The organism is Thermotoga sp. KOL6, assembly GCF_002866025.1.
Lineage (GTDB): Bacteria > Thermotogota > Thermotogae > Thermotogales > Thermotogaceae > Thermotoga.
Genome location: NZ_LNDE01000002.1, coordinates 288,358 through 519,043, shown reverse-complemented (window position 1 = coordinate 519,043; position 230,686 = coordinate 288,358). Strand labels below are relative to the sequence as shown.

The following is a 230,686-nucleotide window of genomic DNA, read 5'->3' as shown; positions in this document are numbered from 1 at the left end:
CTACTTTTCCGGGGAAATCTATGTTTCCAGTGGAATAATCGACCACATCTACCTCCAGGGTATCGTAAACATGTATAGTACCGTTGCTTTCTATCGCCAAGATACCACTTCTCGTAGCTATTATTTCGTTGTCCTTTACAGTTACATTATATCCAAGATGATATTCAGGAAGTTTTCCTGGTTTCGGTTTCACAGAATTTCCAAACACGTCTTTTCCTTCCTTACCCGGAGTGGGAGGGACAATTCTGGCTATCGTTTCTCCCCTTCTCACAATGAGTCTTTGCTTTGCCGGAATTTCTCTGAGATCAACTTTCTTCGAACCTTGAAAGGTTTCCTCCTCATTCGGTTTCTTCAGCAGTTCTATTCTTCCATCCTCTCCATCTATAGGAGGAGTACCCTTTGCTATAAGAACAGGCGTGTTGAAAACTGGAGAGGTCGAAAGTTCGTCGATCACTTCCTCTTTTATCCCGTATCTTATACCAGCAGAGTACAAAACGTTTAACAACTCCTCTTTTGAAAGAAAGGGTTCATCGGGTCTTTCTTTTCTCAAAATGACATAGGCCTGCATTCTATCTTCCGAAACTGAAATTTCCACCTTCATTGTCCCCCTCATTTCACCACGGATTTGCTTCCAAAAATTCTTTCATAGCTTTTAGAGCCCTATTTGCAAGCAATTTTCTCCGTTCGAATTTTCCACGAGTTCTATCATGAAGAGGTGGTAAAAGACCAAAATTTGCGTACATTGGTTTCAAATTACCTTCAACCCTTTCTATTATATAACTGAAAAGCGCTCCCATCATTGTTTCTTCGGGGAGTTTCAACGGCGGAAGCCCATGTAGAATTCTGTTCACATTGTAAGCTACATATATCCCGGACGCAGCCGATTCCATATATCCTTCCACACCGGTGATCTGACCTGCAAAGAACACATTCGGATGCCTTTTCGATCGAAAGAAAACGTCGAGCACTTTTGGAGAATTTATATAAATATTCCTGTGCATAACGCCATATCGAACAATCTCAGCGTTTCTAAGACAAGGGATCTTCTTCAAAACTTTTTTCTGTTCCCCCCATTTTAATCTCGTTTGGAATCCAACAAGGCTATAAAATTTCCCGTCTTTGTCTTCCCTTCTGAGTTGGACGACAGCGTAAGGTTCTTCCCCCGTTCTTGGATCCACCAACCCGGTGGGTCTCAACGGCCCATATCTCAGAGCATCTTTCCCACTCCGTGCTATCTCTTCTATCGGTTGACATCTTTCGAAGAGAAGTCTCCTGTCAAAATCCTCCATCTCTATAACTTCGGCTTCAACGAGGGCTCTCCAGAGTTCTTCGTATTCTTCTTTGGTGAGAGGACAATTTATGTAGTCTTTCCCTTTCCCGAATCTATCTCCCCAGAAAGCACAGCTCATGTCTATCGATTCGAAGGTTACAATGGGAGAAACCGCATCGAAGAAAAATAGAAAATCTTCTCCCAAAAATTCTTTCAAGAAAGATAGAAAACTTTCCGAGGTGGCGGGCCCCGTTGCTATCACCCATATTTCCTCACTCGGATTGAATTGGACAACTTCTTTTCTTACGATTTCAACAGTTTCCAGACTTTCGATGACCTTCGTTACTTCTTTCGCAAATACATTTCTGTCAACAGCCAAAGCTTTTCCAGAGGGAACACGAGCTTTTTCAGCTGCTTCAAGAGTCACTGACCCCATCATTTTCATTTCAGCTTTCAAAAGACCTTCAGCATTGGTTAGATCCTCCGATTTGAGAGAATTGCTACAGACAAGTTCTGCAAAATATCCCGTTTTATGTACTTCCGTCATTTTCAAAGGTCTCATTTCGTAGAGTCGCACTCTTACATTCCTTTTCCCGAGGTTGTACGCAACTTCAGAACCTGCAAGTCCTGCTCCGATGACATTAACTATCACTTTTTTCACCCCAAGTTTTTCTCAGCGATAAAGAGATTCCCATTGTTGAAAGTTTTCACTTCGAACTTATCTGTTACCTTGTGGATTATATAAAGACCATATCCCCCTTCTCTCGGATTTTCTAAATCGGGAGGAAGAGGTTTTAGTTTGGCAGGATCAACAGGATTTCCGAAATCTCTCACAAGTATAGAAAAAGAGTCACCCCTAATTACATAACTTATGATTATTTTTTTCGTCTCATTACATTTGTAAGTATGCTGGATCACATTGGCTAGAATTTCTCCCAAAACGATTTCCATGTCTACAATCACGCTGTCTGGAGAACCGTTCAAAATCAAAAAATTACGCATGGCAGAACGTGCAACTCTTATATACGATTTTTTGGAAGGAATCGTAAGAACGATGAAATCGTTCAATTTCAGCCCTCCTTCAACAGCAAAAAAGCTTCTATTGGAATCCGTGGTGAAATGAGTGTTTCTTTTTCAAATTCAAGAATTTTTTTGAAAGCCTCCTCTTCTTCTAGCTTCATATGTTTCGCTACTTCAAACAAGCTTTTACTTCTCAAAAAGATCTTCACTACCTCCGGTATATCGATATGTAAAGAGAAATCGTAGTTGTTGAGATCTTCGTAAACTGCTACCCCATGATCAAGATATTTATTCATCATCAGAGCTTTCCTCACAGCCTCATGAAGATCTTCCTCTGGATCCGAAAAAACAACCTTTCCATCTTCACCTATCCTCGGTAAAGAAATACCCGAAGGTGCAATTCCCACGTCGAAATCTCCCGCATTGTAAACTGCATCTACAAGATTGGAAAACATCATCCTTAAAGAGAGTCGATTTTCAAGGTTCCTCGATCGCATGATGAAGATTCTTTTCCCCACTCGCCAACTTTCTGAAAGAACATCCACCAATTTCTCTACTTCTTCATTGTACCATCGAATCTTCTGAAGTTCGTAGTTCAAAAGGTCTGCAAGTATATCGTACGGCTCGATCCTTGATTCCGTGAAAACAGCAATTGGTCCTAAAATAGTCTTCACAGGAAAGCAAACCACCTCACCTTTTATAGGAACACTCGACTCGAGCACCATTCTTGAAGTTTCCAAAACAAATATCTCAGGAAGATTCAAGCCATTCCAGATGATCTTATCACCATCACTCAGCGTAACGTTGTTTGGAAGCCTCAACATGTTTCCTCACCCTTCTCTCCAAAAAACTGAACACACACCCACAGTAATTTTGCCTATAAATTTGCAACTCCTTTGAAAGCCTCACGCCCTCTTGATAAGCCCCACCTTTTCTGAAGTTTTTGAAATAAAACTTCACTCCGTATTTCTTTTCGAGAGTTTTTCCAATCTTTTCTATCATTGAAAGATTCTTTTTCGGACTTGCAAGAAGAGTGGTAGAAAACGAATCATAACCTCTTTTTTGGGCTTCTTGAGCCGTTCTTTCTAAAAGAAAGCTTATACATTTCTCACATCTCTCACTACCTTCACCAAGATCTTTATAAGCTTTTACAACGGAATACCATTTTTTAACTTCTTCAACAGAATACTCTCCGTACGAGACATCAAGGGAAAAATAACGTGCAACATCTTCAACAGCTCTTTTCCGCTTTTCATATTCTAAAGGTGGTTGAATGTTCGGGTTATAAAAGAAAAACTCCACATTTTTTATATGGAAAAGAGTTGTTAGAAGATCGGGAGCACAACAAACGTGTATCAGCATACTTCCACCTCAGAACAGTTTTGAAGAATCCAGAAGTAACGTCACTGGTCCATCATTGACCAGATGAACATGCATGTGGGCTCTGAATACACCTTCTTTCACACTTATGCCTTTCTTCTTCAAAAAATCAACGAATTTCTTGTAAAGTTCATAGCCTTTCTCCGGAGGAGCAGCTTCTGTGAAAGACGGCCTTTTCCCTCTTCTACAATCTCCATAAAGTGTAAATTGAGAAACCACAAGAATCTCTCCGCCAATATCCATCACCGAGAGATTCATCTTACCCTCTTCATCTTCGAATATTCTGAGCCCAGAAATTTTTTCTGCAAGCCATTTACAATCCTCTTCCGTATCATCTCTTCCCACACCCACAAAAACAAGAATCCCCTTTCCAATGGCTCCCACCGTTTCTTCATCTACCGTTACACGAGCTTCTTCCACCCTTTGAACAACTGCCCTCATTGCACCACCCTTTCCACATCCAAAACATATCTGTAAGTTTTGAGCCTGGTGATGAACTCTTCTAATTCAGCAGTATTGGAGATCTTTATATGAAGCTGAACGAGGATAGGATCCTTTGCTTTCAAAGTTTTTATTCCCACGAATTCTGCCCCTAAATTTGTAACCCGGTCTATCAAACTGGGGAGATTCTTCTCAGAATCCAAAACCACTCTCAAATAGGCATCAAACATTTCAGATGTTTCAAGGTTCCACTCCGCTGGAAAGATCTTTTCTTGAGGGACACTCTTGAGATTTTTACAATTTCTTCTGTGGATTGTCATACCTCTTTTGCTGACAACGGCTACTATGGGATCACCTTTGATTGGATTGCAACACCTTGCAATATGAAACTCTATGCTTTCTATGCCATCAACTTTCACGAGATTTTGAGATTTCGATGTCTTTTTTCTTGTCTTTTTTCTAACGATCATCTTTTTTCCAATGATAGCCTCTATTAAGTCTTGTGTGGTGATACTACCTTCCCCGACTTTCATGAAGAAATCTTTTTCAGAATAAGAAGTCAAATATCGTTTGATCCCTTCGGATTGCAACACTTCTTCGAGAGATTTTCCAAGTTTACGGGAGATTCTTCTTAGGATTTCCCTTCCTCTTTCAACGAGTTCTGGAGCCAACTTTTCCTTTAAAAACCTTCTTATTTTCGCGCGTGCACTGTGAGTTCTGGCGTACTTCAACCAGTCTACACTTGGACCGGAAGAGTTTTTGTTCACTATGATCTCCACAACGTCTCCATTTTTCAGTTTGTAATCAATAGGAACAATCTTACCATTCACCTTGGCTCCGCTGTAATGATGCCCCACTTCTGTGTGTATCGCGTACGCAAAATCTATTGGCGTTGATCCTTTTGGAAGGTGAATAATGTCTCCTTTCGGTGTGAAGACAAAGACTTCATCCATCTGCAGTTCTTTTTTTATATCCTCAAACTCTGTAAATCCTTGTGCAAGTTCCTTTCTCCATTCCAACAACCTTTCAATCCATTCTTTGGCCGTTCTTATGTCGGGCTTTTCTTTGTATATCCAATGGGCAATCAAACCATACTCTGCCTCTTTGTGCATTTCCTCATCTCTTATCTGTATCTCCAAAGGTTCTCCGTAACCCGTTATCACCGTTGTATGCAGAGATCTGTAACCATTGGATTTCGGTGCGGCTATGTAATCTTTGAACCTGCCTGGAAGAGGTTTCCAAAGATTGTGGACTATTCCAAGGACGGTGTAACAACTCGTAACATCCTTGACAATCACTCTAAGTGCTATCAAGTCATATATTTCCTCGAATCTCTTCCCTTTCTCTTTCATCTTTCGCCAGATACTGTAGTAGTGCTTGTATCTTCCTTCTACACGCGCCTTCACTTTATGCTCTTCGAGAGCGCTTCTTAAAATCTCAATGTATTCGTTTGTTCTTTTTTCTCTTTCCTTTCTTTTTTCCGCAACCAGTTCTTTTATCTTGTAATATTCTTCAGGATGGAGAACTTTGAAAGCGAGGTCTTCGAGTTCAGATTTTATAGAGTATATCCCAAGCTTGTGAGCCAATGGAGCGTATATTTCTAACGTTTCGTAAGCTTTGTACCTTTTCTTCTCTGGATCCTGAACGTAGTGTATTGTTCGCATGTTATGCAGTCTGTCCGCGAGTTTAACAAAAATTACCCTCATGTCTTCGGCCATGGCAAGGAACATTTTTTGAATGGTTTCTATCCTCTTTCGAGAATCATGATCGGGTCCAATGGGAGCATTTATGTTACTCACTTTGGTCACACCGTCAACTATCCTCGCGATTTCCGGGCCAAAGAGTTTTTTTATTTGATCGACACTAACATTTTCACCATCTTCGACTGTGTCGTGAAGAAGAGCAGCCACCAACGTGATGACATCTACACCCAATCCTGCCAAAATCTTTGCAACTTCTACAGGATGAGTGATAAAAGGTTCCCCAGAGAACCTTTTTTGCCCCTCGTGAACGATCCACGCAAATTCATAGGCTTTCGCAAGCAACCTTTTTTCTTCCTTTGAGAAGTTCTTTTTTCCAAGGGATTCTAGTTCCTTGACAACAGATCTAGACTCAGCCTCCAAATCTGCTCTCTTCAGCATACTATTCCACCACCAGTACTCTCCGTTTGAAAAAAATTATAGCACGGGAGAGGGACATAAGCCGGATTCTGTTGAGGGTGGCCATCAATCTAGGGTGTGCGTTACCGCACACCTCAAGCGGCCAACCCGGGGGAATTGGGGGAGCGACCCAACCCCCTGCTTGGCCTTGCTCAAGGTGGGGGTTACCAAGCCATCGGGTTGCCCCGATGCTGGTGGGCTCTTACCCCACCGTTCCACCCTTGCCCTCATCGGGCGGTCTTCTTCTCTATGGCCCTGTCCGAGGGTTACCCCTCCCGGGCGTTACCCGGCACCCCGCTCCAGAGTCCGGACTTTCCTCAGGAGACGCGAGTGTGCGTCCCCGCGGCCACCTGTCCCTCTCCCTAGTTAATAGACTTCCCACCTTTCAACGATGTTCCGACGAACAAAGCAACGAGGGTTAAAATCCCACCAAAGAACTGAAAAGTAGACAACCTCTCCTCTAGTAAGATGAAAGACAACAGAGTTGAAATGAACGGTTGTGTCATGTAAACAAGTGCCGTGGCATTGTTTCCAATTTCTTTTTGATATCGCATTTGCCAAAATATCCCTAAAAACGTGGCAAGGATTCCACTGTATAAACCAACGAGTAAAGAACCAGACGAGATCTTCCAGTGTCGATTCAAACTAAAAACAAGATTGACTCCTGCCACCGTTGCAAATTGCCAAAAAAGCATGTTTTCTTCCTTCTCTGATCTTGAAAATTTCGTGATAAGAACCACATGAAGTGCAAACAAAATCGCACAAAAAACCTGAAAGAGATCGCCCAAAGAGAAACCACGCGTTCCACCCGTGAGAATATAAATTCCCAAAACGCCAAGCAAGAAGGATAGAAGATGATATCTCTCTAACTTTTCCTTTTCTAACAAAAACGCAAACACCGGTACAAGAAAAACAAAACTCGATATGATGAATCCGCTCTTCGTAGCACTGGTGAGTTTCAAACCCCATATTTGAAAAATGTAAGACCCACAGAGAACAATTCCTAATGCAAACCCTTTGAAAAATTTTCCGAATCCGAAAACCAATAATGAAAAAACAGCTGCACTTCCAAATCTAATGGTATTGTAGGCAAACGGCGAAATCTCCAAAACAACCAACTTCTGAAGAGGAAAAGTTGAACCTTGAATTGCTGCAGTTAAAAGGAGAAATAAGAGTGCCTTATTTCCCCGCCACATCGAGTGCCTCCACCAAGACGCTGGGAGATATTGTGCGAGTGGATACCTTGACATCGTTTCCTACGTGAGTGACCTTCTTCAAAAAGTCAAGAAAGTTCCCGGAAATTGTGATGTCTTCAACACCGTGCATTATCTCTCCATTCTCAACCCAGTACCCTTTTGCAAACAAAGAGAATTCTCCGGATACCGAATTTGCTCCCGCATGCATTCCTTCGACCTCCGTGATAACAACTCCTTTCCCCATCATGCGTAGGAGATCCTCGAAGGAATTTTCACCAGGTACAAGTATCAGATTAACTGGTGTTATTCTGCCCTCAAAGCTGTTTCCTGTGGGTTTCACTCCTTCTTTCCGAGCGGTTTTCAGGTTGTGGAGAAACGTTTTCAAAACACCACTCTCAAGAATGTGTTTTTCCGACGTCGGGACTCCTTCATCATCAAAAGGTACACTGTAAAGTCCATTCGGATGATAAGGAACATCTTTTATATTGATAACGGAGTTTCCCACTTGACTTCCGAGCCTTCCCTTTAGAGGAGAAAGGTTCTTTTGAACGTTTTCCGCAGAAATCATGGGCACGAACATTTCCATTAGATCGAGTAAAGCGGTGTTTCTCATTAACACGGGATATTTGCCGGATTTTATTGGCTTTGATCCAATGAGGGAAATGGCTTCTTTTGCAGCTCGTGAACCCACCTCTTCGGGAATCAGATTCTGAGGAGATCTCGAAACTTCGAACCAAGATCCTGAGCGGGGATTCGTATCCTTTGCTACAGTCATCGTAAAGAGAAATCCTCCATCCATCCTTGCTTCAACGTCGAGCCCCAACGTATTCGACAAGTGCTTTCTCATAACAATATCCCTGTACATCACAAGAGGAACCATGGCAATACGTTCATCCTTTGATGCACTTTCGTGGGCTCGTTTGGCAATTTCCATTTTCTCTTTCACAGAAAGCTTTTCGAATTCTCCCAAATAAGTTTTCATAGAACTATACTCTCCACCTTCAAAGAAGAACTCCTCCTCTTCACTATCCTTCACTTGGAGGTTGCTCAACGCTTCTTCAAGGCATTTCTCAGGATCTTCCAAAATTTGCGTTCTGAAAGAACCCACCTTACCATCTTTTAACACGTTTATTTCCACATTGAATCTTCCAGCATCTGTGTACTGATCTAACTCCCCATTTGCCAATCGAAGAGAGAATTCTTTCATTTCGTTGAACCTTATCTGAGCTTCAACTCCTTTTCTTTTCGCAGCCGAAAACAATTTATCTTTGAATTCCTCCAGAGTCATTTATTTCGCCCCCCTACTACGATTTCTTTAACTCTTATCGTAGGTTGCCCCACGTCTGCGGGCACAGAACCTGAGAAAGAACCGCACATTCCTTGATCACGAGCCAGATCGTTTCCCACCATGTCTATTTTTTGAATGATCTCGTGCCCTTTCCCTATCAAAGTTGCTCCCCTCACTGGCTTTGTGATTCTTCCTTTCTCGATGAGATACGCTTCAGAAACGGCGAAATTGAACTCCCCTGTTGCAGGATTCACAGAACCGCCTCCCATTGTTTTTGCGTAGAGTCCGTATTCTGTTGCGGAGATGATCTCTTCAGGATGGTAATCACCTGGAAGAATGAAAGTATTGCTCATTCGGGAAGTAGGTGGAAATGTGTAATCTTGCCTTCTACCACTTCCTGTGCTTTTCATTCCCATCCTTCTTCCTCCAAGCTTGTCAACAAGATATCCAACGAGTACTCCTTTGTCTATGAGCAGCGTCCTTTGGGTGGGGGTCCCCTCATCATCTATGTTCGCAGACCCCCAACCGTTTGGGATCGTCGCATCATCGACAGCGGAAACACACTCCGCTGCCACTTTTTGACCCAGTTTTCCCGCAAAGACAGAGGCTCCTTTCGCCACTGAAGTCGCTTCGAGCCCATGGCCGACAGCCTCATGGAAAATCACACCACCAAAGCCGTTAGCTATTACGACGGTCATCTTTCCGGCAGGCGCAGGCTCGGCTTCAACCATTCTTGTAGCTATTCTCGCAGCCTTTCTTGCTGCCTCTTCTACATCTATTCTCTCGAAGAACTCGAACCCCATACCCGCTCCGGGACCGTAGAATCCCCTTTCGAGAACACCATCTTTCTCTGCTACAGCATTTATCATGAGTCTCGTCTTAACACGGCGATCTTCTGCCCACGTTCCTTCAGTGTTTGCAACCAATATCTCCTGATCGTAATCCCAATACCAAACAACGACTTGCTTTATAAGATCGGAGTACGTCTTTGCAGCATGGTATGCTTTCTTCATAACGGAGACTTTCTCTGTTTTTTCCACTTCGTTTGGGGATATAATCACAACGTGTCTCTCTTTTCGCTTGGTCTTGTTAAAATTGAAAACGAGATCTTCCACCTTTGTCTCCCCTAGAGCTTCACCTACTTTTTTTGCAACGTTCAGCAGATTTTCTCTCGAAAGATCATTCGTGTAGGCATAGACTGCTTTGGTTCCCAAAAATCCTCTTATTCCTACTCCCACAATTTCACCGCTTGTTGCTTGTTCCACTTTTCCATCCTTCAATTCGAAACGATTTTCATGCTTTCTTTCGAAGAACAATTCGGCAAAATCTCCACCGTTTTTCAAAACAGCTGTTAAAACATCTCTGATGATTCCTTCACTGAGCACAACAACCCCTCCTTTCCTCTCTTTCATTATACTACCTTGTTCGTTCTGCTAACTAATTCATCGATTCGATATCTTTTTGGATTAGAATAGTGTATAGGAGGTGAGAATATGAAAAAAAATCTTCTTATGTTTCTGTCTGCCCTAGCTATAGCAACTGTGGCAAGTGCTTCAAACTACGTGTTGATTGTATACTCGGAACCGTTTTCTCAAGTGTTCGTAAATGGAGAATACGTAGGAATGGTTGACATCACCGGTAAAATAGAAATCTCTCTGGATTCATCCGGAAAGTTCATTGTAACCGTGGAAAAGAGCTGGTATCTTCCTTTCGAAGGAGAGATAATTATCACAAGTCCAGGTAAATACTTTGTATTCGCTCATCTGAGGGAAGCAGGCGCCATTCGAGTATTTTCGAATGTTTACCCACTCGAGGTGTTCTCAGAAGGAATGTATTTAGGAAAGATATACAGTGTAAAAGATGTTTTGTACGCTCCTGCAGGAACAGTTACGCTTACTTTCAGAGCTGAAGGATACAAAGAAAAAACTGTAACTCTTCATATAACACCACGAAGCGAAAGAACGGTGAACATATTTCTGGAAGAAAAAGAGCTCGAGCTGAACTTAAAGATAGAGCCAGAAACTTTTTCTCCAAACGGTGATTGGTACAACGATACTACAAACTTCTATATCTACCTTTCCAAGCCAGCCCATCTGAAGATAGAGGTATTCGATTATCAAGGGACTGTCGTCTGGACACGCGAAATCGAAGGTTCAGAGGGCACAAATCGAATTGTATGGAATGGGAAAGATGTTCCAGATGGAAGATATAGGGTAAAAGTGACCGCGATAACAGACACCGAAATTCAGTCTGTGGAGCAAGAAGTAAAAATAGACAGAAGTGAGTACACATATTTCAAAGAAATCTTCATAGGATCAACTCTGATGGCGGTACTCTTACTGTTGTTGATTCACTAACCTCTCCCCGATATCAAATAAACGTAAACAACGTATATTGCGAAAAGAACAATTCCTTCTAACCTGGAAATTCTCTTCTTAGAGAGTGCAAACACGAAAATCAAGATGGATGTTGCAAGCAAAAATCCCAAGTCCATGGAATAGCTTGGGACATCTACTGTAAGCTTACTAAAGAGAGAACTCGTTCCCAATATGAGCAGGATGTTGAAGATATTACTTCCGACGATGTTCCCAATCAGAATATCACTTTCTTTTTTTACCGTAGAGACGATACTAACCATCAATTCTGGTAAAGAGGTACCAACGGCAACGATCGTGAGTCCTACAAAAGCTTGAGACAAATTGAATCTTTTGGCTATCCTCACAACGTTTTCTATCGCAAGATTACCACCGAACCATAGAGCAAAGATCCCCAGAATGATCATAAATACAGAGAATAAAACGCTTTTTTGTTCCTTTATTTCTTTCAACTCTTCTTCAACAACTTCTCTGGCGGATGTTACCAGATAGTACATGAAGATCGCCATGAAAGAGAGGAAGACTACCCCATCGTTCCACGAAAGAGAATAGTTTTTTAAGAAAAGGGCAATGAAAGAAATAGTTGCGAGTATCATAAATGGCAGTTCTGCTTTTATCGTACTCTTTTTCACAGGGATTGACCTGAAAAACGATGCTAATCCAAGACACAAACCAACGTTTGCGAGATTACTTCCTACCACGTTGGAAATAGCGATACTCGTGTATCCTTTAAAAGCCGAGACAAGAGAGGAAACGAGTTCTGGCAGTGAGGTCCCAAAAGCTACTATTGAAAGGCCTACTATGAGTTTGGAAACCCCCAATCTCATTGCAAGAAAAGAAGCTCCACTAACGAGCCAGTTCGCTCCGAGTATCAATATAGCGATTCCTACTGATGTGAGAAGGAACTCCAAATTCCATCACTCTCCTATTATCTTCACGAGAACTCTTTTCGGTCTCATACCATCGAACTCACCGTAGAAAACTTGTTCCCAAGGGCCGAGATCTAATTTTCCATCGGTGATCGCTATTACAACTTCTCTTCCCATTATAGTTCTCTTTAAGTGAGCATCTGCGTTATCTTCTCCTGTATCGTTGTGTCTGTACTGAGAATAAGGTTTCTCAGGAGCGAGCTTTTCCAACCACACTTCAAAATCATGATGGAGACCCGGTTCATCATCGTTTATGAACACGCTCGCAGTGATATGCATAGCATTACACAGAAGAAGCCCTTCTTTTATTCCACTTTCTTTCACGCACTCCTCTAGTAAAGGAGTTATATTTATGAACTCTCTTCTCTTTTTTGTGTGAAACCACAGTTCCTTTCTGTAAGATTTCATTTTTCTTCCTCCTCTACTATTACAAAATCTATTTCTCCACGTATTTTGTCTGCCCTCACGACTTTGGCTTTGAGTATATCTCCCAATCTGAAAGTCTTTCCTTTCCTTCTTCCCACCAGCATGTTTCTCGTTTCATCGTAATAGTAATAGTCGTCCAGCGTGGAAATATGTACGAGACCAGAAATACTCTTCTCCGGTATTTCCACAAAAAGGCCAAACTTGGTAATGTTGGTCACAACAACTTTGAACACTTCTCCAATATAACGGGAGATGTACTCGACTTTTTTCATGGCTATAAGATCCCATTCCGCCTCGTCAGCCACTCTCTCTCTACGACTACAATGCCTTGCTATCTTCGGAAGGATCTTAGAAAATCTGTCTATCTGTTCCGGTGTGAAGTATCCTTCCTGCTCGAGATAGAGCTTAAGCAATCTATGAACAACCAAGTCGGGATATCTCCTGATAGGAGAAGTGAAGTGCGTATAGGCATAAGATGCAAGGCCAAAATGACCGATGTTCACAGCAGAGTACATTGCCCTTTTCATCGATCGAACAAGTAGTCTCTCCACACTCCCCCTCAACGGATGATCCTTCACTTTCTCAAGAAGTTTCTGAAGCATTCCAGGATGCACGTTGTGCGAGAATTTTGCTTTTATTCCCATTGCTTCAAGATAGTTTTTCAATTGAAAGATCGTTTCGGGATCCGGTTCCTCATGGACTCGATACACAAAGGGAAGACCGGCGTGATCGAAGATCTCAGCTATCGTTTCATTTGCCTTTATCATGAATTCCTCTATCAATCTCTCTGCAACACCTCTTTTTCTCGGTACAATATCAACAACTTGACCATTTTCGTCCTGAATAACCTTCACTTCGTCACTCTCTATATCGAGGATCGCCCCCCGTTTTCTCCTCGCTTCACGAAGAATCCCTGCGAGTTCTACTGCGTTGTGAATGAGATCTTTAAAAGGTTCGTACTCTACCACCGAGGAAGGCTCTCTCAAAAATTCGTTCACTCTTTCGTATATCATTCTTTTTTTGCTTCTTATCACACTGGGAAACACATCGTATCTCACCACATATCCTTCTTTATCAATTTCCATTTCCACGCTCATCGTCAGTCTGTCTTTTCCTTCTACAAGACTGCAAATTCCGTTGGAGAGTTTGAAAGGAAGCATAGGTATGACCGTGTCTATCAAGTAAACACTCGTGCCCCTCTTAAAAGCTTCTTGATCTAACGCAGATCCCTCTTTTACATAGTGAGAAACATCGGCTATGTGGACACCTAGAAGATAATTCCCGTTAGGGAGCTTTTCTACGGAAATGGCGTCGTCGAAGTCTTTTGCATCTTCTCCATCTATGGTAACGATGACTCTATCTCTAAGATCCCTCCTTCCTTTGAGATCACCTTTCCGTACTCTTGAAGGTATGGCATTTGCCTCTCTTATCACCTCTTCTGGGAACTCACCTGGTTCGGGCAGATCGTGCTTTACAATCACACTCGGAAGATCAATAGAAGGATCGTCAAGATCTCCAAGAACTTTTATTATCTTGGCCTCGGGATTTCGACCAGGAGAGGGATATTTGAGAATTTCCGCTATAACCTTCTGATTCGGCTTGGCACCGTCTATATTTTCAGGTGACACATAAAAATCGTAGGCAATCTTTGGATCATCCGGTATGACAAAGCCAAAAGTTCCCTTATGGTCAAAAACACCTACTATCCTTCTCAAGCCTCTTTCAAGGACCTTCACAACACGTCCTTTTGGAAGGCCCCGCCAAGTTCCCGTTATTTCAACCACAACTTTATCTTTGTGAAGAGCATATTTTGTATCCTCGATCGGAACTACTATTTCTTCGAAATCATCGGTAATAACGAACGAAACGTACCCACTGCGCGTGAACTCTATCGTACCAACTTTCAGATCATCTCCCAATTTTCTGTATTTTCCCTTGCTGTCTCTGAAAATCTTCCCTTCTTTTTCCAGTCTTTTGACAACTTCTCGTACTTTTCTCCTCTTCTCTCTAGTTTTTGCTTTGAATTTCTTGTACAACTCTTTCAACACCATAGGTTTGTAATCATCCGAAAGTATGAATCTTTCCACGTCCTTTTTCAGACTCATTCACTCACCTTCTTTATTTTTATTTAGTTCTGAAGAGTCGATCACCGGCATCTCCAAGACCGGGAATTATGTAGCCATGATCGTTCAATCTCTCATCCAACGCCGCCACGTAGATTTTCACATCGTCGTGATGTTTTTCCACAGCTTCTACTCCTTCCGGTGCGGCGATCAATGCAACAAGGGTGATCTTTTTTGCTCCGTTTTTCTTTAAAATCTCCAGAGCTTTTATAGAGGAAACACCTGTTGCCAGCATGGGATCTAAGAGGAACACTTCTTTACTGCCATCGAGAGTGGGAAATTTCGCGTAATATTCCACTGCTTGAAGAGTCTCAGGATCCCTATATATTCCAATATGCCCAACAGAAGCATTTGGTAGCAATTCCAATATACCATCGGCCATCACAAGCCCTGCTCTGAGAATGGGAACTACGACGATATCTTTGTCGTTTATACGATATCCGACGGTTTTCGTCAAAGGGGTTTCTACCTCTATTTCTTCACATTTCAAATGACGGGTCGCTTCGTAAGCAAGGAGAAGTGTTATCTCTTTCAACAACTCTCTGAATTCCTTCGGTCCAGTATTTTTGTCTCTCATAATTGTGAGCTTGTGTTTTATAAGAGGATGATCTACCACAACGAGATTTTTCATATTTCCACCCCTTCGATTTTGTTCCGATAGAGAGGAAACCTTTCGCAGAGGTCTTTCACCCTTTTAGAAATCTCTTCACGAACACCGGGATCAACCGTTCCTTCGTCATCGATCACATGTGAAAGTGTGTGATCTATCAATTCCGCTATCTCCACCATTTCTGGTTCTCCCATACCGCGCGTTGTGATCGCAGGTGTTCCTATCCTTATCCCACTGGCAACAAAGGGCGATCTTTTCTCGTTGGGAATCGTGTTTTTGTTGACTGTGATTCCACAACTTTCTAGAGCTTTCTCAGCTGCCTTTCCCGTGATACCTTTTTCCGTTAGATCAACGAGGAGAAGGTGAGTATCGGTACCTCCAGAAACTATCCTGTAGCCTCTTCCCTGCAATTCTTCCGCCATCTTTTTCGCGTTTTTCACAACCTGACGTTGATACTCTCTAAATTCCTCTGTCATCGCTTCTTTGAAACAAACTGCTTTTGCGGCGATCACATGCATGAGGGGTCCTCCTTGGATACCCGGAAACACGGTTTTGTTTACTGCTTTGGCAATTTCAGGAACGTTAGTGAGAATTAGGCCACCACGCGGTCCTCTGAGAGTTTTATGGGTCGTCGACGTTACAACATGTGCGTAGTCTACTGGATTCGGGTGTATTCCAGCCGCTACAAGTCCTGCAAAATGAGCCATATCGACCATCAAATAAGCTCCTACTTCATCTGCTATTTCTCTGAACCTAGCAAAATCTATAGTTCTGGCGTAAGCACTTCCACCCGCCACTATTACTTTTGGTTTGTGTTCCAACGCGAGTCTTCTCACTTCGTCGTAATCTATCATCTCCGTTTCAAGATTCACACCGTAGTGAACTACCTTGAACAGTTTCCCAGAAAAGTTTACAGGTGCTCCATGTGTCAAGTGTCCCCCGTGCGACAGAGACATTCCCATGATCGTATCACCAGGCTCTGCCAGTGCCAGATAAACGGCCATGTTGGCCTGGGATCCAGAATGAGGCTGGACATTCGCAAACCTTGCACCAAAAAGTTTCTTTGCTCTCTCTATTGCAAGTTCCTCAGCTTTGTCCACCCATTCACATCCACCGTAGTATCTTCTTCCCGGGTATCCTTCTGCGTACTTGTTGGTGAGCATGCTACCCATGGTTTCTATAACAGCCAAGGAAGCGAAGTTCTCAGATGCTATCAACTCAATACCATATTCCTGCCTTTTCAGCTCGTTCACTAAAACCTCATAAATTTCTGGATCGATTTGCTTTACATGTTTCCACACAAAAATCACCTCACTCAACGGTGTATTCTGTTCCCCGTGGTGTATCCTTCAAGTTGATACCGATCTTTTTCAGCCGTTCTCTGATTTCATCAGAAAGATCATACTTCTTTTCTTTCCTCAACATTTCTCTAACATCTATAAGAATCTTTATCAATTCTTCATTGGCTACTTCTTTCTTCTCTTCGTTCAAGTCAAAAAGCCCCAAAACAGGGCCAAATTCCCTCCTAATAAGATGGTAATAGAGAAGCGCACCCTCACGATCGTTGTTATCCATTGCTCTGCTCAACCCTTTTACGAGTTCAAACAAAATTGAAACCGCCACAGGAGTGTTGAAATCATCGTCAAGAGCCTCTATGAATTTGTTCACGTATTCTTCGTAAACAGAATTTCTTTTGGGAATGCCAACTTCTCCAGTGTTCTCGTATCTTCTGAGAACTTCCCATACGCGTTTCACAGCTTTTGAGTAATTGCTCAGAAGTTCTTCTGAGAAATCCATAGGAGAACGATAGTGTTTCGAAAGAATCATGTACCTCAGAGCATCCCTTCCATACTTTTTCAATGCTTCACGAACAGTAAAAATGTTACCAGTTGATTTACTCATTTTGTCACCGAGAAACCTCACCATACCGTTGTGCATCCAATACCTAGCAAACGTCTTTCCAGTCAAGGCTTCTGCTTGTGCTTTCTCATTCTCGTGATGTGGGAATATCAAGTCTTCCCCTCCTGCATGAATATCGAAACTTTCGCCCAGGATTTTCACCGACATGACGGTACATTCTATGTGCCACCCTGGCCTTCCTTCACTCCAAGGAGATTTCCAGCAAGGTTCTCCGGGTTTCGCTTTTTTCCAAAGAGAGAAGTCGAGTGGAAACTTTTTGGTCTCATCTACTTCCACTCTGGCTCCAGCAATGAGATCGTCGATCCTCTTCTTCGACAACTCACCGTATTTCTCAAATTTTCTTACGTCAAAATAGACACCTGTTTCTGTTTGGTACGCAAATCCCTTTTCAACAAGTCTTTCGATTATCTCAACAATATCACCAACAAAATCGGTCGTCCTCGGATGAAAGTTGGCAGGCCTTATACCAAGGGCATGAGCATCTCTCCAGTATTCAGCTATGAAAGTGTCAGCCACCGTTTTTGGATCAACACCTAATTGGTTGGCTTTGTTTATGATCTTGTCGTCTATATCCGTAAAATTCTGAACCATGATAACTCTGTATCCTCTATACTCTAGATATCGTCTGAAAACATCAAAGACGACGGCAGGTCTTGCGTTTCCCACGTGAATCAGATCGTAAACAGTGGGACCACATACGTACATCCTTACAACGCCGGGTTGCAGCGGGACAAACTCTTCTTTTCTCCCGGTCAAGGTGTTCGTTATTTTCATTTACACACCTCCGTCTTTATACGTTGATGTTACTGATTTCCACGAGTTCCTCGGAGGTCAAAACTTCTTCTATATTCAGAATTATTACGATATCGTCCCTCACTTTGGCCAAGCCAAGGATATAGTTTCTGCCTCGACCACTGAGATTCTGAGGCGGCTGTTCAATATCCTCCTCCGTTAGGGTTAATACTTCGCTTACATCGTCAACTAAGAACCCTATTTGTGTGTCTTTGACCATACTGACTATTATTTTTGATTTACTCTTATCTTCCACATCCGGCATTTTGAACTTTTTTCTCAAGTTCACGATTGGAATTATCTTCCCTCTGAGATTCATTACACCTTCTATGAATTCAGCCGTTTCTGGTACTGGTACGATCTTTTCCACCTCGACTATGCTTTCGATTTTCATGATATCGATTCCGAACACTTGGTTCCCTAGCTTGAACGTTACGACTTTCAATTCCATACTCTTCCCCCCTTCAAACTATCTTTAAGAGAATTTGTCCGGTTTCTATGTTGTCCCCTTCCTTCACAAATATCTCCTTGACGACCCCGGAAAATTCGGATTGAAGTTCGTTTTCCATCTTCATGGCTTCAAATATGAGTAATTTATCTCCCACTTTAACTTCTTGCCCTTCTTTTACTAGAACCTTCAAAACGATTCCTGCCATCGGTGCTTTGACGAGTTTCTCTTCTGCCGATGATATCGATGATTTTTCCTTTTCCACAATCTCTTTCTCAACAGTTTCCTGGCTTTTTTCTTTCAAATCAGAAGACACAGAAGGAACCTCTCTAGAAAGAGAGAGTATCGTTTTCGATCCGTTGGAAGTTTTCTGCGAACTCTCAAGTTCTTCCACTTCCACAATGTATTCTTTTCCGTTCACTACCACTCTGAACTTTCTGACCATTTTCTCCTCCTCCATCCACGTTTTGTCCATGCTTCAAAACCCCGTTTTTTCTTTTTTGGCTTTATAGAAACTATTCTATACTCTCCTTCCATCATTTGAGCAAGAACGGCCGATATCACCGCTACGATTTCCTCTTCGCCTTCATAAGATTTCTTTCCCTCAGAAATCACAGATTTCTTTTGCTTTGAAAAAGTACTCAAAATCATAGAAAAAAAGAACAATACTAGAAAAACTAGAAAAACCATAAAAATACCAAAAATGAAAATTTGTAGCATTTCGTCACCTCACAGAGGAATATTTCCATGCTTTTTCTTCGGTCTGTATTCGACTTTGGTCTCACATATTTTCAAAGCCTCGGCGATATATTTTCTCGTTTCCAATGGATCTATGACCATATCAACGTAACCTCTACTAGCGGCTATGTAGGGATTGGCAAATTGTGCTTTGTACTCCTCAATGAGTTTTTTTCTCACCTCTTCAGGATTGGAAGCTTTCTCTATTTCCCTCTTGAAAATAATGTTGGCTGCTCCCTCGGGACCCATAACAGCGATCTCAGCAGAAGGCCATGCGAAAACCATATCGGCTCCCAGGTGTTTACTCCCCATCGCAATGTACGCGCCACCGTAAGCCTTCCTCAAGATCAAAGTGATTTTGGGAGAAGTTGCTTCACTGTAAGCGTAAAGAAGTTTGGCTCCATGCCTTATGATTCCACCATGCTCTTGTGCTACACCAGGTAAATAACCCGGTGTGTCAACAAATGTCAATATTGGTATATTAAAAGCATCTAAGAATCTGATGAATCTGGCTGCTTTGTCAGAAGAATCTATATCCAAAACACCAGCTAGAACGGAGGGTTGATTGGCTACTATTCCTACCGTTCTCCCTTGAACTCTCGCGAATCCAATGACTATGTTTCTTGCAAAGTACGGTTGAACTTCGAGAAATTCTCCGTGATCCACTATCCTTTTGATGATCTCTCTGACATCATATCCTTTGTTCGGATTATCTGGAAGGATATCCAAAATATCACTCGGAGTTTCAATGCCAACATCAGGATTCTCCACAGGTGGATCTTCAGCATTGTTGGATGGTAGATAGGAAAGAAGCGTCCTCACAAGTTCCATTGCTTTTTCATCGTTGTTTGCCAAGAAATGAGCGTTTCCACTCTTTTGATTATGAACCATGGCTCCTCCGAGGTCTTCTTGAGAAATTTCCTCACCAGTTACCGCCTTTATCACGTTCGGACCGGTTATGAACATTCTTGCTGTTTGGTCGACCATCACGATAAAATCGGTGAGCGCTGGCGAATAGACTGCCCCCCCTGCACAAGGTCCTGCTATTACTGTTATCTGAGGAATCACACCCGATGCTAGGGTGTTTCTAAAGAAAATTTCGCCGTAACCTGCAAGCGCGTCTACTCCTTCTTGAATACGTGCTCCTCCTGAGTCGTTTATTCCAACAACGGGAATTCCCATTTTCAAAGCCATATCCAAAAGTTTTGAGATCTTTTTTGCATGCATCTCTCCGAGAGAACCACCCATTACGGTGAAATCCTGCGAAAAGACCGCGACTTTCCTACCGTTTATTTCCCCTATACCCGTTATAACTCCATCCCTCGGCAATTTCACTTTGTCGAGACCGAAATAGGTGTTTCTGTGCTCGACGAACTTATCGATCTCCACAAAACTTCCAGAGTCGAGGAGAATTTCCAATCTTTCCCATGCGGTGAGTTTTCCAGCCCCATGTTGTTTTTCTACCTTTTCTGGCCCGCCACCTTGCTCTATTTCCTTTTCCCTTCTTTTCAAATCCTCCAACTTATCCTTTATACTCATTCTATCCCTCCGTTTCTCAATGATGACAAAACTTCCTCCAAAATCTCTTCTTCGTCCCTTGTGTCACCATCGAGCTTTTTCATCAGCACTTTTTCGAGCACCTCTCCAATTATTTTACCGGATTTAATTCCCTTTTTTATAAGATAGTTTCCATCGATCTTCTCGAGTTTTGTATTTTTGATTTTCAACAGATGTGTTTTGAAACTCTCTTCCTCTTTTCCCTCAAGGTATGATAGAAAATGACAAATAGTTTCGTTGTTGACACCTTTCACGATCGGATATATGAAAGAAGTCGGGACTTCTTCTTTCAACATCTCAACGAGTGCGGGAGCACTCTTTTCGACGTGCCTTATTTCATTTATCAGATTCCCACGAAGAGAATATCGCTTTTTTGTCTCACTCCAAGCTTCATCGTCGTAGAATTCGAGGAATATATGTAGAACCGCATAAAATTTGTTAACCTTCCCATAGTTTTTTTCCACCCACGGGATATTTCTGAATAAGTTTTCCATCTTTCCATCCATAGAAGGTGTGTAATAAGTTTTCGGAAAGAGGTGTCTTACTATATTGAATTCCGCCATTCTTCTTATAGATTTCAGTGGATTTCTCTCCTCAAGAATTTTCTCTATTTCTTGTCTTATTCTTGCTCCTGTGGTTTTTTCAAGATATCCCTCTTCTACCGCCTGTTTCAGAAGCTTTTCCGTTGTCTCCTCTATCCGAAAATCGAATCTTTGTTCGAATCTTATAGCCCGAATAATTCTCGTCGGATCGTCTACGAAACTGAGAGTGTGAAGAACGCGGATGATACCGTTTTTCAAATCTCTGTAACCTCCAAAAAAATCTACCAGTAAACCAAAATCAGCTGGGTTCAATTTTATTGCCATTGCGTTTATCGTGAAATCTCGTCTATAGAGATCTTTCTTTATTGTACTCATTTCCACATCGGGCAGCTTGGCGGGGGATTCGTAATATTCCATCCTAGCAGTAGCAACATCTATTCTCAATCCATCTTTCAAAAAAAGGGAAGCCGTCATGAATTTCTCATGCTTCACCATCTTAGCGGGAAGAAATCTCTTGGCGTATTCAGCGAACTCTATCGCATTCCCTTCGACTACTATGTCTATGTCCAAATTCTCAATTCCTAGAAGAAGATCCCTAACAAATCCTCCTACGACGTAAACCGGCATATTTACCTCATCACCAAATTTTCCAAGAAGTCTGAAAAGATTGAGAATCTTCGGTTCGATCCGCTCCATAAGGATCTTTGAAACATTCCTAAACACCTGTCCATTTTCTTTGAAAACAGGTTTCACATATTTTTTAAAAGGTTTTCCAAAGATAGCTCTCAAGACATCACTTCTGGTTACAATCCCCACCAAAATACCATTTTCTAAGATCGGGATTCTTCCTATGGCGTTTTCTACCATGAGTTCTCGCAACTTGGGTACAGGAGTATCTGGGGTTGCAACCACGAGATTTGGTGTCATTATAGATTTCACTGGTTTATCACCCAAATTGTGATTCATGGCCTTTTCAACTGCTTTCTTTGTTACGATACCCACTAACCTGTTACCCTCAACAACAGGAAACCCGTTGTGACCTGTCTGCTTCATCAACTTGTCTACTTCTCTTATAGTCATGGTCGAAAGAACTACTTTCACAGGTGAAGACATTATGTCCCTCGCCCTGAGAAGTGGCACAACGTGATCGTGCAGTTTTTTCAAAAGATCTTCGAGTACCTCCCCCGGTTCCTTCCCTACGATAGTTGCCGAAGCTGCTCTGGTATGACCTCCGCCTCCCATCTCTCTCATTAAAGATCCGAGATCCACATCAGGCGAGGATGTTCTTCCCACAATGTACACCTTTTTCCCCATTTTTACGATAGCTATAAACGTTTCCTTCCCCAGCATCTCCCAAGCCTTACTCACTATCAGACCAAGTCCGCCAACGAAATTTTCACACTCCACAACCGATATGGTAATGGGAACACCGTTCACTTCGTATTCCTGTGCAGTTTCTACTAAACGATTTAGTATCTCCATCTGTTGAGGTGTGAGTTCCTCTCTCGTATAGAGAGCCACTTCATCTAAATTGGCCCCGTTTTCCAAAAGGAACTTTGCAACTTCGAGATCACGGGGGGTAGTAGATGAGAAGAGGAGGTTTCCGGTATCATCGTACAAACCGATCATGAAGAGAGTTGCTTCAGTGGGATCAATAGGAATGTTTTGCTCACGAATGATTTCAACAAGAATCGTGATGGTGGCACCAACCTTCGCTACAACTCCTTCGTACGGACTTTCATCAGTATGATGATCAAAAACCTTTATCTTTGCATTCTTGATTTTCTTCTTTATCTTTTCCGGAATACGATCGAGGGAGGAAGTGTCAACTACTATCAATTCCGTAACTTCCCCTTCAAACTCATGGTCCCAAATGTACTCAAAACGATCGGAATATATTTTTAAAAACTCAGTGAGATTCCTAGCTGGATTGGAAGGCAAAACAATCGCATAATCGTTGAAAAGTTTTTTCGCTGCCACACAAGAAGCAAAGGCATCGAAATCTGGTGACCTGTGAGTAGTGATGATTTTCATTTATTCCACCTCTAACGTAACATCCACCGAACTTGCTTCCATCGTATCGTTTTCCAAATCTATGGTAACTCGGTCCGCTTTCATTTTCAGATCCTTTTCACTATCTTCAAGATTTACATCAATCGAGAGTTCGATAATTCCTTTCTCTCTCTTATAGACAAATCCCTCAGAAGAAGCCATTATAGATCCCTTTTCGATTTGAACATTTCCCTTTCCAAGAAACACGTTGTCTTCTAGATCGAACGTGATTGAATCGCAAGTAATATAGATAGTTTCCGTACTCGCTTTGTCAAGAAATTCTCCTTCGACGTTCCCTGTTATGGTTCCCTGCCTGGTTTCGATGTCGTACACCAAATGTTCTCCTGTGAGCTTCCCATCTTCAAGAATTACAACAACGGAAGAACTCGCTTCTGTCAATCTCCATTTGCCTTCCAATTTTCTGATGACAAGATTTTCCGAGGTCAAGACAAAAGATTCCTCTTCGACTTCGAGAATCACATTCCCCACGTATTCTATTTTTTCCTCCGAAGGTCTTACAAACCCAGCTTTTATGTGAATTGTTTTTGAAAATACCAACAAACTTAAGACCACTAAAGATACTACCAAGTATTTTTTCATTGTTGAACCTCCTTTAAAAAGTTGGAAAATTTCTCAAACGCACGTCGAAAGGTAAGAACCGGGGAGAGAGAGGAACATTCAACTTTCAAACTCCAGGATGCTTTCTCTAACCTTATTCTTTCGAGATGTTTTGTCCGTGCAATCGTTGAAAGAAACAAATATTCGAGCGCATTTCTTGGCGGATTGTGCTTGTTATTCAGCTCAAAAAGTACTATCACATCACCTTCTGGCACACCAGAAACCCAAGGAAGTGGAACATATCTCTCTTTGTAAGGACGGTAAAGGATAGGGAAAGAGAGAGAAATCTTAACTGCTTCTCGAAGGTCGTCTCCACATTTAAAAACGACTTCTTTTCCTTCCCGAAGATCGAAAGACCATATTTCGAGGCCGTCGGGTATTCTTTGTGCTGGGAAAAGTTTGTCCACGTATCTGTAGAGACGTTCATGATTTCGAACACCGTTCAGGCTGTCTCCCAATCTTGTAAGTATCCTCAAAGCATCGATCATGGAAAGTTTATCGATCCCATTGGAAAAGAAGGGATTTAGAAGCTTTTCTAGATTCATCCATTCTCTCACCAAAACAGAATATGTTCTGTTGAGGGAACGTGTGAGAAAATAGAGCCCACATGGAAGAGCAGATATTCCACAACACCTTACAATTGGTTCTTTTTTGTCTAGCTCTTTAAGAGCTTTCAACACACCAACAACTCCTAAATACGCTCCGCTGTCCCCTCCAAAAGCTATGACCAGGGCCATTTCACTCCTTCCAAATCTGAAAGAGCTTTCTCGTAAATCGTGTAATATTTATCAAACTCATTCCACGACTCGTTTACCTGATGTTCTACCACAAAATCTGCTTTGGAGAGCTCCTCTTTTTCCAATAAAATCTCTTTCCATCGATCCATTACAAAGAACATTTCGAAATGGTTCTTGAAGGAGCCATCTCTTTTTCTATTGAAGGTGGATGCAACCACAAATTCTGCTCCTAATTGCCGTGCTTGAAAGACAGGGGTTGGGGCGAGTACCCCACCATCTAAAGCCAAAGACCCTCCCAACCAGATCGGTTCAAAAAATCCCGGCACAGAACTACTCGCAACAACCGCATCAATCAAAAATCCTTCGGTCACGAGCAGTGATTCCATTTCTTCTGTATCGAAAACCACGATACCAAGTCTTCTTTTACAATCTGAAAATTTTTTCCTTCCAAAGACCTCTTTGAGAACGGTAAACAGAGTATCTGCCTTGAATAGAGAACGTTGAAAGAGGCCTTTCCAGGAACTTTCGTTTCCCGTTCTTTTCAAATCTCTGAGATGTTCCTTCATAATGGAGAAAGCAGTTTCTTTCACCACTTTGGGATCTCCGTACAGTGCGTACAACGCACCAACGATAGCACCTATGGAAGATCCCGTGACAATGTCAAAAATATCCCCAGTTTTTTCAAGCAAGGCGATGTGAGCAGCCCCCTTGACTCCACCCGCAGCTAAAGCAATCCCTCTTATCATCTTATCACCTTAAGAGTAAGAGAAGCCCCAGTACGAGTGCGAGGCCCCCAGCTGCTATCAACAACATGTTCGTATCGATTTGGGGAACTTCTTCCTCCTTGGACATCTTTTGAGAGAGCGAGTTTACATCCTTCGAAACTTCCTCTATCTTTCGAGAAAGGTCATCTATTTGCTCTTTCAAAACTTGGATTTCGCTTTGAACGTTTGAACTCGTTTTCTGACTCTCATTTTGAAATTCCTCGAGTGTGTTGAGTCTGGTTTGTACCTTCTCGAAATCCGATTTCAAACTTTTTACAGAACTCTCGAGGCTCATCAATTTCGTTGAAAGCTGAGAAATATCACCCTGCAAATCGGAGATCGTCGTTTTCTGCTCGGAAATCTCACTTGAAATATTGCTCAGATTACGCATCAATTCACTCTTCGTGCTCATCAATTCTGATGATACAGATTCAACACTTTTTTTAAATTCCTCCAGACGTTCCGTAAGGGTACCAACTTTTCCCTTCAAGAGTAAGATATCTTCGCTTACATTCTCTTTCCATATAACAAGATTCCGCGTGTCGGAAGCGAGTTTTGTAATTTCACTTTCATTCGATGAAACTCTGTCTTTCAAGCTTTTCATATCTTTTCCCACCAGTTCTAATTTGCTGTCATGGTCCTGCAAAGTTTTCTCCAAATTCTGAATTTTCTTTTCTACAATGTCAATTCTTCTCAGTATTTCAGAATCGAAACCTCCCGTTTCCTGCTTGAAACTTGCAAAAGCAAGTGATAGATTGTTGTAAGCCTCCTCGAGCGAAGCGACTTTATTCTCCAAACTAGAGACGTTACTCGCGTTAGCGGAGATCATCGACATCACATTTTCGATTCTGGATTCCAAAATTTGATTTTTTTTCTCCAACTCATTGGCTCGTTCATCTAAAGCAATAGTAGCAGCCTTTATTATATCGATCTCATCGAGGAGAGGAAGTTTCTCTTTCAACTTTTCCAGTTCAAATCTCATCACCAATCTGTATATATACTGCGCAATATCGTACCTCGTAATTAAGAGAGCTCCTCGGAAATTCCCGTTTTCATCGAGTTCCATAATTTTCGATTCCACGACATACTTCACAGCATCGAAAAAGGGAGAATCCTCCTGGACGTCCTTTATGGTTTGACCGAGCAATAGAAGACTTATCGAAACCAAAATCGATAAAAATACTTTTCTCAAAAGCTTCACCTCCCCATTTCAACCTTAAAACATTCTTGAAAAATCCCTATGAAGAAAGAGTTTATTGTTTGGAAAATTTATTTTCCATAGCACTTTTAAGCTCTTTGAGAAGTTTTAGTATCTCCTCCGCCTTTTCCTTTCCAAGTTCGTTTACGATTTTTTCTATGAAGTTTTCCCTTCTCTCTATGACTTTTTCTATTACTTTCACCCCCTTCTCTGTGATATCCAAAATATGAGCCCTTCCATCTGTTGAATCAGGTGATCTCACAATAAAACCATCTGTTTCCAATCTTTTGACAAGCCCACTTATGGTGCTCTTTGCAACACCAAGTAGTACGCTGAGTTCTCCTGGACGTTTGGGGCCTTCGAAATAAATTTTCTGGAGAATATCGAACTGTGCTGGTGTTATTTCAAAATCTTTCAAAACCTTTCTTCCTTCAACCTTTACCATGAAACAAATTTCTCTCAATACCCTTTCAAACATTTGCTTCACGTTTTCACCTCTTTCTTTCCTGAGAGTACCACAGTGATTTCACCCAATGGTTTTTTCTTCTCAAAATATTCTATAGCCTCGCTAACTTTTCCTCTGAAAAACTCCTGATGTATTTTGGTCATTTCTCGAGCTATGAATATTTCCCTGTCTCCCAATATTTCAAGAATATCTCTCAATGTGGCCACGAGTCTTTCCGGTGATTCAAAAAAAACGACAGGCCTTTTCTCATCTCGGAGAGTCCTAAGAAGCCTTCTTCTGTTCTTTCCGCGGGGCAGAAAACCTTCAAATATGAATTTCGACCCAGGGAAACCACTCACAGCAACTGCGCTTGTCAAAGCACTCGGTCCTGGTACTACGTCCACCATTATTCCTTCTTTCCAGCACTCTTCAATGAGGTTGAAACCTGGATCCGATATCACCGGCATACCCGCATCACTTACCAGAGCCACATTTTTCCCCTCTTTCAAAAGCGGTATGATCTGCTTTATTCGTCGTTTCGAATTTCTCTCGTTGAACGAAACCAAAGGTTTCTTTATCTTGTACTTGTTCAGCAGAATCATCGTTCTTCTGGTATCTTCTGCTAGGATGAGATCCACTTCTTTGAGAGTTTTGAGGGCACGAATGGTTATATCCTCGAGATTACCGATTGGTGTTCCTAAAATGATCAACTTTCCCAACTTACCTCCTCCTCAAATCAAATAGATGAGACACTTTCTTTGCTTCCTCTAACATGTCATCTCTCAAATCTATTCTAAAGGAAATGCCAAACAAGTTTTCGAAACGTTTTATCATTCGTCTTTTTATATCTTCGACATCGATCTCGTACAGATCTAAAAGACCTTGGATGTAAGGTACATTTTCACTAAAGATTTCTCGCAAAAGGGAATTGTCTTGTCTCAGAACGATCGAACCATGTTCAACTATCGCTTCCTGTGTTCTAAACTGCGCACTTCCTACAATCTTTATTCCATCAATAACTACTTCATACTTGGAAGAAGCATCAAAACAGAAAGCTGTGTTTCCCCGTTTACCGTTGGAGAGTTCAGCAGGAACCCCCAGTTCACGGAGTACATCCTTTATAACTCCATGTACGATCTTATGAAATTCGAGAACAGATAGCCTCCCAAAAACAGTAGTCTTAGGAACGGCAATGCAGTAGGTGATTTCTGAATGATGAAGAACTGCCCTACCGCCGGAAGGCCTTCTCACGAAGTCCAAGCTCTCTGGTACTCTCAAACCATCTTCTTTTTGAAATCGTCCTAAAGAAACTGTGGGTCTTTCCCAACCATAAAATCTAAAGAAAACCGCTTGGTTTTGTTGGGCCCATTTTGCCATCAAACTGTCTATTGCCATGTTCAGAGAACCCGGGAAAATTCCTTCTCCAACCACTATAAAGGACGCTTGAATGGTATCCCCACCCGTCTTGGATATTTTTCGGGAGAGTTTTTTTCTTTTCTAAAGATCAACAACACCCTTTTTTCACCGCTCTTTAAGGAATAACTTCGTACCTCTTTCAACTTCACGCCCAGTTCATTCATGGCATTTTTTGCTTCTCGTATCTCTTTCTCAAAAGAAGGCCCTTTGTAAAAGAATAATTCTCCTCCCACTTTGAGAGCAGGTGCACATATCTCTATCAAGGTGTTCAAGCGCGCAACCGCCCTTGCTGTAACGTAATCGAAAGTTTCTCTTCTCTCCCTCGAGAAATTCTCAGCTCTTTCTTCCACTATTTCAACATTATTCAAGTTGAGTTTGTCGGTAATTTTCTTCAAAAACACCGTTGCTTTCATCTTCGAATCTAAAAGTATTACCTTGAGTTTCGGAAAAAAGATGGCTAAAATAACTCCTGGTACCCCGTTTCCCGATCCCACATCCAGAAGGGTGCCTTTTAAACTTTTGCCTTTCAAGGGAACCAAAATTTCTGCAACATTTTTGTGGATGGCGGAGTCTAATTTTCTGTGAGCTGTCAAGTTGTAAGGTACGTTCAGAAGTTCTTCAAGGTAAAGAGCAACTTTCTTTACTTGTACTTCTTGGAGCTCTAAACCGTACTCCTTTAGGATATTCTTCAACGTGTCCAACTCGGACACCTCCACAAAGAATTCTAACATTTCGTAACTGGAGGGAACATCTGTGGTTCTCAAAATTGCTTGGAGAAACTTCACGAAAAACTTGAGGATATCTTTCGTTGTGATTCTCGGACTGGCCATCAGTCTCTCACTTGTGACAGGTGCCTTTTCTCTTTCCGACTCGATAAACGCATGGAAATGGGAGAGAATAAGGAAGAATTTTGGTAAAGTAGATGCTGTTGCAGAGCCAAAAAATCCTTCGTTCTTTCTTTTTAGTTTTACAGCTTCAAAAATTGAAGACTCAGAAATAGAGAAACTGAAAGAACAAGTAAAGAAAGTACTCCCAGTGTTGGAAACCACTGCCAGATTGAATGATGCTTTGGATGTGTTGGTTATTGCTACAAATCCTGACGAACTTTCAGATTTCGTTGAAGAAAAAATTCGTCTGGAACCAGGCGAAGCAATAGTGGGGGAAGCTATTGCAAACGCTTTGAATTTGAAACTCGGAAACAAGATTACGTTACTCTTCCCTTCAGGAAAAAAGGTATTCACGGTGAAAATGATAGGTGAAAGTGGTTTTCTGAATTTCAAAGGTGAAACAGCCAGCATGCCTGGAAGCGTGTTCATTCATGTGAGTGACTCTCCCAGTAGGAATTTCCCGTCAAAATGTTATCTCCATTATGGTCTTCCCCTTGAGAAACATGCTGAGGTATCTTTGAGTACCGGTTTGAGAGTGAGAAACATAAAGTACGATTTCTTGAAATCCCCTGTAAATAGATCATTAACCTATGTGACTCTTGCCTTTTCTGGAATATCTATCTTCGTTGGTTTCCTTGTCTTTTACATGTTCTGTGAAGATGTGATAAGGGACAGAAATTTCACCCTTGTAACGTTGAGAAAAATAGGAATTCAGAAAAGAAAAGAGTGGGGACTTTTACTCCTAGAGGGGTTCATGTACTCACTCATTTCCGCTTCGATTGGAACCACGTTGGGTGTTTTTGTAGGAAAGTTTCTTTTGAACCGTTTTCAAACGGTGGTCGAAACGCTTTCATCGACGTTCTTATCCATTGACAAGGTGTCATTTCATTTATCGCTCAGAACAATATTTCTTAGCCTCGGATTGGGAATAATTTTCCCCATGATTCTGTTCTCTCTCAAAGCGAGAGAAGTAACTAGCAAGCCTCCTGTCTACCGTGAATTAGAAGAGAAAACAAGCCTTTCATCAAAATCGTTCATTTTGATGTTATCAGTAGGTATGTTCCTGTTTTTCTTTTCAAACTTCCGATTGCTTTCCCTTGCCCTGATATCGTTAGCTTTGGTCGTAAAGTTTAAAAATGCCTTCTTGTTACTTGGATTTGGAACTTTAAACCTTTTGTTGGGAATTTTAACCAAAATAACTCTTGAATCAGAAAGTGCTTTTTTACTTTCAGCTCTGAACAAAGGCCTAACAATCTTTCTTGGAATTACCCTTCTGACATTTTCAATTGTTCTCTTTTCGAGAAAAATCTTGGAACATTTGGTATCCAATGGCAATCTTCCTCTTCTGATAGGGTTTTCTTACGTTCAGCGTTTTCCGAAGAAAGGTATCACGATCGCTTTGACTTTTGCGTTCTTGATATTCTCAGTGACGATTTTCGATATTCTTTCTGCAAGTGCAGATCTCTTTGTTGAAAAGAAAATAAAAAGCGGTCTTTTCGGGTACAACTTTCTTGTTCTCGAAAATCCGTTCAAGTCCTTTCTCGGCAACGTTTCTATTCCGGTACACGAAGAGTTGAAAGATCCTTCGATGGCTTATTTGTACCTGTTTAAAACGAATTTTGGAGAAAAGACCATCGCCTTTGTTGATGAGCAATTTCTCAAAGGTTCAAATTTGAAACTATCTGCAGGAACGGCAAAAAGTCTCAGATCACCTAACGCGGTGCTTGTGGGTGACGAAATTTCAGAAACCGTTATAAAAGGAACATTGAAATCTTTATTACCCCTTGGCGGAAGAAAAGAAGAGACCTTCAAGATTGTAGGAAAGTACAACAAGAACGACTATCTTGTACCAGTAGACATGATTTCACTCTCTAAGAATAAACCAAATAGTGTAAAACCGATCATGGTACTTTTGGGAAAAGTAATCAAAGATAACTCATTAGAAATAAAGAAATTCTATCTTTCTAAATTTTCATATCCTTTTTTTCTCGACGAGGAACTCGCAAAACTTTACAGTGGTATAGAAGGATTAGTTGACGTTATAAAATTTATCTTCTTCTTTGGTTTTTTGTCTGCCATCTCCGGACTCATTCTCTTTGTTTTGAAATCATACCTTTCAAGGGTGAGGATCATGGGAACGTTGCGAGCGGTAGGGATGAAAGCATCTCAATTGATGATGTCCTTCCTAATAGAGCACCTCTCTTTCTTGATCGGTGGGATTATCGTAGGGACCATCTCTGGCTCACTTATGGGAGTTTCTGTCGCAGAAACAATGTCTGAAAATCTGGGAACTTTCATTGTTTCTGTACCCATAGATTCCATACTCTTGTTCCTTCTGATCATACTGACGATAGCCGTCTCAGTGATGACAATCCCGATTTATCTGATATCAAAACTTTCACCATTGGAAGCTATGAAGGAAGGGAGTGACGTAGGATGATAGAAGTATACAATCTTTGGAAGGAGTACAACGGAAGAGAGAAGGTAACCGCCTTAAAAGGAATAAACCTCAGGATAAGCAGCGGGGAGTTCGTCGTGATACTAGGACCTTCTGGATCTGGGAAAACCACTCTTTTGAATTGCCTCTCAGGCGTTGATCGCCCGACGGAAGGAAAAGTGATTATAAATGGGGTGGATCTTTACACTCTTTCCGAAGAAGAGAGAACTAGATACAGGGCAAAAAACATGGGATTCGTGTTTCAATTTTTCAATCTCGTGCCTGTTCTAACCACTCTCGAAAATGTCGAGCTTCCTCTTTTGATACTCGGTGTAAACAGAAAAGAAGCGAAAGAAAGGGCCTTCAACCTCCTGAGAAGGGTTGGACTGGCTCACAAATGGAACAGATTTCCAGAAGAACTTTCCGGAGGAGAAAAGCAAAGAGTTGCCATAGCGAGAGCATTGATCCACAATCCAAAGGTTGTGTGGGCAGATGAACCCACTGGTGCCCTTGATAACGAAACTGGAGATATGATAATCGATCTTCTGCTGGAAATGAAAAAGAACACCACCTTGGTAGTTGTAACTCACGACGAAAGAATAGCAGAAAAAGCCGATAGGGTTATAAGAATACGAGAGGGTCAAATAGAACAAGATACCCTTGAAAAAGCGTTGTAACCTATGTGAAGCGTCAAGTGCTCAAAACCCCTGTATCCGCACCTTTCCCATTGAGAAAGAAGATTCTCTATTTCGGTCGCTTCTCCATAGATTCTTATCTCGCCGTTGAGAAATTCTACCGCTCCTCTATCATCAACGTAATAAAATCTCCCATCTATTTTGGTGAGTTTCCTAGTTAGAATATCGACAAGTTCTAAGAATAAAAAAGGTCGAGAGATTGATATCACCTTGCTCAAGGGGAATTCCTTTAGAAACTTTTTGTTCCTCTCGAGTAAATTCCCAAGCTTTCCTCCTGCTTTTATAAATCGTGTTTCCAATTTGTAACCACCTACAAGATAAGGTGAAGCCTTCGAGAAGAGAAAAGCGGGCTGACGGCCCGAGAGTTTCAAATTTATCGGTACGATCACTCTGCTTTTTTCATGCATTTGCTCAAACCATGTGTCGGGGATTTCATCCACTCCAACTGTCACAAAAACAACATCGTACGGAGCGAAATCTGGAACGCCGTAGTATCCGTCTCCACAAATGACGATAACGTTCTCGATTCCCAATTTTTTCAAGTTCTCTTCTGCTATCTTACAGATCTTTTCCGAATATTCTATGGAAACGATCAATCCACTATCTCCGACCACCTTGCTCATGACGGCTGCGTTGTATCCTGTTCCACCGCCTACTTCAAGAACTTTCATACCCTCACTTAATTCCACCCATTCCATGAACATCGCCATCAAAGAAGGTTGACTGGAAGTGCTGAACACTTCTCCGTCATCGTAAGAAACGAGCACAACGTCTTCGTAAACGTAAGAGAGAGGATATCTCTTCATTAAAAAAGACTCTCGAGGAACTTCCAGAAAAGCCTTTGCAATGCGATCTTTCACTCCGTAATTCTTGAGGATCCAGAAAAGCCTTTCTCGCATGACCATCCCCTGTGTTATCATACCATTGAAGGGGTGATCCAATGAAAAAAGCAGCGATAATTACCATAGGTAGTGAGCTCTTGGAAGGTCTTATAGTAAACAAAAACGCTCAATACCTTTGCCAAGAATTGAAGAACCTCGGATACGAGGTTGTTAAAGTTTCAACCGTGGGCGATGCTCTGGATGATATTGCAAATGAAGTTATGTCCCTTCTCCCAAAGGTTGACCTTTTGGTGTTAACAGGTGGTCTGGGCCCCACTAAAGACGATCTCACTAGAGAAGCTTTAGCGAAAGCTTTGGGAAGAAAACTCTATCTCGACAGTGAACTAAAAGCAAAAATAGAAGAAAAAGTTAAGAAGTATCACAAAACAGTACCATCGAATATAGAGAGACAGGCTTTCGTGATAGAAGGAGCAAGTATAATCGACAATCCTGTAGGAAGCGCACCTGGTCAAATCATTGAATTGAACGGCAAAAAAGTGTTGATACTTCCCGGTCCACCAAGAGAACTGAAACCGATGTTTGAATCTATCAAAGAACAGCTGAAAACCTCTGATGCTCTTTATCAGATTGTTTTAAAGTACTACAGCATTCCCGAAGCGATCCTTGAAGACCTTCTAAAAGAAATTCTTTATTCTCAGAATGTAGTAAAAGTTGCAACGATGGCAGACCACGTTGAAGGCGTGAGACTCAGGTTGACCACACACATGAAGAACAAGAATTTACTGGACGAATTGGTTAGAAAAATTATTGAAAGAACTGGAGAACATTTGTATGGAATAAATGAAGAAAAAATGGAAGAAGTGGTCGTCAGGCTTTTGAAAGAAAAGAAGAAAAACCTTGCTATAGCAGAATCCTGTACCGGAGGATTGACCTCTTCTTTAATAGTGAATGTACCAGGTGCTTCTGAAGTTTTTGTGGGAGGTGTGGTAGCTTACAGTAACAAGCTGAAAAAGCGCATTCTCGGTGTTAAAGAGGATACTCTGAAAGACCACGGAGCAGTGAGTGAGCAGTGCGTAAAAGAGATGACAGAAGGGCTGAAAAGATTAACTGGCGCGGATGTGTGCATTGCTATCTCAGGAATAGCCGGCCCAACCGGAGGGACACCTACAAAACCCGTTGGAACGGTTTTCATAGATCTTTTCGAACAAAAACACGTGACTTTAAGGTATAATTTTTCTGGTGATCGAAACACCATAAGAATCCGCTCCGCCATGATGGCCCTGGAAAATCTGAGAAGATATTTGAAGGAGCGTGAGAGGTTATGATGGAAGAATACCTCGGTGTGTTCGTAGACGAAACGCGTGAATACCTTCAAAGTTTGAACGATACCCTCTTGAAACTGGAGGAAAATCCTGAGGATATGGAACTCATAAACGAAGCTTTCCGAGCTCTTCACACTCTGAAGGGTATGGCTGGAACAATGGGATTTTCAAATATGGCTAAATTGTGCCACTCTTTGGAAAACATTCTTGATAAGGCTAGGAGCGGTGAGATAAAAATTTCCTCGGAACTTTTAGATCGAATTTTTGCGGGTGTTGACATGATAGCTTCGATGGTAGACAAAATCGTTTCGGAAGGTTCAGATGAAATTGACGAAGATATAGACGCATTCACAGACTCTATAAAAAGCTTCGCATCCGGAAAAGAAACTCACACCAAAGAAAATACACAATCCGAGAAAGAGGAAAAAACTTCCAAAAACGAAGAAAAGGAAAAATCTACTACAAATGGAACCGAAGAGAGAATGGAACTCCCAGAAGAAGTAGCTCATGTCTTTCAAGAAGCGAAAAAGAAGGGGTTCAATACATTCTATGTTAAGGTGGTACTCAAAGAAGGAACCCAACTCAAGTCTGCTAGAATGTACCTCGTCTTCCACAAACTCGAAGAATTGAAATGTGAGGTTGTAAAGACAGTACCTTCTGTGGAAGAGATCGAGGAAGAAAAATTTGAAAACGAAGTCGAACTTTTCGTCATTTCACCAGTCGATCAAGAAAAACTCTCAAGTGCTCTCGGCAATATAACGGATGTGGAAAAGATCATAATCAAAAGTGTCATTCCAGTTACTGAAAAAGAGAAAGTGACAGGGGAACATCTTGGGGAAACAAAGCTACCAGAAGAAAAGGAAAAATCTGAGAAGAGGCGTGTCGTTTCTCAAACTGTCAGAGTTGACATAGAAAAACTCGATAATTTGATGGATTTAATGGGAGAACTGGTCATCGCAAGGAGTAGGATTCTAGAGACACTGAAGAAATACAATATAAAGGAAATAGATGAAAGTCTCACCCAACTCAGCCGAATTACTTTGGATCTCCAAAACGTCGTCATGAAGATCAGGATGGTTCCTATCGCTTTCGTCTTCAACAGATTCCCTAGAATGGTAAGGGATCTTGCAAAGAAAATGAACAAAGAAGTCAACTTCATTATGAAAGGAGAAGACACAGAACTCGACAGAACTTTTGTTGAAGAAATAGGAGAACCCCTTCTACATCTCTTGAGAAACGCAATAGATCATGGAATAGAGCCCAAGGAAGAGAGGATAGCGAAAGGCAAACCTCCCGCAGGAACATTGGTACTCTCAGCACACCACGAAGGAAACAACGTGGTAATAGAAGTTGAAGACGATGGGAGAGGTATTGATAAAGAGAAGATTCTCAAAAAAGCCATAGAAAGAGGATTAATTGATGAATCTGAAGCCTCCAGACTCTCGGATCAAGAAATTCTGAACTTCTTGTTCATGCCTGGGTTCTCCACCAAGGATAAAGTTTCAGAGGTGTCGGGAAGAGGAGTTGGGATGGACGTTGTAAAGAACGTTGTAGAATCTCTGAATGGTAGTATAAGCATAGAAAGTGAAAAGGACAAGGGAACAAAGGTTACGATAAGACTTCCTTTAACTCTTGCCATCATTCAAGCTCTTCTCGTCAAAGTTAACAACCTCGTTTACGCCATACCAATAGCTAACATAGACACGACCCTCAGAATTTCTAAAAAGGATATCCAGACGGTACAAGACAGAGAAGTGATCGTCATAAGAGGTGAAGTGATTCCAGTTTACAAACTATGGGAAGTTCTCCAGATAGAGCACGAAACGGAAGAGGAAGAAATGGAAGTGGTAATAGTGAGAATTGGGAACCGTAAATACGGCATAGTTGTTGACAGACTTCTCGGCCAAGATGATATCGTTATAAAGTCGCTTGGAAAAGTGTTCGCCGACGTTAAAGAATTCAGTGGAGCTGCTATACTTGGTGATGGTAGTATTGCACTCATCATAAATGTTTCTGGAGTTGTATAATGGGGGTGAAGAGATTGCCCGAGATTAAGGAATACGAAGTGCTTTCTTTTGAAATGGGAGATCAGGTATTAGCTTTCGATGTAGATAACATCGAGATGGTGATAGAGAAACCTGAGATAACCCCCGTCCCAAAATCCAAGTATTTTGTGGAAGGGGTTATCAACTTGAGGGGAAGGATCATTCCGGTTGTGAACCTCGCAAAAATTTTGGACGTTTCTTTTGACGAATCAAAGATGAAAAGTATAATAGTAGCAAAAGACAAAGACGTTGAAGTTGGTTTTTTGGTGAACAGAGTACTTGGTGTTTTGAGAATCACAGAGGAACAACTGGATCTCACAGACGTTTCCGACAAGTTCGGGAAAAAATCGAAAGGGTTAATAAAAGCTGATAGTAAACTCATAATTTATTTGAACATCGACGAAATAATCGAAGAGATAACGATTAAGGAGGGAGTGTAAACGATGGGAAAAAGAGTTTTGATAGTTGATGATGCAGCGTTCATGAGAATGATGTTAAAAGATATCATTACGAAAGCAGGTTACGAAGTGGTAGGTGAGGCAACCAACGGACGCGAAGCTGTTGAAAAGTACAAAGAATTAAAACCAGACATTGTAACAATGGATATAACCATGCCAGAAATGAATGGTATCGATGCAATCAAAGAAATTATGAAAATCGATCCTAACGCAAAGATCATTGTGTGTAGTGCTATGGGACAACAAGCGATGGTCATTGAAGCGATTAAAGCTGGTGCTAAGGATTTTATCGTGAAACCATTCCAACCCTCAAGAGTGGTAGAGGCACTCAACAAGGTTTCGAAGTGATACAAAATGCTCGCCGTTTTACAATTTATCTTAGCTTTCGGAATAGTTCTTTTTTTTCTCCTCATAACTTACTATTTTGTAAGAAAGGGGGTCTTTTCTCAAAAAGGCTCCAATGTTTCTGTGTTAGAAAGGCGTTACCTCGACAGGAAAAGCTTTATAGCCATCGTCAGAATAGTTGATGAATATTACGTGATACTCGTGTCTGACTCCAGTGCCACCATAATAAAGAAGTTAGAGGATTACAAAGAAGGAGATTCCTTTTCCACAATTCTTTTCAGAAAAATAGGGAGAAAATCCAAATGAAGAAAATTGTCCTTCTCTTTCTTCTTTTTCTTTCTGTTTTCTCATTTTCCCAGGAGATTCCTTTCCCGGCTATTTCGATAGGTGTCAAACCTGTTGAGGAGCCAAAAGATTTGGTTGTCACACTTGAAATACTTCTCGTTCTCACCGTCCTAGCATTGGCTCCATCCATTCTCATCTTGTTTACCTCCTTCACGCGTATAATCGTGGTCTTTTCGTTCTTCAGAAACGCACTCGGTACTCGTCAAACACCACCCAATCAAGTTATGATCGGTCTGGCTCTTTTTCTTACCTTTCTCATCATGCAACCCGTTTGGAATGATATATACAACAACGCGATAACACCTTATTTGAACAAAGAAATAGGATATCAAGAAATGTTTCAAAGGATAAACACCAGAATCAGAGAATTCATGATAAAAGAGTTGAAGAATCATCACAATGAGGATAACGTATTCATGTTAGCACGGAACTCTAACATCGAAATCACCAAAGTAGAAGAAGCGCCAAATTCCGTTTTGATACCAGCTTTCGTTTTAGGAGAACTCGAAATCGCTTTCAAAATGGGTGTGATTCTTTACGTCCCATTCATCGTTATAGATATGATCGTAGCCAGTATACTGCTCTCCATGGGGATGATTATGATCCCTCCTATTTTTGTTTCTCTACCATTTAAAATACTGATATTTGTGATGGCGAACGGTTGGGATCTGCTCGTAGAAGGTTTAATTAAAAGTTTCGCGAGGTGATGTATCGTGACGATAGAAGTATTTTTGGATATAATGAAAAACGGTGTTGGCCTCATCCTTGAGTTAATAGTTCCTCCTCTCATTGTGAGCCTGATAGTAGGGCTTGCGATAAGTATATTCCAAGCGGTAACGCAAATTCATGAGCAAACACTCATGTTCGCTCCTAGAATCATCGTTATATTTCTCACGATTTTGTTCTTGAGCGGATGGATGGCTCAAAAACTCTTGGATTTTTTCATGGAAATGTTCCAGAAATACCTACAGATGATTTGAGGAGAGTGAGAGAATGAAAAGATGGATTTTTCTGATGATTTTGCTTCCCTCCTTTACAATTTTTTCCAACGCTTTCGATCTCATAGATGAGTCCTATTTATCTTTAAAGGAATTTCTCGATCAATCAGACAGCGGTGCGTTCATCTCCCTTTTGGAAAGAGCAAAAGGTATTCTCATAGTTCCAAAGTACTTCAAGATAGGTTGGATAGTGGGTGGTCAATACGGCGAAGGTATTCTACTGAGAAGGGATATTGACACAAACAAATGGTATGGTCCTCTCTTTGTCAAGATATATGGACTCAGTTTGGGACCACAAATTGGTTTTCAAAGTGTTTCACTGATTGCAGTCATAATGGACAGTGTAGAAAGTTTCGCCAGTGAGAATTTAACTTTAGGAGGATCTCTTAGTGTTGCTGCAGGTCCCCTGGGAAGAAGACTAAGCGCAGATTACAACCTGGATGCTTCTGTTTACTCCTATTCCATCGCTCGTGGATTTTACGCCGGCTTTTCTCTCGAAGGGGCAAAGGTAGACATCGATCTCGAGCTCACACGAGAATACTACAACACTTATAAGATCGATCCAAAAGAAATTCTATTCACCAAGGTTGTAAGCGGGAAAGCGAGGAAAATAGTGAATCTTTTGAACGAGAAACTAATAGAAAAATAGGGCACCAGTGGTGCCCTGTTTATCTCGAGCTTACAACTTTGTCAACTATTCCGTATTCTTTTGCTTCCTCCGCACTCATGAAAAAGTCTCTGTCCGTATCTTTCTCAATTTTCTCGATTGGCTGTCCTGTGTGCTTGCTAAGGATCTTGTTGAGAAGATCCTTTATCCTTAAAAGTTCTCTCGTGATGATCTCCACATCTTTTGCTGGTCCTTCGGCTCCACCTAACGGTTGGTGAATCATAATACGGGCGTTCGGGAGAGCATACCTCTTCCCTTTCGTGCCAGCTGCAAGGAGAACCGCCGCCATAGATGCAGCTTGCCCTACACATATGGTGGAAACATCACACTTTATATACTGCATGGTGTCGTATATGGCAAGACCCGCCGTTACCGAACCACCGGGAGAATTTATGTAGAGATAAACATCTTTGTCCGGATCTTCCGCTTCCAGAAACAAAAGTTGAGCAATGACCAGATTCGCTACATGATCGTCTATCGGAGATCCTAGAAAGACGATTCTGTCTTTCAAAAGCCTAGAGAAAATATCGTAGGCTCTTTCGTATCTTCCTGTGGTTTCGACGACGATAGGAACGTACTGATCAATTATCTTCTTTTCGTCCTTCATTGTTATCACCCTCTCCTCTGGGTTCGACCACTTTCACTTTCACCTCTTCTAGCAAAGCATCAAGAACCTTCCTCCGCAGTAGAGCCCATCTGAGATCTTCTTTGAGATCTTGTCTCGATTTTACCAAGGCTTTCGCACGATCTGGAGAAATACCCCAGAAGGGAGCCAATTCCTCAGCTTCCTTTTCCAATTCTTCTTCGGTTACCTCTATATTTTTCTCCTTTGCAATAACTTCAATCGCTCTGTCTCTTTTTATATCATTCAATATCCTGTTCTTCAATTCCTTTCTCAGCTCTTCTTCGTTTTCATAGGAACTCACAATTTGTTCGTACTTTCCTTCCTTCTTCAGCCTGTTGATAGATTCTTCTACGAGAATATCGAGGGTTTTTTCGGATACTTCTATTTCCACAACCTCTGGAAGTTTCTCTGCAAGCTGCTCTCTCATGCTCTCTTTCATTTCAACTTCGTATATATCCTTTCCTTCTTTCTTAAGGGATTCTTTCAACTGTTCCAAAGTTTCAAACTCATTACTCACCGTTCTTGCAAGCTCATCACCGATTTCCAACAATGTTCTTTTGTAAACCTCCTGCACTTCTAATTTGTAAGTGTATTTTTTCCCTTCGTATTCTCTTTCTATTTCAACAATGTCACCTTTCTTCTTGCCAACAAGATCCTTCACAAATGGCCTATCTTCCCCTTCTTTTAAAACATACTCGTATTCCCTCGTGGTTAGTTTCTTTCCTTCTTCGTTGTACACTTCCATCGTCACTCTAACGAGGTCCCCGATCTCGGCACTTCCCTCTTTAGGTTCAAGAAGGGCGTGTTTTTCTCTCAAATCTTCGAGTCTCCTTTCCACGTACTTCTCTAGAACTTTTTCTTCATCTACCTTCTCTACCTCTATTTTTGATACATCTCCTATCTTTACCTCAGGCTCCTCGTGGATTTCAACGACCATTCTAGCTGAACTGTTCTCTATCTCTCTTTTAGTAACTATAGGAGATATGATGAGCTTTCTATCCTTAAGAGTTTCTGGTATGAGATCCATCAAGAAATCCAAAACGTATTCTTGAAAATCTTTTCCAAATCTCAACTTTAAAATGTTTTTTGGAATTCTTCCTTTTCTGAATCCAGGAATTTCTACTCTTTGGTTCAGATACCTGGTTGCCTTATCCTCTGCTTGTTCGATTTCTTTTTCATCAAAAATATACTCCAATACGACCCGGTTTTTGTCCCTTTCTAGTTCTTTCACTTCCATTGTAGAGCATCCCTCCTGCTCGTGTTTTTTAACCTTTACCTATTGTGTCTCCCTTCAACCATATATGCTTTTGAAGAGAGGTCTTGGCCTCTAAAGTTTTCGTCAATTCAATGAACAAATCACTTTTTCTTTTTTCCAGTTTTTCCAACCTCTCTTTGTCACGGATGAGAATCCTATTCAATGCTTCTTTGGGAAGTGTTTCCAGTAACTTTCTCCTTTCTTCCAAAAGCTCGAGAAGAATCTCATAATTTCCTTTCTCCAATGCTTCATCTATCCTCTTTTCAATATCATCTATGCTCATTCTCTTCACATCCTGCCACAAGAATGTTTCCATACTTTACCAATTTACAACCGAGTTTCTGAAGAATCTCTTTCAAGACAAAAGGCGGAAGCTGCGAATCTATTTCCCATCCATCGTCCTTTCTGCCCAAAATTTCAAAATTTTTACTCAATTTCTCTTCTTCACCTTTTACAATAATACCACCCTTTCTCTTTTCGAGAACAACCACAGCAATCACGAACACGTCATGTGAAAGGGAAATGTGAGCAAAATTGAACAGGCCAAAATCCCGGTGGATTTTTAGAACAGGCTTCCCTTTGTCCTCGAGAAACTCCACATCGGCAAACCGAAATCCATTTATTCCCGTTCCAAGAGCCTTGAAAAAGGCCTCTTTGAGAGCAAATCTGCCTGCAAGAAATTCTTTCTTTCGATTTCGCAAGCGGTAGATTTCTTTCTCCCCTTTACCCAATATCCTGTCGACAAGTTTTTCATGAATTCTTTCTATCTCCAGAAGATCTACTCCAACGCCAACAATCATGAAAGAATCACCGGTGGATCTACTATCAATCCCCTTTTCCCATTCTTTCTCAATCTCAACAAAACTAACGTCGCCACTTTTTCAATTTTACCATGGACGAAACACATTCTCTTAGGCTCGAGTCGATGAGACACGAATTCTTCCAACCACTCTACAAAGTTCTCAGGAGAGAGCACATAAACCGCTGTTCCACCGTTTTTTAAGAATCGAAAAGTTGCCTGAACGAAAGCTTGTATATCGGTTCTCTCTAAACTTCTTGTTGAGGCCTTCAAAGGATGTTTACTCTTCACTTTAGTGTGATGAGGAGGATTAGATACCACCATATCGAAGGATTCTGGCTCAAAAGAAACCTCCTTTACCGATGCGTTCACAAACGAAACCTTGCCTTCAAGTTGGTTCAAATAGATACCTTTGACTGCTTTCTCGTACAATTCTCTTTCTTTTTCAATTCCCACCACTTCCACATCGTAAATTTTTGCAAGGGCAAAACTCACAGTTCCAATACCGCTTCCGAGCTCAAGTACTCGTTTCACACCTTTGCCAGGTTTTGCGTACCACACAAGAAGCGAAGAAGCGTGAGTAGGGCGATGGGCGGGTCCTGCATCAACTATCTCTATACATCTGATAATATCAGGATCGAACTTCATAAAGATTCCAATATCTCCCTCACCATTTTGTTCACAATTTTTCCATCTGCTCTTCCTTTAACTTTGGGCATAACAATTTTCATAACTTTACCCAGATCCTTTGGAGAAGAAGCCCCTATCTCTTTTATTGCTTCCATGACGATCTCTCTTATTTCTTCCTCCGAAAGTTGCTTTGGAAGATAGGACTCTATAATTTCCAATTCCTTTTTTTCTTTTTCTGCGAGTTCTTTTCTGCCATGCTTCTCGTATTCTTCTATGGCTTCTCTCCTCTTCTTTGCCTCTTTCATGAGAGCTTCCATGACTTCCTCGTCACTAGCTTCCTTCATTCTTTCAACTTCCAGATTTTTCAGAGTTGTGAGTATCATGCGAAGTGTGTTCACTTTTATTGCATCTTTGTTTTTCATCGCTTCTTTCAGATCCGCCATAAGCTTTTCCTTCAAGGTCATGACTAGTACCTCCTTCTCAAAAAGTGAGACCCCGCCCCGCGGGGTCTCAAGAAACAACTCCCTTCATTATTCTCACAAGATCTACGAAAGATTCTTTGAGACTTGCCCCTCCTACAAGACCACCGTCTATATCCTTTTGTACAATAAGACCCAAGAAATTGTTGGGTTTTATGCTACCTCCGTAGAGAATTCTAATCGTTTCAGCCGTTTCTTCATCGTACATTTGTAAGAGTAATCTCCTGATGAAAGCATGTACCTCTTGCGCTTGCTGCGGAGTTGCCACTTTTCCTGTTCCAATAGCCCAAACAGGTTCGTAAGCTACAACTACTTTCTTTGCCTCTTCTTTGTTGAGACCATAGAATCCTTCCCTTATTTGCTTCTCCACAACGCAGAATGTAAGACCTTTTTCTCTTTCCTCTAGTGTTTCTCCCACACAGAAAATAGGCGTCATGTCTTTTGCCAGAACGGCTTTTATCTTTTTGTTTATTAGCTCATCATCCTCTTTGAAAATCCGTCTTCTTTCCGAATGTCCCACTATCACGTACTCTACACCTATTTCTTTCAGCATCAAAGGAGAAATTTCTCCTGTGAATGCTCCTTGATCTTCGTAGAAGACATTCTGAGCACCAAGTTTGATGTTTCTCCCAGAGAGAATCTCACCAACTTCTGAAAGAGCTGTAAAAGGAGGACACACAACTACTTCAAACTCTTCTACATCATGGAGCTCGTTCAGCAACAAAGTCACAAATTTCTTCGCTTCTGAGATCGTTTTGTGCATCTTCCAGTTTCCCGCAAGGATAAGTCTACGGGTTATTTTTTTTTATCAGCTATGCTGGCAATTCCGGGAAGCTCTTTACCTTCAAGAAATTCGAGAGAGGCTCCTCCGCCAGTTGAAACGTGAGAGAATCTATCTTCTATTCCAAATTTGTTCACAGCTGCTGCACTGTCTCCACCACCAACAACTGTTGTGGCTCCTTTTTCTGTAAGAGAAGCTATTGCGAGAGCAACTTGTTTGGTTCCTTCCGCAAAGTCGTCTATCTCAAAGACCCCCATAGGTCCGTTCCAAACGACCGTTTTCGCGTCGGAAAGTTTTTGTTTGAAGAGTTCTATCGTTTCAGGACCAATATCGAGACCCATCCAACCTTCAGGAATACCTTCGTCGATTTTTACTACTTTCTTCTCCACACCCGCTTCTATTTTCTGGGCTATGACAGCATCAACAGGAAGAACGATCTCCACATTCTTTTCTCTGGCTTTGTCAAGGAGTTCTTTCGCAAGATCAAGCTTATCTTCTTCGTATTTTGAAGAACCAACTTGTTTTCCAAGCGCCTTCAAGAATGTGAACATCATGGCACCACCGATAAGGATTCTATCTGCTTTTTCCATGAGATTCGTAATAACACCGATCTTGTCGGAAACCTTCGCACCACCAAGAACAACGACGTAAGGTTTTTCAGGATTGTAAGTCACCTTAGAAAGGAATTTGATCTCCTTCTCCATCAAGAAACCTGCCACGCTGGGAAGAAACTGAGCAATTCCAACATTGGAAGCGTGTGCCCTGTGAGCTGTTCCGAAGGCATCGTTCACATGAATGTCTGCTAGGCTCGCCCAGAACTTGGCAAGTTCAGGGTCATTTTTCGTTTCCCCGGGATGGAATCTCGTGTTTTCAAGCAGAAGGGCCTCTCCTTCTTTCAGTTCCTCAACGGCTTTCTTTACTTCGTCACCAACCACCGCCGGCACGAATTTCACTTCTTGTCCCAGTAACTGTGAGAGTCTTTCGGCAACCGGTTTCAAGCTGTACTGAGGATCAGGTTGCCCTTTCGGCCTTCCAAGGTGGGAAAGCAAAATCACTTTCGCTCCTTGTTCCAAAACGTATTTTATCGTCGGGATGGCTGCTCTTATTCTAGTGTCATCCTGAACCACACCTTCTTTCACTGGAACGTTGAAATCAACTCTCATTATGACCCTTTTCCCTTTTAAATCGACATCCTTTACGGTCATTTTTTCCATGTTCACACCTCCTTCACAAGCTCACAAAGGGCGGGAGCACCCGCCCGAATTCGTCACATTTTGAGGAGCAGTTCAAGTGTATCAACGACTCTGTTACTGTATCCATACTCATTGTCGTACCAAGAAGCAACTTTCACGAGCTTTCCACCAATGACGTTAGTTATGGTAGCATCGAATATTCCAGAGAAGGTTGTTCCAATAATGTCAGTGCTCACAATAGGTTCTTCGTTGTAACCTATAATTCCCTTCAGTTTTCCTTCGGTGGCTTCTTTCATAACAGCGTTCACTTCTTCTTTCGTTGTCTCTTTTTCCACGAGAACGGTAAGATCTGTAATCGATCCGTCTGGTGTTGGGACTCTGATAGCCATACCATCAAGTTTTCCTTTCACTTCAGGCACAACCAAAGCAACCGCTTTAGCAGCACCGGTGGTTGTGGGGATTATGTTGACAGCCGCTGCTCTTGCCCTTCTCAAGTCCTTATGAGGAAGATCGAGAACCCTCTGATCGTTCGTGTAAGAATGGACCGTTGTAAGCATTCCGCTTACAATACCGAACTTTTCGTGGAGTACTTTTACAATGGGAGCGATTGAGTTTGTCGTACAAGATGCACAAGATATGATAGTGTGTTCAGGTTTGAGTTGATCCTCATTACATCCTATAACTACGGTGATGTCTTCCCCTTTGGCTGGAGCGGTGATTATGACTTTCTTGGCACCTGCTTTGAGATGAAGTTCCGCCTTTTCTCTGTTTCTGAAAACTCCTGTGGATTCTATCACGAAATCGACACCGAGATCTTTCCATGGAAGTTTGGAGGGGTCAGGTTCTGCAAACACTCTGATCTCTTTTCCATCGATGATAAGAGAGTTCTCTGTGTACTCAACTTTCCCAGGAAATTTCTTGTGGACAGAATCGTACTTTAGAAGGTGTGCGAGTGTTTTGGTATCTGTAAGATCGTTGATGGCTACTACTTCGATGTCTGGATTCTTCCTCTCGTAGATGATTCTGTAAACCAACCTTCCTATCCTTCCAAATCCGTTAATAGCCACCCTTGCCATGCTTTTCCCTCCTTCTCACATTATTCCTGGTATTCCAAATTGTTGTGTAATCTTGCTCATTTCTTCCTCTCTTCTCTGCTCGATCTTTTCCATGATTTCGTTCATGGCTGCCACGAGGAGGTCCTTCAGTGTTTCAAAATCTTCCTTCAAATCCTCATCTACCTCTATCTCTTTCACTCTACGATCACAAGTTGCAACAATCTTCACAGCACCCCCACCAACGGTAGCCTCCACTTCCATATTTGAAAAACTCTCTTCGAGCTCCTGAACCTTTTTCTGCAACTCTTCTTGCATCTTCATGAAATCTTTGAGAAGTTTCTCTTGTTTCCCTCCACCTAAGCTTTTTCCACCAAAGCTTTTGATTTTTTTCAAATTATCCCTCCTGTTCAAAGAGTTTCATTATCTTTTGAGATACTTTTTCTATCGTCTCTTCTTTTCCCATGAGCCGAAGTTCAACCACAACTCTCTTCCCGAGTTTCTTGGAGAAAAGACTTTCGATTTCTATCAACCTCTTTTTCATCAACTCGTAATGCATTTTTTTCGAGGAATCGAAAGAAATTACCACCTTCTTTCCATCGAAACTGACTTCTGAGAGGCTAAGAGCAACGAAAATGGAAAGATCCCCTTTCTCTTTCAACTCCTCCATGAGTTCTCTGAAGAGACTATCGAAATCATCATTTTCGTCTTTTTTTTTCTCTTCGCTACCCAAATTTTTCTGAACGATATTCTCCTTCTCTTTCTGAGGGTTTTCTGACACCTTTTCGCTAGCGAATCGCGCAGTTATATAAGCCGATCCAACTTTGCACACGAGTTGTTTCTCCTCGGCAAACTTTATTTCTCGTAGGAGAGACAAAAGCTGTCTGGAAACCTGAACAACATCGGTAGGTGAAACGTCGTAGACTCCTCTTTCTCTCTCAAGATCATCTATTAAATCCTCCACCGCTTCTTGGAGGAGCACTTCATAATCTTTTCCACTGTAGTAAACCTCATCCAAAACCATAAAAACCTTCTTCACATCGCCCGAAAAAATGGCTTTCACGTAATCTCTCACCACTTGGATGGGTACCAATCCAAGAGCTCGATGTACCGTTTCGAGATCTATCTTTCCCTCCGAAAATTTCCAAACTTGTTCCAACATAGTAAGGGCATCTCTTAAACCACCAGCAGCTCTTTTTGCAATGAATCTTAAAGCCTCTTCCTCAATGTCTATACCTTCTGCTTCAGCGACTTCCTGAAGTCTTTTTTCTATGAGCTCCTCCGGAATATTTCTGAACTCAAAGACTTGACATCTGGAGATTATCGTGGGTGGAACCTTCTCAAGGTTGGTCGTCGCGAGGACAAATACTACGTGAGACGGTGGTTCTTCAAGGGTTTTGAGTAGGGCATTGAAAGCTTCTTTCGTGAGCATGTGTACCTCGTCTATTATGTACACCTTATACTTTCCTTCCATTGGTCTATATCCCACAGCATCTCTAATTCTTCTGATCTCATCTATTCCCCTGTTCGATGCAGCATCAAGCTCTATCACGTCCATGAAAGTGCCTTCGTCTATCTCTTTACAAGCTCTGCATTCATTACACGGTTCAACTCCCTTTCTGTTCTCGCAATTCAAGGATTTTGCAAGAATTCTCGCCAAGGTCGTTTTTCCCGTCCCCCTAGGCCCAGCGAAAATGTACCCATGAGCAACACTATCTTTCTGAATAGCACCTATTATTGCTTTCTTCACGTGGTCTTGATCTACAACCTCTGCAAACGTCTTCGGTCGGTATTTTCTGTATAGTACCTCCATGGGATCACCCCGTGTAGTATAATCGAATTGTACCCAGCATTATTATACCAGAGGGGATTTTAAAAGTGATTGAACAAAGGAGGAAAATCGTGAAAAAAATAACTATCCTGATCTTGGTGCTCATTTTGATCCCGATTTTTCTGAGCACCGTTCCTCAGGAAAGTAACATTTCCTTTCGTGAATTGAACACCATTACCATAAAAGAATGGTTCAAAGATTTGGTTAGGTCCAGAAGGGGATCATACAAATTGAAGACAGATGAAGATTTCTTGGAAGATTTATGGCAAACAATAAACCGAGCGGCTCGTGAAACAAATTTTGATCCGATTCTCATCATCTCAGTTATAGACGTGGAGAGCGACTTCAGAAACGTAATAGGTCTTTATGGCGAACTAGGAATGATGCAAATTAAGAAAGAAACAGCAGAAATGGTGGCGAACATCTATGGATTAGAGCCTCCGGAATCGGGTTGGACAGAACTCATATGGAACTACAGGTTGAACATAAAGTATGGATCTCATTATTTGAAGTATCTCTATGAAAAATTCAACAGCCTCAGGTTAGCCCTTGAGTACTATAACGGAGGAAACAGTAGAAAGACGTATGCAAAAAAAATACTTGAAACGTACCAGATGTTCAAAAAAGAGCTTGGAATTTAAACCTTCACGTAAGTTTTTCCAGAGGAATCTTGTATTACCCGAATAGCCAGTTTCTCTACTTCAACTTCTTCCAGTTTTCTGCCGTCAGGGGTTTTATAAACAACTTTTCTGCTTCCTTTTATCTCCTCTACAGCCTCGAACAGCACCCTCGAAAATCTCTTTGTAACAGAGAAAGAAACTCTTTGATTCACAATTACCCCACTCACACCCATGAGAAAAAGCTTCTCCAGAAGTTCTTCATCGATTTCTTGAAAGCGAAACCTATTCTTCTCGAATACACCCAGCGCCACAATTTCTCCTGTTAAGTCGTAGAGTCTCGTTCCTTCCGATCTTTCGTATTTTTCTATAATCTCTACAATCTCTTTGTCCATGGTCACTATCTTTCCAGTGTAGTAAACCAGATCTCCGCTTTCCAGCTTGCGAATCACACTCAAAGAAACAGGATATCTCAGGACTATTTTCAAAAAGATCACCTCACAATCGCTTGAACAAAATCGTCTATAAAGTTCACAAACGGATTCACTACCAACGGTATTATCCAAAGAACCAACAAAGCGAGCAAGAACAATATACCGTACACTTCGTATTTTACCAACCATTCCATGTACTTATCTGGCAACAAAGAAGCGAGAATCTTGCTACCATCGAGAGGAGGTATGGGAAGAAGCGAAAAGATCGAGTAAGTGAGATTATACTTGGCAGCTTTCACCATGAGGAACCACCAAAAACTCCTTTCCGGTAATTTTGACGCGATAAAGCCGCAGATGAAAAATAAAAGAAAACTCGTAAAAGGCCCAAGAATCGATATTTTCAAAAGATCTCTTTTCTTGTTTCTCAACTTCCAGAATCTAATGGGAACTGGTCTGCTCCAGCCGAATTCGAACAATATGAAAGACACCGTTCCCACGGGATCAAGATGAACGAACGGGTTTAGAGACAACCTCCCCGCTTGTTTGGGAGTGGGATCTCCAAGTTTGTAAGCCACAAAACCTTTGACATACTCTCTCGGTGTTGCAACAAGAAAGACAGCAAGGAATCCCGTCAAAATATTGCTCAACGTTGGAACAACTATTCTCATGGTTCGTCACCCTTTCAAAGACTCTCTCAAAAACTCTTTCATCCTCAGTGCGTCTTCCGTCAGTTTGTTCCTCAGCTGTAAAGTTCTTTTCAGTGCGATAGAAGCTTTCAAGGAAATTTCCAAAGGATCTCTTTTTGAGAAAAAGAACTCTTCTTTGGTGTACTTCCCGAAAAATCTCCTCGCTTTCTGACAGTCTACAACAACGAATGGTATTTCGAAATAGGAAGCCACAAGTGCAGGATGAAATCTCTCTGTTATGACGAGGGAAGAACTCGCTATTTCTTCGAGAGGATCATCACCTGCTCGAAGTGGAGGAAGATAAGAACAATCTTCCGGAAACGCTGTTGAAAGAACGAAATCCTCAATTCCGTATTCCTTAAAATTCTTCAAAATGATAGAAACATCTATGGGTGTTTTCAGAAAAAAGACAACCTTCTTTTCGTTTTTTTCTTTCGGTTCGATGTCCATAAGATGTAGTAGAGAAGGATCGGTTCCCATCCAAACTCTTCCACCAATTGCCTTAACATACCTGTAGGAAACAGGATCTCGTGCTATGAAAAGCGTGTTCCTGTGTCTAAGTACATGTTGAACGAGCCTTTTTGAAATGCTTCTTTTCAAAGGTCCCAAGCTGTTTCCGAAAAAAACAAGTGGCTTGTTGAAAAGAAGAGAAGTTTCAGCTAGATAATAATAGTAGAGCAAACTTCTAAAACTTGTCACATCCTGAAGTAACCCCCCACCTCCAGCTATAGATATCTGAGATCTTCTCAAGAACGACAACATCTTAAAGGAAACTCTGTCAACAGCTGTCACTCCCATAGCTTTCTTACCTTTTGGTAAGGGAACATAAATCGTGCTGAAACCGAAATCTTTCAACATTTTAACACATGCTTTGAACATGAGTTCGTCCCCAAAGTTATTGAATCCGTAATAACCCCACAAGAAAGCAGTTGCCAAGGAAAATCACCTCATTTTATAGAAGAATACTCTTGGAGAATTATACTACACGGGGTGAAAGAATGATCACAAACCTCTCGGACAATGTTTTTGTAATAGGAACTGGTGTTACCTCGAACAGTGTTCTTGTATGTGGGAAAAAAGAATGCATCCTTTTTGACACAACTCTTTTTCCAGAAAAAGCGAAGAAAATAAAAGAATTCGCCTTGGAAGTTTTGGGTAAAGAAATAGTGGCAGTTTTCAACACACACTATCATCCGGATCACACCTTCGGTAACGAAATTTTTCAGAGAATAATAGCACACACACTAACCAAAGATTCTCTGAATAAAATAGATAAAGAATACATGGAAAAACTCGGGGTGGAAGCCTCTATAAAACTTCCAACGGAAACTTTTGACGATATCCAGTCTTATAAATTCGGAGAAATCTCGGTTGAAGCGATCCATTTGGGGGGGCATACACCAGATTCCTCGATTTTCATTCTAAAAAAAGAAAAGATTGTGATATGTGGAGATTTACTTACAACAGGAATACACGCTGAGATGGTTGAGGACAGCAATCTCTCCGAGTGGATAGAGGCACTCGAAAGGGTAGAGAAGATCTCTGCAGACTACTTCGTGCCAGGGCATGGGAAAGTAGGAACATTGGATGACGTGAAAAAGATGAAAGATTACATCTCAAAAATTCTGCGTCTCAGAAACGGTAATATATTACACTCCGAACTTTTGAAAGATCCCAATTTTTCCTCACGTGAGCATCCAGAACTCTTGAAATGGAGTCTGGAAAACATTATTCGTTAAGCAATTCCAATCTTTCCTTTGGACTTACAATTTCCGTTATTCTTACTCCAAAATTCTCATCTATAACAACAACTTCTCCTCGAGCTATCAGTTTTCCATTCACAAGTATGTCCACGGGCTCTCCCGTAAGTTTGTCAAGTTCTATTATGGAACCGGGTATCATTTCAAGAACGCGCTTCAGAGTCATTCTCGTTCTTCCGAGTTCCACTGTGACTTTCAGTGGAATATCCAGAAGAATCTCCAATTTATCATGTGGTATTTCAGTCTTAGCGGTTTCTGAAGGTTTCAAATCAGAAAACTCCACCGGTTCAACTTTCACTTTCTTTTCTTCTTTTGTTTCTTCCGCCTTCTCTTCTTCTTTAGCATGTGTTTTTGTAAAGTACTCGTACATCTTTTTTACTAGATCTACTCCAATCACTTGATAGAATCTGGACTGTGCCAGATTTTCTATGTCTATTTCGAATTCGACGATTGCAACGTCCTTTTCTGGATCATCCACCACGGGAGGAAATTGAGTGTTGGGATCATCGAAATCGATCACTTCTACTTTTGGTGGGGAAATGTTGACCGTGACCCCCAACAACTCAGAAAGAGAAGTGGCAGCACTCCCCATCATTTGGTTCATAGCTTCTCCAACAGCACTGAGTTTGATCTCATCGAGCTCTTCACTCTCAACTTCTCCGCTTCCTCCCATCATCAGGTCCGCAATTGCAGCTACCAGTTTCTTTTCGAGAACAAGGACGTTCAATCCCTTCAGACCCTCTGTATATTCTACGGTTACAACGACCTGTTCTCCTTTGAAGTCACCTTTCACGTCCTTCATTTTTTCTTCCCTGACCGTTGGTACAGTTATGTGAACATCCCTTCCCAATATCATGGAAAGAGTGGTCGCAGCACTCCCCATTGCAATATTTCCTATCTCTCCTATCATGTCTTTTTCCTCTGGTGAAAGGACATCTTCAGAGTTTGAAGTATCGCTTAACAACTTATCTATCTCCTCTTGTGAGAGGAATTCATTTTCCGTCATTCTTCTTCACCTCCGTTGGTAAACTCACCGGTGACCTTCACCGCGTACTTTCCTTTGTATTTTCCAGGCGTTCCCTTGAATTTGGGTCTTCCCTCAACGTCGATCCTTATATCATCTTTGTAGTGGGTATTGAGCCTTATCACATCTCCCTCGCTTAAATCTAGAATTTCTCTCAACGTCAACTGTGTTTCCCCGATCACAGCTTGCACAGTTAAGGGAATCCTTTGAGACGCTGTTTTCAGCTCTTCTATCCTTTCCTCCAACCTTTCAGGTTTTCTTCCCATCATCCAAAAACGGTTCGAGAGTTTCTCCAGAAATGGTTCCAGAAGGGAAAATGGATAACACACATTTATGAAGCTTGTGAACTCCCCCCAAGACACCGATGCCGTTACAAGAAGAACGATTTCATTTGGAGGAACGATTTGGACAAATTGTGGATTCGTTTCCACGTTTTCAATAGACGGAATGAAATATTGGAAATCACTCCAAGCCTGGGCAAGAAGGGTGAGTACACTGGTGACTTCCTTTCTCATAATAGAAATCTCTATATCAGTAGGTGTCCTGTTGGGAGGATTATCCCCAGGACCACCCATGAGTATGTCAAGTATCGTGTAGAAAAGATCAAGTCTCATTTCAAATATGGCGCTTCCTTCGAAAACATCTCCGGTGAAAATAACGATGAAAGATGGTATCATAACCGATCTTATGAATTCCTCGTAGGTAAGTTGATCTATACTGATCTGCACATCGACAAACGTTCTCAATCTTCCTGAAAGATATGTTGAAAGAGTTCTCCCAAAGTTTTCATGAATCATCTGAAATGTTCGCAGTTGTTCCTTAGAAAACTTGCTAGGTCTTTTAAAATCATAAGGTTTGACCTTCTTCTCTTCTTCCTTTTCGAGAAGGTCCTCTTCTTTTACTTCTCCTTTCATCAAAGCTTCGATAAGCTGATTTATTTCCTCTTGACTGAGGACATCGGACACATTCCCACCTCACTCGGTGGTGGCGAATGCTTTTATGTAGAGATAGACGTTCAGAACACCGTATTTTTCCTTATCCCCCACGAATCCCGTGATAGTATTCACTGCTTCTCTTATCTGTCGTTTCAAAAGTTCGAGGCCCGGGACGGTACTCAGCTCGCTCTTCTCTTTGCTCAAAAAGATCATCATGAGAGCATCCATGATTTCGTCCTTTTTCTCGGCAATCTTGGATCTACAGGCATCACTTCCAACAGTGAAAGTGAGTGAATCTATGACCACAACATCTCTCCCACCTTTCAGAAGAAACGTTTGATTCTCTCCTTGCTGTATGAGCACGGCCTTTATCTCAACGGGTGTAGAGGACACACCGCCCTCTTCAGACTTACCCTGATTGCTTCCGAGAAACATTGGAAGCAGGAAATACACCGCCACAGACACCACCAGAGGGATTACGATACTCGTTATCAAGGAAGAAAAACCTCTTTTCGGTTGCTGTTCTTCTTCTCGTCTTTCTTCTTCGGCCATCGTATCACCTCACACCTTTTCCCTTTTGATGAGAATGTCTATTCTCCTGAATTCCCTTCTCAATCTCTCCAATTCATTTTGATATCTACTTTCCAATTCGTTCATTTTCTTTTCCCATTCAGAACGACTGATTTCACCGTTTTTGAGTTTTTCATTGAGCAACGTCTTTTCAACGCTTATTTCCTTTTCTAGATCTTCTATTTTCTTCTTTATTTCCCTATCCCCTAAACCTATCGGATAAAATCTATCGGGATTGTAGAAGAAATCTATGTTGAATCGCCCCAGTTTAATATCCGCCGCTCTTTCGATCATTCTTTTTTCTTTCAATTCGGTCAAGAAGAAATTCACAACGCTCGCCGCTCTTGCACACGAAAGGTGCCAGTTAGAAACGTAGATGGAATTTGGAAGAACTGGTCTGTCGTCCGTATAGCCGAAAACCTCAAGAACATTGGTTGTATGCTCTATTACGATTTGCCCCACTTTGGCTAAGAGTTCTTTCGCCTCAGCTGTAAGCTTGGCACTGCCCGTTTCAAAGAAAACCATATCTTTCAAAACTATCAAAGTTCCCTCATCACGTTCCTCAACCGTGATCTTTCCCTTGTATTCTTCGGAAAGCCTCATGAGTTCTTGATATATCCCTCGCTTCGATGTAATCAAAGGTTCTTCATTGATGCTGCGTCCGCCCATTAAAACACTTGGAGGCCGTCCACTCAAAGCAATCCTCAGTCCCACCGCCACTTGTTGGAATTTACCAGGACTGATGGTGGACATTGATATCAATGCTACAAAGAAAGTGAGAAGAAGAGTTACCATATCGCTGTACGTTGTCATCCATTGAGGTGCTCCAGCTTTCTGTTCTTCTTCCTTTTTCTTTGGCATCAGGCTGCTGCCTCCTGAGAAGCCGCTTCGTAAGCTTGTTTCTCTTTCTCAGGGAGGAATGATTTCAACTTTTCTTCCAAGATTCTTGGGTTTTCTCCAGCCTGTATTGAAAGAACTGCTTCGAGTATCATTCTCTTTTCCATAACGAGTGTATCCTTCCTTTTTTTCAACTTCTCAGCCATAGGAAGAAAGACTCCATTTGCAAGAACTGCTCCATACAAGGTTGTTATAAGAGCGACGGCCATGGAAGGTCCCAGTGTTTCTGGATTGTTCAAAGACTTCAACATCTGTATGAGTCCTATCAATGTCCCGATCATACCGAAGGCAGGAGCGTATGCTCCCGCTGACTCCAAAACAGCCGCTTGCCCATCCAATTCGTTTTCAAAGAGTTCCATTTCCGTTTCCATCATGTTTCTCAAAAGATCTGGATCCGTGCCGTCTACCACAAGCTGTAAAGCCTTTTTCATGAAAGGATCTTCGATATTCTCGAGATTTTCCTCCAAAGAGAGAAGCCCTTCCCTTCTTGCTTTCTCCGAAAAGGACACCATTGTTCTTATCAACTCCGGGTAGTTCATCCTGGGTTCTTTCAGCGAAGACAACATGATGTTTATGATCTTAAAAGCTCTATCTTTTGGATTTGCAACCATTGTGGCGGCGATTGAACCCACGACTGTGATGAACAAGGATGGGATGTTTACAAATGCTGCGAAATCGCCTCCACCTGTCATTATTCCTATAAGCAAAGCAGCCATGACGAGAACCAATCCCATCAAGGTTGCGAGATCCATTCGCTCACCTTCCTTGTTCTTTCCACCAGCAAAGTATCTTTCTCTTGTATTCTATCACTCGCTGAATAACCTCTTCTACTGATTCCTTCACAATGTACTTTCTTCCATTCAGAAGAGTGATCGTTGTATCAGGCAATGCCTCCACCGTTTCGATCAGATCAGCGTTCAGAAAAAACCACTTGCCGTCTATTCTTGTTAACCTGATCATAACTCATCATCTCTTGATGTTCACAAGTTCGTTGAGAATCTGATCTGCTGTCGTGATAACGCGGGCGTTTGCTTGGAATCCTCTCTGGGCAATGATCATTTTCGTAAACTCCTCTGCAAGATCCACGTTGGACATTTCTAGGGCACCGGGAATCAGAGTTCCTCTCCCTCCACTTCCAGGAGCTCCTATCTTCGGCACACCACTGTTGGAAGACATCGAATACAAGGAATTTCCCACTTCCATCAATCCAGCAGGATTGTTGAAAACAGCAAGTGCGATTTGCCCTAGTACATCTGTTAAACCGTTACTGAAAGTTCCTATTATCTCTCCTTGTTCGTTTATCGCGAAAGATTCAAGAACTCCCATAGGATTCCCATCTTGCCAAGGAATGTTCACCGTACTATCTCCAGAAAATTGTGTAATCCCTGAAAGATCAGCCGTTATGGTAACCACTCCGTCACCACTGAGACCCGTGTCGAACTGAATAGTCCTGAGCTCAGAAGATCCAAGGGCGTAAGAAGAACTGCCGGAGTCATAGTACAGTCCTCTGTACTGAACAGGTCTTCCAGATTCATCGAATTCTATAAGCCCCGAAATATAATCGTTTCCACCAACACCACTGGCTCCATTTTCGTCCAAAAGTTTCACAGGTTCTCCACTTGCAGTGTACGCTCTCCATATCCAAGCGTTTTTGAAACTTTCATCGCCTATTGTTGTGCTTCCGAGTCTAACAAACTCGTAATACACGGTGTACGCGTTTCCAAGAGAATCATACACCTGTACCGCTGTTGTGTAACGCGGAGAGGTGAATTCAACTTGAACGAAATTGGTAGGATTGTCCGCTTCATAGAATCTGGGTTCACCCGAAGTGGGAATAACGAGCTCGGCACCGTCTGCAATTGTGAGAGAGTTTGTGGTGTTGCTTGAATCATAAAATACTACCGTGTAATCGTTCCCAGAAGAGATGTCTGGATCAGTGATTGTGAAACTTCCACCACTCACTGTCACAGAACCCTTGTATATTCTTTGCCCAGAAGGATCTAAGACAATTGTCCAATAACTTCCATCCGGAAGACTGGTTGTTCCACTGAGGCTTCCATCCGTGGTGGCGGTTATTGTTTGAGTTTCCAGGTTGTTGTTGTACAACCCAGCTTCTTCCACTCTTCCAAATTCGTTGAAAACCATGTAACCAAACTGATCTGCTATTCCATCATTATCTGTATCGATGCTGATAGTGTACCTTTGGCTAGAACTGAACGGATCCGTTCCAAGATCATTTGCCGTTCTTTCAAACCACACCCTCACGTCGTGATCTATTCCGTTGTTGTCAGTCAAAGTTATAGTGAAGGGCCCAGGACCAACGTGGGAATTCAAATTTCCTTCAAACCTAACATTCGATGTCTTCTTGGCTGGCATAGTCATTCCCGCGCTGATCACGAGGTCTCCAATAGGCTTGTTGGTATCGATGTACCTTTCACCTGTTTCAGGATCTTGAACGGCAGTCCATCCCTGTACTTTGTACCCAGTTGAGGTTTGTATCAAGTTACCATTGCTATCCAATGTGAAGGCTCCTGCCCTCGTATAATAGTAAGCACTCCCATCCGATACGATGAAAAATCCGTCACCTTGTATGGCAAGATCTGTTTTCACGCCCGTATTTTGAAAGGAACCCTGTGTCATTATCTTGTCTATACTGGCCACCTGTGAACCAAGACCTATCTGCATGGGATTGGTTCCACCCACATTGGCTTGCGGTGCTCTACCCGCTTTGATCGTTTGCGCAAGCATCGTTTCAAAATTAACTCTCGACGCTTTGAAACCAACGGTATTCACATTGGAGATATTATTCCCAACAACGTCCATTGCAACCTGAAAATTCTTAAGACCAGTGATACCGCTGTAGAGTGATCTCATCATCACACATCACCCTCCTGAGAAATCTCTAGGATGGAGTTCACTGGATAGAGATAACCGTTCACCAACACGTATCCTTCTCCGTTTTTTATCTGAACTGCTTCCACTACACCGCCTTCTATACCTCCTATCTCTTCCATTCCCTCCGAAGTTACCTTGTAAACGTTGTAAGTGTATGAACCGTCTTCAACACTTACTCCGCTGTCATCTCTCCCATCCCATTGCCATGCGTGAACACCTGCTTGAACATTTCCCAGATCCTCCGTTCTTATGACGTTCCCATTTTCATCGAGAATTTGAATAACAACGTGAGCATCTTGATCAAGATTGAATATGATGCTCTCGGATTCTCCGTTACTCAAGTTCACTGTGTTGTTCTTCACAACAACGTACTTTCCAATCAGTGAAGCGAGTTGGGCAGGATTCACACTCGTTTGAGCTTCTACAAAGTCTTTCACAGCACTTGTGAGATTCGTTATCTGTTCTAAACTTGTAAGTTGGGAGAGTTGAGATATCATATCCTTCGTTTCCATTGGTTCCAGAGGATCTTGCATTTCTAATTGTTGAATAAGAAGTCTCAAAAACGCTTCTTTGTCTAAAGTCTTACCGTTACTTGTGTTCGCTCTCATTCCTTGTAGAGTAGAGTAATAAACGTTATCAAGGTTGTAAATCACGTCTTCACCCCCTCGATCAAATCCTCGAAAGACGATTCATGTTTTTCATGTTTGCTCTTTTGTTCTCGCTGTTCTTCCCTTCGATCCTGACCGTTGCTTTCTCGATGAAGATAATCATCGTTTTCCTCTTTTTCTATATAGACTTGTGTTTGAAAACCTCTCTCGTTGAATCGATCGATCAACTTCGGAAGATCTTGCTCTAATATGTGCTTCGCTTCATCTGTGTGAACTTTCAGAACGATCTTCAGATTGTTATTCTCTTTCGTAATCGTTACTTCCAGCTTTCCAAGCTTGGGTGGTTCTAAGTCTACAATCGCTTTCTCTTGTTTTTGAACATACATTTTCTCAACGATCCTCGGTATGCTTTGCACATCTGTCTTCTTTTCTTCAACAACAAAATAAGTTCGTTTTGCTCTTTCTTGATTTATTAGCTCTGAAATCCCTTTGTCTACTACCTCTCTGAAGCTTATGAGCTTTCCTTTTTCTTCGAACTTAAACGTTCCACGTTTTTCTGCAAATCGATGTGTGCTCTCATCGAATTTCCCATAATGCTTGTAATTCGTTTGAACCTTTTCATTTCCTGTATCCTTCGTTCGCAACCCTGTGTGATTTTCTTTCGCAGAATCGTACTTGCTCTCTTGAATCTGTAAATATTCCTTCGAACGCTCAAAGGATGAAGAAGTGTGTAAACCTTTTGTTGATTCCAACTCTTTGCTTTTTCCATGAGAAATTTGCTCGATTTTCTTTTCAAAAAGGCGAGTCTCTTTGTTCATAGATTCCTCTTTCGCAAATTCTTCTTTTTTCACAAAAGTGTTTTCAGAGAAAGTCACACTACTTCTGTCCTGCTTAACCCCCCAATGAGAATTGCTGGCCTTTGAATATTGACTGATTCTCTTTAAGGATTTACCGTCCTCCATTGAGGTGGTTCCACTCCTCACATTCATCAAACGTTGTAGGTTCTCCCATTTTATGGGACCATTTTTGTGATTTGATGGAGGTAGAACTTCCTTCCCACTCAATTTCCCTTTTTTTACGCTTACGTTTTCAAGGTTTTCCTTCTTTGTGACCAGATTAATGTTCAATGGATGGAAAATATCGTTCTTATTATTCTTATTGTTCTTCTCGTATACTGTGTGATCCTTTGGCGTGCTTTCTTCATGGATCAAGTGGTTTTTAATTTTAACTTCAAATGGTGCCTTTTTATTTTCCTCCTTTGTTACCCTCTTTGGCTGATCGGCCGGTTTTGTTTTCTCAATACCCAAATTGCCTTGATTTTTTTGACCTTTCTCCAGTCGATGAATTCGCTGATTGCCATCGTGAAGTTTTGAAAGGTTTTGAGATTTCTCGTCCTTGAAATACTTTTCCACATTTCCCCCTAGATCTGAAACAACATGTGTTTCTCGTTGTTGAAGATCACTGCCAATTTTCTTCTGTACCTTTTCTTTTCCTGTAGTTTTCTCTATTTCTCTCTTTGAAGACAGATCTTCTTGATCGATCTTTTTCATAATAAGTAGCCCAGTTTCTCCAAAACCATGAACCAGCCCTTCTGAAGCTTCATCAATGTTCACCACTTTTCTCGGTTTGAACGTCTTATTCTCGCTTTCAATCGATCTTGCTTTCTTTTCGTTTTCAAGATTTTTTTCAGAAACAACTTCTAATAGCTTTGTGAGAATTTGAAAATTCTTCTCCCGAGATGATTCAAATTTAATATTTTTAAGAATCACTCCAAATGCTCCATCATTTTTAGCCTTGCCACAGGTCTTACAAAAGATGTTTTTACCCTCTTTTGCTTTCATCAAGACAGAAAATAAGGTTTTCATCTTTTCTCCTCCAAAAGTTCCAGAGCGTTCTGCACAATGTATTGAACCAGAATAGATGCTTTCTCTCTATCCATCATGGAAAGTATCGTTCTCAAAGTTTCGGGATCCACTCCTTCTGCCTTTAGAAAACTAACCGCAACATCTGGAGAAAGGTTGTTCAAAGCGCTTGCCAATACCTTCAAATAAGTTTCCTTATAGAAAAGTTGACTCTCTCTTTCCACCATCTGTTTCACTGCCTCTTCCGCTTGCTTCACGAGAGCCTCCAATTTCTCTACAGTGCTATCCACTCCTACCATGATTTCCATCACCCTCGCCGCTTTTTGCGGATTAACACTAGAAAGAGATTCTAAAAATTCACCAGCGTAGGTTGGATCGGCCCTTTTGAATATCACTGCCAAAGTGGTGTCATCCACACTGTTCAACGCGTTTGCAAGATTTCTGGGATCGGTGTTCAAAAGTACATTTATAAGTTCGTCTACTTGCTTTTTGTAAGATTCAAGATCGTTTCTTTCTTTAATTAACTCTTCTTTCATTTTTTGAATTTCTTCTATCATTTGATCAACAACTGTCTTACGTGCTTCAAGAACTTTTGACATCTCTTCTAACTCTTTTTCTTTTTCAGTCATCTCCTCTATTTTTTGATTGTATATCTCTATGTACTTGTGATATATTCTCGTATAATATTCAGCTGGTGTTTCAGCCCTTAACGGCTGATAATTGATACGGTCTTTCAAAAAAGGAACCTTAGAAGCTAAAAAGGCAATATAGCTCCTCCAATCTTCGAAGGGGACTATTTTTCCACCGTATATTCTGTTTACCTCAAAAGAAACATATCCGTACATGAAGAGTATTACTAGAACAAGAAATGTTATGAGAAATGCCACGAGAAGACTTTTTCCCCTCTTTGGCAACGTGTATCTACCTCCCTCGCTTCCATTCTTCTACAAGCGTTCGTTTTTTTCCTAAACAGAATGGTAGAATTTTCATGGAGGGATGAAAGATGAAAAAAATACCCATCATAAAAAAGAACGGAGAGGTTATTTATTATGATGAAGGAACGCTAAATACGATGATAAAGGATTTTTTTCCTTGTCAAAGTTACAAACATTCTTTTTATATATCGGAACTGAGAATAGAGGCGAAAAAAAAGACGTACAACGTAAAAATCACTCTGAAAGGGCCGAGTGGTTCAGAAGTCTCCGGCGAGAGTAGTGGGGTAAGAACAGATAAGAATCTACCACGCCTTGTCGGAGAAGCTGTGGCAAACGCCTTGAATCCTTCGAAGGCAATTTCAGTTGACGACTTTCAATGTGTTAATCTTGCAGGAAAAAAGTTTGTCTTCGTTCACCTATCTTTTTCCAAAAACGGTAAAGAAGATTGGAGTGTGGGAGTTGCTCTGTTCCAGGGGGATTTTCTGACTACAATGATTTTTTCTGTGATAGACGCCCTGTTGAAATCTCCTATGAAAATAGAATGGGAATGAGATTTACATAAACTTTCTTTTATGTGATAAAATAGTACTCAAAGACACAGTGGGGGGTATTCGAATGAGTGCAAAAACTTTGGAGGACATCATATCCAAGATTTCGGGAGTCATCTCCGTAAAAGTGGTGGAAGAAGATGGACAGCCGAGGGAAATACACGTCATAGCAGACCCTTCCAGAAACCCAAAACAGATCGTCCGAGATATCGAAACTGTCGCCCTTGCTTCTCTCGGAATGAAATTGGACAGAAGAATAATCAGTGTAGCACAACTCAGCCAAGGAAGATATTCTCCAACAGCATCCTACGAGATCACTTCTATTGAAGTGAAAGATCATGGAAAAAAGAAACAGGTGAGAGTTACAATTAACAATCCTTTCGAGGAAGAAGAACTAACAGGAGAATCTGTAGGACCGGGCACCTCCACAAATCTTCCCAGGATAGTCGGTGAAGCTGTGATTGAGGCTTTCGATTTGGACTCTCCAGTTTCAGTTGATGATGTTCAAAAAGCTTTTCTGGCCGGAAAAGAATTTGTTCTTGTTCATCTCACCGTTCAAGATAACGAGAAAGAAAGGGCAGAAGTTGGTGTTGCTCCTCTAGAAGGAGATTTCCTGAAAGCCGTAGCGAAAGCTACCTTGAGAGTGATAAGAGATTTAGCTTAAAGAAACAGCTCCAAAGTGTTAACCACTTCTTCTATCTCTTCGTCTTTCATCTCTGGAAACATAGGAAGTGCTAGACTTCTCTTGGAAAGTGACTCCGCAACGGGAAAATCTCCTTCTTTGTATCCAAGATCCTTAAAGCATACCTGAAGATGAAGCGGTAGTGGATAATAGATGGCAGTTTGCACGCCTCTTCGTGAGAGGCCTTCTTTTACTCTATCTCTTGTAATTTCGTCTTCGAACAAGATAACGTACTGATGAAAAACGTGATATTTGTATCCCCTTTCTTCTACTTTAGGATATTCAACGGGTAGTTTCTTCTCTTCGAAGTACTTTTGATAACTCCTAGCCACTCTTACTCTTTCTTCAATCCATTTCTCCAAATACTTGAACTTCACTTTCAAGATTGCAGCGTGAATTTCGTCAAGTCTCGAGTTGTATCCTACCTCGTCGTGGAAATATTTCTTCTTCGCACCGTGAACCCTCAAAAACCTGCTTTTTTGCGCTATTTCCTCATCGTTAGTCACTATCATTCCACCATCACCGTAAGTCCCCAGGTTCTTGGTTGGAAAGAAGGAAAAGACTGCCGCATCTCCAACTGACCCACTTCTCTTTATTTCTCCATTGGAAAACTTCCACTCGGAACCGATCGACTGAGCACAGTCTTCCAGAATCTTCACATTGTACCTCTCCCTTAAAAAGCTCAAAGCCTCCAAATCCATCGTTCTTCCAAAAAGGTGAACAGGTATCACCGCCTTCACCTTTTCTTTCTTCAAAACCCATTCCAACTGATCCAAGTCCATGTTGAACGTGTCCTTTTCCACATCGATGAACATCACTCTTGCATTGAGTCTGTAAGGAGCGCTTGCAGTGGCGAAAAAAGTGTACGGAGTTGTGACTACTGTATCCCCTTTCCCAACACCCATGGCTCTCAGTGCAATGAGAAGGGCATCGCTCCCACTCGCAACTCCCACTCCATACCCTACACCAACGAAGTTGGCTATTTCTTTCTCGAGACTTTCAACGTTTGGTCCTAATATGACTCTCCCGGAAGATATCACTTTGTCCACAGCATTCAAGATTTCTCCTCTGATTCTCTCGTACTGCCTTGTAAGATCGAACAGAGGTATCATCTTCTCACCCCTTGAAAAGTTTTATGGCATTTTCCGTTGTCATCTCGTCCACCTTTGAAATGGAGACACCAAGCATTTCAGATAACGTATTCATGACATACTTTAAGTACTTCGGTTCGTTCCTTTTTCCTCTGAGAGGTTGTGGAGGCAAAAACGGACAATCCGTTTCCAACACGATGAACTCGAGGCCTATTCTTCTCACAGCTTCTCTCAGAGAATCGTTTTTCGGATAAGTCACAGGCCCTCCTATCCCAAGAAAAAATCCAAGATTGATGAACCTTTTAGCCCACTCCAAATTCGATGAAAAAGCGTGGATCACCCCTCTCCTTTCCGGAAGATTTTCGTCTTTCAAGATCTCGTAAGCCTCTTTGTATGCGTCTCTGATGTGGACAACAAGGGGTAAATTCAGGCGACGCGCGAGAGCTATCTGTTCTATGAACACCTTCTTTTGAATTTCCGCAGGAGAAAGATTTCTGAAGAAATCGAGCCCCGTTTCCCCAATGGCCACAACCTTTTCGCTTCTTGCAAGTTTTTCAAGGTAGTACGTGAAACCTTCCGATACATCTTTTGCGTCATGAGGATGCACACCAACCGCACAGAAAATCTTTTCACTCAAGCTAGAAATCTCCAGACTTTTTTTCGAATCCTCCAAATTCACACCTACATTCACAACAAATGAAATCCCATCTTTTTCGAAGTTTTCAACTATCTTTTTTCTATCTTCGTCGAATTGATGAAAGTGGAGATGAGTATGTGTGTCCACCATTGAAAATCCCCTCCTCACATGCTAATATACTATCAAAGCCTCTTGTGCCAAAGTGAAGAGATTCACCTTTTTGTGATGTAAGTGTTTCTTTTATCTTAACAATTAGGTTGATATAATTAGGTCGGATAACGAGATTTGGAGGTGGTGGATATGGCATCGGGATGCGGTTGTTCAAGAAGGTTGGTGAGTTCTTCAGAGATTTTGTGAATGTCTTCAAGTACATTTCCGAAGATCTAGAGATGTACTTGAAACTCGATCCCGCCGCGGAAAGTAAGCTACAAGTCTTTTTCTTTTACGCTTCTTTTCAAGGTCTCATGTGGTACAGATTCGCTCATTTTCTCTACAAATGGAAACTCAAAATTCTCGCCTATCTTTTGTACCACTTCGTTCGTACGGTGTTCTCCATGGATATCCATCCAGCTGCCGAGATAGCTCCTGGTGTTGTGATAGACCACGGGATAGGAGTGGTCATAGGAAGTACTGCCACTGTAGGAAGAGGTACTCTCATCTACCATGGAGTAACGCTGGGAACAAAGAAACCTTGTAGTGGAAAGAGACATCCGGATATCGGTGAGAACGTGATGATTGGAACGGGTGCCAAGGTACTCGGACCAATAAAAGTGGGGAACAACGTTGTTATTGGAGCGAATGCGGTTGTGTTAGAAGACATTCCTGACAACGCGGTAGTTGTTGGTGTTCCGGCAAAAATAGTCAAATGGAGGGAGGAATTCTGCCATGATGGAAAGACTGATAGGGAAGACACCAATAGTGAAACTCGATTCAGTGGATTCGAGGATATTCTTGAAACTGGAGAAAAACAATCCCGGTGGTAGTGTTAAGGATAGACCCGCTCTTTTCATGATTTTGGACGCCGAAAAGAGAGGACTCCTCAAAAACGGCATAGTGGAACCAACGAGTGGGAACATGGGAATCGCCATCGCTATGATCGCCGCAAAAAAAGGATACCGCGTGATCCTAACGATGCCTGAGACGATGAGCGTGGAAAGAAGAAAAGTTCTTCAAATGCTTGGTGCAGAACTAGTTCTCACTCCCGGGGAATTGGGAATGAAGGGGGCTGTAGAAAAGGCCCAAGAGATCGCCCGTGAAACGGGAGCTCATATGCTTCAACAATTTGAAAACCCGTTTAACGTTTATTCACATCAGATAACGACCGGACCGGAGATTTTGACACAAATGGACTACAAAATAGACGCTTTCGTTGCGGGAGTAGGTACAGGTGGAACGATAAGCGGCGTTGGAAGGGTTTTGAAAACATTCTTTGGTGACAAAGTAAAAGTAATAGCCGTAGAACCTGCAAAATCCCCTGTTCTCTCAGGTGGTCAACCCGGCAAACATTCAATCCAAGGAATCGGGGCAGGTTTTGTACCCAAAATCCTGGATAGATCCGTCATAGATGAAGTGATAACCGTCGAAGACGAAGAAGCCTACGACATGGCAAGGTTTCTTGCGAAAAAAGAAGGCTTACTCGTTGGTGTTTCCTCTGGGGCCAATGTTGCTGCCGCTTTGAAGGTCGCAAAAAGATTCGGAAAAGATGCAAGAATCGTGACCGTCGCCCCTGATCATTCTGAGAGATACCTGAGCATCCTATGAGAGGAACTTATGTTTTGCTTTTAAAACTCTCTAAAAGAATCACCTTAAAATATGGAAAGAAAGCCGCACGTTTGGAACCTGGATACTACGCGTATGTGGGATCTGCAATGGGGGGATTCTCCAAAAGAATCCCCCGTTACTTTTTGGGACCGGAGAAGAAACAATGGCACATCGATTATCTTCTGGAATACTCACAGATTGCAGGTCTGATCATGTTTCAAGGAAAAAGAATAGAAGAAGAGGTTTCGCGTGTGCTATCATATCATTTTGAGGGTATCGGGGAATTTGGAGCGAGCGATCTGAAAGTAAAAACAAATTTGTTCCGCGTTGTTCCTTCAAAGCTTTTTTCGATCTTGGGGGGATTCCGTGAGGATAGAAATATTCGATGGTCACAGAAACATAGGGGGAAACAAGATCAGAGTTGTTGATTCTGAAAACGACGCTTTTCTATTGGATTTTGGTCTCAACTTTTCTCGTTGGAGTATGTTTTTCGAAGAGTTTTTGAATCCTCGAACGGGTAGGATAGTACAAGATCTTCTGAAGCTCAATTTGATTCCTCGACTGAACATCTACCGGGAAGATCTCTTCGATGAAACTTTCGAAGATCACGTGAATTACTCCTTTCTTTTCTTGAGCCATGCACATGCAGATCATACAGGAATGATCGGCCTCGTGAACGAGAAAATTCCTCTCCTCATGACCTCAGAAACTCTTGCCGTGATGAATGCCAGCGTGAATACGAGTAATACGAATGTTCTTACACAACTCGTTGGGAAAAAGAGAGTTAAGGCAACAGACAAAGACGTGGAAAGAGGTGTCAGAGAAGATCTCAGAGTGAGTCCCAGAACAAAAGACGCAGAACCTCTCACGAGAATTGTTTCCTTCCCGAAAGAACCGGAGACTCTCCCAAACGAATACAAAAAAGTGGACCTCACATCCCTTTGGAAAGACGAGCTACTCGTCGAGCCCGTTTACCACTCTGTTATCGGTGCTGCTGGTCTTGTTACCAGAGTGGACAACTTTTGGATAGCTTACACGGGTGACTTCCGAACAGGTCCAGAAACAACTGAAGAAGAAAAATATTGGTTGGAAACCCTCGGCGAAAGGAGACTGTCGCTCTCCCTTCGAACTACTCGATTTTTTGAGAATCTGAAAGATAAAAAACCTCTTGTCTTGATTGTGGAAGGTACGAGAGTAACGAGAGAAGAAGACACTGAAAACACGGAAAAGGACGTTTTTGACAACGCAATGGAAGTCTTCAAAAAGACGAAAGATCTCATATTCGTGGACTTTCCAACCAGACATCTTGAAAGGCTTTTCACCTTTCTAAGGGTATGCATGGAAAACGAAAGAAAGCTGGTTCTCATGCCAAAAGATTATGCTTATCTCATAGAGATGGAGCGCATAGAACCTCTTTGGAAACTCACTGACGAGGAGAGATCCCACATAAGAGTGTATCATCCAGGTAAAATAAGCTATATAAACCTAGAGAAAGAAGCGTTGATTCGTGCAAGAGATGAGAAAATACTCATTCATCCTGAGGAGATAAATTTCTCTCCTCGTGATTACGCGATCGTTGCGGGTTATTGGGATTTCCCCCACATTCTCGACCTCGATGAGAGGATATTGAACGGAGCCGTCTACATTCATTCGACCAGTGAGGCGTACACCGAAGAACAAGAAATCGATGCAAGACGTTTCCTGAATTGGATCGAATACTTCAACATAAAACCACGTGGTATTGAAAAGCGAAATGAAAAGGTTGTTTTCACCAAAGAATTCCACGCATCAGGTCATGTTTCACCAAAGAGTTTGAAAACCCTCATAGAAGCCGTGAATCCTGACTATATTGTGCCGGTTCACACTCTCAACCCGAATTGGTTCAGTACGAACTGGCCCGAGAAGGTCCTTCTCGATAGTATAATCATGATATAATTTGTTTTGACACTACTAAGAGGAGGTGGAAAAGTGGCGAACAGAGAGGAGATCTTTTCAAAAGTGAAGAACATAATCTCTGAGAAACTTGGAGTGGATGAAGCACAAGTTACAGAAGAAGCGAAACTCATAGACGATCTCGGCGCGGATTCTTTGGATCTTGTTGATCTTGTGATGGATTTTGAAAGCGAGTTTGGAGTGAAAGTGGACGATGCAGACCTAGAAAAGATTTCAACGGTGGGAGATGTGGTCGATTACATCGAAAAAAAATTGGGGTGAGTTCGCTCACCCCTTTTCTATTTCCTCCGGTGTTATCACTCTGATTCTTTTTGAGAGATCGTATTCTTTGAATCTGTCCCCGCTCAGAATGACCGCGTTCATTGAAGTTGCAAGAGATATGATGAGATCGTCTGCCGGTGATTCGAAGAGAACGTTCGACGAATTTTTCCATCTTTCGAATTCTTTCTTTTCAGAAATCGGGAGAATGTATTCCACATTCTTGTCGAAGACGATTTTGTACGGAAAGAAATATTCTCTAAAAAAAGCAAGTTTTTCGAAAATTTCGTCGATGAACGAAACGTGCAAATTGCCTCTCCACAACAGATTACTTCCATCAATTACAATTGGAGCATAAGGTTTTCTCATCAGAGCCGCTACAAGATAAGGATGAACATCCGCACTCCTCACCCTGTTTTTCTCCAAAGGATCGAGAATTCCGTAAAGGAAGCGCAACTCATCGATTTCTTTCTCATTCAATCTCTCAAGAGAAAGCCTTTTAAGACGTACGAGCAAATCTGTCTTCTCTTCTGGTTTTTTCGTTTCTTTTTCTTCAACACCTTCCAGATACAAATAAAGTTCCAAGAAATCCCTCTTTCCAAGCCTCACTCTCAGAGAGTCTGCTTTTTCCATGAATTCCTTAACACTTTTTGCTTTGATTTTTTGTTTGAGTTTCTCAGAAGGGAAGGGATACTTCTTAGGTGAAAACCAGAACAAAATCTCAAGAACGTCGATCTCTTCCACACCGAGAACTTTGGAAGAAAGTGTTAAATCACCTTTTAAAGCTTCCCTCACAGCGAATTCAAAAATGTCCGGTGAAACGTTCACCTTTGAGAGTTTTCCCAAGAAAATTCCTTTTAAAATCCTCAAATCCTTCTCCTTCCAATTCCGCCTTCTGAGAAGACTTAAAAAATCCTGCCTGGCTTCCATCAGAATCTCTCTCATTTGCATATCGCTATTTCGTCTCCTTCCTTAACGGAGAGAAGTTTGCTCGCGTTTCCTAGATTAACCGCTATCTCGAGAAAACCTGCACTGTCAGGGTGAACAAGAAACTCACCAATCTCCACATCACCGAAGGCTTTTGTAACCGTCGCCTTGAATTCCTTTTTTCCCACTTTTATCTTTACTATATCGTCGAAATCGACTCCCATTCCTGCAAACATTTCGTAAGGGATGTTCGTTGAGACGTTACCGAAGGTATCGATAATGGCAACCTCCCCAATGACTCTATTCTCGTCGATATGAGGTTTCTTCATCTTCAATACTTCGTAAGACAGAAGCCTTTCACCAATTTTTTCCATAGGAAGTCCCATATCGAGATGTGCTGCAACGGGAGCAAAAATGTCCCGACCATGAAAAGTGAAAGAAGGATTCTTCCTGTAGAAAAGATCTCTGTTCTCGATCTCTCTGATCTCGGAAACCCCGTATTCTTCTGCAACTACAGTGAGAACTCCGTTATCTGGTGCGACAAAAATCTGGTCGTTTTTGGTTTTCATGACGATAGCTTTCCTCGATGTTCCAACTCCGTAGTCCACAACGACAAGAAAAACCGTAGAAGGTGGAAAATCGAGAGTAGCCCTGTAAAGTACATGGCTCGCTTTCCTCACGTTGAATGGTTCTATCTCGTGTGTGATGTCAATAATTTCAGCGGTAGGATTTATTCTCTTGATAACGGCTTTTGCGACTCCCACATAATGACTCTTCAAACCCCAGTCCGTGAGAAAACCTATCATTCTTCCTGCCCCCTATTTTTTTTTTTGAATTGTTTGATTATTTTATGGTATTATTATAACGATGCGAATTCTTTGTGAACTTTTTTGTCCCGCCCGAGCCCGCCGGGCCGTGGGGAAAGAGAAAGGGGAGGATTTCCCTCCCCTTTCTCTCTGAGACATCTCTTTTACTCCACAGGTTCAAAATCTTCTTTCGAAGCGCCGCACAACGGACAAACCCAGTCATCTGGAAGTTCTTCAAAAGGTGTTCCAGGTTCGATTCCGCTGTCCGGATCCCCTTTTTCTGGATCGTAGATGTAACCACAGAGCGTGCACCTGTACTTCTTCATAACTTCACCTCACTCTTCAACAGTTATCTTTTTGCTGCTTTCCCAAAGACCATGTATGTTACAGTAAGACAATGCAAGGATGGTTCCGGATCTGTTCAATTTTAACACAGTCACAACGGTGGGTTCGGTGTACACAGAACCTGTATTTGGTCCTTGTGTTGATTCTCCATGGGCATTGAATTCGTATCTTCCCACCTCGTAAACGTAGGGATCGCCTTCAGGCTGGAAGAATACCTTTATCCATCTGATATGATGCTCTGTTGTGTTCGGATGTGGAATTTCCTTTCCTACTGTAACAGTCACCTGAACAGCCTCACCCTTTTTGACTTTCTCCGGAGCTTCTATGACAGGAACGTGTTTCTCTTTCTTGAAATCTTCTGTTTTTATAAAATCAGCCAAACTCATCGTTACCCCTCCTCAAATTGAGAATTCCCTGTAAGCACTCTTGGGAGCACCACAAACTGGACACTTTTCGGGTGGTTCCCCCTCCACCGTGTGGCCACACACAGGACAGATGTAAATCTTCTCCGCTGAATAATCCTCTCCCTTTTCCACGAGTTCCTTCGCTTTTTTGTACATCTCTGCGTGAATTTTTTCAGCTTCCCAAGCGAATTTTGTGCTTCTTTCTGCCCCTTTCTCTCCTTGGAACTGAGAAACGGTGTTGTAAACAGGATACATTTCGTTGATCTCAAACGTCTCTCCATCGATACACTGTTGGACGTTTTCTGCCATTTCGCTGTAAATCTTTCCAAGCTCTCTGTAATGATTTCTTGCGTGGACAAACTCTGCGTAAGCAATTGCTCTGAAAAGATTCGCTAGCTTCTTCAGACCTCTCTTTTCAGCTTCGTCTGCAAAGATCAGATACTTCATGTGAGCCATGCTTTCCCCCGCAAACGCATCTTCGAGAAATTTCTTCGTCATCTCTCTCACGCTTCCACCTCCCAATTTCTTAGGTGTTTCTCATTTGTATATTCTATCACAAGCGATTATAATTTGTTATCATTTTTGATTGTTACATTTTCAAGAAGCCCTATGCCACGATGTACTGAATATGCCTTCTTCTCATATCAACATATATTTTAACTTAAATGTAACCTTGACACCAATGACAGTGTATGTATAATAATGTCTGTGATACTGAACAAATTTGTCAACTATAGTAGACAAAAGGGGATGGGAATTTTGTGAAGATCGGCGAAAAACTCAAAAAATTGAGATTGTCGAGAGGATTGACCCAAGAAGAACTCGCTGAGAGAACGGATCTTTCAAGAAGTTTCATATCGCAACTTGAGTCAGATAAAACATCTCCCTCTATAGACACTTTAGAAAGAATTTTGGAAGCGCTAGGAACAGACTTGAAACACTTTTTTTCAGATGTTGAGGAAGAAAGAGTTGTTTTCAAAAAAGAGGACAGGGTACCCGTTTACGATGAACCAGAAGGTGTAAAGAGTGAAATATTGATGAGTGGTGTGGAGGACAAAGAAATAGACCCAATCCTCGTAACGTTGGAGCCTGGCGCTCAAACCGAGGAGGAATCGTACCACGAAGGTTCTGAATTCGGTTTCGTGATTCAAGGAAGAATAGAACTCTACTTAGATGGAAAAAAATACAGATTGAAAGAAGGAGATTGTTTTTATTATCGAGCCGATAAGAAACATTACGTAAAGAATGTGGGAAAGAAGAAGGCGGTGTTACTCTGGATCATGATAGATTGAAAAATTTTCAGAGGGGAGGGATTAACATGAAAAGCTTGGGAAGGCACCTGGTGGCGGAGTTCTATGAATGCAACAAAGAAATTCTAGATGATGTTCAACTCATTGAGAAAGAAATGAAACAGGCAGCTTATACAAGTGGAGCAACAATAGTCACATCAACGTTTCATAGGTTCCTCCCCTATGGGGTGAGTGGTGTGGTGGTGATATCTGAATCCCACCTAACCATTCACACCTGGCCCGAATACGGTTACGCAGCGGTGGATCTTTTCACTTGTGGTGAAGATGTTGATCCTTGGAAGGCGTTCGATCATTTGAAAAAGGTACTCAAAGCTCAAAGAGTTCACGTTGTTGAACATCAAAGAGGAAGATACGATGAGATAGGAATACCGGAAGACTCACCACACAAAGCCGTTGTTTGAAGGAGGTGTGAACGTTGAAAGAACTGGAAAGAGAACTTCAACCGAGACAGCATTTGTGGTACTTTGAGTACTACACGGGAAACAATGTGGGACTCTTCATGAAGATAAACAGAATGATCTATTCAGGACAGAGCGACATACAAAGGATCGATATTTTCGAGAATCCAGATCTTGGAGTGGTGTTTGCACTCGACGGTATTACGATGACAACAGAAAAAGACGAATTCATGTACCACGAAATGCTCGCACACGTTCCTATGTTCCTGCATCCGAATCCCAAAAAGGTTCTCATCATCGGAGGAGGAGATGGAGGGACTCTTAGAGAGGTTTTGAAACACGACAGTGTGGAAAAGGCGATCCTTTGTGAAGTAGACGGCCTTGTTATTGAAGCCGCAAGAAAATACTTGAAACAGACTTCCTGCGGATTTGACGACCCGAGAGCAGAAATCGTAATCGCGAATGGAGCGGAATACGTAAGAAAGTTTAAGAACGAATTCGATGTGATCATCATAGATTCCACAGATCCAACCGCTGGACAAGGTGGCCATCTTTTCACCGAAGAGTTCTATCAAGCGTGCTACGACGCATTGAAAGAGGATGGCGTTTTCTCCGCAGAGACAGAAGATCCATTCTACGACATCGGTTGGTTCAAACTCGCTTACAAAAGAATCAGTAAAGTCTTTCCAATAACCAGGGTGTACCTTGGGTTCATGACCACTTATCCCTCTGGTATGTGGTCTTACACCTTCGCCTCCAAAGGAATTGACCCGATAAAGGATTTCGACCCGGAAAAAGTGAGAAAATTTGGAAAAGAACTCAAATACTACAATGAAGAGATTCATATTGCTTCTTTCGCTCTTCCCAATTTTGTGAAAAAAGAACTCGACTTGATATAACGGGAAAGCCCCCGTGCGGGGCTTTTTTCTTTTTGGTATAATTAAATTAGCTCTGACGAATTGGGAGGCAGAACATGAAGTTTTACATAAAGACTTTTGGGTGCCAGATGAACGAAAACGATTCTGAAACGATGGCAGGTCTCTTGTTGAAAGAAGGATTCACTCCTGCCTCGACTCCAGAGGAGGCAGATGTGGTTATTATAAACACTTGTGCAGTGAGAAGAAAATCCGAAGAGAAAGCATACAGCGAGCTGGGACAGTTTCTGAAATTGAAAAGAAAAAAGAAACTCGTTGTCGGTGTAGCCGGGTGCGTCGCAGAAAAAGAAAGAGAAAGGTTGTTGGAACGCGGCGCAGATTTCGTTCTTGGCACGCGTGCAGTACCAAAAGTAGTGAACGTGATAAAAGAAGTCCTTCGAGGAAAGAAAGTTGCATTCTTTGAAGATCACCTCGATGAGTATACACACGAGCTTCCAAGAATACGATCCAGCAAGCATCATGCGTGGGTGACGATAATCCACGGATGCGACAGATTTTGCACTTACTGTATCGTTCCGTACACCCGCGGCAGAGAAAAGAGCAGACCGATGGAAGATATCCTCGAAGAGGTGAGAAAACTCGCGAAGCAAGGTTATCGGGAGATCACCTTCCTCGGTCAAAATGTTGACGCCTATGGGAAGGATCTTAAAGACGGATCTTTCCTCGCAAAACTTCTAGAGGAAACTTCCAAAATCGAGGGAATAGAGAGAATCTGGTTTCTCACTTCCTATCCAACCGACTTTTCTGACGAATTGATTGAAGTGATCGCAAAGAATCCGAAAGTAGCCAAATCTGTCCATCTTCCTGTTCAATCTGGAAGCAACAGAATTCTAAAGCTTATGAACAGAAAATACACAAGGGAAGAGTACTTGTCCCTCCTCGAGAAGATCAGATCGAAGGTACCAGATGTCTCCATAAGCAGTGACATCATCGTCGGATTTCCTACAGAAACGGAAGAAGACTTCATGGAAACAGTTGATCTGGTAGAAAAGGCGCAGTTCGAGAGGTTGAACCTCGCGATCTACTCCCCTCGCGAAGGAACGGTCGCTTGGAAATACTACAAGGACGACGTGCCTCACGAGGAAAAGGTAAGAAGAATGCAATTCTTGATGAACCTTCAGAAGAGAATCAACAGGAAACTCAACGAACGGTACAGAGGAAAAATCGTACGCGTTATCGTGGAGGCACGAGCCAAGAGTGGACTTTTTTACGGTAGAGATATAAGAAACAAAATTATCGCGTTCGAAGGAAACGACACGATGATAGGGAAATTCGCAGACATCAAGGTGGAGAAAATCACCGCAGGTCCTCTCTATGGAAAGGTGGTATGGATTGAGGAAGACGTTCCTTCTGTTGCTTCTCCTGATCGTTGAGTTGAGTTTCTCCCAAGTTTTCTTCAGTACCGTTGATGATCTTCACGAAATCGTCTCCAACTATCTTTCTCTCTCCGAGGATCCTATAGTCGTTGCTTACTCAATAGATCCCGAATATCTGGGATTGAGGAACGCACGAATGGCCTGTGAAGTTCCTATCGAAGGTGCCTTTGTCCACATCTCGGAAGGTCTTCTACACTCGAAATTCATGGTTCTCGATGAACAAACCGTCATTTTTGGTTCTGCGAACTTCAACCAGCCTAGTCTAGAAGAACACATCAACAACCTCATTGTATTCCACTCTAGAGAAATCGCAAGTTTTTTCAAAAGTATTTACAACTGGCTCGTTTATGAAACAACACCGAGAGATCACCTAAAGACACGTGAGGGAGAGTTTTTCCTTGTTCCCATTTCGAATGTCGAGAAGGTTTTCATAGACACGCTTTGGAAGGCAAGAAAATACGTATTCATCTGTTCTTATGCCTTCACGGATGAAGACATTTTCGCCACCTTGAAGTTTCTCTCCTCCGAGGGAGTGAGGATCTACATCATCACCGACAAATGGTTCGAGTCTTCTAGATTAAAATCACTCCCTCTCGAAACGTTTGATGTTCTCGAGGTGAAAGAGCCTCTTATGCATCACAAATTTTTGGTGGTCGACGGGAAAATTCTCATCACAGGTTCTGCCAATTTCACGGAGAGTGGATTTCATAAGAATGTGGAAATTGTGTTCAAAACGAGTAACAAAGAGTATGTAGAATCATTTGTGGAAGAGTTTGAAAGAATCTGGAGGGGATACTTTGTACAAGGTGTTCGTTTTTGATCTCGACGGAACACTTCTCAATGACAATCTGGAGATCTCGAAAAGAGACAGAGAAGCGTTGGAGAAACTTTCAAAAAAGTGCTCTATTGTTTTCGCGAGCGGGAGAATGCTCGTGTCCACTTTGAATGTTGAAAAAAAATATTTTAACAAAACCTTTCCAACAATCGCTTACAACGGTGCCATGATCTACATTCCTGAAGAAGGGATCGTTTTGAATAAGAAGATCCCTCCAGAGATCGCAAGAGAGATAGTCGAGTACATAAGATCCCTCAACGTCCACTGGCAAGCCTACATAGACGACGTGCTTTACTCCGAAAAGGACAACGAAGAGATAAAAGGGTACGCCAAACACTCGAGTGTGGATTACCGTGTTGAACCGAAGCTGTCCGATCTCGTCTCAAAAGTGGGAACAACGAAACTCCTTCTCATAGATTCTCCTGAGAGGCTCGATGGATTAAAAGAGATTCTTTCAAAAAGGTTCGAAGGATCGGTTAAGGTTTTCAAATCTTTTCCGACTTATTTAGAAATCGTTCCAAAGGACGTTGACAAGGGAAAGGCATTGAATTTCCTCAGAGAGAAAATGGGTTGGCAGAAAGAAGAAATTGTTGTCTTCGGAGATAACGAAAATGATTTGTTCATGTTCGAAGAGGCGGGATTGAAAGTTGCCATGGGAAACGCCATCGACAAGGTGAAGGAGGCGGCGGATATTGTCACGCTCACTAACAACGATTCTGGTGTTTCTCACGTTCTTGAGCGCATTCTCGCAGATTGTTTTGATGAATGAAGTCCCACAGACTCCCATCGATCTTGCAGCGGTGATCGTACCTCCTCAAGAGATTTTGAAAGACATCTCACTTCTTTGCCTTGGAAGCTCTGGAAACTTGAACTTTTCGAAAGATGCGGGAATCGCTGTGGGAAAGATCCTCAAGGAAAAGAACGTTTCTTACTACGTTTTCGGCACATTCGATGTGCTGAAAGTAGGTGACTCCGACCCCCTCTCAAAGGTATCTTCATCACCGTACATCACCGCACAGGTTCTTTCCCTATTCGCAGAAGGTCTCTCCATCGTGGGGGTGGTACCCGTTTTCAACGCTACCGGTAACATAGATACACAAGTTGTCACAGCACTCGTCACAAGAAACGCAACGTATCCTGTGATGGTGGAAAACAAAGAGAAATACGCCCTCCTGAAAAGGTTCGGTTATACAACCTCTTTGGTTTTCGATACGGACGGGAACATACTAGTTGGAAGACCGATAAGATTTCCTTGGTCCTACGAGAACGATATCGACTTTGAGAGACTCAGAAGAGAGATATTGGAAAATTCGATTGTTCTTATAAACAGGGACGTAGGAAGAATCAGTGTGAACGATCCCTGGGATGGAGGAGTTCTCATCTTCTCCGACGAAACCTGGTTGAAAGAGATAGCAAAAGAAGTTCTCTCAGGGAAGAGATCCCCCACGGGACGAATTCCTTAATATGCGATTCATTCCAAAAGGCACACGGCGTAACATGAAATACCCCTTCCTTCACCCTCGAAGCCCAAAGTGTTTCCACTTTTGAACTTCACGTTCACGTACGATGTCTTCAAGACATCCCTCAGATTCTCGATGATCTTCTCTCTGTAAGATGAGAGTCTGACTCTTGAAACCACAACGGTCGCATCCACATTGACAATTTTCAAACCCTTCCCCTCCACCTTCTCAACCGTTTTCTTCAGGAGATCCAAACTGCGAGCATCTTTGTATTCATCCGTTTCTGGAAACCAGGTCCCTATATCACCAAGGCAAGCAGCACCGAGGAGGGCATCGATGATGGCGTGTGAAAGAACATCACCATCGGAATGTCCAAGACTCCCAAATGACGAATTCACTTCCACACCCGCAAGGATCAACCGTCTTCCTTCAACGAGTGGATGTCTGTCGTATCCGAAACCAACGAACACAGAATCACTCCCTGCGATGTAACTTTTCCCAATAAACTTCTTTTCTCTCTACGATATCTCTTACTTGTCTTTCCCTCGTACTCAGATTCCCTGTCTTTCCCGTTTTAACCTCAACGAACACGATTCTTCTCAAGTTTCCTTCACTCAAACCGTCGAAAACCACAAAATCAACGGGAGTTCCGATAAACCGTGCATCTTTGGGATTATATTTGAATTCTGGAAGATACGGTATCAAATGTTCAGTAACTTGCCCCATGATGACACTCTTACTTTTATTTACGGCATCATTTCGAATTCTCTTCTCCTCTTCTAATTTCCATTTCTGGAATTTTGCCTCGTATTCGCTTCGAAGACCAACTTCGAGGATTTTCTTTTGAATCTCCATCTCCTTCTTCTTCCATTCCTCGAACAACTTCATTGCTCTGTTGTTCATTTCTTCTCTCATCCTTTGCAACTCTCGAGATGTTTTGAAAAGGATAGCCATCAAGAAGAAGAGCACGATGAGCAAAAGGACTATGAAGAATATCACGCTATCCCCCCTGTTTTCGATTCTATCATGGTAGAATTCATCGGGGTGATATAAATGAGGAAAGAATTGATCACCTTTTTAAAGAAAGCGGTGGAGAAACTCAATCGTAGAGGTGCCGTCGTGGGCGTGAGCGGTGGGATCGATTCCGCTGTCGTTATCAACCTCTGCGTTGAAGCTCTTGGAAACGATCGAGTCTTCGGATTGATTTTACCAGAAAGGGATTCTTCCAAAGATTCCGTGAAAGATGCGATTTCTCTGTGTAAACAACTCAAGATCGACTATCAGATCAGGTCCATTACGCCCATACTGAGAAAAATCGGCGTTTACAAACTCTTTCCTCCGAGGCTCTTTTTCCCGGAATCTGTCGTGAGGAAGTACGTGATGAACAAGTGGTCTTCTCTTTCGAAGGATCCATTCTTCGATGATCTCAGAAACATAGGAACTGAAGAATTCTTGAAAGGGCTCGCTTATTATAGAATCAAACACAGAGTGAGGATGTGTTTTCTTTATTTCGAAGCGGAGAAAAGAGGGTACGCTGTGGTTGGAACGACAAACAAGACCGAATATCTCACAGGACTCTACGTGAAGTGGGGAGACGAATCGGTTGACATCGAACCGATCATGCATCTTTACAAAACACAGGTTTACGAACTCGCAAAGGAACTCGACGTTCCCGAAAAGATACTGAAAAAACCACCCTCCCCCGATCTCATTCCCGGTGTCACAGACGAAATGGCCTTCGGAATGAGTTACGCAGAGCTCGATCGAATACTTATGAAGATGGTGGAAGGAAAAGACCTCTCTGGTGAGGACAAACGAAGAGTTGAAAGAGTGAGAACGATCTTGAAACTTGCGAAAACATACCGGCAAAGTCTTCCAATCACGTTTGATAGAATATGAACAGAACACACCGGGGAGGGAAAGATGTGGAAGAAAGAGAGCTGACACTCGCTGATATACTCTTGATGTTCAAAAGAAAAATGAAACTCTTCATCGTAGTCTTTATCATGGTTATCGTTGCAACAGGAATCTACCTTCTTTTGGCAACTCCAGAGTACGAGGCTTCCGCAAAAGTAAAGGTTTCATCACGAAAAGGCATGAGTTTAGGTCTTTCCATTGAAGGACTTTTGGGTGGATTGCCTGGTATTCTAAGCGGTGGAAGTCTTGAAGACGAAATACAGATCATGCTCTCTCGAAGAAACGTTCTTCAAGTGATAAGCGATCTCGATTTGATCCACAAACTTCTCGACGAAAAGGATATTCAAAAGGCCAAAGAAAAGGGTGTAACAGAAGAAGAACTAGCTCTTTCGCTTTATAGTTACATGGTTGAGAAACTCATAAAGGTGGACCCAGTGAAAAATTCCAACATTCTCGAGGTGAAATTCATCTGGAGCGATCCAAAACTCGCTGCAGAAGTTGTGAACGCACTCGTAGAAAATTACGTGAGAATCAGTGAGAACATTGCCAAAACACAATTATCTGCCAAGAAAGCATTTCTAGAAGAACAGATACCGAAGGTAGAACAGGAACTCAGAGAAGCGGAAAGTAAGCTGAAAGTCTTCAAAGAACAGAACAAAATCTATTCCATCGAGTCACAAATGGAAGCCCTAGTAGAAAGATACGCAACCCTTCTACAGAAAGTAGAGGAATCCAAGATCGCAATGGAGGCTGCCAAAAAACAATCGGAGTTCTTCGCTCGAGAGTTAAAGGAACTCGACTTGGAAATCGACAAGATCAGAGACAGTGTCACCTTTGATCCTATCATATCTGAACTAAAAACCAAGCTGATAGACCTACAGATAGAACTTGCAGGGCTCATGGAAAGGTACACGGAGAACAATCCAACAGTTGTCCAGAAAAAAACGGAACTTCAAGAAACTGAAAAGCAACTCGAATCGGAATTGGAAAGACTACTCACATCCCAGGTGAAAAAAACGGGACACCCCATCTATCAAGAAGCGCTCAGTAATCTCATAAGAGCTCAATCCCAAGAGATTCTTTACCAAACTCAATACGAAGCGTACAAGAAACTCTACGAGGATCTTGACAAAGAACTTTCGAAACTACCTGAACTTGAACAAAAACTCATCGAGCTTGAAAGAGACTACAAGGTGAAAGAAACCATTTACACCACGCTGCTTCAAGCGAAATACGAATCTCTCATTTCAGAGGCTGCGATCACCGCGAACGTGAACGTAATCGATTGGGCGATACCTCCTCTGTCACCATCGAAACCCAACAAGAAACTCACCCTCGCAATAGGCGGTGTTCTCGGGATATTCCTCGGTGTCCTCGCCGTGTTTTTCGCTGAGTTTTCCGACAAAAGAATAAAATCCGAGTCAGAAGCTGAATACCTTCTTGGAATGGAGAAAATCGTGGCGAGAGTGCCTTTAACAAACAATTCGTCTTCTCTAGAGAAAGCGCTCGGGGTGGCAGAGGTCAAATCGGGAAAAGTTGTCTTCATCACAGCCTTAGAAGATGGAGCGGGTGTGAGTACAATCGCAAGACACATGGCAAAACTTTCCTCGAACAAGAGAAGAACTCTTCTGCTCTCTGAAGAAAAGGTGGATGAAATCGAAAGAAAAGACGTGTACGATCTTCTAAAAAATCCTGACATTTTAGAAGAATACAAAAAGTACTACGACAAAATCATCGTGGATGCTCCCTCTTTGAAAAGAACTCCCGATTTTCTTCCCATCGCAGAAAAATCGGATACGGTTTACATCGTTATCAGATTGGAACATACCCTTTCTGAAGATCTGAAAATACTTCACACCATAAAAAAGATCGATGGTTTCATTTTGAACGGGTTGACCAAGAGAAATTCGAATTACGTATAAAAAACAAGGAGGGGATAACCCCCTCCCTTATGATTTAGAAAACGGTCCAAGGAGCGAAATATCCGTAACTTTCATCAATGAACCCAAAAGTGCTATTCGACGAAACCACGCCATAAACCGGTATCGTGTTTCCGTTCATGAACACTTCTCCTTCCAGAATGATCGCTTTGGTAATTTCTATGTTGTCAACCCACGCGGTGTCGTAACCCTCTGAAACAGCGGCATCCTTCTCGTAAGAGAAGATCACCATGTGGGTTCCCGGTTCGAGACCAATAGACACGGTTGTCCAGTCTATCTCACCCGAGAGAGCCAGTTTCTCAACGCCATCCACATAAACTTTGAAGAAATCCCAACCTCGCTCGCTACTGACCTTAACCGAGAACGAAAGAGCAGTACTGGAGGCGCTGGAAACATTGAACGCAAACCAACTTGATTGACTATCGTTTACATCACCAAATTGAAGGGCATAATTACCTCCTGCTACCACATCACTTTGAACGAATGGTTGGGCGTTCCCTCCCAAGATCCAGTCACCTGGAATCTGACCACTTTCGAAATCCTCCGAGTAGATCGTTGTAAATTGAGAAATGTCACCGTAGTATTCATAATAAAGGAGGTAATAATCGGGTGTGGCGCTAGATGGCATTTCAACTTGCAAGTTCCCTGTTCCAATCGAGTAGTCAACCACCGAGAATGTAGAATAATCGAGCAAATAGAGTCCCATCTGTGATCCGCTTGGGAGGGGATCTCTCGGATTCACAACGGCGCTGAAATTCGTCTGCAAACTCACAGCAAGAGATGAATCATCAGTCACATTCACGGTAGTTGTTTCTTGGACTTCTTCTTCGATCCTTGCAATCACAGTGTACATGTCCGCAAAATCCGGTCCTCCGACGATCACTTCATAAGTACCTGGTTCTATCCCAATAAAGTCCGCATCCATTTCGCCATCGTACAATCCCCAATCCGTTTTAGCATAATAGGTTTTCCCTGTCTCCACATTTTTAATGGTCACAAATACCGTGGGAATCGGGTTCCCTGCCCTGTCAGTTACAGTCACACTCAACGATCCTTCTTCAAAGGAGCTGGGATCCTGGTTGAGGGCAGCCAACGGGTTTATCCTTCCATATCCAGAGGAGGTGTCGTAACCCGGTTCGTCTATATCGACCGCAGTTGTTTCAATCACCTTCCTGATTTGGTAAGGTGTTGCATTTGGATATTTTTCTTTTATCAAAGCAGCGAGTGCGGAAACGTAAGGACACGCCATAGATGTTCCATCCCAATACGCGTATGGAAGGCCGTAAACTCCTTCATCTTCTGCCATATTAACTGGTATTGAAGAGAGAACGTAAACACCAGGCGCGCCGACAGACAAATAATCTCCTCTACTCGAAAAACTCGCCGTTCTATCGTTGACGGTTGTGGCACCAACCGCTATCACACCGGGAAGCCCAGCAGGGTAAGTGAAGTGTTGATCTGTTTTTTCGTTTCCTGCGGAGACTGCGATCACCACGTTGTTTTGAAGAGCATAGTTGAACGCCTCGTGAAGAATGTAAGAGTATCCCCAACCACCCCAGCTGTTGGAAAGAACGTCTGCTCCGTTGTTAACTGCCCAAACGATACCGTCGGCAACGTAAAAATCTCCCACGTATCCCGGATTGAAAATCCTTATCGGCATGATTTTCGCGTTGTAGGCAAGACCAGTTATTCCGACTCCATCCCTTTTGCCTGCTATTATACCTGCAACGTGTGTACCGTGTCCTACACTGTCACTGTCTTCATTGGGAGAAATCACGTTCCCCGAAACGGGGTCGTATCCTGTCACCAATTGTCCTTGGAGATCCGGATGTGTTCCGTCGACACCGGTGTCTAAAACCGCGACTATTACACCGTTTCCCGTTGCCTCCTGCCAAACCTCGGTTGCGTCAAAAGTTTCAAGTGGCCACTGAAAGGTTTCGAGATTTTCGTCGAGAACGATCGTCTTTGTTATCTCATCCTCTTTTATCACAGGTTCAAGTTCTCTGATGTAGTTGGGCTCTATCGCCTTTATTCCTTCGATCTTTTGATCTTTCAAAAGCTCTTTGATCGATCTGAAGGAATCTTCCACACTCATCGACACTTCCACAAGTATGGCGTTCAATTGTGGTATTTCATCGATGATCCTTCCTTTCAGCTTGACTACCAAATTTTCCGCAGCCATCCTGTTTTCGTAGAGAATTACAAGTTGATTCTCGAAATACTTCATGTCGTTCAAAGATGAGATCACATCATCGATAGGTAACGTTCCCCCTCCATCGTTTACCACCGTTTGAGAATTTGTGTTCGATTCGAAGGAAACGGGTCCGAAACAACCGGCCAGAACCAGTAGAACCGCTATGCTCAAAACAACGATTGTTTTCTTCATCGACAGTCACCCCCTTCACTCATCGGTAGTTGTGAACTCGTTGTACTTCTCCGGCGGCAATTCTCCGAATGGATCGTATCCGATTCCCAAATCGCACGCAATGCTCATCGCCACACTGTCTTCATCTGCTACCTCAGCGTACGCATAGTACATACCCCAGCTGTATGTTTTGGAATACTCGAGCCTTTCCGTAAAACCAGCTTTTGTGTGCAACCACTGATATTCTTCCGAGACGAAAGGCGCACTGATCTCCGTTTGTGTAGCAGACCAGTCGTATAAGTATCCATAGTTGTCAACAGGAAGCAGGTAATATTCCGACTGGACAAAGTCCATTATCAAAGTGGAATAATGGTAAACGACTTCTCCTTCAGGAGAATTCAAAGCCCTGTCAGAAGACCATCTGAGGGTGGGTTGAGCAGAAACACCGATCGCACCATCCTCTGGTTCAAGAAGCCTCACTTTGAAGATATCCAAAGGTACAACAGAACCGAGTTCTACTCTCTCGGATTCCGCTCCACCGTAGACGGAACTCACCGCATACCAGATTCTCTTTCCAGGAGCAAGTAGAGGTGAATGATCTCTGTAATAGTTGTTTTTCGTGAATCCTATCCATTGATAATGCTCTCCATCAAAAGATCTGTAAACGTTGTATCCATCGGGTTCCGGCAAGGATGGATCTCCAACGTCAGAATAGCCCATCCAGTAAACCTCAACCCACAGGTTCGTTCCTTTCGGAGCGGATTTCACCTCTCTGGAAACCAGATGGTATTTCTCCCTCACTTTCTGAATTACTCCTTCGCCTCCGTAGAATTCGATACCGTCATCTCTCGTATAAGCAATCAGATTCGGGCTCCCATAGTCAGTTGCCGGAGCGGGAACGAACATATTCTGAGGAACCTCTGTTGTTGATTGAATATTCAGGTACTTCACGACATGGACTCTGTTGTCGTTCTTGTCGTAAACAACCACATGAAGTTCCGTCTCACCTGTCCATCCTGTAGGATCGACTGTGAAAGTCGCTTCAGGGGTGTTCTCTGCCACCGATCTTTCGGTGAAGAATCCTGAACCGGGTACATTCCCCAACGAAAGGTAAATGAGACTCACATGGTTTTGAGCGTTCACACTCACCTTGACTTGGAACTGCCCAGATATTGGGGAGGTCAAATCGAGAGGATCGTTGTTCATATCATAAAATTCCAGTGTCACATCGGGGAACGTTTCATTATCGGGATCGGAACTGAGCTTTGCTTCTTTCATTATCATCTCAACAACTTTGATTTCTCCATTCTCGATCCTCAAGCCTCTCATAGCACTCAAGGCATATCCATTTTTCTTCGCCTCGATATCCACGAAACGAGGACCATATTGAAGCCCCGGAACAACGAGATGAGCAAACCCCGATTCATCTGTCGTATCTGTGAAAATAACAGCACCCGTTTCGTGATCTTTCACCGTCACAACGGCACTTTCAACCCCGTGACCGCTGTTGTAGGCAACGAGGAACACTCTAAGGGTTCCTTTACCTTCGTAAGGAGAGCTACAACCGAAGAACAGAAGAAAGATCACCGCAACCGCTGCGATCACAAAAGCCGCTTTTTTCCCCATGAACACACCCCCTTTATTATGAATTTAATTAATTATACCAAATTAATTAAAAATTAATAAAAATTAATCAAAAGCTCTTTACCCTCAAAAAGAAAAGTGAGTTCAGTCACTGCTGAATTCCAAGCCAATGTTCCAAGAATTCATCCCAAGACGTATCGTACGGGAAAGAAAGGGTCAAATAGCTATCAAGATAGTAAGAATAACACGATGAATTTTCTGGCATGAAAATACTGATGGGAGTTTGCAAGGGTTGCCCTTCTGTTTCCCCGTAAGAATACACAACGAAAGAACTTGGGTCGGGAATAGAAGATACGGTTTTATTGACATATTCGTCTAAAAAGTCACCAAGATCGATGAGAACAGCATCGTTACTGAAGAAATCGTAGTAAATTTTCACCACATCGAGATAAATCGTGTTTACCACATCGGTACTGGAATTTAGATCATTTTCAACGAAAATGTTGAAATCTGAAACGAAACTTTTTACTTTCGAAGTGTCGTACACCGCCAGACTCAGACTATTCAATCCTGGCTGTGGATGATTCAGATAATGTTCTTTGTACTTGTCAACTATGAGTTTTCCCACATCGAGTGGTTCACTGGAAGCGTTAATTTCACTTAAAAAAGTGTAATCCCATCCTTCACCCGGTTCGAGAAAGCTCGAGGCAACGATGTAATCTGCCGTATTTCTGAGCTCGTAGATCACCTCCAAAGATCCCATCAAGCAGGCATCGAAACCAAGAATATCTAACTTTCCTCCGTTCAAAACACTCTCAAGAGCACCTCTCAAATCTGCTATGGTGATCGCGGTCCCTTGAGAATAATCGTAACTCACTGCTTTGAGTGAATACATGGAATCATCAAGCCAAGCACCCCCATGATTCCACAAGATCAACGCAACGTGTTCCGCCGTGAAATTTTTAAGGATGTATCCCATCCAATATTTCAAGTCTTCGATAGAGCCGCTGTTCAAATCGATCTCCGTAATTCCCATTATGAATCGCCAGTTCCCTTCTTCGTCCAGCACCATTATTCCATCGTAAATCCCGCCACCATCGTAGAATACAACAACAGAAACGTTTTCGCTGGCACTCCTCATCTCCTCAAGATCACGATTCGCGAACTCTTCTAAGTCGTTATCCGCTCCTAGCCAAACCACAAAAAGCCACGTGGGATTCTCAAAGTAAATATCAAACGAGTAAGAATACCCTTCCACTTCAACGTAGAAAGTACGTTTTCCACTCTTTGTGGAAAAGAGTGGCAACGTTGCAATACCAGAAGAATCCGTTTTTGCCTCGCTGATATACACACCAGACTGTTCATACAACTTCACTGTAACATTAGAAACTGGAAAGTTACTTTCGTCGAGAACTCCTACGATTACGTAAGTGTATCTCCCGGCTACGTGGGTGGTGCCCCCGTCCAGCACCACTACTTTGGAGGGTATTCCCGGTGCTCCTTGAGTGTGATCGTCTAAAAAATAACTCGAAGGAACACAACTCATAACCAAAAACAAAGAAACCAGCATTATCATCCATCTCACATCGAACACCTCTCAGCTCAAAATTTCCATTCGAATCCCGCTCCCACCAAAAGCTCTCCATCTATCACTCTGAAAGAGATCACAACACCTTTGTACTCACCTTCAACATTGATTCCCCACCGTTCTTTCACCTCTCCTGATTCTTCTTTCGGATACTCCGTGTAAAACGTATTTGGTCCCTTCACAAGATGGAAAAGATTCGTAGTGAGTTGCAGATCTTTATAAAAAAGATCGAGACGGAAATTCAAAAAATGCGCGTCCGGTCCAAACGCAAATCCCACTGGATAATCGACTACGGTCCGAGAAGGTGGAAGGTTTGTGAGATAGAGGAATCTGTTGTTGAATTTCAAATACGGCAGGAATGTATTGTAGACGAATTTTGAGGAGAACGCGTATTCTACGCCAAAAACACCTTTGAAAGAATCAAAGGAGAAACTTTTTCTCAAACCAACGTTGAAGGCGTAAGCGGTGGGTTTTGAATCGCTCTCTGTAGTCCCCACTAAATCGTCGAGAGCAAATTCTCCGTGTAACTCCCATCCCTCCGCGGGGACATAAGAGAAATCCAAAACACCCATGGAGTTGGTGTATCCTTCATTGTAGTTGTTATGCCAGATCGCAAGAGGACTCAGAGAAAAAAGATCCGGGTATTTTCCACCGATCATCGTGAGCTCGCCCAATCCAATTCTGAGACTTTCCAAAGGGTAAAGATCTACTTTGTGCGCGGCCAAGGTCTTGACCTTTTCGGTGTATGGTGAAAGAGGATCTGCATTCACGGGCCTGTAGTTGCTTTGTTTCTCCCATTCTTCCTCCGTCAGAACCGGGTTGATGGAGATCACATGGAGTGTGTACCTGATCGTTCCCTTCGTTGAGAATGTGAAATGATTGAAGCAGGGACTCACATCCGATATAGAAACGGGAAAATCTGAGCCACCCCATCTGACCTTCGATCTTCCGACAACGACGTAGAAATCTTTATCGTTGTAAAGCAAATAAGCAGTGTAGGGAAAGTTTGTGTCTGCGTTTGTATAGGGTTCTTTCCACATAGGAGGAATATTGCTGTGAAAATCCAAATAGAAATCGTTGTAGTTGTTCCTGAGAGGGATTTCACCATAAAGGAAAATCTTCCCCACGTGTCCTTCTAGAGAAATTTTCACAAAGGATGGTGTTCTTTCAAAAAGGTAGAAATTTTCCCAAGGTGGATCGGCCAGAACGAACCAACCTGTCTTTGTTTTTCCTCCCGCGCTTCCAAAATAAAAAAACGGTGAGATCTCGATTGAAACCTCATCTTTCTCTTCACCGGATGGTATGGGAAGAATACCTGGAAGTGGCTTCCCGAAATTCAAACAATTGTAAACAAGTTTCCCATCGAATTCTGTAACAAGTGGAGATGCAATCAAAAGAGAAGAGAGAAAAATAAAAAAGAAGAGCGTTCTCCTTCTCATAACCTTCCCTCACTCTCGAGAAATTTGAATAACTCTTTCCTCAAAAGTGAAGGGTCTTTCAGATGTATCGCATGGAATCCTAGCCTTCTTGCGGCGGCTACGTTTTCTTCCATATCATCCACAAAGAGACTCTCTTCCGGAACAATGTTGTATCTTTTGATCAACTCTTCGAATATCTCCCTCTCCGGTTTCATGTAACCAACGTGCGCGGAAACAACGATTCCGTCGAAGAGATCGAAGAAATCGTATTTTTTTCGAATCTTTTCGAAATAGATTCTTCCAAAGTTCGAGAGAACGTAAAGGAAAAATCCTCGTTTTTTGAGTTCCTCTAGAACCTTCACATTTTCGTCTATCGCCTTCAAAATCTCTGGAACTTCTCTTTCCAATCTCTCAATGTACTCTCTGTAGTCTGGAAGCTCTCTTTTCTTCTTCTCCCAAAGCTTGTCTTCTGGAAGAACACCCCTGTCCATATTTTTCCAGTCTTCGTGGTGAAAGATCTCTTTTGCCAGAACGCTCGCCACTTCTCCTGGAAAAGTTCTCATAAGGTGATCACAAGGTCGCCAATCGATCAACACTCCACCCAAGTCGAAAACGATGTTCCTTATCATGATCCACCTCCGCTACATCGTTATGTTCAAAGTCGCACCGACTCCAAAGCCCCTCAGACTACTCCACCAAGTGAAGATCTTTCCACCGTACTCACCAAGAAACGTTTCCACAGAGATCGAAAGCGTATGGTCTTGCGTGAGATTTCCTATGAGCCACTTCGTATCTGAAGGCATCTCACTTCCATGCCAGGGAGTTTCGGGCGTTCGATCCCCGTAAGCGAGGTAATGATACTCGAAAGTACCCGTTGTCCCAAAAGAAAGGGGAAATTTCACTCCGAATCTGAAAGAGAAAGAATTCTCCCCGTACTTGTAACCTATCATCCTATCTTCGATGGCACCTTCCGAAAAATACGTGTATTCGTAGGGAATTGTGGGACTGGTTCTCTCAAAAGTGTACGCAGTTGCACCAGAGACTTCTGAGTAAAGCCTGACCGACTTCATATTAATGTCGAAACCACCTAGAAGAGCTATTTTGTCCGGATTAAGATACCCTCCTTTCCCAAGAAGTCTGTTCAGGCTCATGTCATCGATGAGCGCTTGAAAATAAACCCTTCCGAGACCAAAATTCAACTCGATCCAACCGCCGATGAGGGAGTTTGCGTTCTTCGTGGTATCTTTCCAAGGCGCACCACTTTGGTGCAACCATATCTCTTGAATCACAAGAGACGGAAGAGGTACGAAGAAATAGTAAGGATTGAAGGCCTCGTTCACGTAAACGGTCGCATCTTCGTAAGCGATCTTCAAAAGGCCGAAATCGAACACGAGTGTCTTGTAGTTGAATCCTTTGCTCTCATTGAGACCAAGCCACAAACTTTCTGCGTACCAATTGTCTCTGGAGTACTTCAAAGAAACACCTGGGAAACCGTAAAAACGTGAGTTATCGTCCAAAAAAAGCTTGTCGATACCGGGTCCCCTCTCCTCGTTCAGGATTCCCGCTTTCATCTCCAGAGGGCCGATCTTCCCAGAAAGATAGGCTTTCGGAAAATAATAGAACTCCACGATTTTTTTGAGTTCGTCGATAATTCCGGTGTGAACAATTCCATAACCTTTCCCAATACCTACCTCGAAGTTGAAACGCCACCCTTCGTCCATCCAAAGACTCTTTTCAAGCTCTCCTGTCCATTTGAACTGCCCACTCTCAAAAATCAACTCTAGTGAGAGATTCTCACCTGCAAAGATGAAAACCGAAAAGAAGAGAAAAAACAGAACCATTTTCTTCACATTACCACCCCATAACGTCTTTAACATTTCTCACCGTGTTCATGATGGTATTCACGATGGAGAGTGCTTCTGTTATTTGGATGAGTGGATTATCAGGCACGAAGACCACGTCACCAGGCGCAACATTCGGATTGACACCGCCACCCTTTCCAGAAAGTACCCCCGACAGATCACACACGGTCACTTCACCCTGAGGTCCTCCCTTGAAGAGGAAGATTCTGCTCGTTGCCGCTTTGTCCGTGAAGCCACCTGCTCTCATAATCACGTCGAAAACGGTAGAATACCTATCTACCTTTACCATTCCTGGGCTTTTTACGTTCCCAAGGACGTACACGTAATTCGTCTCAACAGGTGGAACGTAAACAACATCTCCAGGCTCGATTTTGACGTTTTGTACCCTCGAAATATCCGTGAAATCGTAGATCTCTTCCTTACCATCTCTTCGTAGGATCACCTTCGTTTTCAAAGCCCAGTCACTCAAACCTCCTGCTTGAGCGATGAGTTTTAAGAGAGTCACGTCACCCTTGAGTTCGTAGGCACCCGGTTTTGCCACTTCTCCCACAACGTAGGCGAAGTTTTCCGTCTCGGCAGGAACGAAAACCACACTTCCGCTTTCGAGAACGGGCCCTCCTGTATTCACCACATCTTCGTAGTCGATCTCTTCTTTTTCTCCAGAAGGTCTCACCACGATGATTTTGCTAGATCCCGTGCTTCTTATACCTCCCACTTTGCCGAGAACGTTTCTGATAGATGGTGTTTCTTCGTCCTCAAACGTCACGAGCGTGTTCGTGATCCCCTCACCGAAAACATAAACGTGAATCTTTTCTTTGTACCTCACGAAGAGAAGATCGCCATCCTCCAGCTCGAAAGAACTCTCCTGGTTTTTCGAAACGACGATCTCGTTTCCTTCTCTCAACACCACAACATCTTTTGCTTCGAAGAGAGGATCTTCTTTGTAGCCTCCCGCTTTGACTATCGCCTTGTCGAGAGTGGGAGTTTCATCCGGTTCGAACACCACAACACCGGGCATCCTCACAAAACCGTCCACGTAGACCCTGATGGTGTTCTTCAAATCCACTTCCACTACCGAACCGTCCTCGATTTTCACGTCTTCCGGTTTCGCCATCTCGAGAACCTTCCCGCCGGTGTAAACCCTCAAACTTGATATGTACTTTCTTTGGATTTTTCCAAACTTTGCAAGTGCTTTTTCGAGTGTGATTTCCTCGTCCTTTCCGAAGTTCACGTAACCGTAGACGTCACCTGTGAAGTAAATTCTCTTCGCCTGCACAGTTCTCACCAAGATCGTATCTCCGATCTCAAGTGGTACATCTTCCGTCAAGATCTTTTGAGGATCTATCTTTCTTTCCTCACCGTTTCTCAGAAGGAACAAGGTTTTCACGAGAGAAAAGTCTTCAATTCCGTATTTCTTGAGAGCCGTTGAGAGTGTGAAAGGTTCCTCTCTTTCAAAGCTCAATTTTCCATTCCTTTCAACGTTGTCCCCCACCATGTATACGAATCTTTCTACATATCTCTCTACGTAGACGAAGACCCCATCTTCGAGGGGAATATCTCTTTCAACGACGTCGTCTACCGTGAAAGTGTTGCTTCCCACTTTCACACTCACAACTTGGTCCTCATCAACGAAACCGCCCGCTTTCGCAATGAGATTCCGCAATGTGAACGCCTCATCTTTTCCGAAGGTGTAGAGCCCAGGGCTTCTCACGTATCCAAGCACGTAGGCTTTCTTTGGAAGATACTCCTTCACCTTCACTACGTCCCCGGGTCTCACGAGAAAACTCGTTTCTTTTGGTGAAAGAACGATGGTACTTCCATCCCTTGTAATAACTATCTCGTCCACGTCTCTATCGGTTCCTCTGAATCCTCCAGCCATCGAAAGTAACTCTTCCAGAGTGAGATTTTCTTTCGGTGAAACGTGATAAACACCGGGATTTATAACGTATCCGGAAACATAGACCTCGGTTTTTTCGTACTCTTTTATCTCTACAACGTCACCACTTTTCAGCTCGAGATTCTCATCGAGCACGCCGGGCGGATACTCTATGGATCTGCCGTCCCTTGTAATTGACACCTTCTCCACGAATTTCTTTTCAACGGAAAGCCCTCCCGCCTTCGCCACAAGATTCTTCAGTGTGAGAGGTTCTTCTTTGGAGAAGATGTACATATCCGGTTTCACAACAGCTCCCACGATGTAAGCGAATCTCTCGTTGACTTTCTGAACGAGCACTACATCTCCCGGTTTCAAGACAACGTTCTTTTGAAAGAGACTCTCTTCTTCCAATTCGATCGTTTCTTCTTTGGAGAAAACGAATATCTTTCCAGAACTTTCCTCAGTGGTTCCACCGGCAGCCGCAAGAAGATCAACGAGGGTCATTCCCTCTTTGTAAGGGTACATACCCGGATTCAAAACTGCTCCAAAGATCTTCATGAAATCTGAATAGCTCTTCTCTGGGAGAATCACTCGATCGTTTTCATTCAAAATCATGTCGTTTTCTGGTACTCCACCCCAAAGGAGCGATGAAAGATCCACGATGAAAGTCTTCCCGTCTCTCAGGATCTTCACATTCGACAGATCAACACTCGTTAGATCGATGGAGAGGAGTGAAAGAAGCTCCGAGACAGTCAGATCTTTCACTCCCATATCCACTACTCCGTTTACAACACCGGTGACGTAGACGTTTCTCGGCGCGATACTCTCGAGCGATACCACCACTTCTGGTTCAGAAAAACTCGAGGAGAGCTTTTCCTTCAAAAGGGAAGTGACCTGGTCAACTGTAAGGCCCTCTACTTTTATCCTTCCAACGTATGAAAAAGTAATAGCACCGTCGATGTCGACGGTACAATCTCTTGCAAGATCGGGATACCCCACAACCTCAATTCTCAAAACGTCACCCTTTCTGATGTTGTAAGAAAGAACGAGTGCCGTCAACAGAAGAAACACAGCAACCAGAGATTTTTTCATTGTGTACCCTCCTTCTGTCTTTTTCTGTGAAGATTATACCTCAACGGAAAGAATGAGATGATTTCTTCAAAAAGTTCGCTTTGGTAAATTTATTCATTATGTTTTATACATAAAATTGTTTCTATATCATAACATGTTCGCAATTAGCAAACACGGACTTAATAACAATGGAGGGACTCAGCTTCCTCCAAAAAAATTCAGGAGGTGTTTTTAGTGGAAAAGGCTCTCAGGATCATCTGGGCAACAGGAGAAGTGGACGAGAACGGAGATCCTGTAATTAGGAGACAGACCATCACAGTGAGTCCGAACGCAACAGTGCAAGACCTCGCCACAGCGGTGGACGCTCTGGATTCTCTCACGAACCGTACCCATGTTTCTGCCCAACTCGTCACTTACGAAACTATATGAGGAGGTGAAGTGGGATGAAGAGACTCTACCTTGATTTCTACAACGAAGCTGAAGGAAAGAGAAGAAGAATCACCGTTGCCGACCCAATCGATGGTTTGACAGCTGATCAAGTGCAATCTGCAATGCAGTCACTTTTGGATGCCAAGGTTTTGGAAGGATACGCCATCGACAGGGCGGTCGTAGTGGAAACGAACTCCAACGAGTTCTTCGATCTCATTCAATGAGAAAGGATGATGCTGAGATGACTACTCTTCTTCCCGTTTTGAAAGACTTTCTTCCTCTTACTATCTCTCTGGTGGAGAGGCCAGGAGACGGTGAGAACAAAAAAGAAGAGGTGAAAGAAATCGTTCTCAGTTTGTTCGAAGAGTTCGGAGTTGATTTTCCTGGAAGTGAAGAGATACTGGAACACATACTCGACTATGCGATAGATTTCATCGTGGATTTCTTCAACGATCGGGTGTGGAAACGTGGCTAGACAGAGTCTAAAAAAACGATCAGATGAAGAACTCTCCATGGGAGAACTCTTTGAAAAATATCACGACGAGATATTGAAAAAGACGTTTCACTTCTTCAAAAAATACAAATACAAACTTCTATCTTTCGAAGATTTGTACCAGACAATCTGCTACTTGTTTTGCTACGCGTGCAAAACGTGGAAGAAAGAGAAAGGAAACTTCATAGCACATTTCAAATGCACGGTGGACAGGAAAATGAACGATATCATTGCAGGGAGAAACGCTCCGTGGTGTAAAAATACTCCTTTTAAAATTCTCAAGTCGGAGTACCTGCAAAAACCCTACGAACTGAAAGACTTCGAAAATATCTGAAGGGCGGGGGGATTCCCCCGCTCTTTTATGTGGAGGAGGTGAAGGAATGAAAGAGAAATTTCTGAACAAATTTTCTCAGACTGCCATTCTACTTGGAAGACTCATCGAAATGGATCCGAAGATACTCCTTGCCCAATCCGCATTGGAGACAGGTTGGGGAAAACACGTTGTGGGGAACAATCTCTTTGGGATAAAGAAACTTCCGTGGCTCGCTGGTGGTGTGAAAGCAAAAACAAAAGAATTCAATGGGATAGAGATACACGACGTGTTTCAGGTTTTCGACTGCCCAGAAAACAGCATGATAGCCTACCTTGTTTTGATAAAAGAGTGTTATAATAGAGCTTGGAAAATGCGAGCGAATCCTGAGAGATACTTTGAGCTTCTTCAAGAGTTAGGATATGCAACGGATCCAAAATACGCACAAAAGTGTCTAAATGTCTATTTTCGCTTATAAAAATTCTTAAATTTTTCAAAGGGGAGGGATGTTTTGAACAGCATCATTTTACTGGATTTTCTTTTGGTCTTCTCTTTGAACCTCCTCTTTTTTAATTGGTATATAGCCTTTCTGTTTTCCTGCAGTATGATACTTTCTTTCTTCGCCTTTAGATTGTACGATCCGGAGAATTTACAGAGCTACAACGAGCAGCTTGTCAGGGCTGCTGTGGGTGTTCTGTTTTCCTTCGTTCCCATCTTTTTTTTCTATCCCTTATTTGGAAACACCATATCGCATTATAACTTCCTTGGAAATTTTCTGATAGCCTCTCTCCTTATTCCACCTTTCAATTTTCTTTTCAGCAAGCTTTTCACAAGGAGTGTGTCTTCCAAAAATGTTCTGGTTCTTGGAAAAAAAGAAGAAGTAGAACACATTTTGGAAGAAATAGAGAAGAAAACTTTTGGAAAGTATCGATTCGCAGACTATTTGAACCCATCTCTTGAAACTTTGAAAGCACACGTGAAAGAGTACGATCTGGTACTCATCACAGATCCTGATTTCGAGGATATAGCGAAAAACTCAGGGGCGAAGAACATCGAATATTTACCGAACCTCGTCGAAAGGACTCTGAAAAGAATTCCCGTAGAAGTGATTGAAAAGTTTGAAGAATATTACAAGGTCGTCTTCGATAGCGTGAGAGACGATTCACCTGCAAAAAGAATTCTGGACGTCTTCATCTCGATTGTTGCCCTCGTTGTTTTCTCTCCCATAATGTTGATCGTTGCTATAATGATATACCTGGAAGACGGAAGACCAATAATTTTCAGGCAGGAAAGAGTAGGGAAAAACGAGGAGACGTTCACAATGATAAAATTTAGAAGTATGAAAAAAACTCGTACAAATCAGCCGAAGTTTGCAGATCAAGAAAAAGATAGGATATTGAAGGTAGGAAAGATCATAAGACCCTTTAGATTGGACGAAGTGCTTCAGTTTGTGCACGTCCTCAGAGGAGAAATGAGCGTTGTCGGACCTCGACCAGAGCAGGTTGACTTTGTGAAAATGTTCAAAAGAAACATACCTTTTTATTATCTTCGCCACAAGGTGAAACCCGGTATCACCGGTTGGGCGCAACTCATGTACAAGTACTCTTCCAATCTGGAAGAGGCAAAGCAAAAACTCAGCTATGACTTGTGGTATATAAAAAATAGGAATATCCTCCTAGATTTGAGGATTGTTCTTCAAACAATTGAAGCCGTGTTGTGGAGAAGAGGAGCGAGGTGAATGAAACGGGTGCTTCAGTTGATCACACGTTCAGATTGGGCAGGCGGTCAGAAGGTCCTTTATTCTATAGTTTACGGTCTGAAAAAATATCATTCGGACGAATTCGAGGTAGAAGTGGCATGCGGCTCAGAAAATGGTATGTTGATTCCGGAGCTTAAGAAAATAGGTGTGAAAGTGCATATAATAGAACATCTCGTCAGAGAAATATCTCCCTTAAATGACATGAAGGCATACAAAGAGATAAAAAAGCTGATAAAGGAAGGAAACTATGATATAGTACACACTCACTCCTCGAAAGCAGGAATCTTAGGAAGGATCGCGGCCAGAAAATGCGGTGTGAAGAAGATCGTACACACTTATCACGGCTTTTGGGGTATTGAGCAATATAGTGGCATCAAGAAGAGATTGCTCATCTTGTCCGAAAGAATCGTGGCCAAGTACTGTGACTTTCTTGTCTTTCTTTGTAAAAGAGAGAAAGAAAAAGCAAAAGTATGGAAGATAGGAAACGAGAATCAATACGTCATAATTCCAAACGCTATAATACCAGAGCCGCCGGCACCTAAAGGATTACTGAGAAAAGAATTGAACTTACCAGAAAATGTCAAAATAGTAGGAAATGTGGCGAGGCTCGACCCACCAAAAAATCCAATCAGGTTCCTTGAAGTAGCGAAAGGTGTCTTGGAAAGAAGAAACGACGTTGTTTTTGTCTGGATAGGTGGTAGTGTTGTAGAGGATTACTATGGAAAGAAAGTTGAAGAATTCCTGAAAAGAAACTCTCAAATGAGGAATAAAGTTTTCTTTCTTCCGTTTAGAAAAGATGCTCCAAAACTCATGGCAGATTTCGATGTGTTTCTTTTAACTTCAAACAGCGAGGGTATGCCTCTTGTTGTCTTAGAAGCAATGAATCAGGGGATCCCCATTGTAAGTACTGACGTGGGATGCGTGGGGGAGATGGTGAGTAAAACGTGTCATCGAAACGAAGAATTGATAGAAGGAGTTATAAAAATGCTGGACGATCCGAACAAAGATAAACTTCCAAAACCGTCTTACGAAGTATTTATAAAGAATTACGCAGAACTTTACAGGAAGTGAGAAAATTGGTGAGCAGTTTTTCTATTGAGAGAAGATATTCGCTAAACGACAAATTTATAGCGAGAGTTTATTTTGTGTTTGTTGTACTCTATGTGTTTCTGAGCGGTTTTGTTTTCATAGAACCGAGTCCAGCGGAGATCATGTTCACTATAATGGCTCCTATGATGTTGATTGGGTTTTCAACAACCTGGAGGATTATGATTCTCTTTCTTCTTTTGTTCGTTCCCATGACCATCTCAGCTTACTTCGGAATAATTCAGGGTTTTTTCAACCTCAGGTTTTTCACCATAGATACATACCTTTTTATCTTCTTTTTCGTTTTATCTTCATTGGGTTTTCACGTTAAGAAAATCGTTAATAAAGATCACCTACTCAGTTCTTTGATGAAAGCATGGGCAGTTGCAGGTGCTGTAAACATAATGGCAGGATTGTTTGCATATGTTACAGGTAGAACAACTCTTTTGGGAACAGAGATAATAAGATTCGGTATCAGATTAAAAGGCTTCTTCAAAGATCCCAACGTTCTTGGTCCTTTTTTAATACCGGCTGGTATTTATTATCTCTATATGTTTTTCAAAGAACGTGAAAAGAGCATACAACATTTATTACTGTTTATTTTCTTCAGTGGAGGTGTGATTTTAACATTCTCAAGGGCTGCATGGTTGAATCTCTTTTTTTCCATGCTGTTTTTAATCTTTGGATTGATTGGTGAGCCAAGATCAAGAGGAAAGATTGCCGGTTTTTTTGTGATTGTCCTTATACTCCTGATGATTTTCTTTCAAGTATCTACGCAGATAAATATACTGGGTGTGAATCTATATGATTTTTTCATCAACAGAACGGGACTTAAATCCTATGATACTGGCCGTTTTTCTGCTCAGAAAGAGTTCGTAGATATAATGAATTACAGTGTTCTTAGCTTATTTTTTGGAGTAGGACCAGGTAACTACGAAAACTTTTCCAGGATGGCTACACATTCTCTGTTTGCAAGATATATAGGTGAAAGAGGTTTGATAGGAATATCAACATTCGTTGTATTCCTCGTTTTGGTGTCAAGATATGCTTTAAAATCAAGTTACAGAAAATTCTTCATACCTGTCCTTATTGGTCAGTTGGTAAATTCCTTTTTCATTGATAGCTTGCATTGGAGACATTTGTGGTTACTGATAGTGATCTCCATTCTATAATGAGGTGAGAAAAGTGAAAGTAGCAGTTTCATCTTTCAAATTTTCACCAGGCCATCTGTCACACATGATCGCTTATGCAAAGTTGTTCAAAGAAACAGGTTGTGATGTGGTATTATGGCTGGATGAAGAGTATAAGCAGCTAGTAACTGATCATGAAATACCAATAGAATGGTATCCACAATTGTCTTCAATGAACTTTGATGTAGTTTTTCTTGCCAATGTCTCGATGATAAATCACTTAATTTGTAAGAAGCTCAAGAAAAAAGGAACGAAAATCATCTATCTTTACCACGAACCTTGGGAAAGTTTCAGAGCTTACTTGAAAGAGGGCATCAAACAAACTCTAAAAGCAACTGTTGCTCACCACTTCTCTGTAAAAACCTTAAAACTCTCAGATTTAGTGATAGTACCTTCAAATTACGCTTTGAATCTTTATAGAAGAAAAGATATCAAATACAATAAAAATGTTGTGGTAATACCCCTCCTTTTCGATGATGAAACAAATGGAAAGATAGATCCTTCAAAAAAAGAATTTTTCTCCTACATAGGTCATGCTGTAAAAGGTCACGCATTTGATCTATATATAAATTTGATAAAATACATGTACAAGCAAAGTGTAAAAATAAAGTACGAAGTAGCTACTCGCATTGACTTAAGTGAATTACTGAAGAAAGATAAGATTCTACAAAAAATGATTGAAGACAAAGTTCTGAAAATCTCTCACGGAAAACCTCTCACGAATGAAGAAATAAATCGAGCGTACAAAATGAGTTTTTGTGTGTGGAACATTTACCGAAGATCAACTCAAAGCGGTGTGCTTCCCAAAGCTTACATGTTTGGAACACCAGTTATTGCAAGTAACATTGGAAGTTTTCCAGAATTTGTATTATCTGGTAAAACCGGCCAGATCATTTCCATTGAAGAAATAGATTATGGGAGTTTGATCGAACAATTGATGAGGATAAAAGAAAATATCAAACTTTACAGCAACCATGCTAGAAGATTTTTCTTGAGAGTCTTTCACTACAAGTCTTATGTTAAAAAGATGCAAGAAATTTTGCAAGACCTTCAAATGTAAGATGAGATAAGAACCATAGATTATTTTTACCTGTTAACTTAGATATGAATCCCAAACTCAAAAGACATGGAGTGAACCAAACAAGGAGTGATAACTGTGAGAATACTCTATCTCTCTCAACGTTATTTCCCACATGAAAAAGGAGGAGCAGCAATTTCCTTGAGAATTCTTGCTGAAAATATGGCTAGAAAACATGAGGTTGCTGTTTTTACAGTAGACACAAAGAATACAACAGAAATAGTAAACCATGTTCTTGTTATTAGAAGGCAAGTCCCGAAGCTTTCAAAGATGTTGTACGAAACTGCTAAGAGACAAAAAAGAAAATTAAAAAGTATTCTGGTACGCCTTTCGATGATTTTAGATTTGTATCATGAAGAATTTATCAAGATTCTTGAGAATGAACTTGATAATTTTAAACCTCAAATCGTTCACCTCAACAATGTGGTTGGATTCCCTTTGAAGAAAATTTATAGAATTTTAAAAAGACGGAGGATAAAGATTATTCAATCCGTTCATGATAGCTTTCTTTTAGGTATTTTAGGTATTTCTAGTTCAGGTTTTCCTATTCCGTTTTGGTATCAATATACTAATAATGTACTTTCAAAGTGTGATATTGTCCATTTCCCTTCTAAAACTATTATGGAAAAGTTCGGAAAAAAGATCTCAACAAGAAAAGTTGTAATTCCCAACACAGTTGGGAGAGATTTTGAGGAGGAATTATGGGAGGAACTTGTTTCTAAGAAAAAGAAAGAACTTCCAAAAAAAATGATCTTTGCTGGTACCCTTTCTAAGTATAAAGGAGTACATCTTCTAGCTTCGTGTTATAAAGATCTTTATAAAGATTTGGGAGAAAATCTACAACTGATATTCGTAGGTGATGGCCCTGCGAGAAATTTTTTAGAAACAGATCTTGAAAATTTCATAAAAAGTGGAAAAGTAAAAATCACTGGATGGATTCCTTTCGAAGAAGTTGAAAAATTCTTCAAAGAAGCGCATTTTGTGGTTCTTCCCTCGCAAGTACAGGAAACATTTGGAAGGGTACTGGTAGAAGGCTTTTATAACGGCTGTCTCCCCATAGGAAGTTCTTGGGGAGCCATTCCAGAAGTAATTGGAGATAATTCATTGATTTTTGACAACTACGAACAACTGCTAGCTATTATAAGGTATTATTATAATGAAGGCGTGTGGTTTAAAAAAATGTATGAACTAAAAGAGAATATGAAAAAGTTCTCTTTATCAAATCATATTATGAGGTTTGAAAAACTTTATAGAGAACTCCTAAAATGATCCAATTATTGATTCACATCATTGTTTTGATAACTTGCGCCTTAATTTATTCAACATATACTCTCTTCTCTTTTCAATGAGTAATCTGTTGATTGTTTCAAGATCCTCTTGCACCACAATTTTATCATTTGCGATTCTAGCATACTTGACTATTTTGTACTTTTTATCTTCTCTTTTGTATCCAATAGCTAAAGCTTCTTTCTCGCGCTCGACTGTTATCTCCTTTTGCCCTGAAAAGATCTTGAGAACAATCTCATGGATTTTCCAACTTGGCAAAATACCTTGCCCTACGACTTTTATACCACCAACATTTCCAAACATGACCAAAGGAACCTTCAAAATTTCCTTTATCAAACCAAAATCAGGATGCGTGAAATACCCTCCCTCACCAAAGGCTTCTCCATGATCAGAGACTACAATAACAACAGATTGCTTAAGATTAAATTTTTTATCGATCAAATTTAACAATTCTTCTAGAGCATCATCAAGATACTCAACTTCCGTTTGATAGAAATATTTCAACAGCTCTATCTCTTTTTCTTTCAAAAGGGTAGGATGTCCATAAAGTTTTCTTACCAGCCTAGCGGCTTTCTTGAGATCTTGCTTTCGAAGGTGTGGAGAACCATAAGGTGCGTGTGTATCCATCAAGTGAATAAAACCAAAGATGGGCTTTTCGGATAAAAATTTCTGCTTTGATAAATAATCTATTATCACTCCAGTTCGTATTTTGTTTTCAAAAGCTGTGTTTTGATTTTTTAGATCTTTCTTTAACAGATGGTACGTAATTTTCGCGATGTAAAAAATCCTTGGATATCTTTTCAGAATATTCCTTACTACTTTTCTTACTTTTCCTTCTTTCTGAAGCCCCAAATCACTAGGAGGTAATTTTCTGATTTTCAAAAAGTCTTCGAATATTCCCTCCTTTATATAGTAGCCGTACGCCCGGGAAGTTACAACATTTCCTGTTACAAATAGAGTTTGATACCCATACTTCCATGCAACGAGAGGGAGATAAGTGTAAGCCTCACTGTTTATCCGTGCATCCTTTATCACCTGAAACGGTAGAGTTCCCGTTAAGATTGACGGCACGGCAAAGAAAGTACTAGGAGCCGAAGAATACACATTTTCTATCACTTTACCATACTTTTTTATTTCCATTCCTTGAAAAGCATCATATCTCAAACAATCTGTTATTACCACAAAAACATTCAATCTATCGTTGATCATAATTTTTTCAACCTCCTGAAAATACTTCTTAATATCATTTTATCTTCCTCATATAGTCCCAAAAGTGAAAGCACAAGAAACATTGTAACAAACCCAGCCAATAAACTCACTAAGACAAGGACAAAACCACCAAATATGTGTCTCAAAAACATGAAGACTACCCATACTATTACACTGGCAATTATGGGTTTTATGTATCTCAAATTGTAAGGAATCATCCTCAAAGCAAAATATACCTCTATCATTTTTATTATATTCACACTTGCTATCGCAAGGGCTCCTCCCACAGCAGATCCCAAAACACCGTATTTTGGAACAAGCAAGATATTCAACACCACGTTCAGAGAGGCTACTACCACCCCATTCAACATCTCGTATCTCTGGTATTTTGTCATTGAAAGTAGAAAACCATTCGATCCAACCGCTGCGTTCACCAATTGAGCAACAGAAAGCACGATCAAAGCATTTCTTGCAGCAATATAGTCTGTACCAAACAATGCGAGTATCTCTTTTGAAAAGCTCACTATCCACAAGAACAAAGGAGTAGTCAATGAGACAATCCACCTTGTAAGATTGGAATACATTCTTGATAAAGTTTCCTTTTGCCCTGTGTGATAGAGTTCAGATATAATAGGCGCAAAAATCATGTTGAAACTGCCGAGAAAGAACACAAGGAGTTGAGCAACAGTGTTGGCGATTGTGTACAAACCAACACTGGTAGAATCAGAGAATACACCCAGTATCAGCTGGTTCACCTGACCCATTAGAAAATATGTGAATCCTACAAAAAGCATGCTCAGTGAATACGTAAAGAAACTCTTTATATCGATTGGAGAAATCTCTTCCTTCCAAAACGGTCGAGTGAGCTTGACAAGATTGGAAAACAGCGATAGAACAACTATGATAGATGAAATGACCGTTGCCACAACTGCTCCCATCAACTTCAATCCTATCAAATAAAAGGTAATAAAAAAGGCTATTCTCAAACTTCTCTCCATAACGTCTTTCCAGAATACAAAGATCGAAGGTTTTTTAAAACCTTGAAAAATCCCAGAGAGAATGTTCATAAGTGTATAGAAGAAAATAACAGCGGAAAACCAGATGAAAAGACCTTCAAGTTGAGGTTCGTTGAAAACTCGTGCGAGAGGACGCCTGAAAACAACTAGAAAAATTGCGCTTGCAGATGAGACCACAAGGGAAGTTTTGAAAATCACTCCCAAAAGAAACCTAACTTTACCCCACTCTCTTTTTCCTACATATTCTCCTAAGAATCTCACCGCACCAGAGCTCATTCCAAGAGTGGAAAACAAGACACCTACATTGACAACTGTAAAACCAAGTGAATAAAGCCCGTACAGACCTACCCCAAGGAGCCTTGCAAAAACAAGTTGCAAAACAAATCCAAGTAGATAGCCAACAACTCTGACGAAAAAAACCATTCCTGCTTGCTTTACAGTGGTTTTCAAGTAATTCTCGTACCGTGTCTCCAAAAAAACCCCTCCATTTATCAGAAGAAACTCAAAATGAAATCTCTCACCTCATATATACTCCTAGGAACCTGCCCTTCGGACGAGATAATTATGCCGTCCTCAGCGTGATTCGCATCGTCCGGTCCCGTGTCGTTCTCGTGAAGCCATATCGTATCGTTTCCCACACTTCCAATGGAACGCCACCTGAGATTTCCAAAATACACAATCAAATCGGGTGCAATGTTATTGACCTTTTTGTAAACCTCTTCAGGTTTAAAGACTTTGGTTCCTATATTGTTCCCATGCTCATCAGTTATAGATTCCAACTCTTTTATTAACTCGTCCCTGAAATCTTCGTATTCCTCCTTTTTGACGATACCGTTTGGTTCCCTCCCCTCAACGTTTATAAAGATTCTCCCGTAGTATCCACCTAACCCCCATGCTTTCGTCTTTTCCCAGTCGATCTTTCCTTCCTTAATGAGCTGGCCTATGCGTGTCGGTACCTTTGGTTTTTCTTTCAAAACAAGATATCCCCTTTCTATCAACCAATCGTTTACCGCGATACCTCCCTCCATCTTCTGTATTCCATGATCAGAAACGACAATCACTACTGTATCATCAGGAAACAGAGAAACGAGATTGCCTATTTTTTCGTCTAGATACTTGTAATAGTCTCTTATTGCATTTTTGTAAGGGCTATTTGGATCGTGTTTGAAGTGTGTGGGATCGTGGTGCGCCCAAAGTGCATGATGCATTCTATCTGGACCCATTTCAACCATTATGAAAAAATCCCACTCTTTTTCCGTTACTAAATGTTTTGCCACTTCGAAACGCTTGTCCGTCATTTCATAAACTTGGTCGATCACAAGTTGCTTGTTCTCCGTTCTAAAATTTTCCACGTCGAACATGTATTTTCCCACCCATTTACTTATCTCTTCTTTCAACTCAGGGGGATAAGTGTATTCAACGTCAAGGCCTGGTGTTAAAAAGGACGTCACCATGCATCCATTTATCTTTTTCGGAGGATACGTCAAAGGTACCCCCAAAACGATCGATTTGTAACTTCTGATCCCAAGTGTGTCCCAAACGGTGGGATACTTTATCATCCTCGAGTTAGCAAAAACAACAGAGTCATATTCGTAGCTTTTTCTGTTCCTGAAACCGTATATTCCCAACTCCCCAGGATCTTTTGCAGTCATCATACTCATCCAAGCAGGGACTGTTATGGGTGGAATTGTGGATCTCAAAGGTCCATAACTCTTCGCAAGTTTTCTCATATTTGGAAGTTCTTCCCAGAATTCTTCGAAAACCAATTTCGGATCTGCACAGTCTAAGCCTATTACTGCTACTTTTTTCATTGTCATCACCTCACTTGCTCAGAATAGCTTCTTCCCATATAGTAATCCATCAGTATCTTTGCAACCTCCGGTCTTGTAAATTCAGGAGGAGGCATGACACCTTTGGAAAGCATTTCTCTTACCTTTGTTCCGCTCAAATAGACGTGATCTTCATCTGGATGAGGGCACGTTTTCTTAGTTGCCATTCCTTGGCATTTTTTACAGTAGAAAGCATGCTCGAATTTCAAAGGTACAATTTCTATTTCTTCCGGCTTGAACTCATCAAATATCTCCTGTGCTTCATACGTTCCATAGTAATTTCCCACTCCTGCATGATCTCTTCCTACGATAAAATGAGTACATCCGTAATTTTTTCTACAGATCGCGTGGAAAACGGCCTCCCTGGGTCCCGCATATCTCATGTTCACGGGAAAAACACCTAAGAAAACTCTTTCCTGCGGATAATACTTTTCTATGATCACCTCGTAAGTTTTCATCCTCACATCTGCAGGGATGTCTCCTTTTTTTGTTTTTCCAACGAGCGGATTTATGAACAGCCCATCGACAATCTCCAGAGCCACTTTCTGAAGATACTCGTGTGCTCTATGAATAGGATTTCTCGTCTGAAACGCTACAACTGTTTTCCATCCCCTTTCCTGGAAAATTCTCCTAGTATCCTTTGGATCAAATCTGTACTCAATAAAGTTTTTATGTTCTACCCTGCTCAAAAGCCAGATTTTACCTCCTAAACAAACATCTCCTTGAGAATAAAGAAATGCAACGCCTGGATGAGCATCTTCCTCCGTCCTATAAACTTTTTTGGCCTCTTCTCTTTTTCGCCTTTCGTATTTATCACCAACTTTCATCACAGCGTACAATTTCCCGTCCTCTCCATGTATAGCTACCCAATCACCAACTCTTATTTCCCTCGCTATCTCCTTAGGAATCGAAAGAACAACAGGAATAGTCCAAACTACTCCATTTGCGAGTCTCATATCGTCAAGCACAGAATCGTAGTCCTCTTTCACCATGAAACCCTCCAATGGACTGAACAACCCAGTGGCGATGTTTTCCAGCTCAGATAGATCCCAGTACGACACAGTGATTTTTTTCATTTCTTTCGCTTTCCTTTCCCACTCCTTTTTTTCTTCCACTTCTACAATCCTGTTTACTAAATGTCCACCATGGGGGTTTATCACAACAAACACCTCCTTACACCTTCACAATCTCGATTTTTTGATGATTTTTCATAATGCCTCGTAAGATGGGCTTAACCACCTTCAGAAGAGGGTTTCTCCTCCTTATGAAAATCACCACTTTATCCGGTTTTTCAGAAAAAAGATCTATCAGAACTTTTTTCAAGTTGCCCTCTCTCCTTTCAATAACGTAAACCACATTTCGTTCTTTTAAAATCCTCTCCATTTCACTCAAGAACTTTTCTTCTTGTTTCTCCAACTGTTTCTTCAGAGTGTTTATAAGAACATCCATTTCATGCTTGCCCAACCATCCTTTTTCCGATATCAATTCCATAGAAAGCGATATCAGATTCTCATCGATTAGAGGAACGATCTTCACCACGCTGGCGTTTTTTATGACCTTCAAAAACACCAAAGGATTCCACTCAAAATCCAAAAATAAGGTGACAAGTTTCACATCATCAAGCCTCCTAAAAGATCCACTTCCAAAGAGTGTTCACAAAAACAACGAAGACAACAAAAGATAAAAAAGCTATGAAAGCACCGTATTTTACGAGATCTTTTATTTGTATGTATCCGGTCGATGCAATCAACGCAGCACTCGGTGAACCTGTTGGGAACATGAAAGAAAATCCTGTTACCATGGAAACCATCACTGCCACAGCTTCTGGAGGTATCTTCATACTCCCTAAAAGTGGAATAGCGAATTGCGTCAACACCACTGCGGCAGCGGAATTACTCATCACCTCCGTTAAAAGCATACCACCTATTATCATTGTAAAGAACAGAACAGTAGGAGAGAGAACTTCCATTTTCAGGTGAGAAACGATCCACTCTGCCAAACCTGTCTTGCTCACCATTCTTCCCAACACAATGGCTCCACCGTACATGAGAATAACTCCCCAATTTACATCTTCCTCTACCTCTCCCCAGCTGACCGCATCCATAAAGAAAAGAACAATTACTGCTCCTAACGCTATGTTTGCAACTCCTATTCGTTCTCCTGCGAACATCCAAAGAAAGATGGTAACTATGGTGACAGCAATGATGAAAATCTTCTTAGAAGAGAGTGTGTCTTCCTTCATACTTGACCGAAGAAATTTCCTTATTTTTTCCATTTCTAAATTAGGCGTCAATTTGATGAGAAAAAACGATGAAAAAAGAAGCAAAGTTCCTGTAATGGGAAGAGAAGCCAAAATCCATTTGAGAAAGGTTAACCTTCTAGCAAAGTAGGGTTGAAACATAGCAAAAACGAGAGGTGCTCGTGCACCTCCAAGAAGGGTAGTGTTACCTCCCAAAACTGCTCCCCAAAAAGTTCCAAGCAAAAGCGCTTTTGCAAACTTTTCACTCCCCTCTTCCATATTGCTCGCTATTTCTAGCACAATGGGCAACAAAACTGCTACCACCGCATGACTGAGCATCCACAGAGACAGAAAATAAGAAGAAAAAAGAACACTTAGAATCAATCTTTTTGGGTTTTTCCCAAAAGTTTCTATGAACTTTAAAGCTACTTTTTGTGTGATACCGTTTCTTCTCAACACAGAACTGATGATGAAAGAGCCTATTAAAAAGAAAACAGAAGTGTTACCAAAATAAGAATAGACCTCCTCTGAGCTCGCCAATCCCAACAGAGGGAATGAGATAATTGCGAAAAGACTTGTTATCATGATAGGTACAACGTTTGTGATCCACCAAAGGGTACAAATTGCAAAAATAACTAGGGTCTTGAACCCTTCCTCACTTAGATCAAAGGGCGGTGAAAGGAAAAACGGTAAGACAAAGAGGACCAATGAAACCAGAAAAACAACCTTCTTCTTCATCTCAATCCAGGTATCCCAAATCTCTCAATCTCTTTTTTATGATTTCTTCTTCCTCTTCAGAAAACACATCCGTATCCTCAGAACCCTTTTCATCTGTGTTTATCACCTCTTTTAAAACGAACGTAACATACTCATCCACCGTTTTGAAACCATATTCATCAAGTTTTTTTTCAATGGCTTCATACAGATCGTCAGGAATGTTAACTTGTTTCATAACACACACCTCCCTTCAATTTCACTAAGAAATTCTCTCAAATAATAGTACTGAACACTGATCCCCAGTGGAATATCTGGCTTGTTCTCACCGTGAAAGTCGGTGCCGGCAGTCACTAACAGATCATATTTCTTGGCCAACTCTAAATATTTTGAAATCCTTCTTTCGTTGTGCTTCGAGTAGAAAACTTCTATACCTTTCAAGCCAAAACCGGCTAACTTTTTCACAAGATCTTCCAACTTTTCTTCATCTTCCTCCGCTTGATAAGGATGTGCAAGAACTGGTATGCCACCTGCTGCCAGTATAAGTCCGATAGCTTCGTCCGGTTGGAGACGCTTTTTGTCAATGTACAAAGGTTTCCCTTTCCCCAAGTATCTATCGAAAGCCTCCTGATAATTGGAGACAAAACCTTTTTTCACCATCAAACTAGCGAAATGGAGTCTTCCGACTAACCCTCCACCTGCTTCTTTTATGAGCTCTTCTAACGTTATATGAAAACCCATTTGATTCATCTTTTCAACGATCAGAAGGTTTCTTTTTTTACGAAATTCTTGCAGATCTTTCAAGACCGCACACAATTTCTCGTGAAAAGGATCTATGGCGTATCCCAAAATATGCAAAGTTCGAGGATACTCCGAACTGATCTCAACTCCGGGAACAAAAACGATCCCTTCTACTCCAGAAATTTCTTGTACCCCTTCAACAGTATCGTGATCAGTTATTGAAAGAACCTCTATGCCCTTGTCTGTAGCCATCTTTATCACTTCTGTTGGCGCGAAACTACCATCGGATGCACTTGTGTGTACATGAAAATCCACAAACATACCTTCACCCCGATATTAGTTATATTATTCCTTTCTCTTCGAGATACTTTAGGATTTTTCCAACAGATTCCTCCACGCTTTCTTTGTCGGTTTCTACGATCAATTCGGGATTTTCTGGTTCCTCGTAGGGGGCGGAAATCCCTGTAAATTCTTTTATTTCTCCTTTCAGAGCTCTTTTGTACAATCCCTTTGGATCTCTCTTTATGAGTACTTCAAGAGGACATTTCACATAAATCTCTATGAATTCTCCTTCTTTCAAAAGAGATCTAGCTCTTCTTCTATCTTCTCTGTAAGGAGAAATGAACGCCGTGATAGTGATGATCCCTGCATCTGCAAAGAGTTTCGCCACCTCACTTATTCTCCTTATGTTTTCCTTTCTGTCCTCCGGCGAGAAACCAAGATCACTGTTCAAACCGTGTCTTATATTGTCTCCATCTAGAACGTAAGCAAGTTTTCCTCTTTCAAGCAATCTCCATTCCAGTTCATGAGCAATGGTGGATTTCCCCGAACCCGGAAGCCCCGTGAGCCATACGACTACTCCTTTCTGGCCAAGGAGTTTTTCCCGATCCTCTTTCTTAACCTTCCCTTCGTGCCACACAATATTCTTGGCCTTGGGATCCATTGTATGAATTCCCCTCCCTTCCTAAGTACAACGTCTTTCACAGATATCCTAGGTTTTTCAGCCTTCTCTTTATAGCTTTTATTTCTTCTTTCGTGAGAGATGTCATCTCGAACTCGTCGTTCACCTTTTCTATTCCAGATGAGACCAGATCTCTCAATACATCTACCACAAACTCCGTTACGCTGTTGTAACTGGTTCCTTCTATCACCTTTTTTATTCTGGCGTATAAAGACTTAGGAATCTTTATCGTGACTCTGTCCATACTCCCATCACACTCCAATATGAGTACATGATATCATTATCATTGTAACATACATTGATAGGAGGGATACATACATGAATATTCTTTTCCTAGTTATTGATACATTGAGATATGATTATGTAAGCTGCTCAGAAAGTTTCGAGAAATCTCACAAAACTCCCATCCTCGATGAGATTGCAAGTCAAGGGTTAATATATGATCATGCCTTTTCCTCTGGAACGAGCACACCTTTTTCTTTTCCAGGTATTCTAGCTTCTATTTATTCTTCTCAAACGGTGACTCCAGGGGTTATACATGCCCCTTTAACTTTTGCGGAGTATTTGAAACAAAAGGGTTATGTGACCTTTGGATCCGACGGTGGAAATATATACGTATCGGATTTGTACGGGTATGCAAGGGGAATTATTTTTTGGCAGAGCGAGCGTAAAATGGAATTGAAAAAAAGGTTTCTGAAATCAAAAATAAAAAAAGCCCTTGAGAAAATGAAACTAGGTAATCTAACTTATAAGGCATCGGAGATATTCAAAATACTACTAAATGTGGCAATAATATACAAAGCACAAAACCAAATTGATAAGTTCATAGAACTGTTGAAAGAGAATAAAAACCAGCGCTTTTTTGCTTTCATTGATTTCATGGACGTTCATGGACCTTATCAAGGCCTGTGGGAACAATCTTTGAGAGAAAGGTTTTTGATAAACAAATTCTTTAGAGACAGAGGAAAATTTTCGAGAGAAGAAGCAAAAAAATGGCGGACACTAGCTGAAGATTGGTATACACAAGGCTTAGAGATAGTAGAACACCACATAGGAAGACTTCTAAATGCGCTCGATACCATGGGGATTCTAAGAGATACCATCGTGATAATAACTTCAGACCACGGTGAAGAATTTCTTGAACATGGGAATTTTGATCATCTTCCAAAACCTTTCGAAGAAATTATTAGAGTACCATTGATTGTCAAAGTGGGAAATGAAAAATTTTCACAAGAAGAAAGAAACTCTGAGAAAAAGAAACTTGTCTCGCTTGTGGACCTTGCTCCATCAATATCAAGGTTTCTATTCGGCGAAAAACCTAAGGAATTCGTGGGAAAAGATACTTTGTTTGGAGGAAAAGACACAAGGGAGTACATATACTGCGAAGGGTTCAGAAGGAAAGATAGTATTGCACACGATCCATTGAAAAAGGGTATTCACAACTGGTGCATTAGAACAAAAGATAAAAAACTTATGAAACTAGACGGGCAGTTATACTTGTTCGATCTGAGGGCAGATCCTAAAGAGCAATATCCCTCGAAAATAGAAGATACCTCTCAAATTCCTGAAGAAATACAATCTTACATGAAAAATTTCAAGCATGAACTTTTGAGGTATACGTTAAAAAATAGATATTGGAAAAAATTCTTGAGAATCCCATAACAACACTATACTAAGCTGATCCCCAAGCTAATTGGACATCAGTTACCTCCAAAAAAACGATCGATCGAAGGAACCGCTCATCAAAATCAGATTGATTCTCTCGAGAAATTGGAGGTGTATAACTTGAGAAAAAATTTTCAGGAAGCTATTAAAAGCTTTGAAGTAGGAAACTACAACGAAGCACTTAGGAAGTTCAACGAAATTTTGAAGAACAATCCTTACAACAAGGAAAGCCATTACTATATATGTTCGATTTACCGACAACTAAAGAAATGGTCAAAGTGTAAAAACTATGCCACATCATTTCTTAAAAAATTCGGAAAAGATCCAAAAATATTGGAATACTTGGGAGAGGTTTATAGCTTCGAAGGAGATTACAAAAAAGCCATTGAAATGTACAAATCTGCTTTGAAACTAACCAGTCAACCAGAAGATAAAAACAGATTGCGCGAAAAACTTGAAAAAACTTATGCTTTAATGCAAGAGAAAAAGTCACAGTTAAAATTGGCTGTTATTGTTCATCAAGGGGGCGACACATTTACTGATGATCTTGTGGAAAACTTGTCAAAAAAAATCTGGGTTAAGAAATTTGTAATCCCAACTTCTAAAATAACCTTTCTGAATGCTCTACTCAAAGCCAAAAGAAAAAAGCTTATTAATGATAATCTTTACAAAGTTATTTTGCATTTCCTAGGCTCTAAATTGCGAAAGATTATTTCTTGGGCTGATGTAACTTGGTGCGAATGGGCTGATTTTTTGGCAGTTACCGGTAGTTATGTGAAACCCAAGGGCAAAAAACTTTTTGTACGCCTGCACAGGTATGAGGCTTTTACCGATATCCCATTTATGATCAACTGGAACAATGTGGATGAATTGGTGTTCGTTTCTCAATTCATGAAAGATATCCTAGAAATGAGAGGTTTGAATCTTCAAAAGGTGAGTTGGCGTGTCATTTATAATGGCATAGATTTGAAACGTTTTCAATTCATCCCAAGACAGAAAGGCTACAATATCGCGTGGGTAGCTCATATCATACCAAGAAAGAATCTTCATGTTGCTTTCGAAATAATAAAAAAACTTTCCGAGAAAGACAAGCGGTACAGATTACATGTTGCGGGAAGCTTCGATGATCCAATGTATGAAATATATTTGAAACATCTAGCCAAATCTATGAAAATCAAAGATAATGTTATATTCCACGGTTGGGTAGATGATATCAATCAATGGTTGGAAGATAAAAACTATTTGCTTTCAACAAGTATTCATGAAAGCTTTGGCTACAATATAGTGGAAGCAATGGCAAGGGGTATCAAACCAGTCATACATGATTTCTACAATGCCAAAGAATTGTACGATGAAGAATTCTTATTCTCCAGTGTGGATGAAGCTGTAGAGAAAATAACCGAAGAAAGATATGACTCGCATCATTATAGAGAGTACATTATCAAAAGAGGATGGACTTTAGAAAAACAAGTGAAGGAATTCGAGTCTCTAATAAATGAACTCGTGAGTCGATAAAAATCAGGCGGATATTTGTATAAATTGATAGCAATAGAAGAATACCAGAAGCGATAGGTTTTAACGAATACGTTGTTCAAGAAGGGAAAAATTTCGAAGAAAGGTTTGCCAAAAGAATTGTCGAGGTATTGAAGGAAGGATACAACCCAAAAGTGTTCATAGAGAGAGCAAAAAATTTCACGTGGGAAGAGATTGCAAAAAAAGAAATACACGTATATAAGCAAGTCTTCAGATCTCACGGCTGATTTGCGAAAGGATATTAGAAAACCGAGGTGAACATCGTTGAAAGTACTGATAATAGGCTACACTCACTCAAAAAACGACAAAAGAGTGTTCAGAACTGTGCAAGCACTTTCCAAAAGATGCAGAGTTATCTATCAATATCTAACAGAAAAAAAAGAGCATCCCATCGAGGAAGGAAACATAGAATATCTTCCCGTCTGTTATATCCGAGAAGAGAATTTGTTGAAAAAATTTTTTAAAAGAAGAAATTTTGACAAGATGATCTGCAAGTTGGTGGCGGAAGAAGACTATGATATTTTGTACATGCACCATTTTCCCGCTACAAAACCGATAGAACCTTTCAAAATTGCTAAAAAGAGAGGAAAAAAGATCATCTACGATGTTCACGAACACCATCCTCAAAACTTTTTAGGAAATCTTCCTGTTCCACTGAGATGGATAAAGGAACAGGTGATGTGGTGGGTGTTCAAAAGGCAGATTGCTTTTTCAGACAGGTGTATCTTCGTCTCAAAGGAGATCGCAGACGATGTTTTTAAAACCATTGGTTTAGAAAAGCCCCATCTTGTGGTACCGAATTATGCCTCTGTCTCGATGGATCCTGAAAAAAAAGAAGACGAGATATGTTTTGTGGGTAAGACTTTCAGATCTCTCTCTACAGAAGAGATCCAGATACTGAAAGAGCTAGCAAAGGATGGAATCCGATTCAAGGTGATAGGGATGAACACAAACTTCGGAATAGAAAACAGCAAAGTGCTCCCTTTTCTTCCGTATGAAGAGATGATGAAAGAAGTCTCCAAAGCCAAGTTTTCATGGATTTCTTTTCAAACGGTTGTCAAAAGTGATCGTTACAAGAACGATATTTTCTCACTCCCCCATAAATTTTTCGATTCCATCGCCGCCGGGACACCCGTTGTGGTCAACAAACGTTTTGTGAGCATGGCCAAGATCGTTGAGGAAAAGAAAGTGGGAATAGTGATAGATCCCAAGAACGTGAAAGAGAGTGTGGAAAAGATAAGAAAGGCCTTTTTGAACTACGGAGAGATCATGGAAAGCCTAAAGAAACACCAAAGAGCATTCGTCTGGGACGAGGAGAAAGAAGAAAGATTCCTAGACTTCGTGTTGACTTGAGCAGTTCAGATTTTCTCCCCTTGATTTTCTCTCTTACAAATGGTAGTATTTCTCAGAGCCCAGTTTTTTTGTTAAGGAGGTTTTTATTATGAGTATGCACGAACATGAACACGAACACGAGCATCAAACGGAAGTCTTCAGTCTATTCGACCAAGATGGAAACGAGGTTTTCTTCCACAAGCTTGGAGAAGTCGAGGACGAAGGAAATCTGTTTTGGGTCTGCGAAGAAGTTTTCTTAAACGAAGCGAGAGACATGATAGAGGATCTCGGTGAAGTGTACGTGTTCAAAGCGGATGAAACACCGGAGGGCATCATGCTCGAAGGTGTGGAATACGACACGGCAAAGAAGGTATTTGAAAAGTGGCAACAGAGTATTCCCGATATTGAAGAGATGTTCTTTGAAACAGACGATGATGAGTGAAAAAGGGCGCTTTCGGCGCCCTTTTGTTTTTCATATCTTCAGATAAGGTAGGAGCCCCATCTGGCGTGCTCTCTTGATGGCCACTTTGATCATTCTCTGATGTTTAGAACAATTCCCTGTGAGTCTCTTAGGAATGATCTTCGCCTTGTCCGTGAGAAACTCACTGAGGAGTTTCACATCTTTATAGTCAACGTAGTCCAATTTCATTTCGCAGAGTCTACACTTCTTGACCTTCTTTCTCCTCCTTCTGTAAGCCATCGATCGCACCTCCCTCAAAATGGTGGTTCATCTTCGCTGAAAGTCTCGTCAGAGAAATCCTCTTCGGGAATCTCCAGTTTCTCTTCGATTTCCTCCGTCGATTCTGAAGGTTTTCTATCCATGAATCTCACAACGTTTGCAACAACCTCCGGACTGACTCTTCTCTCGCCCGTCTGAGTTTCCCACCGTCTCATGCGCATCTCTCCTTCAACAAGAACAAGCCTTCCTTTGGTAAGATACATTCTCGCAAACTCTGCCAATCTTCCAAAGGTAACCACTCTGAAAAAATCCGTTGTCTGCGCGTCTTCTGCCGCGTTCTTCCTTGGAACTCTGTCCACCGCTATCGTGAAAGTGGTCACCGGCGTTCCACTCAAAGTGTATCTCTCTTCTGGATCTCTCACGAGTCTTCCGATGAGAATGATTTTGTTGAAAAAAGACATCAGGCCTCTGTTCCTCCTTCTTTCTCTTCAGACGATTCTGCAGTTGTTTTTTCCCTCTGGGCTCTTCTTTCTTTTTTCTCCAAGTCGAACCTTCTGAAAGTTTGCCATCTGATGATCTCGGGAGTTATTCTGTAGAAATTCTCGAGCTCTTGAAGATTCTGACCGTCACATCTGAAGTAGATGACCGTGTAGTCTCCTTCGTTGAACTTCTTGATCTCGTAAGCGAATTTCCTCATACCCATTCTGTCGATCTTGTCGACCTTTCCCTTGACCCTCTCTTCGATGATACTCTTGACCCTTTCCACGAGTTTCTCTCTCTCTTCCTCCGGCACGTTCGGTGCGATGATGAACATGCTCTCGTAGATCCTCTCTTTCACGTAAGCCACCAAAACTCACCTCCCTCGGACATTCGGCCCCACCTCAGGAAGGGTGGAGCGGGATTTTCACTTTCACGATTATACCATCATCTTTTGAGTCTGCAAAGAACTGGAAATTCTCCTGTTTCAAGATATTCTTTGAATCCCTTTATACATATGGGAGTTATATGAGGACAGTGAGTGAGGAAGTTCATAAAATCCACCACTCTGTCGGCGATCTTCTCTTCGAGGTTGAAGAAGATCTCCCAAGCTCCCTTCTCTGCTTCTTTTTTGTCGAGAAAGAGGATCTTTTCCAGAAACTCCTTCAAGTTGTCGAAACGTTCTTTTTCTTTCTGAGCGAGTTCCATTCCTTTTTTTGTTAGGGAGATGGGACCTCTCCTCACGTAATTTATCAACTTTTTCATCGCGAGGTCTTCAAGAATTTGTTTTGCAGAGGGCATTTTCACCTTGAGAAAATCCGACACTCTCTTCAATCTCGTGCTACCATCGTCTAATGTTATGAGAACCGCCAAAAGATATCTCTTTTCAGTTGGTGATAACATATTTCTACCTCCCTTTTAGGTAATTCTAACACAACAGATTGAGAATGATAAAATATTTTTGAATATAAAGAGAAAAGGAGTGATGATCGTGAAAATCTTCGGAGCAATATTGATTCTCCTGGGAGTTCTGATCCTTCTTTCTGTTTTCAACGTTTTTGATGTTTCTTTTGGTCGGTTCCTTGGTATCGCGTTTGCTGTCATATTCGCTTACGTGGGTATCAGCGCTCTCGTCAAAAAAGGTTTTCCAAACGGTTTGGTTTCCTGCGCCATAGCAACCGTTTTGGTACTCCACGTCTTTGGTATACACAAATTCTCCTTCTGGGAAGGTTTCGTGGTATTCTTCTCTGTTCTTCTAATCGAATGGGGCTTTTTCGCCATTCTGTCTCACAGAACCTGAATTTTCATCTTCGCTGCTCTCATGTAACCCATAGACGTAGCATACTGGATCGACCGAGTCCATCCAGAGCAGTCTCCTATCACATGGAGACCCTCTACTACGTCGTTCAGGAATTTGTTCGTGTAGAACTTCACCTCGACCGCGTAGAGCAAATTATCGAAGTAAGCAACTCCCGTGATCACCTTGTCGAGACTTTCCACGAAATCTATCAGTGATTCCCTTATTTTAGAGGGAAAGACGAGATTCGCATCTCCCAGAATGTAACTCTCTGAGTTCAAGGTGGGATGTACCCTGCCGAGTCTCTTCGTTCTTCTGAACTCCTTGAAATCCCCATACGTTTGAAGAATCACCCGTTCTTTGTCCCCCGCCAAGATGTTTGCGAGCTTTGCAAGATTTACACCGTAGCCGGTCGGATCCTTGAAAGGCTCCGTGAAACGTGTGGTAACAAGGACAGCGAAGTTCGTGTTCTCTGTTTTGTGAAAGCTGTCAGAATAACCGTTCACGGTGGTGAAGTCTTCGTACCTTTCCAACGCCACTTTTCCCGCAGGATTTTGACAGAAGACCCTGCATATGTATCCTGTCTTCGTTTTGTATCTCACCTTCACTTCGTACATATCAGAAAAGGGTTCCATCACGTGATTGGGTAGTTCGTATCTGATTCCAATGTCAACAAACTGGTTCGGTCTCACAAGATGAGGATATTTCTCTTTGAGGTGATCCATCAACCTGTGACCACTTCTTCCAACAGCTATCACGAGTTCATCGAACTCGAAACTTCCTTCGTTCGTGTGTACTCTGTGTGGAGGCCCTAGGTCAACATCTTCTACTACGGTTCCAAACAGAAATTCTATGTTCCCAAAGGAAGAGAAATAATCGTAGATGTTCTTGTTGGTCTCCTTCAGAATATCGGTTCCCAGATGAAAGAAGTAAGATTTTACCGGATCGAAACCGTGATGATAGAAAAGTTTGTAAACCTTCTCATCTGCGAAGGACTCTCCGAACTCTATTTTCCTACCATCTCTTTCAAAGGATTTTAGGTAGTTCACAACTCCCTTACTTTTGTCGATGGTGGGGGTGTATCCCGAGAATTTCAGGTAAAATTCCACAATTTTGGCCTGTACTTCAAGAGGAATGTGTATTTCACCACCCATACCGTGAGAGATGAAGATTTTGCCGTCCACTCTCACTCCAGAAATGGTGTTGTGGGAGTAGTTCTTTCCCCTTTCGAAGATCGTGATCTTATACTCATTTACTCTTCCGGTGTCTATGAGGCCATAGACGAATCCGATAGCACTCGCACCGAATCCAACGATTCCAAGCCTCTTCAACTATCTCCCTCCCCAAGCAGTCTCTTTCTCAGCTCCTCGAGTGTGACCACTTCTCCCTTCAGCTGACTCAAATAGATCTCTCTGTACTCCTCATCTCCTCCCGGTATTATGTACAATTTCCCTTCAAATTTTTCTAGCTCTTCCAATTCCTTTTTTGAGAGTTTCTTGGCGAAACTCAAGCCACCTTCCTTCGGAGTTGCGATGATGAGAATATCGATCCCTCCAAGGTTCTTCAACATCACTTTCGGATAGATCACGTTGTACCCTGCTTTTTTCAACTCTTCGGCGAGTGCCCTCAACTCTTCGAGATGGTCGTTCTCGTGGAGGGTGTCTATCATGATGACACCTTTGAGTTTTTCTTGGACAACGAAAGAAATCGACTGGACGAGTTTTCCATTCACTAGGAAAGAAATTCTGTGTGTCCCTTCTTCCAATTTTCCAGTGGGAACGACGAATCTCTTGAGCTGGTAAGGTGCAAATTCCTGGGTTACGTTTCTGATCGGATCGTCGTCCAACAAAATGATGAGATTAACTTTCGCCTTGTTTTCAGTGGTGTTGTATATTTCAAAGTACAGTTTTGCAACCTCTCCAGCGTGGATTTCTTCTGGAGAAATTCTGACGCTGTTGACATAAACGGGAGACGGTATTTGGAACCATATCGGGGAAGTTACGATCTCGTCACCGTCCATCTGCTTCATGTAGAAGAAGTACCACTCATAACCATCTGGAGGAGTGACTTTCAGATCGAGTTTCAAGTGATCTGTACCAGGTCTGAGTTCGAGAACCGTTCCACTCTGGGAGATCAGAGCAAGATAGAGAAGTTTCTCAGTATCTTTGTACTCTATACTCAGCGTTTTTTGTGAGAAATCATCGATGAAGACAACGTCCCCCATCAGATGCTCTCCCGACTTGAAGAGAACCTGAACGTTCCTATCTTCACTTCCAAAAGTATGCCTTTTCCAAAGGGCATCCATGATGGCATCGTACGTCAACTTATCAGCGATGATACCAGTTCTAGCGTCGTTCGCACTACCCCAGTTTGGTTTGTGATTGTCCTGGTTGGCAGTGGCTCCAAGATGCCAACCTCTGTTCAGAGCTAAGATGTAGTTGCCAAACATCTCAGGATTTATCACGTCACCAGAGGACCAATTCCCGTTTCCAACTTCTATCAGGTTCACGTATTTATCAGCCTCGGGAAAGTACCTGAAGGAATCGAAGGTGCCGAACTTACTTATGGGATGATTGAACTGGGCAAGTTTCTTATGTTTCACGAGCCAAGCGTAGAAACCCTCCAAGGAGCCCTCTTGGTTTCTGTCGATCCATTCGATCGATTCGTACACGTTTATGTGACCAACACCCGCCGTCCATTCGAAACCCTGGAGAGCAACGAATTCACCATCTTTTGTATGCCTTTCCGCAGCGAGTTTCGTAAGATAAGGCTTGGTCTTCCCGTCTATCTTCTGAGCGAAATAATAAGCGTGATCAGTCACCGCAAGCACGTCGAGAAACTGCTTTGCATATTCGTAAGCTTCGTCCGGTGTTCCCTTCCCATCGGAGTAGGAAGTATGGGAGTGAAGATTTCCATAAAAGGTTGCTCCAAAGATCAAGGAAGAGAGAATCAAAAAGAAAATCACTAACTTTTTCATACTATCGCCTCCTTCATTTCAGTCCTGTTCTGGCAATTCCTTGTATGAAGTACTTCTGGGTGAATATGAACAAGATTACAACCGGAAGAATCGAAAACGTTGCCGCCGCCATGAGTAGATTGTACTGAGTCCCCACATCGGAACTGAACGCCTGAAGTCCCACAGGAAGAGTTCTATAGTTCTCACTATTCGTCACGATCAAAACCCAGAGGAAAGCGTTCCAACTTCCAACGAATTTGAGAAGAGCAGAGGTGATCACGGCTGGTTTGCTGAGAGGCACGACGATCTGCCATAGAAATCTCCAGTGAGAGCATCCGTCTATTTTTGCCGCATCGAAGAGCTCTCTCGGTATGGTCAAAAAGTGTTGTCTGAGGAGGAAAATGGCAAAAACACTGACGATCCATGGAATGATCAGAGCGTAATACGTGTCGATCCAACCGAGTTTCGATATTGTGATGAAGTTCGGCACGAGAAGAACCTCGCCGGGTATCATCATTGTGGCAAGGTAGAGTCCGAATATGAAATCTCTTCCTGGGAAAACCATCCACGAAAAGGCGTAAGCCGCGAGCGATGCCACGATAACTTCGAGAATCGTTGTTGTGCTGGCGACGAAGAAAGTGTTGAAGTAGTATCTTGGAAACGGTGCGGCATTCCACGCGTCAACGTAGTTTTGAAAGAGGTTTGCAAGCATTTCAGTGAAGGAAAACCGGAGTTTGACGGAGTCAATGGGTTCGTCACTCAAAAAAACCGAAGGGACTCCTTCCAGAAGAATCTCTATTACCTCACCGTCTTTCACCCGCACTTCTTTTACGAAGTCTGGAGCTTCGATTATTTTCCAAGAGCTCATAGCGTCTTCATAAGCTTTCCTCAAAAAGGTGATATCCTTGAGATAACTTGCCATCGCACTAAGAAATTCGCTTCCCAGATCGAGTTGTGTGATTTTTGATTTCAACACCTTGTAAGTGGTGCTGTTTGAAAGACGTTCTTCCAGTTCTTCCATCATTCGTTCGAAGTTGGACGTATCTATGTTGTTTTCCTGAGCCAAGCCAATTAAAGAAGAAACGATAGGTTTCACAGTAGCGATGGTGAGAAGATCCACATGGTATTTCTCAGAAATCTCTTTTTCTTTCAACGAAACATAGCTTTCAACCAGATTGTCTTTCGATTCTTTCATCAGTTTCTCGACGAGTTGCCTGTCATGAAAATCTTTTATCTTTTCCAGAAAGAGATTTTTTCTCTCATCTCTCGTCATCGATTTTGCAACTATGTTTTTATCAACCGTTAGATTTTGCACATTTTGAAACAGATCGACAACCTCTAAATAGTAACCTATGTTCTTCTTTAGTTCTTCAATGGGAACGACTACCCTACTCGTGTAGACTGAAACGAGTGGGTTGCTACCCGTGTATCTTAGGTTGACACTTTTCAAAAGATCGTAGAGTTTTCTTATCTCCTCATCGGTGAGGACGAGTGTTGTTCCTGCCTTCATGCTTTCCACTTTCTCTTTGAGTGAGAGAAGCTCTTTCTCCTTCGTTTCAAGAAAAGAACGAAATCTTTCACGTTCGGACTCGTCCTTTATTCTCACATTTATGAATCTCCTCATCTGGGAGATTATCTTCGTCGCTCCGTCTATCGACCCCAAGATTTTGTTCATCAGACTGGACCTTTGAAAGAACGGATTCGCACCGCTCTTGTAATAGATGAAGAAGGATTCGAAGAACTCCTCGGGTGTATTCCAAGAAAATTCCACTGGAGACTCCGAAGAGATTCTTTTCACTTCTTCGATATCTACACTCGAAGTGTATCTTGCTTCTTTCAACGGTATCGTCATCGTTCCTCTGTGAAATGGATCGTCGTTGACGACTATGGTCAACAAATTTTCTTCCTTCGTCTTGAGGGCGTAGGCTTCTCTCAAACTGACACTCTTCCCAACTCTTTGGACTCCCGGCTTCAGGATCACTTTCACATCACGTGAGAGAGCGAAATTCTTTGTGTAGAATCTCGGGGGCCATTGTTGAACTTCCGATGGCGCTTTGAATGAAGTGAGTACCATCCAGCCGAAAGGACCAAGCATTAATATCGCACCGAAGATGAGCAGAAGGTACACAATCAGCTTCTTCACGTTATCACCTCACGAGACATACTCCACTGCTCTTCTTCCGAATCTGTACTGAACGAACGTGAAAATGAGTATGATCGCAAAGAGTATGTAAGCAGCTGCCGAAGCGATCCCCATTCTCTGCTGTCTGTAGAAGAGATCAAACACATAGTACACGAGTGTCATACCGCTGTTGTTGTAAGGACCCGGTAGCCCGTCGTAAAGGATGTAGACTTCGGCAAAAACTTTGAAGGCACCTATTAGGGATACTATGAGTAAGAAAAACGTCGTTGGAGACAGAAGTGGCCAAGTGATGTAAAAGAACTTCTGAAAAGAATTTGCCCCATCCACTTCAGCAGCTTCGTAGTATGATCGATCTATGTTCTGGAGTCCCGCAAGGAATATGACAGCATCGTATCCAACCGTTTTCCAAACGGAAACAATGGCGATAGTCGGGATAGTCCATCTCTCATCTTTCAACCAAGAGATGGGCTCCACGTTGAAGAAAGACAAGATGTAGTTCAGCAAACCAAATTCGTCGTTGAAAATCCATTTCCACACGAGGGAGATGGCAACAACGGATGTCACGAAAGGTATGAAGTAAGCCGTCCTGAAGAATACCCGAAGTTTCACGTTGGAGTTCAGAAGAAGGGCTATCACGAGGGATATGAATATCTGCGAAGGAACACTGAGAACCACGTAATACAAGGTGTTGGTGAGTGCTTTTAAGAACAGATTCTTATCCTTCGCGTCTAGTAGAAAGTTCACTACACCAGGAAGAGAAGAATGAAGTTCTACAAGGACGAACACCAAAAGAAAGAGAATGAACCAAGCCCAACTGTTCTTCACTTTCGTTTTTTTGAGATCGTAGAGCAACCAAGACCAAGAGACAGAGGCCACAAAAAAGGAGAGTATGGGATTTTCAAGGTCGAAAACGTTCAACATCACATAGACAAAGATTATAAGGAAATTTGCGAGAACGCTCACCACAGATTTTTTCTTTCGAATGAAATTCAAAATCAAAAGTACAATGGCACTGGCAACCGCAAGATGAAAGAACGTGTTCAAGACGGTGAAGATAAACGAGTATTTCGGTGGATAATCGAAGCGGAAGATTTCCACGTAGTTGTTAAAACCCGTGAAATAAGGATTCTTCATGTTTCGAAAGTCCCATTTGAAGAAACTCAAAACGAATGAAAAACCAACTGGCCAGAAAACGAACATTCCAAGGATCACGATAGAGGGAAGCAAAAAAAGATACGCTAAGACGGCCTCTCGTAGTTTGCTCGAGCGCTTCATATCTAACCCTCTCTTTCTCATGATCTTTTCACATTTCAGATTATACTATGCGGTATAATTCCTTGTGGAGAAACCATAGAAAAGGAGGGATCGCTGTGAAAAAATTTCTGGTGCTTCTCATGGTGATTTTGAGCGTCTTTGCGCTCGCAAAAGTGAAAGTTACTTTCTGGCACGCGATGGGAGGGGGTCACGGGAAGACACTACAAGAGATAGTGAACACGTTCAACGAACTACATCCCGATATCGAAGTTGAAGCGGTGTACGTCGGTAACTACGGTGCACTTTCTCAAAAGCTTCTTGCGGCTGCACAAGCGGGCGAACTTCCTACCATCTCCCAGGCTTACTCTAACTGGACTGCCAAGCTCATTCAAAGCGGAGTTGTTCAACCTTTGAACGAGTTCGTGAACGATCCTAAGATAGGCCTCACAAAGGAAGAATGGGAGGATATATTTGAACCTCTGAGAAAGAACTGTATGTGGGGAGACACCATATACGCTGTTCCTTTTAACAAGAGTCTTTACGTACTCTATTACAATGCAGATGCCTTTGCAATGTACGGCGTGGACGTTCCAAAGACGATTGATGAGCTCTACGAAGCCGCGAGACTCATGACGGAAGATCTTGACGGCGACGGCAAAACAGATCAGTACGGCTTCGGCTTCAGGACGACAGTTGACTTCTTCCAGATACTCCTCACTCTCAGAGGTGGATCCATCCTGAAGCAAGTTGATGGAAAATGGGTATCCAATATCGACAGCAAAGAAACAAGAGAAGTGCTCGCGTTTGTGAAGAAGATGGTGGACGATGGTATCGCGTACTATCAGGGCGGATACCTGGACGGGATCTTTGGACAGCAGAAGATTATGATGTACATAAGCACGATAGCCGGGAGACCCTACGTTGAGAAATCCACGAAAGGAAAATTCACTTGGAGCTGGGCACCCGTTCCCACGTGGGTGACAAATAAAGTACCCTTCGCCGGAACCGATATCATCATGTTCAACACGGCCTCTGAAGAAGAGAAGAAAGCAGCTTGGGAATTCATGAAGTACCTCATCTCACCAGAAGTCACCGCTTACTGGGCTATACATACCGGATACATACCCGTGAGAAGAAGCGCTCTTGAAACATCTATCTGGAAAGAAGCTGCAAAGTCTGACCCGCTGCTCGAGATCCCCTTGAAACAGATCGACAATGCCGTGTTCGATCCACAGATCGGGGTATGGTACGAGATCAGAACGGTGGTTGGAAACATGTTCTCCGACTTCGTGAACGGAAAAGTGGATATGGAAACGGCAATAAAGACGGCTGATCAGAAGATAAAAGAATATTTGAAGGAAGAATACGGTGAATGAGCGGGAGGTGTTCCTCCCGCTTTTCTTTTGTTTATTTTGTTTAAAGGTTTCTTAAGGAAACTATGAGATCATCAACTAGGAAAGGGATCGAAGATCCCTATAAATTTTTTTCATTCGGAGGTGAGCTGCGTGTTCCGTCTTAGGGAGATGGGAACGAACGTGAAAACGGAAGTGTTCGCCGGTATCGCCACTTTCCTCACCATGGCCTACATCGTTTTCGTTAATCCTTCCATTCTCGTTCAGGCAGTGGGAGTGGATGCCAGCAGTCCCCTCTATCAACAGTTTTTCGGTGCATTCATGGTAGCAACTATTTTGGGATCTGCCACCGCGACACTCGTGATGGCTCTTTTTGCAAACTATCCGTTCGCACTAGCACCAGGTATGGGATTGAACGCGTATTTCACCTACACGGTATGTCTGGGAATGGGAATCGATTGGAGAGTTGCGCTCGCAGCGGTGTTTGTTGAAGGTTTGATTTTCATCGGTTTGACTCTGGTCGGATTCAGAAAATTCGTGGCTGGAATCATTCCCGATTCTATAAAAGTGGCCATCTCCGCAGGAATAGGTTTCTTCATCGCTTTCATCGGTTTGAGGAGTGCGGGAATAGTTGTTTCCAACCCAGCTACGTCTGTTTCCCTGGGAGATCTCACAAACCCTGGAGTTATAGTAACTGTTGTAGGACTTCTCGTGATAGTGTCTCTCTACCACAGAAAGATCCCCGGAGCGGTAATGATAGGTATTCTGGTTGCCACACTCGTTGGAGCCCTCCCCGGAATAGGTGTTACGAAGTATCAAGGAATTGTAGGCCCGATTCCAGATATATCTCCCACTTTTATGAAACTCGATTTCTCCGGATTTTTGAACCTTGATTTTTGGATTGTGGTTCTCACATTCTTCTTCGTCGACTTCTTCGATACACTTGGCACCATCACAGGGCTTGCTCAGAGTGCTGGCTTCATGAAGAATGGAGAACTTCCGAGAGCAAACAGGGCATACCTTGCGGACGCTATAGGCACATCCGTAGGAGCCGTGTTTGGTACGTCAACAGTGACAACGTACATAGAAAGTGGAGCCGGAATAGCCGAAGGAGGAAGAACTGGCCTCACAGCACTCGTTGTAGCTCTCTGTATGCTTGCAATGCTCTTCTTTGCTCCCCTCGCCCAAACGGTACCTGGATACGCCACCGCTCCTGCTTTGATATTCGTTGGAGCTCTCATGATAGGAAATCTTGGAAAGGTGAAATGGGATGACATAACGGAAGCGCTCCCCGCCTTCATCACTGTTATAACAATGCCCCTCACTTACTCCATTGCCAACGGAATAGCTCTCGGTATCATTTCTTATGCATTGGTGAAATTTTTCAGTGGGAAATACAAAGAAGTTCACTGGTTCACTTGGATTCTTGCGTTAGCTTTCGCTCTGTGGCTTGCTTTCATAAGACATTGATATGCAAAGGTGTGTTATAATCAATCAGGGGTGATAACATGAAAAGACTCGTCGTTGTTTTATCTCTTTTGGTTTCAATTGTGATCTTCGCCGGTGCCATTGAGGAGATCAAAAGTAGAGGATATCTACTCGTGGGACTTTCTGCAGACTTTCCTCCATTCGAGTTCGTCGATGAGAACGGAAACATAGTGGGTTTCGATGTAGATCTTGCCAAAGAAATCGCAAGGAGACTCGGAGTTGAACTCAAAATCGTTGATATGACCTTCGATGGATTAATACCGAGTCTTCTGACGAAGAAAATTGATATGATCATCTCGGGGATGACAATCACTGAGGAAAGAAAGAAAGTGGTTGCTTTTTCTGATCCTTATTTCAACGCAGGACAGGTGATAGTCGTTCGAAAAGATAGTGATTTCCGACCGAAAACTTACGAAGATCTCATAGGAAAAACCGTAGCAGTTCAAATAGGTACCACCGGTGACATAGAAGTTTCGAAGTACGAAGGTATCAATGTAGTGAGATTCGACAAGTTCACCGATGCCTTCCTAGAGTTGAAAAGAGGCAGAGCAGATGCGGTTGTGTTGGATTCCGCTACAGCAAAGGCTTTTGTTGCGAAGAATCCGGATCTCATCATCTCCAGTGACGTACTTTCCAGTGAACAATACGGCATCGCCGTTAGAAAAGAAGACACTGATCTTTTGGAGTTCGTTAACAACGTTCTGAGAGAGCTGAAGAAGAGTCCTTACGATGTACTCATAGAGAAATGGTTCTCTGAATGATGGAGGAGTAGAGAATGCCAGAGTGGTTGAAAGTGATCGTGGACAATCTACCTCTTCTGCTGAAGGGTGCTCTTCGCACCCTTCAGCTTACTTCTTTGGCAGTTTCGATAGGACTTGCGATAGGAACTTTCGTTGGAATGGGAAGGCTTTCAAAATATAGAATAATACGGTATCCTTCTTCTGTGTACGTGGAGTTTATCAGAGGAACTCCACTCATGGTTCAACTCTTTCTCGTGTATTTCGGACTTCCAGAACTCGGCTTTGAGTTCGATAGATTCACCGCTGCGGTTGTCGCTCTCGGTGTGAACAGCGGTGCTTACGTTGCTGAAATCGTCAGAGCAGGCATACAGTCCGTCCCGAAAGGACAATACGAGGCGGCAAGGTCTCTTGGAATGTCTCATTTCCAAGCGATGGTTCATGTGATATTACCACAAGCATTCAGACACATTCTACCTGCCCTCGGAAACGAATTCATAGCACTTGCAAAAGACAGCTCACTCGCGATGGTGATAGGAACCGTTGAACTCATGAGAAGTGCTCAATACATTGTTAGCAGAACCTTCATGAGCTTTCCTATATACGGTGGCGTGGCTTTGATCTACTTTGCCATCACTTTCTCTGTCTCTAGACTCATGAAACTCGTGGAAGGATGGTTGAAGGTATGACAGTGTTGAAAGTAGAGAATCTACACAAGTTTTTTGGAAACCTTCACGTGCTCAAGGGTATAAATCTTGAAGTGAGAAAAGGTGAAGTGATCTCGATAATAGGGCCGAGCGGCAGCGGAAAAAGTACGTTGCTTCGCTGCATAAATTTGCTCGAAGAATACCAAAAAGGAAGAGTTTATTTCAAAGGAGAGCTCGTGAACCACAAGAACATAAACCGAATAAGAAGTTCAATAGGAATGGTCTTTCAGCAGTTCAATCTCTTTCCACACCTTTCTGTTTTGGACAACCTGATTCTCGCACCGGTTAAGGTTAAGAACATGCCAAAGGAGGAAGCCATAGAGAAGGCGAAAAAACTTCTTGAAAGAGTTGGCTTGATCGACAAAATAAAAGAAAAACCCGGAAATCTCTCGGGGGGTCAACAACAGAGAGTGGCGATAGCAAGGGCCCTCATGATGGATCCGGAACTCATGCTTTTCGACGAACCAACTTCTGCGTTGGATCCAGAACTTGTGAAAGAAGTGCTCGATGCGATAAAAGATCTCGCTCAAAGTGGTATGACGATGTTGATCGTAACACATGAAATGAGGTTCGCTCGAGATGTTTCAGATAAAGTCATATTCATGGACGAGGGAAAAATCGTGGAAAGTGGTCCACCAGAAAAGATTTTCTCTAATCCTGAGAACGAGAGGACACGGGAATTTCTTGCCCACTTTCTTTCAGTTTAAAATACTCCATTAAAATCTTCTTTGCAATTTGAGCGGCTGCACCGGAACCATATCCCCCGTGCTCCACCATCACAACGATGGCAACTTCAGGATCATCGGCCGGCGCGAAACCTACAAACCAAGAGTGAGGATCACCATCGTTGGTTTCCGCCGTACCTGTTTTTCCTGCTACTTTGTACGGAAAGTCCCTGAACACATGGTAAGCCGTTCCAGGATCCTCTTCCTCGTTTCCTTTGAAACTAGTCACATCCACCATGGCTTCTTTCAAAAAATCCCATATTTTGGGATCAACGTCGATTCGTGTCTCGATCTCTGGATTCACAGTTTTGGAACCTATCCTTTTCACCACGTGAGGTCTGTAAAAGATGCCTTTGTTCGCCACGAGTGAGACGAGTTTCAACATCTCTATGGGAGTAACCTCGAGGTAACCTTGCCCAATGGACATCAATATGGTATCACCAGGGTACCATTGCTCGCCGGTCTTGGAAATTTTCCATGTCGGGGATGGAAGAAGACCATTTCTCTCACCGGGAAGGTCTATCTTTGTTCTTTCAAAAATACCAAACCTTCTAGCGACTTCAACAAGTTTTTCAACACCTAGCTTGAGTCCCAATTGATAAAAATAAACATTGCATGATACCCTTATCGCCTTTCTGAGATCGGTTGGACCGTGTCCTTCCAATTTCCAATCCTTGTAAGTTGCTACCACCTTCCCTTTACTGTTTCTGTACTCAAAGACCCCATGACAATTGACATGTTCATTTGGATCCACTCCGTTCAAAAGGGCCGCTATGGCCCAAAGAATCTTGATTGAGGATCCCGGGTTGTACGCAGAAGATATCGTCCTGTTGATGAGAGGTGATGAGTAACTTCTCGAAAGTCTTTCCCATTCTCTTTTTGTGAGTCCATCGGAAAAGACCTGCGGATCGAACTTGGGTGAAGAGTCAAGTGCAATTATTTCGCCAGTTTTAACATTGGAGAGAATCACAGAACCGGGTTTTCCTACATCTTCTAAAGACTTTTCTGCAACTTTTTGTATTCTGGAATCGATGGTGAGAACGACATTTTCTCCAGGTTTTGGAGGACTCTTTATCACTTCAGAAGCAATCCTCCCGGAAGGTTCCACAAAAACCATCTTGACACCTTCCGATCCCCTTAGAAACTCGTTGTAAACTTTCTCAACACCGTAAGTACCTTCTCTATCCGCATTCACGTATCCAATTACATGCGGTGCGATCGGCCCGTACTTTCGTCTGTAGCCTACCGTGATTCTTATCCCTATCTTCGACAAAATCTCTGCTCTTGCCTTGTCCAAGCATACACTCTCTCCGCTTACAAGCTTAAATAGTTCATCGGAAGAGAGAAGCCCCGTTTTTTTCAATTTGTCGATGTCGTTTAACCACGGATCCAAGATGTAAACCGTCTCATCCTTAGCGAGCGCTTCCCCGTCACTGGAGAAAATAATCCCCCTCGGAGCTGGAACTTTAATGATCCTCGTCTGAAGGAGATCGATGTACCTTTTGTGCTCCTCATGTTCAAGAATCTGAATTTGAAAAGCTCTTATAATGATCAGAATGAAAGACAAAGCCATTAAAAGCAAAAAAAACCTGTTTTTCATTGTTTTGCCGCCCTCATCAGAAAGAAAACGCCGACAAGGGTTGATAGTATGAAAGGCACAACTTGAAATCCAGATACAAAGCAACCGATCATAACTAGGATAAAAGCAGGAACGAACAAAGACGAGAAATGATCTCTGAAAGCATCAAGAGCCAAAAAAACGATGAGGATGAAGATGTACCAGTATCCTGGTATCGCGAGAAATCTGATTAGAATCGTTAAGAAAAAAAGACCATTTTTCCTTTCATAAAAGGCAACACCGAGAAAAGCAGGAAAGAAGACAAGAAAGTCCTCGAAAACAAAATCCCACAGAATACTGAGAAAAGAAAGAATAAAAATCATTCAACCACCCCGATAATTGCCACTCGATCTGGAAGTTTCCTCTCCGCATCCAGAAGGAAGTACTCACCATCTCTTCCTGCGATGCTCCCTACAAAAAGGTAATCTTTCAAGATCACATTCCACTTTTCGTCCTCGAAAAAGACCTTCCAGCCTGTCACATCGATATCTTCTATCGTCGAAACTTTCGGTACCGATCCTCCCCTCAATATCCCAACAACGGAAGCTGAAGGTCCCTTTATCCTCACTCTTCCAACGAAGTTATCAGAAAAAACGGTTTCCACCTTCGAGAGGGGTCCCTTCGCTACAACGACACCGAGAAATCTTTTTTCCATGGGATCGATCACAAGAGTCCCTTCTCGCACTTCGCCTAGTATGTAGAAACAATCCTCTCCTCTTCCCGTAACGAAGAAGAGATTTCCTACACTTTCTAAACCCACGTACACATCTCCTGGATAGATTTCGTTCTTTAACCTTAAAGCGATTCCAACAGCCGACTCCCTCAATTTCAAAAAGGGATAGCTCATCCTATAAAAGAATGCGCGAAACTTTTCGGATACGTTAAACGTTTCATTCAGGAAAAATACGCTCAGAAACAGAAGGAAAAGAACGGCTCTTTTCATCACCCGGCACCCTGAAGCTTTTTCAAAATGTTGACCTTTTCGAGAACCATTCCGGCTCCCTTCGCCACAGCGGTGAGGGGTTCCTCAGCTCTGATCACACTGATACCTGTTTCCTTTTGAAGAAGGGTGTCTAAACCTCTCAGGAGGGAACCTCCCCCCGTGAGAAAAATTCCTCTTTCTATGATGTCGGACACGAGCTCGGGAGGTGTTTTCTCCAAGGTGGACCTCACACTTTCAACGATAGTAACAACCACGCCTTTCAATGCCTCTCTTACCTCACCGCCTTTCAAGGTGAGTTTTCTAGGAAGACCTGTGGAGAGATCTATACCAGAAACGGTCGTTTCCAACTCGTCGTTTTCTTTTGAGGGATAAACGTTCCCTATCTCTATCTTCACTCGCTCAGCAGTTCGTTCACCGATCGCTACTCTATAGGTTTCTCTGACATACTGCATGATGGCTTCGTCCATTTCATCGCCAGCTATACGCACCGATTCCCAAGTAACGATACTCCCAAGTGAAATAACAGCCACCTCTGTCGTTCCACCACCTATGTCCACCACCATGTTACCGGACGGCTCCTCTACATTGAGATTTGATCCTATCGCCGCCGCCATAGGTTCCTCTATCAGAAACACTTTGCTTGCACCCGCCTCGAGCCCCGCATCGAGGATGGCCCTTCTCTCCACATCTGTGATGCCTATTGGAACACCTATCACCACACGTGGTTTGAAGAAGTTCAACCCGTTTTTTGTTTTACTTATGAAGTATCTGAGCATCACAAGCGCAACGGTGTAATCGGCTATCACCCCATCTTTCATAGGCCTTATGGCCTTTATCGAGGCCGGAGTCTTCCCAAGCATTTTCTTGGCTTCTATACCAACTTTCAATATTTCTCCTGTGTTTGAATCTATGGCTATCACGGAAGGTTCGTTCACCACGATTCCTTTCCCCTTGAGAAAAACAAGGGTGTTTGCCGTTCCGAGATCGATACCTATGTCCTTTCTCAACACTCTCTTCACCTCTCAGCTTTCTTTTCTCAACAAAAACTCCCTTAACGTTCATTCTTAACTATATCATAAACTCGAAACGAATTCACTTCGAGTTTTCGCCGAATTCCCTGTTCAATGCTTTTATTTCATCATCTGATAGAATTTCTAATATACGGAGGTGAAAATTTTGGAAAAGGTTTACGTGGTCGGGCACAAAAATCCAGACACAGACAGTGTATGTTCGGCAATAGGGTATGCCTATTACAAAAACGAACTCGAAAAAAGCAAGACCTTTATTCCAGCAAGAGCTGGAGAGTTGACGAACGAATCTTTGTTTGTACTCAACTACTTCAAAATAAAACCCCCTATCCACCTTGAAACTTTAGAACCTACAGTTGAAGACCTCGAGCTGAAAGATCCTATCTTTGTTTCTTCGGACACACCTGTTTACGACGTCGCGATACTCATGGAAAGCAAGGGTATAAAAAACGTTCCTGTAGTCTCCAAAAGCAGAATGATCGGTGTTGTTACTGAAAGTAATCTCGCACGTGTTTACGTGAGACGACTGAAAATAGAACCTCTCGTTATACACCCGGTTTCTTTCGATCAGCTGGTCAGAGTCCTGAAAGCAGAGGTTGTATGCGATTATTTGAAGGAAAAGATCGTAGCCGGGAAGGTTCACATAGCAGTTGATGCGCTTCACGTGCTCCTGGGCAAGGTAGAAATAGGTGACGTCGTGATAGTCGGTGACAACGAACCAGCTCAGATAGCACTTCTAGAAAAGGGAGCAAAGCTCATGATAATTGTAAACAACGCACCAATATCCAACAGGGTTCTGGAGATTGCGAAAGAAAAGAACGCAGCGGTCCTCCGTGTGGGATTCGATGCTTTCGGCGCGTCGAAACTCATAAATCTTTCGCTGCCGGTGACACTCGTGATGAGTAAGAAATTTCCAACGGTAACAAAAAAAGACACCCTCGAAGATGTGAAAGAAATCGTTTTTACCTCCAAGTTACGTGCGGCCTTCGTGGAAGACGAAAAAGGAAAACTCCTCGGTGTTATAACGAGAACCGATCTGATGAAAGACATCAAGAAAAAAGTGATTCTCGTGGATCACAATGAAATCACACAAGCTCCGGATGGAGTGGAAAAGGCAGAGATCTTAGAAATCATAGATCATCACAGACTCGGAGGTCTAAGCACTCTGAACCCTGTTTTCTTTTACAACGAACCTGTGGGAAGCACCTCTACGATCGTATCGGAGTTCGCGTTGAGAGACGATGTGAAGTTAGAACGAGAAATAGCAGGAATACTTCTTGCGGGTATCGTCTCCGACACTTTGTTTTTCAAGCTCTCAACAACCACACCAAAAGATAAGAGCATGGCTCAGTTCCTTGCCAAAGTGGCCAAACTCGATCTTGAGAAGTTTGCCAAGAGGGTGTTGAAGGAGGGAATGAGAATACCAGAGAATGTGGATCCAGTCTCTCTTCTGAAGCGAGACGTGAAAATCTACGAAATGGAAGACGAATCTTTTGCTGTTTCGCAGGTCATGACCTCAGATTTCTCCTCTCTGCTGAAAGAAAAAGAAAAGTTCTCAAACGCCTTGAAATCTTTAAGGGGAGAGTTGGGTGTGAATCATTTCTTCGTCCTCTTTACCAACCCAATTGAGGAAGCTAGTTTGGTCATGGTTGAAGGAGATCAAAAGATCGTGGAGAAAGCTTTCGATGTAGAAAAGAAAGATGGAATGTTTCTTCTGAAGAACGTTATGTCCAGAAAGAAGGATTTTGTTCCAAGAATCGGAGAAATCCTGAGAAGGGAGAGAAGGTGATTTGTACAGATTTCTTGCCTGGCTCGTCGTTGTGTTTTGGGGAATTTCTTTCCTCGCAACGAAAGTGGTTGTTCAAAGTCTGAATCCATTTTTCGCTGGATTTATGAGGTTTTTACTAGCTTTTCTTTTTCTTGTAGTCATCTCCAGAGGAAAAGTGAAGTTGCTCAACAGGGACGTTATGTTGGCAGGGTTTTGGGGTGTCTTCAGTTACTTCGCTTTCGAAAATTCCGCTCTCATGTTTACAGAACCGACCAATGCTTCCATCATCGTTTCATCGGCTCCCATTTTCTTTCTACTCTTCTCACATCTTATTCAAAAAAAGCGAACCACCACTGGAATGTATCTCGGTGTATCTCTCTCCTTCGTGGGAGTTTCTCTCGTAATTCTGAACGGACGTTTCGTACTGAAGTTGAATCCAATAGGAGATCTGCTCGCCTTCGGAGCCGCTCTGTCGTGGGTTCTCTATACTCATCATGTGGAGAGAATCAAAACCCTTGGTTTATCTGAGAACGCAGGGATCATGCTTTGGGGAATGCTCTTCTTTTTACCGTTCTCCGTAGGGAAATTTGGACAACTGAGCGATGTACGAATCCCCGTCTGGATATCCCTTTTCTACCTCGGCCTCATTTGTTCAGGAATTGCCTATTTCCTCTGGAATAAGGCGATAGAGAAATTGGGAAGTAGAGAGACAACCAACATGATATACTACATACCAGTTGTTACAGCCGTCGTTGAGCATCTGGTGAAGCTGAAGTTACCATCTATTCTTTTGATAGGGGGAGTAGTCTTGGTAGTGTTGGGACTATCCATCTTTGAAAGGGAGGGAAAGCATGAAGTTGAGAATCGCTCTGATAGGTTGCGGAAGAATTGCTCTGAAGAAACATGTTCCCGCATTGATTGAGATGAAGGATATTTTCGAAACAGTTGCAGTTTGTGATATTGTCAGAGAAAAGGCACAGAATGCGGCTTCACAATTCGAAAGGGCGAATTTGAAGAAACCGGAAGTGTTTACGAATTACAAAGAAATACTCAAGAGAGACGATGTAGATGTTGTCTCCATAGCAACGGAAAGTGGAAAACATTATCAACTCACGATGGAAGCACTTATGTCTGGCAAACATGTTCTTGTGGAAAAGCCCATGGCACTTTCTACGAAACACATGAACGAAATGATACAACTCTCAAAGGAAAAAAATCTCAAGCTTGGTGTGTTTTTTCAAAATAGATTCAATCCTCCCATCCAAGAGTTAAGGAAGAAACTCGATTCCGGAGATTTCGGAAGGATATTCTACGCATCCGTTGCGGTGAGATGGAATAGAAACGAAGAGTATTACAAGCAAGCGAGTTGGAGAGGAACATGGGAAATGGATGGCGGGGTTTTGATGAATCAATCCACGCATGCAATAGATCTGCTTCAGTGGTTCCTCGGCGGAGAGATAGAAGAGATATACGGACACATCGCAAACACGAATCATCCTTACATAGAAGCCGAAGATACAGGATTCGCGATCGTGAAATTCAAGAGTGGGAAGACTGGGTTGGTTGAAGCTACGAGCAACGTGTTTCCAAGAAATCTCGAAGAGACTCTTGCTGTATTCGGTGAAAAAGGAACAGCTGTTGTTGGGGGACTTGCTGTCAACAGAATACTCACCTGGAGATTCGAAGGGGAAGAAAGTCATCCGTTCATGAATCTACCGGATCCGGATACCGTTTACGGTGACAGTCACAAGTACGTGTACAAAGATTTTTATGAGGCGATTTTGAAAGATAGGAAACCCTACATCTCTGGTGAAGACGGTAAGAAAGCAGTGGAGATCGTTCTCGGTATATACAAATCGTTTTTGGAGGGGAGGCCTGTGAAATATCCATTTGATTTTTCAACGGAAGAGATGAAGGGAGTAAAATGGCGATGAGATGGAAAGCTGTTTATTTCATTCTTTTGTTCAACTTCTTCATCTTTATCATGATGACTCTGTCCGGCGTTTTTTCCACAAGAGACTCTATTTTGCAGATGCTTTTGTTTCTTAGGTATGGCGCTCAATACGGTCCTAGAGTAGACGCTGGTGACTGGTTTCGTTTGATCACTGCCCTCTTCGTTCATGGGGGCCTACTACATATTCTTTTCAATTCTTATGCATTGTACTACTTCGGTTTGATCGTGGAAGACATATACGGAACAGAGAAGCTCCTCTTCAGTTACTTTCTCACCGGAGTGATTGGGAACGTGGCGACCCACATCTTTTACCATGATACCATCTCTGTGGGTGCAAGTGGAGCTATTTTTGGACTCATCGGTGTGTTGTTTGCTGCTGGCTTTAGAAAAGATACTCCTTTCTTCATGAAACCCGTGACCGGAATGTCTCTTCTCCCCATCATTCTGATAAACGTTATCTACGGGTTTCTACCAGGTACCAACATCAACAACGCAGCACATTTGGGTGGTTTCCTCTCTGGAATGCTCCTCGGATACACAATAAAGCCCTTCTCCTGGAAGAGAAGGGCTCTGTGGAAAATCGTGGCCATAGGGGTGATAATCTTCGTTGTGATTTCTTACATTTTCTTGATAAGGCAAATCCCTGAAATTGATGCAGCAATAAGGAGATTCAAAGCAGGATGATCTTTTCTCTATTTTCCTTCACATCTTTCGTTATGTTTTTGGTATCGAAAACGACCGGTGCATGTTTTACAACGAAATCGTAATCCACTCCGTTTTTATGCGCCGTTGTTATAACAACTATGTCCACGTTTTTCAAATAGTCTTCTGAAAGAGTGATTCTCTTGTGAATCGTGTCTCCCCTTTTCACTTCCGGAACGTATGGATCGAAAAATTCAACGATCGCTTTCTTCCTCTCGAGATGATCCCAGACCTTGAGAGCAGGGGATTCTCTGGTGTCGGCAACATCGCCCTTGTAAGCCACTCCGAGGAGAAGCACTCTCGAACCGTTCAGAGGTTTTTTCATATCGTTCAATATATCTTGAACCCTTGTAACCACGTATTCTGGCATGATGTCGTTTATCTTACCCGCCATTTCGACAAGATCGAATCTCACGTCGTATTCCTTCGCCTTGTAAACTAAGTAGAATGGATCTATGGGAATGCAGTGCCCTCCCACACCGGGTCCAGGGTAGAAAGGCATGAAGCCGAAAGGTTTCGTAGCAGCTGCTTCTATCACTTCCCATATGTTTATTCCCATCCTTCTTGCAAGAATGGCCATCTCGTTTATGAGAGAGATATTCACCAATCTGAAGGTGTTTTCTAAAACCTTAGACATCTCGGCTTCTTTCGGCGATGAAACGGTGTACACAGGTGCTTCAAGAACGCTTTCGTAAAGAATACGAGCAAGCTCCGTACATTTCTTTGTCACTCCTCCCACAACCTTGGGTGTGTTCTTCGTTTTGTAAATTTTGTTTCCAGGATCTACCCTTTCCGGACTGAACGCAAGATAAAAATCTTCTCCCACTTTGAACCCCGTGGATTCCAAGATGGGAAGGATCACTTCTTCGGTCGTTCCTGGATACGTAGTACTTTCCAAAACGACAAGCATTTCCTTGTGAAGGTACCTTGCAATCTCCTTGGCTGTGCTTATCACATAAGAAAGGTCGGGTTCTTTGTGTTTTCCGAGTGGTGTAGGAACACAAATGGTGGCGACATCACAATTTTTAAGTTCTGAAAAATCTGTGGTAGCCCTTATCATTCCTTTTTCAACGAGATCTTTGAGTTCTTCATCGACCACGTCTCCTATGTAGTTTATACCCTGATTAACCATATCAACTCTCTTCTTTTGAATATCGAATCCGATCACTTTGTAACCGGCTTTCGCCTTTTCAACAGCCAATGGAAGCCCGACGTATCCTAATCCTATGACACCCACCACTGCTGTCTTATTCAAAAGTTTTTCTTTCAGCACAACCTTTTCCTCCCTTCATCGAATATTGTTTTTTTCAGCTCTCTCTTGTTCTTTTTTTGGAAAAATTTTACCCACTCTATCACTTCATCTTCAGACGAGTGGGCAATCGTGTATTGAACCACGGACTCTCGAAGACTTTCAAAATCCACTCTGAAACCTTTGAGAAGGTTTCTCAAGAACTTCTCTTTCCTTCTTAACTCGTCAAACGATTCCATCTTTCTAGTTTCGAATTCTGTACCAGGTTTAGGGATAAGAGGATTGAAACTCATGTGAACTTCTTTGTATCCCATCTCAAAAGCCATGTCTCCTATCTTTCTGACCGCCCTCAGATCTTCCTCAGTTTCTTCAACAAGCCCGTATATGAAGTACATCTTTATTCTACCAAACCCAACGTTTCTGGCTATCTTCAAGGCGTTTTCGATCTGCTGGTCAGATATGTCTTTCTTCAGAATGTCACGGATTCTCCGAGAACCAGATTCCGGAGCTATGGTGAAGGATTCCTGACCGGAACTTTTCAATACCCTCAAGAGTCTCTCTGAAAGTCTATCTAATCTCAAAGAAGAAACAGAAATCTTCAATCCGTATTTTTCCACTATATTCAGTAAATCTTCGAGCCAAGGATAATCCGTAACTGTAGCACTTATGAGTCCATATTCGTCATACGAAAGGGATCTAACCAGTCTCTCGAAGTTATCAGGAGTTACAAAACGAGCTGGTTTCAAGTTTCTTCCGAAAACGCAGAAGGCACACCTTCTTATACAACCCCTCCCGATCTCAACGAGCAGTTTCCTGGGAAAAACCCCCACTTGCGGCGCCACACTCGCGTGAGGAAGAAAATCGTTCAGGTTCACACCGCCCGCCACTTCTGAATGAGATTTTGAAAGAGGAGGAACGTTCATAGATGGTATCTTGGAGAGATATTCTAAGGCACTCCTTTTCGATCTCTTTGTGAGAGCCTCCAAGAAATCCATCAGATACTTCTCAAGCTCGCCGAAATACACGGCATCTACCACTGGAAGGAGAAACCTTTCGTTCAGATAAGTAACCGCACCTCCCGCTATTACGAGGGGGTGATGATCCTCTCTTTCTTGCCACAAAAGAGGAATCCCTTTTCTTTTCAATATGTCAAGTAGATTCAGAAAATCGTTTTCGAAACTCACAGAAAAGAGCCAGATTGGAAATTCGTCGATAGGAGTTTGAGATTCAAGGGAATAGAACTTCTCGAAAGATTCATCGTAGAAAAATCTTTCACATCTTATACGTGGATGCGAATTGAGAAGTCTTTGAACGTGATGAAAAGCAAGGCCAGAAACGGCAACTTCGTAACTGTTGGGAACAACAAGGGCGACACGAATGTCGCCCTCTAATCTCATCTTTTCAACCTTTGTTTCCTTTCTTCCGAATCTTAAAACTTTTTCATATTCCAAAAAATCTTGGGGCCTTCTCGGTTTTCTCAAGAGTCACCCTCCGCAGATAACTCTGGGAAACGATTGCTCTGACGAATTCGGCTTCCATTACTTTTTCATCGCCACTCATGACAAGACCACGAAACTTCACTCTGTTTCCCACAACTCCAACTACCCTCACACCGACTGCCACCCTCGTTCCCGTTGGTACGGCTTTCACGTGTCTCACACAACTTTCCACAACAACAGTGGTATAGTCGTCCGGAATGTACTTGCTCAAAAGTTCGTAAGCCAATTTGTGAACTACTCCCATCAAAGCAGAGGTGGAAACAAGATGAAGGTCAAGCATTCTGACATCCTCATTCCACGCCATTGTCTCATCGAGAGCCACATCTTCCGTGAGCCTTTTCCCTTCAAGAAAATCAAAATTCATCATTCCACCACCTTTTCGAGCTCTTCAGAAAGAATCTTCCTCAGTTCCTCACCTTCTATTGTTTCCTTTTCCAAAAGAATTTCCACGATGTTGTCGAGTTGTTTCCTGTACTTTCGTATAATTTCTTTTGCCCTTTCATAGCAATTCGTAACGATCTTTTTTACCTCTTCGTCTATCTTGCTTGCCACTTCTTCACTGTAGTTTCTGAGTCTCGTGATCTCTTTCCCCAAGAAGACTTCTTGTTCTTCCTTTCCCCACGCGAGTGGCCCCAACTCTTCGCTCATTCCAAGCTGACACACCATGTTCCTAGCAATCTCTGTTGCTCTTTCTATGTCGTTAGCTGCGCCACTTGTCACGTCTCCAAACACCACTTCCTCCGCAGCCCTTCCACCCAACAGAGCGGCGAGTTGATCCATGAGTTCGCTTTTTGTGACAAGATATTTATCCTCTTCAGGAAGATGAAGTGTGTATCCAAGTGCTTTGTACCCCCTTGGTATGATGGAGATCCTATGAACGGGTTCGCCGTTAGGAACCACCGTTGAAACGAGAGCATGTCCAGCTTCATGATAGGCGATGATACGTTTTTCTTTTGGACTAATGAGCCTTGATTTTCTCGCAGGTCCTGCTATCACTCTGTCTATGGCCTCTTCGAAATCGTCCATCGTGATTTTGTCCCTTCCTTCCCTTGCAGCAAGAAGAGCGGCCTCGTTGACGAGGTTCTCGAGATCCGCCCCAACGAAACCAGGTGTTCTCTTCGCTATTATCTCAAGATCAACGTCCTCTGCGAGAGGTTTATTCCTCGTGTGAATCTCTAAAATCTTTTTTCTTCCACGCATATCAGGGGGATCTACGACGACTTTCTTGTCGAACCTTCCAGGTCTCAAAAGCGCAGGATCGAGTATGTCGGGTCTGTTCGTTGCAGCCATGACTATTATTCCCTCTTTTGAATCGAAACCATCCATTTCAACAAGTAGTTGGTTCAATGTCTGCTCTCTTTCGTCGTGACCGCCTCCAAGGCCAGCACCCCTGTGCCTTCCAACGGCGTCTATCTCATCAATGAAAACAATACAAGGAGCGTTCGCTTTTGCTTGAGCGAAGAGGTCCCTCACTCTCGCTGCTCCAACACCAACGAAGAGTTCCACGAAATCGGAACCACTAATGTGGAAGAATGGTACGTTGGCTTCACCCGCAACGGCTCTCGCGAGTAATGTTTTACCGGTACCGGGAGGCCCAACAAGGAGTATTCCTTTTGGCATTCTAGCACCTATCTTGTTGAATTTCGACGGATCTTTCAGAAATTCCACCACTTCTTTCAGCTCTTCGATCGCTTCGTCTGCTCCTCCCACGTCGTTGAAGGTTACTCTCTTTTTCCCGGATGGCTTGTACATCGTCGCCCTACTCTTTGTGAACGTGAACGCCTGATTGTTTCTACCAGAAAGACTTCTCATGATGAACAACCAAACAACTATGAACAAAATCGTTGGAATGAGAGTACCGAGAACGTTTATCCAGAACGAACTACTTCCACTTCTTTCACCAGAGACTTTGATGCCCTTTGAGACGAGTTTTTCTATGAGCTGCGAGTCGTTAACTGCCCACGGAGCATCGACTTCGTACAATCTTCCATCTTTGGTGGTGACCTTGAGAACACCGTCGTCCCTGATCGTCACTTCTGATATCATACTTCTCTCATCTTCTACCATTTGAATGAAGCTCGTGTAACTCAGTTTAGAAACAGGTGAACTTTCTATGTAGAAGAATCTTGCAAGCCAAAACAACGAGATTATTATGATGATTGTGAACAGCAAATTCCATATACTAGATCTGTTCAAAACTCGTACCTCCTTTCACATAGCCAACAGGGGCTTCTAAAAGTTTTACCTTCAAGTCTTTTGGAAATAGATCGGAAGATCCGATACCAGGTATCCAAAGAACCTCATCTTTTTTGTCGACAATAAGCGGTACCCTATCTCTGTAAAACGTCGGTACTCTCTTTTCAATGAAGAGGTCTTTCACTTTCTTCTGCGTGCCATTGATTATTATTCTATCACCTCTTCTTCTGTTTCTGAACCAAAGAGTAACCTTTTCACTCGGAAGTTCTACCTTTATTTTAAACCCTTGGATCTCAAAAACCCCATTTTCCAATTCGATCTTGTACGTGTCTTTGAACAGAGTTTTCCCTACCGCTACATATCCAAACGACCTTTCAATGAACACATCTCGCCAAAGTTCGGTTCTCTTCGATTTCAAGGTTTCAACAAGTTTTTCATAATCGGGAGTCTTTTCAAAAAGCTTCTTTATCACCCACCTTGTGACTTCCAAAAAGAAAAAGGTGTTCTCCGGTTCTTCAAAAACGGCAAAGTCTTGATAGTAACGAACATTTTCATCGATGAATTTTCTCACAGATTCTTCAACAAATTCTCGCAACATGAAAGTAATGGAAACCAGTCTATAGACAGCATCCTCAAGGTTAGGGTTCAGTTCCTTCAAAAGTGGAACAATCTTATGTCTTATGAAGTTCCGTGTGTATTTCGTGTCATAATTGGTTTCATCGATGACAAAAGGAATACCGTGTTCTCGAGCGTATTCCTCTATTTCGTCCCTTTTGAAAACGAGAAAAGGCCGGATGAATATCCCTCTTTTTGGAGGAATACAAGCGAGACCTAAAGGCCCCGTTCCCCTTATCATTCTGTGAAGAACTGTTTCAACCAAATCGTTCTTGTGATGTGCGAGAACAATTTTCGTAGCCTTGAACTTCTTCGCCGTTTCTTCTAGAAACTCGTACCTCACTTCTCTTGCTACTTCCTCGAGTGTCTTACCCGAACCCTTCCAAAGAGCAGGAACATCAACAACGCCCACTTCCAAAGGAACATTCCATTGACCACAAATCTTCTCCACAAATCTTCTGTCCCTTTCAGAATTCTTTCTGATTTTATGATCTAGGTGAGCCGCCATTATCTCAATCTTCAGGAGGGAGGAGAATTTCTTCAAAATATAGAGGAGGGTCATGGAATCCAATCCACCGGAGACTGCAACGAGCAATTTATCTCTTTCTTCTGCCAATCGTTCTTTTTTGATGAAATCTAGAAATTTCTCTTCAAATCCTTCGGAAATGTTTCACACCCCTTTATAAAAAACAATGGAGCCAGCGGTGGGACTCGAACCCACAACCTGCGCATTACGAATGCGCCGCTCTGCCGGTTGAGCTACGCTGGCATCCTCCTGTCTACTATTTTACCAGCTGAAGGGAGATTTTCAAGATATCGGGTATAATATCAGAAAAAACGAGGGAGGAGAAGAGATGAAGGTATCTATAATAGGCGTGGGAAACATGGGAACTATTTTCGCAGAAAAACTCTCCGAAGAAGCAGATAAATTGATCCTTGTCGAAAAGGATTTGAAAAAAGTTTCGAAATTCAAAACTTCTCCTTTCGAATTAGGAGACATAGAGAAGGCAAAGAAGTCGGACGTCATCATCGTTGCTGTAAAACCTCAGAACGTTCGTGAAGTTCTGAGAGATCTAGAAGGCTTCGCCGGAATACTAATTTCGATCGTTGCTGGTTTGAAAATATCGGAAATCGAGGAATACGGTATCAAGAAAATTGTAAGGGTGATGCCAAACGTCGCCGTGAGAGTGAGCGCGGGAGTGCTAGCTGTGAGCTTCAGTGAAGAACTCAGCAAGGAAGAAAAAGAGAAAGTGAAAAAAATGTTGTCGAAACTGGGATTTGTTTTAGAAATAGAGGAAAACTTGTTCCCGGCTATCACCGCTCTCACCGGAAGTGGGCCAGCTTTCATCTTTGTACTCCTGGAATCTTTTATCGACGCCGCTGTGAAAATGGGAATACCGTTCGAAAAGGCCAAAAAACTCGTCTATAAATTATTCGAAGGATCTGTAAAATTGGTCTCCGAAACGGATGAACATCCTGCCGTGTGGAAACACCGAGTCACTTCCCCAGCAGGTACGACCATAGAAGGAATAGTTACTATGGAAAGACTTGCCGTAAGAGGTGGGATGATCGAGACCCTTCTTTCTTCTCACAGAAAGGCTTGTGAACTGGAGGGAAACTGAATGTTTCCACAGAGAGTGAGAATAAAAAACGGGAATCTACTTCTGATAAGAGAAGCGAACGTGTGGGATGCAAGAAGACTCGTTGATTATATGAAAGAAGTCACATCAGAGACGGACTTCCTGATAACATCTCCCGAAGAAGTTTTCGATGTTTCCACCGAAAAAAGGTACATAAGGATGTACAAGAACGATGCAAGAAAGCTCATGCTCGTCGGTGAGATTAACAGAGAAATCGTTTCTGTTCTGAGTTTCAATGGATTCGGAAGGAAAAGAACAAAACACGTTGGTGAGTTCGGAATAAGTGTGAAGAAAAGGTACTGGGGTTTAGGCATAGGCAGTGCCATGATAAAGAGTCTCATAGATTGGGCGAAGCAGAATGATTTCAAAAGAATACAATTGGAAGTTTTGAAATCAAACGAAAGGGCGATAAGCCTTTACAAAAAGTTTGGTTTCGAAGTCGAAGGGATGAAGAAGAAAGCCGTTCTCAAAGACGACGGCTCTTTCGAAGATATTCTCATTATGGCGCTTCTCCTTGATTAAAAAAGGGAGAACTGTTCCGTTTCGGGAAGATCCTTCAAAACACCGAGCTTTTTCATCAGTTCTATATGACTCTTGTTCACCTTCGTTCTTCGCATGAGATCCTCGATCGACGTGAACGGTTTTTCTTCGCGCGCCTTGACAATGGATTCTGCCACACTGTCACCCAAACCTGGCAATTTGTTGAAGGGGATTCTCAGCGCGTTTCCTTCGATTAGAAAAAGCTTCGCATCGGATTTGAATATGTCCGGTGAAAGGAAAGAGTATCCTCTCAGCATCATTTCGAGGGCAACTTCTAGAACGCTCTCTTCGTTTTTCTTCTGGGCATCTTTTCCCATCAATGCTTTCAACTCTTTTAGTCGCCTTTTAATAGCTTCTTCCCCTTCCAGTACGAGAGTTGGATCGAACTGATCACCCTTTATAGAGAAGTACGCCGCATAGAATTGGAGTGGATGATGAACTTTGAAGTAAGCGATTCTGAAAGCCATGCTGACGTACGCCACTGCATGAGCCTTTGGGAACAGATATTTGATTCGCTTACAGGATTCTATAAACCACTCGGGAACTCTCAGCTTCCTCATCTCACTTTCCATCTCTTCGGTGATACCCTTACCTTTTCTGACGCTCTCCATTATTTTGAAGGCAAGTGATGGTTCCATACCTTTGTGTATCAAAAAGTTCATAATGTCGTCGCGACACGATATAACATCCGAGAGTTTCGCGTACCCCATGTTTATCCAATCTCTCGCGTTGTTGAGCCAGACGTCTGTACCGTGGGAAAGACCCGATATCCTCACAAGTTCAGCGAAACTTTTTGGTCTCGTTTCAACCAACATGCCCCTCACAAATTCTGTTCCGAATTCCGGTATTCCATAAGTACCTACATCACTTCCCAATTCCTCCGGATCGACACCGAGAGGTTTTACCGAACTGAAGATAGCGAGAGTATCTGGATCGTCCATGGGAATGGTCATAGGATCTATACCTGTGAGATCCTTCAACATCTTTATGAAGGTAGGATCGTCGTGACCAAGGGCATCGATCTTTACCAAGTCATCGTGTATCGTTTCGTAGGCAAAGTGGGTGGTAAACACTCCTGAGGATTTATCATTCGCTGGATACTGTATTGGGGTGAAATCGTAAACTTCCTTATCCTTCGGAATGATCATGAGTCCACCTGGATGTTGACCTGTCGTTCTTTTCACACCAGTGATCATGGAAACGAGACGTTCCATCTCCGCTTTTCTCAACTTCTTTCCTGTTTTTTCTTCGTAACTCTTCACGTAACCAATCGCACTTCTTTCCGCTATAGTGTTTATCGTACCGGCTCTGTACACGTGATCCTTCCCGAAAAGCTCTTCCACAAAACGATGCGCGCGTTCTTGATATTCACCAGAAAAGTTCAAATCTATGTCGGGTACTTTGTCGCCTTCGAATCCCATGAAGGTCTCGAAGGGAATGTCGTGACCATCTTTTTTCAAGGGAGATCCACACTTTGGACAACTTTTGTCGGGAAGATCGTATCCCGCTCCATACTGTTCATCCTCTACCACCTCGAAATATTTACACTCGGGGCATCTGTAATGCGGTGGTAAGGGATTCACTTCCGTTATTCCAAGAAGATGCGCAACGAGTGAAGATCCAACAGATCCCCTCGAACCTACTACATATCCATCACTCATGGATTTCTGAACCAATTCCTGGGCGATCAGGTATAAAACAGCATAACCGTGATTTATTATCGCGTTCAACTCTTTTTCTATCCGCTTTTGAACAATTTCAGGAAGCGGATCACCGTAAAGTTCGTGTGCCCTCTTCACGGTGAGATCCTTCACGATTTTATCCGCATTCTCTATGACAGGAGGATGTAGCTTTTTCTCAAGGGGTTGTATTTCTTCTATCATTTCCGCTATCTTGTTCGTGTTTTCTATCACCACTTCTTTTGCTATCTCTTCGTCTTCGAAGATCTCTAAAGCTTTTTCTAACATCTCTTCTGTCGTTCTGAGATACAATGCTGGTTGATTTTCAAAATTCCTGTTCCCTTGGGGTGCAAGAAGAGCGGAACGTCCTTTGGCGTCTTCAGGATCCAAAAAATGAACATCACCTGTCATTACAACAGGCTTGTTCAATTTTTTTGCAATCTTATAGAGTTTTCTATAGACTTCTTTCAACCTTTCTCTATCAACTTCCTCCTCGTTATCTCCGATGACGTCAAGAGGCATAATCTCGATGTAATCGTAGAACTTTGCTATTTCTTCAAGTTCAGAATCACTCGCTCCTTCGAGAGCAGCTCTTGCAAGCTCTCCAGAGATACAGGCGCTTCCCACAATCAATCCCTCTCGTTTTTCTATGAGTTCACTTTTCAAGATCCTTGGAACACCGTAGAAATACTTCGTATAAGAATCAGAAACTAGCTTGTAAAGGTTTTTGAGCCCTACTCTGTTTTGGACGAGAATGGTACAGTGATAAGGTTTTTGAGCTGTGTGGTCAACGGAATCCTTCAGTTTTTCCATGTCCATTAACTTGTTGATACCCATTTTTTCCATCATTTCCATAAACCTGAGAAAAACCTTTGCCGTGACTCTCGCATCGTCCAAAGCCCTGTGATGTTGAAAAGGACCGAGTCCCAATTTTTTCACGACAGAATCTAGAGAATAGCTCTTCAACTTCAAAAGCGATTTCGACAAAGCGAGTGTGTCTATATAAGGTTTCTCCCAATCCTTTCCTAACACTTTCTTGATCCAAAGCCTCAAGAAACGATAATCGAAATTCGCATTGTGTGCAACGATCACAGATCCTTCAAGAAATTCTAAGAATTCTGGCAAAACTTCTTCAATGTTCCGTTGTCCTTCAAGCATCTCCTGAGTAATTCCAGTGATCTCTGAACTTTTTTTGGAAATCTCTTTGGATGGTTTTATGAGAGTGTGATATTCATCTACAATTTTTCTATTTTCAATCTTCACTGCTCCTATTTCTATAATTTCATCTACCAAAGGATCCAATCCCGTTGTCTCGAAATCCAAAACGACAAAAACGGTATCCTTGAATGAAGCATCCCCCGAGAAATTTTTCAAAACCGGTTCCACATCACTCACAAGATAAGCTTCTATCCCAAAAATAGGTTTTATTCCCACTTCTTTTGCAGCATCGTAGAAATAAGGAATGGCTTGAACGTTTCCATGGTCCGTTAGAGCAACAGCAGAGAATCCCCAATCTTTTGCTCTTTTCACGTATTCTTTCACATCCATTATTGCATCTTGATCGCTGAACTTAGTGTGTGCATGGAGCTCCACTCTCTTCATAGGCGAGTTATCGATTCTTTTCTCCTCCGGAAGCTTTGTAATCCCTTTCACATAGAGAACTGGTTCTTCCATTTCCAAGGAGAGATCTCCCGTGACGACCACGATGTCTCCTATCTCTATTCCTCGTTCTATCTCCTCAATCCCGTTGAATGCCTTACACAGAAGAGAATCTTCACCATCCGTTATGTAGATCAGAAGAACTTCCTTCTTTCCATTGATTTTCTCCATTTTGAACACTTTTCCCTTTATAGAAGCTCGCTTGTTGTACTCCATGATCTTGGAAGGTGTGAAAACGATTTTTCTAGGTTTTTGGCCAAAAATATGATTTTCGTCTTTGACCTTAACTTCTTCACCTTCAGAAGCTCTCCCATTTTTAGATGGACCCAAACGAGGGGAGGTGTTGTTCAGAAGTTCTTTCGAGGGATCAATAACCTCCAGCATGAGTTCTGTGCCAACTGGCAGCATTTTATCGAGGTGAGGTTTCACACTTTTCAACTTGGTAATAATTCTCTCTCGTGCAAAATCTCCCAGTACTTTCAAAACTAATCTGTTTCCTTCGAATACAAGATCCTTTACATACGGCACATTTCCGTTCAAGAGCTCGAGAATCTTTTTTTTCAAATCCTTATCTTCACCAAAATGCCCGTTTACAATGACTCGAAACTTCGTTTCTCTTTCCAAAACGCGTAAAAAATCCATCATCTCATCGGAATAGTTCTCGGCTGACACAGTTATGACTCCTTTTTCTGGATCTATTTCTAAGTTTTTCAGTACAATGTTTTTCCATTTCAAGTCTTCAATCTTTTTCATGTGTTACCCTCCTCATTCTGCTCTGAAGAGCATGACACCAAGCGATGGCTAACGCATCCGCGGCATCGTCCGGTTGTGGAAGATTTTCAAGGTTCAGGAAACGTTTTATATTTTCCTGTATCTGCTTTTTACTGGCTCTCCCATAACCTGTCAGAGAAATCTTCACCTCGTTTGGAGCATACTCGAAGACGGGTATCTCCCTTTCTTCTAAGGCGAGAAGAATAACTCCACGAGCTTCTCCAACACCTATGGCCGTGGTGACATTCTTAACAAAGAATAACTTCTCCATGGCACACTCGCTAGGGGAAAATTCATCGAGAATGTTAGAGAACTCTTCGTATATCTGCTTCAATCTCTTTCCTCGAGGAGCATTTTTGGGAGTTTCTATCACTCCATGAAAAACATGAGATATCCTATTTCCAAAGGTCTCTATGACCCCTATTCCCACGAGACCATATCCAGGATCGACACCTAGTATCCTCAACAGACCAACCTCCATTATACTGTTAATATATTTTCGGTTCCTATACCTTCTGTTTAAAAGAAGGGTGATTTTTCCAAACAGCTACAAAATCAGCATGGCATCACCAAAAGAGAAAAATCTGTACCTTCTTTTCACTGCTTCCCTGTATGCTTCCATAACGAAATCCTTTCCTGCGAAGGCACTCACTAGCATGAGAAGAGTGGAACGTGGAAGATGGAAATTGGTGATGAGAGCGTCAACTAATTTGAATTCGAATGGAGGATATATAAAAAGATCTGTTTTTCCCACATACTCTTCTCGTTTAGGAAGCCTTGCTATCGTTTCCAAAGTCCTCACAGTTGTTGTTCCAACCGCAACAATCCTTCTACTCTTTCGCCTTGTTTCTTCAATTTTTTTCACAGTTTCTCTTGGGACACGATAGAATTCTTCATGCATCTTGTGTTTTTCCACCTCTTCTGCCTTCACAGGTCTGAAAGTTCCGATCCCTACATGGAGAATCACTTCAGCAAATTCCACACCTTTCTCTTTCAGCTTATCCATCAGTTCTGTTGTGAAATGGAGACCCGCTGTAGGCGCAGCAACAGAACCTTCTTCTTTTGCATAAACCGTTTGATACCTCTCCAAAGGGACCTCTTTTTTTATGTAGGGAGGAAGAGGTGTTCTTCCCTTCTCGAATATGATTTCATCGTCCTTCGGATGAAATTCCATGATTCGTGTTCCATCCTCGCTCCTTTCAATGCATACCGCGGAAAGATCACCGTTTATAATGATTTCCACTCCTTTTTTCACTTTTTGTCCTGGTCTCACAAGACACTTCCAAACACCATTTTCAACACGCTCTAAAAGAAGAATCTCTATGTTTGCCCCCGTTTTCTTTTTCCCGAAGAGGCGAGCGGGGATCACTTTGGAGACGTTCAAGACTAAAAGATCTCCAGGATTCAGATATTCAACTATCTCCCAAAATATTCTGTGTTCTATCCTTCTAGTACTCCTGTGAAGCACCATTAATCGAGAAGAATCTCTTGGTTCAACAGGTTCCTGCGCAATGAGTTCTGGTGGGAGTTCGTAATCGAATTCCGATACTTTCACCAACACCACCTCACATTTTGGACATCAAAAAGCTCACACCCGCAAGGAGGATTGCAAAATAGAAAAACCAGTCTCCGAACCTAACGTAGAGGGTTTTTCCTTTCCTTGGAGTGATGTAGAAGGTTCCCACTTTTCTTTCTCCTGGTGATAGTACGGCGATAATTCTTCCGTATTCGTCCACAAGACCTGTAAAACCTGTGTTGGCAACTTGAAGGAACTGCCTTCTTGTTTCAACCGCTCTGAAGATCCCCTGAGCGAAGTGATTGAGAAGAGCCACTCTGTAATGGAACCAACCGTCGTTCGTCACAACTACCAGGAATTCACTTCCGTTCTTCACAAAAGCACGAGACACTTGAGGAAAGTAACTCTCAAAACATATTTGAATGGAAAACGGGGGACTTTCCCTTATGCTAAAGACAGAAAATTCGTCACCAGGTTCATAGTAAGCAAAACCTTTCAAAAAACTGAAAACGCCGAAAATTTTTGGATAAGGAAGTGTCTCCACGAAAGGGAAGAGTTTTATCTTGGAATAGAGCTCTTTGAAGGTACCATTTTCTAAAAGAAAAACACTGTTTCTCCTATTTGCTGGAAAACCCAAAACAAATGAATTTTTTTCGGAAATTTCTCTCAACTTGTTTGCAACAGAAGAATATCTTACATCCTCGAGAAAGAAAGCTTCGGGTGTGATACAAATTTGTCCTCGTTCATCCTCCACCATCTTTTCAAGGAGCTTCGCTATATCCCTACTGGATGTAAAATACTTCAAAGACGAAGGAACGTTGGGTTGAAGAGCCAAAATTTTGAAATCTCCCTGTTCTGGGATGGGTAGAAGGTGCATCACAGTTGAATTGAAAATGTAAATGATCGTGAGTACGACGAAGATGAATGAGTGCTTCCTTTTCTTCAAGAGTTCGTAGAAGAGAGAGTTTACAAAAACGATCAAGAAGACTAAACCAAGAGTTCCTGTTACGGAAACGATCTGAACGAACCCTAGCTGTTTGAAAAGAGCTTCAGAAATCCTCCCCCCCGTGAAACCCAACTCCCCAAGACCTCGAATGTATTCGAAAACGGTGTAGATCGATGCAAGGTAAATGGATTTGAGAAAAATACCGCGCTGGGGAGAAAAATACGAAAGGAAGCCAAATCCCAAAAAAGGAAGAGCCTCTATCCCCCCCATCAGAAGGAACACAACGATTCCAAGCCAGCCTGGATACCTTCCAAAAACAACCGGAAGGTTCTCCGTTAAGGTGGGAAGAACCCAGAAAAAACTTATTGATATGTGTGTGAGGAAGTAAACGAAAGACAAAAGAGTTCGTTTCCAAATCCCTGTCTTTTCCATAACCCAGAAAAGAGGAACAAGAGAAAACCAGATCAAACTTCCCGAGAGAAACCCTGGCATCGATAAGGCAGTGAGAATTCCAGACAAAACACTGAAACAAAGATCAACCAACTTTCTCCACCGCCTCTTTTAAAGCTTCCACCACGAACTCTTGATCTTCCTCTGAAATCTTAGTGAAAAACGGAAGTGCAAGTGTTTTCTTTGCTTCTTCCTCCGTCACTGGCAAAAGTCCTTTCATTTCACCAAAAATTCGCTCATAGAAGGGCTGGAGATGAACAGGATGAAAGTAATTTCTCACTTGCACTCCTTTTTCCTCCATGTATTTCGCAACACGCTTTCTGTCTGGACCAGTGAGTTTAATCACATAAACAAACCAACTCATTCTTGTTACGTAATCTTCAACGATTGGAACCTGAGCCCACGAGAAGTTTCGCAAAATTTGAGAGTACCTGTTCGCCGCTTGAGAACGTTTTTCCACAATCTCATCTATTCTTTCCATTTGTGAACATCCCAGTGCAGCGGACATTTCATCGATCCTGTAATTGTATCCAAAACGAACGTGATACAGCCACTCTTCATCTTCACCTCGTCCCTGATTGCTCATACTTTTGACAAGGGAATATATCCTTTCATCGTTTGTGATGACAATTCCACCTTCTCCCGTTGTAATCTGCTTGTTTGGATAGAAAGCAAACGCCCCTGCAATACCGAAAGTACCTACTTTCCTTCCTTTGTACTCTGAACCAAGGGCTTCGCAAGAATCTTCTACAACAGTGATGTTATACTTTTGGCAAATCTCCAAAATCCTGTCCCAATCGAGGGGATGTCCAAAAACATCGACGGCTATGAAAAACTTCGGTCTACCCTTTACAAACGTTCTACCCTGATAAAATCCCTTTTCACACTTTTTTACAGCATCCTCCAAAGTTTCTGGAGAAACGTTCAATGTTCTTTCATCCACATCAACGAAAACGGGAATCGCTTTCTTCATGAGGATGACGTTCACCGAAGCTATGAATGTAAATGAAGGAACGAGGACGAGTTCGTTTTCTCCTAGGTCTAAACTCTCCAATATGAGATGCAAAGCGGCCGTTCCACTGCTGACCGGCCACCCATACTTCGCCCCAACATAATCGGCTACCACTTCACCGAAACGCCTAGTGTAATCCCCTAAGCTCAATCTACCGCTCTTCAAAACTTCCACTACTCTTTCGATGTCCTTATCAGTTATATCAGGTCGTGACAACGGCACCATTTTCCTCACCTCTCAACTATGATACCAAAAAAGCCCCCTCCAACGGAGGGGGGATCACCACAGGGGGCTGTATTAACTATTGAGGGGAGGTTTCTCTATCTGTATATGAAGCTCACGAACACTCTTGCACCATTTCTGTAGATATAAAGAGCAATGTAATCACCTTTTTTCATTTTTGAAACGACTTTCTTCAGGTCCTCCACAGAATTTATATCATATCTTCTTCCGTTCACGTAAACTGCAACGATCACATCACCTTTTTGAAGACCGTACTTGCCACTACTCTCCTTCACAATAACTCCCGTTATCCCTTCCGGAATCGAATAAGTCTCCCTATCGGCTGGTGTGATTTCAGATACCGTGACTCCGAGAAGGCCGATCGTTTCCTCTCCCGTTGTTTTCTCCTCTTCCTCGGAAGCTCCAAAAGTCACCGGAATCTTCAAAATCTTTCCTTTTCTCTCCACCGTCAAAACAGCGGTATCGCCCGGTTTGTAAGTATGAATGATCGAAATTAATTCTTCATGACTTCTCACATCTTGATCGTCTACTTTGAGAATCACATCTCCTTCTTTCAAACCAGCTTTCTCCGCCGGAGAGTCCTTCTGAACAGCCGTTATTAGAGCTCCACTCGTTGACTTAAGGCCAAGCGCCTTTGCCGTTTCTTCAGTGAGAGTCATAACAGTAACTCCGAGATAGGCCTTTTCGACTTTTCTCTGTGTGAGAATGGTGTTCAAGAACTTCTTCACTGTGTTTATCGGAATAGCAAAACCCAAATTTACGGCTTCTTGTGGGTTGACAATCGCGGTGTTTATTCCTATCACCTCGCCGTGAATGTTCAAAAGCGGTCCTCCACTGTTTCCAGGATTGATGGCCGCATCTGTTTGAATGAGACCCACGTAGTACCCATTTCCATCAGGCTTTGGGATTTTTCTGTTTGTGGCACTGACCACACCCAATGTTACTGTGTGTTGAAATCCAAGAGGATTTCCTATCGCAATTGCCCATTCTCCGATTTTTACTTTGTCAGAATCTCCGAACTCTAAATAGGGAAACTTTTTACCCTCTGCTCTAATCTTTATAACAGCGATGTCTAATTCTTCATCTCCACCTATGTACTCGGCATCGTATTTGCTTCCGTCGAGGAGAGTAACAGTAATGCTGTCTGCTCCGCCAACGACATGGTAGTTCGTGAGAACATATCCCTCAGGATCAAAAATGAAACCAGATCCAAGGCTAGAAACCTGTCTTTCAAAACCTGGAGGAAGCTCCCCAAACCATTTTTTGAAAAATTCCTCAAAGTAGGGATCGAAGAAAGAGGATCTAACCGTTTTCGTTACATCTATCTTCACAACCGCTGGCGCGCATGCCTCCACAACTTTCACGATGGGACTTTCATAATCTGGATTGACGTACGGAAAGACACTAGAAATGAGGAATACTACGGAAAGAACAGCAAGAAGTTTCTTCATTGTCTATCCCTCCTTCTGTGAGGTATCCGGTTTCTTAGACACACTGATTAACCCAGGGGTTCAAAACGTGTGGTATGCTTTATACTAGTGAAAAAATGGGAGGTAGAAAAAGATGGGACTCTTCGATTTCTTGAAAAAAGGTCTTCAAAAAACGAAAGACACCTTTTTCGGGAGAGTTATAGATCTCCTCAAAGGAAAAAAACTCGACGATGAAACCCGAGAGGAACTGGAAGAACTGCTCATTCAGGCAGACGTTGGTGTTGAAACGACGGAGTATATCTTGAAAAGGCTTGAAGAAAAGGATGGTGAAGCACTGGAAGCTTTGAAAGAAACACTTCTTGAGATTCTAGACTTCGACCCCTCTCTAAAAGAACCAATTGAACCGCCGTTCGTGATAACCGTTGTTGGTGTGAATGGAACGGGGAAAACAACATCCTGTGGTAAACTCGCTAAGATGTTCATCGACCAGGGAAAAGAGGTTGTTCTTGCCGCATCGGACACTTTCAGGGCCGCAGCCATAGAACAACTCAAGATCTGGGGTGAACGCGTGGGTGCTACAGTGATAGCTCACTCGGAGGGTTCCGATCCCGCAGCAGTTGCTTTCGACGCGGTATCGCATGCTGTTGCAAGGGGAAAGGATGTGGTGATAGTGGATACCGCTGGCAGACTTCACACAAAAAAGAATCTGATGGAAGAGTTGAGAAAGATACACCGGGTGATAAAGAAGAAAGTACCTGAGGCTCCTCATGAAACTCTTCTCGTTATAGATGCAACCACCGGTCAAAACGGATTAATACAAGCTAGGACATTTAAAGAAGCAGTAGATGTAACAGGAATCATCCTTACAAAACTCGATGGTACTGCAAAAGGTGGTATAACTCTCGCGATAGTAAAGGAGTTAGGAATTCCTATAAAGTTCGTGGGAGTTGGAGAAAAAGTAGACGATCTGAAACCATTCGATCCCCATGCGTTCGTGGAGGTGCTCCTTTCCAAATGAGAGAACTTTGGGAAAAAGAATTTTCGTGTCCTTTTTGTGGAAACAAGTTCAAGAAAAAAATGGTTTTTTTCGATGCCATAAAAATCAAATCGAGAGATATCGATTTGAAACCGAATTTTGAGGGTGTGAACCCATATTTGTACGAGGTAGTCACATGTCCGAAGTGTTATTTCTCTGCCTTCGACAAAGACTTTGAATCGATCAAAATAAAAGGTGAAGAGACAGAGAAAAGACTGAACGAGTTTCTTGAAAACGCCAGGAAGAAAGTTGAGTTAGGAGAAGAAGGCACACACATCGAAGCGATCAAGAGATATGTCTTGAGCGGAACGATCTATTCTCTTCTGAACCAAAGGAAAAAAGCGGCTATTTCTTATTTGAAAATCGCATGGCTTTTCAGGGAAATGGGAAGATCAGAAGATGAAAAAAGATATCTTGAGAGGGCGTTGAGAGAATTCGAAAATCACTACAAATACGATAACTATGAAGAATCAGACGAACCAATGATTCTTTTTTATCTCGGAGTTTTGAATCAGCTCCTTGGAAAGAGAAAAGAAGCTGCTAAATGGTATGAAATTCTGATAAGAAAGTACGATGGAGCTTCGATGTATGCGAAAGTGGGGCGGGAACGATGGTTAGAATTGAGAAAATCTTGATTCTTACTTTAATTCTCGCGCTCCTTGCCGCATGTGTTCCAAAACAGCTAGAGGAAAAAATCAACAGAATTGAGGAGCAGATCAGGCAATTGAACACACAGATCGACCTCTTGGAGAAAAAAATCGGAGATTTGGAAAAAGAAACAGAAACACAAAAGGATGTCCAGAGAGAGTACGAATCTTTGAAGGAAGAAGTCGACTACTTGAAAGAGGATATCGCGAAACTCCAAGAAGAATTCTATCTCAAAGTGAACGAATTACAGAATGAGTACTATACCATCTCCATGAAAATACCTGCGATAGAGAAGGTATCCACCATTTTTTCCGATATCGAAGACATGAAATCGAAAATCTTAGAACTTGAAAGGAAAGTAAACATCACTTCGCTTGGAAATTCTCCAGAGGTTTCCGAAGATTTGAAACATATCCTTCTCGAACTGGAAGAACGGGTGTCATCTTTAGAAAGAAACTCCTCACGAATAGATCAACTCGAGGAAAGAGTTGAGAGTTCAGAGAAGCTTCTTTCAAAAGTAGCCTTACGAGTCCTTTCACAAAAGGAAACCAGATCGACGGTCACTTTCACCGCGACTGATGAGTTAGAAAACAGAATAGATGAAATCGAAAAAAGACTCTCTTCACTTGAGAGTGGTCAGAGAAACCTGGAACAGTTGGTACAGAACATGAAGCAAGAAGAAACGTATCCTCAAATGGTGAATGTAAACCCAGAAACCTATGTTCAGCAGCTGAAAAGATACCTCGATGAGTTCAGAAGACTCGTCAGAAGCTACGAAATAGCAAGAATACTTGGAATAGAAGAGGGATATGTGTTCATAAGAGTGGAACGAGGTGACACACTTGCAAAGATCAGCGAGGCCTTTAATCTTGGCCCGGAAGGTGTAGAAAAAATCATGAAACTCAACGGAATAGAGGATCCTAGAAAACTTATAGCGGGTCGTATCATAAAAGTTCCTGTAACGAATCTTTCCACAGTCTTTCCAGTTGGAGAAAAACCCGATCCGAAGTTGATACTATCAGGATTTGGCTTGAAAACCGACGGTTCGTTCTCTTCTGGGATCGTTGTTGAAAGCGCTGGTCAGACAGTAAAAGCAGCTCTCCCTGGAAGAGTGACAAGTGTTAAAGAAGGAACGGTTGTTATATACCACGGAAACGATGTAGAGACCGTTTACAAGAATCTTTCTGTAATATCGGTGAACATTGGAGACTGGGTGAAATCAGGGGACGTTATAGGGTACGGTGGTAAATCTGTCACCTTCGAACTTTACGTGGAAGGAGAACCGAAAGATCCTATGCTTCTGTTTTTCTCAAACATGGGCGAATTCGAGATCAGTTTCTACACTGAATGGGAGGACGGGAAACTTCCAGAACATCCGGCGTTCAGACTCACGAAATCTGGTAAGATTCCAGAAGAGTGGCGAACGGTCGCTGCCGACACAACGATATTTCCTCTTGGAACCATTGTCTACATCCCAGCTCTCAGAGATTCACCCAGCGGTGGTGTTTTCGTTGTAGAGGATATAGGAGGTGTGATAAAAGGAAGAAAAATTGATGTGTACTTGGATAGTATAAGAGAAGCTCTTCACAACAGAAAGATCGTATCTAAGGTATTCGTTTGGAGGGATTGACGTGTTCACAATGAGAAGTGAGTATGCATTGAGACTCCTGATCGTCATGTCAAGAGAGTACGGAAAGTACCTCTCAATGACAGAGATATTAGAAAGAGCAAAGCAATCTGTTCCCAGAGAATTTGCAGAAAAAATTCTCTACATCTTGAGAAAAGCTGGGATTGTGAAAACGAAGAGAGGTAAGAGTGGTGGGTACATGCTCGCACGCCCTCCAAGGGAAGTGAAAGTGTCCGATGTGATTTTCTTGCTAGATAAAAAGTCGAAAGTTTTTTCAGAAATGCCGGGCTGTCCAGATGAGTTAGACTGCGTGATAAGATCCCTATGGAAGAGGGTCGAAAAAGAAATTGAAAAGGTGCTCACCAGCGTAACTCTCGAAGATCTGCTGAAGGAACAGAAAGAAAAACTGAAACAAATTTGAAGCCCGCAACAGCGGGCTTATTTCACCTTTAAACTTAGTTTCTCTTCGAAGAAAACCTTCTTTCCCTCCACCTCGAACTCTTTGATTCCTGTTCTTTTAGCGTATTCTCTCAAGACTTCCTCTATTTCTTTTTTTTCAGCTCTGAGTTCTTTCATTAAATCTTTGATCTCCACGTACCTTCTCACAAGCTGCTCGATAGTAGGATTCTCCATCACTTACACCTCCCCACAGATCGGTAATTGCCCTATCGAATACAAGTACTCTCCATCGTATTTTAACCTGAATATTAAAACATTGACACCCTTTTTCCGGGCCATCCAAAAAGTTTCTGCAAAATCAGGATCCATTTCTTCATTTGGTGAGAAACAATCGCTTTCCAAGAAAACCAATATTAAAAGAATTGCTTTAAATCCTTTCTCTACGCAGCGCATGAGTTCCCGAACGTGTTTCGTTCCCCTTCGTGTAGGAGCATCTGGAAACATTGCTACGTTCTCATTTCTGAAAGTACATCCCTTCACTTCTATACAGATTCTTTCATCAACGAGAAAATCCAACCTACTATTTCCCAACTTTTTTTCCCTTGTTATTTCAAAGTTCGGAAAAAGTTCCTCGATAATACCTTCAGCAGTGATACTATGATATCCAGAGTGCACAAACACCAACTCTCCTTCATGTTCAACAGCAAGAAGATCCCAACCTGTTCGGCGAGTCTGTGCTTTTTTGCGTTTCAAAAAAACTCTCTTCCCTTCCGAGAGTATAGGAAGGCGTCCCGTGTTGTGAATGTGAACGCGAGTTTCTACATCATCGACGAGAACCACTCCTGTGAATCTACTCTCCCTTTTGAGAAACGTTCCGACTGAATCGAACGGGATCTTCAATCTCACTTTCGATGGATCCTTTCTACCTTCCCAAAGAACAAAGTATGGAAACCATGATCTCCATAAAACTTGTCGATAAGTTCTTGTGGGAGAACGAACGGTTCCACGTTGTTTGCAAATGTTACAGAACACTCTATGACGGTGTGAGCTTCTCTAATGGGAGCGGTGAACCCATCGATTTCATCCAAGTGAAGCAGGCCTTTTTTGAATTTGTCTTCATGATATCCACTCACGCTCCCGAAATAGTCAAGTGCTTCTTGATACCGATTGTCTAAAAAATTCAACGTGAATCTTTTGGTCTCTTTTACGAGACGCCAAGTGAATCTTTGAGGTCTTACAGCAGAAATGAAGTATTCTTCGTTCCACATGATACCGAAGAATCCCCATCCTATGGTCATTCCATTAACCCTATCACCCGATCTACTTGCCAGAATCACTCTTCCTTCCTTTAGATCTTCTAACAATTTTTCGAACATGCTCACCATACCTCCTCAAGAGATAAACTACGTATTCCTTATCGAAAACTCTATAGACAGGACGCCTCAAAATAACAAACACTGTGTTGAACAAAAATTCCCGGAGCTTGATGTAACGCTTGACCTTGACTTTTTCTAGGAAAAAGATAGCAGAGAATCTTAAGAAACCTGCACCAAGAAAGAGAAATTGAAGACCAAATATTTCAAAATTATGTACCTTTATATAAATTTCCGAAAGATTGTGGGCGAGTATTCCTCCTAACAAAGAGCCTACAAGACTTCCCAAACTCGCAAAAGATGAGTTCACTCCAAAAAAGATGGGATCCGATGTAGAGGCAACTTCCATCGGTAAAACCGTGAGTGAGAGATTTATAGCAGACCAAGCCACAGCAGAGAAAAGAGCGTCCATCAACATGAGATAAGTGTACGTAGCCCTGTTCATGAAGAACCACATTATAGAAACAAAAGATGCAAGAACTATACCAAACTCTGCGATAGTTTTATGACCGATCTTGTCTGAAACTTTGCTCCATACCATGTATCCTAACACAGCGATGAAATTGTTCACGATCAAAATGTAGGAAATGTACGTGTAGCTTATTCCAAGATTTTTCAAAAGATGATAATGGTAGAAAGCAGAGGAAAATGTGACTGCCATGTTCCAATAGAAAGTGAAGAACACGTACCTCATGAAATTCGTATCTTTCAACGCCAAACGTAATGGAATTCCATTTTCAGCGCTCTTCATAGGAACGTCCGGTAATTCTCTCATGGAGATTATGGATAAAGTGGTACCCACAGCTGCTATCAAAAGTACAAGCTCGAATCCGTTTTTCGTTTTTTCTACAATGAGTGAGTACAAGTAGATTATAAAAGCATTCCCAATCGAAAGGAACACATTCCTTGTTCCGAAGGCTTTTCCCCTTTCCTCAGGTGGGATGAGATCTCTCATCCACGAAGCCCAGGTACTACCAGAGAGAGCGGCAAATATCTGTGATACCGTCAAGGCGGTTAGAAAAATTCTCGGTTCTCTCTTTCCAAGCAACATGAAGATAACGAGCGCAGAAAAAGAATAACGACTGAGCCCATTGAACACATTGACAAGCATTCTTCTACTTTTAAACCTTCGAACGAAGAAAGAAGAGAATAACTGGAAAAACTGCATCATGGGAGGAATCGCAGCGGCAACACTCAAAAGGAATTCGTTCAAATTAAAAGACATCGCAAGGCCTGTAAAGATCGGCCCTTGAGTGAGAAGCATGTAGAATAGAGAGAAAATACCTTCCAACGTGAAGAAAAGATAGATCTTCTTCATCGGCTAGGATGCCAAAATAGATGTCCTGTTTTTTTCTTATAAAGAACCTTCGCCATCACATAACAACCGAGAAGATCGAATACAAGGTCCAACATCGTATCGTCGAGTCCTTTTTGGGTATGATATCCTGGTACCACTTTGTCAGTGATGAACTCTGCTATTTCCCAAAGCAAACCGGAAAATGCTCCAAGAAGAAACGCCATAAACACTGAAGGGTTGACTTGACGCCAGTATTTGGATCTTCTCGTTAATATTTGATAGAAGAAATAAGTGATCACAAAGGAACCGTAAAAATGAAGATACTTGTCCCAAAAGGCGATTCTCTCATAGAAATTCAGAAACTGGCCCAAAATGGAATGGAGAAAGATCGATGAAGAGAGCATCAACTTCGTTTTCTCTGGAATCTCTTGTTGGGTGACTTTTTCGTAGATATGAGGAGAAAATCCTCCCAACCAAAAGATGAAATAACCCACTGCTTCGATGATCTTAAATCTGATTAGAGAAAGTATGGCTGGAACTCCCAAAAAGAACACAAGCATCCTGTTTAAAACACCTTCAACGGGCTCTACCGCATTTCTATAGGTAATTTTTATCACCCCCATAGAAAGCATGCAGATGTATTATATTGCATAGAGGGAGTTGAAAATTTGAAATACTTGTTACTCTTTCTGGCAACATTGCTTTTCGACAACTCAGGTACTCCTCTTCCTATTTTAGCAGCGTCCGCCTTGATAATCGCGGGGAAAATGGATACTTTCCCTGCATTTCTATCTATTTATTTAGGACTCTTGGGATGGGATTTACTCACCTTTCTTTTAGGAAAAGAACTGAAACCGATACTTTCAAAAATCAAACGGAAGTTCATTCAAAGGATTCTAAAAGAATTTTCAGGTGTTTACATCTCATCGGAAAATATTCTGGTACTTCTGTGCAAATTCATTCCGTGGATAGGGAAATTCACACCTTTCCTGGCAGGTTACACAGGAAGGGGAATTGAAACACTTCTTGTGATATGGGCCGGAGATCTCCTTTACGAAAGTGCTTTCCTTTTTTCTTCCCTGACCGTTGGGAAGGTGTTTTTAAAATATTCAAAGGTACTCGGTGTTCTCCTTTTTGTAATGACTATGATCTTATACATCCTCTGGAGAAATAGGGTTAAAAAAATCATCAACAAAGAAAATGGCTAAAACGCCCGATCAGTTATTTTATGCATCCGAATTCCATAATAATACATGTTTATTCCAAATTAAAGTCCTGTGAATCTCTTTTAACTCAAAGTAAAGAAAAGGAAGTTGAAACCCCTGAGAAGTTATAATCTTTGGGAAAGGGAAGGAGGTGCAACATGTCAAAGGCTCTTCTCGCCTTGGAAGATGGATCGTTTTTTTTTGGCCGAAGTTTGGGTGCAGAAGGTGAAACGTTCGGCGAGTTGGTTTTCAACACGGGTATGACCGGTTACCAGGAAGTCCTCACAGATCCCTCCTACACAGGCCAAATCGTTGTCATGACCTATCCAGAGATCGGTATCTACGGAGTAAACGAAGAAGATGTAGAATCGGATGGGATAAAAGTTGCTGGATTCGTTGTCTACAGAAGCGTGAATGTTCCTTCCAATTGGAGAGCTACCAAATCTTTCCCCGAATATTTGAAAGAGAACAATATTGTTGCAATCGAAGGAGTAGACACAAGAGCACTTACAAGGAAAATTCGTGTGAAAGGTGCGATGAAAGGAGCGATATCCACTTATGATTTGAACCCGGAATCTCTGGTAAAACGAGTAAAAGAAAGCCCAAGCATAGTTGGAAGAGATCTCGCAGGTCTCGTAACACCGAAAAATATCGTGAAGGAGAACAAAGATGGAGATTTCTCTGTAGTGGTTTTAGATTCAGGTGTGAAGTGGGGCATTCTTAGGGATTTAAAAAGAGTGGGAGCACGTGTCGTAAGAGTTCCGTACGGTGTTGAGATAGAGGATATCAAGAAACTCAATCCAGATGGAATTTTGATATCAAACGGTCCGGGCGATCCAGCCGCACTTCATAAGACAGTGAATCTCATAAAAGAGCTCTTGAAAGAGGAAATCCCTCTCGCAGGAATCTGTCTTGGGCACCAGCTTCTCGGTCTTGCCGTTGGCGGGCGAACGTACAAAATGAAATTCGGTCACAGGGGCATAAATCATCCTGTTAAAGATTTGAGAACTGGACGAGTTTTGATCACAACTCACAATCATGGATTCGCAGTGGATCCCAAAAGTTTTGGTCTACCAGAATTGGGAAGCGAAGATCAAGATGCGAATGTGCTCACCAAGAATCTTCAAAAAATATCCGTTCTCGAAGGAAAGAGTCCTCAAGGAATAAAGATTGAAGTTACCCATATTTCTTTGAACGATGGAACGCTGGAAGGAATGAGGCTGGTTGATTATCCAGCCTTTTCTGTTCAATACCACCCCGAAGCTTCCCCGGGGCCACACGATGCGAAATATTTCTTTGAAGAGTTCAAACGCCTCATAAAGGAGGTAAAGTAATGCCTAGAAGAGAGGATATAAAGAGGATCCTCGTCATAGGATCCGGGCCGATCACAATCGGACAGGCTGCCGAATTCGATTACTCTGGAACGCAGGCTCTCAAAGCTTTGAAAAGTGCGGGATACGAGGTGGTGATCGTCAATTCCAATTCTGCAACCATAATGACAGATCCAGAATTTTCTGACGCAGTTTACATAGAACCACTGACTGTGGAATTTCTCGAAGAGATTATAAAGAAAGAAAGACCTGATGCCTTACTTCCCACCCTCGGGGGACAAACTGCCTTGAATCTTGCGGTAGAGCTCGCTGAAAAAGGTATTCTGGACAAATACGGTGTTCAGTTGATAGGTGCAAAACTCGAGTCAATAAAAAAGGCAGAAGACAGAGAATTGTTCAAAAAGACGATGGAGAAGGCGGGCCTCGAGGTATTGAGAAGTAGACTCGTGAACAGTCTCGGAGATGCCATTGAAACGGCAAGAGAATTTGGTTATCCTGTTATAATAAGGCCAAGTTTCACTTTGGGAGGTACAGGTGGAGGGATTGCTTTCAACGAGGAAGAACTTCAGGACATAGTAACAAAAGGGCTCATCGAAAGCCCCGTCAACACTGTTTTGATAGAAGAATCCGTCCTCGGATGGAAAGAGTATGAGTTAGAGGTTGTGAGAGATAGTGCAGGAAATTTCATCGTAGTTTGTTCAATAGAAAATCTAGACCCCATGGGAATCCACACCGGAGATTCCATCACAGTTGCTCCATCCCAAACGCTCACGGACGCTGAATACCAAAGAATGAGAGATGCAGCATATAAAGTCATAGACGCTATCGGAATAGAAACAGGTGGATCCAACATACAATTTGCTGTTGATCCGAAAACCGGTAGGATGGTCGTAATAGAAATGAATCCTAGGGTTTCTAGATCGTCTGCCTTAGCTTCGAAAGCAACAGGATATCCAATTGCAAAGATCGCGGCTCTTCTTGCCGTTGGCTTCACTCTCGATGAAATACCAAACTACATCACAGGAAAGACCATGGCCGCGTTTGAACCTTCTATAGACTACGTCGTGGTGAAAATGCCAAGGTTTCAACTTGAAAAGTTCCCAAATGCCGATCCGAGGCTCAACACCCAGATGAAATCTGTGGGGGAAGTAATGGCGATAGGTAGAACTTTCAAAGAAGCTTTAGGAAAAGCCTTGAGATCGCTTGAACTTGATACCGCACCGGAACTAGATTTAGAACACATAAGAGAACACCTCGCCAATCCCACTCCCGAAAGAATATCTTACATCTTCGCTGCTTTTAGAAACGGAATGGATGTGGATGATATCCACGAACTCACGAAAATTGATAGATGGTTCCTAAGAGAAATGAAAGCCTGTATAGATCTGGAAGAAGAATTGAAACAGAGAAGGTACGATGTTGACATTCTCAGGAAAGCTAAGGAATGGGGCTATTCCGATAGAGAAATCGCAGAAATATGGGAAACTTCGGAAAAAGAAGTAAGAAAGATGAGAGAAAAGAATAAGATCTTCCCTGTTTACAAGATGGTAGATACCTGCGCCGCAGAATTCGAAGCAGAAACTCCTTATTACTACTCCACGTATAACGGTGTAGAAAATGAAGCGATCCCAACGGATCGAGAAAAGATCATGATCTTGGGATCTGGACCCAATAGGATAGGACAAGGAATAGAATTCGATTACACAAACGTACACGGTGTTTGGGCCTTCCAAGAAGAAGGTTACGAAACCATTATGGTCAACTCCAATCCCGAAACTGTCTCGACTGACTACGACACTTCCGATAGGTTGTATTTCGAACCACTCACAGCTGAAGACGTGCTCGAAATCGTACGAAACGAAAAACCAAAAGGTGTAGTGGTGGCTTTTGGTGGGCAAACACCATTAAGGATCGCTAAACACCTTGTGGAAGACGGCGTTAACATCATTGGAACGAGTTTTGAATCAATAGAGATAGCCGAAGATAGGGAAAAATTTGCAAGACTTCTCAAAAAAATCGGTCTGAGATGTCCTCCTTTCGGAACCGCAACATCCGTGGAAGAGGCTCTCGAAACGGCTGAACGTCTTGGATACCCAGTGTTAGTGAGGCCGAGTTATGTTCTTGGTGGCAGGGCGATGGCAATCGTTGATACTCCTCAAGAATTGGAAAGATACGTCAGAGAAGCAGCTGTGGTGTCTCCAGGGTATCCAATCCTAATAGACAAATTCCTTGAAGATGCGATAGAAATCGATGTGGATGTGGTGTCAGACGGCAGACACGTTTGGATAGCAGGCTTAATGGAGCAGATAGAAGAAGCGGGAGTTCACTCCGGAGATTCAGCATGTGTTCTCCCACCGGTGAGCTTATCTGAAAATCTTGTGGATGAAATAGAACGAACCGTTTGTAAGCTCGTGAAAGCTCTGAAGATAGTGGGAGTAGCGAACATACAGATGGCGGTGAAGGATGAAGACATCTATATCATAGAAGCGAATCCAAGGGCTTCAAGAACCGTACCTTTTGTGAGTAAAGCTATCGGTATTCCTGTCGCGAAAATAGCAGCCAAGGTCATGATAGGAAAATCTCTGCTCGAGGTTCTCCTGGAACACATTCCGTACCCCACAAGACCCGGAAGGGTTTTCGAAAGATTGGAAGAAGTTGAAATTCTTCCAACTCCATGGCCAAAGATGTTTTCAGTAAAAGAAGTTGTGATTCCGTTCCATAAATTCCCTGGAACCGATATTCTGCTTGGTCCAGAAATGCGTTCCACGGGTGAGGTTATGGGAATAGGAGAAGACTTTGCTGAAGCCTTTGCCAAGGCTCAGATTGCCGCTGGAAATCCACTACCAACACATGGAGCCATACTTGCAACGATCGCAGATAAAGATAAACGAGAAGCAATCCCATTACTCACACATCTTGCAGACATGGGATTTGAAATATACGCAACAAAAGGAACGGCAAAAGCATTACAATCACACAGTGTTAATGTCAAAATCGTCCCAAAAGTAGGCGAAGGGAGACCCGATGTCATAGACCTCCTGGATCAGGGAAAGATATCATTGGTCGTGAACACACAGTCCAGCGATGAACCGTTGCTTGTCGCAGTATTACACGGAAGGGATCCTTTCAAACTCGAAGGAAGAAGAACTGTGGGATACATGATCAGAACAACAGCTTTGAAGAGGAAAATACCGTACTTAACCACTATTGAAGCCCTCAGAGCAGCAGTGTCCGCAATCAGAAAAATGAAGAAAGGCTCCATTGTAAAAGTGAGGAGACTCACTGACATATGGAAAACGTGAAGGGCCCATTGGCCCTTCTTTTACCATATCTCTTCGAGTTTTCTGCATATGAGATCTCCCATCCGAGAAGTAGAAACTGCTTTTTCTGGATCGTCTGCTATATCTTTCGTTCTGTACCCTTCGTCTATCACCATCTCCACTGCTCTCTCTATTTTTCTTGCTACTTCAGCCATACCGAACGAGTATTCCAACATCATCGCAAGCGAGAGAATTTGAGCAATAGGATTGGCAACGTTTTTACCGGCTATGTCAGGAGCCGATCCTCCTGCAGGTTCATAAAGATTTTTGTCTCCAAAAGATGCAGACGGTAAAAGACCAAGTGATCCTGGAAGAGCCGCGCTTTCATCCGAAATTATGTCACCGAACATGTTGGTCGTGAGAATCACATCGAACTGGGACGGTTTCAAAACGAGCTGCATAGCTGCATTGTCAACATACATATGAGAGAGCTCAACATCTGGATATTCTACAGCCACTTCACTTACCACCTTTCTCCATAACATAGAGCTGTAAAGAACGTTCGCCTTGTCGACAGAGGTTACTTTTTTCCTTCGACTTCTTGCAATTTTAAAAGCTGTTCTTGCAATTCGTTCAACGGTTTTCCTATCGTAGATCATAGTGTCGAATCCTTTCTCTTCGTCGATTCCCCTCGGTTCTCCATAGTAAACACCGTAAGAGAGTTCTCTTACAGTAACCAGATCAACACCGTCTCTGATGACCTCCTCTTTCAACGGTGAAATTGTTACGAGAGATTTGTAAACCCTTATCGGTCTGATGTTCGCGTAGAGATTGAGCATTTTCCTCAGTGCAAGAAGTCCACCTATTTCTGGCCTTTTTTGAGGAGGAAGATCGTCCCATTTCGGTCCTCCAACACTTCCAAGAAAGATGGCGTCAGCCTCTAAGCAGATCTTTTTTGTTTCCTCAGGGAGAGGCTCACCAAATTTATCAATAGCGTCCCCTCCAATATAACCGAAGACTTTTTCAAACTTCTTTTCCATTTTTTTCTCCACAATTTCCAACACTTTTAAAGCCTCTCTCACAACCTCTGGACCTATACCGTCACCTGGAAGAATCGCTATTTTCGTCATCGATCATTCCCCCAATTCCTTCAAACAGTACTCGAGCCACCCACCGGCGTTCATAATCCTCATGAGAAACTCTGGATACGGTCTCACTTTGTACTCTTTTCCTTTGGTGAGATTCTTCACAATCCCATTTTCTAGATCTACTTCCGCAATGTCCCCTTCTTCAAATTCACCTTCTTTCAATTCCACTATGGGAAGACCTATATTTATAGCGTTTCTAAAAAAGATTCTTGCAAAAGATTTCGCAACAACACAGGAAATCCCAGCGGCCTTTATCGCAACGGGTGCGTGTTCTCTGGATGAGCCACAACCGAAATTTTCACCTGCAACGATGATTCCTCCCTTTATGTCATCCCTCCTTCCAAAACCTGGTCTTGCATCTTCCATGCAGTATTTCGCGAGCTCCTGTGGATCGGAGGTGTTCAAGTACCTCGCTGGAATGATTTCATCGGTATTCACATTGTCTCCGAAAACAAAAACCTTTCCCTTTATCTTCACTATCATCACCTCACAATTTTCTTGGATCCGCTATGTATCCTTTTACAGCACTGGCCGCTGCAACAGCGGGCGAGGCAAGAAAAACCTTACTGTTCGGATGCCCCATCCTCCCCACAAAATTCCTGTTGGTCGTGGAGACCGCTATTTCTCCTTCTGCAAGTACACCCATGTGCCCCCCAAGACAAGGCCCACAAGTTGGAGTTGAAACCACACAACCCGCATCGATGAATACATCTATGAATCCTTCTCTCAAAGCCTGTTTGTACACTCTTTGAGAACCTGGAATCACAATACAACGAACATTCGGAGCAACAGTTCTTCCTTCCAATATTTGAGCTGCAAGCCTTAAATCTTCTATTCTACCGTTGGTACAGCTTCCTATCACCACTTGATCTATCTTTATCTTCTCTCTCTCTGCTACAGAAACATCTTTCGCGTTAGAAGGAAGGAAAGGATAGGCAACTTGGGGTTCCAGTTCGGAAAGATCCAATTCCAGCTCTTTCACATATTTGGCATCTTCATCCGGATACATCTCCTCGACCTCTATTCCTCTTTCTTTTTCGTAAGAAATCGTGATCTCGTCCACTGGAAAGAGACCCGTTTTTCCTCCCGCTTCAATGGCCATGTTCGATATAGTGAATCTTCCATCCATGGATATTTCTTTCACTCCAGGACCACTGAATTCTATCGCTTTGTAGTTGGCTCCGTCGACTCCAAGAATGGAGATGAGCTTCAAAACCAGATCTTTAGCTGTTACCATTTCCTTGAACTTTCCCTTGAGCCATACTTTTATGCTTTCTGGAACACGAATCCATACCTTCCCTATGAGATAGAAACCTGCTATGTCCGTAGAACCAACACCCGTTGCGAAAGCTCCCAAAGCGCCATAAGTACACGTGTGTGAGTCTGCTCCCACCACAAAATCACCGGATTTCACTATTCCTTCCTCTGGAAGAAGAACGTGTTCTATTCCCATTCTGCCTATTTCAAAGAACATTTCTATACCTTGCTCACGAGCGAATTCCCTAACCACTTTCACCTGCATAGCAGATTTTATATCTTTGTTCGGAGTGAAGTGATCCGGGACAAGCACCGTTCGTTCTGGATATTTTACTCTTTTGCCACCATATTCCCTGAATTTCTTTATTGCAAGAGGAGCTGTTATATCGTTGGCAAGGGCAACGTCTGGTTCCAAGAGGAGAAACTCTCCAGGCTCCACACTTCTTCCAGCCTTTCTGGAGAGAATTTTTTCAGCGAGAGTCATTCATTCAACACCTCCATTTTTCCTCAAAAGCCCTTTGGATATAAGATACTTGTTTATAGCGTTTATGTAAGCTATTGCGGACGCTTCAACAATGTCGGTTGACACTCCTCTTCCGCTGTACAACTCTCCGTTTATGTTGATCGTCAATTTTACCTCCCCCTGGGCGTTCTTACCAGTTCCAACCGCTTGTATTATGTACTCTTCGAGTTTCGGCTGAATCCCCAAAGCCTTGTCTATGGCCTTGAAGATGGCGTCAACAGGTCCATTTCCTGCCTCAGCTGCCTCTTTCTTTTCGTTGCCAACCTGAAGCACAACAGCAGCCGTAGGGAGTAGGCTGTTCCCCGTGTGAACGTGGAAATGAACAAGTTTGTAACCGTTTAAAGGTTCCTTTAAAACTTCGGAAACGATGGAAAAGAGATCGTCGTCGTAAACTTCTTTCTTTCTGTCGGCAAGTTCTGTGAATTTTTCGAAGACTTTTTGGAAAGTTTCGTCATCGAGTTTTATACCATAGGTCTCGAGTTTCTTTCTAAGTGCATGTTTCCCTGAATGCCTCCCAAGAACAAGCGTTTCTGATGATCGTCCGATGTCCGACGGTTTCATGATCTCATAGGTTTCTCTGTGTTTCAGTACACCATCTTGATGAATTCCTGATTCGTGGAGAAAGACGTTTTCACCCACGATCGGCTTATTTCTCGAAGGTATCAATCCTGTTATGTGAGTGAGAAGCCTCGAAGCAGGATAAATAAGTTCAGTCCTTATGCCCGTTTCAAAGGGGAGTTTGTCTTTCCTCACTTTCAATATCATCACGAACTCTTCCAAAGCACAATTCCCCGCTCTTTCACCTATTCCGTTCAACGTCACTTCCACTTGGTCTGCTCCGTTCTGAACAGCTGCGAGTGAATTGGCTACAGCAAGTCCAAGGTCATTGTGACAGTGTACTGAAAGATCCACGTTTTCTATTCCCGGGACTCCCCCTTTCAAGGTTTTTATGAGTTCACCAAATTCACTTGGAAGAGCGTATCCCACAGTATCGGGAACGTTAATGGTTGTCGCTCCAGATTCAATCGCCGTTTTGTAGGCTTCAATTAGGAAAGGAATCTCTGTTCTAGTAGCATCTTCTGCGGAGAACTCAACAAGATCGAAGAACTGTTTGGCGTAAGCAACGTACCTTTTTATTCTTTCAAGGATCTCTTCTTTCTCCATTCTTAACTTGTATTTTCGGTGGATGGGAGAAGTTGCTATGAAAACGTGTATCATTCGTTTTTCTTTGGGACGATCTTTAAGGGCTTCATATGCAGCTTCTATGTCCTTTTCCACACACCTCGCAAGACCAACCACGATAGGTTTTTGCACTGCTGATGCTACTCTTTTAACTGCCTCGAACTGAACCGGTGAAGAAACGGGAAAACCTGCTTCAATGAGATCTACTCCTAGATCCTCAAGCATGAGAGACACTTCCACTTTTTCTTCTACAGACATAGAAGCCCCAGGAGACTGCTCCCCATCCCTCAAAGTGGTATCGAATATCTTAATCCTCCTCATTTTCCCTCATCTCCTCTTCGTCTTTATGAAGCTTGTACTCTAAAGACTCCAACAAGGCAATCCAAGAAGCCTCTATGATGTTTGGAGAAACACCCACAGTTCCCCATCTTCTCTTACCGTCACTGGATTCTATGAGAACTCTCGTTGTTGCCCTGGTACCTGCTTGTTCGTTCAATATTCTCACTTTGTAGTCAGCGAGCCTCGTGTTTTTCAAAGATGGATAGAATTTTTCCAATGCTTTTCTCACAGCCCTATCCAACGCTTCAACCGGTCCTTCTCCTTCTGCCGCCGTGTGTTCAAAGGGTTCTTCATGGCCTAACCGTTTAGCCACTTCGTTTGGTACTTTCACCTTCACGGTTGCTTCAGAAAAACTTTTCTCATCCTTGTTTTTGATAGTCATAACCGTAAAACCAAGGAATTCAAAGTATTTTTTTCTCTTCCCTAGCATATCCCTTACCAACAGTTCAAAAGATGCTTCGGCTCCTTCGAAATGATACCCTTGAGCTTCGAGTTCTTTGATTTTCTCCAGAATTTCTCGAACTTTCGGAGAAGAACTGTCTATCTCAAGTCCCATTTCTTTTATCTTCTCCAGAACGTTACTCTTGCCCGATAATTCAGAGATGGAAATAATTCTTCTATTTCCAACAAGAGTGGGATCGATGTGTTCGTAGGTCCTCGGATCTCTTTTTATGGCAGAAACATGGACACCTCCTTTATGTGCGAAAGCGTAATCACCTACGTAGGGCATGTTCTCAATATGAGGTCTACCCGAAAGTTCTGCAACGAGGTGTGCGACATCGAAGAGTTTCTTAAGGTTTTCTTTTGGGATGACGTCGAATCCCATTTTCAAAACAAGATTTGGTATCACAGAACAAAGGTTTGCATTTCCACATCTCTCTCCAAGACCGTTTATGGTTCCCTGAACATGAACCACTCCTTTTCTCACTGCGGCAAGTGTGTTGGCAACTGCTAGATCCGAATCGTTGTGTGCGTGTATTCCTATTGATGTCTTCACGTGTTTTTTTACTTCCTCGACGATCTTCTCAATTTCGTGAGGAAGCGTTCCACCGTTCGTATCAGCAAGAACTAAACAGTCCGCTCCTGCTTCTTCTGCCACCTTCAGAGTTTTGAGTGCATATTCCTTGTTAGCTTTGTATCCGTCGAAGAAGTGCTCAGCGTCGTATATTACCTCGTCGGCAAATTTTTTCAAATAAGAAATCGTGTCGTATATCATTTTTAGATTCTCTTCAGGTGTTGTTCTGAGAGCTTTCTCAACATGTAAATCCCAACTCTTTCCGAATATCGTATAAACCGGTGTCTCCGCTTTTATGAGGGTTTGTATGTTCTTGTCTTCCTCTACTCTCATGTTAGCTTTTCGTGTGGAACTGAAAGCAGCAATTTTCAAATTTTTGAACTTCATGTTCTTAACTACCTCAAAAAACGCTATATCTTTTGGATTCGAACCTGGCCATCCGCCTTCTAAATAATGAACCCCGAGATCATCAAGCGCCTCGGCTATCTTTATCTTATCTTCCAGAGAGAAAGAGACTCCGAAAGCTTGTGCCCCATCCCTCAACGTGGTATCATAGATCTTTATACTCAAAAGACCACCTCCTCAGGGCTTTCTGAATGTAGCCCCTTTGCTAGCAGATTGCACAAAGTAAGCATACCTTCTCAGATAATCGCTATCTATCTCCTTTGTTTTTGGAACGAATTCCTTCATTCTTTTCTCAAACTCTTCCTTAGAAATCAAGAGATTGAGGGTTCGCTTTTCAAAATCTATCTCTATGAGATCACCATCTTTGACAATTCCTATAGGACCACCTTCTGCAGCTTCCGGTGACACATGTCCAATAACCGCACCGCGTGAACCACCAGAGAAACGGCCGTCCGTGATGAGAGCCACGTCTTCCGCAAGACCCATTCCTACGATGGCGGAAGTGGGTGACAACATCTCCCTCATCCCAGGTCCACCCTTAGGTCCTTCGTACCTGATCACTACCACATCGCCTTTTTTGATCTTTCCCGAAAGAATCGCTTTCGTAGCTTCTTCTCCATCTTCGAAAACAACGGCTGGTCCAACATGACGTTTCATTTTCTCGGGAACCCCAGACAGTTTCACAACGGCTCCTTCTGGTGCAAGATTTCCAAAGAGTATCCCAAGTCCACCTTCTTCGTGGTAAGGATTGCTGAAAGGTCTAATGATATCCTCATTCATGATCTTAACTTCCTTAACTACTTCTCCTATCTTTCTTTGATAAATCGTTAACGCATCTTCTAGCAACAAACCATTTTCTTGAAGACGTTTCATCACTGCGTATATTCCACCCGCTTCATCAAGATCTTGTATATGATAAGGACCAACCGGCGAGATATTACAAATGTGTGGAACACGTCTACTGAGTTCGTCGAAAATCTTTATATCGAGGTCTATCCCGAAACTCTCGGCAATCGCTTTCAAATGCAATACGGTGTTCGTTGAACCACCCGTTGCAAGGTCAACCATTATGGCGTTCATCAGAGAATTCCGAGTCACGATGTCTCGCGGTCTTACACCTTTTTTCACAAGTTCTACAACGAGTATTCCGGCTTCTTTTGCTATTCTGAGTCTTCTCGCATGAACGGCTGGTACCGTTCCATTGCCTTTTGGAGCAATTCCCAAGGCTTCAGCTAATGAGTTCATAGTGTTCGCCGTAAAAAGTCCTGCACAAGATCCTGCACCCGGACATGCAAGATCTTCTATCGCTTTGAGAGTTTCTTCATCCACTTTTCCTACTTTGTACCCTCCAACTGCTTCGAAGACAGTTATGAGGTCTATATCCTTTCCACCGTATCGTCCGGCGAGCATGGGACCTCCTGAGATCAGTACGGAGGGAATATTCAACCTCCCCATCGCCATTATCATTCCGGGAGTGATTTTGTCACAGTTTGGAACGAACACCAAACCATCGAAGGGGAATCCGTTGGCAACAATTTCTATAGAATCGGCAATAAGTTCTCTGGAGGGAAGAGAGAATTTCATTCCTTTGTGATCCATGGCTACCCCGTCGCAGATTCCAACCGTTGGAAAAACAAAGGGAACCCCTCCCGCCATCATCACTCCAGCTTTCACCGCGTTGACCACTCGATCCAAGTGGATATGTCCAGGTATGATCTCGTTCGCAGAAGAGACGATCCCGATAAAAGGTCTTTTCATTTCTTCGTCTGTTATCCCCAACGCTTTTAAAAGGGATCTATGAGGAGCTCTTTCCAATCCCTTCTTTATTACATCACTCCTCATCTGCGTTCCTCTCCTTGAGCCACGGCATCATTTTTCTGAGCTCTCTCCCTACTTTTTCTATTAGATGCTCTGATTCTTTCTTTCTCATGGTGTAGAAATAAGGTCTTCCTGCTTGATTTTCTAAAATCCAGTCTTTCGCAAACTTACCCGTTTGTATATCCTTGAGCATCTGTTTCATATTCTCTCTGACTTCTTTCGTGACGATTTTTTCTTGACTGATGTAATCACCGTACTCTGCTGTGTTACTGACCGAATACCTCATAAAGCTGAGACCACCTTCGTAAATGAGATCGACAATGAGCTTGAGTTCATTCAAACATTCAAAGTAAGCGATTTCAGGTTGGTATCCAGCTTCGACGAGTGTTTCGAATCCGGCCTTTATGAGAGCTGTTACTCCCCCACAAAGTACGGCTTGTTCGCCAAAAAGGTCTGTTTCTGTCTCTTCTTTGAAAGTAGTTTCAATCACTCCTGCTCTTGTAACACCTATCCCCTTGGCATAGGCGAGGGCTAAATCTTTCGCCTTTCCTGTGTAATCCTGATAAACAGCGATAAGAGCAGGCACACCTCTTCCTTCAACATACTCTCTTCGCACGATATGACCAGGACTTTTTGGTGCGATCATGGTCACGTCAACATTTTTCGGAGGAATGATTTGATGATAATGTACGTTGAACCCATGGGCAAACATGAGCATTTTCCCTTCTGTCAGATGTTTTTCTATGTATTTCTTGTAAATTTCGGGTTGATGCTCATCTGGAATGAGAATCATGATGATGTCTGCTTCTCTAGCTGCTTCTTCGATCGTTTTCACGGTGAGTCCTTGTGCTTCCGCTTTCTTCCAGCTTTTACTTTCTTCCCTCAAACCAACTATCACATTCAAACCACTGTCCTTCAGATTCAAAGCGTGTGCGTGTCCCTGGCTCCCGTAACCTATAATGGCAATCTTTTTGTCTTTAATAAAATCCAGATTCGCATCTTTGTCATAATAAATCACCGCCATCAAAATCCCTCCTTTTCTTTTACGTTCCATCTGTTCATGGCCACTATTCCTGTTCTTGCAATCTCTTCTACTTGTTTTTCTGGAAGAAGATCTATAAAAGCCTCTACTTTACTTCTCGACCCCGTTATCTCTATGATCGCTCCTTCCCTGGATACGTCTATTATCTTCCCCCTGAAGATTTCAACGAGTTGGAACAGTTCCTGTTTGTCCCCCTCGAATTTCACTTTGATGAGAGCCATTTCTCTCTCAACGCGGTTCTCGGGAAGAGGATCGATAGGAGTGACCTTCACAACCTCGACCAGTTTGTAAGCTTGTTTTTCTATTTGTTCAATCGTCCTGTCGTCTCCTTTAACCATGATAACCAATCGGGAAAGGCCAGGGGTTTCGGATTCCCCGACCGTGATGCTACTTATGTTAAAACCTCTTCTCGCAAAAAGATTGGCTACCTTTCTCATAACACCAGGTTTGTTGTGAACCAACATAGAAACCAGATGTTCATGACCGTTTCTCATCTTTCATCACCTCTCCGACTTTCCTCGATAGTTCGTAGTACCCTCTCTACGAAAGATTCATCGTATGGAGCCTCAACGAGTGGTGTTCCTACATCTTCTCCTGGTGGAACCATTGGAAGCACATTTTCCGCGGGATCGATCACAGCGTGTATGAGCATTGGATCTTTGGATTTTGCAAGGTCTTCTATTGCTTTGTCCACTTGGTCCGGTTTCTCTATCCTTATCGCTTTTATTCCAACAGACTCAGCTATTTTCGCAAAATCGGGGTTATCTTCCAACACCGTGGCGGAGTATCTGCAGTTGAAAAAGAGTTGCTGCCATTGCCTCACCATTCCTAAAGCCTTGTTGTCCATTACTATGATCTTCACGGGAAGGTTGTATCTTTTTATCGTCATGAGCTCCTGGATGTTCATTTGGAAGCCTCCGTCACCGGCGAAAACCACAACCTCCCTGTCGGGGGCTCCAATTTTCGCTCCGATTCCAGCTGGAAGAGCATAACCCATAGTTCCAAGACCACCGGAACAGAGGAACGACCGTTGATACTTGAATCTATAGAATTGAGCGACCCACATCTGGTTTTGCCCAACGTCAGCTACAACTATCGTATCATCTGGAAAAACTTCATTTACCTTTTCAACGATGTACTGGGGTTTTATAAGCTTACCGTCCTTCTTGTAAGTGAGAGGATACTTCCTTTTCACTTCTTGAAGTTCTTCGATCCAATCAGAGAAATCTGTTTCGATGTCATACTTCAAAAATTCTTCGAGGACACTTTTCAGATCACCAACGATGGGAACATCTGCTCCCACGTTTTTCCCAATTTCTGCTGGATCAATATCAACATGGATTATTCTGGCATTTTTGGCGAAAGTTCTTGGATTCCCGAGAATCCTATCGCTGAATCTCACACCAAGTGCTATGATCAAATCCGCATTGGCTACCGCATAGTTTCCGTAGTACGCACCGTGCATTCCTATTCCATTGTAATAAAGTCTCTCATCAGAAGGATGAACACCACGTCCCATCAACGTACTCACGGCTGGTACACCGAATTTGTCGATAAATTTGTTCACCAAATCCATGGAACCAGAAAGATTCGCTCCTCCTCCGACAATCACCAGAGGACGTTTCGAGTTCTTCAAAAGATCGATAGCTTTCTTTATCTGCTTTGGATGGCCTTTCACGGTGGGTTTGTAGCCAAGGATTTCTATTTCGTCTGGATAATCGAATTCTCCTTCCGCAGTTTGAATATCCTTAGGAAAATCAAGAAGTACGGGGCCGGGTCTTCCTGTAGTTGCAACGTAGAAAGCTTCTTTTATAGCGTACGGAAGCTCTTCTATACCGGTGACAAGATGGTTGTGCTTGGTAATCGGCATAGTGATACCTGTGACGTCAACTTCCTGGAAAGCATCCGTCCCTATCATCGAGGTGGGAACTTGGCCCGTTATGACGACCAAGGGAATGGAATCCATATGAGCAGTGGCGATCCCTGTTACTGTGTTCGTGGCTCCTGGGCCAGAAGTGACGATCACAACACCTGGCTTCCCGGTTACCCTCGCGTATCCGTCAGCAGCGTGCGTTGCGCCTTGCTCGTGCCTGAAAAGATAGAAGTTTATCTTGTCTTCATAATCACAGAGTTCATCGTAGACGTTGATTATTGCCCCTCCTGGAATACCAAAAATCGTATCCACACCTTCTCTCAAAAACGCCTCAAACAACATCTTTGAACCTTTCATCTTCACGTGGACCACTCCTCTCGGATATTGAATGATTATACCGAAAATTTGGAATAACAAATCATGGTAGGTTTTTTAGGAATAGTATCATCACCACCTCTAAACTGTCAAGTCGTTAAGTCGATTTTTTGGTATTAGTATCATTTTCATCATGAAAATGTAAAATTCAAGATAAGCGGAAAACACATCAATACTTTAAAATGTTCAAAAATCCCGTTTAAGGAGTGAGAAGAGTGCGAGTAGGAATTGCGGGACTCGGAACGGTAGGGGGGAGCATATACCGAATACTCAAAGAAAGAGGAGATGAAATAGAGAAGAGAGTTGGGGAAAGATTCATTGTTTCAAAGGTAATAAACCGGTCTCCAAAAAAATACGAGTTCTTCAATGTACCCAAGGAAGAAATAGCGTTCGATTTCGACGATCTTATACTCAACAGCGATGTGGTCGTGGAGGCTATAGGCGGAACGGAGGCCGCGGTTGAGCTCGTTCGTCGTGCACTGGAGCTTGGAAGAATTGTCGTGACACCAAACAAAAATCTCATTTCCGAATACGGGAACGAATTTATGGATCACATAAAGAAGAGGAAGCTTTTTTTTGAAGCCTCGGTAGGTGGTGGTATACCGATCATCTCTCTTCTCCAGGACTATCTCATATTTCAAAAGGTAACCAAAATACGAGGAATAATGAACGGTACTACCAACTACATTCTCACAGAGATGAGTAAGGGAAGAACGTTCGAAGAGGTTCTCAAGGAAGCTCAAGAATTGGGATACGCTGAAGCTGATCCGACCAACGACATTGAAGGATACGACGTCGCTTATAAAGTGTCCGTCTTAGTGGGCGTGGTCACCGGGAGATTTCCTGGTATCCACAATGTGAAATTTGAAGGAATAACCAAAATAAATCCCGAGTATCTGAGAAACGTCATAAAATCTGGAAAAAAACTTAAATTGATAGGAGAAATGGATTTCGCCCAAAAAAGATACGAAGTTCGTCTTCAAGAAGTAGGACCAGGTGATCCCTTTTTCAACGTGGATGGTGTGGACAACGCCATAGAAGTTTCAACAGATCTCGCTGGTGATTTCTTGTTAAAGGGAAGAGGAGCGGGGGGGTATCCTACAGCCAGTGCTGTTATAGCAGATTTGTTCAGAGTTGCCAAATACAAAGTGTTGGGTGGTGCTGAAAGATTCTCCGTCGTGGTGATGAAATTCGGTGGAGCAGCAATATCTGATATTGAGAAGTTGGAAAAGGTGGCAGAAAGAATAATCAAACGAAAAAAGAGTGGTGTGAAACCCGTCATTGTACTTTCAGCGATGGGCGATACGACGGATCATTTGGTTGAGCTCGCGAGGAAAATCGATAACAATCCTGATCCAAGAGAGCTGGATCTTTTACTTTCCACAGGAGAAATACAGAGTGTGGCACTCATGAGCATTGCCCTCAGAAAAAGAGGATACAAGGCGATTTCTTTTACTGGAAATCAACTTAAGATCATAACAGATAAAAGATACGGTTCTGCAAGAATAATCGACATCAACACAGATATCATTTCAAGGTATCTAAAACAAGACTTTATACCAGTTGTTGCTGGTTTCCAAGGGACGACAGAAACAGGTGACATAACTACCCTTGGAAGGGGAGGATCAGATCTCACAGCGATTGCACTTGCTTACTCTCTTGGGGCTGATTTGTGCGAACTATACAAGGATGTTGACGGTGTTTACACCGCGGATCCTCGTATCGTAAGGAACGCACGAGTCATAAAAGAACTATCATGGGAAGAGATGATAGAGCTTTCCAGGCATGGAGCTCAAGTATTGCAAGCGAGAGCTGCAGAGTTTGCCAGAAAATATGGAGTCAAAGTTTTGATAAAGAACGCACACAAAGAAACGAGAGGAACACTCATATGGGAGGGGACTAAAGTGGAGAATCCTATTGTGAGAGCCGTTACGTTTGAAGATGGTATGGCCAAGGTGGTTTTAAAGGACGTACCGGATAAACCCGGGGTCGCTGCAAGAATCATGAGAACTCTCTCTCAAATGGACGTGAACATTGACATGATCATACAGGGAATGAAAAACGGAGAATACAATACCGTGGCTTTCATCGTTCCAGAAACTCAACTTGAGAAATTGGATTTCGATCTTTTGAGAAAGAGAAGTGAAGCAAAGGATGTGATCGTCGAGAAAGGGCTAGCCAAGGTTTCAATCGTCGGGGTGAATCTCACTTCTTCTCCAGATATATCCGCCACACTTTTCGAAACTCTTGCTAACGAAGGAATCAACATCGATATGATCAGTGCCTCAAGTAGCAGGATTTCTGTGATCATAGATGGAAAGTATGTAGAGGATGCTGTTAAAGCGATACACAGCAAATTCGAGCTTGATAAGGAGTGATGAGGATTGAGTTTGCTCAGGAGGTACAAAGAGTTTCTACCGATCACCGATAGAACTCCTATGATTTCTTTGAACGAGGGTAACACGCCCCTCATTCCCCTTGTGAACATGAGCAAAGAACTCGGCATAAACGTCTACGTGAAATATGAGGGGGCAAATCCCACGGGTTCTTTCAAAGATAGAGGAATGGTCGTTGCGGTGGCCAAAGCCCTTGAAGAGGGTTCAAAAGCTATTATGTGTGCCTCTACAGGAAACACATCGGCTTCCGCTGCTGCCTACGCCGCCAGGGCGGGAATAAAGGCAATTGTTTTGATACCTGAAGGAAAGATCGCATTGGGGAAACTCGCACAAGCCATGATATACGGCGCGATGGTGCTTCAAGTGAAAGGTAATTTTGACAAATGTTTGGAATTAGTTAAAGAAATTACTTCGAAGTATCCTATCACCCTTGTGAACAGTATCAATCCTTACAGACTCGAAGGGCAGAAAACGGCAGCTTTTGAAATCGTTGATGAACTTGGGGATGCTCCTGATTATCATTTCATACCTGTAGGAAACGCTGGAAACATTTCTGCGTATTGGATGGGTTACAAGGAATACTATCACCGCGGCCTCTCGAAAAAACTTCCCAAGATGATGGGTTTCCAAGCGGAAGGAGCGGCTCCAATCGTTAGAGGTCATCCAATAGAAAATCCCGAGACTGTTGCCACAGCTATAAGAATAGGAAACCCTGCAAACTGGGAGAGGGCAGTCCAAGCGCGTGATGAATCCGGAGGAGACATAGACATGGTGAGCGATGAAGAGATTCTCGGAGCACAAAAGCTCCTTGCTCAAAAAGAAGGGATATTCTGCGAACCCGCTTCTGCAGCTTCGATCGCGGGACTTCTGAAGAAGCATAAACAAGGCATTTTCAAAGGCGGAGAAACGGTGGTCTGCACACTCACAGGAAACGGGTTAAAGGATCCTAACGTTGTGATTTCTCAACTTGAGCCACCTAGAACCATAGAGGGAAAGATAGAGGAAGTTTTGGAGGTATTGGGTTTATGAAGATTCATGTACCTGCCACAACCACCAATCTCGGAGCGGGATTCGATGTTTTTGGTCTCGCACTCGATTTGTACAACGAGTTGATTTTCTCGTTCAATACAAACGAGACAAAGATAAAGACCACCGGAAAATATGCAAGGGATGTAAAGGACACTAGACTTTTTTTTGAGGTCTTCGATTTTTTTGAAAAACAAACTGGTTACAAAATTCCCCCGGTTGATATTACACAGAATTGCAATATTCCCGTATCCAGTGGGTTAGGATCGAGCGCAGCCGTTATTGTATCTGCTTTGCATATCGCCAATGAAGGAATTGGAAAAAAACTTTCTCAGGAGGATCTGATGAGTTTGGCAATGAAGTTAGAGGGACACCCCGACAATGTGCTTCCTGCTTTCGTTGGAGGACTGGTTGTCTGCTATCAAGAGGAGAATTCCTTTGATTACGAAAAATTTGAAATTGACGTTGAACTCACTTTTCTCATTCCGAATTTCACACTCTGTACGAACAATATGAGAAAAATTTTACCTCAAAAGGTACCTTTCAACGACGCGATCTTCAACATTAAAAATTCTTGTCAATTCCTCGCAAAAATTGCTTCTGGAAGAATACACGAAGCCTTCAAATATGTTGGAGATAGGCTCCATCAATCTTACAGAATCAATCAAAACAAGAAAATGAAAGAATTTGTCGAAGCAATCGTGTCCAAGAATCCTTCCTATTGGTTTGTCAGCGGCTCTGGGCCTTCAGTGTGCGCTGATATAAAAGATTTTTCTAACATCCCTCATCTAAGAGAAGTCTTACGATTGAAGGTTAACAACAAGGGATTGGTGATAGAATAAAGCAAGGGTGATCTTTGTGAAAGCAGTAACAGTTGAAAATTTGACGAGAAAAATAGGAGGTAAAGTGGTCTTAAAAGATGTTTCTTTCGAGATTGAAGAAGGAGAAATCTTCGGTCTCATAGGCCCGAATGGTGCAGGGAAAACGACTACATTGAGGATCCTTTCCACTTTGATAAAACCCTCCTCTGGAACTGTTTCGATCTTCGGAAAGGATCCAACCAGAGAACCACATGAAATCAGAAAACTCATCAGTTACCTCCCAGAAGAAGCGGGCGCTTACAAAAACATGAAAGGGATTGAATACTTGAGGTTCATTGCAAGTTTTTACGCAAATGTTCCCGAGGAAACGGAGAGAATGATAGAACGAGCTATCGAAATCTCCAGTCTTGGAGGAAGAATAAAGGATAAAATATCAACCTACAGCAAGGGTATGGTGAGAAAACTACTTATAGCACGTGCACTCATGGTGAATCCTCGACTTGCTCTCCTCGATGAACCCACTTCTGGTTTGGACGTGTTGAACGCAAGAGAAGTGAGGAGAATATTAAAAGAAGCTGTGAAAAATGGCCTTACGATTCTCCTATCTTCCCACAACATGTTGGAAGTAGAGTATCTCTGTGATCGAATAGCTTTGATATATGATGGAAGAATCATCGAACTAGGGAGCATTGATGAACTCAAAACTAAATACGGAGCACAGAACATAGAAGAGGTTTTCGAGGAGGCGGTAAAGTGTTTGGAAAACTCCTAAAAAAAGAAATAAAAGAACTTCTTAGCGTAGGAACTTTGATTTCTGTCCTCATCATCTCGATCTTGTACGGATCACTGGGGAACATATTCAAAAGCACCATAAAAGAAACTGCTAAAAAACCGAAGATAGCCATTGTAGATGAAGATGGAGGGAAATTCGCAAAAATTGTAAAACAAGAACTCGAATCGTTGACGGATGTCGTGTACATTGGAAGCAATTCAAATGAAGTTGAGAAGATATTGAAAGAGAAAAAGGTTTCGGCCGTTTTGGTCTTACCGAAAGGATTCTCTGAAAATCTTGAAAATCTCAAGCATTCACAAATTGAGGTATTCTGGTATTTGAAAGGCACGGGTATTTCCGATACAGTCTCCACTGGAATAATTTCTTCCTTACTTGAGACTCTGAAACCAAAGATTGCCGAGATTTTTCTTGGAGACAAAAGAAAAGTCAATTTCCTGTTCGCACCATTTGTTGTGGTTCAACATACGTATTTGAAAAACCTCTTCTTCCAGAACACTTCTCCAGTTTCGATAATGAACATGTTCTACTCGCAGAGCATCATGATACCACTTCTCATCATGATGCTCATCATCATGTCAGGATCTTCTCTCATATCTTCACTTGCCTTGGAGAAAGAAAACAAAACACTGGAAACACTTCTCACGATGCCTATAAAAAGAGAATACATTGTCCTCGCCAAGATCGTGGGAAGCACAATCGTGGGGTTGATTCTCGCAGGAATCTACATGATAGGATTTTACAACTATATAAATTCTTTCTCTCAAGGGATAGAAGGAGTAGGAATACGATTCGGTGTATTCGATCTCGTCCTGATTGGAACGAGCCTCTTTCTAGCGATATTCGTCGGGCTTTCGTTGTGTATACTCCTTGGAATCATGGCGAAAGATACCAAGAGTGCGCAGCTTCTCACTTTCCCAATATCGATTCTTGCGTTGATTCCAATGATGGCAAACATGATAAGAGATTTTCACAACCTTCCCAATGCTTTGAAGGTGGTAATCTTTGCCATCCCTTTTTCGCACCCGATAATGGCTCCGAAATTAACTCTTTATGGAGACTATGATCTTCTTGTTTGGGGAATTATCTACCTCGCTGTGTTTTCAACGATCATCACGAGTTTCGCTTTCAAGCTTTTCGGATCGGATTACGTGATCTTGGGATGGCAAAGATCAGAAAAAAGAAGACTTTTTCTACACTGAATTCTTGACCGCATAGTACACGTTCATATGTACTCTTTCATCGAAGGCTTCCGGGATGATACGATACGGTTCCGGGTCGCAAGATTTTGCAATCGCTTCAATTGCAGAAAAGAGCATTTCTTTCGTAATCCTTGTCCTTCTTTCGACAGCACCTTTCATTATTCCAGGAAAAGCGAGCAAATTGTTCACTTGATTTGGATAATCCGACCTTCCTGTTGCAACAATGAATGCTCCAGCTTCTCTTGCAAGTTTTGGTTCTATTTCAGGAACAGGATTGGCCAAAGCAAAAATGACAGGTTTCTTGTTCATTCTTTTTATCCATTCAGGTTTTAAAATATTTCCTCTGGAAACTCCTATGAAGAAATCCGCTCCTTCTAAAGCTTTCTCTAAATCTCCAGAGATTTTTTCTGGGTTGGTAACACGAGCGATTTCCAAGTGGTATTCATTTAAACAAGTTGCCGAGTCCTTTTCATTCAAAATTCCGTTTTTGTCGACCGCCACAATGTTTTTAACTCCGAGATCAAGGAGAAACATCACGATGTTGTACCCCGCAGCACCTATTCCATTCACCACTACTTTGACTTCGTTTATCCTTTTCCCTACAAGCTTCAAGGAATTGAGAAACGCTGCAGCAACCACAACTGCGGTACCTTGCTGATCGTCGTGGAATACGGGTATATTCATCTTCTGGGAGAGTTCCCGAAGCACTTTAAAACATTTGGGAGATGCTATGTCCTCCAGATTTATTCCTCCAAAGCTGGGTTCTAAGCTTCTTACGATCTCAATAATTTTTTCTTCGTCACTCTCAGAAAGACAAATGGGAAAAGCATCAAGGTTCGCAAAAGCTTTGAACAAAAACGCTTTTCCTTCCATCACAGGAAGTGCTCCATACGGTCCTATGTTCCCAAGTCCCAAAACTGCACTTCCATCTGAAACGACAGCAATGGTGTTCCATCTCGATGTGTATTGATACGTTTTCTCCGGTTCCTTGGCACAGATTTTGGCAACATCGGCAACTCCCGGAGTGTAAATCAGAGAAAGAATTTCGCGGTCCGCTTTTTTAAAAGGAATAGAAACGTGCACTTTTCCTCTGAGCAGTCTGTGAATCTCCAATGCGTCCATCTTCTCACTCCTTGAAAATCGTTTCTCCTTCACTGTCGATAGCTACAATGAGAGGAAAATCTTCAACTTCTATCTCGTATATAGCCTCCGGGCCGAGATCTTCAAAAGCTAGAACCTCTGAATTTTTTACTCTTTTCGAAAGTGCCGCTGCTGTTCCACTGGGAGCGATGAAATAAACCCTCTTCCATTTTTTACAGACTTCCACCGCTTTTTGAGATCTCTTTCCTTTTCCCACTGTGGCTAAGACTCCAAGTTGAAAAAGCATTTCGAGGAAATCGTCCATTCTGGCACTTGTGGTAGGACCGATGGCTCCAACACCCCTACCACAAGAGGGTTTGGCAGGACCCGCATAGAAGACTATTTCACCCGTGAGATCCACTGGGAGTGTTTCTCCTTTTTCCAGAAACACCTTCAACCTTTTCTGAGCTTGATCCCTCATGACGATAAGCTTGCCAGAATAACGAATCTCTTGGCCGGCTTTCAACTTTTCAACTCTCAATTATCACTTTCCCCTTTCTACAGAGATAGCAATCCACAGAAATGGCAACAGGCAAAGTGGCTATATGAGTTGGAAAACACTCCACATGAACGGAATAAACGGTGGGTCCTTTCCCCAAACCTTGAAATCCTATACCGAGGAGATTAAGTTCCCTCTCGAGTTCCTCTTCCAATTTCGCATATCTAGGATCTTTGTTTCTTTCCTTAAAATCTTTAGTAAGTGCGAGTTTTGAAAGTAAAACCGCTTTTTCTGCTGATCCTCCTATACCGATACCAACGTGTAAAGGTGGGCATGCCTTTGCCCCGTTATTTCTGATGTGTTCTATTATCAACTCCTTTACTTCGATCACACTCGAAGAAGGATTCAACATACGAAGCAACGCTAAATTTTCACTGCCTCCTCCTTTGACAAGGAATCTTATTTCAAGTTTTTTCCCCGGCACATGGAAAAGATGCACAACGGCAGGAGTATTGGTGTTGGTGTTGATCCGATCAAAAAGAGGATCTGAAACCACAGAGTACCTAAATGGAAACTCAGTGTAGACTTCTTCAACAGCCTTGTTCAGAATATCTTCAATAGGCTTTTCAAATGCCAACTTGTGACCTGCAAAAACGAAAAACTCCACCAAACCTGTATCTTGGCAAAGAGGTAATTTTTCTTCTTTGGAAATACGAAAGTTTTCCTTTATTATATCAGAAAAAGGACCTTCGTATCTCTCGAGGAATGTTTCTACTTCGCGATTTATTTTAGTGTTGGCGTCAACGAGAGCTTCTTTTACTTTTTTGAGGATAACATGTTCGTGAATCAACATTCTTCACCTCGCAATGAAATTATACCATTGTAAGGAGGGAGAATATGAGGATTGTTGTGAACTTGAAACCAGAGGAAATTCCAAAACATTGGTACAACGTGTTGGCAGATCTTCCATTCAAATTGGATCCGCCACTCGATCCAGAAACCAAGCAACCCGTTTCTCCAGAGAAACTTTCTATCATCTTTCCAACGAGCTTGATAGAACAAGAAGTCTCTGAAAAACGCTTTATCGAGATTCCTGAGCCAGTTTTAAAAGAGTACGCAGTCTATCGTCCCACGCCTCTTATCAGGGCCACTTTTCTAGAAGAGTATCTCCAAACCCCTGCGCGAATTTATTACAAACATGAAGGCATGAGCCCAACGGGAAGCCACAAACCTAACACAGCTCTTCCACAAGCCTACTATAACAAGATAGAGGGTGTAAAAAGGTTGGTAACGGAAACAGGAGCTGGTCAATGGGGAAGTGCTCTCTCTTATGCTGGTAACAAATTCGGGCTGGAAGTGAAGGTCTTTATGGTCAAAATAAGCTATCAACAGAAACCTATGAGGAAGTACATGATGAATCTCTTCGGAGCAAAAGTTACACCGAGCCCTAGTGAAGAGACAAATTTCGGCAGAACTCTACTGGAAAAAGATCCAGACAATCCTGGAAGCTTGGGAATTGCTATCAGTGAAGCGTTGGAAGTAGCCGTGTCGGATCCGGGAACCAAATATTCCCTTGGAAGCGTCTTGAACCATGTACTACTCCATCAAACAGTGATCGGGTTGGAGTTGAAAAAGCAACTCGAAGTTCTCGGAGAAGAACCCGATGTTATTTTAGGATGTCACGGAGGAGGTTCTAATTTCGGAGGAACTATTCTCCCCTTTGTTCCTGAAAAACTCTCAGGTAAGAACATCAGATTCGTTGCGTGCGAACCCGACGCATGTCCTTCTCTAACAAAGGGCAATTATGAATACGATTTTGGAGACACAGCAGGTCTCACGCCACTTCTTAAAATGTACACTCTTGGAAAAGATTTCATTCCCCCAAAAATACATGCTGGTGGGTTGCGATACCACGGCTCTGCTCCCATCATAGCCAGACTCGTAAAGGAAGGAATAGTGGAAGCTCAAGCATTCGATCAAGAAGAAACTTTCCAAGCAGCCAAGCTTTTCGCCAAATTGGAAGGTATCATACCCGCTCCAGAGTCCGCTCATGCCATAGCAGGGGCAATAAGAGAAGCAAAAAAGGCAAAAGAAGAAAGGAAAAATCGTGTGATAGTATTTACATTGAGTGGGCATGGATTGTTGGACCTCACAGCGTACGCATAAAGGAGGAAAATTCTTGGAGAAAAGGTTAGTTTTCTCAATATATTTGAATCTTCTCATCACGATTGCAGAAGTAATAGGCGGCCTTATTTCTGGGAGTCTCGCCCTTTTGGGCGACTCCCTTCACAATTTTTCTGACACTATGAGTCTCCTTGCCAGTTTCATAGCAATGAAAGTTGGAGAGAAGTCCAAGAATGAGAAATACACCTTCGGTTACAAGAGGACAGAAATCATCGTGGCGTTTTTGAATGCCATTTCTGTAGTTGTGATATCAATTTTGATCTTTGTAGAGTCTGCGAAAAGAATCGTTCAGGGTAATGTAGTGAACACAACGGTTCTCTTGTACGTTTCAACTGTAGGACTGGCCGCCAATCTCCTCTCGGTTTTGTTACTCCACACCCACAGCAAGGAAAGTCTAAACGTTCGTTCCGCATATCTTCATCTCATAGCTGACACACTGTCTTCCGTGCTCGTGGTTCTCGGAGCGGTTCTCATGAAAACTTGGAGAATATATTGGTTGGATCCTATTCTCGCTCTTGGAATAGCTATTTACATGTCGAAGGAAGCGTACGAGATACTAAAGGAAACGGTTGAAATTTTGATGGAAGCTTCTCCGAATCTCGATTTTAAAAAGATAAAGGAAGAGATAGAAAAGATTGAAGGAGTCAAGAACGCTCATCATTTTCATGCTTGGAGAGTTGGAGAAAAGGAGTTGCATTTTGAGTGCCATGTAGAAGTGAACAACATGGAATTAAAAGACGCTCAAAGGATCATAGACGATATTGAAAATCTCATGAAAAAGTACAATGTTACACACGTGACTGTTCAACTGGAATGTGGAAGATGTGATGGAAAAATGATATGTGATTAGAGTCTCAACAAGGGTTCTTCTTTCAAAAATCTTTTGTCGCTTGTAAAGAAAATGATCTGCCTACTCGAAGCCAAATTTTCCAATTCTTCCAGGAGGAGATCCACCTTCTCATCATCCAAGTCAACAAAGGTGTTGTCTATAACGAGGGGGATTTCCACCATCAAAACCCTTGCCAGAAAGTTCTTCACGTAAAAGCTCAAAATCTTCAAGGCAGATGTATTCAAAATTTTCTTTGCGGGCTTTTCGTTTGGAACACTCACGGAAATCTCAAGAAAAGGTGATACTTTGAACATGATAGGCTCACCGAAGAATTTTTTGTACACACTCCCCAACTCTATTGCCAACTCATTTGCGTAACTATTTAGAAAATCTTCGTATTTCTTTCTCACCTTCTCTTTGAACAAAGGAATATTTGCAATCGCTCTTTCCATCAATTCAAGTTCTGCTTCTTTTCTGTAAAGGCTCTCTATAAAATCGAACGGATCTTCAAGAGAGGGAATCGTTAGACTTTCCAACTCCTCTTCTATTCTTTTCAGTTCCTTTTCTAACTCTTCTATTTCAACATTGGATTTCATCGATTCAATCTCTTTTTTCTGAGTCAGGAGTCTATTCAAGTTTTTTTGCAAGTTCTCCTCCAGTTTCTCGAGTTTCAATTTTTGCTCCAATTTTTCTAGATTTTCCAGCAGTTCTTTGGATGTTTTCACTCCTAAATTATCCAAACGTTCACTGAGTTCACTCTCTTGATTTTTTAGATACTCCCTCAACTCTTCTAAACTTTTTCTTTTTTCCAATAGAGAAGATTCCACGGAATCCTTTAGTATAAGGAGTTCCCTGATTTGAATTTCCACATTCTCAAGTGCTTTTGTAGGATCAGATCCGTATTTTTTAAGGAAAGGAGCCATTTTAAAAACATTCGAAGCCACTCGATCCTTCAAAACGATTTCGAGTTCCGATAAACTCTCAACACCTATTGAGTCTCTCATACGATTCAACATCTGGTTCTTCTCCTTTACTAACTCTCTTTTCTGTGAAGAGAGAGAAACAAATTTGGTTTCAAGATCGGAAAGTTTACTCTTCACCTTGAAATAACCCCACAGAGAAATAGCTGCACCGATGGCACTCGCTATTGATAAATACACGAACAGAATATTAGAGATCAAAAATGAAAAGACAACCGAAATTGCTGAAAAAGATAGAAGAGCACTGACAAAGATTTTGACAACGGAAGACAATCGATCGATCCTTTTCATTCCGTCTCCTACTTTTTCCATTTCCTCGGTTATATTGTTCAACCGACTCTCTACCTTTTCAAGAGGTTCTCTCAATCGCTTTACGATTTCATTCACTTTTGATTTATGCTCACTCTCAAAGACACTTATTTGGAGTCTCAGATTCTCCACTTTCAACTTGAGTTCCTCAAGACTGTTTGCAGAAAAGTCTTCCAGAATGGATTGCAATTCCCCTTTTGTTTCGAGCGATTTCTTCTCAAGTTCTTCCACTTCTTTCTCAAGCTGTGAAATTCTCTTTTTCAGATACTCCACCTTTTGAAAGAAATCGTGAACTTCTCTCAGTTTCTCACCAGGCGGAAGTTGTCCAATCTTTTCTAGTTCTTTTCTAACACGCGAAATCTCCTCTTCTGTTCTTTCTATTTCAGAATTGATCGCCTTCAACTTCTCACTTTTCTCTTCATTGAATTTGTTTCTCGCTTCATCTAATTTCTTCTTCTTCTCTGAAAATTCATCTTGTAGTTCCTTCTTCTTGATGAACCATGAGAGTGTTTCCTCCCGTCTTTTTCTCCAACCTTTCAGAATTTCTTTTAAATGTAAAATCTCACTTTCCAGACTCTTCTCTTTCTCCAACAAGCCTGCAAAGTTTTCGTTTAAAACCTTTTCCATTTTCTTAGCTTCCGGAAGATTCTTGTAACTCTCTACAACCATAGAAGATATATTCTTCGAACCATCAAGGCTTTGATCGACATTCTCTGGAAGAAAAGAGGTGAAAATGAAAACTTCCGGATCTATCACCCCATAACCGAACGCTATCGTTCCTTCGTCTGTTTCCAAATGCCCACCAAACTTGTTAGCGTACCAAGGTTTGTAGTTCTCTACCTCGGGTAGATCCCCAGTCAGGCAATATCTTATGAAATTCGCGAGCGTCGTTTTTCCCGCTGCATTTCCTCCGTAGATAATGTTCAACCCATCCTTGAGCGAAAACGAAAAGTTCTCGAATTTTCCGAATCCTTCAACGTGCACATGCTCTACCTTCATAGTTCCTCACCCACTTGAATTTCCTCTAAAAGAAAGGTATCCAACTTTGGCCAATTCTTCTTTTTCAATACTTTTCCAACAAATTGAAAATTCTGCCTATCTTGAAATCTTTTGTACTCACTATCCCATAGAATCCCTTTCAAAAGAACAAGAGAGTTTTCCGGGATATCCGCCAAATTCAGTTCATCGTATATTTCCTTCTCAAAAAGATTCACTTTGTATTGGGAAAGGTCTACCCTCTCGAAGCCTTTCCCTTCATCATAGAGGAGGCATTCACAAGGGTCAGCCAAGGGGGATGTGGTGAAATCAGGAAAAGACACATCAAATTCCCGTTCTACGGGAAGACCCAAATATTCAACAATCTCATCAAGAATAACGGAACCAGTCGGAATGAACTCCATTATGAACCTTTCTGCCGAGAAAGGGTTTACTTCGTCGCTGAACAGGTTAATAAACACAAACTTCCTATTCTTGAAAGCTCTGAAAATGTAGTTCATCATTTCCAGTTTTATTCTGTCCAGAGTTTCCCTAAAAAGAACCGTCCCTCCAGGATAATCAAAAAAACGCAAATCCTTCAGCAAAACGTATTCCATCGTCTTCCTCCTTCAAAGGTTTTTTAAGAAGATTTAAGGAGTTCTTTTTTGTTGTTTCAAGCGGATGTTACAGCGATCAGTTAAATTCTGAATTGCGTGTCCCTCATCCCCCCGATCCCCCCTAGACCCGATTAAGTAAAGAGATGAAGTATGGGAGGGACGAAAGTCCCTCCTTTGTTTTCTATCGCGGTATATAGAGGCTTAAATCTTTCTCTATGTTGTTTATTCTGCTTTGTTTCACTTGCACTATCTTAGTGGGGTGATGAGAAGTTCCTACACCGAAGACAAGAAGAAACACCCTATCCGGAATGCCTACCACTAATGTCGCGTTTCTCGGTACCGCTATATCGTATTCCGTTGAAATTTTTGGTTTTTTATAATAGAAGAACCTATAGGGGGAAAGACCCGGCTTTACGTCGCGGGAAAAGAGAATTTCCTCACCATCTTTGACAGTAATCCAAACTGGATCGTTGCCTATAACAAAAACTCTTATATAACCAGTCGTCGGATCGTCTTCTATCTCAGAAAATATCCTCTCAAAATCCACATTAGCTTTTTCGAAATATTCATAGGCAGTTATGTAGCGACTAATGATGGAGTTCGGTTTTAAAAGTGACTCCATCAATTTTAATCGCTCTTCATAATTTTCGAATTTCGATTGTATTTGTTCCTCCAACTTCGAGATTTTTGTTTCCAACTTTCTAAAGAATAGAAGATTGAAAACTGAAAGAACGAAAAAGAGTAGAATGGCAACTACGATAAGGGAAGCAAAAAAGGTTGCAATAGTTTCTCTCTTCACGATCCTATCACCCTAACTTCGATATTATACGTTTCACCTTTTGTACAACGTTGTCTACTTTTTTCGTCGAGACGTCACATTCTCTGGATATTTCTTTGTAAGAGTAACCATCTAACCACTTGGTAAAAATCTCTCTTTCGGTCTCTTTCAGATTTTTCAACACTGTTTCTAAAATTATATCAGAGAGGGCATTTTTTTCGACATCACACCTGTTGTCGGGTATTTCGAAAGGTGAATCGTCCTCTTCCTTTTCCATCCCATCAACTTTTACTGCCTCAGAAAGCATCTTATTCTTCTTTCTGTTCATGTAAGTGAGAAAAGATTTTATCTCAGAATCTATACTTCGCCAAGCAAAGGAAGTGAAGGAACTTTTCGAACTGTCATAATAGAAGATCGCCTTTATCAAACCTACCAAGCCATTTTGTATAATATCATCTTGCTCTGCCCAACTGGCGAAATATTGCGTTGATATCTTTATCACCATTGGATAGTACTTCTCTATTATAAGATCCATTGCTTCTTTGAAACCCGCTTGTGCGTACCTCACCAAATCCTCTACTCTCTTCCCTCTCAATCGGTATTTCAACATTTTATCCGAGAGACCTCGGATCCAGAGCGTCTCTCAACGCGTCTCCAACAAAATTGAAGGACAAAACTGTAATGAAGATAAACAACCCTGGTATGAGGAGCCACGGATACCTAGTCATGTAAGTAACGTTCTGTGCTTGGGCAAGCATCAATCCCCAACTCGCACTCGGTTCTCTTATGCCAAGCCCTAGGAAACTCAAGCCTGCTTCTCCCAGAATGTACCCGGGAATGGCAAGTGTGGCAGCTACTATCAAATAGCTTGCCGTATTTGGTAGCACATGTCGAAACAGTATTCTCGTATCTGGAAATCCAAGGGCCTTGGCGGCCTCAACAAATTCTCTCTGTTTTATTGAAAGCACCATTCCCCTTATCACCCTAGCTCTTCCAGCCCATCCAATGAAGGAAAGGATGAAAACGAGCAATATGTATACCTGAGTAGAAGGAATGTCGAGTGGCAATAGAGATCTCAACAGAATCAACAAATAGAACCCAGGAAGTGACATGATGATTTCAGAAAATCTCATCATGAACTCATCCACTATCCCACCGTAGTATCCAGATATTCCGCCGAATACTAGCGACAAAACGAATGTGATGAACATTCCTATGAAACCTATGGAGAGAGATATTCTGGAAGCGAAAACTATCCTACTCCAAATGTCTCTTCCGTATTGATCTGCCCCCATGATGTAAAACCTTACATATTCATTGTTATCGTAGTTTTCTACTCCAAAGAGATGATATTGGAAGGGAACGAGCCAGAAGAGATACCCTATTCTGTTCTTTTGATCAGCTCCCCAGGATTTGATGAACCATCTTATTGGATAAATTTTATAATCGTAATCAACAACCTTTCCAGGTACCATCTCTATATCTTCACCTTTTTTGACAAGAACCATGTTTAGTTTCTCTTTCAAAACGACTTTTTCAATATCATCTGGGGAATTCAATCCAAACCTGAAACCATACTTCCCAAAGTACGTATCCTTTGCTACATTGGACGTTGTTTCTATCTCAGCTTCACCTTTGCTCAAGACTTCTTCATCGTATCCGAAAAGGAAGTAATCCACCACTTTTGTGTTGGAACCAGCATACTTCTTAGAACCATCTTTCAAAATAAGATAGTACTCCTCATCCACCATAAACGAAAAACCGGTAACCCCTTCCTTACCTATTTCGTAAACAGCCTGGGTTCCGTAAACATCCAAAACTATTCTCCTTGGGAATACCATTTCGTAAAATTTGCGCTCGAAGGTGGTTTTGTCTACGTAACTTATCGTGGGAAGAACATAGGCACCGACTCGTTCACCTTTGTACTCTCTGTGTATTTTCGTTGGAGGAGCAAAAGAATGTTTCAAAGATTGTTCATAAGGATGATATGGTGAGAGGAAATCGGCAAAAAGAGCCATGAGATAGAGGACTATCAAAACGTATACTCCAAACATTCCAAGCTTGTTTCTCTTGAAAGCTCTCCATATGAGTTCACGTCTGGACAATACCTTTTCTTTGAATTCTATTTCTCCATTTTCGATTCTTATCGCCTTTTCCTCAGCCATGATGACTCCTCCTTCATTCAAATCTCACTCTCGGATCCACAGCGGCAAGTAGAATATCGGCAACAAGATTACCAATAACTAGCATCACTGCACTGATAACAGCAGAAGCCATGACTATGTAGATATCTTGTTGCAAGAGTGCTTGATAAATGAGTCTCCCCATGCCAGGCCAAGCGAAAATATTCTCTATGATCACCGCTCCCCCCAACACACTCGATATGCTGAAACCAAGGAAGGTAATCATCGGATTTATCGCATTCCTCAAGGCATGCTTGTATATCACCACACGTTCCGGCATTCCTTTCGCACGAGCAAATTCCACGTAGTCTTCATTGAGAACATCCAGAAGGCTTCCTCTCATGTATCTCATTAAGGATGCAAATCCTCCAAACCCGAGTGCTATGGTTGGAAGAACAAGATGAGATGCTATATCTTTAAACCTTTCCCAAGTGCTCATCTGGGAATGGTTGACAGACACCATTCCAGCAATCGGAAACCAACCGGTTTTCGCAGCAATGAAAAGCAAGAGAATGGCGAGAAAGAATCCTGGAAGAGCGATTCCACTGAAAGCAACAACAGTAAGAATCTTGTCCCAGATACTGTACTTTTTCAAAGCGGAGAACACACCCACTATTATTCCCAGAATCCATTGGAACGCTAAAGAAGAAACGGATAATATAACCGTGGCGAAAACCCTTTCCCAAATGAGTGTAGAAACGGGTCTCCTGTAGTAAAACGAGTATCCAAAATCCCCCTTTAGAACGTTCTTCAACCATATTCCGTACTGAACAATCCAAGGTTTATCCAAACCAAGTTCTTTCTCCATCTTCTGCAGAAATTGTTGAGAAACAGATGGGTCTAATCTGTACATATCCAGAAAATCACCGGGTGCTGCCTGCATGATTACGAAAACAATAAAAGAAATGATGAGGAGTTCAGGAATCATGATGATCAGTCTGCGTGCGATGTACTTGAGCAAGTGATATCACCTCTTTGACTGAAAGTTTGAAAGGGAAGGGGGATCCCCCCTCCCAAGAATTATTGCTCTTTCCAAATACACTCTTGATTCCAACCCCACATACCACCGAAAGCAGTAGGATCGAGGTTGTGCAGTTTATTGCTGTAGGCGTACAGATAGAGTTGTTGCGTCGTGTAAATGAGTGGCAGGTGTTCGGAGACGAGTCTCTGGAATTCTCTGAACATGTCAACAACTTTTTCTTGATCGAGTATCTTCACGTTTTCTTCGAATATCCTGTCGATTTCTTTTTCCCAGTCAGGTGAGTAATAATCGTTTGGATCGACGAAGTCCTTAACTTCTGGATGATAGTTCCAGAAGTGCAATGCACCCTTTATTCTCCACACGTTTGCTCCACCTTGCGGTTCATCAGATCCCGTGAGTCCTATGATAACCGCTTCCCAATCACCGTTTACTACGAGTTTCTGTACCAACGTATTGAAGTCTATCGGTGCAAACGTGACATCCATTCCAAGTTTCTTGAGAGCTTCCGTTATGATATTCCCCATACCTTCTCGGACCTGGTTACCAGCGTTCGTCAAGAGAATGAACTTCACAGGATTTCCTTCACCGTCGAGGAGTTGACCGTTCTCGTCCCACTTGAAGCCACCAAGTTTGAGCATTGTTCTCGCAAGATCGAGATTGTACGGGTACTTTCTGAGGACAGATTCATCGTAGTAAACAGTTGCGGCTTGACTGATCGGACCCCATTGTTCCACAGCAAGACCGTTGTACAACGTGTCTATCATGGACTGTTTATCAATAGCGTATGCTACTGCTTTTCTGAAGAATTCATTCCTGAACCATTTTCTCTTCACAGGATCGGGAGTATTCCAATTGAAAGTGACGAAAGTTGTACCGAAGTTCGGTCCGCCAACTCCAACGACCCAACCTTTTTCTTCGGCCATCGCTTTGATTTCTGCATACTCTGTACCGCGAGGACCATAGACATCAACTTCTCCGTTCTCAAAGGCAAGTCTCTGAGCGTCCTGAGTGGGAATGATCTTGAAGATTATTCCATCGAGGTATGGAAGCTGCTTCCCGTCTTTGTCATGTTTCCAGTAGTATGGATTGCGGACAAATCTTACATATTGATCAGGTACGTATTCAACGGGAATAAACGGTCCAAGACCTACGATCTCACCGTTGTTAATTGCATCAACCGTCCAGAATTCTTTGAACTTTCCTTCTTTCACGTAAGATTCTGCGAGGTGCTTCGGGAATATAGGAATACCTCCAATGTATCTTATCGCAAGCCTGTAAGTTTTCTTCAGTGTTGTCTTCAACGTGTAATCATCGATCTTTTCAGCAACAGGCCAGTTGTCAGCAAAAAGATCTTGCATGTCGTTCGGAATGTCAGGATTGAAGTACACGTCGTTGATAGTGAACACAACGTCGTCCGCTGTGAACGGTGTTCCATCGCTCCATTTGATACCTTTTCTCAGGTACCAAACGATTTCCATGCTTCCATCCTCGTTCTGTTTGATCTCCCATCTTTCAGCGAGAGCAGGATGGATTCTTGCGTGATTGTCGAGTTCTATCATTGAAGCCATGAACCTTCCTATCACATCAGTTGAGCTCGTTTCTTGGGCAACAACATCGTTACAAGTTCTCGGTCCGGAAAGTGTTGGTACCACTAACGTTCCCCCGTACTGTCCTGTAGCATCCGCCCCGATGTACGTTTCAAACTGGGCAAACGGCGAAAGTTCGGCAAACAGGGCTAAAGCAAGAACCAAAGAAAGGGCCACTAAAAGTTTACGCATAACAACACACCTCCTTCTTTATGATGAATGTAGATGACATGCCACCCAATGATTCGGTGAAACTTCCTTCATAACAGGATACTCCCTTTCACATATTGGCATCTTATACGGACACCGCGGATGGAAGAAACATCCCACAGGTCTGTTTATAGGACTTGGAACACCACCTTTCAATATGATGCGTTCCCTTGCACGCTCAACTTTGGGATCGGGAATGGGGACAGCCGATAACAAGGCTTGTGTGTACGGATGAAGTGGGTTGTCAAATATTTCATCTGTATTACCCATTTCCACAATTCTTCCAAGATACATTATTCCTACCTCATGACTTATGAACCTTACAAGTCCTAGATCATGAGATATGAACAAGTAAGTAAAACCCATCTCTTCTTGAAGTTTCAAAAACAGGTTGATAACCTGCGCTTGAACGGACACATCTAGAGAAGCTGTCGGTTCGTCGAGTATCACGATCTCAGGATTTATGGAAATTGCCCTGGCTATGGCGATTCTCTGCCTTTGCCCACCGCTGAATTGGTGCGGATATCTTTCCAAATGATACTCTTTAAGGCCCACACTGAGAAGAAGGTTTTTTGCAATATCCATCGCCTCTTGAGAGGTTTTTGCTAACCCGTGAAACAGAATAGGCTCTGTCAAAATGTCTCCAACTGTCATTCTCGGATTCAAAGAACTCATTGGATCCTGGAAAACTATCTGTATTTTTCTTCTGAAGTTCATTCTCTTTTTCTCAATATCTGAAAGGATCAGACGGTAGAATTTATTTTCATCCCCGTCAGCTTTTTTAAAGAAAATTTCCGCGTATTTTTTGTCAACACCGTCCAAAGTATTCAAAATTTGGTCAGATGAGAGATTCTTTTTCATCTCGTTGAATATATCAACATAGGTCAGCTTTAAATAAGAAACAGCGTGCTTTTCTTTCATAAAGTAGTACGTGGTATCGTCACCGTCCACAACAATACGACCAGCGGTAGGATTTGTGAGGCGAAGTACCGTTTTCGCGGTTGTAGTCTTTCCACAACCAGATTCACCAACTAGAGCGAAGGTTTTCCCCTTCTCCACTGAGAAAGATATGTCGTCGACCGCTTTTACATAGCCAACGATTTTTTTTACGAGGAATCCTTTTCTGATAGGAAAATATTTCTTCAAACTCAGAACTTCCAGTGTTTTCATCGTAAACAACTCCTTTTCATACAATGAGTGTGTATCCCAATTTATCTACAACAGCTTTTATCTGTTCTTTTGACACCTTTTCATCGTCATACTCAACTCCAATAACTTCTGCATCCATTTCATAATCCACTTTATAAACTCCATCGAGTTTTTCAACTGTGGATTTTACCTTTTTGTAATCTTCCTCCGTTTTGGCATCTTTCAGCATGAAGTAATTCAACCTTTTCAACTCCCATACCTCCCTTCTAAGCGCATCTTCTCCTCTATTAATCTCCCATTTTTAGCTTCCCAAAAAGTGATCTTCTTCTTTCCAGGAAACTGAATGTATCTGACCTTCACCTTCCCCTTTGCAGTTCCTATCCATGCACCTTCCCTATCAATATAGTGTATCAAACCAGGTTCATCATCCGAACTATCTAACGATATCACACCAAATAATTTTACCTCATCATTTCCCAAAAAAACTCGGGCACCGGGTTTAGAATCATAAGCTCTTATTTTGTTTTTGACCGTTTCCGCATCTTTCGAAAAGTCGACAAAAAGATCTTCCTTTTTTATGATCGGTGCGTAGGTAGCTTGTGAATGATCCTGTTCTCTCAATTCTATTTTCCCTTTTTTCAACTTCTCAAAAAATTCGAGTACCATCTTTTTTGAAAGTTCGATCAACTTTCTCTCCAAGTGATCGAACGTTTCGAAAGGATCTATATCAACTTCTTCTTGTAACGCTATGGGACCTGCATCCAACTCTTTAACCATTCTGTATATCGTGACACCGGTTTTCTTCTCGCCGTTCTCAAGTGCCCTTTGTATGGGAGAAGCTCCTCTGTACTTCGGCAAAAGAGAAGGATGAACATTGTAGCAACCGTACTTCGGAAGAGAAAGAACCTTCTTACCCAAGATCTTTCCATAAGAGACAACCAAGATTACATCTGGAACCACAACTTGAAGAAAATCGAGAGCCTCCTTTTTGTTAATAGATTCCGGTTGTATGCAAGGAATCTTGTATTCCTCTGCCACAATTTTAACGGGAGTTGGTAACATCTTTCTACCTCTTCCCCGTGGTTTATCAGGCTGTGTCACTACTCCTACAATGTTGATACCGTTTCTCACCATGTGCTCTAGAATTTCGCCAGCGAATTCCGGTGTACCAACGAAGACTACTTTCAATCTGTCACCTTCCCCTTCACCATTTCTAAGGTTTTTCTGTCTGCTTTGACAGTGATCAATACGTAATCATCTTTGTAATCTTCACTTAGTATCTCCAACTTATCCCGTAAAGCATAGATTTGACCAATTTTTTCTACGGGAACTTTCAAAGTCTCTTGAATTTCTTTCCGAGCCAAAACTTTTTCTATCTTCTCCAAGAGAGTCTCCAATCCTTCTCTCTTTAAAGCTGAAACAAAAAGGGCATCTGGGTATTTTTGATTTAAAACTCTCAATCTCTCTTCCGGACAGAGATCAATCTTGTTGAACACAAGAATTCTAGGGATTCTATCAGCTCCAATTTCCTCCAACACCTTTTCAGAAGCAGTCTTTTTCTCTTCAACATAGGGATCAGATGCATCCAAAAGATGTACAATAACATCCGAAAACTTTATTTCTTCGAGGGTAGCTTTGAAAGCACTTACAATGGTGTGAGGAAGCTTTCTTATGAAACCAACTGTATCACTTACCAAAATGACCCTTCCGTTTCTCAATTTCAAACGTCTTGTCACCGGTTCGAGTGTGGCAAAAAGCTTATCAGCGATATAAACATCACTTTCCGTAAGGGCTTTAAGAAGCGTTGATTTCCCAGCATTAGTGTATCCCACTATAGATACGTGTGGAATTTTCTTTTCGAGTCTTTGTTTTCTCTGAACAGCTCTTTCATGTTCGATTTCTTTCAATTTTCTTTTCAATTGAGAAATGCGATTCTTTATGTGTCTTCTCAGGACTTCGAGCAACGGTTCACCAGGTCCTCTGGTACCTATTCCACCTCCGAGTCTCGAGAGCTCTTCCCCCTTGCCTACCAACCTGGGTAGTTCGTAAAGTAGACTAGCCATTTCCACTTGAAGTTTACCTTCCTCACTGGTGGCATGACGAGCGAATATTTCTAGAATCACCTGTGTCCTATCGAGAACTTCCACATCAAGAAATTCTCTCATATTTTTCGATTGAACAGGTGATATTTCATCATCTACTACCACAAGATCCGCTTCGCAGAATTCTATCATTTCTTTCAACTTTTCCAGTTTTCCTTTCCCCAGATACGTTGTAGGATCTGGCTTGGTCCTCTTTTGCCAAAGCCATTCAACAACATCGACCCTCAACGTTTCACACAACCCTTTCATTTCTTCGAGGGATTCTCTTATCTTTTCTTCGTCCCTTCCCACAGCTACTATGATAGCTTTTTTTCCCTCAAGATCCCTGATCTTCAGTGGTCCCAGCCTCCTGTTCAGCTTCCTGCTTTTTCGGCATCAACAGAACATAAGAGGATGGAATGATAGTACTGATCGCATGTTTGTAAATTAGACTCTGTTGATTCCCGCTCTCTAGAAGAACCGTGTAACTGTCAAAAGATCTGATAAACCCTTTGGTCTGAAAACCGTTAACCAGGTATACCTTCACTTCGATTTTGTTGACTCTAAGGTGATTCAGAAATCTGTCCTGAAGGTTGAACTTTTCGGCCAAGATAAACTCCCCCCTCAACACATGTTCAAATATAGATTATACCGAAAAATTCCTGACTATCAGGTTTTTGAGTTCTTTTTTCACGTCTTTTTTGTCCATGAGAGTAAGGTTGTACCACACTGCATCCTCGTACCTTTTGAACCAGATGATTTGTCTGCGTGCGAAATGTCTCGTGTTCCGCTTAATCAAATGAACCATCCTGTCAAAATCGTATTTTCCTTCTAAATAATCGATCACTTCTTTGTATCCAATGGTCTTCATAGAGTTGAGATCCTTGGAGTATCCCATGTTTAGAAGTCTTTTCACTTCGTCAACAAGACCCATCTCAATCATTTTGTCCACTCTTTTGTTTATTCTGTTGTAAAGATCGTATCTTTCCCTTGTCAAGACCACTATAAAAAACCTATCGTCACCCTTCGTTTTCTTTTGAAGTTCGGAAATTCTTCTTCCTGTTTTCATATAAACTTCCAGAGCCCTGATGGTTCTTTTCAAATCGTTCGGATGAATACGAGTAGCAGCCTCCGGATCGAACTCTTCTAACATCTTCCTGAGAATCCCGGGCTCTTTCCTTTCAAGTTCTCTGAGTTCCCTTCTCACATTCTCATCAGCAGGAACACCTTCGAATATACCCCTCACCAACGCATCCGCATAAAGTCCCGTACCACCAACATAAACAGGTATTTTCCCTTTTCTAAGAATATCTTCCATCACTTTGAGAGAATCTTTCCTGTACAGAAAAGCGTTGTAGTACTCATCTGGATCTAGGATGTCTATCATATAATGGGGAACTTTTCTTCTTTGTTCAGGAGTTGGTTTAGCGGTTCCTATATCCATGTAACGATAGATCTGCCTGGAATCCATCGATATGATTTCAGCTCCTAATTCTTCGCACACCTCGACCATAATATCTGTTTTCCCCACAGCCGTTGGACCACCAACTATGGCTATTTTCATCGTTTGTAGATCACCCCGTAGACCACTCCGCTCTTTTTCGAACCCTTCAATTCATCCACTTTTATTCTTTTGAACAAAGAGTCTTTTACGTGACTTTTCAAGATGACTTTTTTTCTAGCGATTCTGAGCATTTCTCTCACATCTTCCTCGTCCACCGTGTCGTACACAGCGAAAGGTCTCAAAGGATTCATTGCAGAAGATTCATAAACAGGATTCTCGAACATAGGATCGCAGTATACGACATCAAAAGATTCAGCCGGCTGTTTTCTTATGTAATCTTTGAAATTAGCATAATACAGTTCTATCCTTTTCAAAGCTTCTTTCAACCACTTCACGTCTGTTTCGAAATGCTCTATTCCGTACTTCACGACGGTGTATATATGAATCGACCCTTCGAGTCCAACAACCTTCCCCTCTGGAAGAAAGGCTGCCATCAAAATCGCTTCACCACCAAGTCCAAATGTTGTATCCAAAACTATCTCGTTGCCTTTCGGTTGAAGAACCTCTATCAAATAATCCTTTTGGCCACTTTTTATGTTTCTCATCCGGAGAACTGCGGAAGACGGATGAAAAAAAAACTCCCCTCCCGGCCATTTTATAGAAAGCCTGTTCCTCTCTACAACATAGTAAAAATCCACATTCGTTTCTTTCAATCTTTTTCGGGGAACATAGATGGTTCCTAGACTCTCAGCGAGTTCCTGGGCCTTCATTATCTGCTCCTTGTCTGGTTTGTGAGAAGTCGTTACTACGAAGTTTTTCATTCTCTATCACCTCTAAAAGCTTCTGGTTGAGGAGCTTCTGATGCTCGATTTTTTCTTTTAAATCTTCGTATTTCTCCAAAAGTTGTCGATGTTCTGTTTCAACTAATCGATAGTTGTGATAGCTTACAATGAAAACAAAAACCATGAAGAAAAGAAGCGTCAAAAGGCCGAGATTAATCTTCAAAGACCGTCTTCTTTTAGGTTTCAACTTAAAACGCGATCTCGTAGTTATCCCTCCCCTCCTTTACGATAAGGGAAGTGCTTTCTTCATCGAAAAACACGTTCACTTCGTATTCTCCTTTTGGTCTTGGTAAATAGAACAGAAAGCTCTTTCCATAAACAGGTACACTCATTTCGTGATCCTCGAACTTCAATGTTACAACACTGCCTTCCTGCGTGAGTTCACCCCGGACCAGAACAGGATTTTCTAAAACAAATACTCTCTTTTCTTTCAAATCCAAAAGAAGGTAAGCTGTTTCATTGACCAACGAATCTGTAGCAAAATTGGAAACGTCATGATAGAGGACCACCGGAGTCGCTGAAAACGAGAGAATGATATCAGTGGATGCTGTCGTTATCGTTGCATTGACCATCAAGTTCATCTCAAACAAATTGAACGGAGTGTCCACGGTTGTGAAATAACTCCCCTCACCGAAAAGAACCTCTCCTAGGCGGTATTTCTTATTGTCCAATTCAAACTCGCTATGCTCACTATCCACATCCTCGGTTGTTCCGATGTGAAAGATGTACACATAAAGATCTGCCTTGGTGGGACCTAGAAATCCACATCCCGAGACGAACAAAAATGCCAAAATAATGAAAAAAAGAGTTCTCACCCACGAACACCTCACAAGATATAGGAGCTCAAATCCTCGTCTTGAACGATCTTCTCTAATCTCTTTCTTACGTACTCAGCGTCTATGATCACCTTTTTCTCCGGAAGATCCGGTGCTTCGAAGGATATTTCTTCCAGTACCTTTTCCGCAACTGTGTAAAGTCTTCTTGCTCCTATGTTCTCGAGTCTTTGATTCAGCTGGTACGCTATCCTAGCCATTTCCTTTATTCCGTTCTCTGTGAAAACAAGCTCTACCCCTTCAGTCGAAAGAAGTGCCTGGTACTGTTTTATTATGGCGTTCTCTGGTTCCTTCAATATTCTCACAAAATCTTCTTCAGTGAGTGGCGAGAGCTCCACACGTATAGGAAACCTTCCCTGCAGTTCTGGTATCAAGTCAGAAGGCCTAGATACGTGAAAAGCCCCGGCTGCTATGAAAAGGATGTAATCCGTCCTTACGGGGCCGTATTTCGTCATGATCGTGGTTCCTTCCACTATTGGAAGCAAGTCACGTTGTACTCCTTGCCTGGAAACATCTGGACCGGAAGTACTTTCTTTTCCCGTTATCTTATCGATTTCGTCTATGAATATGATTCCTCTGTTTTGTGCCCTATCCAATGCCTCTTGGATCACTTTGTCCATATCGATCAACTTTTCCGCTTCCATTGGAAGCAACATTTTTCTTGCTTCTGAAACTTTCATCCTTCTTTTCTTTTTCTTCTTCGGTAAGAGCCCACTAAACATGTTCGAAATCTCTATTCCTAAATCCTCCATTCCCGGCCCAAACATTCCTATAAGGGGAGGGGCTGCTTCTTCGATCTCGATTTCTATTTCTTCGTCTTCCAATTCTCCTTTTCTAAGTCTTTCTCTCATCTCCTCTCTTTTCGCTCTGAACCTGCGTCTGTCTTCGGGTGTTAACTGTTGCTGCTGGCCTCCCGTTATCAGATTGATAAAAGGATTGGTAACGGTGGGTACCACTCTCGATTCCGGTACGAGCGCATCCAATATTCTCTCTTCAACGAGTTCTTGTGCCCTCTCTTCCACTTCCTTTATTTTCTCCTGTTTCACCATGTTAACACTGATCTCAACCAGATCTCTTATCATGGAGTCAACATTCTTTCCAACGTATCCAACCTCTGTGAATCTCGTGGCTTCTACTTTTAGAAAAGGCGAACCAGAGAGCTGTGCGAGTCTCCTTGCTATTTCCGTTTTTCCAACACCTGTTGGTCCAATCATAAGTATGTTCTTGGGCAAAACTTCCTTTCTCCACTCCTCTGGAAGTTTCTGCCTTCTGATTCTGTTTCGAACAGCTATCGCAACGGCTTTTTTCGCCTCTTGTTGGCCAATAATGTATTTATCGAGCTCTTGTACAATTTCTCTCGGTGTCATTTCATCAAAACTCTTCATGAACAACACACCTCCTAAACTTCTTCGATCACCACGTTTTGGTTCGTGTAAATGCAAATTTCCCCTGCTATCTTCATAGCTTCTTCCACTATTTCTCTTGCCGAAAGATCGGTGTTTCTGAGCAAGGCCTTCGCGGCAGCGAGTGCGTAAGGTCCTCCAGAACCTATAGCAGCCGCATCATCGTCGGGCTGTATCACCTCACCATTTCCAGAAATAATGAATATGTTTTCCTTGTCAGCCACCAACAATAAAGCTTCCAGTCTCCTCAGAACTCTGTCGGTTCTCCAGTCTTTGGCAAGTTCTACCGCAGCCTTTGTGAGATTTCCTCCCCATTCCCTTAGTTTTGCTTCGAATCTATCGAAAAGCGTCATGGCATCCGCCACAGATCCCGCAAAACCGGCGAGTACCCTCCCCTCACCGAGCTTTCTCACTTTTCTTGCGTTTCCCTTAAGAACCGTGGTGCCAAAAGTAACCTGTCCATCGCCGCCCATCACAGTTTTCCCATTTCTTCTTACAACAAGGATAGTTGTTCCATGGAATTTCATGATTTAACACCTCCTCAGATTATTTTAACTCAACTTCGTGATTAAAGGAAATGATATCATTTCAAATAAGGAGGTGCGAAATTGAGAAAGGTAGGAGTGGCATTGAGTGGAGGAGTAGACAGCGCAGTGGCTTTGTATCTGCTTTTGAGAAAGGGATACAAAGTCAAAGCATTCCACATGAAAACGAAAGAAGATGAGTTCTTCATCAAAAAAGAAGTGAAGAAAAAGGTGTGCTGTAGCCCATCCGATACAGCAGATGCTGTTAAGATAGCTAGATCTTTGGGTGTGGAAATGGAGATCGTTGACGTTAGAGATATCTTCAGAGAAAAAGTCATAGAACCTTTCAAAAGAGATCTTCTTAGAGGTCTCACACCGAATCCATGTGTTCATTGCAACCGATACGTAAAATTCGGTTATTTCATGGATTATGTTCTCTCGAAAGGATTCGATCTTTTCGCGAGTGGACACTATGCAAGAATTGAATACAGCGATAAGTATGGAAAAAACGTTGTCAAAAAAGGAATAGATCGCAAGAAAGATCAATCATACTTTCTTGCAAGAATAGAACCATGGAGAATTGAAAAACTTCTGTTTCCAAACGGTGTCTACACGAAAGAAGAGATAAGGCGAATTGCAGAAGAGGCAGGAATACACGTCGCAAAAAAACAAGAAAGTCAGGATGTTTGTTTCATACCCGATGGAAGCCTGGAGAGTTTCTTGAAGGACGAAGGAGTAAATCTTAAAGAAGGAGAGGTAGTTACAACGAAAGGGGAGAGAGTAGGAACTCATTTTGGATATCCTCTGTACACCATCGGTCAGAGAAAAGGTATGAAAATATCGAAATTTGGAAGAAGATTTTATGTACGCAACAAGGTTCCTGAGAAAAATTTGGTGGTTGTTTCCGATCTCGAAGAGGTTTTCTTTTCCGGATTGATAGCAGAGAATCCCGTGTGGCATGTTGACGTACCAAAAGAATTCAAATGCGTGTGTAGGGTGAGAAAAAAATCCGAAGAGGCTCCTGCAACCGTAAGACTCAAGGCCAACATGATAGAGGTTATTTTTGAGAAGAAAGTTTTCGCTGTGACTCCCGGACAAATAGCTGCTTTCTACAATGGAGATATTCTATTGGGAGGAGCGATCATAAAGGAGGGAATACCATGAGAAGCATTGTTCAAAACAAGGTGGAAGAGTGTCTTGAAATCTTGAAATGGGACAAAACGAAATGGCCTGAATTCTGGGGTATTTTGAGAAAAAAATTTGGTCCCATCGTCCCAAACTATGAAAAAAAGCTGGAGCTTGGTGAAGAAGACATCAAGAACATCCTGTGGGAAATCGAAAGGAGAGAGTTGGACAGATTCAAATGGGAATGGCTCGACGTTTCCCGAAACAAAAAAGTGGAGTGTGCTGAAGCTCTCTCTGAAAGAGAAGAATTTTTAGAATTGAAACGAGAAGACTTCTCTGTTTTCTTGATGTCTCTCCTAGGGATTTGTGATTGGGTTGTCGTCGATGGTGAGAAAGAAAAGATTGTAGTAGTGGACGTGTTCTCTCTCTGGAGAAAAGGTTTCCTCAAAGATCTTTCCTTGGTAACTCTTCAAGCTGTTATCGGTCTTCGAAGGGGAGAAGATAAAGGAAATTACGAAGGAAAAGAAAGATACTTCGAAGTACTCATGAAAGACGTGGAAAAGATTCTGACTGAGAGCAAAGAACCTTTGAAAGAGTTGTGCAAATTCCTAAGAAACCATGTACCTTATTACGATTGGGTAGGATTTTATTTCGTAGAAGATGGAAAATTGAAGCTCGGTCCGTTTGTCGGCGAACCCACGGAACACGTCGAAATTCCCTTTGGGATCGGCATATGTGGCCAGGCAGCAGAAAGAAGAGAAACTTTCATTGTTCAGGATGTCAGTAAAGAAACGAACTATCTCTCTTGTAGTCCAAAAACAAAGGCAGAAATCGTGATACCTATCTTTAAAGATGGCGAAATAATAGGGGAGTTGGATATAGACTCCCACAGCTATTCACCGTTCTCCGAAGAAGATAGGAAATTCCTTGAGAACGTTTGTTCTCTCGTGTCAAAGGTGGTGTGAGGGCGTCCTCACACCACTCTTTTGAAGTGTTCGATGGATCTGTCCCAAGTCTTCTCCGCATCGTTTGGGAAGTAACATGCGGGAAGTTCGCCGTGTTGTCTGTGGTAGTGCATACATTCACAACATATTCCTTTCCTTGGACAACCTGGATAAGAACAGTTACAGTAGGACAGGTTTCTTTCCTTGTTTGGACACGTCTTCACATTTTCACCTCCAAATTTCTCATCATCTGATCGTCTGTGTCCAAAAAATTGTTGATTTCCTGTGACAGTTTGATAACTAGGTAAAACCAGTAAACGCCCAAGGTAAGAATCGTCAGAAGAAAGACTGAAAGAACATTCCTATCCTTTACAGTACTTTTGAACTCTGCATCGAATATCGTCCTATAAAGACGTCTTTTCAAATCTTGAAGCTTCTTGATTGTTTCAAACAGGAAATGCAAGAAAACCACGAAAAAGACGATCTGTAGTAGCGAGAAAATCCACACTTCTGGGAAAAGAAATCCAAGAAACCAAAAAACAACGAAAGTGGAATAAGACCAACCTGGAACCAGTGGTTTTTCGTTAATCACCATCGAGTATCTCCTAGCCAACTCCAATGTCTTTAAAGCATTTTCGTTCAGTAAAAAGGCCCATTGTCTGTATACGATAAGAAGAGAGAAGACTGAGACCGTCGAAAGAAAGAGAATAGCCAATCCTACTACATGGTTGGGATTTCCAACTAAGAACTCTCTATAATATTCTACCAACAAAATGCTACTCAAAACCGATAAGACAACTCCAATCCAAGCAAGATTTACGTTCACTCTTTTCAATTTCTTCCCCTCCAATGTTCCAGAAGATCGTCCCAGGCGCTATCTCTTATAAAATCAGAAAGAGCGGAAAAATCTTCCCAGTAATCGAAATTGCTGGAATCGAGGGGAAAGTATATGAGTAAATCGAAGGAATCCTCCGGTGTACCATAAACCCTAGCGGAAAATATTGCATTGTATAGATTCGTACCGTAAGAAGATAGAGTGGAGTCGGTTGAGTTCACGAACGACTCGGCGAAGCTGTCGAGTTCGACCAGTTCAATCTCTTTTCCACCGATAGATCTCCTTTTGAACTCGAAACTCCAAGGAGAAATATCATTCTCAATCATATAATCTGCTATCTTGTTCAACCAGTACATCACATCTTCGAGCTTGGAGGTGTCCCAGACACTCAAAGACACGTTAGTCCCATAAGTTTCTTTGTAGGCCTCTACCAACTTCCTCATCAAATCTCTCACACTAGAGGAATATCTCAAAGGTGCATAATCCCAACCATCAACAGGTATTTCTTCAGAAGAAGCAATGATGTACTTCGCTACATTTTTCAACTCCCAAAGTATCTCAAACGTTCCCATAATGCAAGCATCGAACCCCAAAACTGTCACAGGATGAGATTTTAAAACATCTTTTATCTCATTTATTGTCAGAAAATCACCATCGGTTTCATCGTACGCAATCCCTTTCGATGATGTTTTCGATACAGATTCACCGCGCCACCAGAAACCATGATTCCAGATGACAAGAAAAGTGTACGGTAGGCTATATTCCAACAAAAATTGTTTCAGGGCTTCAGGATCACCTGAGTTTATCTCATTGAAGGTTTTCAAAGGAACAACAATATCTTCAATTCGATACAACGTATCTGTTGATGAAGCATAATCCACCATTGCAAAAACGTTTATCCACGACAAGTTACCCTCAGCTTCCCCGAGATCTTTTTCCACATGGCTTTCGAGATTGTTATCAGCGGCGATCCAGATGAGGAAAGAGAGGGAATAATTCGGTGAGAAAAGGCATCCAAAGAGTAAAAGGAACAAGCTACCTGTTAAGATAAACAAACTTTTTGCCTTGATAGGAGTTCCTCCTTTCCATTTCTCTTTCTATCGTGTTTATAATCTCTATTTTACTCTTTCCCCAATTGCCAAAAATCGTCCCTTCTCTCGGAGGATCCGCAACGAGCCTGTGAATTACGACATTCGGCGAGAGATGCTCAAGAAAAACTATGACTCTGTTCACATATTCTTCCAAACTACAGATCTTTATCTCTCCTCTTTTATACATCTCTGCAAGCTTCGTTCCTTCAACAACGTATAGTGAATGTATTTTCACACCGTCCACATCGAGAGCGGAAAGGATCTTGGCAGTTTCTATCACATCGATCATATCATCCCAAGGAAGGTTCAGTATCACATGAACGATTAATTCTATTCTCCGACGTTTCACTCTCACGGCCGCGTCAATGAATTCTGCTAAAGTGTGGCCCCTATTTATTTTTTCGAGTGTTTTGTAATTTGCCGTTTGCAATCCCAATTCAATAGAAACATCTACTCTCTCCTTGAATTCTTCTAGGAGATCTAGAACAGATTCCGACACAAGATCTGGCCGTGTGGAAACAGAAAGCTGAACAATACTTTCATCTATTAAAGCTTCCTCGTATTTCTTCCTCAATTCTTCAACGGGTGCGTAAGTATTGCTGAACGCTTGAAAGTAAGCTATAAACTTTTTGATCCCACGTTTTTCATATTTTTCTTTTAATCTCACCACTTGCTCTCGTATTGGAAGTTTCATAAGAGTGGTGAATCCGCTTCCCGTGGCATCACAGTAAATACAACCGCCCTTTCCTTTCGTCCCGTCCCTGTTTGGACAAGAAAAACCACCGAATATGACTATTCTTTGAACTCTTTCTCCGTATTTTTCTTTCAAGTATTCGCTCAATTTTCTGTAACGCACAATTCTTCCCTCCTCAGTTCTATGATACAATAATTCAAAGAAAACTCGCTTTTAAGGAGGAGATGCACCTTGCGAATGAAACAGCTGTACGCTCCTACTCTAAAAGAAACGCCATCGGATGTTGAAACGGTGAGTCATGAATATCTCCTTCGCGGTGGATTTATTAGAAAAGTGGCTGCAGGCATCTACACTTACCTTCCCCTTGGAAGGAGAGTCCTTCTTAAAATAGAAAATATTGTTCGTGAAGAGATGAACCGCATAGGCGCCCAAGAGATCTTGATGCCCATCCTTCAACCCGCGGAACTTTGGAAAAAATCAGGAAGATGGGACGATTATGGTCCCGAGATGATGAAACTCAAAGATAGACATGGACGAGACTTCACTCTAGGACCCACACACGAAGAGATAGTCACAGATCTCGTGAAAAACGAATTGAGATCATACAGACAGCTTCCTTTGGTTGTTTATCAAATAGCGAATAAGTACAGAGACGAAATAAGGCCTCGATTCGGTCTTTTGAGAGCGAGAGAATTCGTGATGAAAGATGCTTACAGCTTTCATCAGGATTGGAAATCTTTGGACGAAACTTACGAACTTTTCAAAGAGGCGTACTCCCGAATTATGGAAAGACTCAATGTGAAATACATGGTGATTGAAGCAGAAACAGGCGCAATCGGTGGAAACGCCTCCCACGAATTCGTTGTGCCGGCAAAGATCGGTGAGACGAACGTTCTCTACTGTGAAAAATGTGGCTATCAAGCGAGTGATGAAAAGGCAGAATACAAAGGATCGTATCCACAGGAGGATGAACCTGAAAAACCTCTGGAAAAAGTCCCCACCCCCAACGTCAGAACGATAGAAGAAGTTTCAAAGTTTCTTGGAGTTTCTCCTAGAAAGATAGTAAAATCGCTTCTTTTCAAAGGAAGAGACGGGTATGTAATGGTTCTCATAAGAGGAGATTTAGAGCTCAACGAAGCGAAACTCAAAGCACATTTGAAAGATCAATCGTTGAGACTCGCCACTCCCGAGGAGGTGCTCGAAGATTTTGGTGTACCGATTGGATTCATTGGACCAGTCGGTGTAGACGTCAAGAAAGTTGCTGATTACAGTATCAAGGGTTTGAAAAATTTCGTGGTAGGTGGGATGGAAGAAGATACACACTATGTCAATGCGAATCATTCAAGGGATTTCAAAGTAGACGAATGGTATGATCTAAGGACTGTTGTCGAGGGAGATCCTTGTCCTGTCTGTGGTACGCCCCTTAAGGCAACAAAAGGAATCGAACTGGGGCATATTTTCAAGCTGGGAACAAAGTACTCTGAAGCTATGAAGGCTTACTTCACGGATGAAAACGGTGAATTGAAACCTTTCATCATGGGGTGCTACGGCTGGGGTGTATCCCGAACGATGGCCGCGGTTGTAGAACATTTTCACGATGAAAACGGCATGATATGGCCACTCTCGGTAGCACCTTACACAGTCATTATCGATATTTTGAACATGAACGATCCAGAACAAAAGCAAGTTGGTGAGGAGCTGTACCGTCTGCTTCTCGATAGAGGTGAAGAAGTTGTCCTCGATGACAGGGAAGTTTCTCCTGGATTCAAATTCAAGGATGCGGATTTGATAGGCTTCCCAATAAGAGTAAACGTGGGAAAGTCTCTCAAAGACGGTGTGGTCGAACTCAAGAAACGTTACTCCAAAGAATTGGTGAGAGTGAAGATAGACAACGGCTACAGTCTATTTCTTGAGATTTTGGAAAAGATGAAGAAAGAATACGATCCTAAGGAGGCAAACGAATGAACTACAGTAAGCTATCATCGGCCACCATTCAGGGAATAGAAGCGATGAAGATAGATGTAGAAGTAGATTTCGACAATAGAAGTGTTTTCAACGATATAGATGTAGTAGGGCTCGGAGACACCGCGGTGAAAGAAAGCAGAAAACGGGTGAAGAGTGCTATATTGAACAGCGGATTTTCTTTGCCACACGGGAAATTCGTCGTTAATCTAGCTCCTGGAGATGTGAGAAAAGAAGGCTCCATGCTCGATTTACCGATAGCACTGTGTATACTTGCCTCAACCGGGATCGTAAAGGTGAACGAAGACACTCTCGCTGTTGGAGAACTTTCGTTGAGTGGTGAAGTGAAACGCGTCAGTGGTATACTGCCGGTTCTTCTTTCCCTTTCTGAACATTTCAACGGAATGGTGATAATACCTAAAGATAACGAAGAAGAAGCCAAATGTGTAAAAGGATTGCACGTGTACGCCGTGAGAACTCTCAGAGAATGTGTGGAATTTTTGAGAGGAGATATTTCTTTAAAGAACATCGAATATTCTGGAATAAGAGCAATCGATCCCATACAAAATATCGATTTTTCCGACGTCAGAAATCATGAAATGGTGAAAAGAGCCGTCGAGATAGCAGTTGCTGGTTTCCACAACATTTTGATGATAGGAAATCCTGGATCTGGAAAAACCATGATAGCCAAAAGAATTCCCACAATCTTTCCTCCAATGACAGAAGAGGAAATCATCGAAACAAGCAAAGTGTACAGTGCTGCTGGTTACCCAGGGATCATTCGAAACCGCCCGTTTCGTTCCCCACATCACACAGCTTCTACAGTTTCTATCATCGGTGGTGGAACTTCTCCGAAACCTGGTGAGATCTCTTTAGCCCACAACGGTGTGCTGTTCCTCGACGAATTGCCAGAGTTCAAAAGGGATGTCCTCGAAGCACTAAGGCAACCTTTGGAAGAACACAGGGTCACCGTCTCGCGAGCGAAATTCACCGTCACTTACCCTGCTCGGTTCATGTTAGTGGGTGCTATGAATCCTTGTCCATGTGGAAATCTAGGAGATGAGAAACAGCCGTGTGTTTGTTCTCCTAGAGACATCCTTCGATACAAGAAGAAAATATCGGGTCCGTTGCTGGACAGAATCGATGTAGTGGTGAATGTTCCAAAGCTTTCTTTTGAAGAGATGATGAAAAAAGCTGAAGGAGAGAAAAGTTCTCGTATCAGAGGGCGTGTTATAAAAGCTAGAAACATTCAGAGAAAACGTTTCAAGGAGACGGACATCTCTTTCAACTCGCAGATGACGCACAAGATGTTGAGAAAGTACGTTCAACTTGACGCAGAAAGTGAAGAATTTCTGAAAAGGTATGTTGACAGATACGGACTATCGGGAAGAAGAATAGACAAGATTCTCAAGTTATCGAGAACAATTGCCGATCTGGAAAACTCTGAAAAAATTGAACTAAAGCATCTTGCAGAAGCTTTGCAATACAGATTCAGAGAAGATTAACTCCACCAAAATTTTCTTTCAGCTATCTCATCCATTCTTTTTCTCTCTTTCAGATTCTCCTCTGTTAAATATTCCCTGTATTTTCGTTCTTTCAACTTTTCCAAAATCTTTCGTTCTTTCATCTTTTCAAGAAGTTTTTTTCTGATTTCCTCCCGATCTCTCATGAGTTCATCCAATTCTCTTCTAAGGTCTTCAATTTTTTTCTCGTAGAAAACTATTTGAGATCTCATTTCGAGTACATCGTTTTTCGTAAGGAGGCGTTTGCGGAGAAAATTATGTTCTACGCTTTTCTTTTTTTCTGAAAGTTGATGTATAATCTTTCTAGTATTTTCTATCTTTTCAGAGATCTTTGAAAGATCATTTTTTAAAGTTTCTTCTTCTTTTATTCGAACCTCGTATATTTTTTGGAGTCTAAACCTAAACGGCACAAGAATCACCTCTAAAATATTTGATTGAATCACACAATGAGTGATAGAATTAAATAAGGCTTTAGTAACTCACAATAATATTTTATCAGAAATTCGGAGGAGAAAGTTTTGTTCACAAAAGAAGAACTCATGGAGATAGTAGCAAAAAGGGTGGAAAATTGTACAGCTTGTCCTCTGTATCTCACGAGGACCAATGTTGTTGTGGGTGAAGGAAATTTGGATACTCGAATCGTCTTCGTCGGAGAGGGACCAGGAGAAGAGGAAGACAAAACGGGAAGGCCTTTTGTTGGAAGAGCAGGTATGTTGCTCACTGAGCTTCTCCAAGAAACTGGGTTCAGGCGGGAAGATGTCTATATTTGCAATGTAGTGAAGTGTAGACCCCCTAACAATAGAACTCCCACTTCCGAGGAGAGACTAGCGTGTAAACATTTTTTGCTTGCTCAACTTGAGATCATAAATCCCGATGTGATAGTTGCTCTGGGTGCTACTGCTCTGTCTTTTTTTATTGAAGGAAAAAATGTTTCCATAACGAAAGTGAGAGGCACCCCCATTGACTGGCTGGGAGGAATAAAAGTTGTTCCGACTTTTCATCCGAGTTATCTTTTGAGGAACAGAAGCAAGGAATTACGAAAAACAGTTCTGGAAGATTTTAAGAAAGCAAAAAGTTTTATAAAGGAGGTTTGATAAGATGCCAAGGGGCAGGAAGAAAACGCTGACACCAGCTCTCGAAGACTATCTTGCCGTGATTCAAGAGATCCTTCAAAAACAACCAGCTGCAAGGGTGAGCGTCATTGCGAGAAAGATGGGTGTCAGTTTACCCAGTGTAACGAATGCTATGAAAAGACTTTCAGAACTTGGATACGTAGAGTATGAAAAGTACGGTTATATCACACTTACAGAGAAAGGTAAAAGAAAGGCAAGATCACTCAGGGGTTCCCAAAACAGACTCAGAAATTTCTTTTTCTATGTAATGGGAATACCTTCACCCACAGCCGAGAAACTCGCACGTCATTTTTCACACTTTTTGGACACAAAAACTAGAAGCAGATTTAAAAAGTTCTATGATATAATGGTGAATTTCGACGAAAGTAAGGTACAAGAATTGAAGGAATTTCTCGAAGAAAGCAAAAGGATCGTGAACGTTCAAGAGATACCTGAAGAGGCGAAAAACATCGAAGAAGAAGAGGAGGAAGCGTGATTATGAACGTTTTGGTGACGGGCGGTGCAGGTTTCATTGGATCACATTTGGTCGACAAATTGATAGAAAAAGGATTTGGGGTCATCGTAGTAGACAATCTTTCCTCTGGAAGGGTAGAAAACTTGAACAAAAACGCACTTTTTTACGAGCAGAGCGTGGAAGATGCTGAAATGATGGAACGAATTTTCTTCTTGCACAAGCCCGAATACGTGTTCCATCTCGCCGCACAGGCAAGCGTCGCAGTTTCAGTGAAAGAACCAGTGAAAGATGCAGAAACAAACGTAATTGGTTCACTGACACTTCTCGAAAAATCTGTCAAATACGGTGTAAAAAAATTTATCTTCTCTTCCACTGGAGGAGCAATCTATGGCGAAAATGTGAGGACCTTTCCCACTCCAGAAACCGAAGTTCCCTGTCCTATATCTCCGTATGGTATAGCTAAGTATTCTGTAGAAATGTACCTTGACTTCTTTGCCAGAGAGTATGGATTGAAATATACTTCTTTGAGATACGCCAACGTTTATGGTCCCAGACAAGATCCTCATGGAGAAGCGGGAGTTGTAGCCATATTCTCTGAGAGGATGCTGAAAGGCGAAGAAGTGTACATATTTGGTGACGGTGAATATGTAAGGGATTATGTCTACGTAGATGATGTGGTGAGAGCGAATCTCCTCGCCATGGAAAAGGGAGACAACGATGTCTTCAACATAGGAACGGGAAGAGGAACCACCGTTAACCAGCTCTTCAGAATGCTCAAGGAAATAACAGGTTACAATAAAGAACCTGTTTACAAACCGCCGAGAAAGGGTGATGTTAGAAAGAGTATTCTGGACTGGTCAAAAGCGAAGGAAAAACTCGGCTGGGAACCTACAGTTGCTTTAGAGGAGGGATTGAAACTCACCGTTGAGTATTTCAGAAAAACCCTTGACTGAGCTGTTCAGACCACAAGACTTTGATGATTTCATTGGGCAGGATCACTTGTTCGGTGAAAATGGAATCTTGAGAAGAACACTGAAAACCGGTAAAATGTTTTCTTCGATACTTTATGGACCACCGGGGTCTGGGAAGACCTCGGTTTTTTCACTTCTGCGGAGACACTTTGACGGCGAGGTTATTTATCTGAGTTCCACGGTTCATGGGGTCTCTGAGATAAAAAATGTTATCAAAAGAGGGGAACAATTGAAAAAATACGGAAAAAAATTGCTATTGTTTCTCGATGAAATACATAGACTCAACAAGAATCAACAAATGGTTCTAGTTACACACGTGGAACGAGGAGACATCATCTTAGTAGCAACTACTACGGAAAATCCCAGTTTTTCGATTGTACCCGCACTGCTTTCGAGATGTAGAATACTCTATTTCAAACGGCTTTCTGAAGAGGATCTTCTTAAAATATTGGAAAGAGTTTCAAATGACTTGAAAATGAACATGGAAGAGAATGTGAAGAAAGTGATCGTAAAAAACTCTGAAGGGGATGCAAGAAAGCTCTTGAATACCCTCGAAATTGTTCATCAAGTATTTGGAACAAAAAAAGTGACATTTGAGGATTTGAGAGATCTTCTAGGGAATAACGTAAGTTACACTAAAGAAAATCATTACGATTTTGCATCCGCTTTCATAAAAAGTTTAAGAGGAAGCGATCCAAATGCATCCGTTTATTATCTGGTGAAAATGGTGAACATGGGAGAAGATCTCAGATTCATAGCCAGAAGAATGATTATATTCGCGAGTGAAGATATAGGGATGGCGGATCCCAATGCCCTCAATATAGCTGTTTCAACGGCAATAGCGGTTGAACACGTGGGATTGCCTGAGTGTCTGTTGAATCTTGTGGAATGCGCCATATACCTCTCACTTGCACCAAAAAGCAACGCCGTGTATCTTGCTATGAAAAAAGCACAAGAGCTTCCCCTTGAGGATGTTCCTCTTTTTTTGAGGAACCCTGTTACAGAGGAGATGAGAAGAAGAGGTTATGGAAGAGGGTACATGTATCCACACGACTTCGGAGGATTCGTTAAGGTAGATTACCTTCCCGAAAAATTGAGAAACGAAATTCTGTTTTCGCCAAAAGGAGCTGGCTTTGAGAAAGAACTCCTTGAAAGACTCAAACATCTCTGGCCGGAGAAATACGGGGGTGGTATTTTGACGGAATTGAGAAAAGAGCTGGATTACAAAGGAAAAAAGATCAGGATAGTAAAAGGTGATATAACAAAAGAGGAAGTCGATGCGATTGTGAACGCTGCAAACGAATACCTGAAACATGGTGGAGGAGTAGCTGGTGCAATAGTGAGAGTGGGAGGTACCATCATTCAGGAAGAAAGCGACAAGATTGTGGAAGAAAAAGGAAGAGTACCAACAGGAGAAGCGGTTGTAACCAGCGCTGGAAATCTGAAAGCGAAATATGTGATTCATGCAGTTGGACCGATATGGAAGGGTGGAAATTACGGAGAAGACGATCTTCTGTATAAAGCTGTCTACAACGCTCTTCTGAGAGCACACGAATTGAAGCTAAAATCACTCTCGATGCCTGCTATCAGCACAGGAATATTCGGATTCCCGAAAGAAAGAGCTGCTAAGATCTTTGCAAGAGTGATAAAAGATTTCATAGATCAACATCCAAACACATCACTCGAAGAGATTCGAATATGTAACATCGACGAAGAAACTACGGAAGTGTTTGAAAACAATTTTAAAATTTGAACTTCAAAAAAAAATAAAAAGGGGGCGTGCGCCCCCTTCCTGTTTTTTCAGTATTCTTCAGGAAGACTCGGTGTTTCTTTCTTCTCCTCGGGTTTTTCCACGACAAGTACTTCCGTTGTCAGAAGCATTCCTGCAATGGAAGCGGCGTTCTGAAGGGCACTTCTCGTAACTTTTGCCGGGTCTATAATTCCTCTTTCGAACATGTTGCAAAATTCTCCTTTTAGAGCGTCAAAACCGTAGGCTGGCTCGTCATTCGAAAGTATCTTTTCAATGATCACGGCTCCATCGTAACCGGCGTTTTCAGCTATTTGCTTGATTGGTGCAGAGAGTGCTCTGTAAACAATTTGAGCACCAATTTTTTCATCACCATCGAGTTCTTCTATGACCTTCTCAACCGCCTTTCTAGCTCTCAAAAGGGTTACTCCTCCACCAGGGACGATTCCTTCTTCAACGGCAGCTCTGGTAGCACTGAGAGCGTCTTCTATTCTGTGTTTCTTTTCCTTCAATTCCGTCTCGGTGGCGGCTCCCACTTTTATAACCGCTACTCCTCCTGCAAGTTTTGCCATTCTTTCCTGGAGAGTTTCCTTCTCATACTCAGAGGTCGTCTCCTCTATTTGCGCTTTGATTTGAGCGATTCTCTTCTTGATTGCTTCAGGATCTCCTTTTCCACCAACTATGATGGTTTCGTCTTTTTTAACCCTCACAAGATCTGCTCTTCCAAGATCCTCAAGGGTGAGGTCCTCGAGGTTGATTCCAAGTTCTTCGCTTGCCACTTGTCCTCCCGTGAGAATCGCTATATCCTGAAGCATAGCTTTTCTTCTTTCACCGAATCCTGGTGCTTTGACCGCACAGGACTGGAGTGTACCCTTCAACTTGTTGAGAACAAGGGTTGTCAGGGCCTCTCCTTCAACATCCTCTGCTATTACAAGCAACGGTTTCCCCGTCTGAGCAACCTTTTCAAGAATGGGTATGAGAGGCTTCACAGCACTGAGTTTTCTATCGGTTATGAGGATGAAAGGTTCTTTGAGAACAACTTCCATTTTTTCCGCATCGGTCACAAAGTAAGGTGAAATGTAACCTCTATCAAATTGCATTCCCTCGGTGAATTCAACGTAAGTGTCGAGAGTCTTAGAATCTTCTACAGTGATTACTCCATCTTCTCCCACCTTATCCATGGCTTCGGCAATGAGTTCACCTATCTCAGGACTGTTAGCGGAAATAGCGGCAACGTGAGCAATATCTTCTCTTCCAGAAAGTTTCTTGGAGAGTTTTTTAATCTCTTCAACAGCCTTTTCAACAGCTTTATCTATTCCTCTCTTGAGAAGAATAGGATTCGCTCCCGCAGCAACGTTCTTAAGTCCTTCTTTTATCATAGCTTGTGCCAAAACGGTAGCAGTTGTCGTACCATCTCCAGCAACATCGTTGGTTTTGGAAGCAACTTCTTTTACAAGCTGTGCACCGAGATTTTCAAACTTATCCTCGAGTTCGATCTCCTTGGCTATGGAGACACCATCATTGGTGATGGTAGGAGAACCCCACGATTTTTCAATAACAACATTTCTTCCCTTTGGACCGAGTGTTATCTTGACAGCATTAGCAACCTTGTCTACTCCTCTCTCAAGAGCTCTTCTTGCTTCCTCGTTGAATTTCAGAAGTTTCGGCATATCTCACACCTCCCTCACTCTTCGATTTTTGCGAGAATGTCGTTCACATCAATGATGATGTAATCCTCATCATCGATCTTTATTTCTGTACCTGCGTACTTAGAAAAGATCACTTTGTCGCCAACTTTGATGTCAAATTTTTCGTCATCTTCAATTTTTCCTATAGCAACAACTTCTGCTTTCATGGGTTTCTCCTTTGCAGAATCTGGAAGCACTATTCCTCCTTCTGTCTTCTTTTCTTCCTTAATGGGTTTGATGAGGAGCCTTTCACCGAGAGGAATCACTTTCATGTTGTATCCCTCCTTCGAAGATTTTTTAGCACTCTCGATTGTGGACTGCTAATATAAATATACAACTTTTTTTATGGGACTTCAAGCGAATTATTTTAAGAAAAATTAACATTACAATTACAGATTACAGACATCATCAAAGTTAATGCCATAACAAAACAAAAAATAAAAAGGGTGCCTCAAAGCACCCTATCTTTTCTTTCTGGTGGAGGCGGGGGGATTCGAACCCCCGTCCGAAGATGGAGGCCCCTGGGCTTCTCCGAGCGCAGCCCGTGTTTTTCATTTCGGGAAGGGTACCCCACGGGCAGGGTACCCATTCCCATAGCCTTCCTAAATTTTCCCGATCTGGGCTGGAAGGCGAAACCCAGATCGGTAGGCTGGATCTCTCACGCCCTCTTCCGAAGCCCAGCCAACTTCGGAGAGGACGGCCGCCTTACCTATTAGGCGGCAACAGCAACAGGTTCGTTGGCACTTATTCTTTGTCCCACCTTTTTTACGAGGTGGTGGGGACCTCGGCTCGCTTCCCAGGGGACTCCATCCCCGTCGAACCCATTCGCCCCCTGGTTCCATGTATATTATATCACCGCTGTTTATGACCTTCCTTACTAAAAGAAAGTTCAAAATGCTGGCGGGTTTTGCATACCGAGGTATAGTATAATCTTATGAAGGTACAACAAAACGAGTTTTCAGGAGGTGTATTCAGTGACCGCATACATCATACGAAGGCTTTTGCTTCTTCCTTTGATACTTCTTGGAGTCACGTTCATAGTATTTTCGATGATTCAATCTTTGGGTCCTGACAAGTTGCTGGCAGCTTACGTGAACCCAAACATGTTGGACAAATTGACAACTGAACAATTGGAGGCACTGAAAGAAAAATACGGTCTGAACGATTTTTTCGTGGTTCGATACGTAAAATGGTTGCTCAACACTCTAAAGGGTGATCTGGGATGGTCTCTCGTTGGAAAAGAACCTGTAAAGGATGCTCTCTTGAAAAGACTACCTTATACTGTGGAGCTCGCTCTTTACGCCATATTCCCAGTCGTTTTCGTCGGAATATGGCTCGGTGTGAAAGCAGCGGTACACAGGGGAAAATTTCTCGATCATTTCATCAGAATATTTGCCGTTGTGGGATGGTCTTTTCCAGATTTCGTATTCGGCCTTCTTGTTCTGATGATTTTCTACAGTATTCTCAATTGGCTTCCTCCTGGAAACCTCAGTATATGGGCTGAGGAGGCTGTAAGATCACCAGAATTTCATCGCTATACCAAGCTCATAACAGTAGACGCTCTTTTGAATGGAAGATTCGACATCTTTTGGGATGGTTTAAGACACTTAATAGGTCCTATTTTGACTCTTTCTTGGTTGTGGTGGGCGTATTTGTTGAGAATCACCAGGTCCAGTATGCTTGAAGTGCTAAACAAAGAGTACGTGAGAACCGCTAGAGCAAAGGGGCTTCCGGAAGATGTTGTGATAAACAAGCACGCCAGAAGAAATGCTCTCATTCCCGTAACCACGGTAGCGGGTGGAATGGTCATAGGATTGTTTTCCGGAACAGTGATCGTAGAAACGGTTTTCAACAGAACGGGGATAGGTAGTTTCACAGCTCAAGCGGCTCTTCAACTTGATTATGCCTCTGTTATGGCTTCTGCGCTTTTCTTTTCCACAATACTCGTTGTTGGAAATCTCATAATAGACATTCTGTATGCTCTAATAGATCCCAGAATAAGACTTGGATGAGAGGTGATATGGTATGAATCAGGAACTGAAGAGAATCTTGAGAAGATTTTTCAAAGATCCCACTGCGATAATAGGACTCTCACTAGTGTTGTTTTTCACAGTAGTGGCCATTCTGGCACCTGTGATAGCGCCTCCTGTTAATCCCCTGACCAGAATGAAACTGCCCGATCCTTATTTGATGCCCGTTGTGAGTTGGGATCAGAGCCCTCAACCTCCTTCCACGAAGGAGGAGGCGATAGCTAAGAACCCCAACAGAGAACCAATACGTGGTGTGGATTATCATCCCTTTGGAGTCATAGGTGGAAGAGATATATTCTACGGAGTAGTCTGGGGTACGAGAACCGCTTTTAAAATTGGGATAATAGTAACCTTGGCAAGGCTTCTGATAGGCGTCTTCATAGGATCTATTTCGGGATACTTTGGTGGATGGGTAGATGAACTTCTGATGAGAATCACGGATGTTTTCCTCTCTATACCGTTCCTCATAGCCGCCGTAGTGTTAACAACCGTTTTGGGAACTGGGTTGGATAAAGTCATGATCGCTATGATTGTTTTCGGATGGATGGGGGCGGCGAGATTGATAAGAGGAAACATCCTTCAGGTGAGGGAAGAACAATTTGTGCTCGCTGCAAAGGCATTGGGAGTTCCAGATTTCTTGATAATATTAAAGCACGTGCTTCCGAACACCATCTTTCCAGTTTTGATTTGGGCATCAATGAATATGGGATCCCTCGTTATAACGGCCGCTGTGTTGAGCTTCCTTGGTCTCGGAGCTCCTCAAGGATACGCAGATTGGGGTTCCATTTTGAGTTATTCAAGAGATTGGATGATGGAGATAGGCAAGCACTGGTATGCTCTCATTTATCCCGGAACGGCAATGGTGTTGTTCGTTCTCGGCTGGAATCTATTGGGTGATGCTTTAAGGGATGCTTTCGATCCGAGGCTCAGATTCTAAGGAGGGATCAAATTGAAAGAGCCGTTACTCCGCGTGGAAAATTTGAAAACATATTTCTATACAGAAGACGGTATTGTTCGGGCAGTCGATGGAGTCTCATTTGAAGTAGCAGAAGGTGAAACTCTTGGAATCGTTGGCGAATCTGGAAGTGGGAAGAGTGTAACATCGCTTTCCATTATGAAACTTCTAGACCAAAACGGAAGGATCGTTGATGGAAAAGTTCTTTTCAAAGGAAAGAATCTCCTTGAACTTTCTGAAAATGATATGAGAAAGATCCGCGGAAAGGAAATCGCTATGATCTTTCAAGAACCTATGGTAGCTTTGAATCCAGTGTTCACCATCGGAGATCAGATAATGGAAGCGATCATGCTTCATCAAAACGTCTCCGAGAAAGAAGCAAGAGAGATGGCAATTGATCTTCTGAGAAAGGTCGGTATCCCCGAGCCGGAAAAGAGAGTGGATGAATATCCCCATCAACTCTCCGGTGGAATGAGGCAGAGGGCGATGATAGCCATGGCACTCTCCTGTCGACCCAGTCTTCTCATAGCGGACGAGCCTACGACCGCTCTGGATGTTACTATTCAGGCTCAAATCTTGGAACTCATGAAAGATCTTCAGAGAGAGTACGGCATGGCCATCATTTTGATCACCCACGATATGGGGGTCGTTGCGGAAATGTCCGATAAAGTTGCTGTTATGTATGCAGGAAAAGTAGTTGAATATGGTGATGTAAAAACCATTTTCAACGAACCCAAACATCCTTACACTTACGCGTTACTTGAATCGATTCCGAGGATAGACGTGGAACAAGAGAAGCTCAAAAGCATCCCCGGTAGTGTGCCCGATCCTCTAAACTTCCCAAACGGTTGCAGATTCCATCCCAGGTGTGAATTCTTTGTCAAAGGAAAATGTGATATCGAAGAACCGGAGTTGGAGACACTCGATGGAAATCACAAGGTGAGATGCTTTTTCTGGCAAAGGCTCGATGAGGTCAGACATGCAAAGAGTGAGGTGTAAAGTATGAACAAGGAAATCTTGAGAGTAGAGAACCTAGTGAAATACTTTCCCGTAAGAGCCGGTGTGTTTCGAAGGATCGTCGGTTGGGTGAAAGCTGTGGATGGTGTGAGTTTTTCCATAAACGAAGGTGAAACGTTCGGATTGGTGGGAGAATCTGGTTGCGGAAAAACCACCGTTGGAATGACACTGTTGAGGTTGTACGAGCCAACTTCAGGTCGAATAGTTGTTGATGGCGAGGATACGACTTACTATTTCATGACCCGACGAAGGGCAAAGAGATACATAAGAAAAACCTACCTGGACAAATTCATGAAAATGAAAGAATCAGATATCGAGAAACTGAACGGAGTAGACAAAAGGTATGCGCAACTCTTTTTTGAAGAAGCAAAGGGGTCACCTCAAAAATTCATTTCCCTTCTTTTGACCGGTTTAGAAGAGAAGCGAAAAAAATTCCGCAGAGAGATGCAAATAGTTTTCCAAGATCCTTACAGCTCTTTGAACCCTAGAATGAGAATAAGGAGTATAGTGGGAGAAGGTATCGGTGTTCACAGGATCGCGAGTGGAAAAGAGGCTCTGGAGAGGGTAAAGAAAATCCTGGAAGACGTGGGAATTCCTTCCGCATACATGTACAGATTTCCCCACGAATTCTCCGGAGGTCAAAGGCAGAGAATAGGAATCGCGAGGGCTCTCGCCTTGGAACCGAAACTCGTAGTGGCAGATGAGGCAGTGGCAGCATTGGATGTGTCCATAAGAAGTCAGATCATAAATCTCATGGAGGACTTACAAGAAAAACACAAGCTCACATACATATTCATTTCACACGATTTAGCGGTCGTTAAACACATAAGCGACCGAATAGGAGTTATGTACCTCGGAAAGATGGTGGAACTTGCCCCCAAAAAGGATCTCTTCGAGAAGCCTTTGCACCCATACACGGTAGCTTTGATGTCGGCTATTCCCATACCCGATCCGACCAAAAAGAGAGAGAGGATCATACTGAAAGGAGATGTTCCGAGTCCCATAAATCCACCTTCAGGTTGTAGATTTCATCCAAGGTGCCCCATTGCAAAAGAAGTATGTTCGAAGGAGGAACCCGCTCTTCGAGAGATCGAAAAGGGTCATTTTGTTGCCTGTCACTTTCCAGGTGAGTTGAAATGAAAAAACAATGGATTTTGATACTGTTGTTGGCGTTTGCTATACTGTTTTTCAGAATAAAATGGGAAGCAAAGAGAGTCTTCGTTGAAGATCCAGGATTGAAGAATACTGTGAGGACAATCCTAGAGAAAAAACATTACAGATTCACTTTCACCAACGAACGTAAGAATTCCCTAGTGATAGAGAAAAACCGGGTGATCGTACCCCCCAACAATGTGGTCTTGAATCTTGACTGGGATGCTGAAACGAAGAAGAAGGTCAAACAATTGATCGGTTCTTTCTTTCAAGACATAGTTTTCTCGGCCACAGAAACCAAAATTGCCACCAGAGATATCATCCTCGAAGCAGCGATAGAAAGCTTTTTTGAAAACAAAAACACTTTGTTCGAAAATTCTTATTACTGCGGATTCATGTATATTTTTTCAAAGGAAAGATGTGTCGCGAGGTACGATCCAAAAACGGGAGAATTCGTCCTTTTTGAGCAGTAGGAGGTGAATACTTTGGCTGCACTTCTCGAAGTGAGAAACCTAAGTACATGGTTTTACATGGAAGAAGGAATAGTCAAGGCTGTGAACGAAGTGAGTTTCACGCTGAATTCCAACGAAGTGCTCGGTATAGTCGGTGAAACAGGATCTGGAAAGAGTGTGACGGTTAAATCCATTATGAGACTCATAAAACCTCCTGGAAAGATTGTAAGTGGCGAAGTGCTTTACAAAGGGCAGGATATATTGAAGATACCTGAAAGAGAAATGCACAAAATTCGCGGAAAAGAGATAGCAATGATTTTCCAGGATCCGATGATGTCTTTAAACCCTCTTTACACTATAGGAGACCAACTCATGGAAACTATTAAATACCACTTGGGTTACGATAAAAGAAGGGCGTATCTTAGAGCAGTTGAAATGCTCGAACTTGTTGGGATTCCTGAACCTGAAAAAAGAATGAACAACTATCCATTTGAATTTTCTGGAGGAATGAGACAAAGAGTGGTTATCGCTATCGCGCTTTCGTGTAATCCAAGTGTACTCATAGCAGATGAGCCTACAACGGCTTTGGACGTCACCATTCAAGCTCAGATCCTGGAGCTAATGAAAGATTTGCAAAAAGAGTTCAAAACAGGTCTTCTGTTCATAACTCATGACCTTGGAGTCATAGCCTCAATGGCCGACAGAATCATGGTGATGTACGGTGGAAGACAAATGGAAGTCGGAACAGCTGATCAGATTTTCTACTCTCCAAGACATCCGTATACAAAAATGCTTCTCAAAAGCGTTCCAAGGGTTGATAAGAGATTGGAAAAACTCGAATCGATACCTGGTCAACCACCTCGCATGGTCGACATACCACCCGTGTGTCCATTCTTACCCCGATGTCCCAGAAGAATCGATAGATGTATGAACGAGTTGCCTGAACTTACTCAAATTGAGGAGCGACATTTCGTAAGATGCTTCAATCCAGTTGAGGAGGAAGTCAATGTTGAAGGAAATTCTTGAGTTTCAGAAAAATGAAATTACGGAGTATCATGTCTACAGAAGACTATCAAAAAGAGTAAAAAACGAGAATGTCAAGATCCTCCTATCCATAGCTGAGGATGAAAGAAAACACTATGAAACGTTGAAAGACATATCAGGAAAAGAAATCAAACCTTCAAAATTTTTGATATTTTGGTATTCTCTTCTCGCTATATTGTTTGGAATCACTTTTGCTCTTAAACTCATGGAGAAGAACGAGAAAAAAGCAGAAAAGGCGTATAAAAACATAGCAAAAAACTATCCAGAGGTTGTCAAAATAATGAGAGATGAGGAAAAACATGAAGAAGAGCTTTTAAACATGCTAGATGAGGAGAGGTTGAACTACGTTAGTTCGATGGTTCTCGGTTTGAATGATGCTCTAGTTGAACTGACAGGAGCACTCGCTGGTCTCACGTATGCGTTTCAAAATTCCAAAATAGTGGGGCTTTCCGGATTGATAACTGGTATCGCCGCCGCATTCTCTATGTCGGCTTCGGAGTACCTATCTCAGAGAGCAGAAGAAGAAAACGGAAAAACCAACCCGTTGAAAGCAGCACTCTATACCGGACTGGCCTATATAGTAACCGTCACTATACTGGTGGCTCCTTTCCTTATACTGAACAATCCCTTCTTAGCCCTTGCCATCACTTTGATTGGTGCCGCACTGATCGTTCTTCTCTTTACCTTTTTTGTCTCTATAGTGAAAGAAAAAAACTTCGGAAAATACTTCTTAGAGATGTTTCTTCTGAGTTTCGGTGTTGCCGCCTTTTCTTTCTTTGTCGGTATCATAGCTAGGAAGATTTTTGGAATAGAAATCTAGGGAGTGTTGGAAATGATATGGAACGATACACTGTTCTTCGTTGTGGATACGGAAACCACAGGTACAGATCCTTTTGGAGGTGACCGTATAGTTGAAATCGCAGCTGTTCCTGTTTTCAAAGGGAAAATTTTCATGAATAAAGCGTTCCACTCGCTGGTGAATCCGCACGTCAGGATTCCCGCTCTGATTCAAAAAGTTCATGGTATCACCAACGAAGAAATTGAAGAGGCACCGGATATGGGAACGGTTTACGAAAACTTTAGAGATTACGTCAAAGGTTCTGTACTCGTTTTTCACAACGCCAATTTTGATCTTGCGTTCCTGGACATGATGGCAAAAGAAACAGGAAATTTTCCCATAACCAATTTTTACATTGACACTCTCGACATTTCCGAAGAAATTTTTGGTAGACCTCACTCTTTGAAGTGGCTCTGCGAAAGACTCGGAATAAAGGATAAGATAGAACATCGTGCTCTTTTGGACGCCAAAGTAACTGCAAAAGTCTTCGTGCGATTGATCCGACTACTTGGAGAGCACAAAGTGGACGATTTCATACGAAGAAAACGGGGGTAAGAATATGGTGAAGAATTACGTTCTAGATACGAACGTTTTAATTCACGATCCCGATTCCATGTTCTCTTTCGAGGACAATAATGTCATCATACCACTTCCCGTTTTGGAAGAGTTGGACAAATTGAAGAGGGAACATGGAAGTGTCGGGAAAAACGCTCGAGAAGCAATAAGACGGCTAGATGAGCTCAGAGAAAAGGGTAATCTGAAGAAAGGAATAGCTTTGGAAAATGGGGGTAATCTACGAGTTTACGTGTTGGATAGACAAGTTGAAGGAGTACCGAGGTTTTTGCACGAACGTTATATGGATAACATCATTCTCGCGTACGTTATAGACATAATGAATAAAGAAAAGATTCCCACGATATTGGTTAGCAAAGACATAAACCTTCGTGTGAAAGCTGACGCTTTGGGTATACCGGCACAAGATTACTTAACTGACAAGTCCGAGCTTGAGACCATGCCAAAAGGATATGTAGAAATCCAAGATGACACTCTTAGAAAGACCCTAGAGAGAGAAGAAATTGTGGAGAAAAAGTTGGATCTCCTCGACAACTTTTATATAGACTTAGGAGGAATTTATGGCAAATACAGAAAAGGTAAGATCATGAAGATAGAATCCTTTGAGACGATGGGAATATCACCGAGAAACAGGGAACAGATATTCTCCATGGATGCCTTGTTGGACGATGAAATACCACTTGTTTTTCTCATCGGAATGGCAGGAACGGGAAAAACACTTTTGGCACTCGCGTGCGGATTGTACAAAGTATTGGTGGAAAAACGTTACAGAAAGCTAATAGTGACACGTCCTACTGTTCCTATGGGTCGTGACTTAGGATATCTTCCAGGTGAGTTAGAGAAAAAGATGAAACCTTGGTTGCAACCAATAAACGATAACCTTGAGTTGATCTCTTCTATTTCTGGTTTGAAGATCAAAGAATTGGAGAAACAAGATATATTGGAAGTGGAAGCCTTGTCTTTCATCAGAGGAAGGTCAATACCAAGACAGTTCATTATAATAGATGAAGCTCAAAACTTGTCACCACACGAAGTGAAAACGATTCTAACTCGAGTTGGGGAAGATACGAAAATAGTACTGGTAGGAGATCCCTATCAGATAGATACACCATACCTAGACAAAAACACAAACGGACTGGTTTATGCCGCATTGAAACTTCTGGAATCGGAACTCTCCGCTGTCATAAAACTCGAAAAAGGGGAAAGATCAAGACTCGCCACTGTTGCTGCCGAGCTTCTCTGATATCTCTCTCATCATTTCGTCCAACATGGTACTTTCAATAAAAGAAGGTGAAAGTTGGTAAAGATAACTCTTACCTGCTCTTTTCCTTCGAACGATCCCCATTTTCTGAAGAGCAGACAATACAGCCGATGAATCTTTACCTCGAAAAGAATCTATTTCGTTCTTCGACAGAGGTCCGGACAAAAGAAGAAGGGCCACTACTTCCATTTGTACTTCTGTTAGGTTCCTGTATTTCCTTCTCGAGACTTTTGAGATGAGCGTTGCGTACTCTGGTTTTGTGTAGAATCGGTATTTGCCCCCCACATTCTTCAAAACTACTCCATGCATCGGTGATTCATATTCCTTCTCTAACTCTTCGAGAACCTTCTGCACATCTCTTTCCTCTCTTTCAAGAATTCTTGAAAGTTTTTCCAAAGTTATGCCATTTGAAGCGAACACGAGCGCCTCAACCGCTGCTTTCAGATTCATTAACGTACCTCCCAACCTTCATATCCTCGAAAAGGACAAGTTTCCCCATCCTCACAAGCTCCAAAACAGCAAGCAATCTGACTATGAGCTCATAAACATTTCTTGCTTTCGAAAGTAAAAAGAAAATGTCCGTATCCCCATCAACCTCTTCCAATATTCTTTCCATCATTTCTTCAACAGAAAGCGTTTCTCTTTTCACACGATGAACCATTTCGCGTAAAGATTCTTCCTTCCATACTCTCTCCAAAATCTCTTTGAACTTTTCGACATCTTCGACTCTTTGAAAGAAACGAATCCTTACTTTTACAGGCTTTCTCTTCAAAAGATTTGATTCGTTTTTCAATCTCTGAACGATCTCCTTAACCTTGGAATATTCCTCTAATCTTTTGTATAATTCTTCTTTTTTCTTTTCTATTTCTTCTCTTTCTTCATCTTTCACCCTCGGTATGAGAAGTTTCGACTTCAATTCCATGAGTGTAGATGCCATTTCTAGAAAATCAGATGTGATCTTCATATCCAATCTTTTCATGCGTTCCAAGTATTCGACAAACTCATCCGCAAGTTGTGAAATAGGAATCTGTCTGATGTCCACCTTCTTTTTCCTTACAAGATACAAAAGGAGATCCAAAGGCCCTTCAAAGATCGGTAGCTTGAATACAAGTTCCATGTTTTCACCTCAAAACATGAGATTCATCGCTTTTCTCACCTCTTCCATAGTTTCGCGAGCCACTTCACGGGCCTTTCTCGTTCCCTCAAAAATCACGTCATCTACATAATGGGGATCCTCATCTATTCTCTTGAAATTCTCCCAAATCGGTGACAATTTTTTCTTCATGTTTTTCAAAAGAAGATTCTTGCAATCAACACAACCGATTTTAGCCGTTGTACATCCTTCCCAGACCCATTTACTCTCCTCTTCACTGATACCGAAAGCTTGGTGGTACTTCCAAACGGGACAATTTTCCGGATTCCCAGGATCTGTTCTTCTTACTCTCGCTGGATCCGTCATCATCTTCAAAATGGTTTTCTTTAGCTCGTCTTCCGTTATCTCGAGATTTATGATGTTCCCGTAACTCTTACTCATCTTCCTTCCATCTGTACCCGGAAGTTTTGGAACTTTTGAAAGTATCGCATCGGGTTCTGGGAAGACTTCTTTGTAAAGATTGTTAAATCTGCGAGCAATCTCCCTGGTGAGCTCTATATGATAAATTTGATCCTCACCGACCGGAACACCTTCCGCCTTGTATATGAGAATGTCCGCAGCTTGAAGAACAGGATAGATCAGGAATCCCGCGGTGGAAAGATCCTTATAGTTCAATTCTTTTTTTATTTCTTTGTAAGTTGGGACTCTTTCAAGTCGCGATACAGAAACAATCATGCTGAAGAAAAGTGCCAATTCTGCGTGTTCTTTAACACCAGATTGTACAAAAATTACAGACTTTTCCGGATCCACACCACAAGCGAGGAACCCTCTTACTAGGTCCCGGGTGTACTCTTTGAGATGTGAGACATCATCGTAGTGAGTGGTTAAGGCATGCCAATCCGCCACGAAGTAGAAGCATTCGTTTCCTTCTTCCTGAAGCTTCACCCAATTCTCCAACGCCCCCACTAAGTGGCCTATGTGGAGTTTCCCTGTTGGTCGCATACCGCTCAATATTCTCAACTTTTATCCCTCCATTTTTTGTGGTAACATTATTTAAAAAAAGGAGCGTGAGAAGATTGAGTTCTAAAACAATTTACATCTTGCTGATTATCATGGTAGTGTTCATGCTCGTGGAATTTCTGTTTTTTTTCCTGGGAGGAAGAACTCCCTTTGAAATAGTATACTATAAAAGCACAATGGAGTACGACTACTCCGGAAATGCCACATTTACTACCAACGCAAAACTCTACTTCAAGGATGAAAAGAAAAAGGAAGAGTACAAGGCTAACTACGCTTCTGCTTCTAAAGAAGGACTAAATGAGTATTTTTCTCAAATTAGTAAAGAAGTTGGTAGGGAAATCGTGCCCCTCGATTACAGAGTGAATGTGAACGACTCCGGAGGGATACTTGAAGTTACGGAAACCACCTTCCTAAAGGGGGCAGCTCGTCTGAAAGGAGATACTCTGGACACAAGCATGGGTAGTCTAACTTTGAATGTAGCTGGGGAAACAGAGATCGTCCTCAAATTGCCCGAGGATGCAACGGTGGTGTCGGTTACTCCAACACCTGTTGAATGGAGAGACAACACTATGATCTGGAAACCAAGAGAACCCATGATGTTTCCGAAAGTCATCTTCAGAAAGGTGACAGAAAATGAAGGAGTTCATCAAACTACTGAATGAATCGTCCCTTACAGTTGTTCTTACCGGAGCCGGCATAAGTACACCAAGTGGCATACCGGATTTCAGAGGGCCGAATGGAATTTACAAAAAATACCCTCAAAATATTTTCGATATAGATTTTTTCTACACTCACCCACAGGATTTCTACAGGTTTGCAAAAGAAGCTATATTCCCCATGCTGAACACAAAACCGAATCTTGCTCATCTTTTATTAGCGAAACTGGAAGAAAAGGGATTGATCGAAGCAGTAATAACTCAGAACATAGACCGCCTCCATCAAAAAGCGGGAAACAAAAAGGTTATAGAGTTACATGGAAACGTCGAGGATTATTACTGTGTAAAATGTGGAAAAGAGTATACAGTGGAAATTGTCAAGAGGAAACTTGAGGTAGCAGAAGTTCCCGAATGTGATGAATGCTTGGGACTCATCAGACCAAACATCGTTTTTTTCGGAGAACCTCTACCTCAAAATGCTTTGCAGGAAGCAACAAAGCTCTCTTCAGAAGCAAATCTGATGATTGTGATTGGATCTTCTCTGGTAGTGTATCCTGCAGCTGAATTGCCGCTCCTTACTGTTCGATCCGGTGGGAAACTTGTCATTGTGAACATGGGGAGCACAACGCTTGATGATCTCGCAACTTT

General features: G+C 42.2%; 236 protein-coding genes, 1 tRNA gene, 2 other RNA genes and 1 pseudogene (2 of these 240 running past the window's edge). 89 read left to right on the top strand and 151 right to left on the bottom strand.

The window, feature by feature from the left end:
* The 11 genes from AS005_RS06820 to AS005_RS06770 form a co-directional block, all read right to left on the bottom strand.
* Positions 1 to 601 carry the 5' portion of a DUF342 domain-containing protein gene (locus tag AS005_RS06820; protein WP_101510928.1) on the bottom strand. The gene continues 773 nt to the left of window position 1, outside the view, so only the first 601 of its 1,374 coding nucleotides appear in the window; the start codon lies at positions 599 to 601; the stop codon falls past the left edge of the window.
* 13 nt (positions 602 to 614) lie between these two features.
* The gene (gene trmFO, locus AS005_RS06815; RefSeq protein ID WP_101510927.1) at positions 615 to 1,922 is read right to left on the bottom strand and encodes a methylenetetrahydrofolate--tRNA-(uracil(54)-C(5))-methyltransferase (FADH(2)-oxidizing) TrmFO; all 1,308 of its coding nucleotides are present in this window, start codon (positions 1,920 to 1,922) and stop codon (positions 615 to 617) included.
* A 5-nt stretch (positions 1,923 to 1,927) separates the two neighbouring features.
* On the bottom strand, positions 1,928 to 2,338 hold the full coding sequence (locus AS005_RS06810; protein WP_101510926.1) for an ATP-binding protein: 411 nt from the start codon (positions 2,336 to 2,338) through the stop codon (positions 1,928 to 1,930).
* Between the two features lie 2 nt (positions 2,339 to 2,340).
* On the bottom strand, positions 2,341 to 3,114 hold the full coding sequence (locus AS005_RS06805) for a DUF4940 domain-containing protein (RefSeq protein WP_101510925.1): 774 nt from the start codon (positions 3,112 to 3,114) through the stop codon (positions 2,341 to 2,343).
* On the bottom strand, positions 3,080 to 3,652 hold the full coding sequence (locus tag AS005_RS06800) for an epoxyqueuosine reductase QueH (RefSeq protein ID WP_101510924.1): 573 nt from the start codon (positions 3,650 to 3,652) through the stop codon (positions 3,080 to 3,082). Before AS005_RS06800 ends, AS005_RS06805 begins: the two co-directional genes overlap by 35 nt.
* Before the next feature lie 9 nt (positions 3,653 to 3,661).
* Positions 3,662 to 4,111, bottom strand: coding sequence for a D-aminoacyl-tRNA deacylase (gene dtd / locus AS005_RS06795; protein ID WP_101510923.1), 450 nt, complete (start codon positions 4,109 to 4,111; stop codon positions 3,662 to 3,664).
* A complete protein-coding gene (locus AS005_RS06790; protein WP_101510922.1) occupies positions 4,108 to 6,252 on the bottom strand; it encodes a bifunctional (p)ppGpp synthetase/guanosine-3',5'-bis(diphosphate) 3'-pyrophosphohydrolase in 2,145 nt (714 codons plus the stop codon). Before AS005_RS06790 ends, dtd begins: the two co-directional genes overlap by 4 nt.
* A 42-nt stretch (positions 6,253 to 6,294) precedes the next feature.
* Positions 6,295 to 6,632, bottom strand: an RNA gene (rnpB, locus tag AS005_RS06785) — RNase P RNA component class A.
* On the bottom strand, positions 6,633 to 7,466 hold the full coding sequence (locus AS005_RS06780; RefSeq protein ID WP_101510921.1) for a DMT family transporter: 834 nt from the start codon (positions 7,464 to 7,466) through the stop codon (positions 6,633 to 6,635).
* Positions 7,450 to 8,754: a TldD/PmbA family protein gene (locus tag AS005_RS06775; RefSeq protein WP_101510920.1), complete on the bottom strand. Its 1,305-nt coding sequence runs from the start codon at positions 8,752 to 8,754 to the stop codon at positions 7,450 to 7,452. Before AS005_RS06775 ends, AS005_RS06780 begins: the two co-directional genes overlap by 17 nt.
* On the bottom strand, positions 8,751 to 10,139 hold the full coding sequence (locus AS005_RS06770; protein ID WP_101511030.1) for a TldD/PmbA family protein: 1,389 nt from the start codon (positions 10,137 to 10,139) through the stop codon (positions 8,751 to 8,753). Before AS005_RS06770 ends, AS005_RS06775 begins: the two co-directional genes overlap by 4 nt.
* A gap of 108 nt (positions 10,140 to 10,247) precedes the next feature.
* On the opposite strand from AS005_RS06770, the gene AS005_RS06765 reads away from it, so the two are divergent.
* Positions 10,248 to 11,111 carry a FlgD immunoglobulin-like domain containing protein gene (locus AS005_RS06765; RefSeq protein WP_101510919.1) on the top strand — a complete coding sequence of 288 codons (864 nt, stop codon included), beginning with the start codon at positions 10,248 to 10,250 and terminating at the stop codon, positions 11,109 to 11,111.
* Here the strand turns inward: AS005_RS06765 and AS005_RS06760 are convergent.
* From AS005_RS06760 to rsmG, 19 genes are read right to left on the bottom strand one after another with little or no spacing between them, the layout of a single operon-like run.
* Positions 11,108 to 12,040 (bottom strand): calcium/sodium antiporter, encoded by a 933-nt coding sequence (locus AS005_RS06760; RefSeq protein WP_101510918.1) that lies wholly within the window; start codon positions 12,038 to 12,040, stop codon positions 11,108 to 11,110. The two genes, AS005_RS06765 and AS005_RS06760, sit on opposite strands and share 4 nt — an antisense overlap.
* A gap of 6 nt (positions 12,041 to 12,046) precedes the next feature.
* The gene (locus AS005_RS06755; RefSeq protein ID WP_015920273.1) at positions 12,047 to 12,466 is read right to left on the bottom strand and encodes a secondary thiamine-phosphate synthase enzyme YjbQ; all 420 of its coding nucleotides are present in this window, start codon (positions 12,464 to 12,466) and stop codon (positions 12,047 to 12,049) included.
* On the bottom strand, positions 12,463 to 14,589 hold the full coding sequence (rnr, locus tag AS005_RS06750) for a ribonuclease R (protein ID WP_101510917.1): 2,127 nt from the start codon (positions 14,587 to 14,589) through the stop codon (positions 12,463 to 12,465). The genes AS005_RS06755 and rnr overlap by 4 nt, the downstream gene beginning before the upstream one ends.
* Positions 14,590 to 14,608: 19 nt before the next feature.
* Positions 14,609 to 15,238: a uracil phosphoribosyltransferase gene (gene upp, locus AS005_RS06745; RefSeq protein WP_101510916.1), complete on the bottom strand. Its 630-nt coding sequence runs from the start codon at positions 15,236 to 15,238 to the stop codon at positions 14,609 to 14,611.
* Positions 15,235 to 16,518 carry a serine hydroxymethyltransferase gene (glyA, locus tag AS005_RS06740; RefSeq protein WP_101510915.1) on the bottom strand — a complete coding sequence of 428 codons (1,284 nt, stop codon included), beginning with the start codon at positions 16,516 to 16,518 and terminating at the stop codon, positions 15,235 to 15,237. Before glyA ends, upp begins: the two co-directional genes overlap by 4 nt.
* A 10-nt stretch (positions 16,519 to 16,528) precedes the next feature.
* The gene (gene cysS, locus AS005_RS06735) at positions 16,529 to 17,911 is read right to left on the bottom strand and encodes a cysteine--tRNA ligase (protein ID WP_101510914.1); all 1,383 of its coding nucleotides are present in this window, start codon (positions 17,909 to 17,911) and stop codon (positions 16,529 to 16,531) included.
* A gap of 16 nt (positions 17,912 to 17,927) precedes the next feature.
* The gene (locus tag AS005_RS06730) at positions 17,928 to 18,380 is read right to left on the bottom strand and encodes a chemotaxis protein CheW (protein ID WP_101510913.1); all 453 of its coding nucleotides are present in this window, start codon (positions 18,378 to 18,380) and stop codon (positions 17,928 to 17,930) included.
* 13 nt (positions 18,381 to 18,393) lie between these two features.
* Positions 18,394 to 18,822, bottom strand: a complete 429-nt coding sequence (locus tag AS005_RS06725) for a biotin/lipoyl-containing protein (RefSeq protein WP_101510912.1) — start codon at positions 18,820 to 18,822, stop codon at positions 18,394 to 18,396.
* The gene (locus tag AS005_RS06720; RefSeq protein WP_101510911.1) at positions 18,798 to 19,097 is read right to left on the bottom strand and encodes a hypothetical protein; all 300 of its coding nucleotides are present in this window, start codon (positions 19,095 to 19,097) and stop codon (positions 18,798 to 18,800) included. The genes AS005_RS06725 and AS005_RS06720 overlap by 25 nt, the downstream gene beginning before the upstream one ends.
* 9 nt (positions 19,098 to 19,106) lie before the next feature.
* Positions 19,107 to 20,654, bottom strand: coding sequence for an acyl-CoA carboxylase subunit beta (locus AS005_RS06715; protein ID WP_101510910.1), 1,548 nt, complete (start codon positions 20,652 to 20,654; stop codon positions 19,107 to 19,109).
* The gene (locus AS005_RS06710) at positions 20,651 to 23,248 is read right to left on the bottom strand and encodes a CBS domain-containing protein (protein ID WP_101510909.1); all 2,598 of its coding nucleotides are present in this window, start codon (positions 23,246 to 23,248) and stop codon (positions 20,651 to 20,653) included. Before AS005_RS06710 ends, AS005_RS06715 begins: the two co-directional genes overlap by 4 nt.
* Positions 23,249 to 23,866: a hypothetical protein gene (locus AS005_RS06705; RefSeq protein WP_101510908.1), complete on the bottom strand. Its 618-nt coding sequence runs from the start codon at positions 23,864 to 23,866 to the stop codon at positions 23,249 to 23,251. It abuts the gene before it with no gap.
* Positions 23,863 to 24,621: a patatin-like phospholipase family protein gene (locus tag AS005_RS06700; protein ID WP_233186272.1), complete on the bottom strand. Its 759-nt coding sequence runs from the start codon at positions 24,619 to 24,621 to the stop codon at positions 23,863 to 23,865. Before AS005_RS06700 ends, AS005_RS06705 begins: the two co-directional genes overlap by 4 nt.
* On the bottom strand, positions 24,606 to 25,367 hold the full coding sequence (locus AS005_RS06695; protein ID WP_101510907.1) for a patatin-like phospholipase family protein: 762 nt from the start codon (positions 25,365 to 25,367) through the stop codon (positions 24,606 to 24,608). The genes AS005_RS06700 and AS005_RS06695 overlap by 16 nt, the downstream gene beginning before the upstream one ends.
* 4 nt (positions 25,368 to 25,371) lie before the next feature.
* Complete coding sequence (locus tag AS005_RS06690) at positions 25,372 to 26,586, bottom strand: S-layer homology domain-containing protein (RefSeq protein ID WP_233186271.1); 1,215 nt, start codon at positions 26,584 to 26,586, stop codon at positions 25,372 to 25,374.
* Between the two features lie 52 nt (positions 26,587 to 26,638).
* Positions 26,639 to 27,070 (bottom strand): MarR family winged helix-turn-helix transcriptional regulator, encoded by a 432-nt coding sequence (locus tag AS005_RS06685; RefSeq protein ID WP_101510905.1) that lies wholly within the window; start codon positions 27,068 to 27,070, stop codon positions 26,639 to 26,641.
* Positions 27,067 to 27,747, bottom strand: coding sequence for a 16S rRNA (cytidine(1402)-2'-O)-methyltransferase (rsmI, locus tag AS005_RS06680; protein WP_101510904.1), 681 nt, complete (start codon positions 27,745 to 27,747; stop codon positions 27,067 to 27,069). Before rsmI ends, AS005_RS06685 begins: the two co-directional genes overlap by 4 nt.
* A gap of 1 nt (position 27,748) precedes the next feature.
* Positions 27,749 to 28,423 (bottom strand): biotin/lipoate A/B protein ligase family protein, encoded by a 675-nt coding sequence (locus AS005_RS06675; protein ID WP_233186270.1) that lies wholly within the window; start codon positions 28,421 to 28,423, stop codon positions 27,749 to 27,751.
* Positions 28,424 to 28,458: 35 nt separating this feature from the next.
* Positions 28,459 to 29,145: a 16S rRNA (guanine(527)-N(7))-methyltransferase RsmG gene (rsmG, locus tag AS005_RS06670; RefSeq protein WP_199203873.1), complete on the bottom strand. Its 687-nt coding sequence runs from the start codon at positions 29,143 to 29,145 to the stop codon at positions 28,459 to 28,461.
* 52 nt (positions 29,146 to 29,197) lie between these two features.
* Here rsmG and AS005_RS06665 point away from each other — a divergent pair, with 52 nt between their 5' ends.
* Both AS005_RS06665 and AS005_RS06660 read left to right on the top strand, forming a co-directional pair.
* Complete coding sequence (locus tag AS005_RS06665; RefSeq protein WP_101510902.1) at positions 29,198 to 31,771, top strand: FtsX-like permease family protein; 2,574 nt, start codon at positions 29,198 to 29,200, stop codon at positions 31,769 to 31,771.
* Positions 31,768 to 32,445 carry an ABC transporter ATP-binding protein gene (locus AS005_RS06660; RefSeq protein ID WP_101510901.1) on the top strand — a complete coding sequence of 226 codons (678 nt, stop codon included), beginning with the start codon at positions 31,768 to 31,770 and terminating at the stop codon, positions 32,443 to 32,445. Before AS005_RS06665 ends, AS005_RS06660 begins: the two co-directional genes overlap by 4 nt.
* Here AS005_RS06660 and AS005_RS06655 read toward each other — a convergent pair.
* Positions 32,409 to 33,362: a protein-L-isoaspartate O-methyltransferase gene (locus AS005_RS06655; RefSeq protein WP_101510900.1), complete on the bottom strand. Its 954-nt coding sequence runs from the start codon at positions 33,360 to 33,362 to the stop codon at positions 32,409 to 32,411. The two genes, AS005_RS06660 and AS005_RS06655, sit on opposite strands and share 37 nt — an antisense overlap.
* A gap of 41 nt (positions 33,363 to 33,403) precedes the next feature.
* On the opposite strand from AS005_RS06655, the gene AS005_RS06650 reads away from it, so the two are divergent.
* Genes AS005_RS06650 through AS005_RS06615 form a run of 8 tightly spaced genes read left to right on the top strand, consistent with a single transcriptional unit; the run spans position 33,404 to position 39,467 of the window.
* Positions 33,404 to 34,630 carry a competence/damage-inducible protein A gene (locus AS005_RS06650; protein ID WP_101510899.1) on the top strand — a complete coding sequence of 409 codons (1,227 nt, stop codon included), beginning with the start codon at positions 33,404 to 33,406 and terminating at the stop codon, positions 34,628 to 34,630.
* The gene (gene cheA, locus AS005_RS06645; protein ID WP_101510898.1) at positions 34,627 to 36,654 is read left to right on the top strand and encodes a chemotaxis protein CheA; all 2,028 of its coding nucleotides are present in this window, start codon (positions 34,627 to 34,629) and stop codon (positions 36,652 to 36,654) included. Before AS005_RS06650 ends, cheA begins: the two co-directional genes overlap by 4 nt.
* Positions 36,654 to 37,112, top strand: a complete 459-nt coding sequence (gene cheW / locus AS005_RS06640; RefSeq protein WP_369819484.1) for a chemotaxis protein CheW — start codon at positions 36,654 to 36,656, stop codon at positions 37,110 to 37,112. Before cheA ends, cheW begins: the two co-directional genes overlap by 1 nt.
* A 3-nt stretch (positions 37,113 to 37,115) precedes the next feature.
* Complete coding sequence (gene cheY, locus AS005_RS06635; RefSeq protein ID WP_029683466.1) at positions 37,116 to 37,478, top strand: chemotaxis protein CheY; 363 nt, start codon at positions 37,116 to 37,118, stop codon at positions 37,476 to 37,478.
* A gap of 6 nt (positions 37,479 to 37,484) precedes the next feature.
* Positions 37,485 to 37,781 (top strand): flagellar biosynthetic protein FliO, encoded by a 297-nt coding sequence (locus AS005_RS06630; RefSeq protein ID WP_101510897.1) that lies wholly within the window; start codon positions 37,485 to 37,487, stop codon positions 37,779 to 37,781.
* A complete protein-coding gene (gene fliP, locus AS005_RS06625; protein WP_101510896.1) occupies positions 37,778 to 38,527 on the top strand; it encodes a flagellar type III secretion system pore protein FliP in 750 nt (249 codons plus the stop codon). The genes AS005_RS06630 and fliP overlap by 4 nt, the downstream gene beginning before the upstream one ends.
* A gap of 6 nt (positions 38,528 to 38,533) precedes the next feature.
* Positions 38,534 to 38,800 carry a flagellar biosynthesis protein FliQ gene (gene fliQ, locus AS005_RS06620; protein ID WP_101510895.1) on the top strand — a complete coding sequence of 89 codons (267 nt, stop codon included), beginning with the start codon at positions 38,534 to 38,536 and terminating at the stop codon, positions 38,798 to 38,800.
* 13 nt (positions 38,801 to 38,813) lie between these two features.
* Positions 38,814 to 39,467, top strand: a complete 654-nt coding sequence (locus AS005_RS06615; protein ID WP_101510894.1) for a YSC84-related protein — start codon at positions 38,814 to 38,816, stop codon at positions 39,465 to 39,467.
* Between the two features lie 19 nt (positions 39,468 to 39,486).
* Here AS005_RS06615 and clpP read toward each other — a convergent pair whose 3' ends face one another.
* The 11 genes from clpP to dnaX are packed head-to-tail and all read right to left on the bottom strand — an operon-like array spanning position 39,487 to position 48,112.
* Positions 39,487 to 40,098: an ATP-dependent Clp endopeptidase proteolytic subunit ClpP gene (gene clpP / locus AS005_RS06610; RefSeq protein WP_101511026.1), complete on the bottom strand. Its 612-nt coding sequence runs from the start codon at positions 40,096 to 40,098 to the stop codon at positions 39,487 to 39,489.
* The gene (gene tig, locus AS005_RS06605) at positions 40,067 to 41,347 is read right to left on the bottom strand and encodes a trigger factor (RefSeq protein ID WP_101510893.1); all 1,281 of its coding nucleotides are present in this window, start codon (positions 41,345 to 41,347) and stop codon (positions 40,067 to 40,069) included. Before tig ends, clpP begins: the two co-directional genes overlap by 32 nt.
* A 28-nt stretch (positions 41,348 to 41,375) precedes the next feature.
* Positions 41,376 to 41,648, bottom strand: a complete 273-nt coding sequence (locus tag AS005_RS06600) for a flagellar protein FliT (protein ID WP_101510892.1) — start codon at positions 41,646 to 41,648, stop codon at positions 41,376 to 41,378.
* Positions 41,635 to 42,165 carry a holo-[acyl-carrier-protein] synthase gene (locus tag AS005_RS06595; RefSeq protein WP_101510891.1) on the bottom strand — a complete coding sequence of 177 codons (531 nt, stop codon included), beginning with the start codon at positions 42,163 to 42,165 and terminating at the stop codon, positions 41,635 to 41,637. Before AS005_RS06595 ends, AS005_RS06600 begins: the two co-directional genes overlap by 14 nt.
* A complete protein-coding gene (locus AS005_RS06590) occupies positions 42,162 to 42,812 on the bottom strand; it encodes a tRNA1(Val) (adenine(37)-N6)-methyltransferase (protein ID WP_101510890.1) in 651 nt (216 codons plus the stop codon). The genes AS005_RS06595 and AS005_RS06590 overlap by 4 nt, the downstream gene beginning before the upstream one ends.
* Entirely contained in the window at positions 42,809 to 43,258 is a 450-nt protein-coding gene (locus AS005_RS06585) for a GatB/YqeY domain-containing protein (RefSeq protein ID WP_101510889.1), read from the bottom strand. Before AS005_RS06585 ends, AS005_RS06590 begins: the two co-directional genes overlap by 4 nt.
* Positions 43,259 to 43,304: 46 nt before the next feature.
* On the bottom strand, positions 43,305 to 44,036 hold the full coding sequence (tpiA, locus tag AS005_RS06580) for a triose-phosphate isomerase (RefSeq protein ID WP_101510888.1): 732 nt from the start codon (positions 44,034 to 44,036) through the stop codon (positions 43,305 to 43,307).
* 32 nt (positions 44,037 to 44,068) lie between these two features.
* Positions 44,069 to 45,268, bottom strand: a complete 1,200-nt coding sequence (pgk, locus tag AS005_RS06575; RefSeq protein WP_101510887.1) for a phosphoglycerate kinase — start codon at positions 45,266 to 45,268, stop codon at positions 44,069 to 44,071.
* A gap of 53 nt (positions 45,269 to 45,321) precedes the next feature.
* Positions 45,322 to 46,323: a type I glyceraldehyde-3-phosphate dehydrogenase gene (gene gap / locus AS005_RS06570; protein WP_101510886.1), complete on the bottom strand. Its 1,002-nt coding sequence runs from the start codon at positions 46,321 to 46,323 to the stop codon at positions 45,322 to 45,324.
* A 15-nt stretch (positions 46,324 to 46,338) separates the two neighbouring features.
* Positions 46,339 to 46,695 (bottom strand): YbaB/EbfC family nucleoid-associated protein, encoded by a 357-nt coding sequence (locus AS005_RS06565; protein ID WP_101510885.1) that lies wholly within the window; start codon positions 46,693 to 46,695, stop codon positions 46,339 to 46,341.
* Position 46,696: 1 nt separating this feature from the next.
* Positions 46,697 to 48,112 carry a DNA polymerase III subunit gamma/tau gene (dnaX, locus tag AS005_RS06560; RefSeq protein WP_101510884.1) on the bottom strand — a complete coding sequence of 472 codons (1,416 nt, stop codon included), beginning with the start codon at positions 48,110 to 48,112 and terminating at the stop codon, positions 46,697 to 46,699.
* An 89-nt stretch (positions 48,113 to 48,201) separates the two neighbouring features.
* Between dnaX and AS005_RS06555 the strand changes: the two genes are divergently transcribed.
* Positions 48,202 to 48,771, top strand: coding sequence for a lytic transglycosylase domain-containing protein (locus AS005_RS06555; RefSeq protein WP_101511025.1), 570 nt, complete (start codon positions 48,202 to 48,204; stop codon positions 48,769 to 48,771).
* Here the strand turns inward: AS005_RS06555 and AS005_RS06550 are convergent.
* From AS005_RS06550 to csaB, 3 genes are read right to left on the bottom strand one after another with little or no spacing between them, the layout of a single operon-like run.
* Positions 48,768 to 49,244 carry a tartrate dehydratase gene (locus AS005_RS06550; protein WP_101510883.1) on the bottom strand — a complete coding sequence of 159 codons (477 nt, stop codon included), beginning with the start codon at positions 49,242 to 49,244 and terminating at the stop codon, positions 48,768 to 48,770. The two genes, AS005_RS06555 and AS005_RS06550, sit on opposite strands and share 4 nt — an antisense overlap.
* Complete coding sequence (locus AS005_RS06545; RefSeq protein WP_101510882.1) at positions 49,241 to 49,849, bottom strand: site-2 protease family protein; 609 nt, start codon at positions 49,847 to 49,849, stop codon at positions 49,241 to 49,243. Before AS005_RS06545 ends, AS005_RS06550 begins: the two co-directional genes overlap by 4 nt.
* Positions 49,850 to 49,855: 6 nt before the next feature.
* Positions 49,856 to 50,803, bottom strand: coding sequence for a polysaccharide pyruvyl transferase CsaB (csaB, locus tag AS005_RS06540; RefSeq protein WP_101510881.1), 948 nt, complete (start codon positions 50,801 to 50,803; stop codon positions 49,856 to 49,858).
* Positions 50,804 to 50,865: 62 nt separating this feature from the next.
* On the opposite strand from csaB, the gene AS005_RS06535 reads away from it, so the two are divergent.
* A complete protein-coding gene (locus AS005_RS06535; RefSeq protein WP_199203871.1) occupies positions 50,866 to 51,606 on the top strand; it encodes an MBL fold metallo-hydrolase in 741 nt (246 codons plus the stop codon).
* Here the strand turns inward: AS005_RS06535 and fliY are convergent.
* The 10 genes from fliY to AS005_RS06485 are packed head-to-tail and all read right to left on the bottom strand — an operon-like array spanning position 51,596 to position 61,332.
* On the bottom strand, positions 51,596 to 52,633 hold the full coding sequence (gene fliY / locus AS005_RS06530) for a flagellar motor switch phosphatase FliY (protein WP_101510879.1): 1,038 nt from the start codon (positions 52,631 to 52,633) through the stop codon (positions 51,596 to 51,598). The genes AS005_RS06535 and fliY overlap by 11 nt on opposite strands.
* Complete coding sequence (gene fliM / locus AS005_RS06525) at positions 52,630 to 53,616, bottom strand: flagellar motor switch protein FliM (RefSeq protein ID WP_101510878.1); 987 nt, start codon at positions 53,614 to 53,616, stop codon at positions 52,630 to 52,632. Before fliM ends, fliY begins: the two co-directional genes overlap by 4 nt.
* A 9-nt stretch (positions 53,617 to 53,625) precedes the next feature.
* Entirely contained in the window at positions 53,626 to 54,138 is a 513-nt protein-coding gene (fliL, locus tag AS005_RS06520) for a flagellar basal body-associated protein FliL (protein ID WP_101510877.1), read from the bottom strand.
* A gap of 9 nt (positions 54,139 to 54,147) precedes the next feature.
* Entirely contained in the window at positions 54,148 to 55,017 is an 870-nt protein-coding gene (locus AS005_RS06515; protein WP_199203870.1) for a flagellar motor protein MotB, read from the bottom strand.
* Positions 55,017 to 55,805: a flagellar motor protein gene (locus AS005_RS06510; RefSeq protein ID WP_101510875.1), complete on the bottom strand. Its 789-nt coding sequence runs from the start codon at positions 55,803 to 55,805 to the stop codon at positions 55,017 to 55,019. Before AS005_RS06510 ends, AS005_RS06515 begins: the two co-directional genes overlap by 1 nt.
* Positions 55,806 to 55,809: 4 nt before the next feature.
* The gene (locus AS005_RS06505; protein ID WP_101510874.1) at positions 55,810 to 56,013 is read right to left on the bottom strand and encodes a flagellar FlbD family protein; all 204 of its coding nucleotides are present in this window, start codon (positions 56,011 to 56,013) and stop codon (positions 55,810 to 55,812) included.
* Positions 56,014 to 56,019: 6 nt separating this feature from the next.
* Positions 56,020 to 57,930 (bottom strand): flagellar hook protein FlgE, encoded by a 1,911-nt coding sequence (locus AS005_RS06500; protein ID WP_101511024.1) that lies wholly within the window; start codon positions 57,928 to 57,930, stop codon positions 56,020 to 56,022.
* Positions 57,930 to 58,601, bottom strand: coding sequence for a flagellar hook assembly protein FlgD (locus AS005_RS06495; RefSeq protein ID WP_101510873.1), 672 nt, complete (start codon positions 58,599 to 58,601; stop codon positions 57,930 to 57,932). Before AS005_RS06495 ends, AS005_RS06500 begins: the two co-directional genes overlap by 1 nt.
* Positions 58,598 to 60,421, bottom strand: a complete 1,824-nt coding sequence (locus AS005_RS06490; RefSeq protein WP_101510872.1) for a flagellar hook-length control protein FliK — start codon at positions 60,419 to 60,421, stop codon at positions 58,598 to 58,600. The genes AS005_RS06495 and AS005_RS06490 overlap by 4 nt, the downstream gene beginning before the upstream one ends.
* Positions 60,418 to 61,332: a MotE family protein gene (locus AS005_RS06485; RefSeq protein ID WP_101510871.1), complete on the bottom strand. Its 915-nt coding sequence runs from the start codon at positions 61,330 to 61,332 to the stop codon at positions 60,418 to 60,420. Before AS005_RS06485 ends, AS005_RS06490 begins: the two co-directional genes overlap by 4 nt.
* Before the next feature lie 89 nt (positions 61,333 to 61,421).
* Between AS005_RS06485 and AS005_RS06480 the strand changes: the two genes are divergently transcribed.
* Both AS005_RS06480 and AS005_RS06475 read left to right on the top strand, forming a co-directional pair.
* Entirely contained in the window at positions 61,422 to 61,904 is a 483-nt protein-coding gene (locus AS005_RS06480; RefSeq protein ID WP_101510870.1) for a hypothetical protein, read from the top strand.
* Between the two features lie 64 nt (positions 61,905 to 61,968).
* The gene (locus AS005_RS06475) at positions 61,969 to 62,565 is read left to right on the top strand and encodes a hypothetical protein (protein WP_199203869.1); all 597 of its coding nucleotides are present in this window, start codon (positions 61,969 to 61,971) and stop codon (positions 62,563 to 62,565) included.
* On the opposite strand, the gene AS005_RS06470 is transcribed toward AS005_RS06475, so the two are convergent.
* Positions 62,562 to 63,695 carry a DegT/DnrJ/EryC1/StrS aminotransferase family protein gene (locus AS005_RS06470; RefSeq protein ID WP_101510868.1) on the bottom strand — a complete coding sequence of 378 codons (1,134 nt, stop codon included), beginning with the start codon at positions 63,693 to 63,695 and terminating at the stop codon, positions 62,562 to 62,564. The two genes, AS005_RS06475 and AS005_RS06470, sit on opposite strands and share 4 nt — an antisense overlap.
* A 4-nt stretch (positions 63,696 to 63,699) precedes the next feature.
* Complete coding sequence (locus tag AS005_RS06465; RefSeq protein ID WP_101510867.1) at positions 63,700 to 64,461, bottom strand: TatD family hydrolase; 762 nt, start codon at positions 64,459 to 64,461, stop codon at positions 63,700 to 63,702.
* Between the two features lie 161 nt (positions 64,462 to 64,622).
* On the opposite strand from AS005_RS06465, the gene cysE reads away from it, so the two are divergent.
* Genes cysE through AS005_RS06440 form a run of 5 tightly spaced genes read left to right on the top strand, consistent with a single transcriptional unit; the run spans position 64,623 to position 68,286 of the window.
* Positions 64,623 to 65,294: a serine O-acetyltransferase gene (gene cysE, locus AS005_RS06460; RefSeq protein WP_101510866.1), complete on the top strand. Its 672-nt coding sequence runs from the start codon at positions 64,623 to 64,625 to the stop codon at positions 65,292 to 65,294.
* Positions 65,197 to 66,072 carry a cysteine synthase A gene (gene cysK / locus AS005_RS06455; protein WP_101510865.1) on the top strand — a complete coding sequence of 292 codons (876 nt, stop codon included), beginning with the start codon at positions 65,197 to 65,199 and terminating at the stop codon, positions 66,070 to 66,072. The genes cysE and cysK overlap by 98 nt, the downstream gene beginning before the upstream one ends.
* Before the next feature lie 14 nt (positions 66,073 to 66,086).
* Positions 66,087 to 66,500 (top strand): DUF123 domain-containing protein, encoded by a 414-nt coding sequence (locus AS005_RS06450; RefSeq protein WP_233186269.1) that lies wholly within the window; start codon positions 66,087 to 66,089, stop codon positions 66,498 to 66,500.
* Positions 66,439 to 68,007, top strand: coding sequence for a ribonuclease J (locus AS005_RS06445; protein ID WP_101510863.1), 1,569 nt, complete (start codon positions 66,439 to 66,441; stop codon positions 68,005 to 68,007). Before AS005_RS06450 ends, AS005_RS06445 begins: the two co-directional genes overlap by 62 nt.
* 33 nt (positions 68,008 to 68,040) lie before the next feature.
* The gene (locus tag AS005_RS06440) at positions 68,041 to 68,286 is read left to right on the top strand and encodes an acyl carrier protein (RefSeq protein ID WP_101510862.1); all 246 of its coding nucleotides are present in this window, start codon (positions 68,041 to 68,043) and stop codon (positions 68,284 to 68,286) included.
* 6 nt (positions 68,287 to 68,292) lie between these two features.
* Here AS005_RS06440 and AS005_RS06435 read toward each other — a convergent pair whose 3' ends face one another.
* The 5 genes from AS005_RS06435 to AS005_RS06415 form a co-directional block, all read right to left on the bottom strand.
* Positions 68,293 to 69,213 carry a hypothetical protein gene (locus AS005_RS06435; protein ID WP_233186268.1) on the bottom strand — a complete coding sequence of 307 codons (921 nt, stop codon included), beginning with the start codon at positions 69,211 to 69,213 and terminating at the stop codon, positions 68,293 to 68,295.
* 11 nt (positions 69,214 to 69,224) lie between these two features.
* Positions 69,225 to 70,016: an S-adenosyl-l-methionine hydroxide adenosyltransferase family protein gene (locus AS005_RS06430; RefSeq protein WP_101510860.1), complete on the bottom strand. Its 792-nt coding sequence runs from the start codon at positions 70,014 to 70,016 to the stop codon at positions 69,225 to 69,227.
* Positions 70,017 to 70,180: 164 nt separating this feature from the next.
* Positions 70,181 to 70,342, bottom strand: a complete 162-nt coding sequence (gene rd / locus AS005_RS06425; RefSeq protein WP_015920339.1) for a rubredoxin — start codon at positions 70,340 to 70,342, stop codon at positions 70,181 to 70,183.
* Between the two features lie 9 nt (positions 70,343 to 70,351).
* Entirely contained in the window at positions 70,352 to 70,747 is a 396-nt protein-coding gene (locus tag AS005_RS06420; protein ID WP_101510859.1) for a class II SORL domain-containing protein, read from the bottom strand.
* Between the two features lie 12 nt (positions 70,748 to 70,759).
* Entirely contained in the window at positions 70,760 to 71,272 is a 513-nt protein-coding gene (locus tag AS005_RS06415) for a rubrerythrin family protein (RefSeq protein ID WP_101510858.1), read from the bottom strand.
* Positions 71,273 to 71,526: 254 nt separating this feature from the next.
* On the opposite strand from AS005_RS06415, the gene AS005_RS06410 reads away from it, so the two are divergent.
* The 7 genes from AS005_RS06410 to AS005_RS06380 all read left to right on the top strand — a co-directional run bounded on the left by AS005_RS06410 (position 71,527) and on the right by AS005_RS06380 (position 77,082).
* Positions 71,527 to 72,057 carry a cupin domain-containing protein gene (locus tag AS005_RS06410; RefSeq protein ID WP_101510857.1) on the top strand — a complete coding sequence of 177 codons (531 nt, stop codon included), beginning with the start codon at positions 71,527 to 71,529 and terminating at the stop codon, positions 72,055 to 72,057.
* A gap of 26 nt (positions 72,058 to 72,083) precedes the next feature.
* Complete coding sequence (gene speD / locus AS005_RS06405) at positions 72,084 to 72,476, top strand: adenosylmethionine decarboxylase (protein ID WP_101510856.1); 393 nt, start codon at positions 72,084 to 72,086, stop codon at positions 72,474 to 72,476.
* A 14-nt stretch (positions 72,477 to 72,490) separates the two neighbouring features.
* On the top strand, positions 72,491 to 73,372 hold the full coding sequence (gene speE / locus AS005_RS06400; protein ID WP_101510855.1) for a polyamine aminopropyltransferase: 882 nt from the start codon (positions 72,491 to 72,493) through the stop codon (positions 73,370 to 73,372).
* Between the two features lie 74 nt (positions 73,373 to 73,446).
* The gene (miaB, locus tag AS005_RS06395; protein WP_101510854.1) at positions 73,447 to 74,781 is read left to right on the top strand and encodes a tRNA (N6-isopentenyl adenosine(37)-C2)-methylthiotransferase MiaB; all 1,335 of its coding nucleotides are present in this window, start codon (positions 73,447 to 73,449) and stop codon (positions 74,779 to 74,781) included.
* Positions 74,723 to 75,604 carry a phospholipase D-like domain-containing protein gene (locus tag AS005_RS06390; protein WP_101510853.1) on the top strand — a complete coding sequence of 294 codons (882 nt, stop codon included), beginning with the start codon at positions 74,723 to 74,725 and terminating at the stop codon, positions 75,602 to 75,604. Before miaB ends, AS005_RS06390 begins: the two co-directional genes overlap by 59 nt.
* Positions 75,582 to 76,388: a Cof-type HAD-IIB family hydrolase gene (locus AS005_RS06385; protein ID WP_101510852.1), complete on the top strand. Its 807-nt coding sequence runs from the start codon at positions 75,582 to 75,584 to the stop codon at positions 76,386 to 76,388. The genes AS005_RS06390 and AS005_RS06385 overlap by 23 nt, the downstream gene beginning before the upstream one ends.
* On the top strand, positions 76,381 to 77,082 hold the full coding sequence (locus AS005_RS06380; protein ID WP_199203868.1) for a hypothetical protein: 702 nt from the start codon (positions 76,381 to 76,383) through the stop codon (positions 77,080 to 77,082). Before AS005_RS06385 ends, AS005_RS06380 begins: the two co-directional genes overlap by 8 nt.
* Before the next feature lie 8 nt (positions 77,083 to 77,090).
* Here the strand turns inward: AS005_RS06380 and ispF are convergent, their stop codons facing one another.
* Complete coding sequence (gene ispF / locus AS005_RS06375) at positions 77,091 to 77,549, bottom strand: 2-C-methyl-D-erythritol 2,4-cyclodiphosphate synthase (RefSeq protein ID WP_101510850.1); 459 nt, start codon at positions 77,547 to 77,549, stop codon at positions 77,091 to 77,093.
* A 4-nt stretch (positions 77,550 to 77,553) separates the two neighbouring features.
* Positions 77,554 to 78,078: a Holliday junction resolvase-like protein gene (locus tag AS005_RS06370; RefSeq protein WP_233186267.1), complete on the bottom strand. Its 525-nt coding sequence runs from the start codon at positions 78,076 to 78,078 to the stop codon at positions 77,554 to 77,556.
* Positions 78,079 to 78,132: 54 nt separating this feature from the next.
* Between AS005_RS06370 and nadE the strand changes: the two genes are divergently transcribed.
* Both nadE and AS005_RS06360 read left to right on the top strand, forming a co-directional pair.
* Positions 78,133 to 78,978, top strand: a complete 846-nt coding sequence (gene nadE / locus AS005_RS06365) for an NAD(+) synthase (protein WP_101510849.1) — start codon at positions 78,133 to 78,135, stop codon at positions 78,976 to 78,978.
* Between the two features lie 26 nt (positions 78,979 to 79,004).
* Entirely contained in the window at positions 79,005 to 80,918 is a 1,914-nt protein-coding gene (locus AS005_RS06360) for an exopolysaccharide transport family protein (RefSeq protein WP_101510848.1), read from the top strand.
* 34 nt (positions 80,919 to 80,952) lie between these two features.
* Here AS005_RS06360 and AS005_RS06355 read toward each other — a convergent pair whose 3' ends face one another.
* From AS005_RS06355 to AS005_RS06325, 7 genes are all read right to left on the bottom strand, one after another.
* Positions 80,953 to 83,322, bottom strand: coding sequence for a S8 family serine peptidase (locus AS005_RS06355; protein WP_101510847.1), 2,370 nt, complete (start codon positions 83,320 to 83,322; stop codon positions 80,953 to 80,955).
* Positions 83,323 to 83,337: 15 nt separating this feature from the next.
* A complete protein-coding gene (locus tag AS005_RS06350; RefSeq protein WP_101510846.1) occupies positions 83,338 to 84,927 on the bottom strand; it encodes a carboxypeptidase regulatory-like domain-containing protein in 1,590 nt (529 codons plus the stop codon).
* Positions 84,928 to 85,033: 106 nt separating this feature from the next.
* A complete protein-coding gene (locus tag AS005_RS06345; RefSeq protein WP_233186281.1) occupies positions 85,034 to 86,461 on the bottom strand; it encodes a clostripain-related cysteine peptidase in 1,428 nt (475 codons plus the stop codon).
* 26 nt (positions 86,462 to 86,487) lie between these two features.
* Positions 86,488 to 87,912, bottom strand: coding sequence for a hypothetical protein (locus tag AS005_RS06340; RefSeq protein ID WP_101510844.1), 1,425 nt, complete (start codon positions 87,910 to 87,912; stop codon positions 86,488 to 86,490).
* Positions 87,909 to 88,520, bottom strand: coding sequence for an HAD family phosphatase (locus AS005_RS06335; protein WP_101510843.1), 612 nt, complete (start codon positions 88,518 to 88,520; stop codon positions 87,909 to 87,911). The genes AS005_RS06340 and AS005_RS06335 overlap by 4 nt, the downstream gene beginning before the upstream one ends.
* A 12-nt stretch (positions 88,521 to 88,532) precedes the next feature.
* The gene (locus AS005_RS06330; RefSeq protein WP_101511022.1) at positions 88,533 to 89,732 is read right to left on the bottom strand and encodes a hypothetical protein; all 1,200 of its coding nucleotides are present in this window, start codon (positions 89,730 to 89,732) and stop codon (positions 88,533 to 88,535) included.
* Between the two features lie 10 nt (positions 89,733 to 89,742).
* Positions 89,743 to 92,721, bottom strand: a complete 2,979-nt coding sequence (locus AS005_RS06325) for an SLBB domain-containing protein (RefSeq protein WP_101510842.1) — start codon at positions 92,719 to 92,721, stop codon at positions 89,743 to 89,745.
* Positions 92,722 to 92,934: 213 nt separating this feature from the next.
* Here AS005_RS06325 and AS005_RS06320 point away from each other — a divergent pair, with 213 nt between their 5' ends.
* The 10 genes from AS005_RS06320 (at position 92,935) to AS005_RS06275 (ending at position 100,314) form a co-directional block, all read left to right on the top strand.
* On the top strand, positions 92,935 to 93,129 hold the full coding sequence (locus tag AS005_RS06320; protein WP_101510841.1) for a DUF1659 domain-containing protein: 195 nt from the start codon (positions 92,935 to 92,937) through the stop codon (positions 93,127 to 93,129).
* 14 nt (positions 93,130 to 93,143) lie between these two features.
* Positions 93,144 to 93,353 carry a DUF2922 domain-containing protein gene (locus tag AS005_RS06315; protein ID WP_101510840.1) on the top strand — a complete coding sequence of 70 codons (210 nt, stop codon included), beginning with the start codon at positions 93,144 to 93,146 and terminating at the stop codon, positions 93,351 to 93,353.
* Positions 93,350 to 93,604, top strand: coding sequence for a hypothetical protein (locus AS005_RS06310; protein ID WP_233186266.1), 255 nt, complete (start codon positions 93,350 to 93,352; stop codon positions 93,602 to 93,604). The genes AS005_RS06315 and AS005_RS06310 overlap by 4 nt, the downstream gene beginning before the upstream one ends.
* A complete protein-coding gene (locus AS005_RS06305; protein ID WP_101510839.1) occupies positions 93,597 to 93,956 on the top strand; it encodes a hypothetical protein in 360 nt (119 codons plus the stop codon). Before AS005_RS06310 ends, AS005_RS06305 begins: the two co-directional genes overlap by 8 nt.
* A gap of 46 nt (positions 93,957 to 94,002) precedes the next feature.
* A complete protein-coding gene (locus AS005_RS06300; RefSeq protein WP_101510838.1) occupies positions 94,003 to 94,410 on the top strand; it encodes a glycoside hydrolase family 73 protein in 408 nt (135 codons plus the stop codon).
* Between the two features lie 33 nt (positions 94,411 to 94,443).
* The gene (locus AS005_RS06295) at positions 94,444 to 95,670 is read left to right on the top strand and encodes a sugar transferase (RefSeq protein WP_101510837.1); all 1,227 of its coding nucleotides are present in this window, start codon (positions 94,444 to 94,446) and stop codon (positions 95,668 to 95,670) included.
* Complete coding sequence (locus tag AS005_RS06290) at positions 95,671 to 96,762, top strand: glycosyltransferase (protein ID WP_101510836.1); 1,092 nt, start codon at positions 95,671 to 95,673, stop codon at positions 96,760 to 96,762.
* 8 nt (positions 96,763 to 96,770) lie between these two features.
* On the top strand, positions 96,771 to 97,949 hold the full coding sequence (locus tag AS005_RS06285; protein ID WP_233186280.1) for an O-antigen ligase: 1,179 nt from the start codon (positions 96,771 to 96,773) through the stop codon (positions 97,947 to 97,949).
* Positions 97,950 to 97,962: 13 nt separating this feature from the next.
* Positions 97,963 to 99,027, top strand: coding sequence for a glycosyltransferase (locus AS005_RS06280; RefSeq protein ID WP_101510834.1), 1,065 nt, complete (start codon positions 97,963 to 97,965; stop codon positions 99,025 to 99,027).
* An 87-nt stretch (positions 99,028 to 99,114) separates the two neighbouring features.
* Positions 99,115 to 100,314, top strand: a complete 1,200-nt coding sequence (locus tag AS005_RS06275; protein ID WP_369819481.1) for a glycosyltransferase family 4 protein — start codon at positions 99,115 to 99,117, stop codon at positions 100,312 to 100,314.
* Between the two features lie 18 nt (positions 100,315 to 100,332).
* Here the strand turns inward: AS005_RS06275 and AS005_RS06270 are convergent, their stop codons facing one another.
* Genes AS005_RS06270 through AS005_RS06225 form a run of 10 tightly spaced genes read right to left on the bottom strand, consistent with a single transcriptional unit; the run spans position 100,333 to position 109,285 of the window.
* Positions 100,333 to 101,541 carry a sulfatase-like hydrolase/transferase gene (locus AS005_RS06270; RefSeq protein WP_101510832.1) on the bottom strand — a complete coding sequence of 403 codons (1,209 nt, stop codon included), beginning with the start codon at positions 101,539 to 101,541 and terminating at the stop codon, positions 100,333 to 100,335.
* Positions 101,538 to 103,031, bottom strand: a complete 1,494-nt coding sequence (locus AS005_RS06265; RefSeq protein ID WP_101510831.1) for a flippase — start codon at positions 103,029 to 103,031, stop codon at positions 101,538 to 101,540. The genes AS005_RS06270 and AS005_RS06265 overlap by 4 nt, the downstream gene beginning before the upstream one ends.
* Positions 103,032 to 103,048: 17 nt before the next feature.
* Complete coding sequence (locus AS005_RS06260) at positions 103,049 to 104,368, bottom strand: alkaline phosphatase family protein (protein ID WP_158241063.1); 1,320 nt, start codon at positions 104,366 to 104,368, stop codon at positions 103,049 to 103,051.
* A 5-nt stretch (positions 104,369 to 104,373) separates the two neighbouring features.
* Complete coding sequence (gene sat, locus AS005_RS06255) at positions 104,374 to 105,546, bottom strand: sulfate adenylyltransferase (RefSeq protein WP_101510829.1); 1,173 nt, start codon at positions 105,544 to 105,546, stop codon at positions 104,374 to 104,376.
* Between the two features lie 13 nt (positions 105,547 to 105,559).
* A complete protein-coding gene (locus AS005_RS06250; RefSeq protein ID WP_101510828.1) occupies positions 105,560 to 106,000 on the bottom strand; it encodes a hypothetical protein in 441 nt (146 codons plus the stop codon).
* 13 nt (positions 106,001 to 106,013) lie between these two features.
* On the bottom strand, positions 106,014 to 107,363 hold the full coding sequence (locus tag AS005_RS06245; RefSeq protein WP_101510827.1) for a DASS family sodium-coupled anion symporter: 1,350 nt from the start codon (positions 107,361 to 107,363) through the stop codon (positions 106,014 to 106,016).
* Position 107,364: 1 nt separating this feature from the next.
* Entirely contained in the window at positions 107,365 to 107,577 is a 213-nt protein-coding gene (locus tag AS005_RS06240; protein WP_101510826.1) for a CopG family transcriptional regulator, read from the bottom strand.
* Positions 107,574 to 108,401: a PHP domain-containing protein gene (locus tag AS005_RS06235; protein ID WP_101510825.1), complete on the bottom strand. Its 828-nt coding sequence runs from the start codon at positions 108,399 to 108,401 to the stop codon at positions 107,574 to 107,576. The genes AS005_RS06240 and AS005_RS06235 overlap by 4 nt, the downstream gene beginning before the upstream one ends.
* 19 nt (positions 108,402 to 108,420) lie before the next feature.
* Complete coding sequence (gene cysC, locus AS005_RS06230) at positions 108,421 to 109,023, bottom strand: adenylyl-sulfate kinase (RefSeq protein WP_101510824.1); 603 nt, start codon at positions 109,021 to 109,023, stop codon at positions 108,421 to 108,423.
* Positions 109,024 to 109,060: 37 nt separating this feature from the next.
* Complete coding sequence (locus AS005_RS06225; RefSeq protein WP_101510823.1) at positions 109,061 to 109,285, bottom strand: CopG family transcriptional regulator; 225 nt, start codon at positions 109,283 to 109,285, stop codon at positions 109,061 to 109,063.
* Between the two features lie 74 nt (positions 109,286 to 109,359).
* Here AS005_RS06225 and AS005_RS06220 point away from each other — a divergent pair, with 74 nt between their 5' ends.
* The 5 genes and pseudogenes from AS005_RS06220 (at position 109,360) to AS005_RS06205 (ending at position 114,013) form a co-directional block, all read left to right on the top strand.
* Entirely contained in the window at positions 109,360 to 110,703 is a 1,344-nt protein-coding gene (locus AS005_RS06220) for a sulfatase (protein ID WP_101510822.1), read from the top strand.
* 123 nt (positions 110,704 to 110,826) lie between these two features.
* A complete protein-coding gene (locus AS005_RS06215) occupies positions 110,827 to 112,221 on the top strand; it encodes a glycosyltransferase (RefSeq protein WP_145998122.1) in 1,395 nt (464 codons plus the stop codon).
* A 29-nt stretch (positions 112,222 to 112,250) separates the two neighbouring features.
* Positions 112,251 to 112,466, top strand: a pseudogene (locus AS005_RS08865) (glycosyltransferase family 4 protein); the annotation flags it as partial.
* A gap of 37 nt (positions 112,467 to 112,503) precedes the next feature.
* A complete protein-coding gene (locus AS005_RS06210) occupies positions 112,504 to 113,592 on the top strand; it encodes a glycosyltransferase (protein ID WP_101510820.1) in 1,089 nt (362 codons plus the stop codon).
* Between the two features lie 88 nt (positions 113,593 to 113,680).
* A complete protein-coding gene (locus AS005_RS06205; RefSeq protein WP_101510819.1) occupies positions 113,681 to 114,013 on the top strand; it encodes a DUF1292 domain-containing protein in 333 nt (110 codons plus the stop codon).
* Between the two features lie 30 nt (positions 114,014 to 114,043).
* Here AS005_RS06205 and rpsR read toward each other — a convergent pair whose 3' ends face one another.
* From rpsR to AS005_RS06185, 4 genes are all read right to left on the bottom strand, one after another.
* Complete coding sequence (gene rpsR, locus AS005_RS06200) at positions 114,044 to 114,271, bottom strand: 30S ribosomal protein S18 (RefSeq protein WP_101510818.1); 228 nt, start codon at positions 114,269 to 114,271, stop codon at positions 114,044 to 114,046.
* A gap of 14 nt (positions 114,272 to 114,285) precedes the next feature.
* Complete coding sequence (locus AS005_RS06195; protein WP_101510817.1) at positions 114,286 to 114,711, bottom strand: single-stranded DNA-binding protein; 426 nt, start codon at positions 114,709 to 114,711, stop codon at positions 114,286 to 114,288.
* Positions 114,711 to 115,097, bottom strand: coding sequence for a 30S ribosomal protein S6 (gene rpsF / locus AS005_RS06190; RefSeq protein ID WP_101510816.1), 387 nt, complete (start codon positions 115,095 to 115,097; stop codon positions 114,711 to 114,713). Before rpsF ends, AS005_RS06195 begins: the two co-directional genes overlap by 1 nt.
* A 77-nt stretch (positions 115,098 to 115,174) precedes the next feature.
* The gene (locus AS005_RS06185; protein WP_101510815.1) at positions 115,175 to 115,630 is read right to left on the bottom strand and encodes a metal-dependent transcriptional regulator; all 456 of its coding nucleotides are present in this window, start codon (positions 115,628 to 115,630) and stop codon (positions 115,175 to 115,177) included.
* Between the two features lie 82 nt (positions 115,631 to 115,712).
* On the opposite strand from AS005_RS06185, the gene AS005_RS06180 reads away from it, so the two are divergent.
* The gene (locus AS005_RS06180; protein WP_233186265.1) at positions 115,713 to 116,027 is read left to right on the top strand and encodes a hypothetical protein; all 315 of its coding nucleotides are present in this window, start codon (positions 115,713 to 115,715) and stop codon (positions 116,025 to 116,027) included.
* Here the strand turns inward: AS005_RS06180 and AS005_RS06175 are convergent.
* From AS005_RS06175 to AS005_RS06160, 4 genes are read right to left on the bottom strand one after another with little or no spacing between them, the layout of a single operon-like run.
* Complete coding sequence (locus AS005_RS06175) at positions 116,015 to 117,355, bottom strand: NAD(P)/FAD-dependent oxidoreductase (protein WP_101510813.1); 1,341 nt, start codon at positions 117,353 to 117,355, stop codon at positions 116,015 to 116,017. The two genes, AS005_RS06180 and AS005_RS06175, sit on opposite strands and share 13 nt — an antisense overlap.
* The gene (locus AS005_RS06170; protein WP_101510812.1) at positions 117,352 to 119,001 is read right to left on the bottom strand and encodes a CehA/McbA family metallohydrolase; all 1,650 of its coding nucleotides are present in this window, start codon (positions 118,999 to 119,001) and stop codon (positions 117,352 to 117,354) included. Before AS005_RS06170 ends, AS005_RS06175 begins: the two co-directional genes overlap by 4 nt.
* A 13-nt stretch (positions 119,002 to 119,014) precedes the next feature.
* Positions 119,015 to 121,123 carry a carbohydrate ABC transporter permease gene (locus tag AS005_RS08830; RefSeq protein ID WP_199203867.1) on the bottom strand — a complete coding sequence of 703 codons (2,109 nt, stop codon included), beginning with the start codon at positions 121,121 to 121,123 and terminating at the stop codon, positions 119,015 to 119,017.
* A 9-nt stretch (positions 121,124 to 121,132) separates the two neighbouring features.
* Positions 121,133 to 122,398 (bottom strand): carbohydrate ABC transporter permease, encoded by a 1,266-nt coding sequence (locus AS005_RS06160; protein WP_101510811.1) that lies wholly within the window; start codon positions 122,396 to 122,398, stop codon positions 121,133 to 121,135.
* 95 nt (positions 122,399 to 122,493) lie between these two features.
* On the opposite strand from AS005_RS06160, the gene AS005_RS06155 reads away from it, so the two are divergent.
* From AS005_RS06155 to AS005_RS06135, 5 genes are all read left to right on the top strand, one after another.
* Entirely contained in the window at positions 122,494 to 123,753 is a 1,260-nt protein-coding gene (locus AS005_RS06155; protein ID WP_101510810.1) for an ABC transporter substrate-binding protein, read from the top strand.
* A gap of 129 nt (positions 123,754 to 123,882) precedes the next feature.
* The gene (locus AS005_RS06150; protein ID WP_199203866.1) at positions 123,883 to 125,199 is read left to right on the top strand and encodes an NCS2 family permease; all 1,317 of its coding nucleotides are present in this window, start codon (positions 123,883 to 123,885) and stop codon (positions 125,197 to 125,199) included.
* 38 nt (positions 125,200 to 125,237) lie between these two features.
* Positions 125,238 to 125,978, top strand: coding sequence for a basic amino acid ABC transporter substrate-binding protein (locus AS005_RS06145; protein ID WP_101510808.1), 741 nt, complete (start codon positions 125,238 to 125,240; stop codon positions 125,976 to 125,978).
* A gap of 14 nt (positions 125,979 to 125,992) precedes the next feature.
* Positions 125,993 to 126,643: an amino acid ABC transporter permease gene (locus AS005_RS06140; RefSeq protein WP_101510807.1), complete on the top strand. Its 651-nt coding sequence runs from the start codon at positions 125,993 to 125,995 to the stop codon at positions 126,641 to 126,643.
* The gene (locus AS005_RS06135) at positions 126,640 to 127,368 is read left to right on the top strand and encodes an amino acid ABC transporter ATP-binding protein (protein ID WP_101510806.1); all 729 of its coding nucleotides are present in this window, start codon (positions 126,640 to 126,642) and stop codon (positions 127,366 to 127,368) included. Before AS005_RS06140 ends, AS005_RS06135 begins: the two co-directional genes overlap by 4 nt.
* Here the strand turns inward: AS005_RS06135 and AS005_RS06130 are convergent.
* The 4 genes from AS005_RS06130 to AS005_RS06115 are packed head-to-tail and all read right to left on the bottom strand — an operon-like array spanning position 127,313 to position 130,957.
* Positions 127,313 to 128,986, bottom strand: coding sequence for a penicillin-binding transpeptidase domain-containing protein (locus AS005_RS06130; protein WP_101510805.1), 1,674 nt, complete (start codon positions 128,984 to 128,986; stop codon positions 127,313 to 127,315). The two genes, AS005_RS06135 and AS005_RS06130, sit on opposite strands and share 56 nt — an antisense overlap.
* Complete coding sequence (locus tag AS005_RS06125) at positions 128,983 to 129,327, bottom strand: hypothetical protein (protein ID WP_101510804.1); 345 nt, start codon at positions 129,325 to 129,327, stop codon at positions 128,983 to 128,985. The genes AS005_RS06130 and AS005_RS06125 overlap by 4 nt, the downstream gene beginning before the upstream one ends.
* On the bottom strand, positions 129,324 to 129,947 hold the full coding sequence (locus AS005_RS06120) for a hypothetical protein (RefSeq protein WP_101510803.1): 624 nt from the start codon (positions 129,945 to 129,947) through the stop codon (positions 129,324 to 129,326). Before AS005_RS06120 ends, AS005_RS06125 begins: the two co-directional genes overlap by 4 nt.
* Positions 129,947 to 130,957: a rod shape-determining protein gene (locus AS005_RS06115; RefSeq protein WP_101510802.1), complete on the bottom strand. Its 1,011-nt coding sequence runs from the start codon at positions 130,955 to 130,957 to the stop codon at positions 129,947 to 129,949. Before AS005_RS06115 ends, AS005_RS06120 begins: the two co-directional genes overlap by 1 nt.
* Before the next feature lie 157 nt (positions 130,958 to 131,114).
* Here AS005_RS06115 and AS005_RS06110 point away from each other — a divergent pair, with 157 nt between their 5' ends.
* From AS005_RS06110 to AS005_RS06095, 4 genes are read left to right on the top strand one after another with little or no spacing between them, the layout of a single operon-like run.
* Entirely contained in the window at positions 131,115 to 132,764 is a 1,650-nt protein-coding gene (locus AS005_RS06110) for a putative manganese-dependent inorganic diphosphatase (RefSeq protein WP_233186264.1), read from the top strand.
* 1 nt (position 132,765) lies between these two features.
* On the top strand, positions 132,766 to 133,665 hold the full coding sequence (locus AS005_RS06105) for a DMT family transporter (protein WP_101510800.1): 900 nt from the start codon (positions 132,766 to 132,768) through the stop codon (positions 133,663 to 133,665).
* Positions 133,595 to 134,677, top strand: a complete 1,083-nt coding sequence (locus AS005_RS06100) for a Gfo/Idh/MocA family protein (RefSeq protein WP_101510799.1) — start codon at positions 133,595 to 133,597, stop codon at positions 134,675 to 134,677. Before AS005_RS06105 ends, AS005_RS06100 begins: the two co-directional genes overlap by 71 nt.
* Positions 134,674 to 135,381, top strand: a complete 708-nt coding sequence (locus tag AS005_RS06095) for a rhomboid family intramembrane serine protease (RefSeq protein ID WP_101511019.1) — start codon at positions 134,674 to 134,676, stop codon at positions 135,379 to 135,381. Before AS005_RS06100 ends, AS005_RS06095 begins: the two co-directional genes overlap by 4 nt.
* On the opposite strand, the gene AS005_RS06090 is transcribed toward AS005_RS06095, so the two are convergent.
* From AS005_RS06090 to AS005_RS06065, 6 genes are all read right to left on the bottom strand, one after another.
* Positions 135,368 to 136,672: a nucleotide sugar dehydrogenase gene (locus AS005_RS06090; protein WP_101510798.1), complete on the bottom strand. Its 1,305-nt coding sequence runs from the start codon at positions 136,670 to 136,672 to the stop codon at positions 135,368 to 135,370. The genes AS005_RS06095 and AS005_RS06090 overlap by 14 nt on opposite strands.
* Positions 136,666 to 138,129 carry a radical SAM protein gene (locus AS005_RS06085; RefSeq protein ID WP_101510797.1) on the bottom strand — a complete coding sequence of 488 codons (1,464 nt, stop codon included), beginning with the start codon at positions 138,127 to 138,129 and terminating at the stop codon, positions 136,666 to 136,668. The genes AS005_RS06090 and AS005_RS06085 overlap by 7 nt, the downstream gene beginning before the upstream one ends.
* Positions 138,089 to 138,511 (bottom strand): thioesterase family protein, encoded by a 423-nt coding sequence (locus AS005_RS06080; RefSeq protein WP_233186263.1) that lies wholly within the window; start codon positions 138,509 to 138,511, stop codon positions 138,089 to 138,091. The genes AS005_RS06085 and AS005_RS06080 overlap by 41 nt, the downstream gene beginning before the upstream one ends.
* Positions 138,511 to 140,343 (bottom strand): ATP-dependent zinc metalloprotease FtsH, encoded by a 1,833-nt coding sequence (ftsH, locus tag AS005_RS06075; protein ID WP_101510795.1) that lies wholly within the window; start codon positions 140,341 to 140,343, stop codon positions 138,511 to 138,513. Before ftsH ends, AS005_RS06080 begins: the two co-directional genes overlap by 1 nt.
* The gene (tilS, locus tag AS005_RS06070; protein ID WP_101510794.1) at positions 140,330 to 141,574 is read right to left on the bottom strand and encodes a tRNA lysidine(34) synthetase TilS; all 1,245 of its coding nucleotides are present in this window, start codon (positions 141,572 to 141,574) and stop codon (positions 140,330 to 140,332) included. Before tilS ends, ftsH begins: the two co-directional genes overlap by 14 nt.
* A gap of 77 nt (positions 141,575 to 141,651) precedes the next feature.
* Positions 141,652 to 141,727: transfer RNA gene (locus tag AS005_RS06065), tRNA-Thr, on the bottom strand.
* 85 nt (positions 141,728 to 141,812) lie between these two features.
* Between AS005_RS06065 and proC the strand changes: the two genes are divergently transcribed.
* Together proC and AS005_RS06055 are read left to right on the top strand one after the other, a co-directional pair.
* A complete protein-coding gene (proC, locus tag AS005_RS06060) occupies positions 141,813 to 142,580 on the top strand; it encodes a pyrroline-5-carboxylate reductase (RefSeq protein WP_101510793.1) in 768 nt (255 codons plus the stop codon).
* Positions 142,581 to 143,120, top strand: coding sequence for a GNAT family N-acetyltransferase (locus AS005_RS06055; RefSeq protein WP_101510792.1), 540 nt, complete (start codon positions 142,581 to 142,583; stop codon positions 143,118 to 143,120).
* Here the strand turns inward: AS005_RS06055 and AS005_RS06050 are convergent.
* From AS005_RS06050 to AS005_RS06025, 6 genes are all read right to left on the bottom strand, one after another.
* Entirely contained in the window at positions 143,117 to 147,229 is a 4,113-nt protein-coding gene (locus tag AS005_RS06050) for a PolC-type DNA polymerase III (protein WP_101510791.1), read from the bottom strand. The genes AS005_RS06055 and AS005_RS06050 overlap by 4 nt on opposite strands.
* A complete protein-coding gene (gene ruvC, locus AS005_RS06045; RefSeq protein WP_199203865.1) occupies positions 147,216 to 147,713 on the bottom strand; it encodes a crossover junction endodeoxyribonuclease RuvC in 498 nt (165 codons plus the stop codon). The genes AS005_RS06050 and ruvC overlap by 14 nt, the downstream gene beginning before the upstream one ends.
* Positions 147,714 to 147,794: 81 nt before the next feature.
* Entirely contained in the window at positions 147,795 to 148,802 is a 1,008-nt protein-coding gene (queA, locus tag AS005_RS06040) for a tRNA preQ1(34) S-adenosylmethionine ribosyltransferase-isomerase QueA (protein ID WP_101510789.1), read from the bottom strand.
* A 10-nt stretch (positions 148,803 to 148,812) separates the two neighbouring features.
* A complete protein-coding gene (gene lnt / locus AS005_RS06035) occupies positions 148,813 to 150,252 on the bottom strand; it encodes an apolipoprotein N-acyltransferase (RefSeq protein WP_199203864.1) in 1,440 nt (479 codons plus the stop codon).
* The gene (locus AS005_RS06030; RefSeq protein ID WP_101510788.1) at positions 150,245 to 151,396 is read right to left on the bottom strand and encodes a DegT/DnrJ/EryC1/StrS aminotransferase family protein; all 1,152 of its coding nucleotides are present in this window, start codon (positions 151,394 to 151,396) and stop codon (positions 150,245 to 150,247) included. The genes lnt and AS005_RS06030 overlap by 8 nt, the downstream gene beginning before the upstream one ends.
* 95 nt (positions 151,397 to 151,491) lie before the next feature.
* On the bottom strand, positions 151,492 to 152,865 hold the full coding sequence (locus AS005_RS06025; RefSeq protein ID WP_101510787.1) for a DegQ family serine endoprotease: 1,374 nt from the start codon (positions 152,863 to 152,865) through the stop codon (positions 151,492 to 151,494).
* A 112-nt stretch (positions 152,866 to 152,977) separates the two neighbouring features.
* On the opposite strand from AS005_RS06025, the gene ftsY reads away from it, so the two are divergent.
* Genes ftsY through AS005_RS06005 form a run of 4 tightly spaced genes read left to right on the top strand, consistent with a single transcriptional unit; the run spans position 152,978 to position 156,576 of the window.
* Positions 152,978 to 153,862: a signal recognition particle-docking protein FtsY gene (ftsY, locus tag AS005_RS06020; RefSeq protein WP_101510786.1), complete on the top strand. Its 885-nt coding sequence runs from the start codon at positions 152,978 to 152,980 to the stop codon at positions 153,860 to 153,862.
* A complete protein-coding gene (locus AS005_RS06015; protein ID WP_101510785.1) occupies positions 153,859 to 154,515 on the top strand; it encodes a DUF2225 domain-containing protein in 657 nt (218 codons plus the stop codon). The genes ftsY and AS005_RS06015 overlap by 4 nt, the downstream gene beginning before the upstream one ends.
* On the top strand, positions 154,491 to 156,158 hold the full coding sequence (locus tag AS005_RS06010; RefSeq protein WP_101510784.1) for a 3D domain-containing protein: 1,668 nt from the start codon (positions 154,491 to 154,493) through the stop codon (positions 156,156 to 156,158). Before AS005_RS06015 ends, AS005_RS06010 begins: the two co-directional genes overlap by 25 nt.
* Positions 156,159 to 156,168: 10 nt before the next feature.
* The gene (locus AS005_RS06005) at positions 156,169 to 156,576 is read left to right on the top strand and encodes an Rrf2 family transcriptional regulator (protein WP_233186279.1); all 408 of its coding nucleotides are present in this window, start codon (positions 156,169 to 156,171) and stop codon (positions 156,574 to 156,576) included.
* A gap of 17 nt (positions 156,577 to 156,593) precedes the next feature.
* Here AS005_RS06005 and AS005_RS06000 read toward each other — a convergent pair whose 3' ends face one another.
* The 5 genes from AS005_RS06000 to AS005_RS05980 are packed head-to-tail and all read right to left on the bottom strand — an operon-like array spanning position 156,594 to position 159,784.
* Positions 156,594 to 156,788 carry a hypothetical protein gene (locus AS005_RS06000; protein ID WP_101510782.1) on the bottom strand — a complete coding sequence of 65 codons (195 nt, stop codon included), beginning with the start codon at positions 156,786 to 156,788 and terminating at the stop codon, positions 156,594 to 156,596.
* A gap of 3 nt (positions 156,789 to 156,791) precedes the next feature.
* Entirely contained in the window at positions 156,792 to 157,460 is a 669-nt protein-coding gene (sfsA, locus tag AS005_RS05995; protein WP_101510781.1) for a DNA/RNA nuclease SfsA, read from the bottom strand.
* Complete coding sequence (locus AS005_RS05990) at positions 157,457 to 157,930, bottom strand: flavin reductase family protein (protein WP_199203863.1); 474 nt, start codon at positions 157,928 to 157,930, stop codon at positions 157,457 to 157,459. Before AS005_RS05990 ends, sfsA begins: the two co-directional genes overlap by 4 nt.
* Entirely contained in the window at positions 157,875 to 159,245 is a 1,371-nt protein-coding gene (locus AS005_RS05985) for an MFS transporter (RefSeq protein ID WP_101510780.1), read from the bottom strand. The genes AS005_RS05990 and AS005_RS05985 overlap by 56 nt, the downstream gene beginning before the upstream one ends.
* The gene (locus AS005_RS05980) at positions 159,242 to 159,784 is read right to left on the bottom strand and encodes a hypothetical protein (protein WP_233186262.1); all 543 of its coding nucleotides are present in this window, start codon (positions 159,782 to 159,784) and stop codon (positions 159,242 to 159,244) included. Before AS005_RS05980 ends, AS005_RS05985 begins: the two co-directional genes overlap by 4 nt.
* Before the next feature lie 108 nt (positions 159,785 to 159,892).
* Here AS005_RS05980 and AS005_RS05975 point away from each other — a divergent pair, with 108 nt between their 5' ends.
* The 3 genes from AS005_RS05975 (at position 159,893) to carB (ending at position 165,062) form a co-directional block, all read left to right on the top strand.
* Complete coding sequence (locus AS005_RS05975) at positions 159,893 to 160,432, top strand: hypothetical protein (RefSeq protein ID WP_101510778.1); 540 nt, start codon at positions 159,893 to 159,895, stop codon at positions 160,430 to 160,432.
* Between the two features lie 155 nt (positions 160,433 to 160,587).
* On the top strand, positions 160,588 to 161,763 hold the full coding sequence (carA, locus tag AS005_RS05970) for a glutamine-hydrolyzing carbamoyl-phosphate synthase small subunit (protein WP_101510777.1): 1,176 nt from the start codon (positions 160,588 to 160,590) through the stop codon (positions 161,761 to 161,763).
* The gene (gene carB, locus AS005_RS05965; RefSeq protein ID WP_101510776.1) at positions 161,763 to 165,062 is read left to right on the top strand and encodes a carbamoyl-phosphate synthase large subunit; all 3,300 of its coding nucleotides are present in this window, start codon (positions 161,763 to 161,765) and stop codon (positions 165,060 to 165,062) included. The genes carA and carB overlap by 1 nt, the downstream gene beginning before the upstream one ends.
* 20 nt (positions 165,063 to 165,082) lie before the next feature.
* Here the strand turns inward: carB and leuB are convergent, their stop codons facing one another.
* Genes leuB through ilvB form a run of 9 tightly spaced genes read right to left on the bottom strand, consistent with a single transcriptional unit; the run spans position 165,083 to position 175,985 of the window.
* Positions 165,083 to 166,150, bottom strand: a complete 1,068-nt coding sequence (gene leuB, locus AS005_RS05960) for a 3-isopropylmalate dehydrogenase (RefSeq protein WP_101510775.1) — start codon at positions 166,148 to 166,150, stop codon at positions 165,083 to 165,085.
* Positions 166,151 to 166,153: 3 nt separating this feature from the next.
* Positions 166,154 to 166,651 (bottom strand): 3-isopropylmalate dehydratase small subunit, encoded by a 498-nt coding sequence (leuD, locus tag AS005_RS05955; protein WP_101510774.1) that lies wholly within the window; start codon positions 166,649 to 166,651, stop codon positions 166,154 to 166,156.
* A 4-nt stretch (positions 166,652 to 166,655) separates the two neighbouring features.
* On the bottom strand, positions 166,656 to 167,909 hold the full coding sequence (gene leuC, locus AS005_RS05950) for a 3-isopropylmalate dehydratase large subunit (protein WP_101510773.1): 1,254 nt from the start codon (positions 167,907 to 167,909) through the stop codon (positions 166,656 to 166,658).
* Entirely contained in the window at positions 167,910 to 169,451 is a 1,542-nt protein-coding gene (gene leuA, locus AS005_RS05945; RefSeq protein WP_101510772.1) for a 2-isopropylmalate synthase, read from the bottom strand.
* Positions 169,438 to 171,054 (bottom strand): citramalate synthase, encoded by a 1,617-nt coding sequence (gene cimA / locus AS005_RS05940; protein WP_101510771.1) that lies wholly within the window; start codon positions 171,052 to 171,054, stop codon positions 169,438 to 169,440. Before cimA ends, leuA begins: the two co-directional genes overlap by 14 nt.
* Positions 171,055 to 171,066: 12 nt before the next feature.
* Positions 171,067 to 172,731: a dihydroxy-acid dehydratase gene (ilvD, locus tag AS005_RS05935; protein WP_101510770.1), complete on the bottom strand. Its 1,665-nt coding sequence runs from the start codon at positions 172,729 to 172,731 to the stop codon at positions 171,067 to 171,069.
* Entirely contained in the window at positions 172,721 to 173,731 is a 1,011-nt protein-coding gene (ilvC, locus tag AS005_RS05930) for a ketol-acid reductoisomerase (protein ID WP_101510769.1), read from the bottom strand. The genes ilvD and ilvC overlap by 11 nt, the downstream gene beginning before the upstream one ends.
* Entirely contained in the window at positions 173,731 to 174,243 is a 513-nt protein-coding gene (gene ilvN, locus AS005_RS05925) for an acetolactate synthase small subunit (RefSeq protein ID WP_101510768.1), read from the bottom strand. The genes ilvC and ilvN overlap by 1 nt, the downstream gene beginning before the upstream one ends.
* Positions 174,240 to 175,985, bottom strand: a complete 1,746-nt coding sequence (ilvB, locus tag AS005_RS05920) for a biosynthetic-type acetolactate synthase large subunit (RefSeq protein ID WP_199203862.1) — start codon at positions 175,983 to 175,985, stop codon at positions 174,240 to 174,242. Before ilvB ends, ilvN begins: the two co-directional genes overlap by 4 nt.
* 227 nt (positions 175,986 to 176,212) lie before the next feature.
* On the opposite strand from ilvB, the gene AS005_RS05915 reads away from it, so the two are divergent.
* Genes AS005_RS05915 through AS005_RS05895 form a run of 5 tightly spaced genes read left to right on the top strand, consistent with a single transcriptional unit; the run spans position 176,213 to position 182,232 of the window.
* On the top strand, positions 176,213 to 178,375 hold the full coding sequence (locus AS005_RS05915) for an aspartate kinase (protein ID WP_101510767.1): 2,163 nt from the start codon (positions 176,213 to 176,215) through the stop codon (positions 178,373 to 178,375).
* 6 nt (positions 178,376 to 178,381) lie between these two features.
* The gene (thrC, locus tag AS005_RS05910; RefSeq protein WP_101510766.1) at positions 178,382 to 179,422 is read left to right on the top strand and encodes a threonine synthase; all 1,041 of its coding nucleotides are present in this window, start codon (positions 178,382 to 178,384) and stop codon (positions 179,420 to 179,422) included.
* Positions 179,419 to 180,261: a homoserine kinase gene (thrB, locus tag AS005_RS05905; RefSeq protein ID WP_101510765.1), complete on the top strand. Its 843-nt coding sequence runs from the start codon at positions 179,419 to 179,421 to the stop codon at positions 180,259 to 180,261. Before thrC ends, thrB begins: the two co-directional genes overlap by 4 nt.
* A 16-nt stretch (positions 180,262 to 180,277) precedes the next feature.
* Positions 180,278 to 181,012 carry an ABC transporter ATP-binding protein gene (locus tag AS005_RS05900; RefSeq protein WP_101510764.1) on the top strand — a complete coding sequence of 245 codons (735 nt, stop codon included), beginning with the start codon at positions 180,278 to 180,280 and terminating at the stop codon, positions 181,010 to 181,012.
* Entirely contained in the window at positions 180,994 to 182,232 is a 1,239-nt protein-coding gene (locus AS005_RS05895; protein WP_101510763.1) for an ABC transporter permease, read from the top strand. Before AS005_RS05900 ends, AS005_RS05895 begins: the two co-directional genes overlap by 19 nt.
* Here the strand turns inward: AS005_RS05895 and AS005_RS05890 are convergent.
* The 3 genes from AS005_RS05890 to AS005_RS05880 are packed head-to-tail and all read right to left on the bottom strand — an operon-like array spanning position 182,224 to position 184,661.
* The gene (locus AS005_RS05890; protein WP_101510762.1) at positions 182,224 to 183,354 is read right to left on the bottom strand and encodes an NADP-dependent malic enzyme; all 1,131 of its coding nucleotides are present in this window, start codon (positions 183,352 to 183,354) and stop codon (positions 182,224 to 182,226) included. The genes AS005_RS05895 and AS005_RS05890 overlap by 9 nt on opposite strands.
* A gap of 4 nt (positions 183,355 to 183,358) precedes the next feature.
* Positions 183,359 to 183,853, bottom strand: a complete 495-nt coding sequence (locus AS005_RS05885; RefSeq protein WP_101510761.1) for a FumA C-terminus/TtdB family hydratase beta subunit — start codon at positions 183,851 to 183,853, stop codon at positions 183,359 to 183,361.
* On the bottom strand, positions 183,843 to 184,661 hold the full coding sequence (locus AS005_RS05880) for a fumarate hydratase (protein ID WP_101511015.1): 819 nt from the start codon (positions 184,659 to 184,661) through the stop codon (positions 183,843 to 183,845). Before AS005_RS05880 ends, AS005_RS05885 begins: the two co-directional genes overlap by 11 nt.
* A gap of 47 nt (positions 184,662 to 184,708) precedes the next feature.
* Here AS005_RS05880 and AS005_RS05875 point away from each other — a divergent pair, with 47 nt between their 5' ends.
* Together AS005_RS05875 and AS005_RS05870 are read left to right on the top strand one after the other, a co-directional pair.
* Positions 184,709 to 185,977: a TrpB-like pyridoxal phosphate-dependent enzyme gene (locus AS005_RS05875; RefSeq protein ID WP_101510760.1), complete on the top strand. Its 1,269-nt coding sequence runs from the start codon at positions 184,709 to 184,711 to the stop codon at positions 185,975 to 185,977.
* 13 nt (positions 185,978 to 185,990) lie between these two features.
* On the top strand, positions 185,991 to 186,845 hold the full coding sequence (locus AS005_RS05870; RefSeq protein ID WP_101510759.1) for a cation diffusion facilitator family transporter: 855 nt from the start codon (positions 185,991 to 185,993) through the stop codon (positions 186,843 to 186,845).
* On the opposite strand, the gene AS005_RS05865 is transcribed toward AS005_RS05870, so the two are convergent.
* The 18 genes from AS005_RS05865 to hslV form a co-directional block, all read right to left on the bottom strand.
* Positions 186,842 to 189,112 (bottom strand): ATP-binding protein, encoded by a 2,271-nt coding sequence (locus AS005_RS05865; RefSeq protein WP_101510758.1) that lies wholly within the window; start codon positions 189,110 to 189,112, stop codon positions 186,842 to 186,844. The genes AS005_RS05870 and AS005_RS05865 overlap by 4 nt on opposite strands.
* Complete coding sequence (locus AS005_RS05860; RefSeq protein WP_101510757.1) at positions 189,109 to 189,705, bottom strand: hypothetical protein; 597 nt, start codon at positions 189,703 to 189,705, stop codon at positions 189,109 to 189,111. The genes AS005_RS05865 and AS005_RS05860 overlap by 4 nt, the downstream gene beginning before the upstream one ends.
* Positions 189,706 to 189,886: 181 nt before the next feature.
* Entirely contained in the window at positions 189,887 to 190,504 is a 618-nt protein-coding gene (locus AS005_RS05855) for a hypothetical protein (protein WP_101510756.1), read from the bottom strand.
* A gap of 7 nt (positions 190,505 to 190,511) precedes the next feature.
* On the bottom strand, positions 190,512 to 191,093 hold the full coding sequence (locus AS005_RS05850; protein WP_101510755.1) for a sigma-70 family RNA polymerase sigma factor: 582 nt from the start codon (positions 191,091 to 191,093) through the stop codon (positions 190,512 to 190,514).
* A 1-nt stretch (position 191,094) separates the two neighbouring features.
* Positions 191,095 to 192,648 (bottom strand): ABC transporter permease, encoded by a 1,554-nt coding sequence (locus tag AS005_RS05845; RefSeq protein WP_101510754.1) that lies wholly within the window; start codon positions 192,646 to 192,648, stop codon positions 191,095 to 191,097.
* A gap of 13 nt (positions 192,649 to 192,661) precedes the next feature.
* Entirely contained in the window at positions 192,662 to 193,627 is a 966-nt protein-coding gene (locus AS005_RS05840) for an ABC transporter permease (protein ID WP_101510753.1), read from the bottom strand.
* A gap of 59 nt (positions 193,628 to 193,686) precedes the next feature.
* On the bottom strand, positions 193,687 to 195,426 hold the full coding sequence (locus AS005_RS05835; protein ID WP_101510752.1) for an ABC transporter substrate-binding protein: 1,740 nt from the start codon (positions 195,424 to 195,426) through the stop codon (positions 193,687 to 193,689).
* Positions 195,427 to 195,444: 18 nt separating this feature from the next.
* Entirely contained in the window at positions 195,445 to 196,614 is a 1,170-nt protein-coding gene (locus AS005_RS05830) for an ABC transporter ATP-binding protein (RefSeq protein ID WP_101510751.1), read from the bottom strand.
* A 16-nt stretch (positions 196,615 to 196,630) separates the two neighbouring features.
* Positions 196,631 to 196,843, bottom strand: coding sequence for a heavy-metal-associated domain-containing protein (locus tag AS005_RS05825; protein ID WP_199203861.1), 213 nt, complete (start codon positions 196,841 to 196,843; stop codon positions 196,631 to 196,633).
* Complete coding sequence (gene fmt, locus AS005_RS05820) at positions 196,840 to 197,781, bottom strand: methionyl-tRNA formyltransferase (RefSeq protein WP_101510750.1); 942 nt, start codon at positions 197,779 to 197,781, stop codon at positions 196,840 to 196,842. The genes AS005_RS05825 and fmt overlap by 4 nt, the downstream gene beginning before the upstream one ends.
* The gene (gene hflX / locus AS005_RS05815) at positions 197,778 to 198,998 is read right to left on the bottom strand and encodes a GTPase HflX (RefSeq protein ID WP_101510749.1); all 1,221 of its coding nucleotides are present in this window, start codon (positions 198,996 to 198,998) and stop codon (positions 197,778 to 197,780) included. The genes fmt and hflX overlap by 4 nt, the downstream gene beginning before the upstream one ends.
* A gap of 13 nt (positions 198,999 to 199,011) precedes the next feature.
* Positions 199,012 to 199,284, bottom strand: coding sequence for an RNA chaperone Hfq (hfq, locus tag AS005_RS05810; protein WP_101510748.1), 273 nt, complete (start codon positions 199,282 to 199,284; stop codon positions 199,012 to 199,014).
* A 36-nt stretch (positions 199,285 to 199,320) separates the two neighbouring features.
* Positions 199,321 to 200,238 carry a tRNA (adenosine(37)-N6)-dimethylallyltransferase MiaA gene (gene miaA / locus AS005_RS05805; protein WP_101510747.1) on the bottom strand — a complete coding sequence of 306 codons (918 nt, stop codon included), beginning with the start codon at positions 200,236 to 200,238 and terminating at the stop codon, positions 199,321 to 199,323.
* Positions 200,235 to 200,999 (bottom strand): class I SAM-dependent methyltransferase, encoded by a 765-nt coding sequence (locus AS005_RS05800; protein ID WP_101510746.1) that lies wholly within the window; start codon positions 200,997 to 200,999, stop codon positions 200,235 to 200,237. The genes miaA and AS005_RS05800 overlap by 4 nt, the downstream gene beginning before the upstream one ends.
* Positions 200,926 to 201,207: a heat-shock protein Hsp70 gene (locus AS005_RS05795; protein WP_233186259.1), complete on the bottom strand. Its 282-nt coding sequence runs from the start codon at positions 201,205 to 201,207 to the stop codon at positions 200,926 to 200,928. Before AS005_RS05795 ends, AS005_RS05800 begins: the two co-directional genes overlap by 74 nt.
* Position 201,208: 1 nt before the next feature.
* Positions 201,209 to 201,835, bottom strand: coding sequence for a hypothetical protein (locus AS005_RS05790; protein WP_101510745.1), 627 nt, complete (start codon positions 201,833 to 201,835; stop codon positions 201,209 to 201,211).
* 11 nt (positions 201,836 to 201,846) lie between these two features.
* The gene (gene hslU, locus AS005_RS05785; protein ID WP_101510744.1) at positions 201,847 to 203,238 is read right to left on the bottom strand and encodes an ATP-dependent protease ATPase subunit HslU; all 1,392 of its coding nucleotides are present in this window, start codon (positions 203,236 to 203,238) and stop codon (positions 201,847 to 201,849) included.
* Between the two features lie 14 nt (positions 203,239 to 203,252).
* Positions 203,253 to 203,783, bottom strand: coding sequence for an ATP-dependent protease subunit HslV (hslV, locus tag AS005_RS05780; RefSeq protein ID WP_101510743.1), 531 nt, complete (start codon positions 203,781 to 203,783; stop codon positions 203,253 to 203,255).
* A gap of 81 nt (positions 203,784 to 203,864) precedes the next feature.
* On the opposite strand from hslV, the gene mnmA reads away from it, so the two are divergent.
* Entirely contained in the window at positions 203,865 to 204,944 is a 1,080-nt protein-coding gene (gene mnmA / locus AS005_RS05775) for a tRNA 2-thiouridine(34) synthase MnmA (RefSeq protein ID WP_101510742.1), read from the top strand.
* On the top strand, positions 204,941 to 205,870 hold the full coding sequence (locus AS005_RS05770; RefSeq protein WP_101510741.1) for a GAF domain-containing protein: 930 nt from the start codon (positions 204,941 to 204,943) through the stop codon (positions 205,868 to 205,870). The genes mnmA and AS005_RS05770 overlap by 4 nt, the downstream gene beginning before the upstream one ends.
* 8 nt (positions 205,871 to 205,878) lie before the next feature.
* Here the strand turns inward: AS005_RS05770 and AS005_RS05765 are convergent, their stop codons facing one another.
* The 4 genes from AS005_RS05765 to AS005_RS05750 are packed head-to-tail and all read right to left on the bottom strand — an operon-like array spanning position 205,879 to position 208,631.
* The gene (locus AS005_RS05765; RefSeq protein ID WP_101510740.1) at positions 205,879 to 206,073 is read right to left on the bottom strand and encodes a DUF6485 family protein; all 195 of its coding nucleotides are present in this window, start codon (positions 206,071 to 206,073) and stop codon (positions 205,879 to 205,881) included.
* The gene (locus AS005_RS05760) at positions 206,070 to 206,675 is read right to left on the bottom strand and encodes a DUF4234 domain-containing protein (protein ID WP_233186277.1); all 606 of its coding nucleotides are present in this window, start codon (positions 206,673 to 206,675) and stop codon (positions 206,070 to 206,072) included. The genes AS005_RS05765 and AS005_RS05760 overlap by 4 nt, the downstream gene beginning before the upstream one ends.
* A gap of 5 nt (positions 206,676 to 206,680) precedes the next feature.
* Positions 206,681 to 207,739 carry a clostripain-related cysteine peptidase gene (locus AS005_RS05755; protein ID WP_101510738.1) on the bottom strand — a complete coding sequence of 353 codons (1,059 nt, stop codon included), beginning with the start codon at positions 207,737 to 207,739 and terminating at the stop codon, positions 206,681 to 206,683.
* Positions 207,720 to 208,631, bottom strand: coding sequence for a TIGR01212 family radical SAM protein (locus tag AS005_RS05750; protein ID WP_101510737.1), 912 nt, complete (start codon positions 208,629 to 208,631; stop codon positions 207,720 to 207,722). The genes AS005_RS05755 and AS005_RS05750 overlap by 20 nt, the downstream gene beginning before the upstream one ends.
* A gap of 69 nt (positions 208,632 to 208,700) precedes the next feature.
* On the opposite strand from AS005_RS05750, the gene AS005_RS05745 reads away from it, so the two are divergent.
* Together AS005_RS05745 and AS005_RS05740 are read left to right on the top strand one after the other, a co-directional pair.
* Complete coding sequence (locus tag AS005_RS05745) at positions 208,701 to 210,434, top strand: proline--tRNA ligase (protein ID WP_101510736.1); 1,734 nt, start codon at positions 208,701 to 208,703, stop codon at positions 210,432 to 210,434.
* A complete protein-coding gene (locus AS005_RS05740) occupies positions 210,431 to 211,936 on the top strand; it encodes a YifB family Mg chelatase-like AAA ATPase (RefSeq protein WP_101510735.1) in 1,506 nt (501 codons plus the stop codon). Before AS005_RS05745 ends, AS005_RS05740 begins: the two co-directional genes overlap by 4 nt.
* On the opposite strand, the gene fliJ is transcribed toward AS005_RS05740, so the two are convergent.
* Complete coding sequence (gene fliJ / locus AS005_RS05735; protein ID WP_101510734.1) at positions 211,933 to 212,364, bottom strand: flagellar export protein FliJ; 432 nt, start codon at positions 212,362 to 212,364, stop codon at positions 211,933 to 211,935. The two genes, AS005_RS05740 and fliJ, sit on opposite strands and share 4 nt — an antisense overlap.
* A 108-nt stretch (positions 212,365 to 212,472) precedes the next feature.
* Here fliJ and tmung point away from each other — a divergent pair, with 108 nt between their 5' ends.
* The 4 genes from tmung to AS005_RS05715 are packed head-to-tail and all read left to right on the top strand — an operon-like array spanning position 212,473 to position 216,265.
* Positions 212,473 to 213,048 (top strand): type-4 uracil-DNA glycosylase, encoded by a 576-nt coding sequence (gene tmung, locus AS005_RS05730; protein WP_101510733.1) that lies wholly within the window; start codon positions 212,473 to 212,475, stop codon positions 213,046 to 213,048.
* Positions 213,049 to 213,052: 4 nt separating this feature from the next.
* A complete protein-coding gene (locus AS005_RS05725; protein WP_101510732.1) occupies positions 213,053 to 213,562 on the top strand; it encodes a metal-dependent transcriptional regulator in 510 nt (169 codons plus the stop codon).
* Between the two features lie 2 nt (positions 213,563 to 213,564).
* Complete coding sequence (locus AS005_RS05720; RefSeq protein ID WP_101510731.1) at positions 213,565 to 214,494, top strand: SDR family oxidoreductase; 930 nt, start codon at positions 213,565 to 213,567, stop codon at positions 214,492 to 214,494.
* Entirely contained in the window at positions 214,466 to 216,265 is a 1,800-nt protein-coding gene (locus AS005_RS05715) for an AAA family ATPase (protein ID WP_101510730.1), read from the top strand. The genes AS005_RS05720 and AS005_RS05715 overlap by 29 nt, the downstream gene beginning before the upstream one ends.
* Positions 216,266 to 216,312: 47 nt before the next feature.
* On the opposite strand, the gene groL is transcribed toward AS005_RS05715, so the two are convergent.
* The 3 genes from groL to ssrA form a co-directional block, all read right to left on the bottom strand.
* A complete protein-coding gene (gene groL / locus AS005_RS05710) occupies positions 216,313 to 217,929 on the bottom strand; it encodes a chaperonin GroEL (RefSeq protein ID WP_101510729.1) in 1,617 nt (538 codons plus the stop codon).
* A gap of 14 nt (positions 217,930 to 217,943) precedes the next feature.
* Positions 217,944 to 218,219: a co-chaperone GroES gene (gene groES, locus AS005_RS05705; RefSeq protein WP_101510728.1), complete on the bottom strand. Its 276-nt coding sequence runs from the start codon at positions 218,217 to 218,219 to the stop codon at positions 217,944 to 217,946.
* A gap of 203 nt (positions 218,220 to 218,422) precedes the next feature.
* Positions 218,423 to 218,780: a transfer-messenger RNA gene (gene ssrA, locus AS005_RS05700) on the bottom strand.
* Positions 218,781 to 218,921: 141 nt separating this feature from the next.
* On the opposite strand from ssrA, the gene AS005_RS05695 reads away from it, so the two are divergent.
* Genes AS005_RS05695 through AS005_RS05655 form a run of 9 tightly spaced genes read left to right on the top strand, consistent with a single transcriptional unit; the run spans position 218,922 to position 227,251 of the window.
* Complete coding sequence (locus tag AS005_RS05695) at positions 218,922 to 219,959, top strand: ABC transporter permease (RefSeq protein ID WP_101510727.1); 1,038 nt, start codon at positions 218,922 to 218,924, stop codon at positions 219,957 to 219,959.
* A 13-nt stretch (positions 219,960 to 219,972) separates the two neighbouring features.
* Positions 219,973 to 220,914: an ABC transporter permease gene (locus AS005_RS05690; protein ID WP_101510726.1), complete on the top strand. Its 942-nt coding sequence runs from the start codon at positions 219,973 to 219,975 to the stop codon at positions 220,912 to 220,914.
* Positions 220,915 to 220,926: 12 nt separating this feature from the next.
* Positions 220,927 to 221,931: an ABC transporter ATP-binding protein gene (locus AS005_RS05685; protein ID WP_199203860.1), complete on the top strand. Its 1,005-nt coding sequence runs from the start codon at positions 220,927 to 220,929 to the stop codon at positions 221,929 to 221,931.
* 3 nt (positions 221,932 to 221,934) lie between these two features.
* Complete coding sequence (locus tag AS005_RS05680; protein ID WP_101510725.1) at positions 221,935 to 223,089, top strand: ABC transporter ATP-binding protein; 1,155 nt, start codon at positions 221,935 to 221,937, stop codon at positions 223,087 to 223,089.
* Positions 223,086 to 223,574, top strand: a complete 489-nt coding sequence (locus AS005_RS05675; RefSeq protein ID WP_101510724.1) for a hypothetical protein — start codon at positions 223,086 to 223,088, stop codon at positions 223,572 to 223,574. The genes AS005_RS05680 and AS005_RS05675 overlap by 4 nt, the downstream gene beginning before the upstream one ends.
* A gap of 12 nt (positions 223,575 to 223,586) precedes the next feature.
* A complete protein-coding gene (locus AS005_RS05670; protein ID WP_199203859.1) occupies positions 223,587 to 224,579 on the top strand; it encodes an ABC transporter ATP-binding protein in 993 nt (330 codons plus the stop codon).
* Positions 224,563 to 225,417 (top strand): VIT1/CCC1 transporter family protein, encoded by an 855-nt coding sequence (locus AS005_RS05665; protein ID WP_101511011.1) that lies wholly within the window; start codon positions 224,563 to 224,565, stop codon positions 225,415 to 225,417. The genes AS005_RS05670 and AS005_RS05665 overlap by 17 nt, the downstream gene beginning before the upstream one ends.
* Positions 225,418 to 225,429: 12 nt before the next feature.
* Positions 225,430 to 225,990, top strand: coding sequence for a PolC-type DNA polymerase III (locus AS005_RS05660; protein ID WP_101510722.1), 561 nt, complete (start codon positions 225,430 to 225,432; stop codon positions 225,988 to 225,990).
* Between the two features lie 4 nt (positions 225,991 to 225,994).
* Positions 225,995 to 227,251: a PhoH family protein gene (locus AS005_RS05655; RefSeq protein WP_101510721.1), complete on the top strand. Its 1,257-nt coding sequence runs from the start codon at positions 225,995 to 225,997 to the stop codon at positions 227,249 to 227,251.
* Here the strand turns inward: AS005_RS05655 and AS005_RS05650 are convergent.
* Genes AS005_RS05650 through trpS form a run of 3 tightly spaced genes read right to left on the bottom strand, consistent with a single transcriptional unit; the run spans position 227,216 to position 229,382 of the window.
* The gene (locus AS005_RS05650; RefSeq protein ID WP_101510720.1) at positions 227,216 to 227,719 is read right to left on the bottom strand and encodes an SMC-Scp complex subunit ScpB; all 504 of its coding nucleotides are present in this window, start codon (positions 227,717 to 227,719) and stop codon (positions 227,216 to 227,218) included. The genes AS005_RS05655 and AS005_RS05650 overlap by 36 nt on opposite strands.
* Positions 227,697 to 228,386, bottom strand: coding sequence for a ScpA family protein (locus AS005_RS05645; protein WP_101510719.1), 690 nt, complete (start codon positions 228,384 to 228,386; stop codon positions 227,697 to 227,699). The genes AS005_RS05650 and AS005_RS05645 overlap by 23 nt, the downstream gene beginning before the upstream one ends.
* Positions 228,387 to 228,395: 9 nt before the next feature.
* A complete protein-coding gene (gene trpS, locus AS005_RS05640; protein ID WP_101510718.1) occupies positions 228,396 to 229,382 on the bottom strand; it encodes a tryptophan--tRNA ligase in 987 nt (328 codons plus the stop codon).
* 56 nt (positions 229,383 to 229,438) lie between these two features.
* Here trpS and AS005_RS05635 point away from each other — a divergent pair, with 56 nt between their 5' ends.
* A complete protein-coding gene (locus AS005_RS05635; RefSeq protein ID WP_199203858.1) occupies positions 229,439 to 230,044 on the top strand; it encodes a DUF4897 domain-containing protein in 606 nt (201 codons plus the stop codon).
* Positions 230,016 to 230,686, top strand: partial view of an NAD-dependent protein deacylase gene (locus AS005_RS05630; RefSeq protein ID WP_101510717.1) — the 5' portion only. Its footprint extends 64 nt past the window's final position; the window shows 671 of its 735 coding nt (coding positions 1-671); the start codon lies at positions 230,016 to 230,018; the stop codon falls past the right edge of the window. Before AS005_RS05635 ends, AS005_RS05630 begins: the two co-directional genes overlap by 29 nt.

Bases quoted from the DNA above. Each gene is read 5' to 3' on its own strand.
- AS005_RS06805 (WP_101510925.1), bottom strand. From the start codon at position 3,114: ATGTTGAGGCTTCCAAACAACGTTACGCTGAGTGATGGTGATAAGATC.
- AS005_RS06800 (WP_101510924.1), bottom strand. From the start codon at position 3,652: ATGCTGATACACGTTTGTTGTGCTCCCGATCTTCTAACAACTCTTTTC.
- dtd (WP_101510923.1), bottom strand. From the start codon at position 4,111: ATGAGGGCAGTTGTTCAAAGGGTGGAAGAAGCTCGTGTAACGGTAGAT.
- AS005_RS06790 (WP_101510922.1), bottom strand. From the start codon at position 6,252: ATGCTGAAGAGAGCAGATTTGGAGGCTGAGTCTAGATCTGTTGTCAAG.
- AS005_RS06780 (WP_101510921.1), bottom strand. From the start codon at position 7,466: ATGTGGCGGGGAAATAAGGCACTCTTATTTCTCCTTTTAACTGCAGCA.
- AS005_RS06775 (WP_101510920.1), bottom strand. From the start codon at position 8,754: ATGACTCTGGAGGAATTCAAAGATAAATTGTTTTCGGCTGCGAAAAGA.
- AS005_RS06765 (WP_101510919.1), top strand. From the start codon at position 10,248: ATGAAAAAAAATCTTCTTATGTTTCTGTCTGCCCTAGCTATAGCAACT.
- AS005_RS06755 (WP_015920273.1), bottom strand. From the start codon at position 12,466: ATGAAATCTTACAGAAAGGAACTGTGGTTTCACACAAAAAAGAGAAGA.
- rnr (WP_101510917.1), bottom strand. From the start codon at position 14,589: ATGAGTCTGAAAAAGGACGTGGAAAGATTCATACTTTCGGATGATTAC.
- upp (WP_101510916.1), bottom strand. From the start codon at position 15,238: ATGAAAAATCTCGTTGTGGTAGATCATCCTCTTATAAAACACAAGCTC.
- cysS (WP_101510914.1), bottom strand. From the start codon at position 17,911: ATGAAAATAACGAACACCTTGACCGGGAGAAAAGAAGAGTTTGTCCCG.
- AS005_RS06730 (WP_101510913.1), bottom strand. From the start codon at position 18,380: ATGGAATTGAAAGTCGTAACGTTCAAGCTAGGGAACCAAGTGTTCGGA.
- AS005_RS06725 (WP_101510912.1), bottom strand. From the start codon at position 18,822: ATGGTCAGAAAGTTCAGAGTGGTAGTGAACGGAAAAGAATACATTGTG.
- AS005_RS06720 (WP_101510911.1), bottom strand. From the start codon at position 19,097: ATGCTACAAATTTTCATTTTTGGTATTTTTATGGTTTTTCTAGTTTTT.
- AS005_RS06715 (WP_101510910.1), bottom strand. From the start codon at position 20,654: ATGAGTATAAAGGATAAGTTGGAGGATTTGAAAAGAAGGGAAAAGGAA.
- AS005_RS06710 (WP_101510909.1), bottom strand. From the start codon at position 23,248: ATGAAAATCATCACTACTCACAGGTCACCAGATTTCGATGCCTTTGCT.
- AS005_RS06705 (WP_101510908.1), bottom strand. From the start codon at position 23,866: ATGAAAAAATACTTGGTAGTATCTTTAGTGGTCTTAAGTTTGTTGGTA.
- AS005_RS06700 (WP_233186272.1), bottom strand. From the start codon at position 24,621: ATGGCCCTGGTCATAGCTTTTGGAGGGGACAGCGGAGCGTATTTAGGA.
- AS005_RS06695 (WP_101510907.1), bottom strand. From the start codon at position 25,367: ATGATAAGAGGGATTGCTTTAGCTGCGGGTGGAGTCAAGGGGGCTGCT.
- AS005_RS06675 (WP_233186270.1), bottom strand. From the start codon at position 28,423: ATGGCAATAGACAGTTTGATGGCAAAATGGGCCCAACAAAACCAAGCG.
- AS005_RS06660 (WP_101510901.1), top strand. From the start codon at position 31,768: ATGATAGAAGTATACAATCTTTGGAAGGAGTACAACGGAAGAGAGAAG.
- AS005_RS06655 (WP_101510900.1), bottom strand. From the start codon at position 33,362: ATGCGAGAAAGGCTTTTCTGGATCCTCAAGAATTACGGAGTGAAAGAT.
- AS005_RS06650 (WP_101510899.1), top strand. From the start codon at position 33,404: ATGAAAAAAGCAGCGATAATTACCATAGGTAGTGAGCTCTTGGAAGGT.
- cheA (WP_101510898.1), top strand. From the start codon at position 34,627: ATGATGGAAGAATACCTCGGTGTGTTCGTAGACGAAACGCGTGAATAC.
- cheW (WP_369819484.1), top strand. From the start codon at position 36,654: ATGGGGGTGAAGAGATTGCCCGAGATTAAGGAATACGAAGTGCTTTCT.
- cheY (WP_029683466.1), top strand. From the start codon at position 37,116: ATGGGAAAAAGAGTTTTGATAGTTGATGATGCAGCGTTCATGAGAATG.
- AS005_RS06630 (WP_101510897.1), top strand. From the start codon at position 37,485: ATGCTCGCCGTTTTACAATTTATCTTAGCTTTCGGAATAGTTCTTTTT.
- fliP (WP_101510896.1), top strand. From the start codon at position 37,778: ATGAAGAAAATTGTCCTTCTCTTTCTTCTTTTTCTTTCTGTTTTCTCA.
- AS005_RS06615 (WP_101510894.1), top strand. From the start codon at position 38,814: ATGAAAAGATGGATTTTTCTGATGATTTTGCTTCCCTCCTTTACAATT.
- tig (WP_101510893.1), bottom strand. From the start codon at position 41,347: ATGGAAGTGAAAGAACTAGAAAGGGACAAAAACCGGGTCGTATTGGAG.
- AS005_RS06600 (WP_101510892.1), bottom strand. From the start codon at position 41,648: ATGAGCATAGATGATATTGAAAAGAGGATAGATGAAGCATTGGAGAAA.
- AS005_RS06595 (WP_101510891.1), bottom strand. From the start codon at position 42,165: ATGATTGTTGGCGTTGGAGTAGATCTTCTGGAGATAGAAAGAATTCAT.
- AS005_RS06590 (WP_101510890.1), bottom strand. From the start codon at position 42,812: ATGAAGTTCGATCCTGATATTATCAGATGTATAGAGATAGTTGATGCA.
- AS005_RS06585 (WP_101510889.1), bottom strand. From the start codon at position 43,258: ATGACCTTGAAGGAAAAGCTTATGGCGGATCTGAAAGAAGCGATGAAA.
- tpiA (WP_101510888.1), bottom strand. From the start codon at position 44,036: ATGCACAAAACGATCTCAGAAGCGAAGAAATTTGTGACTTTGTTGCTG.
- pgk (WP_101510887.1), bottom strand. From the start codon at position 45,268: ATGGAAAAAATGACCGTAAAGGATGTCGATTTAAAAGGGAAAAGGGTC.
- gap (WP_101510886.1), bottom strand. From the start codon at position 46,323: ATGGCAAGGGTGGCTATTAACGGATTTGGAAGGATAGGAAGGTTGGTT.
- dnaX (WP_101510884.1), bottom strand. From the start codon at position 48,112: ATGGAGGTACTATACAGAAAATACCGACCGAAGACGTTTGCAGAGGTT.
- AS005_RS06545 (WP_101510882.1), bottom strand. From the start codon at position 49,849: ATGAGAATAGTTGTTCCAACGTTGAGCAATATTTTGACGGGATTCCTT.
- AS005_RS06535 (WP_199203871.1), top strand. From the start codon at position 50,866: ATGATCACAAACCTCTCGGACAATGTTTTTGTAATAGGAACTGGTGTT.
- fliY (WP_101510879.1), bottom strand. From the start codon at position 52,633: ATGACGGAAAATGAATTCCTCTCACAAGAGGAGATAGATAAGTTGTTA.
- fliL (WP_101510877.1), bottom strand. From the start codon at position 54,138: ATGGCCGAAGAAGAAAGACGAGAAGAAGAACAGCAACCGAAAAGAGGT.
- AS005_RS06515 (WP_199203870.1), bottom strand. From the start codon at position 55,017: ATGCCAAAGAAAAAGGAAGAAGAACAGAAAGCTGGAGCACCTCAATGG.
- AS005_RS06510 (WP_101510875.1), bottom strand. From the start codon at position 55,805: ATGGATCTCGCAACCTTGATGGGATTGGTTCTCGTCATGGCTGCTTTG.
- AS005_RS06505 (WP_101510874.1), bottom strand. From the start codon at position 56,013: ATGATCAGGTTAACAAGAATAGACGGCAAGTGGTTTTTTCTGAACGCT.
- AS005_RS06500 (WP_101511024.1), bottom strand. From the start codon at position 57,930: ATGATGAGATCACTCTACAGCGGTATCACTGGTCTTAAGAATTTTCAG.
- AS005_RS06490 (WP_101510872.1), bottom strand. From the start codon at position 60,421: ATGAAAACCTTATTTTCTGTCTTGATGAAAGCAAAAGAGGGTAAAAAC.
- AS005_RS06480 (WP_101510870.1), top strand. From the start codon at position 61,422: ATGAAAAAAATACCCATCATAAAAAAGAACGGAGAGGTTATTTATTAT.
- AS005_RS06475 (WP_199203869.1), top strand. From the start codon at position 61,969: ATGAGTGCAAAAACTTTGGAGGACATCATATCCAAGATTTCGGGAGTC.
- AS005_RS06470 (WP_101510868.1), bottom strand. From the start codon at position 63,695: ATGATACCTCTGTTCGATCTTACAAGGCAGTACGAGAGAATCAGAGGA.
- AS005_RS06465 (WP_101510867.1), bottom strand. From the start codon at position 64,461: ATGGTGGACACACATACTCATCTCCACTTTCATCAATTCGACGAAGAT.
- cysE (WP_101510866.1), top strand. From the start codon at position 64,623: ATGCGGTTGTTCAAGAAGGTTGGTGAGTTCTTCAGAGATTTTGTGAAT.
- cysK (WP_101510865.1), top strand. From the start codon at position 65,197: ATGATGGAAAGACTGATAGGGAAGACACCAATAGTGAAACTCGATTCA.
- AS005_RS06435 (WP_233186268.1), bottom strand. From the start codon at position 69,213: ATGGAAGCCAGGCAGGATTTTTTAAGTCTTCTCAGAAGGCGGAATTGG.
- AS005_RS06430 (WP_101510860.1), bottom strand. From the start codon at position 70,016: ATGATAGGTTTTCTCACGGACTGGGGTTTGAAGAGTCATTATGTGGGA.
- rd (WP_015920339.1), bottom strand. From the start codon at position 70,342: ATGAAGAAGTACAGGTGCACGCTCTGTGGTTACATCTACGATCCAGAA.
- AS005_RS06420 (WP_101510859.1), bottom strand. From the start codon at position 70,747: ATGAGTTTGGCTGATTTTATAAAAACAGAAGATTTCAAGAAAGAGAAA.
- speD (WP_101510856.1), top strand. From the start codon at position 72,084: ATGAAAAGCTTGGGAAGGCACCTGGTGGCGGAGTTCTATGAATGCAAC.
- miaB (WP_101510854.1), top strand. From the start codon at position 73,447: ATGAAGTTTTACATAAAGACTTTTGGGTGCCAGATGAACGAAAACGAT.
- AS005_RS06390 (WP_101510853.1), top strand. From the start codon at position 74,723: ATGGAAAGGTGGTATGGATTGAGGAAGACGTTCCTTCTGTTGCTTCTC.
- AS005_RS06380 (WP_199203868.1), top strand. From the start codon at position 76,381: ATGAATGAAGTCCCACAGACTCCCATCGATCTTGCAGCGGTGATCGTA.
- nadE (WP_101510849.1), top strand. From the start codon at position 78,133: ATGAGGAAAGAATTGATCACCTTTTTAAAGAAAGCGGTGGAGAAACTC.
- AS005_RS06355 (WP_101510847.1), bottom strand. From the start codon at position 83,322: ATGAAGAAAACAATCGTTGTTTTGAGCATAGCGGTTCTACTGGTTCTG.
- AS005_RS06350 (WP_101510846.1), bottom strand. From the start codon at position 84,927: ATGGGGAAAAAAGCGGCTTTTGTGATCGCAGCGGTTGCGGTGATCTTT.
- AS005_RS06345 (WP_233186281.1), bottom strand. From the start codon at position 86,461: ATGATAATGCTGGTTTCTTTGTTTTTGGTTATGAGTTGTGTTCCTTCG.
- AS005_RS06340 (WP_101510844.1), bottom strand. From the start codon at position 87,912: ATGAGAAGGAGAACGCTCTTCTTTTTTATTTTTCTCTCTTCTCTTTTG.
- AS005_RS06335 (WP_101510843.1), bottom strand. From the start codon at position 88,520: ATGATAAGGAACATCGTTTTCGACTTGGGTGGAGTGTTGATCGATTGG.
- AS005_RS06330 (WP_101511022.1), bottom strand. From the start codon at position 89,732: ATGGTTCTGTTTTTTCTCTTCTTTTCGGTTTTCATCTTTGCAGGTGAG.
- AS005_RS06325 (WP_101510842.1), bottom strand. From the start codon at position 92,721: ATGAAAAAATCTCTGGTTGCTGTGTTTCTTCTGTTGACGGCACTCGTT.
- AS005_RS06315 (WP_101510840.1), top strand. From the start codon at position 93,144: ATGAAGAGACTCTACCTTGATTTCTACAACGAAGCTGAAGGAAAGAGA.
- AS005_RS06310 (WP_233186266.1), top strand. From the start codon at position 93,350: ATGAGAAAGGATGATGCTGAGATGACTACTCTTCTTCCCGTTTTGAAA.
- AS005_RS06300 (WP_101510838.1), top strand. From the start codon at position 94,003: ATGAAAGAGAAATTTCTGAACAAATTTTCTCAGACTGCCATTCTACTT.
- AS005_RS06290 (WP_101510836.1), top strand. From the start codon at position 95,671: ATGAAACGGGTGCTTCAGTTGATCACACGTTCAGATTGGGCAGGCGGT.
- AS005_RS06270 (WP_101510832.1), bottom strand. From the start codon at position 101,541: ATGATCAACGATAGATTGAATGTTTTTGTGGTAATAACAGATTGTTTG.
- AS005_RS06260 (WP_158241063.1), bottom strand. From the start codon at position 104,368: ATGAAAAAAGTAGCAGTAATAGGCTTAGACTGTGCAGATCCGAAATTG.
- AS005_RS06245 (WP_101510827.1), bottom strand. From the start codon at position 107,363: ATGAAGAAGAAGGTTGTTTTTCTGGTTTCATTGGTCCTCTTTGTCTTA.
- AS005_RS06240 (WP_101510826.1), bottom strand. From the start codon at position 107,577: ATGAAACAAGTTAACATTCCTGACGATCTGTATGAAGCCATTGAAAAA.
- AS005_RS06235 (WP_101510825.1), bottom strand. From the start codon at position 108,401: ATGTTTGTGGATTTTCATGTACACACAAGTGCATCCGATGGTAGTTTC.
- cysC (WP_101510824.1), bottom strand. From the start codon at position 109,023: ATGGATCCCAAGGCCAAGAATATTGTGTGGCACGAAGGGAAGGTTAAG.
- AS005_RS06225 (WP_101510823.1), bottom strand. From the start codon at position 109,285: ATGGACAGAGTCACGATAAAGATTCCTAAGTCTTTATACGCCAGAATA.
- AS005_RS06220 (WP_101510822.1), top strand. From the start codon at position 109,360: ATGAATATTCTTTTCCTAGTTATTGATACATTGAGATATGATTATGTA.
- AS005_RS06205 (WP_101510819.1), top strand. From the start codon at position 113,681: ATGAGTATGCACGAACATGAACACGAACACGAGCATCAAACGGAAGTC.
- rpsR (WP_101510818.1), bottom strand. From the start codon at position 114,271: ATGGCTTACAGAAGGAGGAGAAAGAAGGTCAAGAAGTGTAGACTCTGC.
- AS005_RS06195 (WP_101510817.1), bottom strand. From the start codon at position 114,711: ATGTCTTTTTTCAACAAAATCATTCTCATCGGAAGACTCGTGAGAGAT.
- AS005_RS06185 (WP_101510815.1), bottom strand. From the start codon at position 115,630: ATGTTATCACCAACTGAAAAGAGATATCTTTTGGCGGTTCTCATAACA.
- AS005_RS06180 (WP_233186265.1), top strand. From the start codon at position 115,713: ATGATCGTGAAAATCTTCGGAGCAATATTGATTCTCCTGGGAGTTCTG.
- AS005_RS06170 (WP_101510812.1), bottom strand. From the start codon at position 119,001: ATGAAAAAGTTAGTGATTTTCTTTTTGATTCTCTCTTCCTTGATCTTT.
- AS005_RS06160 (WP_101510811.1), bottom strand. From the start codon at position 122,398: ATGAAGCGCTCGAGCAAACTACGAGAGGCCGTCTTAGCGTATCTTTTT.
- AS005_RS06145 (WP_101510808.1), top strand. From the start codon at position 125,238: ATGAAAAGACTCGTCGTTGTTTTATCTCTTTTGGTTTCAATTGTGATC.
- AS005_RS06140 (WP_101510807.1), top strand. From the start codon at position 125,993: ATGCCAGAGTGGTTGAAAGTGATCGTGGACAATCTACCTCTTCTGCTG.
- AS005_RS06135 (WP_101510806.1), top strand. From the start codon at position 126,640: ATGACAGTGTTGAAAGTAGAGAATCTACACAAGTTTTTTGGAAACCTT.
- AS005_RS06130 (WP_101510805.1), bottom strand. From the start codon at position 128,986: ATGAAAAACAGGTTTTTTTTGCTTTTAATGGCTTTGTCTTTCATTCTG.
- AS005_RS06125 (WP_101510804.1), bottom strand. From the start codon at position 129,327: ATGATTTTTATTCTTTCTTTTCTCAGTATTCTGTGGGATTTTGTTTTC.
- AS005_RS06120 (WP_101510803.1), bottom strand. From the start codon at position 129,947: ATGAAAAGAGCCGTTCTTTTCCTTCTGTTTCTGAGCGTATTTTTCCTG.
- AS005_RS06100 (WP_101510799.1), top strand. From the start codon at position 133,595: ATGAAGTTGAGAATCGCTCTGATAGGTTGCGGAAGAATTGCTCTGAAG.
- AS005_RS06095 (WP_101511019.1), top strand. From the start codon at position 134,674: ATGAGATGGAAAGCTGTTTATTTCATTCTTTTGTTCAACTTCTTCATC.
- AS005_RS06080 (WP_233186263.1), bottom strand. From the start codon at position 138,511: ATGAATTTTGATTTTCTTGAAGGGAAAAGGCTCACGGAAGATGTGGCT.
- proC (WP_101510793.1), top strand. From the start codon at position 141,813: ATGAAGGTATCTATAATAGGCGTGGGAAACATGGGAACTATTTTCGCA.
- AS005_RS06055 (WP_101510792.1), top strand. From the start codon at position 142,581: ATGTTTCCACAGAGAGTGAGAATAAAAAACGGGAATCTACTTCTGATA.
- AS005_RS06050 (WP_101510791.1), bottom strand. From the start codon at position 147,229: ATGAAAAAGATTGAAGACTTGAAATGGAAAAACATTGTACTGAAAAAC.
- AS005_RS06030 (WP_101510788.1), bottom strand. From the start codon at position 151,396: ATGGTGCCGTTGTCACGACCTGATATAACTGATAAGGACATCGAAAGA.
- AS005_RS06025 (WP_101510787.1), bottom strand. From the start codon at position 152,865: ATGAAGAAACTTCTTGCTGTTCTTTCCGTAGTATTCCTCATTTCTAGT.
- ftsY (WP_101510786.1), top strand. From the start codon at position 152,978: ATGGGACTCTTCGATTTCTTGAAAAAAGGTCTTCAAAAAACGAAAGAC.
- AS005_RS06015 (WP_101510785.1), top strand. From the start codon at position 153,859: ATGAGAGAACTTTGGGAAAAAGAATTTTCGTGTCCTTTTTGTGGAAAC.
- AS005_RS06010 (WP_101510784.1), top strand. From the start codon at position 154,491: ATGGTTAGAATTGAGAAAATCTTGATTCTTACTTTAATTCTCGCGCTC.
- AS005_RS06005 (WP_233186279.1), top strand. From the start codon at position 156,169: ATGAGAAGTGAGTATGCATTGAGACTCCTGATCGTCATGTCAAGAGAG.
- AS005_RS06000 (WP_101510782.1), bottom strand. From the start codon at position 156,788: ATGGAGAATCCTACTATCGAGCAGCTTGTGAGAAGGTACGTGGAGATC.
- AS005_RS05990 (WP_199203863.1), bottom strand. From the start codon at position 157,930: ATGTTCGAAAAATTGTTAGAAGATCTAAAGGAAGGAAGAGTGATTCTG.
- AS005_RS05985 (WP_101510780.1), bottom strand. From the start codon at position 159,245: ATGAAGAAGATCTATCTTTTCTTCACGTTGGAAGGTATTTTCTCTCTA.
- AS005_RS05980 (WP_233186262.1), bottom strand. From the start codon at position 159,784: ATGCTTGTGTTCTTTTTGGGAGTTCCAGCCATACTTTCTCTAATCAGA.
- carA (WP_101510777.1), top strand. From the start codon at position 160,588: ATGTCAAAGGCTCTTCTCGCCTTGGAAGATGGATCGTTTTTTTTTGGC.
- carB (WP_101510776.1), top strand. From the start codon at position 161,763: ATGCCTAGAAGAGAGGATATAAAGAGGATCCTCGTCATAGGATCCGGG.
- leuB (WP_101510775.1), bottom strand. From the start codon at position 166,150: ATGACGAAAATAGCGATTCTTCCAGGTGACGGTATAGGTCCAGAGGTT.
- leuD (WP_101510774.1), bottom strand. From the start codon at position 166,651: ATGATAGTGAAGATAAAGGGAAAGGTTTTTGTTTTCGGAGACAATGTG.
- leuC (WP_101510773.1), bottom strand. From the start codon at position 167,909: ATGACTCTCGCTGAAAAAATTCTCTCCAGAAAGGCTGGAAGAAGTGTG.
- leuA (WP_101510772.1), bottom strand. From the start codon at position 169,451: ATGAGGAGGATTAAGATATTCGATACCACTTTGAGGGATGGGGAGCAG.
- ilvD (WP_101510770.1), bottom strand. From the start codon at position 172,731: ATGAGGAGTGATGTAATAAAGAAGGGATTGGAAAGAGCTCCTCATAGA.
- ilvC (WP_101510769.1), bottom strand. From the start codon at position 173,731: ATGGCGGTGATTTATTATGACAAAGATGCGAATCTGGATTTTATTAAA.
- ilvN (WP_101510768.1), bottom strand. From the start codon at position 174,243: ATGAGAAACGGTCATGAACATCTGGTTTCTATGTTGGTTCACAACAAA.
- thrB (WP_101510765.1), top strand. From the start codon at position 179,419: ATGAAGATTCATGTACCTGCCACAACCACCAATCTCGGAGCGGGATTC.
- AS005_RS05890 (WP_101510762.1), bottom strand. From the start codon at position 183,354: ATGGACGCATTGGAGATTCACAGACTGCTCAGAGGAAAAGTGCACGTT.
- AS005_RS05875 (WP_101510760.1), top strand. From the start codon at position 184,709: ATGAGGATTGTTGTGAACTTGAAACCAGAGGAAATTCCAAAACATTGG.
- AS005_RS05865 (WP_101510758.1), bottom strand. From the start codon at position 189,112: ATGAAGGTAGAGCATGTGCACGTTGAAGGATTCGGAAAATTCGAGAAC.
- AS005_RS05860 (WP_101510757.1), bottom strand. From the start codon at position 189,705: ATGGAATACGTTTTGCTGAAGGATTTGCGTTTTTTTGATTATCCTGGA.
- AS005_RS05850 (WP_101510755.1), bottom strand. From the start codon at position 191,093: ATGTTGAAATACCGATTGAGAGGGAAGAGAGTAGAGGATTTGGTGAGG.
- AS005_RS05845 (WP_101510754.1), bottom strand. From the start codon at position 192,648: ATGGCTGAGGAAAAGGCGATAAGAATCGAAAATGGAGAAATAGAATTC.
- AS005_RS05835 (WP_101510752.1), bottom strand. From the start codon at position 195,426: ATGCGTAAACTTTTAGTGGCCCTTTCTTTGGTTCTTGCTTTAGCCCTG.
- AS005_RS05830 (WP_101510751.1), bottom strand. From the start codon at position 196,614: ATGAAAACACTGGAAGTTCTGAGTTTGAAGAAATATTTTCCTATCAGA.
- miaA (WP_101510747.1), bottom strand. From the start codon at position 200,238: ATGAAAATAGCCATAGTTGGTGGTCCAACGGCTGTGGGGAAAACAGAT.
- AS005_RS05800 (WP_101510746.1), bottom strand. From the start codon at position 200,999: ATGAAAAACTTCGTAGTAACGACTTCTCACAAACCAGACAAGGAGCAG.
- hslU (WP_101510744.1), bottom strand. From the start codon at position 203,238: ATGAAGAGTTTTGATGAAATGACACCGAGAGAAATTGTACAAGAGCTC.
- hslV (WP_101510743.1), bottom strand. From the start codon at position 203,783: ATGAAATTCCATGGAACAACTATCCTTGTTGTAAGAAGAAATGGGAAA.
- AS005_RS05770 (WP_101510741.1), top strand. From the start codon at position 204,941: ATGAGAAGCATTGTTCAAAACAAGGTGGAAGAGTGTCTTGAAATCTTG.
- AS005_RS05740 (WP_101510735.1), top strand. From the start codon at position 210,431: ATGAACTACAGTAAGCTATCATCGGCCACCATTCAGGGAATAGAAGCG.
- AS005_RS05725 (WP_101510732.1), top strand. From the start codon at position 213,053: ATGCCAAGGGGCAGGAAGAAAACGCTGACACCAGCTCTCGAAGACTAT.
- AS005_RS05720 (WP_101510731.1), top strand. From the start codon at position 213,565: ATGAACGTTTTGGTGACGGGCGGTGCAGGTTTCATTGGATCACATTTG.
- groL (WP_101510729.1), bottom strand. From the start codon at position 217,929: ATGCCGAAACTTCTGAAATTCAACGAGGAAGCAAGAAGAGCTCTTGAG.
- groES (WP_101510728.1), bottom strand. From the start codon at position 218,219: ATGAAAGTGATTCCTCTCGGTGAAAGGCTCCTCATCAAACCCATTAAG.
- AS005_RS05690 (WP_101510726.1), top strand. From the start codon at position 219,973: ATGAATCAGGAACTGAAGAGAATCTTGAGAAGATTTTTCAAAGATCCC.
- AS005_RS05680 (WP_101510725.1), top strand. From the start codon at position 221,935: ATGAACAAGGAAATCTTGAGAGTAGAGAACCTAGTGAAATACTTTCCC.
- AS005_RS05675 (WP_101510724.1), top strand. From the start codon at position 223,086: ATGAAAAAACAATGGATTTTGATACTGTTGTTGGCGTTTGCTATACTG.
- AS005_RS05660 (WP_101510722.1), top strand. From the start codon at position 225,430: ATGATATGGAACGATACACTGTTCTTCGTTGTGGATACGGAAACCACA.
- AS005_RS05655 (WP_101510721.1), top strand. From the start codon at position 225,995: ATGGTGAAGAATTACGTTCTAGATACGAACGTTTTAATTCACGATCCC.
- AS005_RS05650 (WP_101510720.1), bottom strand. From the start codon at position 227,719: ATGAATCTGAAAGCAGCGGTTGAGGCGCTCGTGTTCGCTTCAAATGGC.
- AS005_RS05645 (WP_101510719.1), bottom strand. From the start codon at position 228,386: ATGGAACTTGTATTCAAGCTACCGATCTTTGAAGGGCCTTTGGATCTC.